This window comes from Campylobacter sp. 110, assembly GCF_002383965.1.
GTDB lineage: Bacteria > Campylobacterota > Campylobacteria > Campylobacterales > Campylobacteraceae > Campylobacter_D > Campylobacter_D coli.
On the sequence record NZ_NXBD01000015.1, the window covers coordinates 1 to 172,181 of the forward strand.

At 30.9% G+C, this 172,181-nt stretch carries 156 protein-coding genes, 1 tRNA gene and 11 pseudogenes; 108 read left to right on the forward strand and 60 right to left on the reverse strand.

Annotation, left to right across the window (positions count from 1 at the left end; translation table 11 throughout):
- The first annotated feature begins 45 nt into the window (after positions 1–45).
- Positions 46–933, forward strand: a complete 888-nt coding sequence (locus tag BGS43_RS00585; protein ID WP_096568419.1) for a glycosyltransferase family 2 protein — start codon at positions 46–48, stop codon at positions 931–933.
- Here the strand turns inward: BGS43_RS00585 and BGS43_RS00590 are convergent.
- From BGS43_RS00590 to waaC, 3 genes are read right to left on the reverse strand one after another with little or no spacing between them, the layout of a single operon-like run.
- Positions 902–2,452: a glycosyltransferase family 2 protein gene (locus tag BGS43_RS00590; protein ID WP_096568423.1), complete on the reverse strand. Its 1,551-nt coding sequence runs from the start codon at positions 2,450–2,452 to the stop codon at positions 902–904. The genes BGS43_RS00585 and BGS43_RS00590 overlap by 32 nt on opposite strands.
- On the reverse strand, positions 2,449–3,336 hold the full coding sequence (gene htrB / locus BGS43_RS00595) for a lipid A biosynthesis lauroyl acyltransferase HtrB (RefSeq protein WP_044600711.1): 888 nt from the start codon (positions 3,334–3,336) through the stop codon (positions 2,449–2,451). The genes BGS43_RS00590 and htrB overlap by 4 nt, the downstream gene beginning before the upstream one ends.
- Entirely contained in the window at positions 3,326–4,354 is a 1,029-nt protein-coding gene (gene waaC / locus BGS43_RS00600; protein WP_025399074.1) for a lipopolysaccharide heptosyltransferase I, read from the reverse strand. Before waaC ends, htrB begins: the two co-directional genes overlap by 11 nt.
- A 64-nt stretch (positions 4,355–4,418) precedes the next feature.
- On the opposite strand from waaC, the gene BGS43_RS00605 reads away from it, so the two are divergent.
- The 17 genes from BGS43_RS00605 to pssA all read left to right on the forward strand — a co-directional run bounded on the left by BGS43_RS00605 (position 4,419) and on the right by pssA (position 23,345).
- On the forward strand, positions 4,419–5,210 hold the full coding sequence (locus BGS43_RS00605) for a 3'-5' exonuclease (protein WP_025443299.1): 792 nt from the start codon (positions 4,419–4,421) through the stop codon (positions 5,208–5,210).
- 56 nt (positions 5,211–5,266) lie between these two features.
- On the forward strand, positions 5,267–6,253 hold the full coding sequence (gene galE / locus BGS43_RS00610; protein WP_025399072.1) for a UDP-glucose 4-epimerase GalE: 987 nt from the start codon (positions 5,267–5,269) through the stop codon (positions 6,251–6,253).
- Positions 6,247–7,947, forward strand: coding sequence for a BC-type lipopolysaccharide transporter PglK (gene pglK, locus BGS43_RS00615; RefSeq protein WP_096568538.1), 1,701 nt, complete (start codon positions 6,247–6,249; stop codon positions 7,945–7,947). The genes galE and pglK overlap by 7 nt, the downstream gene beginning before the upstream one ends.
- On the forward strand, positions 7,944–9,020 hold the full coding sequence (gene pglH / locus BGS43_RS00620) for a GalNAc-alpha-(1->4)-GalNAc-alpha-(1->3)-diNAcBac-PP-undecaprenol alpha-1,4-N-acetyl-D-galactosaminyltransferase (RefSeq protein ID WP_044600885.1): 1,077 nt from the start codon (positions 7,944–7,946) through the stop codon (positions 9,018–9,020). The genes pglK and pglH overlap by 4 nt, the downstream gene beginning before the upstream one ends.
- Positions 9,013–9,942 carry a GalNAc(5)-diNAcBac-PP-undecaprenol beta-1,3-glucosyltransferase gene (gene pglI, locus BGS43_RS00625; protein WP_096568426.1) on the forward strand — a complete coding sequence of 310 codons (930 nt, stop codon included), beginning with the start codon at positions 9,013–9,015 and terminating at the stop codon, positions 9,940–9,942. Before pglH ends, pglI begins: the two co-directional genes overlap by 8 nt.
- The gene (pglJ, locus tag BGS43_RS00630) at positions 9,930–11,027 is read left to right on the forward strand and encodes an N-acetylgalactosamine-N,N'-diacetylbacillosaminyl-diphospho-undecaprenol 4-alpha-N-acetylgalactosaminyltransferase (RefSeq protein ID WP_002777212.1); all 1,098 of its coding nucleotides are present in this window, start codon (positions 9,930–9,932) and stop codon (positions 11,025–11,027) included. Before pglI ends, pglJ begins: the two co-directional genes overlap by 13 nt.
- Before the next feature lie 3 nt (positions 11,028–11,030).
- Entirely contained in the window at positions 11,031–13,175 is a 2,145-nt protein-coding gene (locus tag BGS43_RS00635) for an STT3 domain-containing protein (RefSeq protein ID WP_052784983.1), read from the forward strand.
- A gap of 11 nt (positions 13,176–13,186) precedes the next feature.
- On the forward strand, positions 13,187–14,317 hold the full coding sequence (gene pglA, locus BGS43_RS00640; protein ID WP_096568429.1) for a N,N'-diacetylbacillosaminyl-diphospho-undecaprenol alpha-1,3-N-acetylgalactosaminyltransferase: 1,131 nt from the start codon (positions 13,187–13,189) through the stop codon (positions 14,315–14,317).
- On the forward strand, positions 14,310–14,912 hold the full coding sequence (pglC, locus tag BGS43_RS00645) for an undecaprenyl phosphate N,N'-diacetylbacillosamine 1-phosphate transferase (RefSeq protein WP_096568432.1): 603 nt from the start codon (positions 14,310–14,312) through the stop codon (positions 14,910–14,912). Before pglA ends, pglC begins: the two co-directional genes overlap by 8 nt.
- Positions 14,899–15,486 (forward strand): UDP-N-acetylbacillosamine N-acetyltransferase, encoded by a 588-nt coding sequence (gene pglD / locus BGS43_RS00650; RefSeq protein ID WP_096568435.1) that lies wholly within the window; start codon positions 14,899–14,901, stop codon positions 15,484–15,486. Before pglC ends, pglD begins: the two co-directional genes overlap by 14 nt.
- Before the next feature lie 154 nt (positions 15,487–15,640).
- Entirely contained in the window at positions 15,641–16,801 is a 1,161-nt protein-coding gene (pglE, locus tag BGS43_RS00655) for a UDP-N-acetylbacillosamine transaminase (protein ID WP_057980998.1), read from the forward strand.
- A 2-nt stretch (positions 16,802–16,803) separates the two neighbouring features.
- Entirely contained in the window at positions 16,804–18,576 is a 1,773-nt protein-coding gene (gene pglF / locus BGS43_RS00660) for a UDP-N-acetylglucosamine 4,6-dehydratase (configuration-retaining) (protein WP_042962416.1), read from the forward strand.
- A gap of 213 nt (positions 18,577–18,789) precedes the next feature.
- Positions 18,790–19,182: a chemotaxis response regulator CheY gene (locus BGS43_RS00665; RefSeq protein WP_002777196.1), complete on the forward strand. Its 393-nt coding sequence runs from the start codon at positions 18,790–18,792 to the stop codon at positions 19,180–19,182.
- 13 nt (positions 19,183–19,195) lie between these two features.
- The gene (locus BGS43_RS00670) at positions 19,196–20,044 is read left to right on the forward strand and encodes a 50S ribosomal protein L11 methyltransferase (RefSeq protein ID WP_042963208.1); all 849 of its coding nucleotides are present in this window, start codon (positions 19,196–19,198) and stop codon (positions 20,042–20,044) included.
- Positions 20,044–21,990, forward strand: coding sequence for an ATP-dependent zinc metalloprotease FtsH (gene ftsH / locus BGS43_RS00675; RefSeq protein WP_096568438.1), 1,947 nt, complete (start codon positions 20,044–20,046; stop codon positions 21,988–21,990). Before BGS43_RS00670 ends, ftsH begins: the two co-directional genes overlap by 1 nt.
- Positions 21,990–22,604 carry a phosphatidylserine decarboxylase gene (locus BGS43_RS00680; RefSeq protein ID WP_025399061.1) on the forward strand — a complete coding sequence of 205 codons (615 nt, stop codon included), beginning with the start codon at positions 21,990–21,992 and terminating at the stop codon, positions 22,602–22,604. Before ftsH ends, BGS43_RS00680 begins: the two co-directional genes overlap by 1 nt.
- 9 nt (positions 22,605–22,613) lie before the next feature.
- Positions 22,614–23,345: a CDP-diacylglycerol--serine O-phosphatidyltransferase gene (pssA, locus tag BGS43_RS00685; protein ID WP_002826107.1), complete on the forward strand. Its 732-nt coding sequence runs from the start codon at positions 22,614–22,616 to the stop codon at positions 23,343–23,345.
- Here pssA and BGS43_RS00690 read toward each other — a convergent pair.
- Positions 23,336–24,133, reverse strand: a complete 798-nt coding sequence (locus tag BGS43_RS00690) for a ferritin-like domain-containing protein (RefSeq protein WP_002826106.1) — start codon at positions 24,131–24,133, stop codon at positions 23,336–23,338. The two genes, pssA and BGS43_RS00690, sit on opposite strands and share 10 nt — an antisense overlap.
- 89 nt (positions 24,134–24,222) lie before the next feature.
- Here BGS43_RS00690 and BGS43_RS00695 point away from each other — a divergent pair, with 89 nt between their 5' ends.
- The 3 genes from BGS43_RS00695 (at position 24,223) to cetZ (ending at position 26,593) form a co-directional block, all read left to right on the forward strand.
- Positions 24,223–24,582 (forward strand): methionine-R-sulfoxide reductase, encoded by a 360-nt coding sequence (locus tag BGS43_RS00695; protein ID WP_002826104.1) that lies wholly within the window; start codon positions 24,223–24,225, stop codon positions 24,580–24,582.
- A 14-nt stretch (positions 24,583–24,596) separates the two neighbouring features.
- On the forward strand, positions 24,597–25,223 hold the full coding sequence (locus BGS43_RS00700; protein ID WP_072219705.1) for a MarC family protein: 627 nt from the start codon (positions 24,597–24,599) through the stop codon (positions 25,221–25,223).
- Between the two features lie 80 nt (positions 25,224–25,303).
- Positions 25,304–26,593, forward strand: a complete 1,290-nt coding sequence (gene cetZ / locus BGS43_RS00705; protein ID WP_002826101.1) for an energy taxis response protein CetZ — start codon at positions 25,304–25,306, stop codon at positions 26,591–26,593.
- Between the two features lie 21 nt (positions 26,594–26,614).
- On the opposite strand, the gene aat is transcribed toward cetZ, so the two are convergent.
- The 13 genes from aat to sstT are packed head-to-tail and all read right to left on the reverse strand — an operon-like array spanning position 26,615 to position 38,837.
- Entirely contained in the window at positions 26,615–27,262 is a 648-nt protein-coding gene (gene aat, locus BGS43_RS00710; RefSeq protein ID WP_096568441.1) for a leucyl/phenylalanyl-tRNA--protein transferase, read from the reverse strand.
- Positions 27,237–29,354, reverse strand: coding sequence for an AAA family ATPase (locus BGS43_RS00715; protein ID WP_096568444.1), 2,118 nt, complete (start codon positions 29,352–29,354; stop codon positions 27,237–27,239). Before BGS43_RS00715 ends, aat begins: the two co-directional genes overlap by 26 nt.
- Complete coding sequence (locus tag BGS43_RS00720; RefSeq protein ID WP_002777182.1) at positions 29,351–29,641, reverse strand: ATP-dependent Clp protease adaptor ClpS; 291 nt, start codon at positions 29,639–29,641, stop codon at positions 29,351–29,353. Before BGS43_RS00720 ends, BGS43_RS00715 begins: the two co-directional genes overlap by 4 nt.
- The gene (locus tag BGS43_RS00725; protein ID WP_096568447.1) at positions 29,641–30,246 is read right to left on the reverse strand and encodes a TlpA disulfide reductase family protein; all 606 of its coding nucleotides are present in this window, start codon (positions 30,244–30,246) and stop codon (positions 29,641–29,643) included. Before BGS43_RS00725 ends, BGS43_RS00720 begins: the two co-directional genes overlap by 1 nt.
- A 9-nt stretch (positions 30,247–30,255) precedes the next feature.
- Positions 30,256–30,708: an SsrA-binding protein SmpB gene (gene smpB / locus BGS43_RS00730; protein ID WP_002797710.1), complete on the reverse strand. Its 453-nt coding sequence runs from the start codon at positions 30,706–30,708 to the stop codon at positions 30,256–30,258.
- Entirely contained in the window at positions 30,705–31,475 is a 771-nt protein-coding gene (locus BGS43_RS00735) for a 4-(cytidine 5'-diphospho)-2-C-methyl-D-erythritol kinase (protein WP_002797708.1), read from the reverse strand. Before BGS43_RS00735 ends, smpB begins: the two co-directional genes overlap by 4 nt.
- Entirely contained in the window at positions 31,472–31,699 is a 228-nt protein-coding gene (gene csrA, locus BGS43_RS00740) for a carbon storage regulator CsrA (RefSeq protein ID WP_002777178.1), read from the reverse strand. Before csrA ends, BGS43_RS00735 begins: the two co-directional genes overlap by 4 nt.
- The gene (truB, locus tag BGS43_RS00745) at positions 31,693–32,511 is read right to left on the reverse strand and encodes a tRNA pseudouridine(55) synthase TruB (protein WP_002826094.1); all 819 of its coding nucleotides are present in this window, start codon (positions 32,509–32,511) and stop codon (positions 31,693–31,695) included. Before truB ends, csrA begins: the two co-directional genes overlap by 7 nt.
- Positions 32,508–34,568 carry an ATP-dependent helicase gene (locus BGS43_RS00750; protein ID WP_025399057.1) on the reverse strand — a complete coding sequence of 687 codons (2,061 nt, stop codon included), beginning with the start codon at positions 34,566–34,568 and terminating at the stop codon, positions 32,508–32,510. Before BGS43_RS00750 ends, truB begins: the two co-directional genes overlap by 4 nt.
- Positions 34,565–35,002 carry a hypothetical protein gene (locus BGS43_RS00755; protein WP_002826090.1) on the reverse strand — a complete coding sequence of 146 codons (438 nt, stop codon included), beginning with the start codon at positions 35,000–35,002 and terminating at the stop codon, positions 34,565–34,567. The genes BGS43_RS00750 and BGS43_RS00755 overlap by 4 nt, the downstream gene beginning before the upstream one ends.
- Positions 34,999–36,717 (reverse strand): M3 family oligoendopeptidase, encoded by a 1,719-nt coding sequence (locus BGS43_RS00760; protein ID WP_025399056.1) that lies wholly within the window; start codon positions 36,715–36,717, stop codon positions 34,999–35,001. The genes BGS43_RS00755 and BGS43_RS00760 overlap by 4 nt, the downstream gene beginning before the upstream one ends.
- Before the next feature lie 9 nt (positions 36,718–36,726).
- A complete protein-coding gene (locus BGS43_RS00765; protein WP_002826088.1) occupies positions 36,727–37,608 on the reverse strand; it encodes an aspartate carbamoyltransferase catalytic subunit in 882 nt (293 codons plus the stop codon).
- A 5-nt stretch (positions 37,609–37,613) separates the two neighbouring features.
- Positions 37,614–38,837: a serine/threonine transporter SstT gene (sstT, locus tag BGS43_RS00770; RefSeq protein ID WP_096568450.1), complete on the reverse strand. Its 1,224-nt coding sequence runs from the start codon at positions 38,835–38,837 to the stop codon at positions 37,614–37,616.
- A gap of 152 nt (positions 38,838–38,989) precedes the next feature.
- On the opposite strand from sstT, the gene metK reads away from it, so the two are divergent.
- Positions 38,990–40,189, forward strand: a complete 1,200-nt coding sequence (gene metK, locus BGS43_RS00775) for a methionine adenosyltransferase (protein ID WP_042962346.1) — start codon at positions 38,990–38,992, stop codon at positions 40,187–40,189.
- A gap of 140 nt (positions 40,190–40,329) precedes the next feature.
- Complete coding sequence (locus tag BGS43_RS09980; protein WP_002790149.1) at positions 40,330–40,455, forward strand: hypothetical protein; 126 nt, start codon at positions 40,330–40,332, stop codon at positions 40,453–40,455.
- Positions 40,456–40,562: 107 nt separating this feature from the next.
- Here the strand turns inward: BGS43_RS09980 and BGS43_RS00785 are convergent.
- From BGS43_RS00785 to BGS43_RS00795, 3 genes and pseudogenes are all read right to left on the reverse strand, one after another.
- A pseudogene (locus BGS43_RS00785) lies at positions 40,563–41,710 on the reverse strand (Cj0814 family flagellar-dependent secreted protein).
- Positions 41,711–41,787: 77 nt separating this feature from the next.
- Positions 41,788–42,549: pseudogene (locus BGS43_RS00790) on the reverse strand (SDR family NAD(P)-dependent oxidoreductase).
- A gap of 141 nt (positions 42,550–42,690) precedes the next feature.
- Positions 42,691–44,010 carry an apolipoprotein N-acyltransferase gene (locus BGS43_RS00795; RefSeq protein ID WP_096568453.1) on the reverse strand — a complete coding sequence of 440 codons (1,320 nt, stop codon included), beginning with the start codon at positions 44,008–44,010 and terminating at the stop codon, positions 42,691–42,693.
- Between BGS43_RS00795 and yajC the strand changes: the two genes are divergently transcribed.
- From yajC to BGS43_RS00870, 15 genes and pseudogenes are all read left to right on the forward strand, one after another.
- Entirely contained in the window at positions 43,983–44,255 is a 273-nt protein-coding gene (gene yajC / locus BGS43_RS00800) for a preprotein translocase subunit YajC (RefSeq protein ID WP_002777154.1), read from the forward strand. The two genes, BGS43_RS00795 and yajC, sit on opposite strands and share 28 nt — an antisense overlap.
- Positions 44,248–45,828: a protein translocase subunit SecD gene (gene secD / locus BGS43_RS00805; RefSeq protein ID WP_096568455.1), complete on the forward strand. Its 1,581-nt coding sequence runs from the start codon at positions 44,248–44,250 to the stop codon at positions 45,826–45,828. The genes yajC and secD overlap by 8 nt, the downstream gene beginning before the upstream one ends.
- On the forward strand, positions 45,828–46,799 hold the full coding sequence (secF, locus tag BGS43_RS00810; protein WP_002777148.1) for a protein translocase subunit SecF: 972 nt from the start codon (positions 45,828–45,830) through the stop codon (positions 46,797–46,799). Before secD ends, secF begins: the two co-directional genes overlap by 1 nt.
- A 9-nt stretch (positions 46,800–46,808) precedes the next feature.
- Positions 46,809–49,241: a leucine--tRNA ligase gene (gene leuS / locus BGS43_RS00815; protein WP_096568458.1), complete on the forward strand. Its 2,433-nt coding sequence runs from the start codon at positions 46,809–46,811 to the stop codon at positions 49,239–49,241.
- Complete coding sequence (gene lptE, locus BGS43_RS00820) at positions 49,238–49,750, forward strand: LPS assembly lipoprotein LptE (protein WP_002777144.1); 513 nt, start codon at positions 49,238–49,240, stop codon at positions 49,748–49,750. Before leuS ends, lptE begins: the two co-directional genes overlap by 4 nt.
- On the forward strand, positions 49,734–51,137 hold the full coding sequence (locus tag BGS43_RS00825) for a hypothetical protein (protein ID WP_025399049.1): 1,404 nt from the start codon (positions 49,734–49,736) through the stop codon (positions 51,135–51,137). The genes lptE and BGS43_RS00825 overlap by 17 nt, the downstream gene beginning before the upstream one ends.
- On the forward strand, positions 51,109–52,296 hold the full coding sequence (locus BGS43_RS00830) for a Mur ligase family protein (RefSeq protein ID WP_044600976.1): 1,188 nt from the start codon (positions 51,109–51,111) through the stop codon (positions 52,294–52,296). The genes BGS43_RS00825 and BGS43_RS00830 overlap by 29 nt, the downstream gene beginning before the upstream one ends.
- Positions 52,283–53,186 (forward strand): annotated as a pseudogene (locus tag BGS43_RS00835) (peptidoglycan DD-metalloendopeptidase family protein). The gene BGS43_RS00830 and the pseudogene BGS43_RS00835 overlap by 14 nt, the downstream one beginning before the upstream one ends.
- On the forward strand, positions 53,123–53,518 hold the full coding sequence (locus tag BGS43_RS00840; protein WP_002824845.1) for a bactofilin family protein: 396 nt from the start codon (positions 53,123–53,125) through the stop codon (positions 53,516–53,518). The pseudogene BGS43_RS00835 and the gene BGS43_RS00840 overlap by 64 nt, the downstream one beginning before the upstream one ends.
- Positions 53,518–56,457: a DEAD/DEAH box helicase gene (locus BGS43_RS00845; protein WP_057040483.1), complete on the forward strand. Its 2,940-nt coding sequence runs from the start codon at positions 53,518–53,520 to the stop codon at positions 56,455–56,457. Before BGS43_RS00840 ends, BGS43_RS00845 begins: the two co-directional genes overlap by 1 nt.
- Positions 56,457–57,218, forward strand: coding sequence for an ATP-binding protein (locus BGS43_RS00850; protein ID WP_072215388.1), 762 nt, complete (start codon positions 56,457–56,459; stop codon positions 57,216–57,218). Before BGS43_RS00845 ends, BGS43_RS00850 begins: the two co-directional genes overlap by 1 nt.
- The gene (locus BGS43_RS00855) at positions 57,215–57,898 is read left to right on the forward strand and encodes a 3-methyladenine DNA glycosylase (RefSeq protein WP_002824849.1); all 684 of its coding nucleotides are present in this window, start codon (positions 57,215–57,217) and stop codon (positions 57,896–57,898) included. The genes BGS43_RS00850 and BGS43_RS00855 overlap by 4 nt, the downstream gene beginning before the upstream one ends.
- Entirely contained in the window at positions 57,898–58,710 is an 813-nt protein-coding gene (thiD, locus tag BGS43_RS00860; RefSeq protein WP_002824851.1) for a bifunctional hydroxymethylpyrimidine kinase/phosphomethylpyrimidine kinase, read from the forward strand. The genes BGS43_RS00855 and thiD overlap by 1 nt, the downstream gene beginning before the upstream one ends.
- Positions 58,700–59,332, forward strand: a complete 633-nt coding sequence (thiE, locus tag BGS43_RS00865) for a thiamine phosphate synthase (RefSeq protein WP_002824853.1) — start codon at positions 58,700–58,702, stop codon at positions 59,330–59,332. The genes thiD and thiE overlap by 11 nt, the downstream gene beginning before the upstream one ends.
- On the forward strand, positions 59,310–59,939 hold the full coding sequence (locus tag BGS43_RS00870; protein WP_025399044.1) for a uroporphyrinogen-III synthase: 630 nt from the start codon (positions 59,310–59,312) through the stop codon (positions 59,937–59,939). The genes thiE and BGS43_RS00870 overlap by 23 nt, the downstream gene beginning before the upstream one ends.
- On the opposite strand, the gene BGS43_RS00875 is transcribed toward BGS43_RS00870, so the two are convergent.
- The 5 genes and pseudogenes from BGS43_RS00875 to fliW form a co-directional block, all read right to left on the reverse strand.
- Positions 59,932–60,384 (reverse strand): hypothetical protein, encoded by a 453-nt coding sequence (locus BGS43_RS00875; RefSeq protein ID WP_002777117.1) that lies wholly within the window; start codon positions 60,382–60,384, stop codon positions 59,932–59,934. The two genes, BGS43_RS00870 and BGS43_RS00875, sit on opposite strands and share 8 nt — an antisense overlap.
- Positions 60,381–61,050 (reverse strand): annotated as a pseudogene (locus BGS43_RS00880) (hypothetical protein). The gene BGS43_RS00875 and the pseudogene BGS43_RS00880 overlap by 4 nt, the downstream one beginning before the upstream one ends.
- On the reverse strand, positions 61,043–61,348 hold the full coding sequence (locus tag BGS43_RS00885; protein WP_052784994.1) for a hypothetical protein: 306 nt from the start codon (positions 61,346–61,348) through the stop codon (positions 61,043–61,045). Before BGS43_RS00885 ends, BGS43_RS00880 begins: the two are co-directional and overlap by 8 nt.
- The gene (locus BGS43_RS00890; protein WP_002824859.1) at positions 61,345–62,082 is read right to left on the reverse strand and encodes a pyrroline-5-carboxylate reductase; all 738 of its coding nucleotides are present in this window, start codon (positions 62,080–62,082) and stop codon (positions 61,345–61,347) included. Before BGS43_RS00890 ends, BGS43_RS00885 begins: the two co-directional genes overlap by 4 nt.
- Complete coding sequence (gene fliW, locus BGS43_RS00895; RefSeq protein WP_002777093.1) at positions 62,082–62,471, reverse strand: flagellar assembly protein FliW; 390 nt, start codon at positions 62,469–62,471, stop codon at positions 62,082–62,084. Before fliW ends, BGS43_RS00890 begins: the two co-directional genes overlap by 1 nt.
- Before the next feature lie 163 nt (positions 62,472–62,634).
- On the opposite strand from fliW, the gene BGS43_RS00900 reads away from it, so the two are divergent.
- Together BGS43_RS00900 and lon are read left to right on the forward strand one after the other, a co-directional pair.
- Positions 62,635–63,282 carry an outer membrane protein assembly factor BamD gene (locus tag BGS43_RS00900; RefSeq protein ID WP_096568461.1) on the forward strand — a complete coding sequence of 216 codons (648 nt, stop codon included), beginning with the start codon at positions 62,635–62,637 and terminating at the stop codon, positions 63,280–63,282.
- A 15-nt stretch (positions 63,283–63,297) separates the two neighbouring features.
- Entirely contained in the window at positions 63,298–65,673 is a 2,376-nt protein-coding gene (gene lon / locus BGS43_RS00905) for an endopeptidase La (RefSeq protein WP_002803792.1), read from the forward strand.
- A 56-nt stretch (positions 65,674–65,729) separates the two neighbouring features.
- Here the strand turns inward: lon and rpsR are convergent, their stop codons facing one another.
- From rpsR to rpsF, 3 genes are read right to left on the reverse strand one after another with little or no spacing between them, the layout of a single operon-like run.
- Complete coding sequence (gene rpsR / locus BGS43_RS00910) at positions 65,730–65,990, reverse strand: 30S ribosomal protein S18 (RefSeq protein WP_002777087.1); 261 nt, start codon at positions 65,988–65,990, stop codon at positions 65,730–65,732.
- A 10-nt stretch (positions 65,991–66,000) separates the two neighbouring features.
- On the reverse strand, positions 66,001–66,549 hold the full coding sequence (locus BGS43_RS00915; RefSeq protein WP_002777084.1) for a single-stranded DNA-binding protein: 549 nt from the start codon (positions 66,547–66,549) through the stop codon (positions 66,001–66,003).
- Positions 66,550–66,557: 8 nt separating this feature from the next.
- The gene (rpsF, locus tag BGS43_RS00920) at positions 66,558–66,935 is read right to left on the reverse strand and encodes a 30S ribosomal protein S6 (RefSeq protein WP_002777082.1); all 378 of its coding nucleotides are present in this window, start codon (positions 66,933–66,935) and stop codon (positions 66,558–66,560) included.
- Positions 66,936–67,215: 280 nt separating this feature from the next.
- Between rpsF and BGS43_RS10180 the strand changes: the two are divergent.
- Positions 67,216–68,489: pseudogene (locus BGS43_RS10180) on the forward strand (MFS transporter).
- Complete coding sequence (locus BGS43_RS00930) at positions 68,486–69,490, forward strand: sugar phosphate isomerase/epimerase family protein (RefSeq protein ID WP_219350234.1); 1,005 nt, start codon at positions 68,486–68,488, stop codon at positions 69,488–69,490. The pseudogene BGS43_RS10180 and the gene BGS43_RS00930 overlap by 4 nt, the downstream one beginning before the upstream one ends.
- On the opposite strand, the pseudogene BGS43_RS00935 reads toward BGS43_RS00930, so the two are convergent.
- The 7 genes and pseudogenes from BGS43_RS00935 to BGS43_RS00965 all read right to left on the reverse strand — a co-directional run bounded on the left by BGS43_RS00935 (position 69,483) and on the right by BGS43_RS00965 (position 74,941).
- Positions 69,483–70,344, reverse strand: a pseudogene (locus BGS43_RS00935) (VirK family antimicrobial peptide resistance protein). The gene BGS43_RS00930 and the pseudogene BGS43_RS00935 sit on opposite strands and share 8 nt — an antisense overlap.
- On the reverse strand, positions 70,337–71,443 hold the full coding sequence (gene rseP, locus BGS43_RS00940; RefSeq protein WP_025399037.1) for an RIP metalloprotease RseP: 1,107 nt from the start codon (positions 71,441–71,443) through the stop codon (positions 70,337–70,339). Before rseP ends, BGS43_RS00935 begins: the two are co-directional and overlap by 8 nt.
- A complete protein-coding gene (gene pgsA, locus BGS43_RS00945; protein ID WP_002777068.1) occupies positions 71,440–71,976 on the reverse strand; it encodes a CDP-diacylglycerol--glycerol-3-phosphate 3-phosphatidyltransferase in 537 nt (178 codons plus the stop codon). The genes rseP and pgsA overlap by 4 nt, the downstream gene beginning before the upstream one ends.
- Before the next feature lie 150 nt (positions 71,977–72,126).
- Complete coding sequence (locus tag BGS43_RS00950; RefSeq protein ID WP_002777066.1) at positions 72,127–72,732, reverse strand: NAD(P)H-dependent oxidoreductase; 606 nt, start codon at positions 72,730–72,732, stop codon at positions 72,127–72,129.
- Positions 72,732–73,352, reverse strand: a pseudogene (locus BGS43_RS00955) (nitroreductase family protein). The gene BGS43_RS00950 and the pseudogene BGS43_RS00955 overlap by 1 nt, the downstream one beginning before the upstream one ends.
- A gap of 63 nt (positions 73,353–73,415) precedes the next feature.
- Complete coding sequence (locus BGS43_RS00960) at positions 73,416–73,841, reverse strand: GNAT family N-acetyltransferase (protein WP_057098349.1); 426 nt, start codon at positions 73,839–73,841, stop codon at positions 73,416–73,418.
- 11 nt (positions 73,842–73,852) lie between these two features.
- Positions 73,853–74,941 (reverse strand): CinA family protein, encoded by a 1,089-nt coding sequence (locus tag BGS43_RS00965; protein WP_002780268.1) that lies wholly within the window; start codon positions 74,939–74,941, stop codon positions 73,853–73,855.
- A 90-nt stretch (positions 74,942–75,031) separates the two neighbouring features.
- On the opposite strand from BGS43_RS00965, the gene ileS reads away from it, so the two are divergent.
- From ileS to BGS43_RS01070, 22 genes are all read left to right on the forward strand, one after another.
- Positions 75,032–77,788: an isoleucine--tRNA ligase gene (gene ileS, locus BGS43_RS00970; RefSeq protein ID WP_096568464.1), complete on the forward strand. Its 2,757-nt coding sequence runs from the start codon at positions 75,032–75,034 to the stop codon at positions 77,786–77,788.
- Positions 77,781–77,903: a hypothetical protein gene (locus BGS43_RS10000; RefSeq protein ID WP_002777045.1), complete on the forward strand. Its 123-nt coding sequence runs from the start codon at positions 77,781–77,783 to the stop codon at positions 77,901–77,903. Before ileS ends, BGS43_RS10000 begins: the two co-directional genes overlap by 8 nt.
- On the forward strand, positions 77,900–79,261 hold the full coding sequence (gene gatA / locus BGS43_RS00975) for an Asp-tRNA(Asn)/Glu-tRNA(Gln) amidotransferase subunit GatA (protein ID WP_096568467.1): 1,362 nt from the start codon (positions 77,900–77,902) through the stop codon (positions 79,259–79,261). The genes BGS43_RS10000 and gatA overlap by 4 nt, the downstream gene beginning before the upstream one ends.
- Positions 79,262–79,270: 9 nt before the next feature.
- Positions 79,271–80,725, forward strand: coding sequence for an IMP dehydrogenase (gene guaB, locus BGS43_RS00980; RefSeq protein ID WP_002803448.1), 1,455 nt, complete (start codon positions 79,271–79,273; stop codon positions 80,723–80,725).
- Positions 80,722–80,895, forward strand: coding sequence for an exodeoxyribonuclease VII small subunit (gene xseB / locus BGS43_RS00985; protein ID WP_002777040.1), 174 nt, complete (start codon positions 80,722–80,724; stop codon positions 80,893–80,895). The genes guaB and xseB overlap by 4 nt, the downstream gene beginning before the upstream one ends.
- Positions 80,888–81,670 (forward strand): carbon-nitrogen hydrolase family protein, encoded by a 783-nt coding sequence (locus BGS43_RS00990; RefSeq protein ID WP_096568470.1) that lies wholly within the window; start codon positions 80,888–80,890, stop codon positions 81,668–81,670. Before xseB ends, BGS43_RS00990 begins: the two co-directional genes overlap by 8 nt.
- A gap of 120 nt (positions 81,671–81,790) precedes the next feature.
- Complete coding sequence (murC, locus tag BGS43_RS00995) at positions 81,791–83,089, forward strand: UDP-N-acetylmuramate--L-alanine ligase (protein ID WP_079478779.1); 1,299 nt, start codon at positions 81,791–81,793, stop codon at positions 83,087–83,089.
- Positions 83,082–83,432, forward strand: coding sequence for a hypothetical protein (locus BGS43_RS01000; protein ID WP_002795645.1), 351 nt, complete (start codon positions 83,082–83,084; stop codon positions 83,430–83,432). The genes murC and BGS43_RS01000 overlap by 8 nt, the downstream gene beginning before the upstream one ends.
- Positions 83,425–85,632 carry an endonuclease MutS2 gene (locus BGS43_RS01005; RefSeq protein ID WP_096568473.1) on the forward strand — a complete coding sequence of 736 codons (2,208 nt, stop codon included), beginning with the start codon at positions 83,425–83,427 and terminating at the stop codon, positions 85,630–85,632. Before BGS43_RS01000 ends, BGS43_RS01005 begins: the two co-directional genes overlap by 8 nt.
- Positions 85,633–85,640: 8 nt before the next feature.
- Positions 85,641–89,699: an N-6 DNA methylase gene (locus tag BGS43_RS01010; protein WP_096568476.1), complete on the forward strand. Its 4,059-nt coding sequence runs from the start codon at positions 85,641–85,643 to the stop codon at positions 89,697–89,699.
- 42 nt (positions 89,700–89,741) lie between these two features.
- Complete coding sequence (locus tag BGS43_RS01015) at positions 89,742–90,443, forward strand: SIR2 family NAD-dependent protein deacylase (RefSeq protein ID WP_025399026.1); 702 nt, start codon at positions 89,742–89,744, stop codon at positions 90,441–90,443.
- A complete protein-coding gene (locus BGS43_RS01020; protein ID WP_096568479.1) occupies positions 90,436–91,035 on the forward strand; it encodes a LysE family translocator in 600 nt (199 codons plus the stop codon). Before BGS43_RS01015 ends, BGS43_RS01020 begins: the two co-directional genes overlap by 8 nt.
- 3 nt (positions 91,036–91,038) lie before the next feature.
- Entirely contained in the window at positions 91,039–92,139 is a 1,101-nt protein-coding gene (gene dapE / locus BGS43_RS01025; RefSeq protein ID WP_096568482.1) for a succinyl-diaminopimelate desuccinylase, read from the forward strand.
- A gap of 8 nt (positions 92,140–92,147) precedes the next feature.
- On the forward strand, positions 92,148–95,234 hold the full coding sequence (locus BGS43_RS01030) for a type ISP restriction/modification enzyme (RefSeq protein ID WP_096568485.1): 3,087 nt from the start codon (positions 92,148–92,150) through the stop codon (positions 95,232–95,234).
- Positions 95,224–95,415 carry a sulfur carrier protein ThiS gene (thiS, locus tag BGS43_RS01035; RefSeq protein WP_002780297.1) on the forward strand — a complete coding sequence of 64 codons (192 nt, stop codon included), beginning with the start codon at positions 95,224–95,226 and terminating at the stop codon, positions 95,413–95,415. Before BGS43_RS01030 ends, thiS begins: the two co-directional genes overlap by 11 nt.
- Positions 95,412–96,215 (forward strand): thiamine biosynthesis protein ThiF, encoded by an 804-nt coding sequence (gene thiF, locus BGS43_RS01040; RefSeq protein WP_096568488.1) that lies wholly within the window; start codon positions 95,412–95,414, stop codon positions 96,213–96,215. The genes thiS and thiF overlap by 4 nt, the downstream gene beginning before the upstream one ends.
- A gap of 3 nt (positions 96,216–96,218) precedes the next feature.
- Positions 96,219–96,995 (forward strand): thiazole synthase, encoded by a 777-nt coding sequence (locus BGS43_RS01045; RefSeq protein ID WP_002780301.1) that lies wholly within the window; start codon positions 96,219–96,221, stop codon positions 96,993–96,995.
- Between the two features lie 2 nt (positions 96,996–96,997).
- On the forward strand, positions 96,998–98,143 hold the full coding sequence (gene thiH / locus BGS43_RS01050) for a 2-iminoacetate synthase ThiH (RefSeq protein ID WP_096568491.1): 1,146 nt from the start codon (positions 96,998–97,000) through the stop codon (positions 98,141–98,143).
- Positions 98,133–98,738, forward strand: coding sequence for a thiamine phosphate synthase (locus BGS43_RS01055; RefSeq protein ID WP_096568494.1), 606 nt, complete (start codon positions 98,133–98,135; stop codon positions 98,736–98,738). The genes thiH and BGS43_RS01055 overlap by 11 nt, the downstream gene beginning before the upstream one ends.
- Positions 98,739–98,752: 14 nt before the next feature.
- Positions 98,753–99,643 carry a helix-turn-helix domain-containing protein gene (locus tag BGS43_RS01060; protein ID WP_002790180.1) on the forward strand — a complete coding sequence of 297 codons (891 nt, stop codon included), beginning with the start codon at positions 98,753–98,755 and terminating at the stop codon, positions 99,641–99,643.
- A 62-nt stretch (positions 99,644–99,705) separates the two neighbouring features.
- Positions 99,706–100,560: a YncE family protein gene (locus BGS43_RS01065; RefSeq protein ID WP_002790183.1), complete on the forward strand. Its 855-nt coding sequence runs from the start codon at positions 99,706–99,708 to the stop codon at positions 100,558–100,560.
- Between the two features lie 7 nt (positions 100,561–100,567).
- Positions 100,568–101,728 carry an MFS transporter gene (locus tag BGS43_RS01070; RefSeq protein WP_002788057.1) on the forward strand — a complete coding sequence of 387 codons (1,161 nt, stop codon included), beginning with the start codon at positions 100,568–100,570 and terminating at the stop codon, positions 101,726–101,728.
- On the opposite strand, the gene murG is transcribed toward BGS43_RS01070, so the two are convergent.
- The gene (gene murG, locus BGS43_RS01075) at positions 101,721–102,737 is read right to left on the reverse strand and encodes an undecaprenyldiphospho-muramoylpentapeptide beta-N-acetylglucosaminyltransferase (RefSeq protein ID WP_002780313.1); all 1,017 of its coding nucleotides are present in this window, start codon (positions 102,735–102,737) and stop codon (positions 101,721–101,723) included. The genes BGS43_RS01070 and murG overlap by 8 nt on opposite strands.
- The gene (ftsW, locus tag BGS43_RS01080) at positions 102,734–103,897 is read right to left on the reverse strand and encodes a putative lipid II flippase FtsW (RefSeq protein WP_002779074.1); all 1,164 of its coding nucleotides are present in this window, start codon (positions 103,895–103,897) and stop codon (positions 102,734–102,736) included. The genes murG and ftsW overlap by 4 nt, the downstream gene beginning before the upstream one ends.
- A 135-nt stretch (positions 103,898–104,032) precedes the next feature.
- Between ftsW and BGS43_RS01085 the strand changes: the two genes are divergently transcribed.
- From BGS43_RS01085 to BGS43_RS01100, 4 genes are read left to right on the forward strand one after another with little or no spacing between them, the layout of a single operon-like run.
- The gene (locus tag BGS43_RS01085; protein WP_002779072.1) at positions 104,033–105,475 is read left to right on the forward strand and encodes an acetyl-CoA carboxylase subunit A; all 1,443 of its coding nucleotides are present in this window, start codon (positions 104,033–104,035) and stop codon (positions 105,473–105,475) included.
- Positions 105,475–105,711, forward strand: coding sequence for a hypothetical protein (locus tag BGS43_RS01090; protein WP_002790188.1), 237 nt, complete (start codon positions 105,475–105,477; stop codon positions 105,709–105,711). Before BGS43_RS01085 ends, BGS43_RS01090 begins: the two co-directional genes overlap by 1 nt.
- Positions 105,711–106,430 (forward strand): arginyltransferase, encoded by a 720-nt coding sequence (locus tag BGS43_RS01095; protein ID WP_002779070.1) that lies wholly within the window; start codon positions 105,711–105,713, stop codon positions 106,428–106,430. Before BGS43_RS01090 ends, BGS43_RS01095 begins: the two co-directional genes overlap by 1 nt.
- Before the next feature lies 1 nt (position 106,431).
- Complete coding sequence (locus BGS43_RS01100; protein ID WP_002852998.1) at positions 106,432–107,238, forward strand: adenylosuccinate lyase; 807 nt, start codon at positions 106,432–106,434, stop codon at positions 107,236–107,238.
- A 23-nt stretch (positions 107,239–107,261) separates the two neighbouring features.
- Here the strand turns inward: BGS43_RS01100 and cmeF are convergent, their stop codons facing one another.
- Genes cmeF through cmeD form a run of 3 tightly spaced genes read right to left on the reverse strand, consistent with a single transcriptional unit; the run spans position 107,262 to position 112,293 of the window.
- Entirely contained in the window at positions 107,262–110,279 is a 3,018-nt protein-coding gene (cmeF, locus tag BGS43_RS01105) for a multidrug efflux RND transporter permease subunit CmeF (RefSeq protein ID WP_057040493.1), read from the reverse strand.
- Between the two features lie 2 nt (positions 110,280–110,281).
- The gene (gene cmeE, locus BGS43_RS01110) at positions 110,282–111,022 is read right to left on the reverse strand and encodes a multidrug efflux RND transporter periplasmic adaptor subunit CmeE (RefSeq protein WP_002797145.1); all 741 of its coding nucleotides are present in this window, start codon (positions 111,020–111,022) and stop codon (positions 110,282–110,284) included.
- Complete coding sequence (cmeD, locus tag BGS43_RS01115; protein WP_057033122.1) at positions 111,019–112,293, reverse strand: multidrug efflux RND transporter outer membrane subunit CmeD; 1,275 nt, start codon at positions 112,291–112,293, stop codon at positions 111,019–111,021. Before cmeD ends, cmeE begins: the two co-directional genes overlap by 4 nt.
- A 126-nt stretch (positions 112,294–112,419) precedes the next feature.
- On the opposite strand from cmeD, the gene lepA reads away from it, so the two are divergent.
- The 21 genes and pseudogenes from lepA to BGS43_RS01215 all read left to right on the forward strand — a co-directional run bounded on the left by lepA (position 112,420) and on the right by BGS43_RS01215 (position 135,829).
- Positions 112,420–114,216, forward strand: coding sequence for a translation elongation factor 4 (lepA, locus tag BGS43_RS01120; RefSeq protein ID WP_002837927.1), 1,797 nt, complete (start codon positions 112,420–112,422; stop codon positions 114,214–114,216).
- A 76-nt stretch (positions 114,217–114,292) separates the two neighbouring features.
- Positions 114,293–114,937, forward strand: coding sequence for an outer membrane lipoprotein MapA (gene mapA / locus BGS43_RS01125; protein ID WP_042963496.1), 645 nt, complete (start codon positions 114,293–114,295; stop codon positions 114,935–114,937).
- Entirely contained in the window at positions 114,934–115,509 is a 576-nt protein-coding gene (locus BGS43_RS01130; protein ID WP_002779063.1) for a phosphoribosyltransferase family protein, read from the forward strand. Before mapA ends, BGS43_RS01130 begins: the two co-directional genes overlap by 4 nt.
- Positions 115,510–115,548: 39 nt before the next feature.
- Positions 115,549–118,116, forward strand: a complete 2,568-nt coding sequence (gyrA, locus tag BGS43_RS01135; protein ID WP_025399017.1) for a DNA gyrase subunit A — start codon at positions 115,549–115,551, stop codon at positions 118,114–118,116.
- A 67-nt stretch (positions 118,117–118,183) separates the two neighbouring features.
- On the forward strand, positions 118,184–118,705 hold the full coding sequence (gene flgP, locus BGS43_RS01140) for a flagellar assembly lipoprotein FlgP (RefSeq protein WP_002779060.1): 522 nt from the start codon (positions 118,184–118,186) through the stop codon (positions 118,703–118,705).
- Entirely contained in the window at positions 118,681–119,130 is a 450-nt protein-coding gene (gene flgQ, locus BGS43_RS01145) for a flagellar assembly protein FlgQ (RefSeq protein ID WP_002786470.1), read from the forward strand. The genes flgP and flgQ overlap by 25 nt, the downstream gene beginning before the upstream one ends.
- A 48-nt stretch (positions 119,131–119,178) precedes the next feature.
- On the forward strand, positions 119,179–120,477 hold the full coding sequence (locus tag BGS43_RS01150; protein ID WP_025399014.1) for a sigma-54-dependent transcriptional regulator: 1,299 nt from the start codon (positions 119,179–119,181) through the stop codon (positions 120,475–120,477).
- A complete protein-coding gene (locus tag BGS43_RS01155; protein ID WP_025399013.1) occupies positions 120,477–121,508 on the forward strand; it encodes an aspartate-semialdehyde dehydrogenase in 1,032 nt (343 codons plus the stop codon). Before BGS43_RS01150 ends, BGS43_RS01155 begins: the two co-directional genes overlap by 1 nt.
- Before the next feature lie 13 nt (positions 121,509–121,521).
- Positions 121,522–122,028: a YqhA family protein gene (locus BGS43_RS01160; protein WP_002824904.1), complete on the forward strand. Its 507-nt coding sequence runs from the start codon at positions 121,522–121,524 to the stop codon at positions 122,026–122,028.
- Positions 122,029–122,081: 53 nt separating this feature from the next.
- Positions 122,082–122,281: pseudogene (locus BGS43_RS01165) on the forward strand (mini-MOMP protein).
- Between the two features lie 9 nt (positions 122,282–122,290).
- A complete protein-coding gene (locus tag BGS43_RS01170; RefSeq protein ID WP_002779047.1) occupies positions 122,291–122,722 on the forward strand; it encodes a c-type cytochrome in 432 nt (143 codons plus the stop codon).
- Between the two features lie 35 nt (positions 122,723–122,757).
- Entirely contained in the window at positions 122,758–123,873 is a 1,116-nt protein-coding gene (locus tag BGS43_RS01175; RefSeq protein WP_038853947.1) for an ABC transporter substrate-binding protein, read from the forward strand.
- Between the two features lie 9 nt (positions 123,874–123,882).
- Positions 123,883–124,992, forward strand: coding sequence for an ABC transporter substrate-binding protein (locus BGS43_RS01180; protein WP_002779043.1), 1,110 nt, complete (start codon positions 123,883–123,885; stop codon positions 124,990–124,992).
- Positions 124,993–124,999: 7 nt separating this feature from the next.
- Positions 125,000–125,959, forward strand: a complete 960-nt coding sequence (locus tag BGS43_RS01185) for a branched-chain amino acid ABC transporter permease (protein WP_002779036.1) — start codon at positions 125,000–125,002, stop codon at positions 125,957–125,959.
- A gap of 2 nt (positions 125,960–125,961) precedes the next feature.
- Positions 125,962–127,002: a branched-chain amino acid ABC transporter permease gene (locus BGS43_RS01190; protein ID WP_096568497.1), complete on the forward strand. Its 1,041-nt coding sequence runs from the start codon at positions 125,962–125,964 to the stop codon at positions 127,000–127,002.
- The gene (locus BGS43_RS01195; RefSeq protein ID WP_002779026.1) at positions 127,002–127,772 is read left to right on the forward strand and encodes an ABC transporter ATP-binding protein; all 771 of its coding nucleotides are present in this window, start codon (positions 127,002–127,004) and stop codon (positions 127,770–127,772) included. The genes BGS43_RS01190 and BGS43_RS01195 overlap by 1 nt, the downstream gene beginning before the upstream one ends.
- A complete protein-coding gene (locus tag BGS43_RS01200; RefSeq protein ID WP_002826481.1) occupies positions 127,759–128,454 on the forward strand; it encodes an ABC transporter ATP-binding protein in 696 nt (231 codons plus the stop codon). The genes BGS43_RS01195 and BGS43_RS01200 overlap by 14 nt, the downstream gene beginning before the upstream one ends.
- A gap of 15 nt (positions 128,455–128,469) precedes the next feature.
- The gene (gene ccsB / locus BGS43_RS01205) at positions 128,470–131,730 is read left to right on the forward strand and encodes a c-type cytochrome biogenesis protein CcsB (protein WP_096568500.1); all 3,261 of its coding nucleotides are present in this window, start codon (positions 128,470–128,472) and stop codon (positions 131,728–131,730) included.
- Complete coding sequence (locus tag BGS43_RS01210) at positions 131,730–132,185, forward strand: hypothetical protein (RefSeq protein WP_096568503.1); 456 nt, start codon at positions 131,730–131,732, stop codon at positions 132,183–132,185. Before ccsB ends, BGS43_RS01210 begins: the two co-directional genes overlap by 1 nt.
- A 375-nt stretch (positions 132,186–132,560) precedes the next feature.
- Positions 132,561–132,731, forward strand: coding sequence for a hypothetical protein (locus tag BGS43_RS09725; protein WP_002782155.1), 171 nt, complete (start codon positions 132,561–132,563; stop codon positions 132,729–132,731).
- Positions 132,732–133,144: 413 nt separating this feature from the next.
- Positions 133,145–135,829, forward strand: a pseudogene (locus BGS43_RS01215) (autotransporter outer membrane beta-barrel domain-containing protein).
- A gap of 505 nt (positions 135,830–136,334) precedes the next feature.
- On the opposite strand, the gene BGS43_RS01225 reads toward BGS43_RS01215, so the two are convergent.
- From BGS43_RS01225 to tgt, 3 genes and pseudogenes are all read right to left on the reverse strand, one after another.
- Positions 136,335–136,411 (reverse strand) — tRNA-Arg (locus BGS43_RS01225).
- A 54-nt stretch (positions 136,412–136,465) separates the two neighbouring features.
- A pseudogene (locus tag BGS43_RS01230) lies at positions 136,466–137,232 on the reverse strand (CorA family divalent cation transporter).
- Entirely contained in the window at positions 137,219–138,352 is a 1,134-nt protein-coding gene (gene tgt / locus BGS43_RS01235; protein ID WP_002779009.1) for a tRNA guanosine(34) transglycosylase Tgt, read from the reverse strand. The pseudogene BGS43_RS01230 and the gene tgt overlap by 14 nt, the downstream one beginning before the upstream one ends.
- Positions 138,353–138,381: 29 nt before the next feature.
- Between tgt and BGS43_RS01240 the strand changes: the two genes are divergently transcribed.
- The 5 genes from BGS43_RS01240 to BGS43_RS01260 all read left to right on the forward strand — a co-directional run bounded on the left by BGS43_RS01240 (position 138,382) and on the right by BGS43_RS01260 (position 145,426).
- A complete protein-coding gene (locus BGS43_RS01240; RefSeq protein WP_096568506.1) occupies positions 138,382–139,782 on the forward strand; it encodes a COG3400 family protein in 1,401 nt (466 codons plus the stop codon).
- Positions 139,783–139,948: 166 nt separating this feature from the next.
- Positions 139,949–141,004 (forward strand): 3-dehydroquinate synthase, encoded by a 1,056-nt coding sequence (aroB, locus tag BGS43_RS01245; protein WP_038851973.1) that lies wholly within the window; start codon positions 139,949–139,951, stop codon positions 141,002–141,004.
- Positions 141,001–142,572, forward strand: coding sequence for a mechanosensitive ion channel family protein (locus BGS43_RS01250; RefSeq protein WP_002779003.1), 1,572 nt, complete (start codon positions 141,001–141,003; stop codon positions 142,570–142,572). The genes aroB and BGS43_RS01250 overlap by 4 nt, the downstream gene beginning before the upstream one ends.
- Entirely contained in the window at positions 142,569–143,825 is a 1,257-nt protein-coding gene (gene mtaB / locus BGS43_RS01255; protein ID WP_002779001.1) for a tRNA (N(6)-L-threonylcarbamoyladenosine(37)-C(2))-methylthiotransferase MtaB, read from the forward strand. Before BGS43_RS01250 ends, mtaB begins: the two co-directional genes overlap by 4 nt.
- On the forward strand, positions 143,822–145,426 hold the full coding sequence (locus tag BGS43_RS01260) for an AAA family ATPase (protein WP_096568509.1): 1,605 nt from the start codon (positions 143,822–143,824) through the stop codon (positions 145,424–145,426). The genes mtaB and BGS43_RS01260 overlap by 4 nt, the downstream gene beginning before the upstream one ends.
- Positions 145,427–145,480: 54 nt before the next feature.
- On the opposite strand, the gene BGS43_RS01265 is transcribed toward BGS43_RS01260, so the two are convergent.
- Complete coding sequence (locus BGS43_RS01265; RefSeq protein WP_052774015.1) at positions 145,481–145,897, reverse strand: PepSY-like domain-containing protein; 417 nt, start codon at positions 145,895–145,897, stop codon at positions 145,481–145,483.
- Between the two features lie 99 nt (positions 145,898–145,996).
- Between BGS43_RS01265 and BGS43_RS01270 the strand changes: the two genes are divergently transcribed.
- Positions 145,997–146,515, forward strand: a complete 519-nt coding sequence (locus BGS43_RS01270; protein ID WP_002822953.1) for a rhomboid family intramembrane serine protease — start codon at positions 145,997–145,999, stop codon at positions 146,513–146,515.
- The gene (locus BGS43_RS01275; protein ID WP_002822955.1) at positions 146,512–147,021 is read left to right on the forward strand and encodes a SixA phosphatase family protein; all 510 of its coding nucleotides are present in this window, start codon (positions 146,512–146,514) and stop codon (positions 147,019–147,021) included. Before BGS43_RS01270 ends, BGS43_RS01275 begins: the two co-directional genes overlap by 4 nt.
- On the opposite strand, the gene rpoD is transcribed toward BGS43_RS01275, so the two are convergent.
- Both rpoD and BGS43_RS01285 read right to left on the reverse strand, forming a co-directional pair.
- Entirely contained in the window at positions 147,022–148,887 is a 1,866-nt protein-coding gene (rpoD, locus tag BGS43_RS01280) for an RNA polymerase sigma factor RpoD (RefSeq protein ID WP_096568512.1), read from the reverse strand.
- 74 nt (positions 148,888–148,961) lie between these two features.
- Complete coding sequence (locus tag BGS43_RS01285; protein WP_025399003.1) at positions 148,962–149,843, reverse strand: LysR family transcriptional regulator; 882 nt, start codon at positions 149,841–149,843, stop codon at positions 148,962–148,964.
- A 143-nt stretch (positions 149,844–149,986) separates the two neighbouring features.
- Between BGS43_RS01285 and BGS43_RS01290 the strand changes: the two genes are divergently transcribed.
- Together BGS43_RS01290 and BGS43_RS01295 are read left to right on the forward strand one after the other, a co-directional pair.
- On the forward strand, positions 149,987–151,081 hold the full coding sequence (locus BGS43_RS01290; protein ID WP_025399002.1) for a YeiH family protein: 1,095 nt from the start codon (positions 149,987–149,989) through the stop codon (positions 151,079–151,081).
- Positions 151,082–151,172: 91 nt separating this feature from the next.
- Positions 151,173–151,745 (forward strand): hypothetical protein, encoded by a 573-nt coding sequence (locus BGS43_RS01295; RefSeq protein WP_002825434.1) that lies wholly within the window; start codon positions 151,173–151,175, stop codon positions 151,743–151,745.
- Between the two features lie 15 nt (positions 151,746–151,760).
- Here the strand turns inward: BGS43_RS01295 and rsmG are convergent, their stop codons facing one another.
- Together rsmG and ribA are read right to left on the reverse strand one after the other, a co-directional pair.
- A complete protein-coding gene (rsmG, locus tag BGS43_RS01300; protein WP_002825433.1) occupies positions 151,761–152,327 on the reverse strand; it encodes a 16S rRNA (guanine(527)-N(7))-methyltransferase RsmG in 567 nt (188 codons plus the stop codon).
- Positions 152,328–152,888, reverse strand: a complete 561-nt coding sequence (ribA, locus tag BGS43_RS01305; RefSeq protein ID WP_002825431.1) for a GTP cyclohydrolase II — start codon at positions 152,886–152,888, stop codon at positions 152,328–152,330. It abuts the gene before it with no gap.
- 57 nt (positions 152,889–152,945) lie between these two features.
- Here ribA and hemB point away from each other — a divergent pair, with 57 nt between their 5' ends.
- The 6 genes and pseudogenes from hemB (at position 152,946) to BGS43_RS01335 (ending at position 158,737) form a co-directional block, all read left to right on the forward strand.
- A complete protein-coding gene (gene hemB / locus BGS43_RS01310) occupies positions 152,946–153,929 on the forward strand; it encodes a porphobilinogen synthase (RefSeq protein WP_096568516.1) in 984 nt (327 codons plus the stop codon).
- Entirely contained in the window at positions 153,926–154,837 is a 912-nt protein-coding gene (gene argF, locus BGS43_RS01315; RefSeq protein ID WP_002825429.1) for an ornithine carbamoyltransferase, read from the forward strand. Before hemB ends, argF begins: the two co-directional genes overlap by 4 nt.
- Positions 154,838–154,886: 49 nt before the next feature.
- Positions 154,887–155,378 (forward strand): annotated as a pseudogene (locus BGS43_RS01320) (DUF2603 domain-containing protein).
- Positions 155,365–156,720, forward strand: coding sequence for an oxygen-independent coproporphyrinogen III oxidase (hemN, locus tag BGS43_RS01325; RefSeq protein WP_096568519.1), 1,356 nt, complete (start codon positions 155,365–155,367; stop codon positions 156,718–156,720). Before BGS43_RS01320 ends, hemN begins: the two are co-directional and overlap by 14 nt.
- Positions 156,721–156,730: 10 nt before the next feature.
- A complete protein-coding gene (locus tag BGS43_RS01330; protein WP_025398998.1) occupies positions 156,731–157,996 on the forward strand; it encodes a (Fe-S)-binding protein in 1,266 nt (421 codons plus the stop codon).
- Complete coding sequence (locus BGS43_RS01335; protein WP_025398997.1) at positions 157,997–158,737, forward strand: DUF5416 family protein; 741 nt, start codon at positions 157,997–157,999, stop codon at positions 158,735–158,737.
- Between the two features lie 2 nt (positions 158,738–158,739).
- Here BGS43_RS01335 and BGS43_RS01340 read toward each other — a convergent pair whose 3' ends face one another.
- The 3 genes from BGS43_RS01340 to BGS43_RS01350 all read right to left on the reverse strand — a co-directional run bounded on the left by BGS43_RS01340 (position 158,740) and on the right by BGS43_RS01350 (position 161,095).
- Entirely contained in the window at positions 158,740–158,943 is a 204-nt protein-coding gene (locus BGS43_RS01340) for a hypothetical protein (protein WP_052784998.1), read from the reverse strand.
- A gap of 198 nt (positions 158,944–159,141) precedes the next feature.
- Positions 159,142–159,882 (reverse strand): YaaA family protein, encoded by a 741-nt coding sequence (locus tag BGS43_RS01345; protein WP_002837794.1) that lies wholly within the window; start codon positions 159,880–159,882, stop codon positions 159,142–159,144.
- 109 nt (positions 159,883–159,991) lie between these two features.
- Entirely contained in the window at positions 159,992–161,095 is a 1,104-nt protein-coding gene (locus tag BGS43_RS01350; protein WP_002844869.1) for a JlpA family lipoprotein adhesin, read from the reverse strand.
- Between the two features lie 197 nt (positions 161,096–161,292).
- Here BGS43_RS01350 and BGS43_RS01355 point away from each other — a divergent pair, with 197 nt between their 5' ends.
- Positions 161,293–162,132, forward strand: a complete 840-nt coding sequence (locus BGS43_RS01355; protein ID WP_002790666.1) for a cysteine ABC transporter substrate-binding protein — start codon at positions 161,293–161,295, stop codon at positions 162,130–162,132.
- Between the two features lie 44 nt (positions 162,133–162,176).
- Positions 162,177–163,424: an MFS transporter gene (locus BGS43_RS01360; RefSeq protein ID WP_025398994.1), complete on the forward strand. Its 1,248-nt coding sequence runs from the start codon at positions 162,177–162,179 to the stop codon at positions 163,422–163,424.
- Here BGS43_RS01360 and BGS43_RS01365 read toward each other — a convergent pair.
- Positions 163,407–164,675 carry a M20/M25/M40 family metallo-hydrolase gene (locus tag BGS43_RS01365; protein WP_002825420.1) on the reverse strand — a complete coding sequence of 423 codons (1,269 nt, stop codon included), beginning with the start codon at positions 164,673–164,675 and terminating at the stop codon, positions 163,407–163,409. The genes BGS43_RS01360 and BGS43_RS01365 overlap by 18 nt on opposite strands.
- A gap of 55 nt (positions 164,676–164,730) precedes the next feature.
- On the opposite strand from BGS43_RS01365, the gene BGS43_RS01370 reads away from it, so the two are divergent.
- Together BGS43_RS01370 and BGS43_RS01375 are read left to right on the forward strand one after the other, a co-directional pair.
- A complete protein-coding gene (locus BGS43_RS01370; RefSeq protein WP_002781916.1) occupies positions 164,731–165,258 on the forward strand; it encodes a thermonuclease family protein in 528 nt (175 codons plus the stop codon).
- Positions 165,259–165,266: 8 nt separating this feature from the next.
- Positions 165,267–165,440, forward strand: coding sequence for a hypothetical protein (locus BGS43_RS01375; protein ID WP_002778960.1), 174 nt, complete (start codon positions 165,267–165,269; stop codon positions 165,438–165,440).
- Between the two features lie 4 nt (positions 165,441–165,444).
- Here BGS43_RS01375 and BGS43_RS01380 read toward each other — a convergent pair whose 3' ends face one another.
- The 8 genes from BGS43_RS01380 to BGS43_RS01415 all read right to left on the reverse strand — a co-directional run.
- Positions 165,445–166,002 carry a hypothetical protein gene (locus BGS43_RS01380; RefSeq protein ID WP_096568522.1) on the reverse strand — a complete coding sequence of 186 codons (558 nt, stop codon included), beginning with the start codon at positions 166,000–166,002 and terminating at the stop codon, positions 165,445–165,447.
- 76 nt (positions 166,003–166,078) lie between these two features.
- Positions 166,079–166,954, reverse strand: coding sequence for a tRNA 5-methoxyuridine(34)/uridine 5-oxyacetic acid(34) synthase CmoB (gene cmoB / locus BGS43_RS01385; RefSeq protein ID WP_004288431.1), 876 nt, complete (start codon positions 166,952–166,954; stop codon positions 166,079–166,081).
- A 604-nt stretch (positions 166,955–167,558) separates the two neighbouring features.
- Positions 167,559–168,458, reverse strand: a complete 900-nt coding sequence (locus BGS43_RS01390) for a P-loop NTPase fold protein (protein WP_052785034.1) — start codon at positions 168,456–168,458, stop codon at positions 167,559–167,561.
- 35 nt (positions 168,459–168,493) lie between these two features.
- Positions 168,494–168,910: a P-loop NTPase fold protein gene (locus BGS43_RS01395; RefSeq protein WP_096568525.1), complete on the reverse strand. Its 417-nt coding sequence runs from the start codon at positions 168,908–168,910 to the stop codon at positions 168,494–168,496.
- A 539-nt stretch (positions 168,911–169,449) separates the two neighbouring features.
- Complete coding sequence (locus BGS43_RS01400; RefSeq protein ID WP_096568528.1) at positions 169,450–171,180, reverse strand: hypothetical protein; 1,731 nt, start codon at positions 171,178–171,180, stop codon at positions 169,450–169,452.
- The gene (locus tag BGS43_RS01405) at positions 171,180–171,671 is read right to left on the reverse strand and encodes a hypothetical protein (RefSeq protein ID WP_096568532.1); all 492 of its coding nucleotides are present in this window, start codon (positions 171,669–171,671) and stop codon (positions 171,180–171,182) included. Before BGS43_RS01405 ends, BGS43_RS01400 begins: the two co-directional genes overlap by 1 nt.
- Positions 171,664–171,882, reverse strand: coding sequence for a hypothetical protein (locus BGS43_RS01410; protein ID WP_044600783.1), 219 nt, complete (start codon positions 171,880–171,882; stop codon positions 171,664–171,666). The genes BGS43_RS01405 and BGS43_RS01410 overlap by 8 nt, the downstream gene beginning before the upstream one ends.
- A partial coding sequence (locus BGS43_RS01415) for a hypothetical protein (protein ID WP_096568535.1) occupies positions 171,779–172,181 on the reverse strand: 403 nt, incomplete at its 5' end. The genes BGS43_RS01410 and BGS43_RS01415, both read right to left, overlap by 104 nt.

A 172,181-nucleotide genomic window follows, 5' to 3' on the forward strand; every position in this document is an offset into this window, starting at 1 on the left:
TAAGATTATATTTTCGCCACCCAAAAAAGATTTTTAAGAAAAACAATGCCTAAAATTTCAATCATCTTGCCAACTTTTAATGTAGAAAAATATATAGCCAAAGCTTTAGAAAGTTGTATCAATCAAAGTTTTAAAGATATAGAAATAATTGTAGTGGATGATTGTGGGAGTGATAAAAGTATAGATATAGCTAAAGAATATGCCAAAAAAGATGAAAGAATAAAAATAATTCACAATGAAGAAAATTTGGGTACTTTTGCAGCAAGAAATAATGGTGTTAAACATTCAAATGGTGAGTATTTGATGTTTTTAGATCCTGATGATTTTTTAGAGCTTGAGGCTTGTGAAAAATTAATACTTTTAATAAATACTTATAAAATATGCCAATTTTCTTTTACTCAGATTAGTAATGGAATTAAATTAAAATCAGTATTTAAAGATACACTTAAAAATTTAAAAGAATTTAAAGGAATTTATTGGAATATCTGGACTCTGTTTGTAAAAAAGGATTTTTATTTAAAATCCCTAGAAGAACTTTTTTTGATAGATAAAAAACTCCTTGTAGCCGAAGATATGCTTGCGGTTTTTTTCTTGATAAACAATTTAAAAGATGATGAATACTTGCAAGTTGATTTGCATTTGTATAATTATGTAGATAATTCTTTTTCGATTACTAAGCGACAAAAAAATAAAGAGAAAATTCAGGAATGTTTGGATGATTATTTTTATATTTTAAAATATATAAAAGAAAATAAAATTCTTAAAGAAAATTTAAAGTCATATGTTTTGATTTATTTGCAAATTGATATTTTAAAATTTTTATTTAATAATAAAAAAATAAATTATTTTAAATATAAATTACTAAAAAAAATGTATAAATTGAAAATGCTATTTTTAAAACTTAATTTCTCCAAGAAATTTTTTTATTTTTGATGGTATCTAAATAAATTTGATGATTGCTTTCAAGCATTTTTTTGCTATTTTCTTCGTGATAAATATGATAAGCAATAGCTTTAAATTTTAAGCGTCTAAAAATACCTTTATTAAATAAAAATCTAGCCACAAATTCACTATCTTCTCTACCCCAACCAATAAAATTTTCATTAAAACCATCAAGTTCATCAAAATCAGCTTTAAAAAAACTCATATTGCAACCCCTAATACCTTTAATAAGTGTGGTTTTTTTAAAGATTTTTTCATCTTTTTTTGAAAAAATGTAAAGTATTTTAGCTAAAAAAGAATTTTTAGAACTTTTAAAATCTTTTTTATTAAAAACTATGCGATAATCATCTTTGTTTAAAATTTCTTCGCTTTCTTTTTCATTTAAAATTACTCTTGAACCTTGTAAAAAAAGTCTTCTTTGTGCAAATTCTAAATGTTCTTTTATGAAATTTTTTTCCAAAATCATATCACCATCAATAACTATAATATATTCACTCAAGGAATTTTTAATTGCTCCGTTGCGACTTTTACTAAGCCTAAACCCTTCATCTTCTTGCCAAATGTGTTTTAAAGAGCAAGGAAAATTTTTTTGATATTTTTCAATAAGCCTTGCTGTATCTTCTTTGCTACCATCATCTGCGATTAAAACTTCATTGGGTAAAAAGGTTAGATTTTTAACACTATCAAGCACTAATTTAAGGCGTTCTTTTTGATTATAGGTTGTTATTATTAAAGCACAAGTTTTTGGCTTTTGCTTTTGAAGTTCATATAATTTCATATATTTAAAAAAAGTCCCTAAGGCATTGCAAACGCTGATGGTAAAGCCTTCATAACCATACAAAAAGCCATTTTTTAAAAAATAATTTCTAAAAAAAGTCCAAAAAGCTCTTAAATTTGCTTTTAAAACACCACTTTTTTTGTGTATATTTTGTTTTGCCCAAAGGCTTGAGTAATACTGCATTTTATCAATTAAGTGAGAAATATCTCTAAAAGCATAATGCCTTAATCCATTTTTAAGATGAATTTTTTTAACATTACTTGGTAAAACAAGGCTTTCGTGTACTAAATTATCATTAAAACGAGTGAAATTTTTATTAAAAATTCTTAAAACATAATCAGGCCACCAGCCACATGCTTTTATCCATTCGCCTTTATAGAGATTTTTACGACCAAGTGCGATGATATCTTCTTTTTTAAATTCTAAGTTTTTAAGTTCGTTAATACACTCATTTTCAAGCACTTCATCAGCATCAATGCTTAAAATCCAATCATTTTTTGCATAACTTAAAGCAAGGTTTTTTAAGGCTCCAAAGCCTATAAAAGCACTGTGATAAATGTGCAAATTAGCAAAATCTTTTTTAAATTCATTAGCTATATTTAGGGTATTATCACTACTTTCATTGTTAAGTAAAATAATTTCATCAAAATCTTTTAAAGAATTTAAGCACTCAAGCAAGGTTTGCTCTGCATTTTTTATGATGATAATAACGCTTATTTGCTTTAGATTCATTTTGCATCCTTGTAAATTTCCTTATCATAACTAGCAAAGCGTCTATGAAAAAAAAAGTATTCCCAAGGTCTTTTTTTAATCATTTCTTCGCAACTTTGTGCTTGATAAAGTGTCAGTTCTTCTAAGCTTGCATTTTGAGAATCTTTTGCTTTAAAAAACTCTATGCAAAATTTACCATCTTCTTTATAGGCATAAACAGGGATGATCAAAGCATTGCTTCTTTGTGCGATAAGGCTTGCTCCCATTTGATAATTCACTTCTTTGTTAAAAAATTTTAATCTTACGCTTTCTTTTTCTACGCAGTCTTGATCAGTTAAAATTCCCAAAGCTCGCCCTTTTTTTAGGGCACTTAGCATTTGTCTTATACCGCCTTTTTTGTCAATAAGCTCTATGTCAAATTGAGTACGACTTTGGCTTAAAATTTCATACATAATTTCACTTTTTAACTTTTTTCCCACTATGGAAATCGCACCATATTTAGCCGCATAAGCAAGGCTTAAAATTTCCCAGTTTCCATAGTGTGCAGTTGTGAAGATAATAGGACGATTTAAAGCTAGAGCATCTATAAGAAAATTTTCATTGATAAAATTTACTTTATTGAGAATTTTTTCTTTAGTGGTGTTTTGATTTTGCAAACAATCAATCCCAAATTGAGCAAAGTTTTCATAAATTTTTAAAGACAATTTATCGCGTTCTTTTTGAGTGTATTGAGGAAAACAGATTTGCAAATTTGTATCGATGATTTTGCGGTGTTTTTTGTTAAGATGAAAAGTGATTCTTGCTACAATCAAAGCTAAAAAATGCAAGATACACTCAGGCATAAAAGTAATAAAAAATTTCAAAATATAATAAAGACTAAGATATATTCTATCGCTATTTTTCATTAAGTAAGCCTTTGGCAAGTTTGAAGATATCTTCTTCTTCTATACGCGTGATACAAAAATCACTTTTATCGATATGCTTGGCATTTTGAATTTTTTTACCTGTATCAATGATTTTATTGATATGAGTTTTAAAAGCATTACGGTAGCTTGGCGTTGCGCCAAAGATGGTTATAGAAGGCCTATTTAAAGCAAAGGCTAGATGCGTTGGGCCGCTATCATTTCCTATGATTAAATCCATGGATTTTGTAAAAACTATCAATTCTTCAAGACTAAATTTAGGAGCTATTTCTATATTGTCTTGACTTATAGCACCTAGCTCTATGACTTCTTTAGCAAATTCATATTCTTTAAGATTGCCCCAGCCTAAGAAAATTTTTATTTCAGGAAATTCTTTGATGATGAGTTTGCAAAGTAGTGCAAGCTTGGTTTTAGGATAGATTTTATTTTCTTCACTTGAACCCACATGGATGAGTATGTTTTTTTTATTTTTTGTAAGTTGCATTTTTTCGCTTAAGAGTTGTTTTAATTTTTCATCCACGCTAAAAACATCTTCTTTAAAAGCTAGATCTTTAGGATCAAAATACTTATTCAGCATGAAAGAAGTTAGACCCAGATATCTTACAAAAACATTTTCATTATAATCTATGTTTAATTTTTGATTGTAAAAATTATGCGCAAAGCTTTCTTTAAGGCTGTTTTTATCAAAACCAAAATTATTTCTACTTAAAATTCTACTTACAATAGCCGATTTTACAAGCCCTTGAAGATCCATAACCGCATTATAATTATTTTTTCTAGCCTCTAAAAGTATTTTTAAACTTTGAATGATTTTTTTGTCCTTTAGAGGCAAAGCATAAAGTTTATCGATTAGAGGATGATTTTTGAGTATGCCTTCAAATTTTTCATCCACAAACCAATGAATTTCTATATCTTTTTTAAATTTTTTGATAAATTGTAAAACCACAGCACTTTGGATAATATCCCCAAGGGCTGATAAACGAATGATTGCTATTTTCATTAAAACCTAAAATTTTTAAATTTTTGCTATGATTTTAGCAAAATTATTTGAAAAAAGGTTAAAAATGATGAAAAATGAAGGTTATATTTGCATTTTTGATTGTGAAAGCATCCCAGATACGGATTTAATTCGCAAAACTTTGGCTTTTGAAGGAGAAGATTTAGAAGTAAGCTTAAAAGCGCTAGAGTGGCAAAAAGAGCAAAGCGGAAGTGAGTTTTTACCCTTGCCTTATCATAAGATCGTAAGCATTTGCGCAGTTATTAGCGATCATTATGGAAAATTTATAAAAGTAAATAAAATCGATGGAGAAAATGAAAAAGAAATGATCCATAATTTTTTTGCTTTCATTGAAAAATACGAGCCGAAATTAGTCAGTTTTAATGGTAAAAATTATGATATGCCTTTACTTGTTTTAAGGGCTTTAAAATACAATATCAAAGCGGCTAATTATCTTGATACACAAAGTGATAAGTGGAATAATTATAAAACTAGATTTTCAGAATTAAAACATTGTGATTTGTTTGAAAGTTTTGGTTCGACAAGGGGTTTAAAGCTTGATACGATTTGTGCTATGGCAGATTTACCAGGTAAATACGATGTGCATGGCGATGAGGTGATGAAGCTTTATTATGAAGATAAGATTGAAAAAATTCACGAATATTGTGAAAGTGATGTTTTAAACACCTATATGCTTTTTTTAAAATACGAATTGATCAAGGGTAATGTAAGCGATGAGGATTATGCTTATTTTTTAAATTCTATGAGTGAATTTTTAAAAGCAAAAAAAGCAAATCGTGCCTATGTGGAAATTTTTTGTAAAGCTTGTGAAAATGAAATTTCTAAGATGAAAATTTAATCGTTAAAATAAATATATTAAAATTGATTTTTAATTTTAAATCATCGAGGTAAAAAATGAAAATTCTTATTAGCGGTGGTGCAGGTTACATCGGCTCTCATACTTTAAGACAATTTTTAAAAACAGATCATGAAATTTGTGTTTTAGATAATCTTTCTAAGGGTTCTAAAATCGCAATAGAAGATTTGCAAAAAATAAGAGCTTTTAAATTTTTCGAACAAGATTTAAGTGATTTTCAAGGCGTAAAAGCATTGTTTGAGAGAGAAAAATTTGACGCTATTGTGCATTTTGCAGCAAGCATTGAAGTTTTTGAAAGTATGCAAAATCCTTTAAAATATTATATGAACAACACTGTTAATACGACAAATCTCATCGAAACTTGTTTGCAAACTGGAGTAAATAAATTTATATTTTCTTCAACGGCAGCCACTTATGGCGAACCACAAACTCCTGTTGTGAGCGAAACAAGTCCTTTAGCGCCTATTAATCCTTATGGGCGTAGTAAGCTTATGAGTGAAGAGGTTTTGCGTGATGCAAGTATGGCAAATCCTGAATTTAAGCATTGTATTTTAAGATATTTTAATGTTGCAGGCGCTTGTATGGATTATACTTTAGGACAACGCTATCCAAAAGCGACTTTGCTTATAAAAGTTGCAGCTGAATGTGCCGCAGGAAAACGTGATAAACTTTTCATATTTGGCGATGATTATGATACAAAAGATGGTACTTGCATAAGAGATTTTATCCATGTAGATGATATTTCAAGTGCGCATTTAGCGGCTTTGGATTATTTACAAGAGAATGAAAGTAATGTTTTTAATGTAGGTTATGGGCATGGTTTTAGTGTAAAAGAAGTGATTGAAGCGATGAAAAGAGTAAGTGGGGTGGATTTTAAAGTCGAGCTTGCCCCACGCCGCGCGGGCGATCCTTCGGTTTTAATTTCTGATGCAAGCAGGATTAGAAATCTTACTTCTTGGCAGCCTAAATTTGATGATTTGGAGCTTATTTGTAAATCTGCTTTTGATTGGGAAAAACAGTGCTAAAAAAACTTTTTTTTATTTTAAGTAAGGAAGATAAAATTTTTTTATTTTTCTTGCTTGTTTTTTCAATATTTGTTTCTTTTGTAGAAACTTTTGCAATTTCTTTAGTAATGCCTTTTATCACTTTGGCTAGTGATTTTTCTTATTTTGATCGTAATAAATATTTAATCAGCCTAAAAGAATATCTTAATATCCCTGTTTTTGAAATCATTGTTTATTTTGGAGTGGGGCTTATTGTTTTTTATGTGTTTAGAGCTTTGTTAAATGCGTATTATTTTCATCTTTTGGCAAGATTTTCTAAAGGGCGTTATCATGCGATCGCTTATAAGGTTTTTTCTAAATTTTTAAATATTAATTATGAAAAATTTACTCAAAAAAATCAATCTGAAATTTTAAAGTCTATTACAGGAGAAGTTTATAATCTAAGTACTATGATTTCATCATTTTTGCTTTTGATGAGTGAAATTTTTGTAGTGCTTTTGCTTTATGCTTTAATGCTTTTGATTAATTATAAAATCACTTTATTTTTAAGTATTTTTATGGTGTTAAATGCCTTTATTTTAGTGAAAATTTTAAGCCCTATCATTAAAAAAGCAGGAGTAAGACGCGAAGAAGCGATGAAAAATTTCTTTGAAATTTTAAATACAAATTTAAATAATTTCAAATTTATTAAGCTTAAAACCAAAGAAGATGGAGTATTAAGTCTTTTTAAAGCGCAAAGTGAAGCTTTTTCTAAAGCAAATATTACCAACGAAAGCGTAGCTGCGGTGCCTAGAATTTATCTTGAAGGAATAGGTTTTTGTGTACTTGTTTTTATCGTGGTATTTTTGGTGTTGAAAAATGAAAGTGATATTTCAGGTATTTTATCCACGATTTCTATTTTTGTTTTAGCACTTTATCGCTTAATGCCAAGTGCAAATCGTATTATTACAAGTTATCATGATTTGCTTTATTATCATTCTTCTTTGGATATTATTTATCAAAATTTAAGACAAGAAGAAGAAAATTTGGGCGAGGAAAAATTAAGCTTTAATCAAGAGCTTAAAATTTGCAACCTTAGCTTTGGTTATGAGGGAAAAAAATATTTATTTAAAAATCTTAACTTAAACATTAAAAAAGGCGAAAAAATCGCTTTTATAGGGGAGAGTGGTTGCGGAAAAAGTACCTTAGTAGATCTTATCATAGGACTTTTAAAACCAAAAGAAGGGCAAATTTTAATTGATGAGCAAGAATTAAATGCAAATAATACAAAAAATTATCGCCAAAAAATAGGCTATATCCCGCAAAATATCTATCTTTTTAATGACAGCATTGCTAAAAATATCAGCTTTGGAGATGAAGTAGATGAAGAAAAACTTCAAAGGGTGATTAAGCAAGCTAATTTAGAACATTTTGTGAAAAATTTACCCCAAGGAGTGCAAACAAAAGTGGGTGATGGGGGGAGTAATTTAAGCGGGGGACAAAAACAACGCATAGCTATAGCAAGAGCTTTATATTTAGAGCCTGAAATTTTAGTTCTTGATGAGGCTACTTCTGCGCTTGATACTGAAAGCGAAGCAAGGATTATGGATGAAATTTATAAGATTTCTAAAGACAAAACCATGATTATTATCGCGCATCGTCTTTCAACCATCACGCGTTGTAATAGCATCTATCGTTTAGAACATGGCAAACTTTTTAAGAAGGATAAAAAGTGAAAATAACTTTTATCATAGCCACTTTAAATTCAGGAGGCGCTGAGCGTGTTTTAGTAACCTTAGCTAATGCACTTTGCAAAGAGCATGAAGTAAGTATCATCAAATTTCATGCAGGAGAATCTTTTTATAAGCTTGAAAATGAAGTTAAAGTTACAAGTTTAGAACAATTTAGATTTGATACGCTTTATCATAAAATCGCAAGTCGTTTTAAGAAATTTTTTGCTTTAAGAAAGGCTTTGAAAGAAAGTAAGGCTGATGTTTTTATTTCTTTTTTGGATACGACTAATATTGCTTGTATTGCTGCGAAAATAGGGTTTAAAACTCCACTCATTATAACTGAGCATAGCAATGAAGCGTATTTAAAACCTAAAATTTGGCGTTTTTTAAGAAGGGTAAGCTATCCTTTTTGTGATGCTTTAAGTGTGCTTGGAAGCAGTGATAAGGTGTATTATGAAAGATTTGTAAAAAGGGTTAGGCTTTTATTAAATCCTTGTCATTTTAGTGATGAAATTCCTTTTGATTCTAGTTTTGAAAAGGAAAATTTGGTTCTTTTTATAGGGCGTTTAGATCACAACAAAAACCCTGTAATGTTTTTAAAAGCTATAGCGCATTTGGATAAAAATTTGCAAGAAAATTATAAATTTGTTATAGCAGGAGATGGAGAGTTAAGGCAAGAACTTGAATACAAGGTAAAATCTTTAGGAATAAAAGTTGATTTTTTAGGACGAGTTGAAAATGTCAAGACTCTTTATGAAAAAGCAAAAGTGCTTTGTCTTTGTTCTTTTGTAGAGGGTTTGCCAACGGTTTTAATTGAAAGTTTGTATTTTGAGGTTTGTAGAATTTCAAGTTCTTATTATAATGGTGCTAAGGATTTAATTAAAGATAATCATGATGGGCTTTTGATAGGTTGTGATGATGAAATAGCACTTGCTAAAAAACTTGAACTTGTTTTAAATGATGAAAATTTTAGAAAAGAACTTGTAAATAATGCCAAACAAAGGTGTAAAGACTTTGAAATTTCTCATATCAAAGAAGAATGGCTTAAGCTTATAGCTGAGGTTAAAAATGCCTAAACTTTCTGTTATAGTACCAACTTTTAATCGTCAAGTTTTGTTAGAAAAGGCTATTAAAAGCATACAAAATCAAGATTTTAAAGATTTAGAAATTATTGTAAGTGATGATAATTCTAGCGATGATACTAAAAGTGTAGTGCAAAATTTACAAAAAGATGATGATCGCATTAAGTATTTTTTAAATCAAAATTACAAACAGGGTCCAAATGGCAATAAAAATAATGGCTTGGATAAAGCAAGTGGTGAATTTATAACCTTTTTAGATGATGATGATGAGCTTTTACCCTATGCTTTGGGTGTTTTAATGCAAAAAGTAGATGAGGGTTATTCTCATGTTTTTGGAAATTGCCTTATAGAAAAAGAAGGAATTTTAAGTGATGAGTTTAGCGGTAAAGGTTTGCAAAAAGAGGATGAAATTTCTAAGAAAGATTTTTTAATGCAGCGTTTTAGTGGGGAATTTTTTTCTGTTTTTAAGGCTTCTTTGCTTAAAAATAAGCGTTTTAACGAGGAATTTTATGGCAACGAAGCTACGCTTTGGGTGAATTTATACGAAGAAAAAAGTTTTTATATCCATAAAGCTTTTAGAATTTATCGTGTTTTTAGAAAAGATAGTGTCACGCTAGGAGCGAGTAAAAATGCTCATAGGGTGCATTTGGGGTATTTAGAGCTTGCGAAAATTTTAGAAAATGAGTTAAAAGCTTCTGGGGATGATGATTATAGAAAAACTTGTGCGAGTTATTATAAAATGGGAGCGTATTATGCAAAATTAAGTGCAAATTATAAAGCACTTTATCATTGTTTGTTTAAAAGTTTGAGCATTAAAATCAATGCTCCTGCTTTGATATTACTTACTTTAAGTATAATTCCAAGTAAAATGATTGAAAAACTATCAAAAATTCGGGTGGCTTTATGCAAAAATTAGCGATTTTTATTTATTCTTTAGGAAGTGGGGGTGCTGAAAGAGTAGTGGCAACTTTACTTCCGATTTTAAGTTTGAAATTTGAAGTGCATTTGATTTTAATGAATGATAAAATTTCTTATGAAATTTCTGAATGCAAAATCCATTTTTTAGAGCGTTCAAAACCTAGTGAAAATCCTATTTTAAAATTTTTAAAACTTCCTTTTTTAGCTTTAAAATATAAAAAACTTTGCCAAAAATTAAATATCGATACAGAATTTGTTTTTTTAAATAGGCCTAATTATATTGCATTGATGGCAAAAATATTTGGCAACAAAACTCGCCTTGTAATCAACGAATGTACCACTCCAAGCGTGATGTATGCTAAAAACAATTTCAATTCTTTAGCCAATAAACTTTTGATTACTTTGCTTTACCCAAGGGCTGATTTGATTTTGCCTAATTCTAAGGGAAATTTAGAAGATTTATTGTGTAATTTTAAAATTGACAAAGCAAAATGTGAAATTTTATACAATGCTATAGATTTGGAAAAAATAGAACAAAAAGCACTTGAAGATATAAGCTTAAAGGATAAATTTATTTTAAGCGTGGGAAGGCTTGATGAGGGTAAAAATCATGCCTTGCTTATCCGTGCTTATGCGAGATTAAAAACAGATTTAAAGCTTGTGATTTTAGGCGAGGGAGTGCTAAAAGATGAGCTTTTGGCTTTGATTAAAGACTTGAATTTAGAAGATAAAGTTTTGCTTTTGGGCTTTGATAATAATCCTTACAAATATATGTCTAAGTGTGAATTTTTTGCTTTTGCTTCTGTGTTTGAGGGTTTTTCAAATGTTTTAATCGAAAGTCTAGCTTGTGGCTGTGCGGTGGTTTGCACTGATCATAGAAGTGGTGCAAGAGAGCTTTTTGGAGATGATGAATTTGGACTTTTAGTAGAAGTAAATAATGAAAATTCTATGTTTATGGGCTTAAAAACAATGCTCGAGGATGAAAATTTAAGAAAAGCTTATAAGAAAAAGGCCAAGGATAGGGCTCTTGATTTTGATAAAGCAAAAATCGCACGCAATGCTTTAAAATATTTATTAGGATAAGATATGTTAAAAAAAGAATACTTTAAAAACCCAACTTTTATTTTATTGGCTTTTATAATTTTAGCGTATGTCTTTAGTGTTTTATGTAGGTTTTATTGGATTTTTTGGGCAAGTGAGTTTAATGAATATTTTTTCAATAACGAGCTTATGATTATCTCAAATGATGGATATGCTTTTGCAGAGGGTGCAAGAGATATGATAGCGGGTTTTCATCAACCTAATGATTTGAGTTATTATGGTTCTTCGCTTTCAACGCTCACATATTGGTTTTATAAAATAACTCCTTTTTCTTTAGAAAGCATTTTTATATATATCAGTACTTTTTTATCTTCTTTGGTGGTTATACCTTTGATTTTGATTGCTAATGAATACAAACGCCCTTTAATGGGGTTTGTTGCAGCATTGCTAGCCAGTATAGCTAATAGCTATTATAATCGCACGATGAGCGGATATTATGATACTGATATGCTTGTTATAGTTCTTGCAATGATGATAGTTTTCTTTATGATAAGGCTGATTTTGAAAAAAGATTTATTATCTTTAATAGCACTGCCTTTGTTTGTAGGAATTTATCTTTGGTGGTATCCATCAAGCTATACTTTAAATGTTGCTTTACTAGGACTTTTCTTTATTTATACCTTGGTTTTTCATATAAAAGAAAAAACGCTTTATATGGCTATTATCCTAGCCTCTATCACGCTTTCAAATATAGCTTGGTTTTATCAAAGCGCCATCATTGTCATACTTTTTAGTCTTTTTGTTTTGCAAAATAAGCGTTTTAGCTTTGCTTTGCTTGGAATTTTAGGTTTGGCAACTTTGGTATTTTTGATACTAAGCGGTGGAATTGATCCTATACTCTATCAACTTAAATTTTATATTTTTAGAAGTGATGAGAGTGCAAATTTGGCTCAAGGTTTTATGTATTTTAATGTAAATCAAACCATACAAGAGGTAGAAAGTATAGATTTAAGTATTTTTATGCAAAGGATTAGCGGAAGCGAGCTTGTATTTTTTGTATCTTTAATCGGCTTTATTTTCCTTGTTAGAAAACATAAAAGTATGATTTTAGCTTTGCCGATGTTAGCTTTAGGATTTTTAGCACTTAAGAGTGGACTTCGTTTTACTATTTATGCAGTACCTGTTTTAGCACTTGGATTTGGTTTTTTAATGAGTCTTTTGCAAGAAAGAAAACAAAAAAACAATAATACCTATTGGTGGGCCAATATAGGCGTTTTTATTTTTACTTTTTTAAGTTTAATTCCTATGTTCTATCATATCAACAATTATAAAGCACCAACTGTTTTTTCTCAAAATGAGGCTACGAAATTAGATGAGCTTAAAAAAATTGCACAAAGAGAAGATTATGTAGTAGCTTGGTGGGATTATGGATATCCTATTAGGTATTACAGCGATGTTAAAACTTTGGCTGATGGGGGTAAGCATTTAGGCAAGGATAATTTTTTCCCATCTTTTGTTCTAAGTAAAGATCAAGTGGCTGCTGCAAATATGGCAAGACTTAGTGTAGAATACACAGAAAAAAGTTTTTACGCCCCTTTAAATGATATTTTAAAAAATGATCTTTTACAAGCTATGATGAAAGATTATAATCAAAATAATGTGGATTTGTTTTTAGCTTTGCTTTCCAAGCCTGATTTTAAAATCAATACACCAAAAACACGCGATGTGTATATCTATATGCCAGCTAGAATGTCTTTGATTTTTTCAACTGTGGCTAGTTTTTCTTTTGTGGATTTGGGGACAGGTGAGATAAATAAACCTTTTACTTTTAGTGCAGCTTATCCACTTGATGTTAAAAATGGAGAAATTTATCTTAGCAATGGTATTGTATTAAGTGATGATTTTAGAAGTTTTAAAATAAATAATAGTACTATATCTGTAAATAGTATCATAGAGATTAATTCTATCAAACAAGGTGAATATAAAATCACTCCTATTGATGATACGGCTCAATTTTATATTTTTTATCTTAAAGATAGCACCATACCTTATGCTCAGTTTATTTTAATGGATAAAACCATGTTTAATAGTGCTTATGTGCAAATGTTTTTTCTTGGAAATTATGATAAAAATTTGTATGATTTAGTGATTAATGCTAGAGATGCAAAAGTTTTTAAACTCAAATTTTAAAGGTTTTTACAATGAGAGTAGGCTTTTTAACTCACGCAGGAGCAAGTATATATCATTTTAGATTGCCTATAATTAAAGCTTTGATTGCAAGAGGAGATGAGGTTTTTGTCATAGTGCCACAAGATGAATACACGCAAAAACTTAGAGATCTTGGCTTAAAAGTAATTGTTTATGAGCTTTCAAGAGTTAGTTTAAATCCTTTTGTGGTTTTAAAGAATTTTTTTTATCTTGCTAAGGTTTTGAAAAATTTAAATCTTGATTTTATTCAAAGTGGAGCTCATAAGAGCAATACCTTTGGTTTAATAGCTGCAAAATATGCCAAAATTCCTTATAAAATCGGTCTTGTTGAGGGACTTGGATCTTTTTATATAGATCAAGGTTTTAAGGCAAATTTAGTGCGTTTTGTTATCAATACTCTTTATAAACTTAGCTTTAAAATCGCTGATTCTTTCATCTTTGTAAATCAAGCTAATGCGGATTTTATGCGAAATTTAGGACTTAAGGAAAATAAAATTTGCGTGATTAAATCCGTGGGTATCAATCTTAAAAAATTCTTTCCTATGAGAGTGGAGCAAGAAGCTAAAAAAGCTTTTTGGCAAAATTTAAAAATTGATGAAAAGCCTATTGTTTTGATGATAGCTAGGGCTTTGTGGCATAAAGGTGTAAAAGAATTTTATGAAAGTGCTACTATGCTAAAAGACAAAGCAAATTTTGTTTTAGTGGGCGGAAGAGATGAAAATCCTTCTTGTGCAAGTTTGGAGTTTTTAAACTCTGGCGTGGTGCATTATTTGGGTGGTAGAAGTGATATAGTCGAGCTTTTGCAAAATTGTGATATTTTTGTTTTGCCAAGCTATAAAGAAGGATTTCCAGTAAGTGTTTTAGAGGCGAAAGCTTGTGGCAAAGTTATTGTAGTAAGTGATTGTGAGGGTTGTGTAGAGGCTATTTCTAATGCTTATGATGGACTTTGGGCAAAAACAAAAAATGCTAAAGATTTAAGCGAAAAAATTTCACTTTTATTAGAAGATGAAAAATTAAGATTAAATTTAGCTAAAAATGCCGCCCAAGATGCTTTACAATACGATGAAAATGTTATCGCGCAGCGTTATTTAGAACTTTATGATAGGGCGATTAAAAATGTATGAGAAATGGATAAAAAGAATTTTTGATTTTGTTTTGGCTTTGTTTCTTTTGGTGCTTTTTTCGCCTCTTATTTTAATCACTGCTTTGCTTTTAAAAATAACTCAAGGAAATGTGATTTTTACCCAAAATCGCCCCGGGTTAGATGAAAAAATTTTTAAAATTTATAAATTTAAAACCATGAGCGATGAAAGAGATGAAAAGGGTGAGTTATTAAGCGATGAGCTTCGCTTAAAAGCTTTTGGAAAAATTGTTAGAAGCTTAAGCTTGGATGAGCTTTTACAACTTTTTAATATCTTAAAAGGGGATATGAGTTTTGTGGGGCCTAGACCTCTTTTGGTTGAGTATTTGCCTCTTTACAATAAAGAGCAAAAACTCCGCCATAAAGTGCGTCCTGGTATTACAGGATGGGCACAGGTAAATGGTAGAAATGCGATTTCTTGGCAAAAAAAATTTGAACTTGATGTGTATTATGTAAAAAATATTTCTTTTTTGCTTGATTTAAAAATCATGTTCTTAACAGCCTTAAAGGTTTTAAAAAGAAGCGGGGTAAGTAAAGAAGGCCATGTTACAACGGAGAAATTTAATGGCAAGAACTGAAAAAATTTATATTTATGGTGCTAGTGGTCATGGGCTTGTTTGTGAAGATGTGGCTAAAAATATGGGCTATAAAGAATGTGTTTTTTTAGATGATTTTAAAGGAATGAAATTTGAAAGCACCTTGTCAAAATATGATATTTTTATAGCCATAGGAAACAATGAAATTCGAAAAAAGATTTATCAAAAAATTTTAGAAAATGGCTTTAAGATCGTAAATCTTATCCATAAAAGCGCGCTTATAAGTCCTAGTGCAAGTATAGAAGAAAATGCAGGAATTTTAATCATGCCTTACGTGGTAATTAATGCTAAAGCCAAAATAGAAAAAGGCGTGATTTTGAATACTTCAAGTGTGATTGAACATGAATGTGTGATAGGGGAATTTTCTCATGTGAGTGTAGGGGCTAAATGCGCAGGTAATGTAAAAATTGGTAAAAATTGTTTTTTAGGGATTAATTCTTGTGTTTTGCCAAATTTAAGTTTGGCAGATGATAGCATTTTAGGGGGTGGGGCGACTTTAGTGAAAAGTCAAAGCAAAAAGGGTGTTTTTGTGGGAGTGCCTGCAAAAAGAATGTAGATATTTTAATCCTTAAAAAATTACTTTTAATCTTAAGATATAATAAAAATAAGCTTTGATTGCAAAGGAATTCTTAATGTTTGATACTTAGTAAATTATTTTAGATAAAATACATCATCTTAGTGAAATCACTGTTTATAATAAAGGATAAAAAATGAGGTTTTTTCTTTCTTCTCCGCACATGGGTGGCAATGAGTTAAAATATATAGAAGAAGTATTTAAAAGCAATTATATAGCTCCTTTGGGCGAATTTGTAAATCGTTTTGAAGAAAGTGTTAAAGATTACGCTCAATGCGAAAATGCTTTGGCGCTAAATTCAGCTACAGCCGCTTTGCACTTGGCTTTAAGAGTAGCAGGAGTGGAACAAGATGATATTGTTTTAGCTTCATCTTTTACTTTTATTGCTTCAGTGGCTCCTATTTGCTATCTTAAGGCAAAACCTGTTTTTATTGATTGTGATGAGACTTTTAATATAGATATTGATCTGTTAAAGCTTGCTATTAAAGAGAGCGAAAAAAAACCAAAAGCCTTGATTTTAACTCATCTTTATGGCAATGCGGCCAAAATGGATGAGATTGTCAAAATTTGCGAAAAAGAAAATATTATTTTAATCGAAGATGCCGCCGAGGCTTTGGGAAGTTTTTACAAGGGTAGGGCTTTAGGAACTTTTGGAGAATTTGGAGCTTATTCTTATAATGGAAATAAAATCATCACCACTTCAGGCGGCGGTATGCTTATAGGTAAAGATAAGCAAAAAATCGAAAGAGCGAGATTTTACAGCACTCAGGCAAGGGAAAATTGTTTGCATTATGAGCATTTAGATTATGGTTATAATTACCGCTTGAGTAATGTTTTAGGTGCTATTGGTGTAGCGCAAATGGAAGTTTTAGAACAAAGAGTGCTAAAAAAAAGAGAAATTTATGAGTGGTATAAAGAATTTTTAGGTGATAGTTTTGTCTTTTTAGATGAGCTTGAAAATTCAAGAAGCAATCGCTGGTTAAGCACGGCTTTGATTGATTTTGATAAAAACGAAATGAATGCTTATCAAAAATGTATAGAAATTTCACAAAAAGACTTGATTTTGCATCCAAAAATTTCAAAACTTATAACAGATTTGCAAAAAGAGCAAATTGAAACACGCCCACTTTGGAAAGCTATGCACACTCAAGAGGTTTTCAAAGGTGCCAAGGCTTATATAAATGGCAATAGTGAGTTATTCTTTAAAAAAGGGATATGCTTGCCAAGTGGTACAGCGATGAGTAAGGACAATGTGCGTGAAATTTCAGAACTTATTATCAAGAGCGTAAAGGCTTGATGATGGATTTTTATAAAAGCAAAAGGCTGATTTTTTTCTTATGTTTTGATGCATTTTTGTTTATACTCTCTATATTTTTAGCTTTTTCTTTGCGTTTTAGCGGGGAAATTCCTAGTATTTTTTACGAGGGTATGATTAAAGCGGGACTTATTTTACTGGTTTTAAAAATAGCTTTTTTATTTATTTTTAGAATTTATAAGGTAGCATGGCGGTTTTTTTCCTTAAGTGAAGCAAGAAAGATATTTTTTGCTTTGGTTTTGGCCGAAATTTGTTTTTTGTTGATTTTTTATTTTTACGATGATTTTTTCAATCCTTTCCCGCGTTCGGTTATAGGTATTGATCTTATTCTTTCTTATATGTTTGTAGGCACTTTGAGAATTTCTAAAAGAATGCTTATAGACTTTAAGCCTTTCCGCGCAAAAGAAGAAGAAACTCCTTGTATTGTAGTAGGGGCAACTTCTAAGGCTTTGCATTTGTTAAAAGGTGCAAAAGAAGGTTCTTTAGGGCTTTTTCCTGTGGGTGTTGTAGATGCTAGAAGAGAGCTTATAGGAACATATTGCGATAAATTTATCGTTGAAGATAAAAGTAAAATTAAAGATTATGTCAATGAAGGTGTTAAAACTGCTATTATAGCTTTAAAACTAGATCAAGCTGAGCTTAAAGCTTTGTTTGAAGAGCTTATTGCTTATGGAATCAGTGATGTTAAGATTTTTTCTTTTACAAGAAATGAAGCAAGAGATATCAGCATAGAAGATTTACTTGCTAGAAAACCTAAAGATTTAGATGATAGTGCTGTGGCTTCATTTTTAAAAGATAAAGTAGTTTTGGTAAGTGGCGCAGGTGGAACTATAGGCAGTGAACTTTGTAAGCAATGTATTAAATTTGGTGCAAAACATCTTATAATGCTTGATCATAGCGAATTTAATCTTTATAAGATTAATGAAGATTTAAGCTTATATAAAGAAAAAATTACCCCTGTTTTGCTTAGTATTTTAGACGAGCAAAGTTTAGATGAGATTATTAAGGAGTATAAGCCTGAATTGATCTTGCATGCAGCTGCTTATAAGCATGTGCCTCTTTGTGAGCAAAATCCGCATTCTGCTGTGCTTAATAATATCGTAGGTACTAAAACTCTATGCGATGTAGCTAAAAAAAATAAAGTAAAAAAATTTGTTATGATAAGTACAGATAAGGCGGTACGTCCAACAAATATCATGGGATGCACTAAAAGAGTATGTGAGCTTTATACTTTAAGTATGAGTGATGAAAATTTTGAAGTTTCTTGTGTGCGCTTTGGCAATGTTTTAGGTTCTAGTGGTAGTGTGATACCGAAATTTAAAGCACAAATTGCCAATAATGAGCCTTTAACTTTAACACACCCTGATATAGTGCGTTATTTTATGCTTGTGGCTGAGGCAGTGCAACTTGTTTTGCAAGCTGGAGCTATCGCAAAAGGGGGTGAGCTTTTTGTGCTGGATATGGGCGAGCCAGTTAAGATTATGGACTTGGCTAAAAAAATGCTTATTTTATCCAACCGAGAAGACTTAGAGATAAAAATCACAGGTTTAAGACGTGGGGAAAAGCTTTTTGAAGAATTGCTAATCGATGAGAATGATGCAAAGACAGAATATGAGAGTATTTTTGTTGCTAAAAATGAAAAGATGGATATTCAAATTTTAAATGATTATATTAAAAAATTGCAAGATTGCCAAAATATAGCTGAAATTTTAAAAGAAATAGTTCCTGAATTTAATCATAATAAAGATGGTAATTAATATTATTTTAATATATTAAAGTTTGATTTTACTGAAATTCTTTATGAAATTTTGGATTAAAAAATTAAAAAACAATCATTTTTATAAAAAAATTAAACAAAAATATAGTAAAAAATGCTATAATTCGCTTTTAAAATTTTTTAGAAACTTGATTAATAAGGCTAAAAAGGATACAATATATAAAATTTATGAAAATTTTGAAAGGACGAAATTGTGAAATTGTTAGTTGTTGATGACAGTTCTACTATGAGAAGGATTATAAAAAATACCCTAACAAGACTCGGACATAATGATGTTCTTGAAGCTGAACATGGAGTTGAAGCTTGGGATTTACTTGAAAAAAACGAAGATATTAAAATTCTAATTACTGATTGGAATATGCCTGAGATGAATGGCTTAGAGCTTGTTAAAAAAGTAAGAGCAGAAAAAAAATATGAAGATATGCCTATTATTATGGTTACTACCGAAGGGGGCAAGGCTGAGGTGATTACTGCCTTAAAAGCAGGGGTAAACAATTATATAGTTAAGCCTTTTACTCCACAAGTATTAAAAGAAAAACTTGAAGATGTTTTAGGTACCGGCAACGGAGACTCTGAAGCTGAGTAATTTTTAATAATTAATGCAAAAATTTTATTATGAACTGTTTCTTAAAATTCAAGAGCAGTATAAAAATTTATTTCTTGATTTTGTTTTCGATTTGGGTGTAGACGTTATAGAAGAAAAAGATAATGGTATTTATATACGCTCGGAAGAAAATTTAGAAGAGCTTGCTTGGGCAATTGAAATTTTTGCCCAAAAATTAAGTCAAAGATTCAATTTAAAAGAAAATATTATACTTCATAAAAGCATTGAAAAAAAAGAAAATAAAGACTGGGTGGAAGAATATAAAAAAGGAATAAAGCCCATTTTAATTGATAATATTTATATTCATACTACTTGGCAAGAAGAAAAAGAAAATTATCTCAATATTAAAATCAATCCTGCTTTAGCTTTTGGTTCTGGGCATCATGAAAGTACTTACGGCTGTGTAAAATTTCTACAAAAATTTGCTAAAAATAATTCAAGATCTTTAGATATAGGCTGTGGAAGCGGTATCTTAGCCATTGTTATGGCAAAATTAGGATGCAAAGTTGAAATTTGCGATACTGATGATTTGGCTATTGAAAGTGCCTTAGACAATGCAAAGTTAAATAATGTAAATTTCGCACAAGCTTGGCATGGTTCTGTAGATAAGGCAGAGGGATTATATGATTTGGTGGTTGCAAATATAATTGCTGATGTGATTTTGATTTTAGAAAAAGATATTAAAAAGCATTTAGAAGATAATGCTATACTTATCTTATCTGGAATTTTGGATAAGTATAAAACAAGAGTAAAAGAAAAATTTCAGGATTTAGAGCTTATTGATGAAATGCAAATCAATGAATGGTGCTCTTTGGTATATAAAAATAAAACAAAGGAAAAATGATGAATAATAACAACAATGCTCCTAGCAATAAGGGTAATCCGCAGAGCAATAACTTTTTCAACAAAAATCCAATTTTTATTTTTGCGATTTTTGCTATTGTTATGATAATTGTCTTTAAGGGATTTTTTGATGGCAATGGATCTTTAGGTGGTGCTTTAAATGGAACTGAGGTTAGCAAAAATGTACCTTATTCTGAACTCAAAAAACTTATTGAAAGTGGACAGATCAATCAAGTAAGTATAGGACAAACTACTATAAAAGCAGTTTCTAGTGCTCAAAATACAGTCTATACTACTAAAAAAGTTAATGATCCTGAATTTGTAAGCTTGCTTGATAGTAAGAATATTGCTTATGGAGCTTATTCTGAAACAAATTGGTTTACAGATATCTTGTTTTCTTGGGTTTTGCCTGTATTTATTTTCTTTGGAATTTGGATGTTTTTGGCAAGTCGTATGCAAAAAAATATGGGAAGTTCTATACTGGGTATAGGCAGCTCCAAAAAACTTGTAAATTCGGAAAAACCAAAAGTTAAATTTAATGATGTTGCGGGTGTAGAAGAGGCAAAAGAAGAAGTTAAGGAAATAGTAGATTTTTTAAAATATCCAGAAAGATATATTAAACTTGGTGCAAAAATTCCAAAAGGTTTATTGCTTGTAGGACCTCCAGGTACAGGAAAAACATTATTAGCAAAAGCAGTGGCAGGAGAAGCTGATGTGCCGTTTTTTAGCGTTTCAGGTTCATCTTTTATAGAAATGTTTGTGGGTGTGGGTGCTTCTCGTGTGAGGGATTTGTTTGAAAATGCAAAAAAAGAAGCCCCGGCTATTATATTTATCGATGAAATTGATGCTATAGGTAAAAGTCGTGCTGCAAGCGGTATGATGGGTGGCAATGATGAAAGAGAACAAACCTTAAATCAGCTTTTGGCTGAAATGGATGGTTTTGGAACTGAAAGTTCTCCAGTGATTGTTTTAGCGGCTACTAATAGACCTGAGGTTTTAGATGCAGCTCTTTTAAGACCAGGAAGATTTGATCGTCAAGTGTTGGTTGATAAACCTGATTTTAAAGGTAGATGCGACATTTTAAAAGTGCATATGAAAGATGTTAAAATTTCTCCAAAGGTTAAAGTAGAAGATATAGCGCGTTTAACCGCAGGGCTTGCAGGAGCTGATCTTGCAAATATTATCAACGAAGCAGCACTTTTAGCAGGTAGGGATTCGAAAAAATATGTAGAACAAAATGATCTTGTAGAAGCTGTTGAAAGAGCTATAGCTGGACTTGAAAAGAAATCACGTCGCATTAACGACAAAGAGAAGAAAATCGTTACTTATCATGAATGTGGACATGCTTTAATTGCTGAAACTACAAAGGGTGCAAAACGCGTTAGTAAGGTTTCTGTGATTCCTAGAGGGCTTGTTGCACTTGGTTATACACTCAATACGCCTGAAGAAAATAAATTTTTAATGCAAAAGCATGAGCTTATTGCCGAAGTTGATGTGCTTTTGGGCGGGCGTGCTGCAGAAGAGGTATTTATAGGCGAAATTTCTACCGGTGCAAGCAATGACCTTGAAAGAGCAACAGATATTATCAAGGCTATGATTTCAATGTATGGTATGAGTGAAATTGCAGGCTTGATGGTGCTTGAAAAACAAAGAAATACTTTTTTAACAGGTGGCCAAACTATAAAAGATTATTCTGAAAAAATGGCTGAATCTTTAGATGATTATGTTAAAAAGACTTTGGATGAGCGTTATAAAGATGTTAAAGACACTTTAAATACTTATAAGGGTGCGATTGAAACCATGGTTGCAGCACTTTATGAAGAAGAAACCATAGAAGGTGCTAAGGTAAGAGATATTATCAAAAGTTATGAAAATGAAAACAATCTTCCTACGCGTTTGCAGGAAATAAACGAAGAACATAAAGAAGAAAGCAAACAAGCAGAGTAATGGGAAAATATATTGCTAAAGAAGGACATTGGCTTATAGCTATAGTTTTTATCTTATTTGTTATTTGTTGGATATTTTATAGCTTTTCTGTCCTTCTTTTTTTATTTTTATTGGTGCTTTTGTTTATTTTTAGAATCCCAAATCGTGTAAGGGTATGCAATGATAGTAAGGCTATATTATCACCTATTGATGGCAGGATAACTAGAATAGAAAATACATTTGATAAATATTTAGGTGAAAGTGTTGAAATAAGCATTAAAAATGCTTTTTACGATGCTGGAGCTTTTTACACTCCTTTTAAAATGGATATTAATGATATTGCGCTAAAGCATGGACTTTTTTTATGCAGCGAATTAAAAAGCGCTAGAATAATGAATGAAAATGTAAGTATTTTTGCTTCAAGTAACGGATCTAATGTTGTTTTACGGATATATGCAGGCTCTTTTGATAGAAAATTGAAGCTCGATAATTTATCTCATAGCTTGACAGTTGGAGATAAAATGGGCTTTTTAATCAATGGAACCATAAGTATTTTATTGCCAAGAGATACACGAATTCATGTAGGACTTGGAGACGAGTTAAAATCAGGTTCTTTATTAGGCTACTTAGCTTAAGGATAAAAAATGAACAATAATAAATCACAATTTATTTATATTTTACCCAATCTTTTTACAGCAGCTTCAGCGTTTTTGGGTGTAATTTCTATAATCGCCTCTATACAAGGCAATTATTATATGGCTTTATTGTATATTATCTTTTCTTTAATATGTGATGGTCTTGATGGTCGTGTTGCAAGGCTTACAAAGACTACTTCTAAATTTGGCATTGAATTTGACTCTTTGGCCGATCTGATAGCCTTTGGCGCCGCACCGGCCATATTTTTTTATATGGTTATTGGCTCTGAATTTGGAAGATATGGCTCTTTAATAACTGCTTTTTTTGTTGTTTTTGGAGCAATACGCCTAGCAAGATTTAATGTCACTACAGGAACTTATGAACCATCTGTTTTTATAGGGCTTCCTATACCTACTGCAGCAGTTGTGAGTGCTATATGGACTTATGCGTTTATCAGTTATGATTTTTTAAAGCCTTATGGCGTAGTTTTTTTGGTGCTTCAGGCAATTTTAGGGCTTTTAATGGTAAGTAATATACGTTATCCTAGTTTTAAAAAGCTTGATTTTAATCGTTCTAGTGTTTTAAAAGTTTTGATTATTTTAATTATAATATTTTCATTTTTATATCTTTACCCTCTTGAAAGTTTAGTAATTTTAGCAAGCTTGTATGTGCTTTATGGAATTATTCGGGTTTTATATACCATTATCGTTTCAAAATTTAAGATAAGAAATCAAGAGTAAAATTTTTCAATGACTTCGCATTCTTCTTGAGTGAAGCCAGCTTTGATTCTTGCTTGAATGTTAAGTTTTTTTCCCGCAAGAGAGAATTGTTTAAACGTTTTGCAAAGCTCAATAAAATCATACCTGTTTTGATTTGCAAATTTCCACCAAGTATCTCCTTTTTTAACGTGTTTTATTTCATCATTAAGTATAATTTCAAGATATTCCATTAGAAGATTTTTAATGGAATGATTGGAACTTTGGAGTTTTTGAACAACAAAGGGGTTGGCATCAAGCCCTTTAGCTTCTAAACCTCTATGAACTACTCCCATTCTAAAACTTAAAGAGTCTTTTGTAGCTTCTAGAGCAGATTCTAAATTATCATGCACTGGAAAATTTCCATATTTGTAACCAAGTTCTTTAAGTGCTGAATTTAAAAGTTTGAAATGTTTAATTTCCTCATCTGCTACCTCCAGCCAATCGTAATAAAATTGCAAAGGTAGATTTTTAAAGCGATAACTCGCATCTAAAGCCAGGTTAATTGCATTAAATTCTATATGAGCGACTGAATGAATTATTTTAGCAAGTGCATGAGTTGAATTGACAAATTTAGGCCTTCTTATACGCGTAGGATGAAGCAAGGTAATTTGTTGCGATGTATTTTTTTTGAAAATGCTTTGATGCTCGTGATTAAAAATAAATTTGTGGCTTTTAAAGTCTTCATAAAAATTTTGAAAAGAGTGAAATTTTATAGTTATATTTTTTTCATATAAAATATCTTGAAGTTCTTGAAAAAATTCTTTTTGCATTTAAAACTTTCTTTAAAATTGTAAAAATTTATCATTTAAAATTGAAATTTTAATTATATAATATAAAAATTATTTTACAAGGGTAGATCATGAAAGAATTAAATGAAGAAGAAAAAAAAGTAATTTTAAATAAAGGAACAGAAGCTCCTTTTAGTGGGAAATATAATGATTTTTATGAAAAAGGAATCTATCAATGCAAGCAATGTGGAGCTTCGCTTTATAAATCCGAAGATAAATTTAAATCAGGTTGTGGATGGCCTAGCTTTGATGATGAAATAAAAGGGGCTGTTAAAAGAATTCCTGATAAAGATGGGATTAGAACCGAGATTGTATGTGCAAATTGCAATGGACATTTAGGTCATGTTTTTGAAGGAGAAGGATTTTCTGCTAAAAATGTAAGACATTGTGTAAATTCTATTTCTTTGGAATTTGTAAAAACTAAGGATTGATAGTGTTTTCTAGTATGGGTTCTGAGCTTTATTTGATGTTTTTTGCTGCAATTACTTTACTTGCTATATTAAATCCTTTTGGTAATTTAACTCAATTTTTGGCTATGAGTGATGGATTGCCTTTAATGCTTCGAAAAAAACTTTTTAGAACTATTCTCTATACAGCTTTTACTATAGTTTTAGTGTTTTTATTATCAGGACCTTTATTTATGAACTATATTTTTAGAGTTTCATTGGATGATTTAAGGGTTTCTGGTGGTTTGGTTCTTATTATAATGGCTATTAAAAATTTACTTTTTTCAACAAAAATTGCAACTAAGGATTTTAGTTCTTATCAAGATATGGATGATAAGGAAATTTTAAGACAGAGTTTAATACCTATGGCATTTCCTATGCTTGTTGGGCCTGGAACTTTAGCTAGCGTTATTGTTATAGCCGAAGATGGTGGGCTTGATGTTGCTCTTGGCGGAGTAATAATAGCTTTTATTTTTATGTTTATACTTTTTCATTTTGCAGCTACTATAGAAAAAATAGTTGGAAAATTGATTTTACATGTTTTTTCTCGTATAGCACAAGTATTTATTGTTGCTATGGGGTTTAAGATGATTATTGTAGGTTTAAAGGATATATTTAACTTATAAATTAATATAATTTTAAGTAAATAATACTATATAAATATGATATAATTTTAAAATAATTTATTATTAAAAAGGTGAGTTTTATGTTTGGTGCTAAGAAAAATAATACTAAAATAATTGAACAACTTGAAAAAAAATGTAATGGTTTAGGAGATATTTTAAGATCTATTGGGAATACCATGGCGGTAATTGAATTTACTACCGATGGCGTTATTTTAGAGGCAAATCAAAATTTTTTAACAACTATGAAATACTCCCTTTCAGAGATCAAGGGTAAGCATCATAGTATGTTTTGTTTGCCTGAAGTTGTTAATTCTTCAGCATATAGTGATTTTTGGAAAGATTTAAGAGATGGAAAAGCTAGAAGTGGTCTTTTTAGACGTATAGCTAAGGGAGGGATAGATGTTTATTTAGAAGCAAATTATCTTCCAATTAGTGATAATAATGGTTATGTTTATAAAATTATTAAATTTGCCAATGATATAACTCAAAGACATTATGAAATGCTTGATCTTAGAAATACTATTGCTGCTGCTAATCGTTCTATGGCTATTATTGAATTTAAACCTGATGGGACTATTATTACGGCTAATGAAAATTTTTTAAGAACTATGGATTTTAATATTGATGAGATTAAAGGAAAGCATCATAGTATGTTCTGTGATTCTAATTATAGACACTCTAAGGATTATGTTCAATTTTGGGAAGATTTAAGAGAGGGCAAATTTCAATCAGGTAAATATATAAGATACGGAAGAAATAATAAAAAAGTATACCTTGAAGCAAGTTATAATCCAGTTAAAAATGATGATGGAAAAATTTACAAGGTTATTAAATTTGCTACAGATATAAGCGAACAAGTTAAAAAAGATCAAGAAAAACTTCGTCTCATAAGCGAACTTGCAGAAAAAAATGATAATCTTACTCAAGATGGAGATCGCGTAATTGAAAACACTGTTTCAAATGTTCAGAATATTGCTGATATGATGTCTCAAAGTTCAAATCTTGTTTCCTCTTTAAATCAACAATCAGATGAAATTAAATCTATTATTCAAACTATTAGTGATATTGCTGATCAGACTAATCTGCTTGCTTTAAATGCTGCTATTGAGGCAGCACGTGCTGGTGAACATGGAAGAGGTTTTGCTGTTGTTGCTGATGAAGTAAGAAGTTTAGCTGAAAGAACAGGGCATTCGGTTAATGAAATTACCACTACGATTAATTCTATTCGTAATGTTACATCACAAGTGGTTGAGAGTATTAAAAGCGGTTTAGAGGATGTTAATAAGAGTGTTGAACTTGCAAAAGAAGCAAGAGAGTGTATGGAGAAAATTCGTGAAAGCTCTGCTGAAGTTGCTAAAGCGATGTCATAAGCGTGATTTTCACGCTTATTTTTAAGTAATTAAATCTTTAAAATTTTTAAAACCACTTTCTTGATTGCATTTTTCTTTTAAAATATTTAAAAATTCTTTCCTAGAAATATTATGAGCACCCATAAATTCTAAATGTTGGTTATAAACTTGACAATCTATGATAAAATCATAAGGTTTTAATAAATCACAAAGTTTAATCATGGCAACTTTAGATGCATTTTTTTTAATGCTTACCATGCTTTCACCAAAGAAAACCTTGCCTAAAATTAAACCATAAATTCCACCTATAAGTTCATTATTTTCATAAAGTTCAAGGCTATGCGCATAGCCTTGGGTAAATAACTTATAATAAGTGGTAATAAATTCATCATCTATCCAGCTTTGAGAGCGTGTATCGCGACATAATGTAATTAATTTTAAAAAATCATAATCAAGTTTAATTTGATAGAGATTAATAAATTTTTTCATATTTTTTTGGATGTGAATTTGATTTGGAATTAAAATGCATCTAGGATCAGGGCACCACCAAGTAACGGGTTTGTTAGTCCATGGAAAAAGCCCAAAACGATAGGCTTTTAAGATAAAATCAGGTTCTAATTTTTGACTTAAAAAAACGGGTGCGTCTTTGGGCGCATCCATAAGTTTAGAATATAAGATCGAGCTTTCCATTTTTATTAAGCTTGATTTTAGCTATCCCGCCTTTTTTAAGTTTTCCAAATAAAATTTCATCACTGATTTTTTCTCCGATTTCTTCGGAAATAATGCGTTTTAATAATCTTACTCCAAATTCTTTATTGTAGGCTTTTTTCGCTAAGTATAGCTTAGCTTTTTCATCAGCAACTAATTGGATATTTTTAAGATTTTTAGAAATTTCATCTAATTCTTTTTGAATGATTTTAACAAGCACAGTATCATCTAGATCGTTAAAATGAAGAATTTTATCAATACGATTGATAAATTCAGGTGCAAAAAAATCTTTAATAGCACGGTTGCTTTTTTCTTCATTTTTGCTTAGGAATCCAAGCTCATTGCTTTCTTTTAGCCCTAAATTTGAAGTCATGATTATAATAGTATTTTTAAAGTCAGCTTTAAGGCCACTATTGTCTGTAAGCTCTGCATTATCAAAGATTTGCAAGAAAGTATTGCTTAAATCAGGATGAGCTTTTTCTATCTCATCAAAGAGGATAAGACTGAAAGGATTTTTCCGAACCGCATTGCTTAAAAGTCCTCCATCTTCATATCCCACATATCCTGCAGGAGAACCTATGAGTTTGCTTATGCTATGTTTTTCTGCATATTCGCTCATATCAAAACGCTCTAAATTTAAACCTAAAAATTCTGCTAAAACTTTGCAAAGTTCAGTTTTTCCAACTCCGCTAGATCCTGTAAATAAAAATACTCCTCGTGGGGTATTTAAATTTTTAAATCCTGCAAAACTTTGTTTTAGGGTCGCAACAAGCTTGTCAATCACTTCATCTTGACCAAATATTTTTGCCTTTAAATTAAGACTTAGATTCATCAAGGCTTTATTTTGATCAAATTCAAACATTTTATGATGATGAGTCATTTTGGCTAAAACTTGTTCTAAATCTTTAATATCGGCATTTTTTTTAGTTTTTGCCTTAAGAACATAAGAAGCTCCAAGCTCATCGATAAGATCTATAGCACTATCAGGAAGGTATTTATCGCTGAAAAATTTCTTGCCCCAAACAACAGCTTGCTGAAGGACTTCATCACTAATTTTAATCTTATGAAAATCCTCATATTTGCTTTTTAAACCTTGTAAAATTTGAAAAGCTTCTTCTTGACTTGGTTCATCTACATTGATTTTAGCAAAACGGCGACTTAAGGCTTTGTTTTTATCAAAAGTATTTTTATATTCCATAAAAGTGGTTGCACCTATACATTTTAAAGTGCCATTGCTTAAGGCTGGCTTGAGTAGATTGGAAAAATCTGTATGTGATTCTCCAGTTGCTCCAGCTCCAACTATGGTGTGAATTTCATCTATAAATAAGATAGCATTAGGAAGTTTTTGAAGTCCTTCTAAGACTTCTTTGATTCGTTTTTCAAAATCGCCACGATATTTAGTCCCTGAAAGCAATCCTGCTATATCTAGGCTAAAAATTTTAGCATTTTGCAAATTTTTTGGAACTTTTTTTTCAGCAATGACCAATGCAAGTCCTTCAACTATCGCAGTTTTTCCAACTCCAGCTTCTCCGATTAAAATAGGATTGTTTTTCTTGCGTCTTGATAGGATTTGTATAATGCGCTCAAGCTCGAATTTTCTTCCTATTAAAGGGTCTATTTTACCTTTTTGCGCCAAAAGCGTTAAGTCGCTTGCGTAAGAATTTAAATTTTCTATTTCGCTATTTTGTTTAAAATCTTGAATTTTTTCTAAATTCATACCATGTTTTTGCAAAAGAAAGCTCGAATATGTTCTATCATCTTGGATGAGTTTTTCTAAAAAATCAATGATTTTTATTTCATTTTTATGATTAAGAATTTCATCTAAAACTATAGAATTAACAGGTTCGATTTCTTGATCCAAACTTTGGTTTTTTTCTGCTATATAATTTTTAAGTTCGCTTTCTAAAAGTTCAAATTCGGCATCTGCGAGTTCTTCAAATATTGATTTAAAATCTGAACTTAGTTTTAATATAGCAAAAAGCACATGCTCACAAGTTGTAAATTCATGACGATTGATAGTGCTTAAATGTTTAGCATTATCAAGGTATTTTTGTAAATTTTCTTGATATTTCATTCTTCTTCCACTCTAGTTTGTAAAGGAAAATTTGCCAATTTAGCAGCATCAGAAACTTTTTTTTGCTTTGAAAGTGCAATTTCTTGAGTGTAAATCCCACAAATTCCACTGCCATTAAGATGAACCTCTAACATAATTTTATTAGCTGTTTCAAAATCATGGTAGAAAATATTGATTAAAACTTCAATAACAAAATCCATCGTGGTTACATCATCGTTTAATAATATAACCTTAAACATTTTAGGCTCTTTAAGCTTACTTTTTTCTAATACTTTTAACTTTGGCATTATTTTTCTTTATAAATTTTATCTAAATCATCTTGTATAAAATCTGTTGGAATTTTACCTAAATAAAAATTTGTTGAAGTGTTATTATCCCAATAATTGCTAAGATTTTGATAAATTCCATTTTTTATTACCACTTTAAAAGGCAATTGCTCCATGCTTTGATAATCTATATCTTTTAAAATTTGAGCAATAATACGATCATTTTGCGAATCATTACTTAAGAAATAATAAGCTCCATAATCATCAGCAAATTTTTTAACCGTTTCATCACTTACATCTTCAAAATGTGTTAGCCCCATGATAATAAATTTATTTGAGTTATTTTTCCAAAGTTTGCTAAGCTCTAAAGCTTCTTCTTTGCAAGGAGCGCAAAAAGTTCCAAAAAAATCAATCATCAACACTTTATCTTCTTCGCCTTCAACAATGAAGCCTTTATCGGTGCGAATTAAGGTTTTAGCTCCTCCATTTACGCTATTTAATACAATCTTATCGCCTTTGCTGTATTCTTCAAACATAAAATCATTTTGTATGTCTTCTTGGTGCGAGCAAGCGCTTATAAAAAAACCTATAATGATAAAAAATGACAATATCGTTTTCTTTTTCATGCTAGTCCTTTATTTGTAATTTTTCATAGCAGATCTTGCTTCCATATCTGCTTGTTTTTTCTTTAAACCTTCGCGTTTATCGTGCAGATTTTTTCCTTTAGCTAAGGCTAGCGTGGCTTTAACTTTGTTTTTATGGTTAAAATAGAGTTCTAAGACTACCAAGGTGTATCCCTCAATACTAACTTTGCCTAAAAGCTTATCTATTTGCTTGCGGTGCATTAAAAGTTTTCTAGCAGCTCTTTCTTCATGTTTATAATAAGAATGCGTAGTGCTAAGGTGCGATATATGAGCATTTAGCAAAAATAATTCACCCTTAATAATACGCACAAAAGAGTCTTTTAAATTTGCCCTTCCAGCGCGTAAAGCCACGACTTCACTACCCTTTAAAACCACTCCTGATTCAAAGCGTTCTATAATGCTATAATCAAATAAGGCTTTTTTATTTCTAGCAATGACTTTCATTGATGTACCTTAAAAACGCTACTTCCGCTTCCACTTAGGAAAAAACCTTGTTCTAAAAAAAGAAACATTTTAGGATATAAAGTTACACAAGGAGTAAATAAATCATTAAGCTGGGTATTTTTAAAAGTTTCTAAAAGTTCTTTCGTGTTTAAATCTTTGTAAATTTTAGCTTCAAGAATGTTTTTTTCAAAATCAATTTCCCCTTTATCAAATTCATCATAAACTTTTTTAGTTTGACAAGATACTTCAGGAAAAACCCATTCTAGGCTCGGTATAGTATCATTAAATTCTTCTATGATTTCACCACATCCGCTTACATTAGCACTTTCAAAACCACTCAAGAAAAAAGCAATATCACTGCCTAGTTGAGTGCTTAATTCTATAAGTTTTTGAGTGCTTAATTTTAAGTTTAGTTCTTCATTAATTAGCATTAAAAAACTTGCGCAATCACTACTACCTCCCCCAAGTCCTGCACATGTGGGGATATTTTTGATTAATTTTAAGCTTTTGGTTTTAAAAAATTCTTCTAATTCATTTTGATAGCCATTTTGACAAAGTAAATGATAAGCTTTTGTGATGATATTATCCTCGCAATTAAAATTACTAATGATTTCAAAACCTTTAGGAGAATTAGAGCTTTTTTCAACGATATGAATTTCATCAAAAAGGTTTTTTAAAAGTATAAAGCGAGATTCTAAAAGATGATATCGTCTTTTATCAAATCCGACAAGTTTTAAAAAAATATTTGCTTTAGCATATGCTTTCATGGGATCAATTTTTTGCTTAAGTCATCTAATTTAACATCGTTTTTTACCACAGAATGTAAATTCTCATCTTTGATTTGAGTAAGGAGTTCTTTTCTTAAAATCATTAGAGATTTTGGAGCATCGATGCCTATTTTGGCATATCCTTTTCCAGTTTGAACGATTTTGATTTCAATTCCTTCACCAATAACAATACTTTCATTTTCTTTTCGTGATAATATTAGCATTTTTCAACCTTATTTAAAAGATATTCTACTTTATTTTCTTTAATATTTATAATACTAAAATACTTTTTATTTTCTATATAATAAAAACCCTCATCTTGAAATTTTAATTCTTCTAGGGATATTTTAGTGCCATTTTCAAGTTTTGTTAAATCTTTAATGAAATTAGGCTTTAAATTTAGATATTCTAACACATTTAAGCTTTTTTCGTGATTATAAAAAAATTCTCCCTCACGGATGCGCTCAAGAGAACTTAAAGTGGCATTAATACCTAATTTTTTAGCAAAAAGCTCACAATAAGATCTTATATAAGCTCCTTCGCTAACGCTTAATTCAAGCTGTAAAAAGGGATGAGTATAATGTATGATTTTGCAAGAGAAAATTTCCATTATACAAGATTTTAACTCTATATTTTCACCTCTTTTGGCAAATTCATAAGCTCTTTTACCTTCTATTCTTTTAGCACTAAATTGCGGTGGGGTATAAGAAATTTTTCCTAAAAGTTCCATTTTGATTTGTTCTAAGAGTTTAATGTCAAAAGCTTTTATAAGCTTTATTTCTTGTATGTTTTTATTATCAAGACTTAGAGATTTAACCCCAAGCCAAAGTGTTGCTTGGTATGTTTTTGGAGTTTTTTTTAAAAATCTAAAAAGCTTAGTGTATTGCCCAAAGGCGACTATTAAAACCCCTTTGGCAAAGGGATCTAAAGTTCCTGAATAACCTGCCTTTTTATTTTTATATCTTTTTTTTATCTGACCTAAAAAAGCATTAGAACTCATTTCTGCGGGTTTAAAAGCGGCAAAAATTTTATTCATACGGCTTTTTCCACAAAACTTGCCATAATAATGCGTTCTATTCCGCCAAAATTTATGGTAAGTTTTTCTTCTTTTGCGCTTTTATTGACACTAATAACGCGTCCTATGCCAAAAATTTTATGTTTGACTAGATCTCCTTTATGATATCCTTGTTCGGTTTTGTTTATAGAGATTTTTTTTGTTAATTGACTTTCTTCTAAAAAACGACTAGAGTCTAATTCCGTGCGACTTCCTCGGTAAAAACGAGATTTTGCAATGCTTAGCGATAGACATTTTTTAGCACGAGTGATAGCCACATAAGCAAGGCGTCTTTCTTCTTCTATATCACTTTCATTTAAAGGAAAAAATCCTTCTTCAAGTCCTACGATAAATACATGATCAAATTCCAAACCCTTGCTTGTATGCACACTCATAAGATATACACATTCTCCCTCAATCCCATCTTGATCACTTAGCAGTGAAATTTCACTTAAAATATCTTCTAGAGTTGTTTGAGGTTCTTCTTTTATTTTTTCTTTAATACTTGCATAAAATTCATCGATATTTAATACGCGTTCATCACCATCTTCTTGAAGAGCGTAAAATTCTTTAAAAGCAAAAAGTTCTTCAAAATTTTCAATCATTTTTTTTAAATCAGAATATTCTCTAAGTTTATAAATATTTTGTATGAATTTTTTTGCTTCATTTTGTGCTTTTTTAAGAGAAAAAATTCCCACACCCCCATCGCTTTCGCACAATGCTTCAAAGAGTGAAATTTTTCTTTTTTGTGCATAATCTTCTAAATTTTGTAAAGCTTTTTCACCTATGCTTCTTTTAGGTCTATTGATAATGCGTTTAAAGGATAAATCATCATTGGGGTTGATTAAAATTCTAAGATAGCAAATGAGGTCTTTAATTTCAAGTCTTTCATAAAAACGCATTCCACTTAGCAATTTATAAGGAATTTTTTCCTTCATAAAGGCTTCTTCTATGGATCTTGAAAGAGCATTGATACGAAATAAAACAGCAATTTCTCCAGCATAAATGCCCGAATTTAAAAGCTCTTTGATTTTTTTAGCCACCAATGCACTTTCGATTTTTTCATTATCCGAACTTAGAATTTGAATATCTTCACCCTCATCTTTTGTGCAAAGTAGGGTTTTTCCAAGACGTTTTTTATTGTGCGATATTAGGTTATTAGCAGCTTTTAAAATCATACCCACAGAACGATAATTTTGCTCTAATTTAACAAGTTTTACATTTGAAAATTCACTTTGGAAATTTAAAATATTTTCTATCTTTGCACCACGCCAACTATAAATGCTTTGATCATCATCCCCTACAACGCATATATTTTCATGAACGCAGCAAAGATTTTTAAGAATTTTGTATTGTAAAGCATTGGTATCTTGATATTCATCGACTGTGATATAACGATAAAAAGAGCTTTGCTCTTTGGCGAAATTTTGATCATTTTCCAAAAGAATATTGGTCAAAAGTAAAAGATCATCAAAATCTACGAAATTGTGCTTGAGTAAATATTCTTGATAGTTTTGATAATAAATAGCAATTTTTTGCAAGGCTTGGTGTTTGATTTCATTATCTTTTAACAATTCCAGATCATTAAATACATCTTGAACACTTTTACTTTCATTTTTAAAGTGCGAGATAAACTGAAGAATTTGATGAGGGCTAGTTTTATCATCATTAATGAGTTCTTTTAAAATTTTTTTAGAATCATCATTATCGATGATAATAAAATTATTTTTTCTTCCTAATCTTTCTATATGGAGTTTTAAAAACAATAAGCCAAATTTATGAAAAGTGCAAAGTAAAGGATTTTCACTGCTATTAAGAAGGCTTAAGGCTCTATTTTTCATCACACTTGCAGCCTTGTTTGTAAAGGTTAGGGTTAGGGTATTGATAGCAGGAATTCCAACTTCCCCAATCATATAGGCAAGACGCGTTGTAATTGTTTTGGTTTTTCCACTACCCGCACCTGCTAGTATAAGCATAGGGCCATCGATATGACTTGCAGCCTCTTTTTGACTTTCGTTTAAACCTGTAAATAAATTCATTTTTTGAAAATGTCTTTGTTTTTAGGGTTGTTTAAAAAGATATTTTTGGATTTTTGTGACTTTGTATTATCTTTGCGTTTGTAAAAACTAAAATTAACAAACAAAACACTATTTTCAACTTGAATTTGAGTAATTGCTCCAAGATCTACTTTAACATAGCTAGCAAAATCATCAGGGCCAAAACCTGCATGAAATTGTATATGATCTTTTTCTAATTGAATGGACTCAAAAGTATATCCTCCAAGGACAAATAATGTAAAAGGGTTTTGTTTAACATCCAAATTTTCAGGCAATATAGGATCAAAATCAATAAAATTTGTATTAGCCACTATAGAAAATTCTATATTTTCTTGGATTAAGATTGAAAGTAAATCATAGCAATTTTTTTGCATTAAAGCAATGAAATTTTCATTTTCAAGAATTTTTTCTATCATTGTTTTAGCCTCATAAATTCATCGATAAGTTTTTTGATTTCTACTATACCTATTTCCCAAAAGCTTTTATCTTCTATATCAAATCCAAACATTCCCACAAGTTCTTTTGGACTTACACTTCCCCCAAGAGAGAGCATTTTGATATAAAGTTCTTTAAAATTGCTACAAGCATTGCTCTTGTAAAGCCCATAAAGCGCGAGTACTAAAAGCTGGGCATAAGCATAAGCGTAGCAGTAAAAAGGACTGTGGATAAAATGAGGAATATAGCTCCACCAAAGGGCATAATTTTTACTTAGTTCCACGCTTTCACCAAACATTTTTTGAGATTCTTCCATCCAAATTTGAGAAATTTCTTCACTTTTTAGCTCATTTTCATTAGCATGAATGCGTCTTTCAAAACAAGTGAAATTAATCTGTCTATAAAGAGTGGCGAAAATATCTTCGATTTTTGCAGCATAAAGCGCTAACAATTCTTCTTTTTTGAGCTTGTTTTTAACATAATCAAATACCAACATTTCAGCAAACACTGAAGCAGTTTCAGCTGTAGTCAAAGGAGTATTTTGATTTAAAAAAGAAACATTATAAGAAAGTTTTTGATGTATGGCGTGTCCTAACTCATGAGCAAGCGTAAAAAGATCGCGCCTTCCATCTGTATAATTTAGCAAGATAAAAGGATGAGTGTCTGGGGTAGCTGAATGTGAAAAAGCACCACTTTGTTTTTTATCTTGCGGATAAACATCTATCCAACCCTTTTCAAATGCTTCTTTTGCAATATCTCCAAAAACAGGAGAAAAATCATAAAAAGCATTTAAAATGATTTTTTTACTTTCCTCAAAACTGAATTTTGCCTCTTTGCCAATGGGTGCATAACGATCATAATCTTTAAGTTTGTTAAAGCCTAAAATTTGTTTTTTTCTTTTATAGAAATTAGATACGAGGTAAAAATGTTTCTGCGTGGTTTGAATCAGCGAATCAACACTTTGTTGGGTGATTTGATTTTGCAAGTGCCTTGGAGTTTCTGCGCTTTCATATCCGCGTAATTTGCAAATATTGTTTAATTCTGTTTTGATCATATTGAAAATAAAAGTGAGCAAATTTAAATTTTTATCAAGGGCTTTGGTAAATTTTTTAGCGGCTTTTTTTCTTATCTTTCTGTCATTATTGTAAAGTTTGCTTAAAATTTCTTCCTCGCTAAGCTTATTGCCTTCGAAAGGAATTTTTAATGCAGCCATGCTTTCATCAAATAATCTACTAAAAGCATTAGCTCCTGTATTTGAAAGATAAAGCATTATGCGTTCTTCTTTTTGGCTTAGATTGTAGCGTTTATTTTGAAGAAGATTTTGCAAGTAAAAATCATAGCCTTTGCAAAATTTAATCAATTCTTTAGTTTTTTCTTCACTAAGTTCACAAAATTCTAATTCAAAAAATAATAAATTTTCTTCTATTTTTTTACATTCTTGTTCATATTTAGCACAAAAAGAACCCTTGGAGCTATCCTTAGCAAAGCATAAATAAGCATAAGTCATAATTTTTGAGAGTATTAAATGTAAATGTTCGTATTCTTTTAAAGCGTTTAAAAAATCATCAGGGTTTAATTTATCTAAAGTAGTAGAATAATTTTTTTTGAATTTTTTAGATTGTTGAATATAGTTTTGCGTTGTGTTTTCTAATTCATCTTCGTTTTTAAACAATGCTCCCAAATCCCAAGTTAACATATTTTCTCCTTAGCTTTCTAAAATCAATTTTTTTAAAACAGCCATTCTGATAGCAACGCCATTTTTAACTTGTTTTAAAATTAAAGCTCTTTCATCATCCATCACTTCATCGCTTATATCGATATTTCTATGTACAGGGCCAGGATGGAGTAAGATGAGTTTTTTATCTTTAATCAAATCAAGTTTGATACAAAAATCATTCGCATAATCTTTTAAAGAGGCATAAATGATTTTATTATGTCTTTCTGTTTGCGTTCTTAAGCTCATTATAATATCGGTTTTTGAGATTAAATCTTCATTTAAAGAATAAGATTTTTTTAAAGGTGAATGAGGCATAAAATGAGGTGGTGCTACAAGGGTGATATCCAAACCAAATCTTGTTAGAAGCTCAGCGTTTGAAGAGGCAACTCTTGAATTTTTAATATCTCCTACGATTAAGATTTTTCTACCCTTGATATCACCTTTAAAATGTTCATAAATTGTAAAAAGATCAAGTAGGGCTTGAGTAGGGTGTGCATGTTTGCCATCTCCACCATTTACAACAGGACAATGCATATGAGAAGCTAAAATATGAGGTACTCCTGAATTTGCATGTCTTACTATGATAGCATTAGGACTCATAGCATCTAAATTAGCCGCTGTATCATAGAGTGTTTCGCCTTTGCTAGAGCTTGATCTTGAGACATCGAGGCGTAAAATTCTAGCTCCTAGTCTTCTTGCAGCACTTTCAAAGGATGAGAGTGTGCGTGTGGAATTTTCAAAGAATATCGTTGTAACACTTTTGCCCTCAAGTAGAGTTCTAGGTTTTTCATCTAAAAAATTTCTTGCTTCTTCAAAAAGCTCCATTATTTCATCATTAGTAAAATCTTTTGTTGTGATGAGATGCCTCATTGTCTTTACCTTATATCGTAATTTAACTCATCTTTAGAACAAATAGCGCTAAATAAAACATCTGTTGAGCTATTTAATGCCGTTTCAACGCTGTCTTGTACCACGCCTATGATAAATCCTATCGCAACTACTTTCATAGCGATATCATAGTCTATATTAAATAAAGAGCAAGCTAAAGGGATAAGTAAAAGCGAGCCGCCTGCTACGCCACTTGCGCCACAAGCTGCAAAAGTAGCGATAATGCTTAATAAAAAGGCTTGTAAAAAACTTACTTGTATGCCAACGCTATGTGCGGCGCTAAGACTTAATATAGCTATGGTTACTGCTGCACCTGCCATGTTTATGGTTGCTCCAAGAGGGATGGAGATACTATAAAATTCTTTATTGATTCCAAGTTTAGCGCAAAGTGCCATATTTACAGGGATGTTTGCAGCCGAGCTTCTTGTAAAAAAAGCAAAAAAAGCGCTGTGTCTTAAGCAGATAAAAATCAAAGGAAAAGGATTTTTTCTAGTATAAATGAAAACAATTAAGGCATTGATTACAAAGGCAACAAAAAGCATAGTAAGTACAAGCAATACTAAGAGTTTTGCGTAGCTTAACAATCCTTGCGCTCCTGTTTGTGCTACAGAATTAGCCACAAGTCCAAAAATTCCAAAAGGAGCAAGCTTTACTATAAATTTAACAATTTTTAAAACCCCTTCATTGATATCTACAAAAATTTGCTTTGCTTCTTTTGAACAATTTTTCAAAGCTATACCACCGCCTATTGCCCAAGCTAAAATTCCTGAATAATTTCCACTTGAAAGTGCATTGATAGGATTATCTACTATATTTAAAAGTAAATTCTTAAAAATTTCATTTAAATGCATAGGAGAAGTATTTTCTGCTTTTTGAACTCCTTCTAGGACTAATTCCACAGGAAACATAAAACTCGCAATCACTGCACAAGCTGCTGCTAAAAAAGTTCCTACAATATATAAAATGACAATATTTCTTATCTTAGAACTACTTTGAGAAAAATCTCTCGTACAAATCGAAGTTAAAATGAGTATAAAGACAAGAATAGGAGCTATAGCTTTTAAAGCATTGGTAAATAAAACTCCCAATAAATTGACAACTTCAGCTATTTCCTTAGAGCTTATTCCTACAAGTATACCTAAAATTATACCTGCGCAGATTTGAAGGATTAGACTGCCTTTGGCGTAGCTTTGAACTAGTTTTGAGAACATAAGAACCTTTATTATTTTGAAATTTGATGCAATATATCGGGCTTGATTTTAACGAACTTTTGCTTAATTTTAGTGAATTTTTTACAGCATTAAGCTTGAATAAATTTATTTGAGTTAGAATTGTAACTCATTTTTTTATGAAAGGACTTTTTATGTATCTATTCACTTCAGAAGTCGTAAGCGCAGGTCATCCAGATAAATGCGCTGATATAATCGCTGATACGATAGTGGATATACTCTTGAAAAATGACAAAAATTCAAGGGTGGCGAGTGAGGTTTTTGTCGCAGGAAATAAGGTTGTGATAGGAGGCGAAGTTAAGTCAAATCACAAGCTTAGTAAAGCTGATTACGATAATTTAGTTAAAGATGTTTTAAAAAACATTGGTTATGATGGAGCAGGGTATTTTAGCAAGGAACAATGCTTACATCCTGATGAAGTCGAAGTTATGGTGTTTTTAAATGAACAAAGCCCTGATATCAACCAAGGTGTAGATCAAGAAGATGGCGAAACAGGAGCGGGCGATCAAGGTATTATGTTTGGTTTTGCAAGTTGTGAAGCTGAAGAATACATGCCAGCAGCTATTAGTTATGCAAGAATGCTATGTGATAGAGTTTATGCTTATGCAAAAGCTCATCCACAAGAGTTGGGTGTAGATATTAAAACTCAAGTGACTATTGATTATGGTACAAAGGCGAATTTTGAAAATTGTAAACCGCAAAGTATTCATACTATCGTTGTTTCTGTGCCTTGTGTTGAAAGTATGAAAATAGAGGATTTAAGAGCTTTAGTAAATAAATTGATCCTAGAAAGTGATTTACCAAAAGAACTTTTTGATCCTAATAAAACTAGAATTTTAATCAATCCAACAGGAAAATATGTCAATCATTCTTCTTTACATGATAGTGGTTTAACAGGAAGAAAGCTTATAGTGGATAGTTTTGGGGGATATGCTCCTATAGGAGGGGGTGCGCAATCTAGCAAGGATTATACCAAGGTTGATAGAAGTGGACTTTATGCGGGCAGATGGCTTGCTAAAAATATAGTCGCAGCAGGACTTGCTAAAAAGTGTATAGTTCAACTCAGTTATGCTATAGGTGTTGCTAAACCTACTTCTGTAAGTGTAGATTGTTTAGGAACCAATACAGGGGTAAATGATGATGTTTTAAGTGATTTTGTAATGAAAAATTTCTCTTTAACCCCAAATTGGATTCGTGATAAATTTGGTCTTGATAAACCTAGCAAAGAAACTTTTCTTTATGCTGATGTAGCAGCTCGTGGACAAGTAGGACAAAAGGATTATCCTTGGGAAAAACTTGATGCTATAGATCAATTTAAGACTTTAATCCAATAAGCCTTGTTTTTCAAGGCTTATCATACTTTAAATTTCATCTTAATATAAAACCAATTTAAAATTCAAACTTTATCAATAGACTTATTGAGATTGTAAAAGAATATATAGGCAAGAGTATCCATGATACAAGGTATGGGGATATGATAGTTATTTCTTATGAATACGAAGAAGACAGAAAAAGTTTATTTGTAATAGCGGAGAGAAAAGAAGATAAGCGATTGTTTAAATATCTAACAAGAGATTTTAAAGATTTAAAGGCTTTATAAAAAGCAAAGGATAAAGCCGAAGAGTTATTTTATCTTGATAGCGAAATGGTTAAAAACTCTAAAAAAATGCAAGGGATATTAAAAGGCTTGATTGATAAAAATAATTCTTAAGCTCTAATATCTATGCTTTTTGGTGCAGAATTTAAAGAAAGGATTTTATTAAATTCTCCTGCATCATCATCACTAAATTTCATACCAAAAAGAAGTTCTAACTCATCGCTTGTGCCAAATTTATTTTCCAGTAGCTTTTTTAAAAGCTCATTCATTTTATTATCATCTTTATAGGTTTCGCTTGAACTTTGCGCTTGTATAGGTTTAAATGGCTTTTTTTGTCTTCTTCTGAAGTTTCTTTGTTATTTGTATTTTTTGTAGGATTGTTTAAATTTTCTTTTTGTTCTAGTATTTTTTGTTTAAAATCATCAATGCTCATATCTGAATTTAATAAATCAAAAAGCTTAAAAATATCTCCTTTAAAATTCATACTATTTTCACTTATGAATTTGTTTAAATTATCAATTTCACTTTGACTCATAGTTTTATCAAATCCTTGCATTTTGCCTAAAATACTTGTTTGTCCTTCGATAAAATAGTTTTTTGCTTGAAATCCAGTAAAGAAAGTCATAAAAATACCACTTTTTGTTATAGTTTTATCATTATTACTATAAGGAGTAGGATCTATTAAAGAATATTTAAAAATATCACTTTTATCATCAAGTGAGAAAAAAGTCATTATTTTTATATTATGGGAAGTCGGAGAGTAATTTTGATAATTAGACATAAAATCTTTATACTCTTTATCATTTAAATTATATTTTTTATTTATCTCCAAAGTATTTTGATTAAATTCGAAACCTTGTGGTATTTTTACTAAGTCTTCTTTTGTAAAATTGATTTTATTGTTTAATTCATCATTTAAAAGTTGTGAAAATACTTTATAAGCATTTCCTATACTTTTTGCTATATCAATATTAATATAACTTGATAATAGACTTTTTGTTTGAATATTAACAAAATTTTCTATATCTTTAGCATAAATCTTATAATCTTTTGGTAAGCCTGCAGCTTCGTTAAAATTGCTTGTAAAAAAGCCATCTTTATCTACGCCATATCCTAGCATTTTACTTACTGCCCCAGATTTATCGCTTACAAGGTTTGAAGTTTCATTTATAGCATTAGATGATTTTGTATTTGAAGTATTATTACTAAAAGTATTTGTATAATTGTAGCTTGAATAGGAATTTATACCATTAATCATCTTTGCCACCTTATAAATCAAACTTTATTTACAAGATAAATCGGCAAAAATGATTTTTTCTTAAGTAAAAATTGTATTTAATGAGGAATTCCTGCTGTTAATCCACCATCAATCAAATAAAGTCCACCAGTTATAAAACTTGCCTTTGGACTTGCTAAAAAATAAATCAGCTCGGCTACTTCATTGGCTTGTCCTACTTTTTTTAAAGGATATTTTTCTGCTTCATTTTGCCAATAAAAATCTGTATTTCCACCATGTGTAATGTTGGCAAAGTCTTGAAATAATCTCTCTGCCATCGGTGTTTTGATAGTTCCTGCACATACAGCATTTACTCTAATTTTTGGTGCTAAATCTAAGCTTAAAGATTTTGTTATTTGTCCTAAAGCACCTTTAGTAAGTCCGTATGCAAAGCTATTTGGCTTTCCTATAAAACATTGGTCAGAGGCATTGATTACAATACTTCCGCCTTCTTTTTTCATGTGAGGAATGGCGATCCTCATGGTGTTTACATAGCCATAAATATTGGTTTGAATAATCAAATCAAGCTCCTCATCGCTAATATCAAGAATGGTATTGCAGCGATGAATTCCTACATTTAAAGAAATTACATCAAAATTTCCAAATTTTTCTACTGCTCTAGCGACAGTATTTTTAATATCTTCTTTATTTTTTGTATCTCCTGCTATAAATAAGACATCTTTTAAATTATTCGCTATTTTTTATCCTTCTTCTTGATTGATATCCATAAAGGCTACTTTATAGCCTTCATTATGAAATTTATGTACACAAGCATTGCCAATACCAGTAGAGCCTCCTGTAATAAATACAACTTTATCCATAGCATTATCTCCTTTTGTAAATTATAAAGAAATTATTAAAACATATCTAATTTTAAAATATCTTAAAATTAAAATTTAATGATTAATTTTTTGAGAGCTTGTGTATTTAATATAATTTTTTTGCACAAAGATAAAAATTTTTTAACTTTTATCTTGCTTGTTAAAATAATTTTTAATCTTTTGCACAAATTTTTCTTTAGGTTTGATTACACCACTTTCCTTGCCATTTGTGGCATGGTATACACTAACTCCATATTTGCTTGCATAAAATTGCATGAGTAGTTTTTGTAGTTTGTATTCGCTAGAATAATTAAACCAAGCATTATTACTTATAGCTATAATAATTTTTGAATTTTTATAATTTTGTTCTTTTGTAGCTTCGTAACAAATAGCATTAGTAATGATTTGATCATTGAGTTTGTATTTGCTTTGTAATGGTCCTTGATCAAATTCTGCTATATTGGGTAAGAAGTATTTTTGTATTGTTTTTTTGAAAAATGGAATTTCTTCGCCAAAAGGTACTAAAAAATGTTTATTGAGTATATAGCTATTGCCTCCTTTAAAAATATATGTACTATTGTAAGTTTTACCCTCTTGTATGTTAAATGCTCCAGTTATGATGATAATTTGGTATGATAGCTCTTTTAGCATTTTTTCGTATGAGGTGTTTTTGAGATTAAATGCAAAAGCGGTTTCTGGTAAGATGACGAGCTCTTTTTTTTCATTGATGGCTTGAATAATTTCTTTGATTAGATTGTCTGAATTTACAGATACATTTTCTTGAAGGAATTTTTGATCTTGAGATATATCTGTGGAGATAAGCTTATAGGATAGATTTAGCTCTTCTGCTTTTTTTTCATCGTATTGAAAGCCTATAAAAAATATAATTAAGAGAATAGCAATTTTATAATATCTTGAAATATAATTTTCATGAATAATATATGCTAGTAAAAAAATACAAATAATACCACGATAACTTGGGTCAAAAAAACCATATACAGTATAAACTCCCCAATTAAGCCAATCAAAGCCTAAAGGATGAATAAAGCTTAAACAAAAAATTCCACAAAGGCGTAAAAAATCGAATTTAAATAAATAACAAATTCTAAAGAGTATTCCATAAACTATACCTATAAGGATAATAACTATAGGTACTAAATAATTTAAGTCAAAATAAATCGAAGAAAGTCCTATCCACCAAAACCAAAGTATCCCTACAAAAAATCCTATCCAAAAATATTGCTTAGGACTTTTGCTTTTTAAAAGCAAGACTAAGCCCCAAATTGCAAGAAATGAACTGATCACTTGGGTAAAAATATTTTCAAAAAAAGATAAATAAATACAATTTGAAAGCAAAAATGCTATAAAAAAGACTTTTATTATTTTAAAAATGGTAGAATTAGTGTTTAATTTTTTTGGAATAAAGGAAAAATATGGCAGAAAATTCAATTTTAACTTCATTGTTACCTCTTGTTGTGCTATTTGCAATTTTTTATTTTTTGGTTATAAGACCACAACAAAAACAAGCAAAAGCACATAAACAAATGCTTGAGTCTTTGCAAAAAGGAGATAAAATCATCACTAATGGCGGACTTATTTGTGAAGTCGTAAAACCAGAGGACGATTTTATCAAAGTTAAGCTTAATGAAGACAATGTTACTGCAAAAATTTCAAGAGAATTTATAGCAAAGAAAATTGATGCGTAATTCTAAAATCACTTATCGATTGGTTGTTTTTATTGCGGTATTTATTTTTGGAGTTGTTTTTTCACTCCCTTCTTTTTTGCAATCCGAGCGAGGAGTGAAAATCAATTTAGGACTTGATTTACAAGGCGGACTTTGTATGCTTTTGGGTGTAGATAATCAAGAGGCTGTAAAATCTAAAATCAAATCCGTCGCTTCTTCTTTGAGTTATTCTTTTAACAAAGAGAATATTTTAAACGATGGATTAAATATCCATGATGATAGTTTGGATTTTACTTTATTAGATAATGCAGATATAGTTAAGACTGAAAATTTACTCAAAGAAATTAACGGGCTTAATGTACAAAGAGAAGATATGCATTATACAATTTCTTTTACCCCAGAAGAGGTTAAAAGTATAGAGAATTTTGCTCTTTTGCAAGCAGTTGAGACTATTAGAAATCGTTTGGATCAATTTGGTTTAGCAGAACCGACGGTCGCAAAACAAGGCGAAGATAAAATCTTAGTCGAATTGGCAGGAATTAAAACCAAAGAGGATGAACTAAGGGCTAAAGAGCGCATTACTAAAGCAGCTCATTTGCAACTCATGGAAGTGGATGATTCTAAAATGAGTCAAGCTTCTAATATGAGTGATGCTGAAGCGGCAAGCTATGGGCTTGTTTTAGTTCCTGATTCTAGAAATCCAAATTTAAAATATCCTTTAAAAAGCATTCCTATTTTAGATGGTTCTATGCTTACAGATGCTAGAGTAGGGCTTAGTGATACGAGTAATTATCCTGTTATTAATTTTACTTTAAATGCTGAAGGTTCTAAGAAATTTGCTGATTATACAGGAGCAAATGTTGGAAAGCGTTTGGCTATCGTGCTTGATAATAAAGTATATTCTGCTCCATCGATTAATGAACGCATAGGCGGTGGAAGTGGTCAAATCAGCGGGGCTTTTACTCAAGAAGAAGCACGAGATGTGGCTGTGGCTTTAAGAAGTGGGGCTTTACTGGCGCCAGTTAAACTTTTAGAGCAAAGAAGTATAGGTCCATCTTTGGGTGCTGATAGTATTAAAATGAGTATGATAGCTCTTATAGGTGCTTCGATTTTTATCGTGGTATTTATGGTGCTTTATTATGGTATGGCAGGAATTTTTGCAAATATTGCAATGCTCGTTAATGTTTTGGTTGTTGTGGCTGTAATGGCAATGTTTGGTGCAACTTTGACTTTACCAGGTATGGCAGGACTTGTTTTAACTGTAGGTATGGCTGTTGATGCCAATGTTATCATTAATGAGCGTATCAGAGAGCTTTTGCGCGAGGGTGCAAATATCAAAGCAAGTATAGAGCAAGGTTATAAAAATGCTATGAGCGCGATAATAGATTCTAATATCACCTCTCTTGTAACCTCTATAGCACTTTATGCTTATGGAACAGGTGCTGTTAAAGGATTTGCAGTGACTTTAGGAATTGGTATTGTTGTTTCTATGATTACTGCTATTTGGGGAACGCATGGAATGTTTGATTATTTTATGCGCCGTATTGAAAAAAGTAATAATACAAGATTTTGGTTTGGTTATAGGAGAAAATAATGCAGTTTTTTAGCGAAAAGAAAATTTATGATTTTATGAGAATGCGTTTTGCTGCAATTTCTCTTTCTATCGTTTTATTTTTTGGGTCTATTTATTTGCTTTGGGATAGGGGTTTGCAATTTGGTATTGACTTTAGTGGAGGTACTTTAATCCAGCTTAAATACGATACAGCAGCTCCCATTCCTCAAATTCGTGAAATCTTAGAAAAACAAGGCAGTTTTCAAAATTTATCCGTAACTGAATTTGGAAGCAAAGAAGAGATTACTATCCGTTTTTTAGGAAGCAATGATAGCTTAGGTAGTGATATAGGAGAGCATATTAGCACCCTTTTAAAAGATACGGGCAAATTTGAAGTGCGTCGCGCGGATGTTGTGGGTCCAAAAGTGGGCGATGAGCTTAGAAATAAAGGTATTATGGCTATCATTGTATCCTTAGTAGCGATTTTAATTTATATCGCAATACGCTTTGAATGGCGTTTTGCATTAGCGGCAATTATTAGCGAAATTCACGATGTTGTGATTACTTTAGGGGCGATTTCATTGTTTAAAATCGATGTAAATTTAGATACCTTGGCTGCGGTTTTAACAGTGCTTGGATATTCTTTAAATGATACAATCATCATTTTTGATAGAATTAGAGAGGGAATTAAGACGAGTAAAAAAAGCGAGCTTGCTCCTATTATTAACGAAAGTGTTTCAGCAACCCTATCTAGAACGGTATTAACTTCAGGTCTTACTTTGGCCACTGTTGTCATACTTTATTTTTTTGGCGGAGAGATGATACAAGGATTTTCTTTGGCTTTGATAGTGGGTATTGTTGTAGGAACTTTAAGTTCTATTTTTGTAGCTAGTCCGACTTTACTTTGGTTTAAATTCAGTGTTATTGATTTTAGAAATAAAGAGCTTGAAAAACTTAAAAGAAAGCAAGAAAAAGAACGCAATCGTGCAATGTATGAAAAAGGAACGGTTTAAAGGAATATTATGGCTTATGATGCAAATTTAATAGAAAAAAGATGGCAAGAAATTTGGGACAAAAATGAGTATTTTGAACCCAAAGATGATTTAACCCTACCTAAAAAATATATTTTATCTATGTTTCCTTATCCAAGTGGTCGTATACATATGGGACATGTGAGAAATTATAGTATAGGTGACGCTATTGCTAGATATTATCGCAAGATAGGTTATAATGTTTTACATCCTATCGGTTTTGATAGTTTTGGTATGCCCGCTGAAAATGCAGCTATTAAGCACAAAATTCATCCAAAATCTTGGACTTATGAGAATATAGCCTATATGAAAAATGAACTTTTTTCTTTAGGGTTTTCTTTTTCAAAAAAAAGAATGCTTGCAACCTCTGATCCGCTTTATACAAAATTTGAACAAGAATTTTTTATCAAAATGTATGAAAAAGGTTTGATTTATACCAAAGAAGCGAATGTAAATTGGTGCGAGCAAGATCAAACCGTTTTGGCAAATGAGCAAGTAGAAGATGGAAAGTGTTGGCGTTGTGGACATGAAGTGGTTCAAAAAAAGATGCCAGGGTATTATGTAAAAATTACAGCCTATGCAGAGGAACTTTTAAGCGAACTTGAAAATTTAAAAGATAAGTGGCCTTCTCAGGTTTTAACCATGCAAGAAAATTGGATAGGTAAAAGTGAAGGTTTGGAATTTTCTTTAAATTTAGACAAAGAAAGCTTGGAAAAAACAAAGACACAATCTTTTGAAGTTTTTACTACTCGCGCAGATACTATTTATGGTATTTCTTATGTAGCTTTAGCACCTGAACATAAAATTGTGCAAAATTTAATACAAGCAAATTGTTTAGATGATGAAAAAGTAGAACAAATTAAAAATATGCAAAAACAAAGCGCTAGGGAAAGACAAATAGCTGATAAAGAAGGGTGTTTTTTAGGAATTTACGCTATCCATCCTTTGACTCAAGAAAAACTCCCTGTTTGGGTGGCAAATTTTGTTTTAGCTGATTATGGTAGTGGGGCTGTAATGGCTGTTCCAGCTCACGATGAGAGAGATTTTGAATTTGCTAATAAATACAAACTTGAAATCAAGCAAGTGATTGAGTGTGAAGATGCACAGCTTCCTCATGTTCAAAAAACAGGAAAGCTTATCCAAAGTGGTGAATTTAATGGGTTTGATTGCAATGAAGTAAGAGCGAGAATTATTTCAAAATTTGAAGATGAAAAACTAGGAAAAAGGGTTATTAATTTTAAAATTCGCGATTGGGGAGTTTCTCGCCAAAGATATTGGGGTGCTCCTATACCTATGGTAAAATGTAAAGCTTGTGGGATCGTGCCTCAAAAAATTGAAAATTTACCTATTACCTTACCTGAAGATATTCAAATCACAGGAGAGGGTAATCCGCTTGAAAAGCATCCCACTTGGAAAAATTGCACTTGTCCAAAATGCGGACAAGAGGCTCAAAAAGAAAGCGATACTTTAGATACTTTTTTTGAAAGTTCATGGTATTTTGCACGCTTTGCAAGCGATGAGAAAACATGGCAAGAAAAGGCTTTGGATAAAGAGAGTGTGAAATATTGGATGAATGTTGATCAATATATAGGTGGCATAGAGCATGCCATTTTACATTTGCTTTATGCAAGATTTTTTCAAAAAGTTTTAAAAGATTTAGGCTATTTAGAGGATAATGAGCCTTTTGCTAGACTTTTAACTCAAGGTATGGTTTTAAAAGATGGTGCCAAAATGTCTAAATCCAAAGGAAATGTAGTCGATCCTGATGATATTATCAATAAATACGGAGCCGATACTGCAAGACTTTTTATCCTTTTTGCTGCACCTCCTGCTAAAGAACTTGAATGGAATGATGATGCGGTTGAGGGGGCTTATAGGTTTATTTGTAGGCTTTATGATAGGGCTCAAAATGTAAGAGCTGGGGAGCTTTTAGAATTTAAGCATGATGATTTAAATAAGGAAGAAAAATACGCTAGATTGAAAGTGTATGAAGCTTTGAAAAAATCTTTTGAAGTTTATACTCAAAGCTTTGCTTTTAATACCCTAATCGCTGCTTGTATGGAAGCGCTTAATGCTTTAGCTCCTTGTAAAAATGAAGCTTTAGAACAGGAAGCTTTTTATATTATCTTAAATATTTTAGAACCTATTATTCCTCATGTGTGCTTTGAATTAAGTGATAAGCTTTTTAAATGTGAGAATTTTAAGGTTTTAAATTTAAAAGAAGAAGTTTTTGTAAAAGATAGTTTAAATTTAGGCATCAGCGTAAATGGCAAAAAGCGTGGAGAAATTGAAGTTTCAAGCTCGGCAAGTCAAGATGAAATTTTAGAGCTAGCAAAGCAAAAAGTTTCAAAATGGCTAGAGGGTAAAAACATAGTTAAAGAGATTTATGTAGAGGGAAAACTGGTAAATTTGGTGATAAAATGAAAGGAATTTTATTTTTTATCGTAGCTTTGTTTTTAGGGGCGTGTGGTTATGTTCCAACTTCAAAAGTAGCGGATAATATTTTTGATGATAAAGTATATGTGAATGTGGAATTAAGCCTTCAAGATCCTAGAAACAGTATTTTCGTAGCCGATACGCTTAAAGAGATGGTTATTTCAAAATTGGGACGAAGATTGGCTTTAAAACATGAGGCAGATGATGTGATCAATGTTAGGATGAATAATCTTGAATTTATCCCTTTAATCTATGATCAAAATGGTTATGTTGTAAGCTACAAAGCCAAACTTAATCTAGAATTTAAAGTGGTATTTAAGGATGGTAGCGTCGAACATTTTAATACAAGTGGAAGCTATAATTTTGATATATCACCTAACAGTATTATCAGTGATACAGCGCGCTACGAAGCTATACGCTCAGCTTCTAGCGAAGCTTTTGATGAATTTATTTCAGTAATAGCTATCAAGGGACAAAAGCGTGCTGCCCAATATTAATGAAATAGCAAAAGAAACTTTAATTACGCTCAAAGATAGAAAGCTTCGTCCTACCCCTGAAAATTATACAGAAATTTTTGAAGAGCTTTCTAAAAAATATGGTTTAATAAGCTCAAATAAAGCCAAGCTTGAAAAATATAAAGCTTTGCTTTTACCAAACTATCAACAAGAGTTAAATTCTAAATCCATCCGTACTTTAGAAGAATTAATAAGCTTTTTAATCTCCGCCTTAAATAGGCAAAATGGAAAACAATTCAGTGAATTTTTTGATTTTTTAGCTACTTTATCCAAGAGTTTACAAGTAAGTAGGGATAAAAAAATTAGAGACTTGGCTAAAATTACTTCTATTAGAATTTCAAAAACTATGGACAGCGAAAGTATTTATTTGCTTTCTAAAAAATGGAAAGAATTTGAAAAAAGCTATAATGAAAGTGATTTAGAAGGCGAACTAAGAAGATATGGTATCGCAAAATATGATGATTTTGATACGGTGGTTAGAAAACTTTTAAATAAGTTAGAAGAAAGAAGTTTAGAGGTTTTTGCTGAGCTTTTAACCTCTTGTTTAAATCCATCTTTAGTTGAGGATCTTAAAATTCACGGCTTTGCACAAAATTTACTTCAAAGGCCCTTTCTTTTAAGTGAAAGCAGTTTTAAAAATGAACTTTTGGAATTTGTCAATCGTCGCGTGATGGTTGATAATATGTACGTGCAAAAAAATTTAAATTTTTTTAATGATAATTTAAAAAAGATCTATGAGCTTTTTATATTGCTAAATAAGTCCAATGAACAAAATATAGATTTTATAAACACCTTAAAACCCGATAACAAAGGAGAGGTAAAACTTAGTTTTGAACTTTTAAAGCAAAAATTTATGCAGCTTAGCGAGAAGATTAATTCTTTAAATGCACAAATTGAATTTACGCAAAATTTAGAAGAGCGCGAATCTTGGAGTGTTTTAAAAGAGCTTGAGAGATTGGATGAGAATTACAACAAGTATAAGGTTAATTATTCTTTAGCATTGTTTTCTATAAAAAATTATCGTTTTATTATGGAAAAATATGGAGTGGGTAGTTTAAACGAGATTTTTGTGCGTTTTAAAAAGATTTTAAAAGAAAGTTGTACTGAATTTGATGAACTTTGGATGTTAGATGAAAAGAGTTATCTTGTTATATCGCCTGGAAGAAATAAAGAAAAAGTCGCACAACTTGTTCGAGAAAATTTAAAGACTATTGAAAATTTTCGTTTTATTTACAAAAAAGATATTATTACTCCAAAGATTATCACAGCTTATTTGGATAAACAAAGCATGCCTCATGTCAATATTTTAGAAAAATTAATAAATGAAATTTCAAATTTAGATGAAAGAAACGATGCAAAAGATCAGTAAAGTTGATGAATTTTTAGCACAAAAGAGTACAAATTATGACAAGATTGATCGTTTTGTTATGTTTAGAATGTATGAAAAATATAAAACAAATTTCCAAGTTAAACCTATTATCCATATCATAGGGACAAATGGAAAGGGAAGTACGGGTAGATTTTTAACTCAACTTTTAGAAGGTTTAGGTTTTAAAGTGGGGCATTATACAAGTCCGCATATTTTTGAATTTCGTGAACGCTTTTATAAAAATGGAGATAGTGTTAGTGAAAATGATTTAGAGCTTGCACATAAAAATTTGCTAGATATTTTTAAAGAGGATTTAAAAAAACTTAGCTATTTTGAATACGCCACTTTTTTAGCGGTGGAGCTCTTTAAAGATTGTGATTATATGATTTTTGAAGCAGGGGTAGGGGGTGAATATGACGCAACTTCTGTTTTTGATAAAAAACTGAGTATTTTTACAAAGGTAGGGTTTGATCATACTCAAATTTTGGGAGATACTTTAGAAAAGATTGCTAGAACAAAATTCAAAGTTATGGCAAAACAAGCTTTGATTTCAAACGAGCAAGACGAAAGAGTTTTGCAAATGGCTCAAAAAATAGCATCTCTAAAAAACACAAAATTGTATTTTTCATGGCAGCCTAAGGGTGAAATTTTAGAGCAGCTTGATGATTATGTTCAAAAATACAACCTACCTGAATTTTTAAGACACAATTTAATTTTAGCCTTAAATGCATTAGAAATATTACTTTCTAAAGAAAAACTTAGTCAAGCTTTGCTAAAATTAGGAAAATTAAAATTAAAAGGACGCTGCGAGCAAGTTGCGTCTAATTTATATGTGGATGTGGGCCATAATGTTATGGCTGCTAACGCCTTGTGTAAAAAATTTATAGGTGAAAAACTTGTTTTAGTCTACAATTCTTATCTTGATAAAGATATTTTTGAGATTTTAAAAACATTAAAGCCTATTATTGATACAATAAAAATATATAAATATGTAAGTTTAGAAAGAAGATTGGCTAATGATGAAATTTATCAAGTTGCCAATGATTTAAATCTTAGGTGTGAAGAATTTGTTTCTTTAGATGAAAGGAAAAAAACTTTAGTTTTTGGTTCTTTCGCCTTAGTCGAAAGTTTTTTAAAGGAGTGGAGTGATAAAAAATAAATTTACCATCACCATTACAGATATCAATGGTTCAAGGCATTTTTATTTAAATCAGATTATTAAAAAAATCGTTCTTTATGTAGTAGCTTTTATATTTTTATTTTTAATTTTTAGCGGTTTTTATATTAAATATCTTGACAGTAAACTCAGCGATATCAGTACTAAAAGAGAAGAGCTTTTAGTAAAGAGCAAGGAGTTAGAGCTTGCTAATGCGCAAATGCAAAAAAAATGTTGAAGAAAAGGCAAAGCAATATGCAGCCATAGAAGATAAGATCGCTTCTTTTGAAGAAGCTTTAGGTCTAGAGGCTGAAAATAATCTTACTATTACAGATAGACTTGATAACTTAAAGCTTACAAATGAGCAGCAAATTGGGATATTGGGGCAAATTCCCAATGGATGGCCTATTGAAAATAAAGGAGTTACTGGGAATTTTGGATGGAGAGAGCATCCTCTTTTAAAAAGAAGAGAATTTCATCCAGGCATTGATCTAAGAGCAGCAGTAGGTACGCCTATATATGCACCTGCTAACGGAGTTGTCGAGTTTTCAGGATATAGCGATAATGGTTATGGCTATAATGTTATTTTATTGCATAATTTTGGCTTTAAAACTGTTTTTGCTCATATGGTACGAAAAGACGTTGTCAAAGCGGGTCAGTTTGTCAATAAGGGCCAATTGATAGGTTATACTGGCAATACAGGACTTTCAACTGGTCCGCATTTGCACTATGAAGTGAGGTTTATTAATAAAACCTTAGAGCCTTTATATTTTTTAAATTTAGAAAGAAAAAATATGAATGAATTTTTTAATCAAGAAAGGAGAGTTCCATGGCAATCTTTAATAAAAGCGGTAACAGCACAGCACTTAGCTCCAGTTCCGAAACAACAGTAATTTCATCAGGTGCGAGAATAGAGGGTAAGTTTTATTTTTCTTCTATGCTCCATGTAGATGGAGAGCTTAATGGTATAGTGCATTCTGAAAGCATAGTGGTTATAGGAAAAAATGGGAATTTAAAGGGCGAGCTTAAGGCTGATAAGATAGTTGTTAATGGCTGTTTTGAAGGTGATTTAGAGGCTGACAGCCTTGAAATATTAGCAGGCGGCGTGGTTGGTGGAAATATTAGCATTAAAGACTTGGCTATAGAAAATGGCGGTCGTTTTAATGGGACAAGCAAGATAAAGCAGGAAGAGCCTGTAAGGTTGTTAGAGAATAGCTCAGAATAATGCAAGCAAATTTTTTTGAGTATTTGCAAGGTTCAAATATAGCACAATTGGTACTTTGCGAAGATGATAAAGAATCTTTTTTGCTTTCTCAAGTTGCTCTTTTTAAGGGTTTGAAAACATTCGTTTTACCTGATTTTAGAGCTGAATTCGGGGATGATTTAAGAGCTTTTTCCAAAGAGCTTTTTGAGCTTTGCAAAGTTTTAAATGCTTATCATAAGGAAAAAGATACTAAAATTCTTATCTCCCCTTTATCTACTATACTTAAAAAATTACCTGGTCAAAAACATTTAAAAAGCTATAATCTTTCCAAGAAGAATGCTTTTGATTTAAGTGAATTTAAAAATGAACTCATCAAGCTTGGATATGAATTTGTGGATATGGTCCAAGATAAGGGTGAAGTGAGTATACGCGGAGAGATTATCGATATATTTTGTATTAATGAAGAATTACCCACTAGGGTTTTACTTTTTGGAGATGAGTTAGAAAGCATTAGAAAATTTGATCCTATGAATCAAAAATCATTTCCCAAAGAATATGAAGAGCTTGAAATTTGTCCTTTTTTGACATATTTTTCTGAAGAAAATTATGAAGATTTTAAAGACAAACTAGAAAATTTCAATAGCGATGTTTTGGTCAATGATATTAATTCTTTAGGATTTTGGTGTATTGATGATTTTTGTGATTATTTAGAACTTGATTTTATAAGTATTAAAAAATTCAATCAAGAAGAATGGGATAAAGATCTTAGTAAAATCAATGCTAAAATTATATCCCAAGCCTCTGTTTATAAGGATTTAAAAAGTTCTTATAATAAAGACTTTTTTTCTTTGCATCAAAATAAAAAAATTATAATTTTGGCTAAAAATGAAGCCTTGTTTAAAGCTTTAGAGCTTGAAAATACACAAAATATTTCTTTTCAAAAAAGCGATTTAATCCTTAATTTAATCAGTAATCAAGAGCTTATCATTTCATTAAATCATAAAGAAAAACAAAAATACAAGCGTAAAGCAAATCTGATTATAGATGAGTTAAAAATCGGCGATTTTATCGTTCATGAGGATTATGGTGTAGGTAAATTCTTAGGCCTTGAGATGATTAGCATTAGTGGAGCTAAGAAAGAATTTGTTGCGATTGAATATCAAAATAGTGACAAGCTTCTTTTGCCGGTTGAAAATCTTTATATGATAGACAAGTATTTAGGAGCAAGCGGAGGGATACCACTTTTAGATCGCTTAGGAAAAATGACTTTTATCAGGCTCAAAGAAAGATTAAAAACCAAGCTTTTAGCCATTGCTTCTGAGATTGTTATTATGGCGGCTAAAAGAGCCTTGATTAAACCAAAAGAAATCAAGATAGATTATGCAGATCAAGCTTATTTTGTTTCAAAAGCTGGATTTTCTTATACACAAGATCAAAACAAAGCTTGTGAAGAAATTTTAAACGATTTTGAAAATGGTAAAGTGATGGATAGGCTTTTAAGTGGCGATGTGGGTTTTGGTAAAACCGAAGTTGCGATGAATGCTATTTATCCTGTGGTAAAAAGTGGTTTTTGCGCTTTTTTCTTTGCGCCCACTACGCTTTTATCTCATCAGCATTATAAGAGTTTAAAAAAGCGTTTTGAGTCTTTTGATATTGAAGTTTTTAAACTGGATCGTTTTACAAGCACCAAAGAGAAAAAAACCTTAATGTTGAATTTAGAGCAAAACAAACCCTGTGTGGTGATTGGCACCCATGCACTTTTAAATGTAGAGTGTGAAAATTTAGCCCTTGTTATCATTGATGAGGAGCATAAATTTGGAGTAAAGCAAAAAGAAAAATTAAAAGAATTGACTCAAAATTCTCATCTTTTATCTATGTCAGCTACTCCTATACCAAGGAGTTTAAATCAAGCCTTAAGCTCCATAAAATCTTATAGTGTTTTACAAACCCCTCCAGAAGATAGACTTGATGTTAGAACCTTTGTGAAAGAAAACGATGATGCGCTTTTAAAAGAAGCTATAACAAGAGAATTAAGACGCGGCGGACAAATTTTTTATATACACAATCATATTGCAAGTATAGAACAATGTAAAAAACATTTACTTGATTTATTTAAAAATTTAAGGATTTTGATTTTGCATTCTAAAATTGACGCAAAGATTCAAGAAGAAGAAATGCTTAAATTTGAAAATAAAGAATACGATTTACTTTTAAGTACTTCTATTGTTGAAAGCGGTATTGATCTACCTAATGCAAATACTATGATAGTTGAAAGAAGCGATAGGTTTGGAATGGCTGATTTACACCAATTACGTGGCCGTGTAGGCAGGAGTGATAGGCAGGGGTATTGTTATTTTTTAGTTGAAAACAAAGAAGAGCTTACTCAAGATGCATTGAAGCGACTTATCTCTTTAGAGAGTAATTCTTATTTGGGAGCAGGTTCGGTTTTAGCTTATCATGATCTTGAAATTCGCGGAGGTGGAAATTTATTAGGCATCGATCAAAGCGGTCATATAGAGCAAATCGGACTTAGTTTGTATATTAAAATGCTAGAAGATGAGTTAAATGCACTCACTAAAAAGGAAAGTTTTGAAGAGAAAAAAATAGACTTAAAACTTACTATTAATGCTTTTTTAAATTCAGAACTTATCAATGAAGATCGTCTAAGATTAGAGCTTTATCGTAGGCTTAGTAAGTGTAAAAACATAGATGAAGTCTATGAGATTGAAGGTGAGATAGAGGATCGCTTTGGAAAACTTGATCTTTATACAAAGCAGTTTTTAATGCTGATTATAATTAAAATTTTAGCTTTGGGGAAATTTAAAACCATAAGCAATTTTGAGCAAAATATACAATTTGTAAAAATCAATGATGAAAAAGAGTTTATTAAAGCAAGAAGCAAAGATGATGATGATATTATAGAAGCAGTTTTAACATATTTAAGGAAAGACAGACAATGATTGATTGGGATAAAACTTATGCGGCAATTTATAGATCTAGAAAGGATTATTTAAAGCCCATTGTAGATCTTGATAATATCAGCTTGAATGATTTATTGGGCATGGAAGAGCAAAAAAATGCTCTTTATCAAAATACTTTAAATTTTATCCACGATAAAGGAGCAAATCACGCACTTTTATGGGGTGCTAAGGGTACGGGTAAATCAAGCTTAATTAAAGCTATTTTTAATGAATTTAAAGACAAAGGCTTAAGACTTGTAGAATTAGCTAAAGATGATTTATTTGCTTTAGTTGATATTATCGATGAGCTAAGAGAGCAGCCTTTTAAATTTATATTATTTTGTGATGATTTTTCCTTTGAAAAAAACGATGATAGTTATAAATTTTTAAAGCCTTTGCTAGAGGGTAGCATAGAAGCACCTCCACGAAATATTATTATTTATGCTAGTTCTAATAGACGTCATTTATTAAGTGAAAGTATCAGCGATAATCAAGGTGTTCAAGTCGCTCACGCAGAGCTTCATGCAAGTGATGCGGCTGAGGAGAGATTGAGTTTAAGTGATAGATTTGGTCTTTGGCTTAGTTTTTATCAAGGGAATTTAAACGAGTATTTAAAACTTGTTGATTTTTATTTTAAAGATATAAAATGCGATAAGGAACTTTTACATAAAAAAGCAAAAGAATTTTCAAATTTAAGAGCAAGTAGAAGTGGAAGAACTGCAAAGCAATTTTATTTAGCTTTTAAGGAAAGTATTGAATGAATGGTGCTGATATCTTTAAAAAACTTCTTGCTTGCAATTTGGATTTTAAAGAATTTGATTGGCTTGAAAATCAAGGTTTGAGTGATTTTGAGCTTTTAATTTCTGTGATTTTAACCCAAAATACAAAATGGGATAATGTCTTAAAGGCTTTAAATAACTTAAAAAATGCGCAAATTTCAAGCTTGGAGCAGCTTTTAAATTTATCCAACTTAGAACTTGCTACACTGATAAAACCAAGTGGATTTTACAATACCAAAGCCAAGCGTTTAAAAGAATTGGCAAGTAACATTTTAGATACTTACAGCGATATAGAAAATTTTAAGAAAAATGTAGATCGAGAATGGCTTTTAAATACCAAAGGTTTGGGTTTTGAAAGTGTGGATAGTATTTTAAATTATCTTTGCAAAAGAGAAATTTTGGTTGTAGATAGCTATACGCAAAGATTGGCTATGCATTTGAGTTATGAATTTGAAAATTATGAAGATTTAAGAGAATTTTTTGAAAGTGGTATAGAAAATGAGCAAGAAAATTTGTGTCAAATTTTAGAAAAAAAATACGAGCTTTTCGAACTTTATCAAATTTTTCATGCTGTGATTATTGCTTTTGGAAAAGTTGCCTTCAAGGGAGCAAAATTGACTTTAGAGGGTGAAAATTTGATTCAAAATTTAAAGGAAGAGTAATGAAAGCAAAGGGAAGTGATTTAATTCCTGTATTGAGTATAGCAGGAAGTGATTGTAGTGGCGGGGCTGGTATACAAGCTGATCTTAAAACTTTTAGCGCTTACAATCTTTTTGGTATGAGTGTTGTTTTAAGTGTAGTAGCTGAAAATACTGCAAGAGTGATTTCAGTTCATGATATACCCGTTCAAAGTGTGGATGAGCAAATGCTTGCTGTGTTTGAAGATATAGTGCCAAAGGCGACTAAAATAGGAATGATAGGAACTTGTGAGTTGATGGAGTGTGTGGCTAGAAATTTAGAAAAATTCAAACCTCAAAATGTAGTCATTGATCCTGTGATGTTTGCAAAAAATGGTTTTGCTTTAATGCCACAAGAAAATTGCGATTTTTTTAAAAAGACTATAGTGAAATTTGCAGATATTCTTACGCCTAATATCCCAGAAGCAGAATTTCTTTGTGATTTTAAAATAAAAAATGAAGAAGATATGATAAAAGCAGCTAAATATCTATGTACGCAAGGAGCAAAAGCTGTTTTACTTAAAGGGGGGCATAGTGAAGAAAATGCCAATGATATACTTTTTGATGGTAATGAAATTTTTATTTTAAAAGGTGAACGCATAGAAACAAAAAATACTCATGGCACAGGTTGTACACTCTCTTCGGCAATTGCTAGTAATTTAGCCTTAGGGAAAGATTTATTTGATGCTGTAAGCGAGGCAAAAGAATATGTAAGAAATGCGATTTATTATTCTTTAAATTTAGGCAAGGGTTGTGGGCCAACTAACCATTTTTTCAGGTTTTTAAATGAAAAATGATTTAGATCTTAGTCTTTATCTTGTAGCAAGTCGTGGAAAAAAAAGTGATGAGCTTTTTTTAAACACGCTTGAAGAAGCGATAAAAGGCGGAGTAAGTATAATCCAACTTCGCGAAAAAGAATTAAACTCAAGAGAAATTTACAAGCTTGGCTTGAAAGTACAAAAGCTTTGCAAGGAGTATGAAATACCCTTTTTAATCAATGATAGAATCGATATCGCCTTAACTTTAGATGCTGATGGGGTGCATTTGGGACAAGAGGATTTAGAAGTGCGCTTTGCAAGAAAAATTTTAGGCAAAGAAAAAATCATAGGCTTAAGTCTTAAGAACTTAGAACAATTAAAAAATATTGACGGGGCTGATTATTTAGGTTGTGGTGCGATTAAGGCTACTCCAACTAAAGAAAGTTCTGTTATAAGTTTTGAAACCTTGAGTCAAATTTGCGAGAAAAGTCCCGTAGGCGTGGTAGCAATAGGCGGGATTGATAAAGAGCTGATTAAAGAGCTAAAGGGCATTAAAATAAGTGGCATTGCAGTAGTTAGAGCCATAATGGATGCGCAAAATGCTTATTTGGCAGCTAAAGAACTTAGGCAAGAAATGAATGAAAATTTATCTTTTAAATGAGACTGTTTTTGAGGGTGTGGAAAATCTTGTTTTAAATGAGATAGTTTTTTATGATTTTAGTGTCAATTTAGATGAATTTGATGCTTTACTTTGTACTTCAAAAAATGCCCTAAAGGCTTTAAAAAAAACAAAAAATAGTTTAAATTTAGATATTAATGTATATGCAGTAGGGCAAAACACTGCTCAATTTGCTAAGGATATGGGTTTTAAAAAGGTTCAATTTGCGCCAAAATCTTATGGAAGTGAGCTTTTTAATCATTTTAAAGAGGAATTAAAAAACCAAAAATGTCTTTATTTAAGGGCTGAAAATATAGTTTCTACTTTAAATTTAGATCTTAGAACTTATGGGGTAGATTTACAAGAAATCATTGTTTATAAGAATGTTTTTAAAGAGGGCAAACAAACAATCCTTCATCCTGCTATTTTTATTTTTACTTCTCCTTTGAGTGTGGAAAATTTTTTTAAACAATATGATTTAAAAAAGGAAGATAAGGTCATAGCAATAGGGCAGAGCACAGCAAAAAAACTTACTCATCTAGATCATCTTTTTATAAGTTCTAAACAGGATTTAAAAGAGTGTGTGAAATTGGCTAAAAGTCTTATTTAGTTTGATTCCAAAATGATTCTTTTGTATGCAAGATAAAGGTTTTATTTATTAAAATTTCATCATTGACATTTTTTTGTGTATTTAACGCTATGCTCATATGCGCGATTATGATACCATCTTGGCTTAAATTTGCATCTTTGTTGATCGCTTGAAATTTGAAATTTTTACATTGAGCTATGGGATAGTGGTATTGTATTTTGATTTTATCGTTTAAATTAGGATAGTGAAGCGTGATAGAATCTAAACATTCCTTTCCGTCTAATTTAGCTTGATAAAGTAAATATTTAACGAGTTTCTCATCGGCTAAAATTTGGGCTTGTAAATAATAATAAGCATCTTTTACAAATCTTGGTATATAGCTTGAAGTGGTGATATTTAAACTAAGCCATATCCCTAAAGCACTGATTAAAAATACCAAGGATAGTAAAATATAGGCTCGTTTCATATAAATAACCTTTTTGTAAGGCAATATTCTTGCTCTTGTTCTTTTGAACATACTTTAAGTTTTTGTTTTTGTATTTCAAATAAGCTTACATTATCCATAAATATAGAGTATTGCTCAAGCTGATTATCAAAATAAGGATAGAGCTCATAATGAATTTTATCTTCTTTAAGAAATAATTTTATTCTAGCTTGGATAGGGATAAATTTACCCTTAAAAGAAGTAGTGATATTGTTTTCTGAATGAATGAATATTTTTTTTAATTTCTTTACCTACTAGAGCATAGACGATGTTTTGTTTATCGTTGTATAGTTCTTTTCGATTTTGAAGTTGAAGTTTAAAATTACTATTGGGAGAATATAAACTTGTATTGTTTTCTAAAATAAGGCTAGAATTGAGTAATTTTTCTTTATTATCATCAAGATATAATAAATCATCTTTAAGCAAACAGCTTATATGATTTGGCTCAAAAGTAATATTAGTACAAGTTTGAAGCAATTTTTCTAATCTTAACACACTTAAATGAGTTTTTAGTATCAAATCTTTCATTTTTAATTGTTGATTGTTTAAATAATAAAATTCCCACAATGTCCTTGATAGAAAAAGTGCTAAAAATCCGATTAGAATTAATACAAGAATAGTTTCAAAAAGACTAAAAGCTTTATTCATCGTAAAAATATAGGGAGTAATCTTGATTTTGAATATGTAATTTTTTAAATTGAAAGATATTATCATTTGCAGAGTTTTCTTTAAGATCAAAAGTTTTTAAATTCTGTATATGAAGTTTTATATCTCTTTGATGAGGATCGGTATAAAGTTTATCTTGCAGTGTGTATAATCTTTCAAAATAATTTAAATAATCATGATTGTCATTTAGCTGATAAAATAATTTAGAAATACTTGTAAAAATTAATCCTAGGATAATTATACAAAGAATTAATTCTAAAAGCGAGAATGCAACTTTCATGTTGCACTAGCATTAAGAGCCTCAAAGAAAGTCCCACGGATACCTTTTTGCTCTAATACTTTAATCCCTTTTATAGTAACACCTGCAGGCGAGCAAATATTTTCCTTAATGATGGCTGGGTGCTCGTTTTCTAGCAAGGTTGCAGCACTTTTAAAAAGCGAACGAGTGAGATTTAAACTCAGCTCTTTTGATAATCCTTCATACACGCCAGCATTGGCAATGCTTTCAGCTACTAATGCTAAAAAAGCAGGAGCGCAACCGCTTATAGCCATGGCAGCATTCATTTGTTTTTCTTCGTTTAACGCATAAGCTTTGCCAAAAGTATTTAAAATTTCTATGATTTCATCTTTAAAATTTGAATTTTTTAAAACATAAGGAGTTGTGGAAGCTTTATATTTAGCTGCTGTATTTGGCATTATCCTTGCATAATTTTGGGCTTGGATAAGTCTTAATTTATCAAAATCCGTATTGGCTAAAACTGAAATTAAAATTTTTGCCTTGCCTTTTAAATTTGCTGCGACACTTTCTAAGGCATAAGGTTTAAAAGCTAAGATAATATTTTTATTTTCTATATTAAAATCTTTATAGAGTAAAGTTTTAAAACCTTCTTTTTCTAAAATTTGAAGTTTTTCTAAATTTCTACCGACTATATAGATATTATAAGAATCTTTTAATCCATAAGCCAAAGCTTGCGCCATCGCACCATTAGCAAGTATATATAAATCAGCTTTCATTACTTCTTAATATAATTTGCAATTTGATCCGCTTGAAAAAAGTTAGGATAAGCTACAGTATCTAAGATTACTTGCACCATGGAATTATTATCAAGATTAATAACCACAGGAGCTAGGAAATTTACAGTAGATTCTTCTATACTTTTAGCAATTGCTACTATATTGAAAATTTTCATATTTGACTCTGGTGTCAAAGAAAGCAATTCTTGGTAGTATGTAGGTATCTCAAATTCATAATCTGGTCTTATAAGATAAGGATTAATAAGAACAAAAGAAAAATCTTTTCCATCAAGACTTTTAAGTCTTACAAACACTTCATCAATGGTTGAAAATTCCATATTTTTGGTTTCTTCAAAACCTAAGATAGGGCATTTAACAGCTAGTGTCATTTTTTCTCCTCGAGTTTATAATAAAATATTTTATCACAAAATAAGCAATATTAGTTCCAAAATTTAAATTTATTTATTTATTTTCACTATAATTTTAACTACAAATAATCATAAAGCATTTAAAATAGTGTATTTAACTAAAAAATGAAAAAGGTAAAAACTAATGAAAAAATTTTTTTTTCTGTTTATTTTATGGGGAATTTTATTTAGTGCTTGTAGTACAAAAAGTGATGAAGGGTTGTATAATTTAAGTGCAAACGAATGGTATAAACAAATCATTAAAGATTTGCAAGATAAAGATTTGGAAAAAGCTGATGATCATTATAATGGTATGGCAAGTGAGCATATAGCAGATCCGCTTTTAGAAACAACACAAATTATCTTAGCACAAGCACATATGGATGAAGAAGAATATCAATTAGCGGAGTTTTATTTAGATGAGTATAATAAAAAATTTGGAAATTCACGCAATGCAGATTATATTCGCTATCTTAAAATCAAAGCTAAATTTGATGCCTTTGCCGTGCCAAATCGTAACCAAGCTTTAATGCTTGAAAGCCAAAAAGAAATAGATAGTTTTTTAAATGATTATCCTTATACAGAATACGAACCTTTAGTACAGACTATGTTAACTAAATTGAATTTAGCTGTATTTTATTTAAATGATACAATACAGGATTTATATGAGCGTACAGGTCATACTCAAAGTGCTGAAATTTACCAAGAAAGATTGCAAGAAAGTGAGTTTTATCAACAAAGCATTATCAAGCCAGAACTTCCTTGGTATAGAAGTATATTTGAAAAATTTTAGATTTAAGGGAAACTGATGCAAATTGAAGAAATACAAAATTATCCAAGTGATTTACCTATTTTAGTAGAAGATGAATTATTTTTATATCCATTTATGATTACCCCAATTTTTATTAGCGATTCTGCAAATATGAAAGCTTTGGATTTGGCAATTAAAAACGATTCAATGCTTTTTGTAGCCCCTTCAAAGCTCGAAAATGGAAGATCTTTTGATGAAATTTATGATTGTGGGGTAGTTGGAACGATTATGAGAAAAGTTCCCTTGCCTGATGGTAGAGTAAAAATACTTTTTCAAGGTTATGCTAAGGCTAGGATTATAAAACCACTTTCGAGCAAGCCCTTAGAGGCTAAAATAGAGCTAATTAAAGAAGAGTTTTTAGAGGGTGCAAAAAAAGAAGCTTTACTAGATGTTTTAAAAGAAAAAGTTAGAGCTTTGGCAAATATTAGCCATTATTTTTCACCTGATTTGCTCCGAACTATAGATGAGGGTTTAGATGCTTCTAGAATTTGTGATTTGATTTTAAATACTGTTCGTATAAAAAAGCAAGAAGCTTATCAATTTTTTATCTTAACCGATCTAGAAGAAAAGCTTTTAAAATTAATAGACTTGATAGCCCAAGAGATAGAAGCCAATAAAATTCAAAAGGAAATTAAAAACAAAGTTCATTCTCGTATTGATAAAGTCAATAAAGAATATTTTTTAAAAGAGCAACTTAGACAAATTCAAAAAGAATTAGGTAGTGACAATCAAAAAGAAGACGAAGTTAGAGATTATTATAAAAAATTAGAAAGCAAAAAGAAATTTATGCACGAGGATGCTTATAAGGAAATTAAAAAGCAAATTGAAAAATTTGAACGTATACATCAGGATAATTCTGAAGCTTCTATGATACAAACTTATATTGAAACCGCTTTGGATGTGCCTTTTGAGAAAATAGCAAAGAAAAAACTTGATATCAAAGAAGTGGCTAAGCAGTTAAATCATGATCATTATGCTCTTAATAAACCAAAAGAGCGCATTGAAGAGTATTTTGCTGTTCGTGAGCTTTTAGAAAAACGCGGTGTAGCAGATAAAGATGGGGCTAAGGTTATACTTTGTCTTTATGGACCTCCAGGAGTTGGAAAAACTTCACTGGCTAATTCTGTCGCTAAGGCCTTAAAAAGAGAACTTATTCGTATAGCTTTAGGGGGCTTAGAAGATGTGAATGAATTGCGCGGACACCGCCGCACCTATATAGGTGCGATGCCAGGGCGCATTACTCAGGGTTTAATTGAAGCAAAGCAAATCAATCCTGTAGTTGTGCTTGATGAAATTGATAAGTTAAACAGAAGCTTTAGAGGTGATCCTAGTGCAGTTCTTTTAGAAATTTTAGATCCTGAACAAAATTCTAAATTTAGGGATTATTATTTAAATTTTAATCTTGATTTAAGCAAGGTGATTTTTATAGCAACAGCTAATGATATAAGCAATATACCTGCTCCTTTAAGAGATAGGATGGAATTTATAGAGTTAAGCTCTTACACTCCAAATGAAAAATTTCACATTACTAAAAAATATTTAATTCCTGATGAGCTTAAAAAACATGGATTAAAATCTAGTGAATTAGATATTAATGATGAGACTATAGAGCTTATCATAAGCGAATACACTAGAGAATCAGGGGTAAGAAATCTACGCAGAAAGATAGCTGAACTGTGCCGTAAAAGTGCTAAAAAATTACTTTTAGAAAATATCAAAAAAGTAAGTATCAATGTTAAAAATTTAAATGAATTTTTAGATAAAAAAGTTTTTGAGATAGAAAAGCATGATGGAGAAAACCGCATAGGACAAGTCAATGGCTTAGCATGGACCAGTGTGGGTGGAGATGTTTTAAAGGTTGAAGCGATTAAGATCAAAGGCAAGGGAGAGTTAACTCTTACTGGAAGTTTGGGTGATGTGATGAAAGAATCTGCTAAAATTGCTTTTAGTGTGATTAAGGTCTTAATCGATGAAGGGAAGATTAAAATTCCTAAAAAGATGATTCTTGATCCTAAAACTAATGTTTATGATAGTTATAATTTGCACATCCATGTACCCGATGGTGCAACTCCAAAAGATGGGCCAAGTGCTGGAATTACGATGAGTACAGCTATTGCTTCAGTTTTTAGTGATAAAAAAGTTCGTTCTGATGTAGCAATGACAGGAGAAATAGATTTGGCGGGTAATGTATTGCCTATAGGAGGGCTCAAAGAAAAGCTTATCGCAGCATATAAGGCTGATATTAAAATAGCTTTGATTCCAAAGAAAAATTACGAAAGAGATTTAAAAGATATTCCTGATGAGGTTAAAGATAATATGAAAATAATTGGAGTTAAAGATTTTGATGAGGTTTTAAAATACGCTTTAGTTTAAAACCTAAAGCAAGTAAGAAAAAAGGCAAAATCAATATTTTGCCTTTTTTAATAAACTTATAGTCCTTCGAAAGGATTATTTACTACTTCTTTTCTATCTACTATATAAGGAATAAGAGCTACATGTCTAGCGCGTTTGATAGCAACTTCTACCATTTCTTGGTATTTTTTGCTTGTTCCTGTTAAGCGGCGAGGCATGATTTTAAATCTTTCTGATAAAGCATGTTTTAACATAGCTGTATCTTTATAATCAATAAATTCAACTTTTGCTTCTGTGTATTTGCAATATTTGCGAGAGTATTTTCTTTTTTCTGCCATAGTTTATCCTTTAAAATGGTAAATCGGTGTCATCGCTATCATAAGCATCAACATCAATTTCTTTAATTTTTTCTTGGTTTTGGTTAGGATTTTGTGTTTTTGTTTGTGCTTGCTGTGGAGCTTTTTTGAAATTATTTTCACTCATATAAGGATCATAACTTTGGTTTTCATAATTTGAATAATTATTATTAGCTCCATAATTATTTCCACCATTGTTAAAATTTCCACCTTGTTGAGGATTGTTTCCTAGCATTTCCATATTTTCAACTTGAACGCTGTGCTTAGAGCGCATTTGTCCATTTTGATCATTCCATTGTTCAAATCTTAAACGACCTTCTATAAGGACTTTAGAACCCTTAGAGAGATATTGGTTTGCTACTTCAGCAGTACGACCATAAAAGCTAATATCGATAAAGCAAGTTTCTTCTCGTCTTTCTCCATTTGTGGTAAACCTTCTTGTTACTGCGATAGCCGAAGCTCCGATAGCGTTTCCATTTTGACCATAACGCATTTCTATATCGCGTGTTAGATTACCTACCAAAACAACTTTATTAAACATTTTTTTCCTTATTGAATTTCAGGCGCGTCTAAAGGTTTGATCTCTTTTTTAGACTGTTTGATGCCATGGCTTAGTTTTTCCCAAGCTGCAATTTCTTTTTTATTTTCATATTTTACAATCAAAAATCTTATCACTTCCTCTGTAATTCTTAAAATTCTTTCAAGCTCTGCAATTAAATTTGTAGGAGCTTTGAAATAAATTACAAAATAAGTTCCTCTTTCGTATTTTTTGATTTTATACGCTAATTTTCTAGTGCCCATTGGAACAACGGTTTCAATTTCTGCACCATTTTTTACAAGGACTTCTTTTACGAATTCCAACTTTGCATTCACTTCCTCTTCGGTAAGCGTTGGTTTTAAAATAAATAAAACCTCATAATGTTTCATATATTCTCCTTTTGGATGTTAAGCCTATGTTTTTCACAGGCAAGGATTTTGCAAAGTTTTTACAATGCAAGGCTTAATTATATCAAAATATACTTAATCTTTACTTTTCGGGCGTCAATAGAGAATGTTTAATTTGGCTTTATGTTGATTATCATTTGTTACTTAATTACAACATATTAAAAAAAATTTAATATTTATATACTTGCTTATTTTGATTTTATGTTATTATTTATTTTGATGGTACCTGAGTTTAGATAATTAAAATACGGGAGGATATTTTATGCAAAATGCAAAACCTATACGATGGTTTACTTTATATTGTTTTAGTGATTGGTGGAGGAACGGTTTTTAAACTTTCTTCTTTAAAAGATGCTTTTTATGTACCTATGCAAGAATTTATGAATCTTAGCAATACTCAAATCGGGCTTGCACTTTCGGTATATGGGATAGTTCAGACTGTAGGAAATTTCGCTTCTATTTATATAGCAGATAGATTTTCCAAAAAAATTCTTATTCCTTTTTCATTGATTTGTGTTGGCTTAGTGGGAATTTATATTTCTACTTTTCCTTCATTTTATGGAATTTTGATTGCTTGGGGTTTGCTTTCTTTATTTGGTGAAGTGGTGTATTGGCCTGTGCTTTTAAAGGCTATTCGTTTACTTGGAGACTCTACTCAACAAGGAAGACTTTTTGGATTCTTAGAAGCAGGTCGTGGGGTTATAGACACTATAGTCGCTTTTAGTGCTTTGGGAATTTTTTTACTTTTAGGATCGGGAGCGGGCGGATTTAAGGCTGCTATACTTTTTTATAGTGCTTGTGTAATTATTGCGGGTATATTAGCATATTTTCTACTTGAAGATGATAAGATCAGCACTAAAGATGACGAGGGGCATGAAATCAGTAAAAATAAAGCTGCTTGGAATTGGGGTTATAAAGGCTGTTAAAACACCTGAAATTTGGGTAGTTTCTTTGACAATTTTTACTATTTATTCAGTGTATTGTGGACTTACATATTTTATACCTTTTTTAAAAGATATTTATGGTATGCCAGTAGCTTTGGTGGGTGCTTATGGTATTATCAATCAATATACTTTAAAATTGGTTGGAGGGCCAATTGGAGGTTATTTGGCAGATAAGACTTTCCGTTCTTCTACAAGATACTTGCGCTTCGCTCTTATTTTGGCTGCGGTTGCAATTTTAATTTTTATTTTTATGCCGCATGAAAAGTTAAATATTTATTTTGGAATGAGTTTAACTTTAGGGTTTGCAGCTATTGTTTTTACTATGCGTGCTACATTTTTCGCTCCTGTGGATGAGATTGAAATGCCAAGAGAGATCAGTGGTGCTGCGATGAGTATAGCTTGTATATTTGGTTACTCTCCACAACTTTTTTGTTTCGCGCTTTATGGTTTTATTATAGGTCAGTTTAAAGGTTTGTTGGGATATCAAATCGTTTTTGCCTTAATGGGATTTTTTGCGATTTGTGGAGTGATTATAACAACTATTTTACTCAAGATGATAGCTAAGAAAAAAAGATTACAAGGAGCAAGATGATGAAAATTGGTTTAGAAACAGAAAGTATGCACCTTTGGTTTCAAAATGGCAGAATGGATATATTTTCTTATATCGATTTTGCTCAAGAGCTAGGTTGTGATGGCATTATTATAAATATTATCAAAGATTTTGGCTTGGACGAGGAGTGGGGCTGCTTAGGAAGCAACAATGAGGGTCATCTTAAAAAAATTAAAGAAAAATTAGACACGTATGGTATGTATTGCGAGATTGATTCTAAGGGTTTTGATAAGGACAAATTTGAAAAAATTGCGAAAGTTTCTCAGCTTTTAGGGGCTAAAATCATCCGTTCTTATGTGCCCTTGACAGACAAAAATAAAAAGGTTAAAAATGCTAGCGATGGAGCTTATGATGATTCTAAAATCACGGCCAAATTTGACAAGAGTGAATTTTTAAGCACGGCAGATGAGATCAAGGCTTTAATTCCGCTTTTAGAAGAGTATGATTTAAAACTTGCCATTGAAAATCATGAATATCAAACTTCTGATGATTTACTTGAATTATTAAATTTGATTCATTATCCTAGAATAGGATTTTTATATGATTTTGGGAATTCAATGATGGCTTATGAAGAGCCTATTAAAGCTTGTGAGAATATGGCTAAGCATACTTTTAGTACACATTGTAAAGATCATATCGTATTTATAGAGGATGATACTAAGTATGTATGTGGTGTACCTTTGGGTGAGGGAAATTTGGATATTAAGACCTGTGTGGAAATTTTAAAACAAGCCGGACTGGATCGTATCAATATAGAACAATGCTATCCTTATTGTGCTACTTTTAAGAGAGAAGAGGGTACAGGTGGGGTTAAAGAGCTGGGCAAAGGAGCTTTTAAAATTGAAAAGCCCTTGTTTAATGACTTAAAAGCAATGCAGTATTATTATCCTCAAGAGGTTTCTAAAGAACATCTAGAAAGACTTTTAATTTTGCAAAAAGAGGGTTGTGAAAGAAGTGTGAAATATCTAAAGAGTATCATATAAACAAGCTTTGATCTAAAGCTTGTTTGATTTCTTCAAGCATGGCAAAGCGTTTTTTATACATTGAACGCTTGCTGCTTGGAATTTCTTCAAGATTTTTTCGCTTGTGAGAAAGTTCATAATATAAATGATTATTGATCTTAATAAGCTTTCCCCCATTTTCTAGCCAAATTTTTTGATAATCTACAAAATAGCCTTTTTCTTTTCCTTTTTGAGAACGGATTTGATTTTTTTCATGTACACCTAAAGTAGCTTGAAGTTTTAAAATTTCACAAAGCATCTTAGAGCATTCTATAAGTAAAGCAACAGGGCACAAACCATGACATTTTTTAGTTAAAATTTTATTAATTTCTAAAATATTAAAATCTTTGTATTTATGTCCTTGTATACAAGAAAGTAGAAGATTGTTTTCTAAAGTAAAGCAAAAATTACATTGCGAGATAGTGTATTTTTTAAATTTTAAAGAAAAAGCCCAAAAACCTTCTTCGTAAACATTATTGGTTATATCCTAAAAAAAGCTCAAAATCTTCATCAAAAGAAAAAATTATTTGTTCCTCGGGAAGAAATTTAAAACAAGCGAGTCCCTTATCAACATCATAAATAAGTGTTTTAACACGTTCATTTGCTTTAAAACTTTTATCGCAAAATCTTCTTGTAGCATTGTAACAAGCATAGGGTCTTTGAGAGAAAAAGTCTTTTAAATGTTTATTTTTTTCTTTATTAAGCGTTTTTTCTAGAAGTCTTACTTGAGGAAAATATAAAATTTTTCTTACTTGAAAACGCAAATAGCGCCAAAAGATTATACTTTTTCTTCTATCAGTAAAATTTGGAATAGGGTAGGAAAATTTTTTATTCACCTATAATCCTTGATATATCATTATAAGTTGCAAAGAGCATTAAACTTAAAAGTATTGCCATGCCTGTATAGCTTAAATATTCAAAAGTACGCTGTGGAACTTTGCGTCTAAAAATCATTTCATAAAGATTAAAAAGTATATGTCCTCCATCTAACATAGGGATAGGTAAAAGATTTAAAATGCCTAAATTTATAGAAATTAAAGCAGTGATAAATAGCAATACAACCAAGCTTTTCTCAGCTGCTTTTGAGGTAAGTTCAGTCATAGTGATGATGCCCCCTAAATTTTTAGCCTCTACTTCACCACTTATGAGTTTAATGATACCTTTTACTATAAGAGCAGAAGCTTTAATGCTCTCATCTAAAGCATAATTTATACTTTGCATGCCTTGATGATAGATTATAGTGGTGCTTCCACTAGGGCTTACTCCAAGCTGGGCTTTTGAAACAACTTGTCCAAAATCATTATAAGCTTGTCCTAGTTTTGGAGTGATAAGAAATTCTAAATTTTCTCCTTTTCTGTCGATAAGAATTTTTAAGGGTTCAAGACTTAGATGATTAGAAATTTCATCAAAACTTTGAATTTTTATGCCATTTATAGCAAGTATAGTGTCATTATTTTCAAGTCCTGCTAAAGCTGCGGCTGAATTAGGTGCGATATTTCCTATTTGTGGACTTAGTTTTTGTATGCCTAAATTTCCTATGGCTATGTAAAGTAAAAAGGCTAGGAAAAGATTAAAAAAAGGTCCTGCAAAAAGAATATAAATTTTTTTTATAGGGCTTAAAATACTATAGCTATCCTGATCTTGATTTTCTAAGCTAGGCTGCATATCATCTTGCCCTTTAAGTTTAACATAGCCACCTAATGGTAAGGCACTCAAGCGGTATTTGGTACCTTTAAATTCACGCTCAAATAAGCTTTGTCCAAAACCTATGCTAAAAATTTCTACTTTAACACCTAAGGATTTTGCTGCTAAAAAATGACCTAGTTCGTGAAAGAAAATCAAAAAAGAAATAACTAAGATAGTTGCTAAAAATTCTATAGAGTAAAATTTAAACCCAAGAACTAAAATCAAAGCTAAAAAAAGTAAAGACTTCATTGTAATTTTCCTTTGCTTTGCTTAACATAACTAAAAATATACTCAAATCCTGAATAAAGTGTGAGAAATAAAGCAATATAAAGTAAAATATCTCCACCTATCCATTCCATAGTTAAAAACCCTATGGCTATCATTTGAAAAGTTGTTTTTAATTTTCCAGTAAAAGAAGCATTGACATTTAAATTTTCACTTACCATAACCACGCGAAAACCCGTGATAAAAAATTCGCGCACTAAGATAAGATAAACAATCCATTCATTAGCCTTTCCTGATAGAAGAAGGCCTAAAAAAGCTGCTAGGGTTAACATTTTATCTGCTAGAGGATCTAAAATTCCACCAAGCTTTGTGGTTTGTTGTAAGGTTCTAGCTATAAAGCCGTCAAAAAAATCACTCAAGGCTGCCAAAGCAAAAGTTAAAGCAGCAAAATAATTAATCCAGCTTTGATGTATATTATCAAATTTATAACTCAATAAAAAAAAGAGCAAGGGTGCTAAAATCATCCTTAGCACAGCTAAAGTATTGGGTATGTTCATAAAAAACCTTATTTTAGATTAAGATAAAACTATTAGATAAAATTGTATAAGATTTAGGCAAAGCTTTAGTAAAAAAATATTTAAATTTATATTTTTTTGAAATATAATGTAAAAAATATAAACACCTTGCCTAAAAGAGCAAGGTAAAAATCAAAGAAATTGAACTATCTTGTCAAATTCAAAGCGATTTTTTTGTGGAATTTTCTCATCATTAGAATACCCTAAAGCTATCACCAAAGTAGATTTTTCTTTTTTAGTATCAAGCAAAAGATAAGAATCGAGTTTTTCTTTATCAAAACCGCCTATGGTACAACTTGCTATATTTAAAGCATTGGCACTATAAAGTATACTCGCAAGTGCTATATGAGCTTGTTCTCTTGCATAGGATATTTTTTGTTCTTGACTAAGGGATTGTAAAAAAGGCATATAAGTATCTAAGCGTTTTTGAATTTCTGCTTCACTCATATCTCTTTTTCTAAGCTTATCTTCAAAATAATCTAAAAAATCAAGCCTTGAGACGATGATAATTAACGCCCCGCAATCTTTTACATGTTGTTGTTGATTGCAAATTTGAGCCAGCTCTTCTTTTTTATTGTCATCTTGCACCACTAAAAATCTCCAAGGCTCAAGCCCTAAAGAACTAGGACTTAATCTTGCTATCTCTAAAATAGTATCCAAATCTTCTTTTTTAAGTTTTTCATTTTTAAAATTTCTACAAGAATATCTTGTGCTAAAAATTTCAAGTTCTGTTTTCATCACTTCTCCTTATAAAATTCAACCACTTCATCAAATTTTAAACGTTGAGTAGGGTATTTTGGCTCGTGAGCTTGATAGCCCAAAGATAAGATCACAGCCGTTTCAAAAGGATACTCAAGTTTAAGAAAATCATCCACCTTATCTTTTTCATAGCCCCCTATCATACAAGAATCAATCCCCAAACTCATCGCAGCTAGTGACATTTGCATCATCGCAAGATAGCATTGAAGTTGCGCAAAATGATACAGTTCTTTTTCATCCATTGTATCAGTATCATGGGTATAAATTTTTAAAATTTTTTGGAAATTTTCTTCCTTGGAGCCTGCAAAACGACGAATCTGTTTTTGCGCAAATTCATCCTTGCTTTGCAAGTCTTTTCTTGCTAAAAGAATGATATTATGACTCGCACTTGCTACGCTTGCCTGATCAAAACAAAGTTTAGCAAGCTTTTAATTATCTTCTTTATTTTCTAAAACAATAAATTTCCAGGGTTCAAATCCATGTGAGCTAGGAGCTAAAATTCCACTTTCTAAGATAAAACGCAAATCTTCTTCACTGATTTTTTTATCATTAAAAAGTTTACAAGCTCTGCGTTTTGAAATTAGTTCTTTAAAATTCATATTTAATCCTTTAATTAAAAATAATAATATCAATTATAAAATGCAAAACTTAATCAAAAAATATTATAGTTTGATATTTTTCTTAAAAACAAAGCCAGATTTTTCAAAATCCATTTTTTGGATATAAAATTCATGGGCTTGTGTTCTAAAAAAACTTGAGCTTAATTCCAATTCTTCATATCCTTGTTGTTTTGCCCAAATTTGAATTTTTTTAAAGAAAGATTGACCCACGCCTTTGCCTCTTAGGGCTTCATCTACAACAAAATCACAAATATAAAGACAATGATTATGATAAAGTACATTAAAGGGCATAACTCCACAAGCTGCTTTGAAAGCTCCCTTGTCTTCATATGCAAAAAGTTTATAATGTTGAGTTTTTTTAGCAAGTTGAAATTTTTCTAAAAAATCCTCTAAAGACAGATTATTTCTTAATTGTTTTATCAAGGGATAAATTTTTTCTAAGTCTTCTTTTAAATTAATTTCTCTCACTATCAATCCCTTTAAAATTCAAATATTTCAGGTTTTAATTTTAAAAGCAAGCAAAAAGTCGCTAAAGTAGCTTGTTTTTGCATAAATTCACGGTCGCCACTTAAATAAAGAGTTTCTTGGACGAATGTTCCATCTTTAAACATCGCTCCTATATAAACTGTGCCTGATTTTACCAACCCTTCATCTTGCTCTCCTGTAACACCGCTAATAGCTAGTGCAAAATCAGGTTTTGCAGTTTTAAAGATACCTTTAAGCATAAAATACACACAACGCTCGCTGTATTCGCCTTGATTTTCTAAAATGCTTTCACTAATACCCAACCATTCGTGTTTGATTTTATTAGAATAGCTTACGATAGAACCTTCAAAAATTTCACTCACTCCACTAAATTTTGTAAGAGTGCTTGCGCAAAGTCCGCCTGTGCAGCTTTCTGCAAAAGAAATTTTGATCTTTTTTTCTAAAAGTTTTGAAACGATAAATTGTATAGGATCTTTGCCTAAAAATACTTTTTGTCCAAAAAGATTTTTTACACTCGTTAAAAAACCATCTAGCTTGCCAAAATTAACACAACTTGCTTTAATAAGAGTAAGATTTTCTAATATCTTGCTTGATTTTATACTGACTTCGTAAGATTTGGTTAAGGTATCAAGCAGTAAAACGGCACTCTCATCATCTATGCCTAATAAACAAAAATAAGCAAAATTAGGAAAAATATCTCCAAGCAAAGGAGGAAGTTTTTGTCCTGGATTTGTTTTGATAACATTGATTTTTGAATTGATAAAATCACATATAAAACTATCCTTTTGAAAATAAGCTTTATCAGGGACTAGATTATCTTCTTTTAAGACTAGATTGTCTTCACTTAGGGTGGCTAAAATTTTTGCTATGGTAGCATAGTGGTTTGGCGTGGTAAAAAGAGTTATGAAATCATATTTGTCTAGTAATTTTTCAAGCAAAAAGGGTAATTCTTTATCGGTTTTATTTTGAAAACGAGTTTCATGAATTTCTTTAAATTTATTTTCATAACTACGATAAATATAATCCTTAAAATTTTCATTCATTATAAGTTCATCACCGATAAGAAAAAGCAAATGTTTCATAATTTTTTCCTTTTTTATAGTAATTATAGCTAAATTTTAAATTATTTTGAGTAGAATTTAAGATTATAAAAACTTCATCTAGGTGGAACAATGGATTATAAAGATACCCTGCTTTTGCCAAATACTACTTTTGCAATGCGCGCTAATTTGGCAGAATTTGAGCCAAAGAGATTTGAAAAATGGTTTAGCAAGAATTACGCTTATGAAAAAATGAAAACAAAACGTAAAGAGGCGAAGAAAGCTTTTACTCTTCATGATGGCCCTCCTTATGCTAATGGACATATCCACATAGGACATGCTTTAAATAAAATCTTAAAAGAAACGATTATCAAAATGCATTATTTTAACGGAGAAAGCATTCGCTTTACTCCAGGTTGGGATTGTCATGGCTTGCCTATAGAACAGCAAGTTGAAATCAAACTTGGAGATAAGAAAAAAAGCTTGAGTAAAAAAGAAATTCGATCATTTTGTAGAGAGCATGCAAACGAATTTGTGAACATCCAAAGAGACGAATTTAAAAGTCTTGGTGTGATTGCGGATTGGGATAAGCCTTATCTTACGATGAAATTTGAATTTGAAGCGGCGATTTACCGCACTTTATGCGAGATTGCTAAAAAAGGTTTGCTTTGCGAGCGTTCTAAACCTGTTTTTTGGAGCTGGGCGGCTAAATCAGCTCTTGCTGAAGCTGAGGTAGAGTATGAAGATAAAGAGGATTATTCTATTTTTGTGGCTTTTGACTTAGATGAGCAATCTTGTCAAAAATTGGGCATTTCAAAAGCAAGTGCAGTGATTTGGACTACTACTCCTTGGACTTTGGTGGCAAATCAAGCTATCGCTTTAAATCCAAATGAAAACTATGTTATCACTAAAGAAGGATTGATTTTTGCTAGTGCTTTGCTTGAAAGTATGATAGCTAAAGGTTTGACAAAGGGTGAAATTCAAAAAGAGCTTAATGCAAAAGAGTTTGAAAAATTAGAGGCTATCAATCCTTTAAATTCAAGAAAATCTATCTTGATTATGGGTGAGCATGTTTTAATGGAAGGTGGAAGCGGGCTTGTGCATACAGCTCCAGGACATGGCGAGGATGATTACTATGCTTGTTTGAAATACGATATAGAAGTGATTATGCCTGTGGATGATGGGGGTTGTTATGATGAAACCTTGCGCCACAAAGGACTCTTGCCATCCGATTTGCTTGATGAATTTATCGGACTTCATATCTTCAAGACTAATGAAAAAATTTTAGAGCTTTTAGGAAATCATCTTTTACATTCTTCTAAATTTATACACTCCTATCCATTTTGCTGGAGAACACATAAACCTGTGATTTATAGAGCGACTAAGCAATGGTTTATTTTAATGGATGAGCCAAAACTAAAGGGTAAAACTTTAAGAGAATGTGCTAAAGAGCAAATTTTAAAAACAAAATTTTATCCACAAAGCGGAGTAAAAAGAATAGGCTCTATGGTGGAAAATCGCCCAGATTGGTGTATTTCAAGACAAAGAGATTGGGGGACGCCTATAGCTTTCTTTAGAGATAAAAATACTAAAGAAGTGATTTTTGATGCTGAGCTTTTTGATTTTGTGGCAAATATATTTGAAAAACACGGTGCTGATGCGTGGTGGGAGTTTGAAATCAAAGATTTAATTCCTACAAATTCAAAATACAATGCAGACAATTTAGAAAAAGTTTATGATATTTTAGATGTTTGGTTTGATAGTGGAAGTACTTGGAATGCAGTTTTAAATAGCGGAATCTATGATGCAGGAGAGAAGAGAGCAAGTATGTATCTAGAAGGAAGCGATCAGCATAGAGGTTGGTTTCAAAGCTCTTTGCTTGTAGGAACAGCTATCAATGAATTTGCTCCTTATGAAAGCATCTTAACCCATGGCTTTACCACGGATGAAAAAGGGCAAAAAATGTCAAAATCCAAAGGTAATGTTATAGCTCCTGAGTATGTAGCTAAAACTTATGGGGTGGAAATTTTAAGACTTTGGATACTTTTGAGTGATTATTCTACTGATTTAAAAATTTCAGACAATATCTTAAAGCAAGTAGGCGAGCAATACCGAAAAATAAGAAATACCATAAGATTTTTACTTGCAAATACTAATGACTTGGAAAATTTAGAAGTAGAGGAATTTAGCTTTATAGATAAATGGATACTGACTCGTGCTACACGCGTATTTGAAAGTGCTAAAGAAAATTTCTTAGCCTATGAATTTGCAAAAGGTTTTAATGTGCTTTTAAATTTCTTAAGCGCTGATTTAAGTGGAATTTATCTTGACATAAGCAAAGACAGGCTGTATTGTGATGCTAAAAATAGCAAGCGCAGAAAATCTGCACAAGTGGCAATGGCTTTAATCGCTAGAGAACTTTTAAATTTATTAGCTCCAAATTTAACTTATAGTGTAGATGAGGCTTTGGAGCATGCTAATAGCTTAATAAAAGGCGACGCTAAAGATGTATTTGATTTGAGCTTGGAAGAAAAATTCGAATATGATTTTAATATAGATGATGAATTTTTATTGAGCGTGCGTGAGAAATTCTTTGAAAATATCGATATACTAAAAAAAGACAAAGTGATCAAATCAACATTAGAACTTAATCTTGACACAAATTCAAAACTTTTAAATTCTATACCTAAAGATGAATTAAATGATTGGTTTATGGTAAGTTTTGATGAAAATTTACAGGGTGAAGTTTTGTGTGAATTTGAAGTAGGGGATGAAAGTTTTAGGATTATGAAAGCTACGCTTTGCAAATGTCCTAGATGTTGGAAAGTAGAAAGCGCTAAAGAGGATGAGCCTTGCATGCGTTGCGCTGAGGTTTTAAAACATGCTTGATAATCCTATCCCCAATTCCATTATTATCGCTACTATAGCAATCACCGCTATTTTTTGTGCAGTGGCGGTTGTTTTTATTAAAAATTTGGCAAAGAAACAGAAGGAAAAAGAATGATAACTTTAAAAGAAGCTTTGAAATACTCTAAAGAAGAGCTTGAAAATCTAAAAAAAGAACTCAATGATAAGGCTAAGAAAGAAAATAAAATAGGTGCTTATATAGAGCAATTCTTAGGCAAAGACTTAAGCGATGGGGGTGAAGGTATACCTATAGCGATTAAGGATAATATCAGTGTAAAAGACTGGGAATTAACTTGCGCAAGTAAAATTTTACAAGGATATGTAGCTCCTTATGATGCTACTACTATTAAAAATTTAAGATCTAAAGGTTTTAGTCCTTATGGACGGACTAATATGGATGAATTTGCCATGGGAAGCTCAAGTGCAACTTCATTTTATGGAAAAACCCTAAATCCTTTAAATTTCGCTCGAGTTCCAGGTGGTTCAAGTGGTGGAAGTGCTGCTGCGGTAGCGGGTGGCTTGGCTTTGGCAAGTTTGGGTTCTGATACAGGAGGATCTGTACGTCAGCCTGCAGCTTTTTGTGGTTGCGTAGGATTTAAACCGAGTTATGGAAGAGTGAGTCGCTATGGTTTGGCTTCTTATTCTTCAAGTTTGGATCAAATTGGGGTTTTAACGCAAAATGTAGAAGATGCGGCAATTTTATATGATGCGATCGCAGGATATGACAAAATGGATAGCACAAGTGCACAAATAGATTTTACATCTACTGCTCCTAATTTAAATGCAGAGAAAAAATTAAGAATTGCCGTGATAGAAAATTATGTCAATGAAGCAAGCGCTGAAGTAAAAAACGCACTTTTAAAAACCATAGATATGTTAAAAGCTAATGGACATGAGATTGTATATAAAAATTTACTTGATTCTAAATTTGACATTGCAGCTTATTATATCATCGCAACAGCTGAAGCAAGTGCAAATTTAAGTCGTTATGATGGGGTGCGTTATGGCAAGCGTTCTGAAAATATCCAAAATTTAAAAGAAATGTATGTAAATACACGCAGCGAAGGTTTTGGAGAAGAAGTAAAAAGAAGAATTTTGTTAGGAACTTTTGTTTTAAGCAGTGGATATTATGATGCTTATTATATAAAAGCACAAAAGGCTAGGGCTTTTATCAAGGCAAAATATGAAGAAATATTACAAGATGCTGATCTTATTTTGATGCCTGTAACTCCTACAACTGCATTTGAATTTAATGCGAAGAAAAGCCCTATGCAAACTTATTTAGAAGATGTTTATACTATCTCTGTAAATTTAGCAGGACTTGGAGGCATTAGTGTGCCTGTTGCAAAAGATAAAGAAGGGCTTAATATATCAGCACAACTGATTTGCAAAGCTTATGATGAACAAACCTTGTTAGATGGGGCTTTAAGTTTAGAACAAATGATTAAAAATTAAGGATGAAAGATGAAAATTGTAAAAAGAGCTTTAACTTTTGAAGATGTATTATTGCGTCCTGGGTATTCTGAAGTTCTACCTAAGGAAGTAAAAATTCATACCAAACTTACTAAAAACATCACTTTAAATATGCCTTTAATCTCTGCGGCTATGGATACAGTGACAGAGCACAGAGCTGCTATCATGATGGCAAGACTTGGTGGGCTTGGTGTAATTCATAAAAATATGGATATAGCCTCGCAGGTTAGAGAAGTAAAAAGAGTGAAAAAAAGCGAAAGCGGGGTGATTATCGATCCTATTTTTGTAAGTCCTAAAGCAAGTGTTGCAGAGGCTTTAGAAATCATGGCAGAGTATAGAATTTCAGGTGTTCCTGTAGTGGATGAAGATAAGAAACTAATAGGCATACTTACCAATCGTGATTTAAGATTTGAGAGTGATTTTTCAAATTTGGTTGAAAATGTTATGACTAAAATGCCTTTAATCACTGCTCCAAAGGGTTGTACTTTAGATGATGCGGAAAAAATTTTCAGCACCAACAAAGTAGAAAAACTTCCTATAGTTGATGAACAAGGACGCTTGGAAGGACTTATCACTATAAAAGATCTTAAAAAACGCAAAGAATATCCTGATGCCAATAAAGATAATTTTGGAAGATTACGCGTGGGTGCGGCTATAGGAGTAGGGCAAATGGATCGTGTGGATGCTTTAGTTGAAGCAGGCGTTGATGTTGTTGTGCTTGATTCTGCGCATGGGCATTCTAAGGGTATTATTGATACGGTAAAAGCGATTAAAACTAAATATCCAAATTTAGATCTTATCGCAGGAAATATCGCTACTGCAGCTGCAGCAAAAGCACTTTGCGAAGCAGGGGTAGATGCGGTTAAAGTAGGTATTGGGCCAGGAAGTATTTGTACTACGCGTATTGTTTCAGGTGTGGGCGTGCCACAAATTTCAGCCATTGATGAGTGCGTGGAAGAAGCAAATAAATTTGGCGTTCCTGTGATAGCCGATGGCGGGATCAAATATTCAGGTGATATCGCAAAAGCTTTAGCTGTAGGTGCGAGTTCTGTTATGATAGGATCGCTTTTAGCTGGAACGGATGAGAGTCCAGGAGAGCTTTTTACTTATCAAGGAAGACAATATAAGTCTTATCGTGGTATGGGCTCACTTGGGGCTATGCAAAAGGGAAGTTCGGATAGATATTTTCAGCAAGGAACTGCACAAGATAAATTAGTTCCTGAAGGTATAGAAGGACGCGTGCCTTATGTAGGAAGTATAAAAAATGTCGTGCATCAGCTTTTAGGAGGACTTCGCTCTTCTATGGGTTATGTTGGAGCTAAAGATATAGAAGATTTTCAAGCAAGGGCTGAATTTGTTGAAATCACAAGTGCGGGACTTAAAGAAAGTCATGTTCATGATGTAACGATAACCCATGAAGCGCCAAATTATAAGGTAAATCAATGAGTTTTGAAGAAAACTTAAAAAATGCAAATGAATCCTTAGAGAAACTTAATGATAAAGAATTAAGCTTAGATGAAAGTGTGAAAATTTATAAAGAAGGATTAAAAAGCATTGAAAAAGCAAGGCTTGCTCTTGAAAAAGCAAGGCTTGAAGTGGAGCATATCGATGAGTAAGATTGCTGCTTTGCAGTTTCCGACTTTAGCATTGAGCGAATCAAGGCTTGATTATTATCTAAAAGCTTCTAAGGATAGTGGAGCAAATTTAGTCGTTTTGGGCGAATATGTGATCAATAGTTTTTTTACAGAGCTTTTGGCTATGCCAAAGTCTATAATTAAAGAACAAAGCGAAGCTAAAAAAGAAAGCTTGATTAAACTTGCTAAAAAATACGAATTAGAAATCATCGCTCCTTATGTAAGCGTTGAAGCTAAAAGTTATAAAAAACTTTGCTTAAAAGTTACTCCAAATGGTGTGAAAAGTTATGAACAGCAAATTTTAATGCCTTATGAACATTGGAATGAAGAAAAATTTTTCAGCAACAAAACTCCATCAGAATTAAAAATTTTTACTTTTAATTATGAAAAATTAAAATGTGCTTTGCTTTTTGGTTTTGAGACACATTTTGATATTTTTTGGCAACAGATTATGGCGAAAAAAATTGATTTGGTTATCGTTCCTAGTGCTTGTACTTTTGAAAGTAAACAAAGATGGGAAGAACTTTTAAAAACAAGAGCGTTTTTAAATTCTACAAGCATTTTAAGAGTCAATCGCATAGGTAAAACAAAAGATGAATGGAATTTTTACGGTGATACTTTGTTTATCAATGCTTTTGGTGAGATAGAAAGTAAATTGGGTTCTGAAGAAGAAATGCTTATCATAGAGCCTAAAAAAAGTGATGAAGCAAGAAAACTTTGGGGTTTTGATAAGATAATAAAAGAATTTAAAAATTAAATTTATACTTATAGATTTATAAGTTTATAAAAGTTATCTAGAGCTGATAGAAGCTAAGGTTTATATTTTCTTTTTAGTAAAAAAGTGCTAAAATTTAGCCTTTAAAGTATAAAGGTTTAAATGATGCAAAATATCCATTTTATCGGCATAGGCGGTATAGGAATTTCCGCTTTAGCAAGATTTTTAAAAGAAAAAGGTTTTAAGATTAGCGGAAGTGATCTTAAAGAGAGTAAAATCACTAAAGAACTAGAAAAAGAAGGGGTTAAGGTCAGTATCCCTCATCATAAAGATAATATTTTAAACAAAGATTTAGTTATTTATTCTGCTGCTATCAAAGAAGAAAATCCTGAATTTAAATACGCTAAAGAATTAGGCATTAAATGCCTTTCACGCAAAGAGGCTTTACCTCTTATTTTAGAAGATAAGCGCGTTTTTGCAGTTGCAGGAGCACATGGAAAAAGTACGACTTCAAGTATTTTAGCTTCTTTGCTTGATGATGCTTCTGTGATTATCGGAGCGATTTTAAAAGAATTTGGTTCAAATATGATTTATAAAGAAAGCCAAAACCTTGTTTTTGAAGCTGATGAGAGCGATAGTTCTTTTTTAAATTCAAATCCTTATTTGGCTATAGTTACTAATGCAGAAGCAGAGCATTTAGATCATTATGGCAATGAAGTTTCAAAACTCCATCATGCTTATACGCAGTTTTTAGATGTGGCTAAAATTCGCGTGATTAATGCTGAAGATGAGTTTTTGAAAAATTATAAAAATGAGTCAATCAAACTTTATCCAAGCAAAGATATCAAAAACTGCACCATGTGTATAGAAAATTTCAAACCTTTTACAAGTTTTGAGTTAAAAGATTTAGGTGAATTTAAGGTTTTTGGTATGGGATATCATTTAGCTCTTGATGCGTCTTTGGCGATTTTGGCGGCTCTAAATTTTTTAGATATAGAAACGATAAGAACTAGGCTTAAAAATTATCAAGGTATTAAAAAGCGTTTTGATATTTTACATGCTGATGAAAATTTGGTTTTAATCGATGATTATGGTCATCATCCTACCGAAATAAAAGCGACTTTAAGTGCAGCACAAGAATACGCAAAATTAGGCGGATATAAGAAAATCACAGCTATCTTTGAACCCCACCGCTACACGCGTTTGGCTGCAAATTTAAAGGAATTTGCAAGGGCTTTTGAGAGTATTGATGAGCTTGTAATTTTACCTGTTTATGCTGCAGGAGAAGAGCCTATAGAACTTGATTTAAAAGCGGTTTTTCCTAAGGCTTTATTTGTAGAAGATATCAAAAGAGAGGGTAAATTTTTGGTGGCTTCTAAGGGGCAAGTTTTTGAAGAAGGGCTTATTATAGGTTTTGGCGCAGGAGATATCAGCAACAAATTAAGGCAAAAGAATGAGTAGGTTTTTTTTATATCTTTTAATCATCTTAATTTTAGCCTTAATCACTTTTGCTTTGCGTGAAAAATTAGGCAAAAAAACTAAACCTTTTTTTGGTATTTTGCTTGTGATTTTTATTGTTTTAGCAGTATTTTTTGAATTTGAAAACACGCAAAAAAGTCATTTAAGAACAGATATTATCGTAGCTTTTAATCAAAATAAAAATATTTTATGTAAAGATATAAATATCTCTAAAGCTTATTTTAATTACGAATTTGGGACAGGAAGCTTTATATCAAAGGATAATAATCAAAACTTTAATTCGTTGATTATCGATATTAGAGATTGTAGGTTAAACGATGAATGAGATCAAAGAAGAATTACTTTTAAAACTTGATTTAAATACTTATTTGTATGAATTTAAGTCTTGTTTTGCAAGGGATAAAGAAATTTTTTTACAGGGGGATTCTCACCTTCATTTTAAGCGTATCAATGAGCTTTGCGAGACTGAATTTCCAAATTTGCCCGAGCTTTCAAATTTGGATAAGGCTTTGGTACATTTAAGCAAACAAGGAGTTTTACATTTAGATGAGATTTTTGAATTTGTAAAAATTTTTCGCTATTTTGAAAAGATCAAAAAGCTCAATTTAGGCAGCAATTTAAATTCATGGCTTGAAAAGATTGAATTTGTCAATGGAATTTTAGATCTTTGTGAAAAATTTGATGAAAAGGGCGAGTTAAAAGAAAGCTTAGATGAAAGATTGGTAAATATCAATACAGCTCTAAGATTAAAAAATGAAAGCATAATAGCTGAGTTTAAGAAATTTTGCTATACAAAAGCTTTAATGCCTTATCTTATCGATACACAAATCCATCTTATAAACAATCTTGAAGCCTTGCTTGTAAGAGGGGGATTTAACCACGCTATAAAAGCTAAAATCATAGGTAGAAGTAGTGGCGGTGGCTTTTATATCGTGCCTTTAAGTGTTGAAAATTTGCAAAATGATATAGAAAAAATCAAAAATCAAAAAGAAGAAATTTATTATGAATACGCTAAAAATTTCTCAGCTTTTTTAGCAAAAAATCTACCTTTTTTAAAATTTATCAATACAGCCTTTGATCTTTTTGATCATTATAGTGCTAGGGTTTTGCTTGCTAAAAAAAGGGATTTTGAATTTGTTTTGTGTGATCAAAGTACGGATTTAGTGCTTAAAAATTTCGCTCATCCTGCCTTAAAAAATCCAAAAAGCGTGAGTTTGGAATTTAAAAAACAAGTTTTAATCATCACAGGGGTAAATGCAGGCGGAAAATCCATGCTTTTAAAATCCATGCTAAGCGCAGCATTTTTAGCTAAACATCTTTTGCCTATGCATATTAAAGCCAGTGAAAGTAAAATCGGTACTTTTAAAGAATTTGATGCCATCATAGAAGATCCGCAAAATGTTAAAAACGACATTTCAACTTTTGCAGGAAGAATGTTGCATTTTTCTAGACTTTTTTCTAGGAAAAATTTGCTTTTAGGTATCGATGAAATAGAGCTTGGAACAGATTTTGAAGAAGCGGCTTGTTTGTATAGTGTGTTGATTTCAAAACTCATAGCTAATAATCTTAAAATCATCATTACTACACACCACAAACGCCTTGCCATGCTTTTAGCAAAGAATGAGCAAGTTGAACTCATCGCTGCCTTATATGATGAAGAGCTTTCACGCCCAAAATACGAGTTTTTAAAAGGCACCATAGGAAAATCTTATGCCTTTGAAACCGCTTTGCGTTATCAGATTCCGCCGAATTTAGTTAGCGAGGCTAAAAAGCTTTATGGCGAGGATAAAGAAAATTTAGAAGAGCTTGTGGGTAAAAATATCAATCTTGAATTAGAACTAAAAGCTAAGCTTGAAAATGTCGAGAAAAAAGAGCAAAAAGTCGATGAAATTTTACTTTCCTTAAAAGAGCAAAAAGAAAAAAATGAACAAGAATTTCGTACGAGTTTGAGAAATTTAGAATTTAAATTTCACAAAGCCATAGAAGAAGCTAAAAAAACTATACAGCTTAAAGATATAAAAGACAAGCAAAGAAGTCTTAATAAAGCCAATGAGCTTAAAAAAGAAATCATTTTGCCAAGTATGGAGCAAAACGAAGAATTGCGTGTGGGGGATTTTGTAAAATATGAAAAAATTAAGGGTAAAATCATAAGCATTTCTAAAAACGATGCTATGGTTGAAAGTGATGGGATCAAACTTCGTGTGCCTTTAAAACTGCTTAAAAAAAGCACTCCTACACCTAAAATAAGTCCAAAAACAAGCATTAGCGTGGCAAAACCGACCAATCTTAGCGTTAGCTTGGATTTGCACGGGCTTAGGAGTGATGAAGCTATTTCAAGGCTTGATAAATTTATTTCAGATGCTTTGCTTGCAGGCTTTGATGAAGTTTTAGTTTACCATGGTATAGGAACAGGAAAGCTTGCCTTTGCTGTAAGAGAGTTTTTGAAAGCTCATAAAAGTGTCAAGGGTTTTAATGACGCACCGATCAATCAAGGTGGCTTTGGTGCTAAGGTGGTGAAATTATAAGGAAATAAATGATTACAAAAGATAATTTAAAACAAGTTCTAGAAAACTTAGGCTTTAAAAATAAAAATGAAAATTATGTAAAAACAATCAATAATTACACACTTTTAATAGATTATAAAAACCAAAGTATTAATTACCCAAAAGAAATAAAAATTCACGATAAAACTACTTCTAATTTTTCACACCCTGAAAATTTTGTAGTTTTTGAATGTGTGCATAGACTTTTAGAAAAAGGTTATAAGGCCCAACATTTAGAGTTAGAGCCAAAATGGAATCTTGGCAGGGATAAAAAAGGTGGTAAGGCTGATATTTTAGTAAAGGATAATGAAAAAAATCCTTATTTGATTATAGAATGTAAAACCACAGATTCTAAAAATAGTGAATTTATAAAAGAATGGAATAGAATGCAAGAAGATGGCGGGCAGCTTTTTTCTTATTTTCAGCAAGAAAAAGGCGTAAAATATCTTTGTCTTTATACAAGTGATTTTAGCGATAAGTTAGAATATAAAAATTACATCATACAAGCTTACGATAACGAAGAATATCTAAAAGAAAAGGAATTACAAAATTCTTATAAAAAATCTAATAACAATATAGAACTTTTTAAAACTTGGAAAGAAAGTTATGAACTGCAATATTTTAAACAAGGTATTTTTGAAGCAAATGTCAATGCTTATAAAATTTTAGAAATTACTCCAACTTTTGATAATCTTAAGGAACTTAAAGAAGAAGGTAAATATCACGAATTTGCAAAAATTTTACGCAAGCATAATATATCAGGCAAGGAAAATGCTTTTGATAAACTTGTAAATATTTTTCTTTGTAAAATCTATGATGAAACTTTTAATAAAAACAATCTCAAATTTGGATATTTTGGTGTAATGGCAGATACTTATGCAAATATGCAAGATAGATTAATGTGGCTTTATAAAGAAGCTATGAAAGAATTCTTAGGAGAGAAAATTACCTTTGTATCTAATGAAGATATAGAAAAAGACTTTAAGCAATTAAAGATAAAAACTTTAAAAGAAGTAATGCAAAATTACATCAAAGAATTAAAATTTTATTCAAATAATGATTTTGCATTTTTAGAAGTGCATAATAAAGAATTATTCTTAAAAAATGCACTTGTATTAAAAGAAATAGTAGAGCTTTTTGCAAATTACAAGCTTACTCAAAACTCTACAAATCAATTTTTAGGCAATCTTTTTGAACTTTTTTTGCAAAAAGGTATGAAGCAAGATGAAGGGCAGTTTTTTACCCCTATTCAAATTTGTGAATTTATTATGTATTCTTTACCGCTTCAAGAAATGTTAAGCAAAAGCTCTAAAGCTTTAAGGGTGATTGATTATGCTTGTGGTGCTGGACATTTTTTAAACACCTATGCCAATGAGCTTAAGCGTTATCTAACAGAAGATGAGCTTAAAGAGCATTATAAAAATATTTATGGTATTGAAAAAGAGTATCGCTTAAGTAAGGTTTCTAAGGTATCAAGTGCAATGTATGGGCAAAATGAAATCAATATTTTATATGCTGATGCACTTGCTTCTTTTGAATTAGCAAATACAAATAATTTAGAAGGAGAAAAAGCAAAACCACAAATAGAATCAAATAGTTTTGATTTGCTTATAGCAAATCCGCCTTATTCTGTAAAAGGATTTTTAGAAACTTTAAGTGATAAATCTAAGAATACCTATAAACTTTTTAACGATGATATAAACATAGAAACAAATAATTCTATCGAATGCTTTTTTTGCGAGCGAGCAAATCAAATTTTAAATGATAATGCTAAAGCTGCTATTATCTTACCAAGTTCTATTTTAAATAAAGATTCTATTTATAAAAATACAAGAGAAATATTATTTCAAAATTTTGATTTTATTGCCATTGTAGAGCTAGGTAATCAAACATTTGGAGCAACAGGGACAAATACGATTATTTTATTTTTACGCAAAAAAGAAACTTTTAAACAAGAAAATCATCTTATTTCTCAAGATTATAGTTTGATTAAAGAACGCATAGAAGCTGAAAATTTAAAAGACAATGAAAATTTTTATCAAAATTATCTAAGTGCGTATTGTGATTTTAGAAAATTTGATAAAGAGCTTTATAGTAATTTTTTAAATGGAAACTTAGATTCTAATCTTGCAGAGTTAGAAGCCTTTAAAGATTATCGCAATGCATTTAGGCAAACAAGTGATTATAAAAAACTTAAAGAATCTAAAATTTATAAAGAAAGTAAAGATAAGCAAGATTTAGAAGATAAAGCCTTTTTAGCTTATGCTCAGGCAATAGAAAAGGATAAATTGCTTTATTTTAGTCTAAGTCTTAATCAAGAAGTTTTAATCATAAAATCCCCAAGTGATATAAAAGAACAAAAGAAATTTTTAGGTTATGAGTGGAGTAATAGAAAAGGTGATGAAGGTTTAAAAGAATTGCACGAGCCTTATTTGAGCCCACTTTTTGAAAGAGGCAATCCACAAAATGAGACTAAGCTTAATACTTTAATTTGTAAAGCATTTTTAAAAACTCTTAGCGATATACCAAAAGATTTGCAAGGCTATGCTAGTAAAGCAAGGCTTGTTGATATGACAGATTTTGAAAAAGTGGAATTTAATAAAGCTATAAGTTTAAATCCTAGCAATTCAACGCAAAGTGAGATGTCTAATCCTTTTATAAATTCTAAATTTGAGTTAGTAAGACTTAAAGATTTTGTATTAGATATTCAAACCGCAAAGCGTCCTAGTGGTGGTGTCGGCAAATATGAAAACGGTGCACTGAGTCTTGGTGGAGAACATATAGACAATAAAAGTGGGTATATCAAATTAGATAATCCTAAGTATGTACCAATAGAATTTTATGAAAGTTTTGCGTTGCAAGATAAAGGAATTGTAAAACAATTTGATATTTTAATATGTAAAGATGGTGCATTAACTGGAAAAATTGCAATGGTGCGTAATGAATTTATTAGGAAATCTGCAATGATTAATGAGCATATTTTTTTATTGCGTTGTGATAATATAGCAAAACAAAAATATTTATTTTATATATTACATTCTTATAGTGGACAACAAGCTTTAAAGTCTAAAATTACAGGTTCGGCTCAAGGCGGAATCAATAAAACAAATTTAGAATCTATTTTAATACCAAATGCAGACTTTGAGATTCAAAAGCAAATCGTGGCAGAATGTGAAAAGGTAGAAGAGCAGTATAACACAATAAGAATGAGTGTAGAAGAGTATCAAAATTTAATCAAGGCAATACTTCAAAAATGCGGTATTATAGATGATGGGGGGGGGTATGAGCTAAATTCTATTTTAGAAAATTTGCAAAAATTAGAATCTAAGCTTGATTTTAATCTCTTGTTTTCATTTATAGATGATTTTACTAATGCAAGGCAAGAAGACTTAAAGAAATTTAAAGAATTCGTCAAGAATATAAAAGCTATTTTAGACACCCTTCTGATATCTCCAAAAGATGGCTGGAAGAGAATTTCTTTAAAGAATGAACAATATATAGAACTTAATCCTAGTAAAAAAGAAATATCAAAACTTGATGAAAATATGCTTGTCTCATTTATAGAAATGGCTAGTGTTTCAGATAAGGGTTATATTCAAAGTAAGATAGATAGGTCATTAAACGAAGTAAGAAAAGGCTACACATATTTTATAGAAAATGATATTTTGATTGCAAAAATTACTCCTTGCATGGAAAATGGTAAATGTGCTATCGCAAAAAATCTAACAAATAACATAGGTTTTGGTAGCACAGAATTTCATATTTTTAGAGCAAAAACAGGGCTTGATAGCAGTTTCTTATTCTATAATCTAAATCAACAAAATATAAGAGAAAAAGCAGCTCTTGCTATGACTGGAGCAAGTGGACACAAAAGAGTTCCTATAAGTTTTTATGAAAATCTTACAATCCCACTCCCACCGTTAGAAATTCAAGAAAAAATTGTTCAAAACATTGAATTAGTAGAACAACAAATTGATTTTCTTAATCTTAAATTAGAATTTTTAGAAAAAGAAAAAGAAAAAATCTTGCAAAAATATTTATTTTCTTAAAGCATTTTTCGCTAAACTTTGTAAATTTTATAAGGTTTAGCGATGAAAAACATTATGATATTAAGCGGAGCGGGTTTGTCTGCTCCAAGCGGGCTTAAAACTTTTAGAGACAATGATGGACTTTGGGAAGAATACGATGTTATGGAGGTTTGCTCTGCAACAGGTTTTAGAAAAAATCCTAAAAAAGTGCTTGATTTTTATGATGCAAGAAGAGTCCAACTTCAAAGTGTAAAGCCAAATTATGCCCATGAAAAAATCGTACAATTAAAAGAAAAATGGGGTAAAAATCTTTTCATCCTTACGCAAAATGTTGATGATTTGTTAGAGCGTGCAGGCTGCAGGGAAGTGGTGCATTTACATGGTTTTTTACCCGAGCTTCGCTGTTTATCCTGTGATGAAATTTTTAATATAGGCTATGAAAAAATCGCTGATAAACAATGCCCAAAATGCAAAAGCCAAAATTTAAGACACAATATAGTCATGTTTGAAGAGCAAGCTCCTGCTTATGCTACGCTTTATTCTTTACTTCATCAAACTTCATTATTTATTAGCATAGGCACAAGTGGGGCGGTTTTGCCTGTAGGGCGTTATGCTTCAATGTGCGAAAAAAGTATTTTAAATATCTACGAAAAAGATGCGAATTTAGAGCGGTATTTTGATAAAATCTATATAGAAGATATTATAAACGCTATTGATAAAATCGCACTTGATATAGAAAATTTTATGAAAGATGGTAATGTTTGATTCTTTTTTAAGTGGAGTTTTTTTGGGTTTTGGAGTGAGTGTGCCTTTTGGACCTGTAAATATTTTGATTTTAACTTATGCACTAAAAGCTTTTAAAAATTCCATAGTTGTAGGACTTGGAGCATTTAGTATAGATATGCTTTATCTTTTTTTGCTTCAATTTGGGCTTTTAAATTTCTTAGACAATGTCATTTTTATGCGTTTTTTGGCGATTTTTGGTTTTTGTTTTTTAAGCTATATGGCGTATTTGATGCTAAGAAAAAAGAAAGAAAGCTTAAATTTAGAGCATAAAGAATTTAAAGAAAGTCTTTTGAAAAGTTATATTAAAGGAGCTTTTTTAAATGGTTCAAATCCTTTTGTGATAGGATTTTGGCTTAGCGCTGCAAGTGTGGTTTTAAGCAGCGATCATGCTTATTTGATGACTTTAGGGCTTGTTGTGGCTATACTTTTTTGGGTAAGTGCTTTAGCCTTTGTGGTGGTAAGATATAGTCATGTTTTTAGTGCAAAAGTTGTTTTTATAATCAATATAATTTCAGCTATAATTATAGAGTATTTTGCTCTTAATTTATTATATAAAACTTTCTTAGGATAAAAAATGAATGCAAAAGAATTTTTAATCGAACTTTTAAAATTTAAATCTGTTACGCCAAATGATGATGGAGCTTTAAATTTCATCGCTATGGAACTGAGTGATTTTGAAGCTTTTTTCATAGAAAAAGAAGGCATTAAAAACCTTTTACTCACTAAAAAATTTAAAGATGAAGGCGAGCATTTAGCTTTTGGTGGGCATGTAGATGTAGTGCCTGCAGGCGAGGGTTGGAGTAATAATGCTTTTGCGCCTGTGGAAAAAGAAGGCTTTATCTATGCAAGGGGTGCTCAAGATATGAAAAGCGGAGTAGCAGCCTTTGTGGATGCGGCAAAGAATGCGGATTTTAAAGGAGCAAGACTTAGTCTTATTTTAACAAGTGATGAAGAAGGCGAAGCTATATATGGAACTAAGGCTGTTTTAGAATGGATGCAAGAAAGAGATATGCTACCTAATTATGCTGTGGTTGCAGAGCCAACCTGTGTTAAAAAAATCGGCGATAGTATTAAAATAGGGCGTCGTGGTTCTATCAATGGAAAACTTTTAATCCGTGGAAAACAAGGGCATGTTGCTTATCCTGAAAAATGTATCAATCCTGTGCATGATTTTGCACCGGTTTTAAAACTTTTAGCGGGTTTTGATCTTGATCCAGGTAGTGCTGAATTTAGCCCTTCAAAAATCGTTATAACTGATATTCGTGGAGGTATGGGGGTGTGTAATGTTACTCCAAATGATTTAAGACTTATGTTTAATGTTCGCAATTCTCCTGATACAAATTTAGAAGATGTAAGAGCTTATGTGGAAAAAATTTGTCATGGTTTAAACTGTGAGTTAGAGCTAAAACAATCAAGCGAAGCTTTTTTGACAAATATCGATAATAAAATCGTTCAAAAAATGAATGAAAGCGTTCAAAAAATCACTCATGAAGTGCCAGAGCTTAATACCAAAGGCGGTACAAGTGATGCAAGGTATTTTGCAAAATACGGTGTAAAGGTAGTAGAATTTGGGGTTTGTAATGATAGAATTCACGCTATTGATGAAAGGGTAAGTATAGAAGAATTTGAAAAGCTTTGTCTTGTTTTTAAAGATTTGGTGGAGAATTTTAACTAGGAAAAGTTATGGATATATTTAAAAAATATACAAGCGAAATTCAAGCGATTTTTGAAGGAAAAAATTATAATGAGCATAGCTTTAGAACTTGTTTTGAAAATTTACTCAACGAATTAAAACCTAAAGAAGTTAAAATTATTCATGAGCCAAAAAGTGAAAAAGGGCAAGGCTCTATAAGACCTGATTTTAAAACTTATAAACTTATAGATAAAGAAAAAGAGTTAAGCTATAATCATCTTGTAGGCTTTATAGAGTGTAAAAATTTAGATGTAGATTTAAATTTACATTTAAAAGGAAAACAACTTAGCAAATACTTGCAAATTTCACCCAATATCATCTTTACAAACTATAAACGCTTTATACTTTTTTCTTTTGAAAAAGTTGTTTTTGATATTGATTTGCTAGATGATAAGCTTGATTTAAAAGAAGAAAACATAAGCATATTTAGAAATCTTCTTAAAGCTTATTTTGACGATAATAGCACCACCATAAAATCAAAACAAGAATTAGTAAAAGTTTTAAGTACGCAAAGTTTTTATTTAAGCAATGCTTTAAAAATTTCTTTTGATGAAAGTGATGCAAATTCTTCTTTTAAAAGATTTTTTCGAAAAACAAAAGATACCTTTAAAAATATAGAAAAGATAGATTTAAAAGATGAAGAATTTTGCGATATTTTAGCTCAAGCTATAGTATATGGAATTTTTGTTTCTTACATAGAAAATGATGATTATGACTTAGAAAAAATCCCCATAGAAAATTTCATTTCATTTTTACCAAGCACTTTTAGAACTTTAAGTGAATTTGTGTATTTTGCCATACCTTCTTTTTCTCTTCCGCAAGATATCAAATATACTTTAGAAAATATCAAAAAAACTTTATCATTGATAGATAAAATTGCACTTTGTAAAATTTTAAATCAAGATTTAGAAAGTGTAAGTATATATTTGTATGAAGATTTTTTAAAGGCTTATGATGATTTGAGAGCTACGCAAAAACGCAAAGAAGGGGGTGTTTTTTACACTCCAAAAAGTATTGTGGATATGATAGTTTCTTCTCTTGATGAACTTTTAAAAACTAAATTGAATAAAAATAAAGGTTTTAATGACCAAGGCGTAAAAGTACTTGATTTTGCTACAGGCACAGGAAGCTTCTTAGCTAGTGTTTTTGAAAAAATTATTTCCAAAGAAAGTGAAGTTTTTAAAAATGAAGCCATAAAAAATAAATTTTTAAAAGATATTTATGGTTTTGAGCTTTCTTTTGTGCCTTATATTGTAGCAAGGTTAAAACTAGGACAAATTTTAAGAAAAAATGGCTTTGTAAATTTTAGTGACGCTGATTTTCAAATTTTTCTTAACAATACTTTGGACTTAGAAAAAATTGCAAATTTTGATATGTTTATGCCTTTGGAAAATTTAGATACAGAGTGGAAAAAAGCAAGAGATGTTAAACACAGTCAAGATTTGCTTGTTATTTTAGGAAATCCTCCTTATAACGCAAAAAGCAAAAACAAAGGCGAAGATATACTAGAGCTTTTAAAAATTTACAAACAAGGCTTAAATGACAAAAATATACAACCTTTAAATGATGATTATATTAAATTTATGCGTTTTGCACAGTGGAAATTGCTAGAGCAAAACAAAAAAGATTTATTTGAAGAAAAAAAAGGACTTTTAGGTTTTATCACAAATAACTCTTTTATAAATGGAAAAACTCATAGAAAAATGAGAGAAAGCTTGTATAAAAGTTTTGATGAAATTTATATACTGAATTTACATGGAAGTGATAAAGACGCTAAGAATGATGAAAATGTTTTTGATATAAAAGTAGGTGTTTGTATAAGTTTGTTTGTAAAGTATAAAGATGAACCAAGTAATGGTGCTAAGGTATTTTACTACTCTACAGGTGATAATAATATTTTTTCAAGAAAGGAAAAATTTGCTCTTTTGGATGATGTAAGACAAAAGAGTTTAAATGCTATCAAATGGGAAGAATTGAGCTTAGATGAGCCTTATTTTTGGTTTATCAAAAGAGAATTTAAAAATAAAGAATATGAAAATTTTTGGGCGTTAGCAAGCGATAAGGCAGAGGATAAAAAGTCTATATTTTTAAATTATAGTAGTGGAATTCAAACTGAAAAAGATAATATAGCCATACAGCTAAATAAGCAAAGCATGGAAAATGTTTTAAAGGATTTTAAAAATTTAACAAAAGAAGAAAATGTAAAAAAATATAATTTAGATAATTCTATAATTTTGAATACTTTAACTCAATATGAAAATAATACAGGTTTTATTAGTAAAATACATTATAGACCTTTTGACATTCAATGGACTTTTTATTCAGAGAAACAAGGATTTTTAGGACGCCCTAGATATAAAACCATGCAACATTTTTTAGATAAGGAAAATTTAGGACTTTGTTTTATAGAATCATCAATTCATGATTATTTTTCTCATTCAATTGTTTGTAGCAATATAACGGATGGAAATTTTTTTGGATTTAGAAGTTTTACAGCCCCACTCTATCTTTATGTTAATAATGAAAAAATTCCAAATTTCACAAGCGAATTTCTAGCCTACAAAGAAAATCACAAGATCTTAAAAGACAAAAGTCCTGAGGAAATTTTGTATTTTATCTATGCAAATTTATACAATCCAAGATATAGAGAAAAATACCTAGAGTATTTAAAAACAGGCTTTGCTAGGATTAATTTCGAAGTAGAACAAAAGACTTTTGATGATTTTGCTACTTTAGGTAAAAAACTTGTAGAACTTCACTTGTTTAAAAGAGATTTGAAAGATGAGATTGATTTTATCTTTTTAAAAGAAGATAAAAAGGCAAATTTTAAGATAGAAAAATATCAAGAAAAAGATCGCTTCATAGATAATAAAATTATCTTAAATGAAGATTTGGCCATAAGTCCTATAAGTGCTGAAATTTGGCAATTTACTATAGGCGGTTATCAAGTCATAAAACAATGGTTAAAATATCGCAATGATTATGAATGCTCCAAAGAAGAACTAGAGCATTTGCTAAAAATGTGTAAAGTTATAAAAGAAACTATAAATTTACAAAAGGAATTAAATGATTATTAACGGAGAAAAATTTGAGCTTAAAGAGCTTAAATTTATGGATTTTATCAAAGAAAAGGGTTTTAAAATCGAACTTATCGCCTTAGAATTAAATGGAGAGATTATACCTAAGAGCGAATTTGAAAATTTGATCTTAAAAGAAAACGATAAAGCTGAAATTGTAAGTTTTGTAGGAGGTGGCTGATGAGAATTAAATTTAATGGCAAGGAACTAGATACAAAATTGAGCACCAGTTTGGATTTTTTCAAAAGTGTAAGTAAAAATGAAAATGATGTGTGGATTATCAATGGTTTTGCAACGAAAGAAAATATAAAAATTCACGAAAACGATGAGCTTTTTTGTATAGAAAGAAATGCCCTACCTCCAAAAGATGCCTTAGATGTGATGATGAGGGCAAGACATACGCCAAAACTTCACGATAAGCTTAAGATTTCGAGCGTAGCGGTTTGTGGTTTAGGTGGGCTTGGCTCACATATAGCGATAAATTTAGCAAGAAGCGGTGTGGGGTATTTAAAGCTGATTGATTTTGATGTGGTTGAGCCTAGCAATCTCAATCGCCAAGCTTACCGCGTAAGTGATTTGGGGAAATTTAAAACCGAAGCTTTAAAAGAGCAAATCAGTGAAATAAATCCTTATATCAAAACTGAAATTTGCACTTTAAAAATCGATGAAGAGAATTTGCCTGATTTATTTAAAGGTATAGATATAGTCTGTGAGGCATTTGATAGCGCGCTTGCAAAGGCTATGATAGCACAAAATTTTCATAGATTTTATAAAGACACTACTTTAATCTGTGCTTCAGGACTTGCAGGATATGGCGATAGCAATAGTATACAAACAAGAAAAATTGCTAAAAATTTCTATGTATGTGGGGATTTGGTAAATGGTGCTAAAGTAGGAAATGGGCTTATGGCACCGCGTGTAAATATTTGCGCTGGACATCAAAGCAATCTTGTCTTGGAGCTTTTAGCAGATAAGGAGTAAAAAATGCAAGAAAATTTAAAAAATGATAGCTTAAAAATAGGAAAATATGAATTTAAATCAAGATTTATTTTAGGATCGGGCAAGTATTCTTTAGAGCTTATAAAATCAGCCATAGAAGAAGCCAAAGCAGAGATCATTACACTAGCTTTGCGCCGTGCAAATACGGGTGAGATTGCTAATATACTTGATTATATCCCTAAAAATATAACCCTCTTGCCTAATACTTCAGGAGCTAGAAATGCTGATGAAGCTTTGCGTATCGCAAGACTTTCTAGAGAGCTTGGCTGTGGAGAGCTTATAAAGATAGAGGTTATAGGCGATAGTAAGTATTTGTTGCCCGATAATTATGAAACCATTAAGGCTTGTGAACTTTTAGCAAAAGAAGGCTTTACCCCTTTGCCTTATATGCATGCTGATCTTTATGCAGCTAGAGCTATGCGTGATGCAGGGGCTGCAGCTATCATGCCTTTAGCAGCACCTATTGGGAGCAATAAAGGCTTGTGTGCTAAGGAATTTATACAAATTTTACTTAATGAGATCGATTTGCCTATCATTGTAGATGCAGGTATTGGAACTCCTGCACAAGCGTGCGAGGCTATGCAAATGGGAGTAAGTGCAGTGATGGCAAATACAGCTATAGCTGAAGCAAAGGATATCGCTTTGATGGCAAAAGCATTTTCCTTGGCTATACAGGCTGGAAGAGCGGGTTATCTAGCAGGTTTAGCAAGCGTGAGCGAGGCTAAGGCTAGTTCTCCATTAACAGGCTTTTTAAGGGATTGATCATGCAAGATTATATGCAGTATTTACCCCATATGCAAGAGTTAAAGAGTGATATTTTATCTAAGGTTTTAGATGAAATTCAAAATTATGATGAAACAAAATACAGTACTAAAGAAGTGCAAGAGGCTTTAAATGCTACACATTTGAGTATTGAGAATTTAAAAGCCTTGCTTTCAAGTGCAGCTGAAGATTTTATAGAAGAATTAGCTTTTAAGTCGGCTAAAACCAAGCAAAAATATTTTGGAAATTCTATCTCGCTTTTTACTCCACTTTACTTGTCAAATTATTGTAATTCTAAATGCGTTTATTGCGGTTTTCAAAAAGGAAATAAAATCGCAAGAGCTAAGCTTAGCGAAGATGAAATTCATGAAGAAATGCAAGCTATTGCTAAAACAGGATTGCAAGAAATTTTAATGCTAACAGGCGAAGGAAGAGAGTTTGCAAGCGTAGAATACATCGCAAAGGCTTGCAAGATAGCTAGGCAGTATTTTAAGGTTGTAGGTGTTGAAATTTATCCTATGAATGAGGATGAGTATAAAATTTTGCATGAAAATGGCTGTGATTATGTAACCATTTTTCAAGAAACCTACAATCCTTTAAAGTATTCTAAAATTCATTTAGGGGGTGAAAAGCGTATTTTTCCTTATCGTTTTAATGGGCAAGAAAGAGCCTTAAGAGCGGGTATGCGAGGAGTAGCTTTTGCAGCACTTTTGGGGATTGATGATTTTAGAAAAGATGCACTTGCAACAGCTCTTCATGCGTACTTTTTACAAAAGGCTTATCCGCATGCTGAAATTTCTATTTCAGTACCTCGTTTAAGACCTATTATCAATAATGCTAAAATTCACCCTAAAGATGTAAGCGAAAAACGCCTCTTGCAAGTACTTTGTGCTTATAGACTTTTTTTACCTTTTGCAGGTATTACTATATCAAGTCGTGAAAGGGTAGGATTTAGAGATGAGGTTGTAAAACTTGGAGCGACAAAAATGAGTGCAGGGGTAAGCGTGGGTATAGGAGAGCATAAGGGTGAGAAAAAAGGTGATGGACAATTTGAAATTTCAGATGAACGAGGCGTGGATGAAATTTTAACTATGCTTAAAAACTCAAATTTACAAGCTGTGATGAGCGATAGTATTTATGTGGGATAAAAAAATCATTGCTATAAGCGATAGAAAATGTGTCGAGATAGACTTTCTAAAACAAGTAGAAAAGCTTGCTAAATCAGGCATAGACGCTTTTGTGCTTAGAGAGAAGGATTTGAGTGAATTTGAGTATTATGATTTGGCTAAAGAGGTTTTAGCTATTTGTGCTAAACATAAAACAACTTGTTTTTTGCATTTTTTTGATAGAGAGTGTTTAAAGTTAGGACATCGCTATTTTCATATGCCACTTGCTTTGTTAAGGCAAGAGCCAAAGATGAGTAAGTATTTTCATATGATAGGCACTTCAGTGCATAGTAAAGAAGAGCTTTTAGAGGCGATGAATTATGGGGTAAATTATGCTTTTGTAGGTCATATTTTTGAAAGTTCTTGCAAGATGGGTTTAGAACCTAAAGGGCTTGATTTTTTAAAATCCTTGCTTGAATTTAGCCAAATTCCACTTTATGCTATAGGCGGGATTAATGTGCAAAATATTGCAAGCTTTAAAGATATCAATGTAGCTGGTGTTTGTATGCGTGAGGTTTTAATGCGCGAAAAAGATGTGAAAAAATATCTTGCAGAATGTAAAAGAAACTTGCTTTGATGAAGAGTGAAACAATGGAGCAAATTCTTTCTTTACCACAAGATTTAAAACAATTAAAAGGTGTGGATTATAAAAATTTTAAATCCTGTACTTTTGCAAAATATACCCAAGTAAGCGCCTCACACTCTTCTTTTGTCAATGTAGGCAGCCATCTTTTAACCTTTGTAAGAAAAGGATATAAAATTTTACATACGGCATCAAAAGACTATAAAATCGACTCTTATGAAACCTTATTTTTAAAAGCGGGAAATTATACTTTAAGCAATGTAGGACTTAGTAGCGGTGTTTATGAAGCTTATTTGTTTTTCTTTGATAATGCTTTTTTAATCGAGCTTATTTATAAGTATAAAGATCTTTTTAAACTAGAACAAGCAAGCGAGGAGAGTGAAATTTTTTGGGTAAAAAATGATAAAATTTTACAAGGAATTTTAGAAAGTTTTACCCCGCATTTTGATGAGAATACACAAATTTTAGATCCCATAGTCAGTCTTAAATTTGAAGAGATTTTTTTGCATTTGCTTTTAAATAAAAATACTCATTTTATAGGCTTTTTAGCTGGAATTTTAAAGGAATTTCGCTTGGATCTTTCGCAGCTTTTTGAGTATTGTGGGAGAGAATTTATAAATGTGAGCGAAATGGCTAAATTTGCAAAGCTTGATTTTGCTACTTTTTCTAGAGAATTTAAAAAATGTTTTGGGCAAAGTCCTAAAAAATGGCTAGATGAAAAAAGATTGCAAAAGGCTAAAGTTTTGCTTGAATTTTCTAAAAAAAATGTAAATGAAATAGCTAATGAATGTGCTTTTTCTTCAGTGGCTTGGTTTATCGAGAGATTTAAAGAAAAATACAATCAAACCCCTAAGCAATATCAAAAATCAAAAAACTTGTATTTTTTATCAAAAAACTAGCACACTTTTTCTATCTAAATCAATATAATCAGCATAAATATTTTTAACAAAAGGAGAAAAGTATGAAAAAATATGTTTTAAGCTTAGCACTTGTTGGAGCAAGTTTACTCGGAGCAAGCGAGTTGAAATATCAAGAATTTGATGGCTTTAAAAGCCCTGAAAGTATTTTTGTAGATAAAAATTCTGTGTATGTATCTAATGTAGGTGAAAAACTTGAGCCTTTGGCAAAAGATAATGATGGTTTTATCTCTAAGCTTGATAAAAATGGTAAAGTGCTTGAGCATAAATTTATAAGCAATCTAAATGCCCCAAAAGGTATGATGGAAGTTGCAAATACGCTTTATGTGGTGGATATTGATGTGGTGCGTGGTTTTGATTTAAAAAGCAAAAAAGAAGTGTTTAATTTGCCTATAAAGGGTGCAATTTTTCTAAATGCTATCGAAAAATTAAATGACGATACGCTTTTAGTAAGTGATACAGGCACAGGACTTGTTTTAAAAGTAGATTTAAAAGCGAAAAAATATGATGAGTTTTTAAAACTTGATATCGCTAAATTTGGCGGTCCTAATGGACTTTATTTAGATGGAAAAAATGATAAGCTTTTTATAGCAGGATATCATCCAGATGGTGCTAGTGGCGGTGTTGTGATGAGTTATGATTTAAAAGATAAAAAACTAAGCGTGATTAAAAATGAAAAAGAAGCTTATGATGGAATCGTTCCTTATGAAAATGCCTTACTTGTAAGCTCTTGGGGTGAAAATTTAAACGGGGTGATTTATCGCTTAGAAGATGATAAAGTATTAAAACTTGACTTACCTTCTATCAAAGGTCCTGCAGATATCTTTATAGAGGGTGATACTTTATGGATTCCTAAGATGGTAGAAGGTAAAATACTTAAAGTAGAACTTAAAAACTAAGGATTTAATGCTTTCTTTTAAAAAAATTTTTTGGTTAAATGTTGCCATTGTCATAATTGTAGCATTTAACCTTAGAGCTCCTATTACTGCGATAGGACCCATGATCGATATTATCCAAGATGAGTATAATCTTAATTCCACTCTTGCAGGTGTGCTTACTAGCCTTCCTTTGATAGCTTTTGGTAGCATTTCTTTTATAGTGGGTTATTTTTCTCCTATTCGTGCGATTATTGTTGGAATTTTTCTTATTTTTATCGCAGAACTTATTCGTTCTTATTTAGGTGTTTATGGTTTATTTTTAGGAATGCTTGGTATAGGTTGTGGTATAGCTATTGCCAATGTGTTATTGCCAAGTTTTATTAAGGAAAAATTTCCTAAAAAAATGGCAAGTATGATGGGAATTTATAGTCTTGTTTTAAGCATTTCTTCTATAGCAGGAATTGCTTTATCTATGCCTTTGTTAAATATATTTGATTTAGCGGGTGCTATGGTTTTTTGGTCGGTTTTTTCTTTTATTGCTTTAATGATTTATTATCCCCAAGCTAAAAATGGCCGCTTTTTTCGTACCAAGAAAAAAGAGAGTAAAAAAATCAATCTTTTAAAAAATCCAACCACTTGGAAAATCACTCTTTTTATGGGTTTTCAAAGTTTTTTGGCTTATTCTTTGTTTTTTTGGTATGTGCAAATAATCGTAGAAAAAGGCTATGATAAAGATTTTGCAACCAATATGGTACTTTTTTCTCAACTTGTAGCCGCTCCAATCTCTCTTTTTGGTCCCTTGCTTTTAGGAAAACTTAAAAAGAGTTTACATACGCCTTATATAGCTATATTGTGCGCGATGTATGCGGTATCTTTTGGAATTTTACTTGCATTTGATACTCGGTTTATGATTATGCTTGCTGCATTTATTGTGGGGTTTCCTTGGGGTGGTGTTTTTGGCATCGCTTTGCTTTTTATCGCTCAAAAAAGTTCTAATGCAAAAATAGCTGCAAGACTTTCGGCTTTTGCTCAAGGGTTTGGATATTTAATCGCAGCGCAAGGGCAATGGATCATAGGATTTTTCCATGATATGTTTGGAAATTTTACAAGCTCTATTTGTATACTTTTTATCGTGGGCATACTTGTTAATATTTTTGGATATTTAGCCTATAAAAGCAAAGTTATTTGATAAGCTTTAATGCCTTTTCAAGCAAAATATCTGCACCATTTTTTTGTGCCATATCTTTAAGCCTTGTAGAAATATCTTCTAAATTTAGCTTGAATATAGCTTTTAAAATTTCATCAGGATAGGTGTTATTTTGCATAAAAATTTGACATAAAGCTTTATCTTGTAAAAATTTAGCATTAAAATACTGATGATTTTTAGCAGCGTGAGGGTAGGGTATGAAAATACTTGGTAGAGTATTGGCACAAAGTTCAAAAAGTGTGCTTGCACCCGCTCGTGAAATAGCTAAATCTGCATTTTGCATTTTTTCTTCTAAATGGGGACTAAAGTCAAATACATCAGCTTGTATATTTAAGTCTTTATAAGCTTGTTGATACTTTTCAAGCTCGTTTTTTCCACATTGATGAATGATATTAATGCCTTTTTTTTGAAGTTCTGGAGCTAGGTTTAAGGCTAAGTCGTTTATAAATTTAGCTCCTTGGGATCCGCCTAGAAAAATGATATTTTTTAATTCTTTGCGAATTCTTGCTTTTTCAAAAAATTTATCTGCCACAGGGTAGGGTACGATTTCTTTTTCAAAAGCACTATAAAATTGCTTAGCAAAAGGCTTTAAAAGTTTATTTAAAGAACCGCTTTTTGAATTTTGCTCGTGAATAAATAAAGGCAAGTGTGAAAACAAAGCAGCAAAAGAAGCAGGAGCAGCACTGTATCCTCCTACGCTAAAAACCGCTTTGATATCATAATCTTTAAAGATTTGCTTACATTCTTTACTAAGCTTGAATGTGTGGAGTAAGGAATTGATTTTTCCAAGTTTGTTTTGATTGACAACCCCACGAGAACTTAAAAAGAATTTCGCTTTAAAACGAGTTTCGCTTTCAAACCAAGCTCTATCTTGACCATTTTGACTTCCTATATAAACACACTCTATATTTTTTTTAATCGCACTTTCTAGTAAACATCGCACAATGGCTAGGTGCCCACCCGTTCCGCCACCTGTTAGAACTATTGTCATAATTTAACCTTTTTTGAAATCATTAAAACATATCCAATTCCTATACAAATTGCCCACATTGAACTTCCCCCATAGCTTAAAAGAGGTACTGCAACCCCTTTTAAAGGTGTAAGAGAAATGATACCAAAGGCATTCATAAAGAATGAAAAGAGTAAAAGCAAAGCAATGCCTGAACAAAATATAAAATCTTGTTTTTCTTCACATCTTCCTGCAATTCTAAAAATTCTTAAAATCATCCAAAGATAAATAAAACAAATAAGCCCCAAGCCAAAAAGTCCTATCTCTTCTGTGATACCTGAAAGAACGAAGTCAGTATGCACCTCACTTAAAAAACCAAGTTTAAAAGTACCTAGCCCAAGTCCTTCACCAAATAACCCTCCATGAGCTATGGCATTTAAGGAGTGTGAAATTTGATAAGGCTCGCTATTGCCACTTACCCTTAAAGCATCTGCCATCCAATCAGGAAGCATAGGCAAGAAAGCATCTTGTATATTTCCCCACCAAGAAGCTATCCTTTGGATACGCCTTTGATTGCTAAAAATTACCATGATTCCTATCATCATAATGATTAAAATTCCAAAGGCAAAAAGTCTTTTGCTAGCACCTGCAAAAAAAGCTAGAGCTAAAATTAAAAAGAAAGAAATAACGCTTTGCCCTAAATCATTTTGTGTGATGTAAATATAGCCTATCACGATAGAAGCTAAAATACAATAAGGCAAGAGAATTAAAGCTTCATGCTTAATCGCTTTTTTGCTATCATCAATGCGTCTTGTATAACTCCAAGCTAAAAAATAAATCAGTCCTATTTTAAAAAATTCCACAGGTGAAATAGAAAGAGGTCCTAAGCGAATCCAACGCTTTGCGCCTCCACTAGCAGTCGCCAAAGCAGAGGGTAAAAAAGGCAGGATAATAATACATATAAAAGAGCCTATAAGTATGGCTAGGATAATTCTTTTAGCAAGTATTTTATCAGGATCAAGACGAGAAATAAAGAACATGATTAATATACCGCTAAGCCCAAAAAAGAGTTGGCGTATAAAAAAGTGAAATTCATTATAATCAAAAAAAAGCACAGTAAAAACAGTAAGAGAATATGAAAATACTATACCTATGCTTATTAAAATGCAACTTAAATAAAATAATTTTTTATCGGCAATCATGTAAAATTGTAATTTTTCTTTCGGAATAATTTAAAAGTTTATTATAACTAAAATAAATTAAATTTTTTGCTAAGTTTTTGTAAGGATATTTTGCTAGAATATGAGATATGTAAATAAAATTTATAAAGGCAAATTATGGTACAAATTCATAAGATTCTTATAGCAAATCGTGCTGAAATAGCTGTCCGTGTAATCCGTGCTTGTAGGGATTTACATATTAAAAGTGTTGCGGTTTTTACAGAACCTGATCGTGAGTGTTTGCATGTAAAAATTGCCGATGAAGCTTATCGCATAGGCACAGATGCTATAAGGGGTTATTTGGATGTAGGAAGAATTATAGAAATTGCTAAAGCTTGCGGGGCTGATGCTATACATCCTGGTTATGGATTTTTAAGTGAAAATTATGATTTTGCTAAAGCTTGTGAGGAAGCAGGAATTATTTTTATAGGTCCAAAATCTGAAGTTATCCACAAAATGGGAAATAAAAACATAGCTCGTAAATTAATGGCTCAAAATGGGATTCCTATCGTTCCAGGAACAGAAAAATTAAATGCTTATAGTATGGATGAAATCAAAGTATTTGCAGAAAAAATAGGCTATCCTGTGATTTTAAAGGCTTCAGGAGGTGGTGGCGGACGAGGAATTCGCGTCGTTCATAAAGAAGAAGAATTAGAAAATGCTTTTGATTCTTGTAAAAGAGAAGCATTGACTTATTTTAATAATGATGAAGTCTTTATGGAAAAATATGTAGTCAATCCCCGCCATATAGAATTTCAAATTCTAGGGGATAATTATGGAAATATTATCCATCTTTGCGAAAGGGATTGTTCTATCCAAAGAAGACATCAAAAAGTGATTGAAATCGCACCTTGTCCTGGAATTTCAGACAATCTAAGAAAAACTATGGGTGTTACTGCTGTGGCTGCTGCTAAGGCTGTTGGATATACTAATGCAGGAACGATAGAATTTTTGCTTGATGATTATAACCGTTTTTATTTTATGGAAATGAATACAAGAATTCAAGTAGAGCACCCTGTAACTGAAGAAATCACAGGAGTGGATTTAATCGTGCGTCAAATTCGTATCGCAGGTGGGGAAATCTTAGATCTAGAACAAAGTGATATCAAGCCAAGAGGCTTTGCTATAGAAGCAAGGATTACGGCTGAAAATGTATGGAAAAATTTCATTCCAAGTCCAGGTAAGATAGGGGAGTATTACCCAGCACTTGGGCCATCTGTAAGGGTGGACAGTCATATTTATAAAGATTATACCGTGCCTCCTTATTATGATTCTATGCTTGCAAAATTAATCATAAAAGCTACAAGTTATGATTTAGCGGTTAATAAACTTGAAAGAGCTTTGAAAGAATTTACCATAGATATTAGAACAACTATACCATTTTTGATCGCGATTACTAAAACAAGAGAATTTAGAAGAGGGTATTTTGACACTTCTTTCATAGAAACTCATATGCAAGAATTATTAGAAAATACCGAAGATCGTCATCAAGATAATAAAGAAGAAGTTATCGCTGCAATCGCAGCTACTTTAAAGAAAATACGCGAAAGTAGAGAATAATGGATTTTTTTGATAGTCTTAAGAGCATAAAAAAAGAAATGCAAACTCATTCTAAGGAACAAAAGAACCTTAAAAACTCAAATAAAAAGGATATGAAGCATTTTAATAAAGAGATAAAAACACAGCCACCAGAAATGAACTTAGATAAAGAAATGCAAGAGGTTTTCTTAAAACAAGAAAAATTACAGGATGAGTTTTTGGAATTTATTAAAAATGCAGATATTAAGAAAATTTAATGCTAGAAATTGGTTTTTGTACTCTTGAAGACGAATGTCCTTATCTAAAAGATAGGCGTTCTAGGATAGAGTACAAATATATAGAAAATTGCTCTAAGGAAATTAATAGCGAGCTTATCAGGCGTGGCTGGCGTCGTTTTGGTAGGTATTTTTCTCGTCCTATTTGCAAGGATTGCAAAGAATGTTTAAGCCTTAGAATTTTAGTAGATGAATATCAATTTTCGCGCAGCGAAAGAAGAGTGATCAATAAAAACACAAATACCAAAATCATATTAAGAAAACCTTTACTAAGTAATGAACATTTGTTTTTATATGATAAATATCACCGCTTTATGGAGGAGAAAAAAACTTGGAAAAGATATGATTTAAATTTCAGACAATATTACAATCTTTATGTTGATGGATTTATGAATTTTGGCTATGAGCTTGCTTTTTATGTGGAGGATAAGCTTGTTTGTGTGGATTTAATCGATTGGCTTGAAGATGGAATTTCTAGTATTTATTGCTTTTATGATCCAGATTTTTCTCATCTTTCTTTGGGTAAATTTTCTTTACTTAGCGAAATAAAGATAGCCAAAAAAGAAAAATTAAAATATATTTATTTGGGATATTTTGTAAAAAAGTGTCAATCTTTATCGTATAAAGCCGATTATACACCCAATGAAATTTTAAAAGGCACAAAAGAGCTTTTTGAGAATGAGATTTTATGGGAGAGATGAGATGCAGATCGTGCAAACTTTAGAGACTATCAATGTTAATACCGATGATATTAGCGTATTTCAGTATTTTAAAGACTTAATTACCAAAAATTTCACAAAGGTCATAGGACGAAAAAATAAAATTTTTTCTTTTTTTGAAGAAAATGAAATTCCACAGCGCCGTTATTTCTTAAAAGTTTTAGATCAAAAATATCGTAAAAGCACAAATGAAGGTATAGAGAATTTACAAGATGCTCATTTTAAAACTTTTAGATTGATTTTTGAGCAAAATAATATGCTTAAGCCTATGTTGTTTATCAAGATTGATTTTGTTGCGGGTAGAATTTTGATGAAGTTAAGCTCTAATGAAAAATTATTTATTACTTATATAAGAAATTATTTTCAAGATCATAATATAGAATATAATGAAATGACAAATATTCTAATTTTAGAATATAAAAACGAGAATACCCTTGAACTTTTTGAAGCTTTTGCAGATGAGAGCGAGCATTTAAAATATTGCGTGAATTTTGAAGTTGACCGCGAAGAGTATAAAAAATTTCGCCAAAATATTCACAATAAAGAAAATATGAAATGGAAATTTAATGCTTTAGCTAAGCTTTTTAGTAATTATTTTAATACTTTAGAATGCACTCCGCAAAATGATCTTAGTGAAATCAGACAAAAATATTTGATTTTGGTAAAACTTTATCATCCTGATTTTCATCAAGGAAAAAGTGCAATAGAAAAAGCTTACGCAAGAGAACAGTTTGAAAAAATACAAATCGCCTATGATAACTTAAAAGCACTTTATAAGAATAATACTTAAAAAAATTAAATTAATCATTTTGGTTAATTTAATTTTTCTCTCTCATAAATTTTTCTTAATTTGCTATCTAGTTTAAAACAAAATTTAAAAAGTGCAGGTATTACGAGTAAGGTAAGCAAAGTCGAACTTATAAGTCCAAAGATAATGGCTATTGCCATAGGAGAATTAGCTTCATAGCCCGCACCCCTTGAAAGAGCAAGTGGGAGCATAGCAAAAATCATAGCAAAAGTTGTCATCAATATAGCCCTTAAGCGCGATTTTCCAGCGATTAAAAGAGCTTTATCGGGATCTAAACCTTCATGGCATTTTTTATTAGCTACATCTACGAGTAAAATAGCATTTTTCCCCACCATACCAAAAAGTAAGATGATGGCAATAAGTACAAAAAGTGAAAAATTATACCCTGTGATAAAAAGCCCTATAGAAGCTCCGCCAAAGGCTAAAGGCATGGTTATCATGATGATTAAAGGCAGAATAAAACTTTCATAAAGTGCGGCTAAAACAAGATAAATTAAAACAAAAGCAAGTGCTACTGCCATAGCAAAACCTTGCACGGTTTCACCTAAAAGATTGATAAAGCCTGAAAAAGCATAGCTAAGACTTGGATTGTTATTTAAAATTTTATCCATATTATCTAGTAAAAGTTTTTGCACCGCTCCTAAGGAAAGATCATTCACTCCAGCTGTGATTTTCACAGAGCGGTTTTTATTGTAACGATTGATAGTTTTTAAATCTTTACTGTATATAAAATCCACCACGCTTGAAAGTTCTAAATTTATACCTTGGTTGTTTTTAATGCTAATGCGCTTTAAAGCTTCTATGTCTTTTTTAAATTCTGGAGCAAAACTTAGGATAATATCATCTTTTGAATTGCCTCTATCCATGCTTCCTACGCTAAGTTGCGAGAAAGAATACCCTAAAACCCCAGCGATATATTGAGGATTGACATCTAAAAGTTTGGCTTTTTCTTTGTTGATGTGTAAGGCTACTTCATCTTTTGTAGCATTAGCATTATCACTTATATCTACAATGCGTGCATTAGTACCTAAAATTTCTTTTGCCTGAGAAGCAGCTTCTTTTAGAGTGTTTAAATCATCTCCTAAAATTAAAAATTGCACGGGATCATCAATGCCTGCACCCTCTATCTTTGGAAGTTCTAAAATTTTGATTTTTAAACTTTCATCTTGAAATTTTTGACGATATAAACTTACTATGGCACTTTGTCTTAAATTTCTTTCGTCTAAATTTTTAAGTTTAACATAAATTTTAGCCTTTGTAGCATCTTTGGCATCATCATAGCCTACAAGTAAAAAAGCGTATTTGACATTGCTATCATTTTTGATTTTTTCAAGCAAATTTAAACTTTTTTCTTTCATGGCTTCTAAACTTAAATCCTTTTTGCTTTCAAGCAAAACTTGAATTTCACTATCATCTTCCATAGGTAAAAAATCAAGCCCTATGCGAGTGGCTAAAGCAAAAGAAAACCCTATAAAAACAAGAGTGGCTAGGATAAATTTTACTTTATTTTGTAAAATTTTATAGAGTAAATTTTCATACTTTTGCTCTATTTTTTCAAAAAAAGCTTCTGTTTTTTCATAAAACTTGTTTTCTTTTGGATTTAAAAATCTTGCCCCAATACTAGGTATTAAAAATACAGAAACCAAAAAGCTTATAACTATCCCGCTTGCAACGCTTATGCCTAAGGCATTGAAAAAAAGCCCTGATATAGAGTTCATATAAGAAATAGGGATAAAAACACAAAGTAAAACTATACTTATGCTTAAAACGCTAAAACCTATTTCATTGATACCTAAAAAAGCAGCTTGTAAAGGCGGATAAGTTTTTAGTTTTTTAGCAATATTTTCAATCACTACTATAGCATCATCGATAAAAATTCCTATGCTTAAGGTTAAAGCTATAAAAGTTAAGCGGTTTAAATCATAGCCTAAAAGATCGATAATAAAAAAAGTTGAAATGATAGAAGTAGGTATAGCTATGCAAGCAATGAGAGTTGCACTTAAATTTCTTAAAAATAAAAACACGATAACAAGGGTTAGAAAAATCCCCAAAACCATATCAAAAATCACTTGAGAAAGGTGCTTGTGGATATTTAAGCTTTTATCATAAAGCACATTAATGCTTATATCTTTTGGAATTTGTTTTTCTAAAATAGGCAAGGCATTTTTGACATTTTTAATCATTTCAAGGGTGTTATAATTTGTGATTTTTCCGAGTTCTAAAAGCACCCCTTCTTTACCTTCGTATAAAGCACTTTGTTTTTTATCTTCATAAAGGCTTGAAATATTAGCAATATCACTTAAAAATACTCCTGTTTTTATGCGAAGATTGCTAAGTTCTTCTAAATTTGTGGCTTCAAAATAGCCTTTGATGATATAGTTATCTTGATTGTTGTTAAGTTCGCCTAGGGCTTGTTTAAAATTTTGACTTTTGATGATATTTGCTACATCAAGGGCGTTAAGATTGTATTTTCTAAGTTCGTTTGGTTTTAATTCTATGCGAATTTGGGGTTCTAAAAACCCCTTAGCTTCGATTTTACCTACTCCTTCAACTCTTTGCAAAAAAGGTTTTATTTTGTCATTGATTTCACGCATGAGTTGTAATTTATCTTTAGAATATAGAAAAAGTGAAATAGCAGAACCAGAATCTGAACTGATTTTTTCAATTTCAGGCTTAGAAGGTAGACTTAAAGTTCCTATTTTATCACGCACATCATTGGCAGCTACTTCAAGATTTTTACCCAGTTTAAACTCGACTACACTTACACTAAAATTATCATATGCAGCTGAGGTTATGGTCTTTACTCCATCGATTTCACTTAAAGCATTTTCTATTTCTTTAGTGACTTTTGATTCTACGAAATTTAAATCCCCATTTATCTTGCTTGTGATTTTTATAAGAGGTATGGAAACATTAGGAAATAAATTTACACTCATGCTAAAAGCAGAGATTAGCCCAAAAATCATAAGAGCTAAGAAAAACATTAGCACGGTAATAGGTCGGTTTATAGCTAGTTTAAACATTTTTAATCTTTAGTGATGATTCTACCTTCACCAAAAAGCCCTGGTGTTAGATTTGTGGTTTGCACTTCAGCATAAATTTTTCTTGTTTTTACTTCTATACTTGGATAAATAAGGCTGATTTTTCCTTTCAATTCTGTACCATTTTGATCGATTTTATAAAAGAAATCATCGCCTAATCTAACTTTATCTTTATATTTTTCATCAAAACTTAAAATCAGTTTGCTTTGTGGATAGGAAAAAATTTCTATTAAAGGTTGAGCTACTCCTCCTACTCCTTCGCCCACTTGTATAAATTTGTTTGCGATAATAGCATCGTAAGGTGCGCGTAATTCTTTTTTTGCCATGATATTTTTATAATAAGCTATATTGATTTTTGCTTTGTTTAAATTTAAATTAGCAGCATCAAACTTAGCTTTCATATCTTCATAGCTTTGTTTGTCTATAACATTTTCTACAGCTTTGATTTTTTGCATCCTACTTTTGGTATTTTCGTATTCTACAAGGGCAAGTTGATAAGAATTTTGAGCATTTTGAAGAGCTATTTTTTCACTTTCTTGATCAAGAGCAAGTAAAAGTTCTCCTTTGCTGACTTTTTGTCCAATTTCTACAGGAATTTTTTGAACCAAACCTATGCTTTCAAGGGCAAGTTTGCTTTGTTTTGATGCTTCTACATTGAAACTTGCGTAAATTTCTTCGCCAAAGGCGCAATTAAAAACAAGAAGTAAAAATAGAATTTTTTTCATTCTTTAACCTTTGAATTAAGATCTATACCCGCATTAAAATAATAATTTGCTTTAGTAATTTCAAATTCATTTTTAGCAAGCTCTAAATCGCTTTGTGCTTTAAATTTAACCTCTAAAGCTTGAAGATATTCTACATAAGAAACAAGTCCTGCTTGGTATTTTTTATCTACACTTTCAAAAGCTAAATTTGCAGCATTTAAGCTAAGATTAAGAGCTAAAATTTGTTCTTGTAAAACTTTTAAACTTTTGTCTAAATAATTTAATTCTTCTTTATTTTTTCTCTCGCTAAATCTTGCATTGGCATTAGCGATTTGAACATTTAAACGCTCTTTTTCAACTTCTTTAGCTCTTGCATTGAAATCAAAAATTTTCCATTCCATGCCTAAAATAAATTGATTACCTTGAGAATATTTTTCTAAGAATTGATCCGCTAAATTTGCAAAAGGAGCTGGAACTTTTGGATTATAATTGTTTTTATAAAAGTTAAAATTATCTTGAATATAAAATTTTGGAAAATATTCAGCTTTTGCTAAATTTACACTTTCTCTAGCAAGATTGATTTGTTCTTTAGCTATCATTACTTCATAGTTTTGACTTTTTTCTTGTTGCGGATTTTCTAAAAAAGCATTCCCTTGCACTTTAAAATCTGTATCGCTTAAAATTTTAATCTCTTTTTGTATATTAGCAAGTTTTAATTCATTTTGACTGAGCTCTAATAAGCTTAAATGGTATTTAGCCTTAATGCTTTCAAGTTCATCTTTAGGGCTAAGTCCTGCGTCGTAAAATTTTTGTAATCTTTCAAAAGTTGATTTTAAAAAAGATACTTTTTGTTGATTGGCTAGTAAAATTTTTTCAAGACTTAAGGTGTTAAAATAAAGTGTGATTGCATTTAGGGCAAGGTAATTTTTATTTTGTTCTTTGTCTAAAAGGCTTAATTTTTCTCTGCTTTCTAAAGCTCTTAAGCTGGCCTCTCTAGCACCCCCATCAAAAAGCAAAAAATTAAGAGAAACTTTAGCAAATAAACTTTCTTGTGGATCGATAATGAAGCGATCTTTATTGTTGGCTACATAAGCTGAGTTTAGACTAAGAGAGGGTAGGTAATTTTTAAAAGCTTGTTCTTTGTCTAAATTTGCTTGTTCGCTTTGCATTTGCTTAATGAGATAGGATTCATTATTTTGACTTAGTGCTATAAATTCGTGCAAATTAGAAGCTAACATTGCTAAGGGATAAAGAGCTAAAAATATAGCTGATTTTAAATATTTTTCAAACATTTTGATATTTTAATATGTTTTATATAAATTTCAATTGAAATTTTTTATATAAAATAAAATTTATTTGTTTTAAACATAAATTTTGTTAAAATCCTAGCTTTAAAATTTTATATTTAGGATGAAATTTTGTCGGTAAAAAATATTAGAAATTTTTCTATTATAGCTCATATAGATCATGGAAAATCTACTCTTGCAGATAGGATTATTAGCGAGTGTGGTGCTATTAGCGATAGGCAGATGAGTTCACAAGTTATGGATACTATGGATATAGAAAAAGAGCGTGGTATCACCATAAAAGCACAATCAGTGCGTTTAAATTATAAATTTAATAATGAAAATTTTGTTTTAAATCTTATTGATACTCCTGGCCATGTGGATTTTTCTTATGAAGTGAGTCGTTCTTTGGCAAGTTGTGAAGGAGCTTTGCTTGTAGTAGATGCTTCTCAAGGTGTTGAAGCACAGACTATAGCTAATGTTTATATAGCGCTTGAAAATAATCTTGAAATCATTCCTGTGATTAATAAAATCGATTTACCTAATGCTGATGTTGAGAAAGTAAAGCATGAAATCGAGCATATTATAGGTATAGATTGCAAAGATGCAATTTGCGTGAGTGCAAAAACAGGAGTGGGTATAAAAGAGCTTATAGAAACAATTATTACTAAAATCCCTGCACCAAAAACAGATGATGAAGCTCCTACTAAGGCTTTAATTTATGATTCTTGGTTTGATAATTATTTGGGTGCTTTGGCTTTGGTTAGGATTTATGAAGGAAGTATTGCTAAAAACGATGAAGTTTTAGTCATGAGTACGGATAAAAAACATATAGTTCAAGATCTTTTTTATCCCCACCCTTTAAGTCCAATTAAAACTCAATCTTTACAATCAGGCGAAGTAGGTGTGGTGGTTTTAGGGCTTAAAACCGTAGGTGATGTACAAGTAGGCGATACTATCACCTTAGTAAAAAACAAAGCTAAAGAAGCCATAGGTGGTTTTGAAAAGGCTAAAGCTTTTGTGTTTGCGGGACTTTATCCTATAGAAACGGATAAATTTGAAGACTTAAGAGATGCTTTGGATAAATTAAAGCTTAATGATAGTTCTATTACTTATGAGCCTGAAACTTCTTTGGCCTTAGGCTTTGGTTTTAGGGTAGGATTTTTAGGGCTTTTACATATGGAAGTTATCAAAGAAAGGCTTGAGAGAGAATTTAATCTTGATTTGATTGCTACAGCTCCAACTGTGACTTATGAAATTTATCAAACCGATGGAGAGCTTATTAAAATTCAAAATCCTAGCGAGCTTCCTCCTGTTAATAAAATCGATCATATAAAAGAGCCTTATGTTAAAGCTACTATCATTACTCCAAGTGAATTTTTAGGGAATTTAATCACTCTTTTAAATCGCAAAAGAGGAGTACAGGTTAAAATGGACTATATCACACCTGAGCGTGTTTTGCTAGAATATGATGTGCCTTTAAATGAGATTGTGATGGATTTTTATGATAAATTAAAGTCCTTAACAAAAGGTTATGCGAGTTTTGATTATGAGCCTATAGAATTTAGAGTAGGGGATTTGGTAAAACTTGATATTAAGGTAGCGGGTGAAAATGTTGATGCGCTAAGCATTATCGTGCCTAATGAAAAAGCGCAAAGTAAAGGAAGAGAACTTGTTAGTGCTATGAAAGAAATAGTTCCTAGACAGCTTTTTGAAGTGGCCATTCAAGCAAGTATTGGAAATAAAATCATCGCAAGAGAAACTGTTAAATCCATGGGTAAAAATGTGACAGCAAAATGTTATGGTGGGGATATTACTAGAAAAAGAAAGCTTTTAGAAAAGCAAAAAGAAGGTAAAAAAAGAATGAAAGCTATAGGTAAGGTAAATTTACCTCAAGAGGCTTTTTTGAGTGTTTTAAAGATAGATTGATGATAAATTTAAAACTTGGCTTGAAATTTGCTTGTATTTTTAATACAATTTTAAAATAATTTTCTAAGGAGAAAAAATGTTTAAAAAATTTTTGATTTTTATAGTACCTATTTTATTTTTGAGTGCTTGTGCAACTAAACAAGATACTTTTGCTCAAGTTAATCAAATTTCTAAAAATTCTCAATGCAGTTCTTGTGAAAGTCCTGGTGGTTTTGAAGCAAAGATTAAAGGGCTTTTATATGTTAGCGATATTGGGATACAATGTTGTGCAAATAAAAGAACTTTAGATACGGGTGTGGCTCTCAAAAAAGTCTACTTGCATAGATTTTATGATTTAAAAGAAGAGCAAAAAGTGTTTAATGCCAATGGGCAAAAATTATTTGTAAATCTTGATTTTAATGCTATTTTTTATGTTTATTTAAAACAAGAGCTTGAAGCAAGAGGTATTATCGTCCTTGATGATAATAAAGCCAATTCACCTTATGTAACTAAAATTGATCTTGCTTTTACGGGTTATAGTGCAAAACAAGATAGTCTAGGACTTCATTCAAGACTTGTTGGAGTATTAAGCTTGAGTGATATTAATAAAAATAAAAAATTCACTTTACGCACCAAACAAGATGTTCAAGGTTTTGAAAATTTAAAAGATATCAGTTTTTACACACATTTACTGATTAAACAGATGGCAAATAAAGCAGCAAGCATAATCTCAGAGCTTTGAAATGTTTAAATTGCGGAGTTTTTACTCTGCTTTGTTTTTGTCATCATTGCGCTGAAGAATTATCGGAATTTTCTTTAGGCGTAAGAGAACTTGAAAAAGATTTTAAAGTTTATTCTTTTTATAAATATCATGAGATTAAACATCTTTTGCACGCTAAACATAAATTTTATGGTTATTTTGTATTTCATTTCTTGGCAAAATTAAGTTTTTTTAAATTTAAAAATTTTTTTTCTGTAAATGAGCAAATTAATGTTATTCCTTTAGATGATAGAGTTGAAAATTTACTTTATTCTCATTCGGCCATCTTAGCAAAATATTTAAAGACAGAATTTATTAAGCCTATATTTGGTGCCTTACATGCACAAAATCATCTAAAATATTCTGGAAAAAGTTTAAAATTTAGACAAGACAATAAAAGAAAATTTAAACTTTTAAAAAAAATTAACAATCCTGTAATTTTGGTAGATGATATTGTATCTTCGGGTTCTAGTTTGCTTGAAGCTAAGCAATTTTTAGAAAAAAATAAAATTTCTGTTCTTTTTGCGGTTGTTTTAGCTGATGCAAAAGTTTAATATGCTATAATAGTAGTTTGAAATTGCGAAGGAAAATTGATGGAGAATATTTTTAATAAAGATTCTGATATTGAACTTATAGATATAGAAAATTCTATTAAAAGTAGTTATTTAGATTATTCTATGAGCGTTATTATCGGTCGTGCACTTCCTGATGCTAGAGATGGCTTAAAGCCTGTTCACAGAAGAATACTTTATGCTATGAATGATCTTGGCGTAGGAAGTAGAAGTGCATATAAAAAATCTGCTCGTATAGTAGGGGATGTTATCGGTAAGTATCATCCACATGGCGATATTGCTGTTTACGATGCCTTAGTAAGAATGGCACAAGATTTCTCTATGCGTTATCCAAGTATCGATGGACAAGGAAACTTTGGTTCTATCGATGGTGATGGCGCTGCTGCAATGCGTTATACTGAAGCTAGAATGACAATTTTAGCAGAAGAGCTTTTACGCGATATAGATAAAGATACGGTAGATTTTGTTCCAAACTACGATGATTCTATGAGTGAGCCCGATGTTTTACCTGCTAGGGTGCCAAATTTATTATTAAATGGCTCTAGTGGTATTGCTGTAGGTATGGCGACAAATATTCCTCCGCATAGTCTTAACGAGCTTGTAGATGGACTTTTGTATTTGCTTGATCATAAGGATGCTAGTTTAGAAGATTTGATGCAATTTATCAAAGGTCCTGATTTCCCAACGGGTGGGATAATTTATGGCAAAAAAGGCATTATCGAAGCTTATCGCACAGGGCGTGGTAGAGTAAAAATAAGAGCTAAAACTCACATAGAAAAAAAATCCAATAAAGACATTATCGTTATAGATGAACTTCCATATCAGACTAATAAAGCAAGACTCATAGAGCAAATTGCAGAGCTTGTAAAAGAAAAGCAAATCGAAGGAATTTCAGAAGTTAGAGATGAGAGTGATAGAGAAGGAATTCGTGTTGTAATCGAACTCAAGCGTGAGGCGATGAGTGAGATAGTGCTTAATAATCTTTTTAAATCTACTACAATGGAAAGTACTTTTGGTGTGATTATGCTTGCTATTCACAACAAAGAGCCAAAAATCTTTTCTTTAATTGAACTTTTAAATCTTTTCTTAAACCATAGAAAAACAGTGATTATCAGACGAACAATTTTTGAACTTCAAAAAGCAAGAGCAAGAGCTCACATTTTAGAAGGTTTAAAAATAGCTTTAGATAATATTGATGAAGTTATAGCTTTGATTAAAAATAGTCCTGATAATACTACAGCAAGAGATTCTTTGGTAGCTAAATTTGGACTTACCGAGCTTCAAGCTAATGCGATTTTAGATATGAAACTCGGCCGTTTAACAGGACTTGAAAGAGAAAAAATTGAAAATGAACTTGCAGAGCTTATGAAAGAAATCGCAAGACTTGATGAGATTTTAAAAAGTGAAACTTTGCTAGAAAATCTTATCCGCGATGAATTAAAAGAGATAAAAAGCAAATTTGATGTGCCGCGTATTACGCAAATAGAAGATGATTATGATGATATTGATATTGAAGATTTGATTCCTAATGAAAATATGGTTGTAACCATTACTCATCGTGGATACATTAAAAGAGTGCCAAGTAAACAATACGAAAAACAAAAACGCGGTGGAAAAGGCAAGCTTGCTGTAACGACTTATGATGATGATTTTATCGAAAGTTTCTTTACTGCTAATACTCATGATACATTAATGTTTGTTACTGATAGAGGACAGCTTTATTGGTTGAAAGTTTATAAGATACCTGAAGGCTCAAGAACAGCTAAAGGAAAAGCGGTTGTTAATTTGATTAATTTACAAGCTGATGAAAAAATCATGGCTATCATTCCGACTACTGATTTTGATGAAAACAAATCCTTATGTTTCTTTACTAAAAATGGTATAGTAAAACGCACCAATTTAAGTGAATATCAAAATATCAGAAGTGTGGGTGTAAAAGCGATTAACTTAGATGAAAATGATGAATTAGTTACTGCTATTATCGTTCAAAGAGATGAGAATGAAGAAACAGGACTTTTAGATGATGACAGTCTTAATGATGAAAATACAAACTCTGATGAAAATTTAATTGAATCCTTTAAGGGTAAAATGCTCTTTGCAGTGACTAAAAAGGGTATGTGTATTAAATTTCCTCTTGCAAAAGTGCGTGAGATTGGTCGCGTAAGTCGTGGGGTAACAGCTATTAAGTTTAAAGAGAAAAATGACGAATTAGTAGGTGCTGTTGTTATAGAAAATGATGAGCAAGAGATTTTAAGTATCAGCGCTAAGGGTATAGGAAAGCGAACAAATGCGGGAGAATATAGACTTCAAAGCAGAGGCGGAAAAGGTGTCATTTGTATGAAGTTAACCGATAAAACCAAAGAGCTTATTAGCGTTGTAATTGTAGATGAAAGTATGGATTTAATGGCACTAACAAGCAGTGGTAAAATGATACGCGTTGATATGCAAAGCATTAGAAAAGCGGGGCGTAATACCAGTGGTGTTATTGTGGTTAATGTTGAAAATGACGAGGTGGTTAGCATCGCTAAATGTCCTAAAGAAGAGCTTGAGGATGAAATAAGCGATGAAAACTTAGATTTAAATTTATAATAGTTATTTGAGTTGGAACGCTTTTTGCTTTTTTATCAAATAATTACAATATTTTAAAGGTGTAAATATGAAAAAATTTTATTTTATGCTAATAATAGCAGGAATTTTTGCAGGGTGTACAGCGAGTACAAACAGTACTACAGCTAAAAATCCAAATAGTCCAAGCACTTCAGCTCAAGCATCGGATATTGTTGTTCAAAAAGTGGATAAAGACGATGTTCGTGATATTATTAGAGAAGAAAAAATGCTAGCTCCTGATGTAAGCGAAAGTGAGCTTAGTTTTAGTGCTGTAGGAGAAGGAATTGCTCCTCTTAATACTGTTTCAAGTGCTCAAGCTTTAGCATTAGCAAAAAGAGCCGCAATTACAGATGCTTATAGACAGCTTGCAAGTAAGCTTTATGGCGTTAAAGTTAATGGTAAAGATACTGTAAAAGATGCAATGCTTAGAAGCTCAACCATCACTGCACAAGTAAATGGTTTAATTAAAAATGCTAGCATAATTGATGAGAATTTTAATCAAGGCCTTTACAGAGTTAATGTAGAACTTAAGATTGATGCGGACAAGTGGAAAGAATTGTTTGCTTATTAATATTTTTTAGTTTTAAACTAATTGCCCAAGATGAATTTATATTTTGGGCAGAACTTTCTAACAAAAATTTAATCCTTTTTCATCAAAGTCAAAATTTATCCCCTGCAATGACGCGTAGTGAAAATACTATAAGTGAATTTGCTTGCGAAATTTCTTATACTGATGATGATTTAAAAAAACTTCCAAGAACAGAATTGGGTATGATAGATGATGATATGCCTAAGGCTATTAAATTTGATTTTTTAAATGCCCATAAAGATGAATTAAGTGATTGTTTTATGGGTGCTAGAATTTCTGTAAAAGATATAGTCAAAACAGACTTGTTAAAAGCACAAAATGAAACCTATGTTAAAATTTTACCTTTGCGTTTTAGTGTAGAATTTGGAGAAAGAAATGCTTTGATTTACTATCTTAAAAAAAAGTAAATTTAAGCCGTATTTTGCTATTATTTGCTAAAAAATCAAAGGCTAGTTATGAATTTGGTGATTGTTGAAGATGATATCAATATGCGAAAATCCCTTGAAATAGCTCTTGGGGAATATGAAGAATTTCAAATAAAATCTTACAAATCAGCCACAGAAGCTTTAAAAAAAATTGATTCAGATACAGATTTGATTATTACAGATATTAATATGCCTGGAATTGATGGACTAGAATTTATTAAGGCTTGTGAAAATAAATATGATTTTATCATTATGACAGGAAATGCAACTTTAAATCGCGCCATAGAAGCGGTACGCTTAGGTGTGAAGGATTTTTTAACTAAACCTTTTGATATAGAAACTTTGGTTGAGGCTATCAAGCGTGCAAAAGTTATTCGAGAAAAAACTGCGGATAAAAAAATAAAAAAGCAAGAAGAAAAACAAGAAAATGGTTTTTTCTCGAGTTCTGATAAATTAGAACAAGTTTTAAGCTTGAGTCAAAAGGCTGCTAAAACAGATGCATCAGTTATGCTTTTTGGCGAGAGTGGCGTGGGTAAAGAAGTTTTTTCGCGTTTTATTCATCAAAATTCTAAACGCTCCCAAAAGCCTTTTGTGGCTATCAATATGGCTGCCATCCCTTCAAATTTGATAGAAAGTGAGCTTTTTGGATTTGAAAAAGGGGCATTTACTGATGCTAATGCCACCAAAATAGGACTTTTTGAAATGGCGAATAATGGAACTTTATTTTTAGATGAAATAGGTGAAATGCCTTATGAAATTCAAGCCAAACTCTTAAGAGCCTTGCAAGAAAAAGAAATCACAAGACTTGGAAGTACTAAAAGTATCAAAATAGATGTAAGGATTATTAGTGCGACCAATGCAAATTTGCAAGATAAGATCGATAATGGAGAATTTAGATCGGATTTGTATTATCGTTTAAATACAGTTCCTATTAATATACCCCCTTTAAGAGAAAGAAAAGAAGAAATTTTGGGCATAGCGCAAAAAGTTTTAGAAAATACTTGTAAAGAGTATGAGCTCGAAATGAAAAAATTAAGTCAAGAAGCTCAAAAAGCTTTGCTTGAATATAATTTTCCAGGCAATATAAGAGAGCTTATTTCTATAGTTCAGCGTGCTTGTATTTTAAGCGAGGGATTAGAAATTTCAGAACAAGATTTATTTTTAGAAGCAAGAAGTGTAAAAAAAGATGTAAAAAATTTAGAAAAAGAATTGCTAGAGCAAATTTTAGAGCAATGTGAATTTGATAAAGAAAAAGCAAGCAACAAACTTGGAATGAGTATAGAAAATTTAAACAATAAAATCAAACAATACAAAATAAAGGAAAAATAATGTCAAAAAAACAAAAAATAGCTATAGTTGGAGCAACAGGTGCGGTTGGAGAAGAGCTTTTAAATGTATTAGATGAGCTTGATTTTCCAGTCGAGAGTATTTTGCCTTTGGCTAGTGCAAAAAGCGCAGGCAATCAAATAGAATTTAGAGGCAAATCTTATACAATAAAAGAGCTTACCGAGGATGTTTTTAGAGAAAATCCTGTAGATATAGCTTTTTTTAGTGCAGGCGGAAGTGTAAGTGAAAAATATGCTAAATTTGCTGTAGAAGCAGGTGCTGTGGTAATTGATAACACAAGTCATTTTAGAATGGAAAAAGATGTGCCTTTAGTCGTTCCAGAATGCAATCCTGAAGATATTAAAGAATGGAAAAAAACAGGTATCATTGCAAATCCAAATTGTTCAACTATACAAATGGTGCATATTTTAAAACCTTTAAATGATGCTTTTGATTTAAAGCGTGTGGATGTAAGTACCTATCAAGCAGCAAGTGGAGCAGGTAAGGAAGGTATGGAAGAATTGGTTCGCGCAATGCAAAGCTTTTTTGCTTTCAAGCTTGATGAATTTGAAGCTCAAACATTTCCTCATACTTTAGCACTTAATTTGATTCCTCAAATTGATGTATTTATGGATAATGGCTATACAAAAGAAGAGCTTAAAATGATCAATGAAACACAAAAAATTCTTCATAAAAATTTAGAAATTTCAGCTACTTGTGTAAGAGTTCCAGTTTTAAGAAGTCATAGTGAAGCAATTACTATGCATTTTGCAAAAGAAGTAGATGTAAATAAAGCAAGAGATGTACTCCAAAATGCACCAAGTGTTGTTGTTATAGATGAACCAAAAGATAAAAAATATCCTATGCCTTTAATGACTAGCGATACAAATGAAACCTATGTGGGTAGAATTCGCTTAGATGTTACACATAAAAATATACTTCATCTTTGGTGCGTAGCAGATCAAATTCGCGTAGGCGCTGCTACAAATGCAGTGCGCATTGCTCAAAAATGGTTAGAATTAGAAAATAAATAAAAGGAGTAAAAGAGTGTTAGAGAAAATTTTTGAATCCTTGCTTGTTAAAAGTCGTATTGTTACAATTTTACCCGTAATATTCGGTCTTGTGGGCGCTTTTGTTTTATTTTTTATTGCAAGCTATGATGTTTTAAAAGTAATTCTTTATACTTATCAATATTTCTTTAGCGCTGGAATCAAGATTGATTTACATGAAGATGTGGTAGCTTTGATTATAGGAGCTGTAGATCTTTATCTTATGGCTTTGGTTTTATTTATTTTTTCTTTTGGAGTGTATGAACTTTTTATTAGCGAGATAGAAGAATTTAAACAAACCAAGCAAAGTAAAGTCTTGGAGGTGCATAGTTTAGATCAGCTTAAAGATAAGCTTGCAAAAGTGATTGTCATGGTTTTGGTAGTAAATTTCTTTCAAAGGGTATTGCAAATGAAATTTGCTACTCCTACAGATATGGCTTTTCTTGCCGGATCTATTTTAGCTGTTTGTGTGGGGCTTTATTTTTTACACAAGGGCGGACATTGAGGCTTGATTATCTTTTTTTGATATAATTAAAATTTTGGTTTGTAAGGGTGATTATGAAAAAGCTATTTTTGATTTTATTGGCAGTAATTAATGTTTTAACTTTTTCTTATGCGGCTCCCTTAGATGAAGTTTTTAAAGATGTTGAAGTTTCGGGCGTTGTGCGCTATAGATACGAGACGCAAAGGGTTAAAAAAACAGATAATAAAAACAAAAACACAATGTTACAAACCGCACCGAAATCACTATAAAATAGAGGTAGGATATGTTTCGTTACTTGACAATTTTTTCGATTTTTGTTGTAGCACTTTTTGGTATAAATTTGAAGTCTTTTTTTACTTATACTTTTGATGCAAATAAACAATACGATATGGTTCAAGCCAAGGATTTATATTTTAAAAATAAATGCAATACTTGCCATGGAGATAATGCTGAAAAAAGTGTCGCAGGTTCTAGAGTATTAAAAGATATGTCTCCTGAGGATATTAAAGCAGCCTTGGTGGGTTATACTCTTGATGGTAGTACTTCTGCTAATGCTTCACAAATGGCTTTTTATGCTAGAAATTTAAGCCACGATGATATGGATAATATCATTGCATATATCAAGGGTGGAAATTTTGCTGTTGATTTGCAAGTGAAAGATTTATTAGAAGAAGAACCACCGCAAAAAACGAAACATAATACTTTTTTAAAATAAAATATTGAGTTTAATTTAATGAAAGGATGGATAAGATGAAAAAAGTTACTTTAGTTTTTAGCGCCTTAGCTTTGGCAAATTGTTTATATGCAAAAACAATTAATTTAGGAGTAGTGTTGCCATTAACAGGACCAGTGGCTGCTTATGGGCAAGATCTTTTTAATGGTATAGAACTTGCTAATAAATTAAATGCTAAGTTAGATAATGGTGATGAAGTAAAGTTAATCGTTATTGATACTAAAGGCGATAAACTTGAAACTACAAGTGCAGTAAATCGTCTTATAGCGCAAGATAAGGTTATAGGGATTATAGGAGAGGCTACCACGCCAAATACTATACAAGCTATATCAATTGTAGAAGATAAAAAAATTCCACTCATTGCTCCAGTAGCTTCAGGAGATAAACTTCTAGAGGGCAAAAAATACGCTTCTCGTGTGTGCTTTAGCGATAGTTTTCAAGGGGATAAATTTGCGAGTTATGTTACAAAAGAATTAAACCTTAAAAATGCTGTTGTTATTATAGATCAAAGTAATGTTTATTCTTTAGGACTTGCAAAAGCTTTTGAAAAATCTTTAAAAGAGAATGGCGGTAAGGTGATCAAAAAACTTGCAATCAGTTCAGGCGATAAAGATTTTAGAGCTGTAGTTTCACAGCTTAAAAGTTTAAATCCTGATTTTGTTTATATGCCAATTTATCATTCTGAAGCTGCTCTTATTGCTAGACAAGCTAAACAAATTGGTTTTGATAAATTATTAGCTGCTGGAGATGGGGTTAATAATCAAACTTTTATAGATTTGGGCTCAACTGCTGTAAATGGAGTGGTTTTTACAGATAGTTTTGACTCAAGTAACCCTTCTACTGCTCGTGGTAAAACTTTTATCAATGAATATGAAAAAATAAAAGGCAATGCAAATCTTCCAGCTTTTTCAGCTATGGGTGCGGATGCTTATTATGTAATGCTAAATGCTATGAATGCTTGCCAAAATACACTTACTAGCGAGTGTATCAATGAAAAAATCCATCAAACAAGCAATTATGAAGGTGTGGGTGGAATTATTAGCATTGATGCAAGCGGTAATGCAATTCGTCCTGTTGTTATAAAAGAAATACAAGATGGCAAGCAAGTTTATAAAACTTTAATCAATCCATAAGGAAAAGTAATGAAAAAGAAAATAATTTTAGCAGCAGCTTTGGCTTTAAGTTTACAAGCAAAAGAAGTAAATTTAGGAGTTGTTTTACCTTTAAGTGGGGCAACGGCAGCTTATGGACAAAGTGCTTTAGAGGGTATAAAATTAGCCAATGAAATGCAAAGCACTTTAGCTAACGGAGATAAAATCAATCTTGTTGTTTTGGATACCAAGGGAGATAAGATCGAATCCGCAAGTGCTGCTACCCGCCTTGTAAATCAAGATAAGGTATTAGGACTTATCGGTGAAATGGTTACTGCAAATACTTTACAAGTAATGCGCATAGCTGAAGAAAATAAAGTTCCTCTTATCGCTCCTGCTGCAACAGGAGATAAGCTTTTAGAAAACAAATTATATTCAAGTAGAGTTTGCTTTATGGATAGTTTTCAAGGCTCATCTTTGGCAAAATACGCTTTTGAAAAATTAAACCACAAAAAAGCTGTGATTGTGGTTGATCAAAGTACGGATTATTCTTTAGGACTTGCTAAGGCTTTTGAAAAAGAATTTAAGGCTAAGGGTGGTGAAATTTTAAAAACTCTTAGAGTAAATTCAGGCGATAAAGATTTTAAAGCTATTGCAACTCAAATTAAAATTTTAAATCCTGATTTTATTTTCCTTCCGCTTTATTATAGTGAAGCTTCTTTGTTTGTTAGACAAGCAAAGCTCATAGGTTTAAATACCCCAATGGGTTCAGCTGATGGGGTTGCAGATGCTACTTTTATTAAATTAGCAGGCAATGCAAGCGAAGGATATATTTTTACAGATAGCTTTGATGCAAACAATCCTACAACCCAGCTAAGTAAAGATTTTATAGCTAAATACGCAAAGGAAAATCAAAGTAAAGAGGTTCCAAATTTTACAGCTATGGGAGCGGATGCTTATTTTGTAATGTTTAATGCTATGAATGCTTGCCAAAATACACTTACAAGTGAGTGTATTAATGAAAAAATTCACCAAACAAACAATTATGAAGGAGTTTCTGGGGTTATTAGTATCGATAAAAGCGGAAATGCAACTCGTTCTGTGGTAGTGAAAGAAATTAAAAATCAAAAGCAAACTTATAAAGATACTATAAATCCTTAGGAAAAATATGGACTCTACTTTATTTTTACAACAACTTGTTAATGGTCTTAGTCTAGGCAGTATGTACGCACTTATTGCCGTGGGCTATACCATGGTATATGGTGTATTAAGGCTGATCAATTTTGCACACGGTGATATTATGATGGTGGGTGCTTATATAGCCCTTTTGTTGATAAATTTTTTTTCTCCAATTATCAATCATTTAAATCAAACTTTTTTTGGTAGCGATGAGCTTGGAAAATATCTTGTTGTTATTTTTGCAGCTGCACTTGTGGCTTCTATGATCTTTTCTTCTATTGTGGGAATATTGATAGATAAAATTGCCTATAAGCCTTTAAGAAAAGCTCCTAGAATTTCATTGTTGATAACTGCAATCGGTATTAGCTTTTTTTTACAAAATCTTTTTAATGTGATTTTTACTTCAACCGAACAGCAATTTCCAGCACCACCAATATTTGAAACTTTGGTTAGCATAGGCGGTGTTAGTACAACTTTAGGTTCGTTGCTTGTACCTTTAGTAACTCTAGTAGTAATGCTTGGAGTCCTTTTTATCCTTTATAAAAGTAAATACGGCATAGCCATTCGTGCTTTGGCTTTTGATATACAAACTGTAAATTTAATGGGAATTAATGCAAATAGAATTATTGCCATTGTTTTTGCTTTAGGATCTGCTTTAGCTGCTTTAGCAGGGATTTTTTGGTCGAGTAATTACTATTCTGCTTATCCTACCATGGGGACTTTAGTTGGACTTAAGGCCTTTGCAGCAGCAGTTTTAGGAGGGATTGGCTCTGTAGTAGGGGCGGTTCTAGGAGGGCTCATTATAGGATTGACTGAAGTTATGGCCGTGGCTTTCTTTCCAGAGCTTTCGGGTTTTAAGGATGCTTTTGCTTTTATTTTTCTTGTGTTTATCTTACTTTTTAGACCAACGGGAATTTTGGGCATAAATTTTGAAAAGAGTAGGTTTTAAAAATGGTAAAAATTAAAATTTCAGCTTTAGTTTATATTGTTTTAGCTATTGCTTTTATTATGCTTGCTCCACAATTTTTTGATGGCTATGGTATTGGTATATTAAATCAAATTGCTATTTATATTACTTTAGCAGTAAGTTATAATTTAATCAATGGCGTCACAGGTCAGTTTTCTTTAGAGCCAAATGGTTTTATAGCAGTAGGTGCTTATGCTGCGGCTCTAGTGCTTTTAAGCTCGGAACAAAAATTAGATTTATTCAGTTTAGAAGACCCAAATCCTATCATTTTAGCTTTGCATACAAATTCTTTCATCTTAGCACTTTTATTCGCTGGCTTTAGCGCTTGTGTTTTATCTTTAATCCTTGCTTTTGCTGTTTTTCGTGTAAGAGGGGATTATCTAGCTATTGTAACTTTAGGTTTTGGTATTATTATCCAAAAATTAGCGATTAATTTTCCAAGTTGGACAAATGGATCTATGGGCTTAAATGGTATTCCTTTGCTTTCAAATCTTTATTGGACAGGTGGAGTGGCGATTATATCTGTTATTTTGATTTTAAATTTGGTTTATTCTAAATTTGGCAGGGCAATGAAAGCAATTAGGGATGATGAAGACGCTGCAAGCGCTATGGGAGTAAATGCTTTTTGGACTAAAACTCTTGCTTTTGGAACTTCTGCTTTTTTAGAGGGCGTAGGTGGAGGACTTTTGGTTTGTCTTCTTGCCTCTGTTTCTCCAGAACAATTTGGTTTTGAATTTACTTTTATGTTGCTTATAATTATAGTTTTAGGCGGCTTAGGTTCTACTACGGGAGCTATTTTGGGAGCTATTTTGATTATAGGTGGAAGAGAGTGGTTAAGATTTTTAGATGAAATGCAGATTAAAATCGATTTTCTAGGTATCGATATGGGTTCTATGCCAGGACTTAGAATGGTGGTTTTTTCTCTAATTCTTATTTTAGTTATGCTTTTTGCACGACGCGGAATTTTTGGCGATAGAGAGCTTAATTCCTTCTTTAAAAGACCTTCTAAAAAAGGACTTAAATAATGATTTTGGAGCTTAAGAATATTACTAAAAAATTTGGGGAAGTGAGAGCTATTAATGAAACTTCTTTTCATATTAAAGAGGGTGAAATTTTTGCTCTAATTGGTCCTAATGGTGCGGGCAAAACAACACTTTTTAATATTATTACAGGCAATTATAAACCAACAAGTGGAGAAGTATTTTTTCAAAATAAGAAAATTAACGATTTAAAGCCTCATAAAATTGTGCATTTAGGCATAGCAAGAACCTTTCAAAACATTAGATTATTTTCAAGTATGAGTGTGCTTGAAAATGTTATGATAGGTTTTGATAAACAAATGAAATATAGCGTTTTGGAAGCTTTTTTGCATTTAGGTCGTTTCCATAGGGTTGAGCAAGAATTTAAAAATAAAGCTTATAAGCTTTTAGAAGAACTCGGTATTAGTGAATTTGCAGATGAGAAAGCTACGAGTTTAAGTTATGGTCAGCAAAGAAAAGTTGAAATTGCAAGAGCTATGGCTACAAACCCAAAACTTCTTTTACTTGATGAACCTGCTGCAGGTATGAATTCTAGCGAAAGCGATGAATTAGCAGAGCTTATTTTAAAGCTTAGAAAAGACTATAAGATCAGCGTTTTGCTTATAGAGCACGATATGAAATTTGTTAATAGGCTTTGTGATAAAGTTTTGGTGCTTGATTATGGTAAGACTATTTTTGAAGGAAAAATAAGTGATGCTGTAAATCACAAAGAGGTAATTGCTGCTTATTTGGGAGATTTTGATGCTAGTAGTTAAAAATTTGCATGTTTATTATGGCTTGATTGAAGCAGTTAAGGGTATAGATTTTAAAGTAGAAACAGGTCATATAGTTTCTCTTATTGGCTCTAATGGAGCAGGAAAGACTTCTACTCTCAATGCGCTTTTAAATGCAGTAAAACGAACCGGAGAAATAAATTTTTTAGGTTATGATACAAAAAGGCATTTAACTCATACTTTGGTGCAAAAAGGTATAGCTTTAGTACCTGAAGGAAGGCGCGTTTTTATCAATCTTAGCGTCGAAGAAAATTTAAAAATAGGTGCTTATAATAATAGTGAAAACTATGAGCACTTAAGAGAGCAAATGTATAAGTTATTTCCAAGACTTGCGAGCAAAAAACATACTATGGCAGGAAATTTAAGTGGAGGGGAAGCTCAAATGCTTGCTATTTCAAGAGCTTTGATGAGCGAACCTAAGCTTTTAATGCTTGATGAGCCCTCGCTTGGACTTGCTCCTAAGATAGTTGGAGAGGTTTTTGATATCATAGTGCGTTTAAAGGAAGAGGGCATTACTATACTTTTAGTGGAGCAAAATGCTTACTCTGCGTTAAAGATAAGTGATTATGCTTATGTTTTAGAAAATGGACTTATTGCAATGCAAGGTGAGGCTAAAAAACTCATAGGCGATGACAATATTAGAAAAAAATATTTAGGATTATGATACAGAGGTTAGGATATGAAAAATATTATTAAAAGTGTGGGTGATTTAAGAATTTCTATAGTTTTATTTTTGCTTTTTGCTTTATCTTGTGGTTTGGCAACCTTTATAGAGAGTGCTTATGGTGCACCTACTGCATGGGCAATGGTATATGATAGTTTTTGGTTTGAGTATATACAGCTTTTGTTAGGCATAAATTTATTATTTGGAATGTTTCGTTATAAGATGTTTGCTCTAAAAAAAATGCCTTTGATGATTTTTCATTTTTCTTTTCTTTTTATCTTGCTTGGCTCTGCTATGACTCGTTATGGTGGTTTTGAAGGTTTATTAGCGATTCGAGAGCACACTCAAAATGCTTTAGTTGAAAGCTCTAAAACCTCTTTAAGAATTTCTACTATTAAAGATGGCGAGCGTTATACTTCCGTAAATGATCGTTACATAGGAAATTTACCTTTTGCAAATTCTTTTAAATTAAATTTAAATATGGGAGATGAAAAAGCTGTTTTAAAATATGAAAATTTAATTTTAGATGCAGATTATACTTATAAAGAAGATAATGTTTCTTCACCCTTGCTTGTTTTGACTATTTCTGAAAAAAATTCCCAAGGTGCAAATTTGGAATTTAGATCAGGAGGGGTACAAAATATCAATGGAATTAATTTCGCCTTTATGAATGATGATGTGGCTAAACCTTATATCAAAATAGATAAAAATTTAAAATTAAGCTCAAGCGAAAATTTAAGCGTTTTCAACATGAAAAAAGGCGAGAATTCAACTCTTAAAATTGGCGAAAAGGCAGATGCTAAAGATCTTAGATTGTATAGTTTGGATAATTTAAATTTTGTAGTGAAATTTGCTTCTTTGCATGGAGCTCAAGAAATTCAAGGCGTCAATAGACCGCAAGATGAAAGCTTTTGGCTATGGTTTAAATCAGCTTGGTTAGAATTTGCAAGAACTATAATGATATCAAGCTTTGGGGAGCCACAAAACTGGAAAGCTTCTTGGCTTACGAATTTTAAAGATTTTGCTATGAGTAAGGATTATCAGGCTTTGGAATTAAAAGGAAGACATGCGTTAAAACTTCAGTTAGAGTATAAGAATGAAAGTAAAGAATTTTACGTATTTGAATACAATAAACCTACTGTAGTAGAACTTGCTGGGCAAAAATTCTTTATTTCTTGGGCGCTTGCATATGAGCAATTGCCTTTTGAAATTTATTTAAGAGATTTTGTTATAGATCGTTATCCTGGATCTATGTCTCCTGCTTCTTATGCAAGTGAAATTACGGTTAAAAATAATGAAGATAATTTCGATTATAGGATTTTCATGAATAATGTGTTAGATTATAAGGGTTATAGATTTTATCAAAGTTCTTACGATCAGGATGAAAAAGGGACGATATTATCAGTCAATAAAGACCCGGGTAAAATTCCTACATATATAGGTTATTTCTTGCTTTGTTTAGGTATGTTTTTAAATTTCTTAAACCCACATTCAAGATTTAGAACTCTAGCAAGACTTATCAACAAAGACGCTCTGAAGCATACTGCTAGTGTTTTGGCTTTATTTGTAGCTTTATTTGGAGCAGATAAAATGCTTGCTCAAGATTTAAATATAAGCTTAGAGCAAAATATACCTATAGTGGATAAAGCACATGTTAAAGAGCTTAAAGCCCTTATCGTGCAAAAATCTGTAGATGGTAGAATGATACCTTTTGATACTTTAGCTAGAGAAATTTTGGAAAAAATTCATAAGAGTGCAGACTATAAAGGACAAGAAGCAAGCGCTATAATGCTTTCAATGCTTATCAATGTAGATTTATGGCAAAATGAAGCCTTTATTTTAATGCCAAGCAATAAAAATGTTCGTGAGGCTATCGCTGAAATTTTAGAAATTTCTCCAGAATTAAAATATGTCAAATATAAGGATTTCTTTGATGCTAATAATCGCTACAAACTTCAAAAATATGTGGAAAATGCTAACCGCAAAAACCCAAATGCTAGAGGGGTATTTGATAAAGAAATCATTTATTTAGATGAAAGAGCAAATGTTGTAAATTTGGTTTTTAGCGGAGAACTTTTTAAATTTATTCCTATACAAAATCATGACAATAATGCATGGTTGGCTCCTTTTTCTGCTATTACAACACTTAAGGATGAAGAGGGTCAGTTTGTTTTTACACTTATAAAAAATTATTTTTCTTCTGTGGACTCAGCTTTTCATGATGGAAATTGGACAAGAGCTAATGAAGCTTTAGGTTTTATCAAACAATATCAAGAGAAAATAGGGCATGAGGTTATGCCTAATAAAACAAAAATAGAGATGGAAATTTTTTCAAATAAAGCTGAAATTTTTGTCAAACTTGCTCCTGTATATTTAATCGCGGGATTTTTATTGTTGATTGTTCTTTTGATTAAAATGGTTGCGCCAAAACTTAAAATTTCTCTTATATTTAAAGTCGTTTATATTTTAAATATTTTAGCCTTTATAGTCCATACTGTAGGACTTGGATTGCGTGCTTACTTAGCAGATCATGCTCCTTGGAGTAATGGATATGAGAGTATGGTTTATATAGCTTGGGCTTTATCTCTTTCAGGAATTTTCTTTTCTAGAAAAAGTCCGATTGCTTTATCTTTGACTTCTATACTTGCGGGTATTGTTTTAGCTGTGGCTCACTTAAGTGAGATGAATCCACAAATTACAAATCTTATGCCAGTGCTTAATTCGTATTGGCTTAGTATCCATGTGTCAGTTATTACTGCTAGCTATGGATTTTTAGGGCTTTGTTCTTTGCTTGGAATTTTTACTTTATTGTTAATGTGTTTTTTAAAAGAAAACAATCAATACAATCAAAGTATTTTAAGAAATATCACAGAAGCAACTCGAATTAATGAAATGTCAATGATTTTTGGACTTTGTTTGCTTACTGTTGGAAATTTCTTAGGTGCAATTTGGGCCAATGAGAGTTGGGGTAGATATTGGAGTTGGGATCCAAAAGAAACTTGGGCTTTGGTAAGTATTTTGGTTTATGCGGCTATTTTGCATATTAGAATGATTCCAAAATATTCTAATCAATTTACCTTTGCATTATGGAGTATGTTTGCTTATTGGGTTGTTATTATGACTTATTTTGGAGTAAATTATTTCTTAGTAGGTTTGCACTCTTATGCTGCAGGAGAAGCTGCTCAAATTCCTAGTTATGTTTATTGGGGAGTTGTGATTATGATTGTTTTAGCATTACTTGCAAGAAGAAAGCGTGAGTTTGTAGGCAAACTTTAATGAGCCATATTTTTTGGGTGATTATTTGCACCTCTGGAGCTTTGCTCCTCTTTTTGAGTTTGATAGCTTATTTGATTCTCAGTGATAATAAAAAGAAAAATAAAAAACAAAAAAATACTGAGAATACAGCTAAAGCCCGCAAATTTGATAATGATTTAAATAAGATGATAGCAGCGGCGAGTGATTTAAAATATAGCGATCGTGATTTAAAGGAGTTGGTAAAGCTCTTTGTTCAAACACATAAGCTAGGCTCTAAAACTTCTAAAGAATTAGATGAAAAAACAAAAAATAAATTAGAATTTGCATCCGCTTTAGCTGCTAACCCAAAAGCTAGCCCTCAAACTGTAAGTTTTTTAAATCAAGAGCTTAAAAAAATTTCTGCTTCTTACAAAAAAGAAATCGATGCCTATGAGCAGATGGGTTTAGCAAAAAGAAAAATCAAAGAAGAGAAATAAAACCAGATTTAAATTTTTTAAGCGTATGTGTTTTTAAAGAAATTACAAGCAATTATAGTGGAGTTTATATTTTGATAAAGAGATAAGAGAAGAGATATTACAGAGAGAAAGCATATTTTAAAGGCGCTAAAGGACGAGAGTTCGGGTGATGATATTTGAGATTGGTTGTAAGATGCAAGCAGAAAATATCTTGTTGTTTTACATACCATGATAAATTATAGTGTAGAAAGCTATGGATTATTTAGAGATGAAAGAGAGGTGGGTAGCTTTACAAGCGTAGGACACAAAGGTGTTGATGGTGGAAGTTAAAGCAAAATTTTATTATCACATCTATACAATTACGCGGACAAAAATATGCCTATCTAAGGAGTAAGTATGCGTTTTTATAAAATGCTTCTGGCTTTAATCTTAAGTACAAATTTAGCCAATGCTTATGATACTACTATTATTTATAATGAAGATAAACCTATTTTTAAACTTGATTTTTACAATAAAGGAGAAAATACGGTTTTTTTGGTGAAACTGTTGCCTCTTCCTATACTTTAAATGAGATCCAAAGAAATGAAATCATTCGTGCGACTCAATTTTGGGCTAATATTATAGGAGCTAGTGCAATCAATTCTTCCCCCATTCCTATCAGTGTAAGTACCTTTGATATTCCAAATGCCAATGCATTATCTTATGATTTCTTTTCTAATCCTATATTTAATAGGGTATTGCAAGGAGAAAGTATAGATACTATTAGACAAGAACTTATAGGTGTATCAGAAGGTTTTTTTACTAAAGCAAGTGTAGAATACTTAGGGCATATTAATATGGGAAAGCTTGATTGGTATATAGCTTCTCATCCTACTACCCTACCTAAAAATGGGAATCAGTTTGATACTTTTTCTACCTTCACCCATGAGCTTTTTCATGCTTTAGGCGTGTTATCTTTAGCTGGTAGTTGTGGAGGAAATTTGGGACAATGTTTTAACGGTTTTTTAAACAGTTTTAGTGATCATTTATATGATCTTAATGGAGTAAAAGCTCAAATAGGAATGAGAATAGTTAAAACCCAAGCAGAGGTAGAAGAAGCTAAGTTAAAAGGAGAGACGGTTTTCTTAGTTAAGGACGATGGTGTTTATATTAATAGTCTTAGCAATGCTTCGGGCAATGTTTATTTTAAAGGAGAAAATGTCGCAGAAGTTATTAAAAATGCTAAACTGGGTTATGATGGGGTTAATGGTATTCCTATCAATGCTTGGGAAGGGATTATATTAGATATGTCTCATATTGAGCTTGATAATTCTTTAATGAGTCATCAAGGTTGGCGTAATTATAACTTCTATATGGAAGCAGAATTAGCCTTGCTTCAGGATATAGGTTATAATTTTGATAGAAAACTTTATTATGGAGATTCTATTTACGAAAGCAATCTTTTAAACTGGCAAAGCGATCATGGTTATTATGCTAGAAAAGATGGCAAATGGCTTATAGGAGAATACAATCCTACAGAATACGGAGTGAGTTTGCATATCTATGGTAAAAATAATATAGCCACTCAAAGCCATGATATTTTATCAAGTGGCGTAGCTGCAAGTGGTATTCGTATAGATGGATCGAATAACCAATTGATTATAGCCAATGATACTAAGGTTTATACCTTAGGGGATTATTCTAATGCTTTATTAATCGCTTATGGAAAAGATCATGTTATTGAACATAATGGAGAATTAAAAGCTACAGGTAAAGAGGGTATAGCTATTAATATAGATTTTGGGGATAACACTCTGGGCAATACTGAAGAATACCGTGGCTCTTATATACATCAAATGTCTGGTAATAATCAAGACGATCTTGCGGAGTATAACCTAGATGGAGCCTTGGTTAAAAGCTTAAATCTTAATACTGCTAGCTCTGCTATAGGCTCTTTAGCTTCCATTTATATAGCTGATAATGCTTATGTAAACACTATCAACATAGTGCAAGGGGCTAAGGTAGAAGGAGATATTATCTCTAATTGGGATCCTAATAATGAAAAATTAGCAAATCAATACAAAGATAGCTTTTATACAGATCTTAATTTTGGTTCTTCTAGCTTATCAAGAGCTGCTTTCAATGCTTTAGATAATACTTGGAGTGTTAAAGCTAATGTATTAGGTTATGATAATTTTAAAATGAATGTTAATGAGAATCTTAATCTACAAGGTAGTGCTTTTGTTTATGATTTAAACAATAAAGCCCATTTTAGCCTACTCAGTGCAGATGGCATCAACCCTTCTTTATTATATATTAAAAACAATTTCACTCAGGATTCAAATGCTATCCTAACCGCGGGTATTAATGCTAATGGACAAAGTCTAGTATATGTAGGAGGTAATGCTAATTTAGCAGGAGCTTTTAATTTTTACATGTTAAAAGACTTTTATAAAGATAAAGTAGTGTTAGATCCTGATTTAATTAGCGCAAATCAAATTCAAGGTGCTTTTAATTCTATTGTTTATGATAATAGTCTTGATTTTTCTCCTATTTTAAATTTTATCTATGATGCAAATACAAAAGAATTAGGAGTTGTTCGTGATTATACTCCTTATATTAAAAATTCAAGCGATATTTCTTTAGCTTATGCTTTAAATTCTTTAGCTCAGAATGGAAAATATGAAGATATTGCTTTGCTTTTTAAAGAATTGGACTTTGCTACAGATGCACAAACCATAGCTCAGGGTTTAAACGAGCTTAATGCTAAAGCTTATTTAGACAGTGCTAAAATTTCTTTAGATTTCCAAGAGGAGCTCAATAAAGAAACCCTAAGCGATGTAAGAAAAGAATATGCCAATGAATGGCAAAGCTTCGTAACCCCATTTGGAACTTATCAAAGCTCAAGAGCTAATGGAGATTTTGATGCTTATAAGGCTATGGAGGTGGAGTAAAGGCTAAAGCTATTAAGGGATTTGATAGTTTCAATTTAGGATTTAATTTGGTGTTAAATACTAATAATATAGATATAGATGATACCTTAGCTAATACAAAAACCACAGGGGCATATGCAGACATTTTTTCTAAATATGATTTAGAAGATTTTTATCTTTTAGGAAGTTTTAGAATGGGTTATGAGCACACCAAGCTTAATAGAAATGTAAACATAGGAGCTTTTAGTGCAAATTATAATTCTAAGTTTAATTCTTATCTTACCAGTGAAATGGTAGGTATAGGTAAAAGCTTTAATCACTATGGGGTAAGCTATGGACCTTTAGCTTATATAGAACACAGCTTCTTACATCACTTCGCTATCAATAAAGAAAATCAGAACTCTACAGCTTTAAATATTGATTCTAAAAAATTTCCATGCTTTAAATTTTTTTATGGGATTTAATGTAAATTATGAAAAAGGTATGAGTGGCAAAGCTATTGTGAATTTTTATTTCTTGGGTGGATGGAATCATTATTTCTTAGACTCTTTAAAAAACAATGCCAGCTTTAAAGATGCAAGTTTAAATAAATTCTATACCAAAAGCAAACTAAGCAATCAAGGTTCTTTATACCTACAAGGAGGAATTGATTTTACTCATAATCAATCTTTCTTTACAAGATTAATGCTTTCAAGTGATATTAAAGATAATATAGACTTTAGCACCAAACTTGAAGTAGGAGCTAAGTTTTAGTAAAACACAAAAAAATAAAGCCTTGTGATTATGATATTATTAGGCTTTATTTTATACTTTTAAACTTAAATTGTTTTTTGTTGATCTTTGTTTTATATTTATCCTTTTTAAATTTTCAAGTAATCTTTGCTAATGTTTAAAGAGTTTTAGTTTTTGCAAATTGCTATATATAAAAGTAAGGATTTTAAAGCAATAAAAGCTATAAAAGCTACTTAAAGATTATATTTATAATACAAGAAAAGATAAAATCATTTATTTAGACTTGCAAAGTGATGTAGAAAAGTATAAAAGAGAATGAAAATTTTTTAAATACAGCTTAATTTTTAATTGTTTATCGTTGATAATCTTTCATCTTTTTATAAGCATATAAAATATATGTAAATTCTTAGAAGAAATTTTTTGCACATATTTTTGAATTGATCAAAAGATATTAATTACCATTTTTACAAAGTTTTGATTTATTGGCTTTTATTTGTTAAGTGAGATAAATTGATATAAGAAGTAATGGTGCGCTCAAGAGGATTCGAACCTCTGACCTTTTGAACCGCAATCAAATGCTCTATCCAGCTGAGCTATGAGCGCATCTTTTTGTATTTTTAAAGATGTAATTGTATAAAAAATTTTCTTAAAATTAGGTTATTTGTTTAAGATTTTATCTTCAAATTCTAATTCTTTCTTTTTTGCGATAAACGATTAAGCCGCTTAATAAAATAAAACATATAAGAGCAAAAACATACCAAGTTGCATGTTTAACATTGCTTAAAAATAAATCATTGGTATTTATACCAAAAAAACCTACTATCAGATTAAGAGGTAAAAATATTGCAGATAATATGCTTAAAAAATATAAGCTTTGATTCATTTTTTCATTTTTAATTGCACTCATTAATAAATGAAGCTCGTTTAATCTAGCGATAATTTCTTTGTTGTTTTTTAATGTAACCCCGACAGCAAAGATAATAGGCTTTAAAGCTTTTTTTATGCGGGCTTGTCCCTGCTAATAAATTCAATGCCTCATCAAGCAAGGAAAGGTTTTTTAAATTTTTATTGATTTTTTGTTTTAGGATAAAACTTTTTTTAAAGAAATTTTTGATCAAATTGCCTTTTAAAAGTATATTTTCTTTGCGTTCTAAAATGCGTTCAAAGTAAGCATTTTCATTTTTACAATCCTCTAAAATAGCCCGAATGGTGCTTAAAAAATCATTTAAAGAAAAAGGTTTAAATTGAGCATTTTCAAGTTTGAAAATTGTATCATCCTCAAATCCAAAAACACTGAAATTCGCCTTTTTTGTTTTTGAGCTGTAAGAATTTAAAATCAAAATTTTTTGCCCTAAAAAATCCATATATAAAGTATTTAAATTTTTATTTGCAAGAAATTTGCTTAAATTCTCATCGCATACCATTGGTTAGCCTTTTGGCGTAAAATTCGTATTTGAATTTTTTAAATTCAGACTTTTTTATCGCCTCTCGTGCTTGCGCTACTAAGGTTAAATAATAATGTAAATTATGCAAACTAGCCAAGCGAAAAAAGGTTAATTCTTTAGCTTTAAAAAGATGGTTTAAATATCCGCGTGAGAAATTACGACAGGTATAGCATGAGCATTCATTATCAATGCTTTCATGATCGTTGATAAATTCAGCTCTTTTGATATTAAATTTGCCAAAATTGGTGAAAAAAGTTCCATTTCTAGCATTTCTAGTAGGCATAACACAATCAAACATATCCACCCCTCGCTCTATGTTTTCAACCAAATCCTCAGGAGTTCCAACCCCCATAAGGTAGCGGGGGCGATTTTCATCTAAAAAAGGGTTTAAATTTTCCACAGTTTCATACATAAGAGCATTTTCTTCACCTACGCTAAGTCCTCCTATAGCAAGTCCATCAAAATCCATTTCATTAAGGGCTAAAGCACAGCGTTTGCGTTCTTCATAATCGGTTCCCCCTTGTATGATTCCAAAAATATTTTGTTTTAGACCTAGTCCTTGAATTTGCATTTGTTTGTGATAATCAATCGCTTCTTTTGCCCATTTTATAGTTCTATCTACTGAAACTTTAATGCGTTCTTTTGTAGCAGGAAGGGCGATAAGATCATCTAGTATCATCATGATATCACTATTTAAATCATATTGAGTATCTAATACGCTTTTAGGAGTAAATAAATGCTTAGAACCATCTATATGGCTTTTAAATTCTATACCCTCTTGAAAATGTTTAGAATTAGCAGAAAGTGAAAAAGCTTGAAAGCCACCACTATCAGTAAGAAAACTTCTATCAAATTTTGTAAAGCCGTGCAAACCACCAAAATGTTTTACGATTTTAGAACCAGGCCTTAAATACATATGATAAGTGTTTGCTAGGATGATTTTTGCATTAAGTTGTTCTTTAAGATCAATTGCATCAAGGCTTTTTACAGCACCTACTGTGCCTACTGGCATAAACATAGGGGTTTCAAAAGTGCTATGAGCTGTTGTTATCTCACATACTCTAGCTAGGTTGTCTTTATGCTTTAATTTAAATTCCATTTGTTATAATTTCCTTTTTGGAGTGCAAAATGAATCATATTTTAATAATAATTGATGGTATTTTAGCAAAGCATTTCTTAGAAAGGCTTTGTTTTGAAAAAGGCTTGGGATATTTTTTTACCATAGTTTGCCAAAATGAAGAAAATATAAATTTAGGTGCAAATAGCGAATATATTGAATTTCATCATTTTGATCCCACTAGCACAGCCCGCCTTGAAACTCTTATGAATAAATCTTTCAAACAAGCTTTTATCTATATGCAAGATGAATTTGAAACTAAAAAAACCTACGAAGCTTTGCGTTCTTTAGATGCAAATTTAGAGATTGAGATCATGGATTTTTGGGGTTTGAATATTAATGATGTTCATGCAAATTTAGCCGATGCTAGAATGACTTTGAGCCGAAGATTTATGGATTTTTTGCCTGATATTGCTTTAACGGCTTATTGTGTTGGATTGGGTGTTGGGGAGGTTATGGAAGTTAAAATTCCTGCAGGGTCGATTTTTGCATACAGGCATATTAGCTCCATACAGCAAAAAAGATGGCGTATAGTACTCATTTATAGAAATTCTAAAATTTATTTTGTTAAGCCATCTTTTGTTTTACAGCCTAATGATAGCATTTTAATCGTAGGTGATCCCGCTGTTCTTCAAAGTATTTTTCACAATATCAGAGGTAAAGCAGGACAATTTCCACTTCCTTTTGGGAGTAATATCTTCACTCTTATTGATATGAAAAAAATGAGTGAAGATACACAAGAAAGATTACTAGATACCACTTTGCAATTGGTTAAAAAAAGCAATGCTAAGAAATTTTTTATAAGGGTGCTTAATCCTAAATTGGGTGCTTTATATGATAAAATGAAGCAACTTTCAGATGAGCAAGAAAGTATATTTTTTGATTTTTTTAATACAGATTTTGCAAATTTAAATTCTTTCTCGGAAAATAATGATATAGGTATTATTCTTACAGATTTTAAACATTTTGAGCAAGAGAAAAAAACTTTTTTTGAATTGAAAATTCCTATTTTGAAAATAGGTGAGGGTAAATTCGAAAATATTCAAAATGCTGTTATTTTAAGTACTAATGAAACCGAACTTGAAAATAATGCAAATGTGATCACAGATCTTAGTAAGCAACTTGATTTTGATATTACTTTGTATTATTATAATCCTAATTTGCAAAATACTACAGATATGGAGGAGTATTTTGGAAGTTTATCTAAGCTTTACGATAAGAATATCCAAATTATAAGCAAAAATGATGAAAATCCTATTTTATCTTTATCTTACCGTGCAGATTTGTTGCAATTTGTGAGTTTTGAAAAAGAGCTTTTGGAGGGAGAATTTAGCAAAAGTTTAAGCACTAATCTCAATAGACATTATTCTAAAATGAGGCAAAATTATCAACTTTTCATACCTGTAGAATGAGAATCATTTAAGGCTTATGATAAAGTATTATTTTTTAGGAGCTTGTTTTTTAGTGTTTCAAAAAAGATTTTTATTTTAAATTTTCTTAGCTTTATGGCTTAGAACTAAGAAAATGATTAGCCCTAATTTGCTAGAATAGATTTAATTTCAAAATAAAAGTAGAACAATGCAAATAAATGTAGATTTAAAAGAAAACGCTTACAAGGTTTATATAGACGAGTTGGATAATTTAGAATTAGATACGAAGGTTTTTATACTTTCAAATCCTAAAATTTCAGGACTCCATTTAAAAACACTATTGTCTAAAATTAAGGCTAAAGAGCTTTTTATAGCGACGATAGAAGATGGTGAAGAATACAAAAATTTACTCACTTTGGAAAAAATTTTAAATCAAATGTTTAATTCCAAACTTAACCGAAAAAGTATATTGATAAGCTTTGGAGGTGGAGTAATTAGCGATATGGGTGGATTTGCGGCAAGTATTTATCAAAGGGGGATTGATTTTATCAATATCCCTACTACGCTTTTAGCTTGTGTGGATGCTGCAGTAGGTGGCAAAACAGGAGTTAATAATGCTTTTGGAAAAAATTTAATAGGCACTTTTTATCAGCCTAAAGCTGTGTATTGCGAAAGTGAATTTTTAAGAACCTTAGGTAGAAGAGAATTGGCCGCAGGGATGACTGAATTTATCAAAATGGCAGCAATGTTTGATAGGGATTTGCTTGAATTTATAGAAGCGATTGATAAGGAAAGTTTTTTAAATGCGACTTGCGAAAACGAAATTTTTACTCAAATTATTTCTAAAAGCGTAGAGCTTAAGGCAAGAGTTGTGGAGTGTGATGAGAAGGAATCAGGCTTAAGAATGCTTTTAAATTATGGTCATACCTTTGCTCATGTGATAGAAAATTTTACAGATTATAAACAATATTTACATGGTGAAGCAGTGGCTATAGGGATGAATATGGCAAATCGCTTGGCTTTAAAATTAGGATTATTAAGTAAAGAAGAATGCGAGAGAATAGAAAAAATTTTACTTCAATTTAATTTGCCAACGCATTATAAAATCGAAAACATCAACGAGTTTTATGAGGCTTTTTTCATGGATAAAAAAAGTGCTAATCAAAAATTAAATTTCATTCTTGCAAATTCTTTGGGCAAGGGACTCATAAAAGGTGATATTGCCAAAGAAATGATATTGGAAACCTTGGAAGAATTTCAATGAGAAAAATCCTTCTTTTACTTTGCTTTAGTCTTTTTGCTTTTGGCGATATAAATCGCACTATTATTAATAATATCAATGAAAAAATAAGCAATTTAGACACTGTCATTGGAGCTAGTATTTGGGATGTACGCTATGAAAATTTTATCAAATATCAAGATATAAATGATGAACTTATTATCTTAAATTTAGAATTAAAAAAAATAGAAGATGTGCATTTACAAGATGAATTAAAACGAAAAATAGCAACTTTAGAAGAACAGCTTAATGTTCTTAAAGAGTATAAAGAATTAAACTTTGCCCATAGTCTTAGTGCACCTGAAGATATAGAAACTTTATCTAAGCTCACCAATCCTTTTGCGATTATTGGGGCTTTTTCTCATATTAAAAAATTAAGAGGAGAAAAAGAAGAATATGCCTTTAAATTTAATGATTTTAAGAATTTGGTAGAAAAAATCAGAGAAAAGAATTTAGAACTCAAAGAATTAGTCAATCTAGAATCAAATATCGAAAATATAGAAGCATTAAAAGCATCAGATAAAAAACTTGAAGAATTTGATCAAGCCTTAAAATTTGCTAGTGTTTCTTATTCTGTTTATGAAAAAAAGATTGATGATGAAATTGCAAGAGTAAGTGCTGAAATCAAAGCGCAGGGTTTAAGAGCGATTAATATAGTCATAGCTATTGTTATTGTTGTAGCTATTGCTTTTATGTTAAAACTTGTTGCTAAAAAATACATAAAGGATAATGAAAGATACTATACAGCAACAAAGATCATCAATTTTATTAACCTTAATATCATTTTTCTTATTTTGCTTTTTGCTTATATAGAAAATATAACCTATCTTGTTACTATACTTGGTTTTGCATCAGCAGGCTTAGCTATTGCTATGAAAGATATGTTTATGTCTATGCTTGGATGGTGTGTGATCGTTTTTGGTGGAAGCTTTAGAGTAGGGGATCGTGTAAAAGTTTTTCAAAATGATACTACTTATGTGGGGGATATTATAGATATTTCTTTTTTGCGTATCACTTTATATGAAGATATTACACTTGAAACTTATAGTAAAAATCGTAGAGCAGGGCGTATTGTTTTCATACCCAATAATTATGTTTTTACAAATCTTATTTCTAATTATACTCATCATGGAATGAAAACGATTTTAGATGGTATAGATATTAGCGTTACTTTTGATTCTAACATAGAAAAAGCTCAAGCTATAGTTGAAGAAGTTGTCAACCGCCTAGCAAAGGGCTATACAGAACTAGCCAAAAAAACAATGAAAAGACTGCAAAATGAATACAGCATAAGAAATCCCAAAGTAGAACCTAGATTTTTTGTCTTTTTTGAACATTGGGGGATGAGAATATCTGCTTGGTATATGACAAATTCATACGCAGCATTGATACTTCGAAGCGCTATCAGTAAAGAGATTATTAAAGAATTTAACAAGCATGAGGATATTAAAATAGCTTATCCATCTCAAAATTTATATTTAGGAAATTTAAATCAAGCTCCTTTTGAGACTCATTATAATTCTATGCATTTTCATACAAAGGATAACAATTGAAAGAAAAAGTTTTTTTTAAAACCTTTGGATGTCGCACCAATATATACGATACAGAGCTTTTGAAAAGCTATGTAAAAGATTATGAAATTGTAAATGATGAAGAAAAAGCACAGATTATCGTAGTTAATTCTTGCACTGTTACCAATGGTGCAGACAGCGGAATAAAGTCTTATATTAATTCCATGCAAAAAAAGGGTGTTAGAGTTATACTTACGGGTTGTGGTGCAGTGAGTAAAGGCAAAGAACTTTTGGATAAAAAACAAGTTTTTGGGGTGCTTGGAGCATCAAATAAAGATAAAATCAATGAATTTTTGGGTTTAAAAACAAGTTTTTACGAGCTTGGAAATTTAAATTTTATTGATAAAGATATAGTTTGTGAGTACGAAAATCACACTAAAGCCTTTGTTAAAATTCAAGAAGGTTGCGATTTTGCTTGTTCTTATTGTATTATCCCTAGCGTGCGTGGGAAATCAAGAAGTGTTGATGAGCAGGCTTTGTTAAGGCAGGTTGAAATTTTAGGAGCAAATGGCTATAGTGAAGTGGTTTTAACAGGTACAAACATAGGTTCTTACGGACTTAAAAATGGAACAACACTAGGTAAGCTTTTGCAAAAAATGGGTCAAATTTCAGGTATAAAACGCATAAGACTTGGTAGTCTTGAGCCTGCTCAAATTGATGAAAGTTTTTTAGAAATTTTAGATGAAAGATGGATGGAGCGACATTTACATATCGCTTTGCAACATACAAGTGAAAAAATGCTTCGCATCATGAGAAGAAGATCGCATACAGATAATGACTTGAAGCTTTTTAATACCATAGCCAGTAAAGGATATGCTTTGGGGACCGATTTTATCGTAGGGCATCCAGGGGAAACCGAGGAGCTTTGGCATGAGGCTTTAAAGCATTTTCAAGAATTTCCACTTACTCATATCCATGCTTTTATTTTTAGCCCTAGAAACAACACGCATTCAGCCACCATGAAAGATACTATAAATGGTGCTGTGGCTAAAGAAAGATTAAATACTTTAAAAGTTATTATAGAAAATAATAACTATGAATTTAGAAAAAGAGTTAAAACTCCACTTGAAATTTTAGTTGAAAATCAAAAAGATGGTTTTTTTGAAGGTTATGATCAGTTTTTTAATAAAATAAAAATCAAAAGCAGTAAAGATATAGCAAAAGAATGGCTAAAATTAGAGCGATATGAAGTGCAAGAAAAGCATAATTTCGCAGACTTAGAGGGTAAAAAATGAAAAACAAAAAAATCATATTGATATCTTTTCTTATCTTGTGCTTGCTTTTTGGAATTTTGTATTTTAAAAATGAACCTAAATACATAGATGAAAATCTTTACCAAAGTTTATTAAGTCAAAATTTAATCGAAAAAGCAGTGATTGATAAGGATGAAATTTGGCTTAAAGCTAAGGGTGAGAGCTATGTGATCGTAAAAGATGGTGTAGATATTAAAACCCTTTTATCAAAAGTTCCTGTGGAAATCAAAAAAGACAGTACTTTGTGGGTATTTTTTGTTATATTTGTATTTCTTATCGCGCTTTTATTAAGTTTTGTTTATTTTGCACGAAAAAAAGAATTAGCTAAGTATCCTATATCTAGTAAAACTCAAACCCAAACTTCTACCACAAATTTAGAAAGTTCCAATATAAAACCTGTGATTTCTAATATCACCTTTAATGATGTAGCAGGCGTGAGTGAAGTAAAAATGGAGCTTAGTGAACTTGTGGATTTTTTGCAAAATCCTAAAAAATACAAAGAATTTGGTGTAAAAATGCCAAAGGGTGTTTTAATGGTAGGTCCTCCAGGGGTAGGGAAAACTTTGATTGCTAAGGCGGTTGCAGGCGAAGCAGGGGTACCTTTTTTTTATCAAAGCGGATCAAGTTTTGTTGAAATTTATGTAGGAATGGGAGCTAAAAGAGTAAGGGAGCTTTTTTCTAGAGCTAAAATGATGGCTCCAAGTATTATTTTTATTGATGAAATTGATGCGGTGGGTAAAGCAAGGGGTGAAATGTCTAATGTCGAAAGAGATAGCACCTTAAATCAACTCTTAACCCAAATGGATGGTTTTGAAGATAATAGTGGTGTTATCGTAATCGCCGCGACTAATAAAATCGAGCTAATGGATCCTGCTTTACTTCGTTCAGGGCGTTTTGATAGGAGAATTTTTTTATCTTTGCCAGATTTTAAAGATAGGCTTAAAATTTTAGAAATTTACATGAAGGGTAAAAATAACAATATTGATTTAAATAAAATTGCAAAAGCAAGTGTAGGTTTTAGCGGTGCCGGACTTGAAACCTTGATTAATGAAGCGGCTATTAATGCTTTAAGAAGAAATAGTTCTTTGGTGGAAGAAAGCGATTTTTATGCTGTACTAAATAAGGTGCTTTTAGGAAAGAAAAAAATTCTAAGTTTTAATGATGAAGAAAAGGGTATACAAGCGACTTATCAGGCCGCAAAAGCTTTGAGTGCGTATTATTTTGATATAGGATTTGAGAAAATTACTCTTATTGAAGATCGTTTTAAGGAATACGAGCATGCCATTCGCTCAAAATCAGAACTTATCAATCGCATTAAGGTTTATTTAGCAGGCTCTAGAGCTATGAGTTTGATTTATAATGAAAGCTATACAAACTCACAGAATGATTTTTTAAAAGTTAAAGAATTGTTTGATTATATGATAAGCTTTGGTATGCTTGAAGAACCAAATTTAAACGAAATTAAAAGGGAGCTAGATGAGTTTTTATTCCCTTTAAAAGAAAAAATTTCAACGCTTGCTAAAATTTTACTTGAAAAAGAAAAGATAGAATATAACGATGTTAAAGAAGTAGTTCAGGTTTAAAGTATCTATATGGCTTTAGATTTTGTCATCTATCTTAGACTTTAATAAATTGTTTTAGTCGTCATATTCTGTATATAAAATCGTACCATTAAAATCAATATGTACTTCTATATTGTTAGTAAGCTTGATTTTGTAATAATTGATTTTTCTTTCGATTTCTCTAGTTTTTGTGTTGGGAAATTTGTTTTGAATGATATTTGTTAAATTTGGAGGTAAAAAATTTAAATCAAAAGGAAAGACCTTGCTTTCTATCTCTTTCCATGAACCATCGCTTTCAAATTCTAATTCTGTCCCATCGCTCAAATAAACCTCATAAGCGTGCTTATCTCTTTGTACTATACCTATGGGAGCTTGAAAATTATTTTTTAAAAATTCTTTAGAAATACTTGGAAGCTCATCGGGAGATATTATCATATCAGCGTTTAAAAAAGTGGATAAGATAGCTATAATGCCGTAAAATTTTATTTTCAAAAGTTTTTCCTATTTATTATTTTGCACTAAATTTTAGTGAATTTATGTGAATTTTATGTGAATTTCAAGACAATAACATAAATGTTTTAAAGGTTATTTTTGGTTGTAATTTTACTGATTCTCTTAAATATCTTATTTTATTTTACAATTCCTTATGGGTATTATAATTTGCTTGGGTTAAATATTTTGTTTTTCAAAGGAGCTTATTGGCAAATTTTAAGTTCAATGTTTATGCATGGAAATTTAACTCATCTCATCCTTAATATGATAGTTTTATTTCAATTTGGTCGTATTTTAGAGTCTTATTTAGGTGCTTTGCGTTTCTTTTTGTTATATTTAATAGGTGGCTTAATGTGCTCACTTTTGAGTGCTTTTTATGTATATTTTTCTTTTTATTATTTTGGTGGAATGATAAATCTTGTAGGAGCAAGTGGAGCAATTTGTGTTTTGATGGGGTATTATGCTTTTCTTGATAAAAGTAGTACAAAGGGTCTTATAGTCGCTATTTTACTAATGAGTTTTGCTCCATTGCTTATGGGTGTAAATGTCGCATGGTATGGGCATATTTTTGGTTTTATTTGTGGATATTTTTTAGGGAAGTTAAGGAGAAAAATTTGAAAAAAATATATATATTAAGACATGCAAAGGCTGTCAAGGATGAGGAAGTGCAAGATTTTGATAGGAAGTTAAGTAAAAGAGGTAAAGAAGATTTAGAAAAGCTTTTTTATAATTTAAAAACCCATGAGATAAAATTTGATTTTATACTTTCAAGTTCATCTAAACGCACTGCTAAGACAGCTAAAAAAATAGCCGAATTTTATAATTTTGACAAGGAAAAAATTCAATTTATAGATGAGCTTTATCTTGCTAATTTGTCTAAAATATATCAAATTTTACAAACTGTCGATAAAAAATATAATGAAGTTTTATTAGTAGGGCATAATCCTACTTTAATGGAGCTTGGAGAATTTTTAGGCTCTTTATGTTTGACTTCTTTTCCTACTTCATCTATGCTTTGCTTAGAATTTGACATAGAAGACTTTAAGGATTTAAAAGCGCATAGCGGAAAAGTGATATTTTTTGAACATGTGAGAAAATTAAAAGAGGAAAAGGAGTTGGATTAATTACTTCCAACCCTCGATATAGTTTTTGAGTTTTCTACCCACTTTTGGATGTTTGAGTTTTTTAATTGCAGAGCTTTCTATTTGTCTTACTCTTTCGCGTGTAACATTTAATTCTTTGCCTATTTCTTCCAAGGTTCTATCGCTTTCATCGTCCATTAGACCAAAACGCATACGAATAACTGCTTTTTCCCTATCGTTTAGTTGATCAAGAACTTCATCAATTTGCTCTTTTAAATCATCTTTTAAAATGTGATCCATAGGCGAGAGTGAATTTCTATCTTCTACAAAATCCCCAAATTTGCCATCATCTTCACTACCAATAGGCGCCTCAAGTGAAATAGGCTCTTTTGTGATTTTAATCACTTGCTTAACCTTATCCACACTCAGTCCCACTTCTTTGGCTATAACACTTACATCAGGCTCTTTTCCGTCTTTTTGCAAATGCTCGCGTATAATTTTATTGATTTGATTGATGGTTTCTATCATATGAATAGGTATTCTTATAGTTCTAGCTTGGTCTGCGATCGCTCTTGAAATAGCTTGTCTTATCCACCAAGTTGCATAGGTTGAAAATTTATATCCTCTTTTGTACTCAAATTTATCCACTGCTTTCATAAGACCTATATTGCCTTCTTGGATAAGATCTAAAAAAGGTAAACCACGGTTTGTATAACGCTTAGCAATACTTACAACAAGACGCAAATTTGATTTAGCCATTCTAGTTTTAGCTTCATCAGAAATTTTTTTACCTCGTTTGATTTGCTCTAAAATTTCTTTCAAGCGCTCTTTTTCTAAGTCAAAGCTTTTCTCGCTTGCTTCTTTGGTTTGAAAAAGTTTTTTTATCTCCATGTAAGTGCTTACCATAGTCGTTTCAAGCGCTCTTTCGGTAATTTCTTCCTTGCTTAATTTTGTAATATCTTTTAAGATATTAGCATGACGATTTTTTAATTCTTCAGAAAACATTGGCAAGCGGTATTCTAGGCGTTTTAATTCTTTATCGAATTCCTCATCACTTTTTAAGGCAGTTTCCATTGATTTTACAATTTCACTGATGAGTTTAGAAGTTGGACCTAGATCCATCAGCTTTTCTTTTAGAATATTTTTCTTAAAAGCAATTCCAAGTTTGTCTAAAATTTCATCTCCACTTTCTTTATCTTTAGAAACTTTTAGCCAATCTTTTTTTGCTTTCTCTAAAGCTTTAAATTTTTCTATGACTTTTAAAGTTCTTTCATCTTCTTTTTTGCTTGTTTTTTTAGGAGTTTCTTCTTCATTTTGTAATTCTTCATCGTTTTCTTCATCCTCGTCCTCTAGTTCATCAAGCTTATCATCATTTTTTTCTTCATCATCAAAGCTTTTGAAAAGTTCTTTTACTCTTCTTTCTCTATTGATCAGTGGTTCACGATAATCTAAAATAAAGTCAATCAAATAAGGCACGGAACAAAAAGCATCTATGATAATATCTTCACCAAGTTCAATTTTTTTGGAAATTTCGATTTCTTCATCTTTATTTAAAAGTGCAATTTGCCCCATTTCCCTTAGATACATACGCACAGGAGAATCCGATCTGCTCCATTCTAGCAAATCATTTTCATTGGCTAAATCAAATTCATTCTCAAGACTAGTATCTTGCAATTTTTGTTTTTCTTCTTGCAATCTTTTTGCATCTTCTATATTTTTCATTTGTGCAATTTCAGCAGCCGAAAATAACTGTACTTTATACTTTTTCATTAAAGTTTGGACTTTTTTGGCAGTGGCTGAATTAGGTTGCTTGCTGAAGTATTTTACTAATTTTTCGTAAGTGATATAATCTTTTTCGTTTTCTTTAAAGAGCTCTTCAAGTTCCATATCTTGGGTTTTGGCATTCATTGAACTTCCTTAACTTTTATATAAGCCTTGGATTTTATCTAAATTTTGCTTAATATTTGTATAAAATTTAGTTCTTATTGTTTAAATATTTTTTCAAATTTTTCCAAAGCCCTGTTAAAATTATAATTTTTTCTTTTTAAGATATAAAAATTACGCCAAAGATTAATATTTTTTAATTTTACCTCATATAAAATTGAATTTTTTAATTCTTTTTCTATACTTTTTTTAGAGAAAATAGAAATGGCATTTTTTTGAATGACTAATTCTTTAATAGCAGACATTTTATCAAGCTCTAGAAAGAATTTAAGTTTTTTGGAAACATCGCCTATTTCGTTTAGAAATTTATCTCTAAGCCCTGAGCCTGTTTCACGCAAAATCCATTTTTGATCAAGTAATTCATCGATATAAAATTCTTTTTGGCTTAAATTTTTATTACTACTAGCAACTACAAGTTCATCTTTTTTCCAAAATTGCATTGTTAATCCTTCATGGTCTATTAAAGTAGGATTAAGTTCTGCTTCAACAATAGCAAATTCTATATCTCCATTTTTTAATAAATTTAAACATTCTTTTGAATTTTGAGTTTGAAAATGTATTTTAACATTGCTAAATTCAGATTTAAAATCAAATAAAATAGGAGCAAGAAAGTGTTCAGCTATGCTTTGAGTAGCGGCGATCTTGATTTCTCCTAAGAGGGTATTTTCATCATTAAGTTCTTCTAAGCTTTTGTAATAATCTTGCACAAGTTTTAGCCAAATTTTACCCAAATATAAAGCTTTTGGAGTAGGTAAAAGCTTTTTTCCTAGTCTTTCAAACAATGCTCCGCCTAAGTCCTGCTCTAAATTTTTAATAATGATGGAAACATTAGGTTGTGTGATGGAAAAATTATTGCCGGTATTTGTAGGACTTTGAGTATTTAAAAGATCTAAAAAAATTTCCATATCTTTGATTTTCATTGAAGTTCTTTCTATCTTTTTTGATTAAAAAAATTTATTATAAAAATTAAAATAATATATTTTTATTATAATATAAAAATGACTATAATGGCAAGAAAACATTTCATTGTAATTTTATAATTGCAAATTAAAGGAGAAAAAATATGATAAAAAAAATAGAGCATTATAAAAATATACTGACTTCAAATTTTAAAGGTTTGGTTTTTACAGCTTCTATAGTGTTTTTTGCGATGTATCTTTCAAGTGTTCAAAGTATTAAAGATACGACTCATTTGGCAGCAGCTGCCTTTGCTATTATTATAGGATCACTGCTTTCACCTTGGTTTTTTAAATACCAACATCATTTACAAGCAGGAGTGCACTTTAGTGCTAAAAAACTTTTAAGATTGGGTATTATCTTATATGGTTTTAATATTACTCTAACCGAACTTTTAAGTGTGGGATTAAAAGGTTTTATACTTTCTATGATAGTTATATTTTTTATTTTTATTTTAGCTTTGATTGTGGGTGTAAAGGTTTTTAAACTAGATAAAGAAACTTCCATGCTAGTAGGTGCTGGAAGTGCTATTTGTGGAGCAGCAGCTGTTTTAGCCTTAGAATCAAGCTTAAAAAGTGATCCCTTTAAAGGAATTCTAGCCGTTGGTACAGTGGTGATTTTCGGGCTTGTTTTTATGTTTTTATATCCCATAGCTTTTTCTTTAGATCTTTTTCCTTATTTTAATCAACATGCTATGGGTATATTTATGGGTGCAACTTTACATGAAGTAGCCAATGTTGCAGGAGCTGCTGAAATGGCGAAAGATATGGCAAATTTTGATCAAAGTGCTTCAAATATTGCCATTATTATAAAGATGATGAGAGTGATTTTGCTTGTGCCATTTTTATTGATTGTAACTTATTTTTTTGCTAAAAATCAGCATTCAAGTAGGGAAAAAACAGCAAAAAATATAAGCATTCCTTATTTTGCATTTATTTTTTTAGGAGTGATTGTTATAAATACTTATTTAGCAAGTAGGGAAAATTTTCTTGGAATTTCTACAAGTGATATTATATCTTTTGGAAAATTACTTTGCACTCTTTGTATTGTTTTTGCTATGGCTGCTTTAGGACTTCAAATCGACTTTAAAAAATTCTTAAAAAGTGGCTCAAGAGTTTTTGGTTTAGCTTTTGTTTTGGGATTGGTTTTGGTTTTTGGAGGATATTTTCTGACCCTATTTTTTCGAGGTATACTTTGGTAATAAAAATTACTATTTAGAAAAAATTATTTTTTTATAAAAATATGCTATAATTCTCACGCAAATCAAAATTTTATTAAAAAAGGATAAAAAAATGAAAAAAATGTTTTATAGCATCGCAGCCTCTTTGATACTTGCAACAAGTTCGAGTGCTGTTTCTTTCAATCAAGATAGCTTGAAAGTTAGTTTTGAAGGATATAAGACCGAAGATATGGTAGGAGTGGGTGGAGAATTTAAAGATGTTAAATATAAATTTTCTAAAAATACAAAGGATTTGGCAAGTTATCTTAAGGGTGCTAAAGCTACCATAAAGCCAAGTAATGCTTTTATGGGTGAAGGCAATGATATTATAACGAATAATATCACAAAAGTATTTTTCCCTGCTTTATTGGGGGATACGGATATTAAAGTTGTTTTTCAAGATGTGATTGCGGGTGAAAATAAAGGCGTTATTTCAGCAAAAATTACTATGGATAAAAAAAGTACTATTGTGCCTTTAACTTATACTATCAAAGATAATAAATTTGAAGCTAAAGGACAACTTGATTTGCATACTTTTAAAAATGGTTCTAAAGCATTAAAAGCATTAAGCGATGTTGCTGCAGGACATGGTGGAATTTCTTGGCCTTTGGTGGATATCAGTTTTAATGCTGATTTAGCAGAATAAAAAGTAGCCTTAAGGCTACTTTAAAATACAATATTTTCTTAAATTATTTTCAAAAATTTCATAATCTTTTATATTTTCAAGTTCTTGATAAACTTCACTGCCTTTCCATAAAATAAAAACCGTATTTTCATCTTTTAGATTTTTGCAAATTTCAAGCAAAGGCTTGACATCCATTAAGGCTCTTGAGGTGATGATATCGGCTTTAAAGGTATTTTGGCATTCTTGAACTTTTTCTTTGTAAATATGTAAATTTGAGAGTTCACACTCTATTTTTAGTGTCCGCAAAAAAGCAGCTTTTTTGGGATTAGGTTCGAAAAGATGAAAATTACTTTGTAATAACAAGGCTAAAAATACAGCTGGAAATCCTGCGCCACTTCCTATATCGGCGATATTTTTTGCTTTAGAAAAATCACAAAAATCTAAAATTTTAATACTATCAAAGATATTTTCATCTATATTTTTTAAATGAGTAAGATTGTGAATGCGGTTAAATTTAGATAATAACTCTTTATAAATTTTTATTTTTTCTTCAAAGTTTTTTAAATCATAGTTTTGTAAAAAATCATAATCTTTAAAAATCATTTATTTAAGATGTCCCATTTGAATTTGTTTTATGTTTAAATACTCTGCATTAAAACGATTAGGTTCTATTAAAATCGGTATGCGTGTGATGATTTTTTCTTTGATAGAATCTAATTTTTTAGGGTTATTTGTGAGTAAATTGACCTTAGAAATTCCATAGTGTTTGAGTATAAATTCTACAATTTCATAAGTTCTCTCATCGGCTTTAAAGCCAAGCTGATGATTGGCTTTAATCGTATCAAAACCTTTATCTTGTAAAGCATAAGCATTCACCTTGTTAAAAAGCCCTATACCCCTTCCTTCTTGTCTAAGATAAATCACCATTCCGCCATTCTTTTCTATATATTTTAGCGAAAATTCAAGCTGTTCTCCGCAGTCGCATTTTAAACTTCCTAAAGCATCTCCTGTTAAGCACTCTGAATGAATTCTTAGATTGAGTGTATCTTTTGGAGTGTTTTTAAATATGCACAAATGTTCTTTATCGTTTTCTTTGAAACTTTGCATTTGGAAATTTCCCCATTTGCTAGGTAAATTCGCAATTTCTGAAATTTTTATTTCCATTTACTACTCTCTATAATCAAATTTATGTTAAGATTTTAGCAAAAAAAGGATAAAAAAATGTTAAAAAGATTTAGAAGATTAAGGCTTAATGAAAACTTAAGATCTATGGTAAGGGAAAATTCTTTAAGTGTAAATGACTTGATTTATCCGCTTTTTGTGGTTAATGGAACGGGGATAAAAAAAGAAATTTCTTCTATGCCTGATGTGTTTCAAATGAGTTTAGATGAAATTTTAAAAGAGTGTCAAAATGTAGTTAATTTAGGCATTAAAGCCATTATACTTTTTGGTGTTTTAGAAAATGAGAAAAAAGACAGTTGTGGAAGCGATGCTTTAGATGATGAAGGGCTTGTTGCAAGAAGTATAAGAGAGATTAAGAAAAATTTTCCAGATCTTTTTATAATCAGTGATCTTTGTTTTTGCGAATACACAGATCACGGGCATTGTGGGATTATCGATCCAAAAACAAAAAGCGTAGATAATGATGCAACTTTAGAAATTTCAGCCAAGCAAGCCTTAGTTCATGCAAGAGCAGGGGTAGATATGATAGCACCTAGTGGAATGATGGATGGTGTTATCACTAATTTGCGCAAAGCTTTAGATAAGGAAGGTTTTGAAAATTTACCTATAATGGCGTATTCTACTAAATTTGCATCAAGTTATTATGGGCCATTTCGAGATGTAGCAGAGTCAGCTCCAAGTTATGGAGATAGAAAAAGCTATCAAATGGATTTTGCTAATGGTAAAGAAGCTTTAGAAGAAAGCTTGGAGGATGAAGCACAAGGAGCTGATATTTTAATGGTAAAACCTGCTCTTGCTTATCTTGATGTGGTTAAAGAAATATCCCTTCATTCTAACTTGCCTTTGTGTGTTTATAATGTAAGCGGAGAGTATGCCATGCTAAAAGCAGCGGGTCGTGCAGGAGTGATTGATTATGAAAAAGTTTTATATGAGACAATGATAGCTTTTAAAAGAGCGGGTGCAAAGCTAATTATCACTTATCACGCTAAAGAATTAGCTAAAATGCTAAAAGGAGAAAAATGAGACATTTTTTAACACTAAGAGACTTTTCTAAATATGAAATTTTAAGCCTTGTAGAGCATGCAAGCGAGCTTAAAAAAAATCCTAAAAAGCTTTTGCAAGATAAAACTTTAGCAATGATTTTTGAAAAAAACTCCACAAGAACAAGAATGGCATTTGAATTAGCCATAACAGAGCTTGGTGGAAAGGCTTTATTTTTAAGCAGTAATGATTTGCAATTAAGCCGAGGTGAGCCTATAAAAGACACAGCTAGAGTGATTGGGGCGATGGTTGATTTTGTAATGATGAGGGTAAACAAGCATGAAAGTTTAGTAGAATTTGCAAAATATTCTAAAGCACCAGTTATCAATGCTCTAAGCGAGCTTTATCATCCAACGCAAGTTTTAGGGGATTTACTCACTATAAAAGAATGTGACAAAATGAAAAATGATATAGCTAAGGTAGCCTTTGTGGGCGATAGCAATAATATGTGCAATTCTTGGCTTATTACAGCTGCGATTTTGGGATTTGATTTTAGTGTTGCATTGCCAAAAAATTATGAAATCAATAGTGAAATTTTAGAATTTGCCAAAGAAAAAGCAAAAATTTCAGGAGCAAAAATCTTTTTGACTCATGATAAATTTGAGGCCATAAAAGGTAAAGATGTAGTCATTACCGATACTTGGGTTTCTATGGGTGAAGAGAGTGAAAAAGAAAAGAAAATAAAAGATTTTGACGGCTTTGTTATTGATGAAGAGGCTATGAATGCGGCAAATCAAGATGCGATTTTATTGCACTGCTTACCTGCTTATAGGGGTTATGAAGTAAGCGAAGAGAGCTTTGAAAAGCATTCAAAAGTGATTTTTGAAGAAGCAAAAAATCGCCTTTATGTGGTAAAAGCCTTGCTTTGCTTTTTAGATAAGGAAAAATAAGATTTTATATAATTTCATAAGTTAGAGAAGATAGGATAAGGAGTTTTTAGTGAAAGAACTTGAAAAATATAGCAATTGCTTAAAACGCATTGATGAATTTAGCCAAAATTTAGGCATGAAAAAAGAGGATAGAGCTATATTTGAAATGAAGCAAAGTGAGAATGAAAACGAAAAATGCTTGATACTTAAAAATGGTAGTTTTGATTCTCCTGAACCTTGGTTTATAATGGATGAAAATGATCAAATTCATACACTTATTTCTTTAAATAGTCTTAAAAATATTTTAGAAAATTTAAAACAAACTCAAAAAGAGAATTTTGAACTTCGCCTTGAAAAAGCGATTTATCAGCAAATTCCTATTGATTTTAGTGATGTGTGGATAGTGGCAATGGATGAGATAAAACGCAAGGCGTAAGAGGGTGTTATGGAGATCAGTATCGATCTTGAAAAATTGCTTGCAGATATTAAAAAAGAACATCCAAATTTATTTGTAGATATGCAAGCTATGGTAGAAAGGGTAAAAAATAATGAGAGATTATAAGGCTTTTGTGAAATATTCTAAGGCAGGACCGCGTTATACTTCTTATCCTACTGCAGTGGAATTTAACACAAATTTCAAATATGAAGAATATGTAGAAATTTTAAAAAAGCAAAACAAAGCTTTATCGCTTTATTTTCATTTGCCTTTTTGCAGAAGTGCTTGTTATTTTTGTGGCTGTAATGTTATTTATACCGCCAAAGAAGAAAGTAAGGAGAGGTATTTAAAATATCTTTTTCAAGAACTTGATATTTTAAGCACCCTTATAGATACTAAAAGAGAAGTGGTGCAAATGCACTTTGGTGGTGGGACGCCTACTTTTTTTAGTGCTAAACAGCTAGAAAGTTTGATTTTAAAAATTAAATCTGTTTTTGGAAATTTTACCAAAGATGCTGAAATTAGCTGTGAAATTGATCCGCGTTTTTTAAATGAAGAGCAAGTTGATGTTTTAACCAAAAATGGTTTTAATCGCATCAGTTTTGGCGTGCAAGATTTTGATGAAAGAGTGCAAAAAGAAATTCATAGAATTCAACCCTTTGAGCTGACGCAAAATGCTTTAAAATTGGTAAGAGATAGGGGGATAAAATCTGTCAATATGGATTTGATCTACGGTCTGCCTTTTCAAAGCTTACAAAGTTTTGCTAAAACTTTAGAAAAAGCTATGCTTTTAAATCCGGATCGTTTGGCTATTTTTAATTACGCTCATGTACCTTGGCTTAAGAAAAATATGAGAAAATTTGATGAAAATACTTTGCCAAGCCCTGATGTTAAGCTTGAAATTTTGGAATTTTGTGAGAAATTTTTGACTCAAAATGGTTATAAAATGATAGGTATGGATCATTTTGCCAAAGAAAAAGACGAGCTTTTTAAAGCTTTGGAAAATGGGACTTTACATAGGAATTTCCAAGGTTATACTACTAAGGGCGGCGCAGATTTGATCGGCATAGGACTTACTAGTATAGGAGAAGGACAAAGCCACTATGTACAAAATTTTAAAGATATGCCAAGCTATGAAACTGCGATTAGCGAGGGAAGATTGCCTTTTGAAAGAGGGATTAAGCTAAGCTATGATGATGAGCTTAGAAAAGCTGTGATTATGGATTTGATGGCAAATTTTAGACTAGATATTAAAGCCATAGAGAAAGAATTTAAAATCAATTTTAAAGAGTATTTTAAAGAAGATTTAAAAGCTTTGGAAGAATATAAAGAATTTATTGATTTGAGTGAAAATTTTATTTTAGTAAATGAAACAGGCGTTTTGTTGATACGAAATATAGCTATGTGTTTTGATGCTTATATAAAAAATATAAGTGAAGATAAAAAAGTCTTTTCTAAAACGGTTTGATGGGGTGGTGATGAATTTTAGTCAAATAAGTGATGCTTGCGTTAAATGTGGAAAATGTATTCCGGTTTGTACTATTCATGAAGTAAATCGCGATGAAACTACAAGCCCTAGGGGTTTTTTAGATCTTTTGGCAGCTTATAAGGAAGAAAAATTAGAGCTAGATAAAGAGGCTAGAAAGATTTTTGAATCCTGTTTTTTGTGTACAAATTGCGTCGAGGTTTGTCCGAGTAAATTAAGAGTAGATAATGCCATCGAAGAAGTGCGCTATGATATAGCTAAAAAATTTGGTATAGCATGGTATAAAAAAATTATCTTTTTTTTCTTAAGAAGGCGTAAAATTTTAGATTTGGTCGCGAAATTAGGCTATGTGTTTCAAAGCTGTGCTTTTAAAATTCAAAATGAGAATGAAAATGCAGGTATGAAGGCTAAATTTTCCATGCCTTTTGTTAAAAAAGGAAGATTGCTTACGAGTTTTAATAAAAAAAGTTTTTTAAATTCAAATCCTGATTTTATCGACAATGGAGGAGAAAAAACTGTAGGTTTTTTTGTGGGTTGTTTGGCAAATTATTTTTACATAGACACAGCTAATGCCGTACTTAAAATTGCCAAAGAAGTAAAAATCAATGTGGATTTAATGAAAGAACAAGTTTGTTGTGGTGCGCCGCAATTTTTTACAGGTGATTTTAAAAGTGTTGAAATTTTGGCTAAGAAAAATATAGAATATTTTGAAAAAAAATTAGAAAAGCTTGATGCTATTATCATTCCTGAGGCAACTTGCTCGGCAATGTTGAAAATAGATTTAGAACATTTTTTTAATATGCAAAATGATCCAGAGTGGGCCAAAAGAGCTCAAAAGATTTCCTCTCGCATCTATATGGCTAGTGAGTATTTTTATAAATTTACAAATTTAAAAGAGCTTTTAGAAAGTAAGAAAAAGCTTAATTATAGCATTACTTATCATGATCCTTGTCATGCGAGAAAGATGCAAGGGGTTTTTAAAGAGCCTAGAGAGCTTTTAAAAGCAAATTATCATTTCGTTGAAATGAGTAATCCTAATGCATGTTGTGGTTTTGGTGGGGTAAGTATGCAAACGGATTATTATGATAGGGCTTTGAGCGTAGGACTTAAAAAAGCAAGTATGATTGATGAAAGTAAAGCTTGTGTAGTTAGTGCCGAATGTTCGGCATGTAGAATGCAAATTTCAAATGCTTTGGAGCAAAATTCTAGTAAAGCAATTTTTGCAAGTCCTTTGGAACTTATAGCGAAAGCCTTATAGATGAAAATAACTTTTCAAGGCAAAAGTGATGAATATGAGATAGAAAAATCATATTTTTACAATAGGGCATTTATAGTTAAGGATAAAATTCCCAATAGAGATAAGATCGACTTTATAACTGATAGTGTAAGGCTTTTGGAATTTAGTGATCATAGCTTTGAATTTGATGAAATTTTAAAATGCTTGTATGATGAAAATGAAGAAAATACCATCATAGTAGAGGAAATTTTTACAACAAGTCAAATAAAACAAGATGAAGAGCCACGCAATCCACCTTTAGAAATAAAGATTGATGAAGCTCCTAAAAATAATACAAGATTTACTCCTTTTAATACTTTTTCAAGAATCTTTAACAAGGATTGCTTTATTTTTGCATCCGATAATTGTGAACAAAAAGAAAGTGTGAAGGTAGAAAAAAATCAAAAATTGAATATTTTTGAATCATTGAAAATTGAAGATTTAGATGCTAGTTTTGTAAAGATTGAAATTTTAGATTATGATGCTAGTAATGACAGTGTGAATTTTGATCTTGATGCCTTTCCTAGCGGAGCAAGTTATAAGTATGGAATTTCTCAAAACACCATGTATATAATTTTACAAGGAAAAATGCCAAGCCTTTTACTTCTTGATTTTTTAAAAAGTTTTGTTTATAAAAACAAAAAAGAGCTAGCTTGCGAGAAAACATTTGTTTTAACGCTAAATCACAAGTTAGTTTATGAGCTTAAGGCTTTTTTTACTTGAAATTATTTGTTGATACTTTCAATATCAGAGCGATTTTTTTCAATCAAAGAGCGATTGTTTTGAGTAGTGTTTTTAAGTTCATTCACTTCTTCTTTTATATTTTGTATGCTTTGATTTAAAAGCTCAAGTTTTTTCTCATAGCGCATGATGAGCATAAATACAATAAATAAAAATATAATAAATAAAAATACAAAAAAATACTGCACTTGTTCTCCTTTATTCTCACCTATAATACTATAAATAATTTTCTTAAAAAGAGATGATTTTAGGTATTAATTTTTAATTTCATAAAATTAAACAAAATAAAACAAATATTTTTTAAAACTATATCTATATTGAAACAATATTTTTAAAATTGATTATTAAATAAGAGGGTAGGGCGAGAGATAAATTGTGTTTGGAAATTAATCTAAAATTTCAAGCACAATTTCTTCTTTTAAACCCTTGTTTTGAATTTCTTTAAGACTTAAATTAGATGGAAGATGATTTAAAATCTCAGCATTGTTTTTAGCTTTAATCCTTGCGCAAAGAGCAAGTAAAATCCCCCTATAAGCTTTAGCAAAATGGCTAACTACCTTACCCTTTTTTATAAATTTATAAGTACTAAATTTGCGCTTTGGGGTGTAAAATTTATCATAAAAACCCGCTCTTAAATCAAGCAGTTCTTCATTTTTTAAATATTCATTTAAAGCTTTACTAAAATGTTCTTTGTAAAATTTTTCTATAGCAAAATTATTTATTTTCGCGCCTTGTTTGAATTTATAAAAAGGCAAATGATCGCTTGCTTTAACTACCCCGAAAAGATTTGAAAAAATAAGAGTGTTTTCAAGGATGTATTTTTGACTTTCTTTATCTAAAATATCAAAATTTAAATACTCATAACTTACCCCGCTATAAAGCGTTATAGCTTGTTGGGTAGGAGAATTTTTTAAATCTCTTTGAAAATTAGAAATTTCATTTTCATTTTTTATACCAAAAAGTTCTTGTAAGGCTTTCAAATCAGCGTTATTGATATATTCTTCATATTTTTTTACAGCTTGCATTCTAAAATCAAATAAATTTTCAAATATAAAAGAGCTTTTATCTATAGGTTTTTCTTTGCAAGTATCGTTTTTGCTTTCGCTAGGAGAGAATAAAATTTTCAATTTTGTCCTTTTTAAATCTTTAAAATTAAAGACTAAAAAGTATCGAAAAATATATAAAACTAGGCTTAAAAAAGGTAAAAGAGTATATGGAGATTTCTCTCCATATTACTTAAAAGCCTGTTGCACCTCCAAGCATTATAGGTATCATCATAAAGCCAAAAAGTATTCTAAGTGTTTCTGTAAAGTCTTGATTGTTAACAGTTAGCTTTTCTACTGCGTTAATACCTTCTTTAGGATAATCACTTAATGCAATAGGTTTAAATTTAGCTTCTAAATCAAGTTTATAGACTTCATCTTTTGTGATTTCATTTAGAGCCAACAAAGCTTTATCTATAAGCAAGGTTTGTTCTTCATTTTGACTTTGAATTTTAAGAGCTTCTAGGCCACCTTTAGCGATTGTTATATAATTTTCAAAAACACCCTGGGTATCTAAAGAAGAGTTAATTTTAAAATTATTTAAGATAACGCTTTCTTGTATAGGTTGAGCAAATCCTTGCTGATCTAGAAGTTCTTCTACGGCTTTTTCATCTATTGCATAGGTTTGTGTATTGTATTTAATTCCTGCTTTTTCGAAGAAATCAAGCAAGCTTTGTTTGTAGTCAAAATTTAAATTCATATCGAAATTTAAGTCTTGATTGTTTATTTTCATGTTAAAATTGTTATTATAATCGCTATTTTTTACAAAAAGTGAATTTTCAAATGAAAGTGTAAAGACACCCGAACTAAGTTTAGCGAGATAATCTTGAATCTTTGGATCGCTTTGAGATAAGCTTGCATTGATATCGCTGATCACTTTTTCTCCAAGTTTAAATCCTTCTAAGGTAAAACTTGTTTTTAAATTTTTATTTTTACTCAATAGATTATCGTAATAATCTTTTAAAGAGATTAAGCCTCGCTCCTCTCCTGTGTAAATTTCATTAGAGTAAATTTCTAAATTTTTTGCTTCGATGAGTTTTTGCTCTGTTTGGGTATTGTCTTTTGCAAAAACATTAAAATTAGGGCTTGAACATCTAAGAAACATTCCATCGCCTTTACAAGAAAAATTAGAAATTTCTATTCTTACACCCATATCTTGTTGAAAATCCTTAAGGGTTTCATTTATTTGAGTGTTAAGACGCTCCTCATATTTTGCAACTGTTGTTTTATCAAGCGAGTTGCTGCACGCTGAAAAGAAAAATATAGCACCTAGGGTTAGAGCAATACTTTTTTTCATAAAATCTTCTCCTTAATATAGTTTTATAAATTATAACAATCTTATACTTAAATTTTTATGCTTTGATATTGATATTACTTTTTTACACAAGAAGAAATAATTTTATCTTAAAAAATTGAAATATGCTTTTTTTTAAAGTATAATGCTTTTGCATTTTTTGCAAAATAAATTAGGGTTTATACCAAGAAAGGAAAAGTATGAAAAAAATGCTCTTAAGTATTTTTACAACCTTTGTTGCAGTATTTTTGGCTGCTTGTGGAGGAAATTCAGATTCTGGTGCTTCAAATTCTCTTGAAAGAATCAAGCAAGATGGAGTAGTAAGAATAGGAGTTTTTGGAGATAAACCGCCTTTTGGTTATGTAGATGAAAAAGGCGTAAATCAAGGTTATGATATAGTCTTGGCGAAACGTATAGCAAAAGAACTCTTAGGAGATGAAAATAAGGTGCAGTTTGTATTAGTTGAAGCTGCAAATAGGGTGGAATTTTTAAAATCAAATAAAGTTGATATTATTTTAGCTAATTTTACTCAAACACCTGAAAGAGCAGAACAAGTGGATTTTTGCTTACCTTATATGAAGGTAGCTTTAGGTGTGGCTGTGCCTCAAGATAGCAATATCAGTAGCATAGAAGATTTAAAAGATAAAACTTTACTTTTAAACAAAGGAACTACCGCTGATGCGTATTTTACAAAAGAATATCCTGATATTAAAACATTAAAATACGATCAAAATACCGAAACTTTTGCCGCTTTAATAGATCAAAGAGGGGATGCTTTAAGTCATGACAATACTTTGCTTTTTGCGTGGGTAAAAGAACATCCTGAATTTAAAATGGCCATTAAAGAATTGGGCAATAAAGATGTAATTGCTCCTGCTGTTAAAAAAGGTGATAAAGAGCTTAAAGAATTTATTGATAATCTAATCACAAAATTAGGAGAAGAACAATTCTTCCATAAAGCTTATGATGAAACTTTAAAAAGTCATTTTGGAGATGATGTAAAAGCTGATGATGTAGTTATTGAAGGCGGTAAAATTTAACAAAAAAAGGGCTTTTGCCCTTTTTTAATTTATCAGGATAAAATATGCAAAAAAAATACAAAAATATAATTTATGCTTCTTTGGGCGGAATTTTAGAATTTTATGATTTTGTGCTCTTTGCCTTTTTTTTGGATATTTTTGCCAAGGTTTTCTTTCCTCAAAATGATACTTTTTGGATGCAAATAAATGCTTATATAGCTTTTGGTGCTGCTTATTTGGCGCGTCCTTTTGGATCTATTGTTATGGCGCATTTTGGCGATAGATACGGGCGTAAAAATATTTTTTACATATCTATGCTTTTTATGGTTTTGCCTAGTTTTGCTTTGGCGTTTTTGCCAAGCTATGAGAGTATAGGTATACTTGCTACATTGATTTTATTTTTAATTCGCATTTTACAAGGCTTAGCTGTAGGGACAGAAGTAAGTGGAGCTTGGGTATATGTAAGTGAATTTGTTAAAGGGCGTCAAGTTCCTTTAGCTTTAGGTTTTATTTCAGCAACTTTGACTATAGGTTTATTGCTTGGAAATCTTGCCACTTTAGGGATAAGATCTTATTTTAGCGCGCAAGAGGTTGAAGAGTATGCTTGGAGAATTCCTTTTATTGTAGGAGGATTTTTTGGATTTTTTGCCTTATTTTTAAGAACAAAACTCAGTGAAACTCCTGAATTTGAAAGAATAAAAAAAGAAAATAGACTTTTAAATTTTCCTTTAAAGGACGCACTTAAAACTTATAAAACAAGCATGTTAGTATGCTTTTTAATGACCGTTATTTTAACCAGCGGTGTAGCGACTTTGATGATACTTCCAAAATATCTTGAAGAGTTATTGTCTATAAATAAAACCTCGGCTTTATGGATACAAAATTTCGCTATTTTGGCTGTTATTTTAGGGGCATTGATTCAAGGAATTTTGGCTAGCAAGTGGGGAAGTTATAGAATTTGTTCTATTTTTAGCATAACTTTTATGTTTTTTGGCATGCTTTTTAGTTTTTATGATGCAAATTTCTTATTTTATTTTTTACTTGCTTGTTTTGCTCAAGGAATTATCACTTTTGCTCCTGTTTTTATGACTCAAATTTTCAAAAGTGAACTTAAATTCAGTGGACTTAGCTTTGCTTATAATATTTCTTATGCGCTTTTAGGTTTTCTAACTCCTTTTATAGTCAATGCTTTTTATAAAGAATATATGGGTGTCTATCTTATGGTGGTAGGATGCTGCTCCTTGTTTAGCGTATTTTTACTTAAGCGTATTTTTGCAAGGAGCGAGGCAAAAGAACTAAGCGTTGTCTTTTAAAACTTCAAAAACAACTCTAGATATTTTTTCTACAGAAGTGATTTCGCAGTGCTCATCGGTTGAGTGGGGATTGTGGATATTTGGCCCTATAGAAGCACATAAAAGTTCTTGTTTTTTTTCTATGATTCCGCATTCTAATCCTGCATGGATAGCCGAAACTCTAGCTTTGGGTGAGACTTTTTTAAGAGCTTTTAATACCTTATCACTCAGTGCATTAGCTTTGCCTTCCCAAGGGGGATAAAAATTAAAACTTCTTACTTTATAGCCAAAAGCTTTAAAAAATTCCATGGTTTCAAATTCTATCTGTTTTAAACCATCTAATATATTAGATCTTGCAAAAAGTGTAAATTTGATTTGTTGATTTTCCATTTTTAAAGTGGCTAGGTTGATACTAGTTTGCACTATGCCTAAATGTTCATCATAAGCTCTAACTCCATGTGCGAAAGCATTGATGGTATTTAAAAGCTTTTCATTTTGATCGCAAATTTCAAATTCACCTTCTTCTTTAAATTCGCATTTTATCCACCCATTGCCTTTTACTTCATTTTCAAAATGCACCAAAGCTTTAGCGTGCTTAGGGATAGAATTTATCCTTTCTCCACCCTCAAAAGAGATGATTTTTCCTTTATTTTCTTTGATAAATTGAGCCATTTCCTTGATAGAACTTTTTTCATTGCGCACGATATTGATCCCTGAATGCCCCCCTTTAAAATTTTGTGCTTGAAGTTCATAAATTTTACCTCTTGCTTTAAGAGTGCTAAAGCTTAGCTCAGCTTCTATATCTACTCCACCTGCACAACCTATCATGATCTCATCATCGCTTTCATGGTCTAAATTTAAAAGCATTTTGGAAGCTAAAGTGTGCTCGAGTGAATTTACTCCCATGAGTCCGACTTCCTCATCATTTGTAAAAAGGCATTCTAGATTTTCAAATTCAGCCATAGCACTCATCATAATGGCTATTCCTATGCCATTATCCGCTCCAAGACTTGAATTTTTAGCTCTTAAAAAGCCATTTTCTTCATATACTTCTACTTTTGGAGCTTCTCCCATGCAAACCATATCATAATGACTTTGGAGGCAAATTTTAGGATTTCCTCTAATAGCGTGAATATTTCCTGCTTTATCTATGCTTACTTTAAAGCCTTTATCTTTAGCATAGGAGCTTAAAAATTCTTTCATTTGTTCTGTTTGATAGCTACAATGTGGAATCTTGCACAAATTTTTAAAATTTTCTATAACATTTTGCATTCCATCTCCTTTTTTTGTTAAAATTATGGCATATTTTTAAAAATTTAAGGAAATAATGAGAATAAATTATAAAAAATTATTCAATTTAAGAAAAATTGCAAGCGATCCTAAGAAACTTTTAGCATTTTTGATTTTTGCTTTAATGATCGCTTTTGTACAAAATTATATAGTACAAAATCCTAGTTTTAAAGCTCAAGTGATTAGGGTGATTGATGGTGATACCATAGAAATTAGTACCAACAATAAAACCAGTAAAATACGATTTTTTGGCATAGATGCGCCTGAGTTAAAGCAAAATTTTGGCAAACAATCAAAAGCAGCACTTGAGAAAATTTTAAAAGATAAGGAAGTTTATATTTTTTCTAAAAACAAAGATAATTATGGTAGAATTGTTGCTATTGTAAAGCTTAAAGATGTGGATATTAATCAGTTTTTAGTGAGTCAAGGATATGCTTGGGCGGATACATATTACACCAATGCTTATATTAAAGAGCAAGAAAAAGCTCAAAAAAATAAACTGGGTCTTTGGAAAGATGATAATCCAATAGAGCCTTATAAATGGCGCAAACAAAATAGATTTTAAGGCAGGTAATGAAAAAATATATTTTAATGCTAGCTTTGCTTTTTGGAATATCAGGATGTTTTGTAAATGAAAGAGGCATTTCAAATCGGTTTTATGATGATTGCCATGAATATTATGATGCAAGTGGAACTTATCATAAGGACTGCCCTAAAAATTGGGTAGATATTAAAATGACTCCTTGATGATTTATTTGCGTAAAGATGCTGATAATGCTGATCCTATCGCTTCAGGATTTACTGTGCTTGTTGGGGAATCAGGATTTTCTGCTGCTTTGGCTGTATTAAGAGGAGGTCGTTTGAGTTTAAATATATGCTCATCTGTACTAACAACTTGTATGGTTGCTTCAAACATTTTAATCTCTTTTACATGTCCTACAACTTTTACATCTCGCTTTTTAGAAGTTTCATCAAACAAAGCATGAGCTTCAAGTTCTAAAACATCGCCTAATTTAAGTGGAGCATAAAAGAAACATTTTGAACCGATAACAACAGAGAATTCTTTATTGATTGAAGCTTGTGCGACATAGTTTGCAGCAGCAAAAATAAAAGCATCAAAAACTAACCCTTGTTCATCTACAACCATATCGCTTGTAGTGATGAGTATCGACTTTGCAAAATTTTTATCAAGCTCGATAATAGTTCCTGCTAAGGAGGTGTTGAGTTCTGGACAAGTTAAAAGTTCAGCTCTTACACGAGAGATATCCTCAGCGGATGCATATTCTTCAAAAGTATCTTTTTTTGCCATTTTTGCGCCTTTGGTGTTCTATATTATCTACTTCAAAACATTTCTTGATGCTATATCGGCTTAGTAAATAAAAAATTTATACCTTTATGCGAACATAGACTCTTTTAGGTGCCTCATAACCCTCAATAGTGAGGTTTTTATCGTTTGGATCTAAAAAATTTTCCAAAGAAAAAGAATCAATCCATTCTGTTTTTCTTTGTTCATTTTCATCTGTTGTTTTTGTAGCTAGGACTTCAAAATCTTTAAATCCTGCTCTTTCACACCAATTTTTTAAAGCACTAATGCTAGGAACAAAATAAATATTAGGGATTTTAGAATAGGTTTTATTAGGAACTAGGGCAATTTCTCTTGGATCTTCTATATACATGGTATCTAAAAATACAGTTCCATTTTTATTTAATCCCGCCTTTAAATCTTTTAGCATTTTTACGGGATCGCTTCTGTGATAAATCACTCCAAGACAGAAAATCACATCAAATTTCAACTCATATTTTGGCAAATCTTCTACGCCTAAAAGCTCATATTTTATAGGAGTTTTAGCAAGAGTATTTATGAGTTCAAATTGTAAGCGATATTTGATTGAAGGATCAAAGCCTATAAGTTTTTTTGGATTAAATTCAAGCATTTTAAACATATAATAACCATTATTGCAACCAATATCAGCAACACATTTTTGAGAAATTTCACTCATAAAAGGTTTTAAGATATTGAATTTAATAAAGCTTTGCCATTCCGTATCGATAAAAAGTTCATCTATTTTAAAAGGACCTTTTCTCCATGGTTTTAATTCTTTTGTGAGTTCTAAAATTTCTTTTTTTGCTTGAGAGTTTGTTTTTAGGGTAACACTATCTTCTAAATAAAGCTTAGAATCCAGTTCAACTTCTTTCAAATTCTGAATTTTAGAAAATAGGGGATGATTTAAAAATTGTTTTTCAAGTGGATTTTCTTGCATATTTTTCCTTGATAATCTAATTTTAGAATAATAACAAAAACAATTTGATTATAGGTTAAAATATGTAAAATTATACATATAATATGTTTTTATCAGTAAAATCATTGAAGAATAGATTTTTTATGTGATGAAATATTTTATAAAAATTTACAACTAGTTAAAAAGCATAGTTTGGTTGCTTATAATTGATAAATTTTATTTTTCGTAATTTAAACTTGGTTTTACTATTGTGTAGATAGATTTATCTTTATAATAAATTCTATACTCTTTTCGCAGCAAGTGATAAATTTTAAAATAATCGATCGAGTTATTTATCTCTACTTTTACTTAAGTAGAATTTATAGATAGGTAATTCATGAGGTTAAAAGTATCAGGATTGATACCTAATTCTTTGCCTATAGCTTTTTAACTTTTCAATTATTTCTTGCATTTGCATGTTAAATCCTTTGATTTTAATTTTAAGAAATTTAAATATAAAAAGTAGTGAAAAGCTTTTAATTTGAAAGGTAAAATATGGATATAAAATTTGTACTACAAATCAAAGTCAAAAAATGAGACTTCGATTTGTAAAGCTACTTTATAAAATTTTTTATTTTAAAAATATTTATTTAGGAAAATTTAATAAAAAATAATATTTAAAAGATGAAGAGTAAGTTATTCTTTTCTTTTGGTTGTCAGCATTGTTTTGAATTAGCTGGTTATAATCTCGCGGTTGGTTATTTATTTTTGGAAAAATAGACTTAATTAGATTAAAAGCAGAATCCTTATTTGATTTAGTAAATTTTTTTATTTCTTCTTTAATGTTTTCAGGGATTTTTATTTCATTATTTATAAGATCATAAGGATTATATTGTTCAATAAATAACATTCTATTGTCATATATATAATCATAAAGTCTAGGTTCAAATATTTTTAATAATGTGATCACAGCAAAATCATATAAATATAATTCTTGATTTATAGCATTGACTTCAATTTTAAAAGTATTTAAAAACCTCTCCATATCTCTAATACTTTTAAAAGCATCTGCAAAATTATTTTCTTTTATTTTTTTAATAAACTCATCTTTATCCAATGCTTCATGTTTTATATGAATTGTTTTTAGTTTTTTTATAAATATATCTTTTAAGTTTTCTTGACTAACTTTAGGCAATTTAATAGGAACTTGAACTATTTTTTCTATATATTTACCACCTTTATCTTTTTGAATTTTATCTAAAGCTTTAGAAACAATCTCTTCATCATAAGAAAGAATATATATGGTATTTTTAAAATCAGCTATAGATCTTACAAGTTGAAAAATTTCTTGTATATCTGTATCGGCCAATCTATCAAGATCATCAATGACTATGATTATTTTTATGTCTATATTTAATAAAGCGGTGTTAATTTCATTTTTGATTTCATCTAAACCCTTTTTCTCTACACTTAATAGTTTGTTAAAATTATTAATAATACTTGAAGCTCGAGACATTGCCACTGAAGCAACTGGATCTGCAATCATATAAGATGACATTTTAAATAACAATGATAAATCTTCTAGTTTATTAGGTACTTCAGATAAAAATTTAAATTTTGCATGAGAATATATTTTTTTAAATTTTTAATTTTAAATTTTGGAAATGAAGCTTTACGAATTTCTTTGGCAAGCGTTGTAAAAAAATCGCTGATAAGTTTTTTTCTAGTAGAGATATTCCAAGGATTAAATTTCACTATAATGAAATTCTCATCATCTTTAAAATCCTCCAAAGTCATATTAACGAAAGAGGTCCTTCCACTACCCCAATCACTTATAATTCCAAAAGTAATACTATCTTTTTCTTTATAATTTTTAATAATTGTATTTAGTTGTTCTGCTACTGAATTTCTACTGAACAAATCCTCCTCTTTTTTCTCTATAGGTTTGTCTATATTAACGCTTTCTAATTTTTCTTGTTTGTTTTGATTATTTTCCATAAAATAAGCTCCTTTTGGTTTTTGAGATTATATATAATTTTTAACTATGTTTTATGATAAAAAGAACCAAAGGTATTCTAATCACTCTTGAGAGGGTAAAAAAATATTTTTGGTTTTTTGCTTTAAATAAGGAAAGATAAAAAGCTATCTATAATTTTTTAAGACCTATTGTTTAGGGTTTTACTAAAATCATCTAGAGATAGTTGGATGTTTTTTGAAACATATCACTCATAATTTAAAATAGGTTCTTTGTATCGATTTTTCCTAACTTTTTGGAATAAAAAATAAAAAGTTAGGAGAAAAGTTAGGAAAAAAGTTTCAAAATGGATTTTAATGGAAAAAACTTTAATTTAGGCTTTATATATCTACGAAAAGCCTATTTTATAGATAATTAAAAAGAAGTAAAAAAAATTGAAAAAAGCTAAAAGAAGTATAAATGGTGCGGTTAGCGAGATTTGAATAATATAGAGATATTGCCTATATTTACATATAATTATTTTATATATTTTTACAAAGTCAATAGCTAGGTCAATAACTTTTTAGAATATAAAAATAGGTTTTTCTTTCTTTTCTATTTTTTCATTTAATATATCTGTGGTTTCAAAATTATACCATATTGTAGGATTAATCATATCTTTTGCTAATTCAAAAGCTTCGCTCCCATTTCCGCCTTCATTGTTGTCTAAATCGCTACCTTTTTGCTCATTTATCATACCAGGGGTATTAGCTGTAATGCTTTGTACCACATCAAAAATCTTACTAGCTCCGCTTAATAAATTACCCGCAATATTTAAAGTTGATTCAAAAATTGTCATTTCTTGTGCTGCTTGTGCTATATTTTTTGTAAAATCTGCAGCTAAATTCCAATTATTGGCACCCCAAGCACCTAAAAAATCAACCAAACCCCAAACAGCATTAAGAATTGAAAATAATTTATTTCCAGTAAGTGAACCCACAGCTAAACCTAAGCTAATTCCTAGTGTGATACTCGCAGCTACACTCCCATTCACTCCTATCAATGTTCCTAGCCATGCACCTTGCCCGCCAATCCACCAAGTAGCTACAGCTAAAACGATAGTGACAATAGGTGCTAAAAAGCTTAAAATTCCTTTGCTTGATTTTTCGTATACATAAAGATAATAAAAACTATCCCATAATGCAAACCATCTATCTCTACGCCCATAAGGTAAATTTGAACTTTTTCTATATAATGGATATATACTTGGCGTAACACTTGTATCTTTTTTACCCCAACTTGCATTATTTAGAGAAGAAAATGCTACATAAGGCTCTTCATAACAAACTAAATTAAAACCATTATAAAAACATAAAGGAGTTGCATATTTGCATTTATAATTTTCTTTTATTGAGTTAAATACTTCAAAAAAAGATATCTTTTTGCTTGTTAAAGTATAATATATTTTACTCGGATCACTCTCTCTAGTTTTTTGTGCTTTCTCATATACATTATAGGTTATTTCTACTTTTTCGATTCTAAATATATTTTTATTTAATTCTTTAAAATCATTATAAAATTTTTCAACATCAATGCATAATTTTTTATAAGGTTTTCCAAAAGTTGGTTTAAATTCAACATTTTCTACTTTAATTTCTGGTATTTTAATATCATCAATACTAGGATATATCCATTCATTATTTTTTTGGATGGTTTGAGAAAAAATAACTACTTCGATATCGTTTATAAGCATTTCATAATTTATATTTTCCAATGCCTTATTTAATATATCTTTGAAATTTATTTTTTCATCAATATAAAAAAATCCTTTTCCATTATATTTCCAAGCTTTTTCTTTTTCAAATAAAAGAGCTAAATTATTTGGAAAACCATAATAATACTGCATACTTCCTAAATTATAATTAGTTCTTATTTCGCAAATATCATGATATATTCCATTTTTACTGCTAGGATCTCCTTTATAAGGTTTGTACGGATCTTGCCCTACGAAAAATTGGTTAAGTCCTAAATCATTATAGTTTTCCTTATTATAAGGTGCAGTGCTAGAACTTTTAATGTTATATTTTTTCACTATATACGAATTTTTAAATAGCGGATGGTTTATATTTTGAATTTGACTTCTACCTTTTCTTACAAGTTGTTTATGTAAAAGCTCAACATATTTATTTACCCCTATCATAGCATAGGTAAACCATTGTTTATATACTTCTTGTGTATCCGATTCTCCTATGTTTGATGGATAAGCAGGCTTAAGAGTATAATTTCTCATAAGCTTTTTTTCATCTATAAGCATTATGAAGACTTTTCTATATTTTTTATCTTTTCTTTAACAAGCTTCATAATTTCTTGTGGTATATCAAGACCACCAGTGCAATATCCAAATTGAACACTTTGTGTAACTTTTGCAGCTTCTATTCTTAAATTATCATCTATCTGTGAAGTTTGTCTAGCTATTAATGCAGGTTTTGCTTTTTCTGTTTCTGTTTGAGCTCTTAAAAGTAAAGCTTTTTCAGCATTAAGCTCGTTTTCATCGCCTTGTAAAATCATGGATAAAGCTGTATTTTGACTTTGAGCCACTATGGTTTGTCCAACACTTACCAACGCTTGTGCCAAGCTTTGAAATTGTTGGTCATTTCTTATAACATTATCGTTTCCAAATTGTTCTAAAAGCTTTTTAAATTCTCCAAATGGAGATTTTTCCGCTAAACTCATTTCTAAAATTTGCGGATAAATTTCTTTAAATGCTTCAAGTCTTTTGTTGTAATCAACATTTGTATTACTCATTATTTAGCTCCTTTATTTTGCTTATCTGAATTTCACACTGTTTGTATTTGTAAAAAAGCATAGAATAAGCATTTAAAATATCTAGTTCATTTTTTACTATTGGCTTTTCAATGGGGCTTAGTGTTAGTAGCTCTTGTGGTATTTTCACTTTTTGAATTTCTATTTTGGTTACTACTTGCGCAGTTGTCGTCCCACAACCTATCAACGACATCGTTAAAAAGCTTGGTAAGATTATTTTCATTGCTTTTATAAATGTATTCTTTAACATATTGCACCCTTTCTTGTACTTGATTTTTTTGATTGTTTGCTTCATTTAAAGCCTTTAATTCTGTTTTATGAATTTGATTTAATTCTTTTAATTTTTCTTGATTATTTTCATTTATTTTTAAAGCCAAAGCTAAATCACTTTGACTTTTTTCTAATTTGGCCTTTGTGCTATCAAGTCTTAGATAAAAATATCCTGTTAAGATTGCCATTAAAGCTAAGGCTATATAAAGCTTTGCATTTCCA

What these genes read in the sequence shown, in the direction of transcription:
- BGS43_RS01360 (WP_025398994.1), top strand. Translation starts at nt 162,177, where the DNA reads ATGCAAAAAAAATACAAAAATATAATTTATGCTTCTTTGGGCGGAATT.
- BGS43_RS01095 (WP_002779070.1), top strand. Translation starts at nt 105,711, where the DNA reads ATGCTAGAAATTGGTTTTTGTACTCTTGAAGACGAATGTCCTTATCTA.
- BGS43_RS00870 (WP_025399044.1), top strand. Translation starts at nt 59,310, where the DNA reads ATGAAAATTTATCTTTTAAATGAGACTGTTTTTGAGGGTGTGGAAAAT.
- pssA (WP_002826107.1), top strand. Translation starts at nt 22,614, where the DNA reads ATGAACAATAATAAATCACAATTTATTTATATTTTACCCAATCTTTTT.
- BGS43_RS01065 (WP_002790183.1), top strand. Translation starts at nt 99,706, where the DNA reads ATGAAAAAATATGTTTTAAGCTTAGCACTTGTTGGAGCAAGTTTACTC.
- pglC (WP_096568432.1), top strand. Translation starts at nt 14,310, where the DNA reads ATGTATGAGAAATGGATAAAAAGAATTTTTGATTTTGTTTTGGCTTTG.
- hemB (WP_096568516.1), top strand. Translation starts at nt 152,946, where the DNA reads ATGTTAAAAAGATTTAGAAGATTAAGGCTTAATGAAAACTTAAGATCT.
- BGS43_RS01295 (WP_002825434.1), top strand. Translation starts at nt 151,173, where the DNA reads ATGAAAAAAATGTTTTATAGCATCGCAGCCTCTTTGATACTTGCAACA.
- murG (WP_002780313.1), bottom strand. Translation starts at nt 102,737, where the DNA reads ATGACAATAGTTCTAACAGGTGGCGGAACGGGTGGGCACCTAGCCATT.
- BGS43_RS00875 (WP_002777117.1), bottom strand. Translation starts at nt 60,384, where the DNA reads ATGAAACGAGCCTATATTTTACTATCCTTGGTATTTTTAATCAGTGCT.
- BGS43_RS01150 (WP_025399014.1), top strand. Translation starts at nt 119,179, where the DNA reads ATGAATTTGGTGATTGTTGAAGATGATATCAATATGCGAAAATCCCTT.
- BGS43_RS00900 (WP_096568461.1), top strand. Translation starts at nt 62,635, where the DNA reads ATGAAAAAATTTTTTTTTCTGTTTATTTTATGGGGAATTTTATTTAGT.
- BGS43_RS01285 (WP_025399003.1), bottom strand. Translation starts at nt 149,843, where the DNA reads ATGAAAATCAAAGATATGGAAATTTTTTTAGATCTTTTAAATACTCAA.
- BGS43_RS01395 (WP_096568525.1), bottom strand. Translation starts at nt 168,910, where the DNA reads ATGGAAAATAATCAAAACAAACAAGAAAAATTAGAAAGCGTTAATATA.
- BGS43_RS00700 (WP_072219705.1), top strand. Translation starts at nt 24,597, where the DNA reads ATGGGTTCTGAGCTTTATTTGATGTTTTTTGCTGCAATTACTTTACTT.
- metK (WP_042962346.1), top strand. Translation starts at nt 38,990, where the DNA reads ATGTATCTATTCACTTCAGAAGTCGTAAGCGCAGGTCATCCAGATAAA.
- pglD (WP_096568435.1), top strand. Translation starts at nt 14,899, where the DNA reads ATGGCAAGAACTGAAAAAATTTATATTTATGGTGCTAGTGGTCATGGG.
- ccsB (WP_096568500.1), top strand. Translation starts at nt 128,470, where the DNA reads ATGAAAAATATTATTAAAAGTGTGGGTGATTTAAGAATTTCTATAGTT.
- argF (WP_002825429.1), top strand. Translation starts at nt 153,926, where the DNA reads ATGAGACATTTTTTAACACTAAGAGACTTTTCTAAATATGAAATTTTA.
- lptE (WP_002777144.1), top strand. Translation starts at nt 49,238, where the DNA reads ATGAAAGGAATTTTATTTTTTATCGTAGCTTTGTTTTTAGGGGCGTGT.
- BGS43_RS01260 (WP_096568509.1), top strand. Translation starts at nt 143,822, where the DNA reads ATGAAAAACAAAAAAATCATATTGATATCTTTTCTTATCTTGTGCTTG.
- pglI (WP_096568426.1), top strand. Translation starts at nt 9,013, where the DNA reads ATGCCTAAACTTTCTGTTATAGTACCAACTTTTAATCGTCAAGTTTTG.
- xseB (WP_002777040.1), top strand. Translation starts at nt 80,722, where the DNA reads ATGAGTTTTGAAGAAAACTTAAAAAATGCAAATGAATCCTTAGAGAAA.
- BGS43_RS01175 (WP_038853947.1), top strand. Translation starts at nt 122,758, where the DNA reads ATGAAAAAAGTTACTTTAGTTTTTAGCGCCTTAGCTTTGGCAAATTGT.
- cmeD (WP_057033122.1), bottom strand. Translation starts at nt 112,293, where the DNA reads ATGTTTGAAAAATATTTAAAATCAGCTATATTTTTAGCTCTTTATCCC.
- BGS43_RS01030 (WP_096568485.1), top strand. Translation starts at nt 92,148, where the DNA reads ATGGATATATTTAAAAAATATACAAGCGAAATTCAAGCGATTTTTGAA.
- BGS43_RS01090 (WP_002790188.1), top strand. Translation starts at nt 105,475, where the DNA reads ATGGATTTTTTTGATAGTCTTAAGAGCATAAAAAAAGAAATGCAAACT.
- BGS43_RS01085 (WP_002779072.1), top strand. Translation starts at nt 104,033, where the DNA reads ATGGTACAAATTCATAAGATTCTTATAGCAAATCGTGCTGAAATAGCT.
- BGS43_RS00720 (WP_002777182.1), bottom strand. Translation starts at nt 29,641, where the DNA reads ATGCCAAAGTTAAAAGTATTAGAAAAAAGTAAGCTTAAAGAGCCTAAA.
- rsmG (WP_002825433.1), bottom strand. Translation starts at nt 152,327, where the DNA reads ATGATTTTTAAAGATTATGATTTTTTACAAAACTATGATTTAAAAAAC.
- BGS43_RS00750 (WP_025399057.1), bottom strand. Translation starts at nt 34,568, where the DNA reads ATGAATTTATTTACAGGTTTAAACGAAAGTCAAAAAGAGGCTGCAAGT.
- hemN (WP_096568519.1), top strand. Translation starts at nt 155,365, where the DNA reads ATGAGAGATTATAAGGCTTTTGTGAAATATTCTAAGGCAGGACCGCGT.
- BGS43_RS00890 (WP_002824859.1), bottom strand. Translation starts at nt 62,082, where the DNA reads ATGAAAGCTGATTTATATATACTTGCTAATGGTGCGATGGCGCAAGCT.
- leuS (WP_096568458.1), top strand. Translation starts at nt 46,809, where the DNA reads ATGGCTTATGATGCAAATTTAATAGAAAAAAGATGGCAAGAAATTTGG.
- aroB (WP_038851973.1), top strand. Translation starts at nt 139,949, where the DNA reads ATGCAAATAAATGTAGATTTAAAAGAAAACGCTTACAAGGTTTATATA.
- tgt (WP_002779009.1), bottom strand. Translation starts at nt 138,352, where the DNA reads ATGGAATTTAAATTAAAGCATAAAGACAACCTAGCTAGAGTATGTGAG.
- ftsH (WP_096568438.1), top strand. Translation starts at nt 20,044, where the DNA reads ATGAATAATAACAACAATGCTCCTAGCAATAAGGGTAATCCGCAGAGC.
- smpB (WP_002797710.1), bottom strand. Translation starts at nt 30,708, where the DNA reads ATGAAAGTCATTGCTAGAAATAAAAAAGCCTTATTTGATTATAGCATT.
- guaB (WP_002803448.1), top strand. Translation starts at nt 79,271, where the DNA reads ATGAAAATTGTAAAAAGAGCTTTAACTTTTGAAGATGTATTATTGCGT.
- BGS43_RS00965 (WP_002780268.1), bottom strand. Translation starts at nt 74,941, where the DNA reads ATGAAACATTTGCTTTTTCTTATCGGTGATGAACTTATAATGAATGAA.
- BGS43_RS01330 (WP_025398998.1), top strand. Translation starts at nt 156,731, where the DNA reads ATGAATTTTAGTCAAATAAGTGATGCTTGCGTTAAATGTGGAAAATGT.
- BGS43_RS00845 (WP_057040483.1), top strand. Translation starts at nt 53,518, where the DNA reads ATGCAAGCAAATTTTTTTGAGTATTTGCAAGGTTCAAATATAGCACAA.
- waaC (WP_025399074.1), bottom strand. Translation starts at nt 4,354, where the DNA reads ATGAAAATAGCAATCATTCGTTTATCAGCCCTTGGGGATATTATCCAA.
- BGS43_RS01100 (WP_002852998.1), top strand. Translation starts at nt 106,432, where the DNA reads ATGCAGATCGTGCAAACTTTAGAGACTATCAATGTTAATACCGATGAT.
- BGS43_RS00885 (WP_052784994.1), bottom strand. Translation starts at nt 61,348, where the DNA reads ATGAAAGTTGCATTCTCGCTTTTAGAATTAATTCTTTGTATAATTATC.
- BGS43_RS01185 (WP_002779036.1), top strand. Translation starts at nt 125,000, where the DNA reads ATGGACTCTACTTTATTTTTACAACAACTTGTTAATGGTCTTAGTCTA.
- BGS43_RS00855 (WP_002824849.1), top strand. Translation starts at nt 57,215, where the DNA reads ATGAATGGTGCTGATATCTTTAAAAAACTTCTTGCTTGCAATTTGGAT.
- BGS43_RS01195 (WP_002779026.1), top strand. Translation starts at nt 127,002, where the DNA reads ATGATTTTGGAGCTTAAGAATATTACTAAAAAATTTGGGGAAGTGAGA.
- BGS43_RS01290 (WP_025399002.1), top strand. Translation starts at nt 149,987, where the DNA reads ATGATAAAAAAAATAGAGCATTATAAAAATATACTGACTTCAAATTTT.
- BGS43_RS01210 (WP_096568503.1), top strand. Translation starts at nt 131,730, where the DNA reads ATGAGCCATATTTTTTGGGTGATTATTTGCACCTCTGGAGCTTTGCTC.
- BGS43_RS00840 (WP_002824845.1), top strand. Translation starts at nt 53,123, where the DNA reads ATGGCAATCTTTAATAAAAGCGGTAACAGCACAGCACTTAGCTCCAGT.
- BGS43_RS00695 (WP_002826104.1), top strand. Translation starts at nt 24,223, where the DNA reads ATGAAAGAATTAAATGAAGAAGAAAAAAAAGTAATTTTAAATAAAGGA.
- cmeE (WP_002797145.1), bottom strand. Translation starts at nt 111,022, where the DNA reads ATGAAAAAAATTCTATTTTTACTTCTTGTTTTTAATTGCGCCTTTGGC.
- rpsF (WP_002777082.1), bottom strand. Translation starts at nt 66,935, where the DNA reads ATGAAACATTATGAGGTTTTATTTATTTTAAAACCAACGCTTACCGAA.
- BGS43_RS01010 (WP_096568476.1), top strand. Translation starts at nt 85,641, where the DNA reads ATGATTACAAAAGATAATTTAAAACAAGTTCTAGAAAACTTAGGCTTT.
- BGS43_RS01045 (WP_002780301.1), top strand. Translation starts at nt 96,219, where the DNA reads ATGCAAGAAAATTTAAAAAATGATAGCTTAAAAATAGGAAAATATGAA.
- murC (WP_079478779.1), top strand. Translation starts at nt 81,791, where the DNA reads ATGATGCAAAATATCCATTTTATCGGCATAGGCGGTATAGGAATTTCC.
- BGS43_RS01370 (WP_002781916.1), top strand. Translation starts at nt 164,731, where the DNA reads ATGAGAATAAATTATAAAAAATTATTCAATTTAAGAAAAATTGCAAGC.
- BGS43_RS00990 (WP_096568470.1), top strand. Translation starts at nt 80,888, where the DNA reads ATGAGTAAGATTGCTGCTTTGCAGTTTCCGACTTTAGCATTGAGCGAA.
- secF (WP_002777148.1), top strand. Translation starts at nt 45,828, where the DNA reads ATGCAGTTTTTTAGCGAAAAGAAAATTTATGATTTTATGAGAATGCGT.
- BGS43_RS01250 (WP_002779003.1), top strand. Translation starts at nt 141,001, where the DNA reads ATGAGAAAAATCCTTCTTTTACTTTGCTTTAGTCTTTTTGCTTTTGGC.
- BGS43_RS01410 (WP_044600783.1), bottom strand. Translation starts at nt 171,882, where the DNA reads ATGTCGTTGATAGGTTGTGGGACGACAACTGCGCAAGTAGTAACCAAA.
- BGS43_RS00765 (WP_002826088.1), bottom strand. Translation starts at nt 37,608, where the DNA reads ATGAGGCATCTCATCACAACAAAAGATTTTACTAATGATGAAATAATG.
- BGS43_RS00585 (WP_096568419.1), top strand. Translation starts at nt 46, where the DNA reads ATGCCTAAAATTTCAATCATCTTGCCAACTTTTAATGTAGAAAAATAT.
- sstT (WP_096568450.1), bottom strand. Translation starts at nt 38,837, where the DNA reads ATGTTCTCAAAACTAGTTCAAAGCTACGCCAAAGGCAGTCTAATCCTT.
- ribA (WP_002825431.1), bottom strand. Translation starts at nt 152,888, where the DNA reads ATGGAAATAAAAATTTCAGAAATTGCGAATTTACCTAGCAAATGGGGA.
- BGS43_RS00670 (WP_042963208.1), top strand. Translation starts at nt 19,196, where the DNA reads ATGCAAAAATTTTATTATGAACTGTTTCTTAAAATTCAAGAGCAGTAT.
- rpoD (WP_096568512.1), bottom strand. Translation starts at nt 148,887, where the DNA reads ATGAATGCCAAAACCCAAGATATGGAACTTGAAGAGCTCTTTAAAGAA.
- BGS43_RS00735 (WP_002797708.1), bottom strand. Translation starts at nt 31,475, where the DNA reads ATGAAAGCATATGCTAAAGCAAATATTTTTTTAAAACTTGTCGGATTT.
- pglJ (WP_002777212.1), top strand. Translation starts at nt 9,930, where the DNA reads ATGCAAAAATTAGCGATTTTTATTTATTCTTTAGGAAGTGGGGGTGCT.
- BGS43_RS01240 (WP_096568506.1), top strand. Translation starts at nt 138,382, where the DNA reads ATGAATCATATTTTAATAATAATTGATGGTATTTTAGCAAAGCATTTC.
- BGS43_RS01200 (WP_002826481.1), top strand. Translation starts at nt 127,759, where the DNA reads ATGCTAGTAGTTAAAAATTTGCATGTTTATTATGGCTTGATTGAAGCA.
- gyrA (WP_025399017.1), top strand. Translation starts at nt 115,549, where the DNA reads ATGGAGAATATTTTTAATAAAGATTCTGATATTGAACTTATAGATATA.
- thiE (WP_002824853.1), top strand. Translation starts at nt 58,700, where the DNA reads ATGAAAAATGATTTAGATCTTAGTCTTTATCTTGTAGCAAGTCGTGGA.
- BGS43_RS00915 (WP_002777084.1), bottom strand. Translation starts at nt 66,549, where the DNA reads ATGTTTAATAAAGTTGTTTTGGTAGGTAATCTAACACGCGATATAGAA.
- BGS43_RS00715 (WP_096568444.1), bottom strand. Translation starts at nt 29,354, where the DNA reads ATGAAATATCAAGAAAATTTACAAAAATACCTTGATAATGCTAAACAT.
- BGS43_RS00635 (WP_052784983.1), top strand. Translation starts at nt 11,031, where the DNA reads ATGTTAAAAAAAGAATACTTTAAAAACCCAACTTTTATTTTATTGGCT.
- BGS43_RS00690 (WP_002826106.1), bottom strand. Translation starts at nt 24,133, where the DNA reads ATGCAAAAAGAATTTTTTCAAGAACTTCAAGATATTTTATATGAAAAA.
- pgsA (WP_002777068.1), bottom strand. Translation starts at nt 71,976, where the DNA reads ATGAACATACCCAATACTTTAGCTGTGCTAAGGATGATTTTAGCACCC.
- BGS43_RS00830 (WP_044600976.1), top strand. Translation starts at nt 51,109, where the DNA reads ATGAAAGAAACGATGCAAAAGATCAGTAAAGTTGATGAATTTTTAGCA.
- yajC (WP_002777154.1), top strand. Translation starts at nt 43,983, where the DNA reads ATGGCAGAAAATTCAATTTTAACTTCATTGTTACCTCTTGTTGTGCTA.
- rseP (WP_025399037.1), bottom strand. Translation starts at nt 71,443, where the DNA reads ATGAAGTCTTTACTTTTTTTAGCTTTGATTTTAGTTCTTGGGTTTAAA.
- BGS43_RS00950 (WP_002777066.1), bottom strand. Translation starts at nt 72,732, where the DNA reads ATGAAAACAGAACTTGAAATTTTTAGCACAAGATATTCTTGTAGAAAT.
- BGS43_RS01350 (WP_002844869.1), bottom strand. Translation starts at nt 161,095, where the DNA reads ATGAAAAAAAGTATTGCTCTAACCCTAGGTGCTATATTTTTCTTTTCA.
- cetZ (WP_002826101.1), top strand. Translation starts at nt 25,304, where the DNA reads ATGTTTGGTGCTAAGAAAAATAATACTAAAATAATTGAACAACTTGAA.
- BGS43_RS09980 (WP_002790149.1), top strand. Translation starts at nt 40,330, where the DNA reads ATGATAGTTATTTCTTATGAATACGAAGAAGACAGAAAAAGTTTATTT.
- BGS43_RS00725 (WP_096568447.1), bottom strand. Translation starts at nt 30,246, where the DNA reads ATGAAAAAGAAAACGATATTGTCATTTTTTATCATTATAGGTTTTTTT.
- BGS43_RS10000 (WP_002777045.1), top strand. Translation starts at nt 77,781, where the DNA reads ATGCTTGATAATCCTATCCCCAATTCCATTATTATCGCTACTATAGCA.
- BGS43_RS00760 (WP_025399056.1), bottom strand. Translation starts at nt 36,717, where the DNA reads ATGTTAACTTGGGATTTGGGAGCATTGTTTAAAAACGAAGATGAATTA.
- BGS43_RS01390 (WP_052785034.1), bottom strand. Translation starts at nt 168,458, where the DNA reads ATGATTGCAGATCCAGTTGCTTCAGTGGCAATGTCTCGAGCTTCAAGT.
- BGS43_RS01380 (WP_096568522.1), bottom strand. Translation starts at nt 166,002, where the DNA reads ATGGCAAAAAAAGATACTTTTGAAGAATATGCATCCGCTGAGGATATC.
- BGS43_RS01355 (WP_002790666.1), top strand. Translation starts at nt 161,293, where the DNA reads ATGAAAAAAATGCTCTTAAGTATTTTTACAACCTTTGTTGCAGTATTT.
- pglA (WP_096568429.1), top strand. Translation starts at nt 13,187, where the DNA reads ATGAGAGTAGGCTTTTTAACTCACGCAGGAGCAAGTATATATCATTTT.
- fliW (WP_002777093.1), bottom strand. Translation starts at nt 62,471, where the DNA reads ATGACACTAGCTGTTAAATGCCCTATCTTAGGTTTTGAAGAAACCAAA.
- aat (WP_096568441.1), bottom strand. Translation starts at nt 27,262, where the DNA reads ATGGAAAGCTCGATCTTATATTCTAAACTTATGGATGCGCCCAAAGAC.
- thiD (WP_002824851.1), top strand. Translation starts at nt 57,898, where the DNA reads ATGAAAGCAAAGGGAAGTGATTTAATTCCTGTATTGAGTATAGCAGGA.
- BGS43_RS00755 (WP_002826090.1), bottom strand. Translation starts at nt 35,002, where the DNA reads ATGATAGAAAAAATTCTTGAAAATGAAAATTTCATTGCTTTAATGCAA.
- BGS43_RS01170 (WP_002779047.1), top strand. Translation starts at nt 122,291, where the DNA reads ATGTTTCGTTACTTGACAATTTTTTCGATTTTTGTTGTAGCACTTTTT.
- BGS43_RS01000 (WP_002795645.1), top strand. Translation starts at nt 83,082, where the DNA reads ATGAGTAGGTTTTTTTTATATCTTTTAATCATCTTAATTTTAGCCTTA.
- csrA (WP_002777178.1), bottom strand. Translation starts at nt 31,699, where the DNA reads ATGCTAATATTATCACGAAAAGAAAATGAAAGTATTGTTATTGGTGAA.
- ileS (WP_096568464.1), top strand. Translation starts at nt 75,032, where the DNA reads ATGGATTATAAAGATACCCTGCTTTTGCCAAATACTACTTTTGCAATG.
- htrB (WP_044600711.1), bottom strand. Translation starts at nt 3,336, where the DNA reads ATGAAAAATAGCGATAGAATATATCTTAGTCTTTATTATATTTTGAAA.
- secD (WP_096568455.1), top strand. Translation starts at nt 44,248, where the DNA reads ATGCGTAATTCTAAAATCACTTATCGATTGGTTGTTTTTATTGCGGTA.
- pglF (WP_042962416.1), top strand. Translation starts at nt 16,804, where the DNA reads ATGGATTTTTATAAAAGCAAAAGGCTGATTTTTTTCTTATGTTTTGAT.
- BGS43_RS01405 (WP_096568532.1), bottom strand. Translation starts at nt 171,671, where the DNA reads ATGAGTAATACAAATGTTGATTACAACAAAAGACTTGAAGCATTTAAA.
- BGS43_RS01190 (WP_096568497.1), top strand. Translation starts at nt 125,962, where the DNA reads ATGGTAAAAATTAAAATTTCAGCTTTAGTTTATATTGTTTTAGCTATT.
- BGS43_RS01365 (WP_002825420.1), bottom strand. Translation starts at nt 164,675, where the DNA reads ATGCAAAATGTTATAGAAAATTTTAAAAATTTGTGCAAGATTCCACAT.
- cmoB (WP_004288431.1), bottom strand. Translation starts at nt 166,954, where the DNA reads ATGCAAGAAAATCCACTTGAAAAACAATTTTTAAATCATCCCCTATTT.
- BGS43_RS01015 (WP_025399026.1), top strand. Translation starts at nt 89,742, where the DNA reads ATGAAAAACATTATGATATTAAGCGGAGCGGGTTTGTCTGCTCCAAGC.
- BGS43_RS01020 (WP_096568479.1), top strand. Translation starts at nt 90,436, where the DNA reads ATGTTTGATTCTTTTTTAAGTGGAGTTTTTTTGGGTTTTGGAGTGAGT.
- thiH (WP_096568491.1), top strand. Translation starts at nt 96,998, where the DNA reads ATGCAAGATTATATGCAGTATTTACCCCATATGCAAGAGTTAAAGAGT.
- mapA (WP_042963496.1), top strand. Translation starts at nt 114,293, where the DNA reads ATGTTTAAAAAATTTTTGATTTTTATAGTACCTATTTTATTTTTGAGT.
- cmeF (WP_057040493.1), bottom strand. Translation starts at nt 110,279, where the DNA reads ATGTTTAAACTAGCTATAAACCGACCTATTACCGTGCTAATGTTTTTC.
- BGS43_RS01180 (WP_002779043.1), top strand. Translation starts at nt 123,883, where the DNA reads ATGAAAAAGAAAATAATTTTAGCAGCAGCTTTGGCTTTAAGTTTACAA.
- thiS (WP_002780297.1), top strand. Translation starts at nt 95,224, where the DNA reads ATGATTATTAACGGAGAAAAATTTGAGCTTAAAGAGCTTAAATTTATG.
- flgP (WP_002779060.1), top strand. Translation starts at nt 118,184, where the DNA reads ATGAAAAAATTTTATTTTATGCTAATAATAGCAGGAATTTTTGCAGGG.
- BGS43_RS00795 (WP_096568453.1), bottom strand. Translation starts at nt 44,010, where the DNA reads ATGAAGTTAAAATTGAATTTTCTGCCATATTTTTCCTTTATTCCAAAA.
- truB (WP_002826094.1), bottom strand. Translation starts at nt 32,511, where the DNA reads ATGAATAAAATTTTTGCCGCTTTTAAACCCGCAGAAATGAGTTCTAAT.
- gatA (WP_096568467.1), top strand. Translation starts at nt 77,900, where the DNA reads ATGATAACTTTAAAAGAAGCTTTGAAATACTCTAAAGAAGAGCTTGAA.
- BGS43_RS00930 (WP_219350234.1), top strand. Translation starts at nt 68,486, where the DNA reads ATGATGAAAATTGGTTTAGAAACAGAAAGTATGCACCTTTGGTTTCAA.
- BGS43_RS01335 (WP_025398997.1), top strand. Translation starts at nt 157,997, where the DNA reads ATGAAAATAACTTTTCAAGGCAAAAGTGATGAATATGAGATAGAAAAA.
- BGS43_RS09725 (WP_002782155.1), top strand. Translation starts at nt 132,561, where the DNA reads ATGCGTTTTTATAAAATGCTTCTGGCTTTAATCTTAAGTACAAATTTA.
- lon (WP_002803792.1), top strand. Translation starts at nt 63,298, where the DNA reads ATGCAAATTGAAGAAATACAAAATTATCCAAGTGATTTACCTATTTTA.
- BGS43_RS00605 (WP_025443299.1), top strand. Translation starts at nt 4,419, where the DNA reads ATGATGAAAAATGAAGGTTATATTTGCATTTTTGATTGTGAAAGCATC.
- BGS43_RS01400 (WP_096568528.1), bottom strand. Translation starts at nt 171,180, where the DNA reads ATGCTTATAGATGAAAAAAAGCTTATGAGAAATTATACTCTTAAGCCT.
- rpsR (WP_002777087.1), bottom strand. Translation starts at nt 65,990, where the DNA reads ATGGCAGAAAAAAGAAAATACTCTCGCAAATATTGCAAATACACAGAA.
- BGS43_RS01060 (WP_002790180.1), top strand. Translation starts at nt 98,753, where the DNA reads ATGGAGCAAATTCTTTCTTTACCACAAGATTTAAAACAATTAAAAGGT.
- BGS43_RS00680 (WP_025399061.1), top strand. Translation starts at nt 21,990, where the DNA reads ATGGGAAAATATATTGCTAAAGAAGGACATTGGCTTATAGCTATAGTT.
- BGS43_RS01055 (WP_096568494.1), top strand. Translation starts at nt 98,133, where the DNA reads ATGTGGGATAAAAAAATCATTGCTATAAGCGATAGAAAATGTGTCGAG.
- BGS43_RS01005 (WP_096568473.1), top strand. Translation starts at nt 83,425, where the DNA reads ATGAATGAGATCAAAGAAGAATTACTTTTAAAACTTGATTTAAATACT.
- galE (WP_025399072.1), top strand. Translation starts at nt 5,267, where the DNA reads ATGAAAATTCTTATTAGCGGTGGTGCAGGTTACATCGGCTCTCATACT.
- ftsW (WP_002779074.1), bottom strand. Translation starts at nt 103,897, where the DNA reads ATGATTGCCGATAAAAAATTATTTTATTTAAGTTGCATTTTAATAAGC.
- BGS43_RS01070 (WP_002788057.1), top strand. Translation starts at nt 100,568, where the DNA reads ATGCTTTCTTTTAAAAAAATTTTTTGGTTAAATGTTGCCATTGTCATA.
- BGS43_RS01155 (WP_025399013.1), top strand. Translation starts at nt 120,477, where the DNA reads ATGTCAAAAAAACAAAAAATAGCTATAGTTGGAGCAACAGGTGCGGTT.
- BGS43_RS01375 (WP_002778960.1), top strand. Translation starts at nt 165,267, where the DNA reads ATGAAAAAATATATTTTAATGCTAGCTTTGCTTTTTGGAATATCAGGA.
- BGS43_RS00590 (WP_096568423.1), bottom strand. Translation starts at nt 2,452, where the DNA reads ATGAATCTAAAGCAAATAAGCGTTATTATCATCATAAAAAATGCAGAG.
- dapE (WP_096568482.1), top strand. Translation starts at nt 91,039, where the DNA reads ATGAATGCAAAAGAATTTTTAATCGAACTTTTAAAATTTAAATCTGTT.
- pglE (WP_057980998.1), top strand. Translation starts at nt 15,641, where the DNA reads ATGAGGTTTTTTCTTTCTTCTCCGCACATGGGTGGCAATGAGTTAAAA.